General features: G+C 48.7%; 227 protein-coding genes, 1 other RNA gene, 7 pseudogenes, 2 riboswitches and 1 other annotated feature (2 of these 238 only partly in view). Of the genes and pseudogenes, 67 read left to right on the top strand and 168 right to left on the bottom strand.

Features of this window, described 5'->3' with window-relative positions; all coding sequences use genetic code 11:
* Together I8U18_RS01490 and I8U18_RS01485 are read right to left on the bottom strand one after the other, a co-directional pair.
* A protein-coding gene (locus I8U18_RS01490) for a 2,3-diketo-5-methylthiopentyl-1-phosphate enolase (RefSeq protein WP_033101783.1) crosses the window boundary here: on the bottom strand, positions 1-158 show its start. 1084 nt of this gene lie to the left of the window's left edge; 158 of the gene's 1242 nt are visible here — the first part of the coding sequence; its start codon is at positions 156-158; the stop codon falls past the left edge of the window.
* Positions 159-355: 197 nt separating this feature from the next.
* Positions 356-511: riboswitch (SAM riboswitch) on the bottom strand.
* A gap of 51 nt (positions 512-562) precedes the next feature.
* Positions 563-1759, bottom strand: coding sequence for a pyridoxal phosphate-dependent aminotransferase (locus I8U18_RS01485; protein WP_232336273.1), 1197 nt, complete (start codon positions 1757-1759; stop codon positions 563-565).
* Positions 1760-1858: 99 nt separating this feature from the next.
* Here I8U18_RS01485 and I8U18_RS01480 point away from each other — a divergent pair, with 99 nt between their 5' ends.
* The 4 genes from I8U18_RS01480 (at position 1859) to I8U18_RS01465 (ending at position 6819) form a co-directional block, all read left to right on the top strand.
* Complete coding sequence (locus I8U18_RS01480) at positions 1859-2650, top strand: carbon-nitrogen family hydrolase (RefSeq protein WP_198059187.1); 792 nt, start codon at positions 1859-1861, stop codon at positions 2648-2650.
* Between the two features lie 121 nt (positions 2651-2771).
* A riboswitch (SAM riboswitch) is annotated at positions 2772-2938 on the top strand.
* Between the two features lie 89 nt (positions 2939-3027).
* Positions 3028-4242, top strand: a complete 1215-nt coding sequence (gene mtnK, locus I8U18_RS01475; RefSeq protein WP_198059188.1) for an S-methyl-5-thioribose kinase — start codon at positions 3028-3030, stop codon at positions 4240-4242.
* The gene (gene mtnA, locus I8U18_RS01470) at positions 4242-5300 is read left to right on the top strand and encodes an S-methyl-5-thioribose-1-phosphate isomerase (protein ID WP_198064418.1); all 1059 of its coding nucleotides are present in this window, start codon (positions 4242-4244) and stop codon (positions 5298-5300) included. Before mtnK ends, mtnA begins: the two co-directional genes overlap by 1 nt.
* A 460-nt stretch (positions 5301-5760) precedes the next feature.
* Positions 5761-6819 (top strand): protein-L-isoaspartate O-methyltransferase family protein, encoded by a 1059-nt coding sequence (locus I8U18_RS01465; protein WP_255518396.1) that lies wholly within the window; start codon positions 5761-5763, stop codon positions 6817-6819.
* Between the two features lie 328 nt (positions 6820-7147).
* Here I8U18_RS01465 and I8U18_RS01460 read toward each other — a convergent pair whose 3' ends face one another.
* Positions 7148-7627, bottom strand: coding sequence for a GNAT family N-acetyltransferase (locus tag I8U18_RS01460; protein WP_033101787.1), 480 nt, complete (start codon positions 7625-7627; stop codon positions 7148-7150).
* A 146-nt stretch (positions 7628-7773) separates the two neighbouring features.
* Positions 7774-8193 carry a hypothetical protein gene (locus tag I8U18_RS01455; protein ID WP_033101788.1) on the bottom strand — a complete coding sequence of 140 codons (420 nt, stop codon included), beginning with the start codon at positions 8191-8193 and terminating at the stop codon, positions 7774-7776.
* An 877-nt stretch (positions 8194-9070) separates the two neighbouring features.
* Here I8U18_RS01455 and I8U18_RS01450 point away from each other — a divergent pair.
* The gene (locus I8U18_RS01450) at positions 9071-10951 is read left to right on the top strand and encodes a right-handed parallel beta-helix repeat-containing protein (RefSeq protein ID WP_198064416.1); all 1881 of its coding nucleotides are present in this window, start codon (positions 9071-9073) and stop codon (positions 10949-10951) included.
* A 36-nt stretch (positions 10952-10987) separates the two neighbouring features.
* Here I8U18_RS01450 and I8U18_RS01445 read toward each other — a convergent pair whose 3' ends face one another.
* Positions 10988-11818 carry an aldo/keto reductase gene (locus tag I8U18_RS01445; protein WP_033101790.1) on the bottom strand — a complete coding sequence of 277 codons (831 nt, stop codon included), beginning with the start codon at positions 11816-11818 and terminating at the stop codon, positions 10988-10990.
* 455 nt (positions 11819-12273) lie between these two features.
* Between I8U18_RS01445 and I8U18_RS01440 the strand changes: the two genes are divergently transcribed.
* From I8U18_RS01440 to I8U18_RS01430, 3 genes are read left to right on the top strand one after another with little or no spacing between them, the layout of a single operon-like run.
* Entirely contained in the window at positions 12274-13860 is a 1587-nt protein-coding gene (locus I8U18_RS01440; RefSeq protein WP_198064415.1) for a spore germination protein, read from the top strand.
* Positions 13857-15071 (top strand): Ger(x)C family spore germination protein, encoded by a 1215-nt coding sequence (locus I8U18_RS01435; protein WP_198064414.1) that lies wholly within the window; start codon positions 13857-13859, stop codon positions 15069-15071. Before I8U18_RS01440 ends, I8U18_RS01435 begins: the two co-directional genes overlap by 4 nt.
* 16 nt (positions 15072-15087) lie before the next feature.
* The gene (locus tag I8U18_RS01430; RefSeq protein ID WP_198064413.1) at positions 15088-16218 is read left to right on the top strand and encodes a GerAB/ArcD/ProY family transporter; all 1131 of its coding nucleotides are present in this window, start codon (positions 15088-15090) and stop codon (positions 16216-16218) included.
* Here the strand turns inward: I8U18_RS01430 and I8U18_RS01425 are convergent.
* Positions 16174-16392: a YczF family membrane protein gene (locus I8U18_RS01425; protein WP_198055281.1), complete on the bottom strand. Its 219-nt coding sequence runs from the start codon at positions 16390-16392 to the stop codon at positions 16174-16176. The genes I8U18_RS01430 and I8U18_RS01425 overlap by 45 nt on opposite strands.
* A 398-nt stretch (positions 16393-16790) precedes the next feature.
* On the opposite strand from I8U18_RS01425, the gene I8U18_RS01420 reads away from it, so the two are divergent.
* On the top strand, positions 16791-18131 hold the full coding sequence (locus I8U18_RS01420; RefSeq protein ID WP_033101793.1) for an Nramp family divalent metal transporter: 1341 nt from the start codon (positions 16791-16793) through the stop codon (positions 18129-18131).
* Between the two features lie 299 nt (positions 18132-18430).
* Here the strand turns inward: I8U18_RS01420 and qoxD are convergent, their stop codons facing one another.
* The 4 genes from qoxD to qoxA are packed head-to-tail and all read right to left on the bottom strand — an operon-like array spanning position 18431 to position 22326.
* Positions 18431-18727 carry a cytochrome aa3 quinol oxidase subunit IV gene (gene qoxD / locus I8U18_RS01415; RefSeq protein ID WP_033101794.1) on the bottom strand — a complete coding sequence of 99 codons (297 nt, stop codon included), beginning with the start codon at positions 18725-18727 and terminating at the stop codon, positions 18431-18433.
* A 1-nt stretch (position 18728) separates the two neighbouring features.
* Positions 18729-19343: a cytochrome aa3 quinol oxidase subunit III gene (gene qoxC, locus I8U18_RS01410; protein WP_198055279.1), complete on the bottom strand. Its 615-nt coding sequence runs from the start codon at positions 19341-19343 to the stop codon at positions 18729-18731.
* Between the two features lie 33 nt (positions 19344-19376).
* The gene (gene qoxB, locus I8U18_RS01405; RefSeq protein ID WP_232336283.1) at positions 19377-21314 is read right to left on the bottom strand and encodes a cytochrome aa3 quinol oxidase subunit I; all 1938 of its coding nucleotides are present in this window, start codon (positions 21312-21314) and stop codon (positions 19377-19379) included.
* Positions 21315-21366: 52 nt separating this feature from the next.
* On the bottom strand, positions 21367-22326 hold the full coding sequence (qoxA, locus tag I8U18_RS01400) for a cytochrome aa3 quinol oxidase subunit II (protein WP_198055278.1): 960 nt from the start codon (positions 22324-22326) through the stop codon (positions 21367-21369).
* Between the two features lie 564 nt (positions 22327-22890).
* Between qoxA and I8U18_RS01395 the strand changes: the two genes are divergently transcribed.
* A complete protein-coding gene (locus I8U18_RS01395; RefSeq protein ID WP_198064411.1) occupies positions 22891-23235 on the top strand; it encodes a hypothetical protein in 345 nt (114 codons plus the stop codon).
* A 110-nt stretch (positions 23236-23345) separates the two neighbouring features.
* Here I8U18_RS01395 and I8U18_RS01390 read toward each other — a convergent pair whose 3' ends face one another.
* The 7 genes from I8U18_RS01390 to I8U18_RS01360 form a co-directional block, all read right to left on the bottom strand.
* Positions 23346-24368, bottom strand: a complete 1023-nt coding sequence (locus tag I8U18_RS01390; protein ID WP_052154359.1) for a D-alanyl-D-alanine carboxypeptidase family protein — start codon at positions 24366-24368, stop codon at positions 23346-23348.
* Positions 24369-24628: 260 nt separating this feature from the next.
* Positions 24629-25171: an RNA polymerase sporulation sigma factor SigK gene (gene sigK / locus I8U18_RS01385; RefSeq protein ID WP_198055356.1), complete on the bottom strand. Its 543-nt coding sequence runs from the start codon at positions 25169-25171 to the stop codon at positions 24629-24631.
* Complete coding sequence (locus tag I8U18_RS01380; RefSeq protein WP_198064410.1) at positions 25143-26765, bottom strand: recombinase family protein; 1623 nt, start codon at positions 26763-26765, stop codon at positions 25143-25145. The genes sigK and I8U18_RS01380 overlap by 29 nt, the downstream gene beginning before the upstream one ends.
* 70 nt (positions 26766-26835) lie before the next feature.
* Positions 26836-26973: a hypothetical protein gene (locus I8U18_RS01375; protein ID WP_198055276.1), complete on the bottom strand. Its 138-nt coding sequence runs from the start codon at positions 26971-26973 to the stop codon at positions 26836-26838.
* A gap of 922 nt (positions 26974-27895) precedes the next feature.
* A complete protein-coding gene (locus I8U18_RS01370; RefSeq protein ID WP_198064409.1) occupies positions 27896-28615 on the bottom strand; it encodes a YdcF family protein in 720 nt (239 codons plus the stop codon).
* Position 28616: 1 nt separating this feature from the next.
* Positions 28617-29324, bottom strand: coding sequence for a tetratricopeptide repeat protein (locus tag I8U18_RS01365; protein ID WP_198055274.1), 708 nt, complete (start codon positions 29322-29324; stop codon positions 28617-28619).
* A gap of 60 nt (positions 29325-29384) precedes the next feature.
* Entirely contained in the window at positions 29385-29756 is a 372-nt protein-coding gene (locus I8U18_RS01360; RefSeq protein WP_198055273.1) for a helix-turn-helix domain-containing protein, read from the bottom strand.
* Between the two features lie 204 nt (positions 29757-29960).
* On the opposite strand from I8U18_RS01360, the gene I8U18_RS01355 reads away from it, so the two are divergent.
* Positions 29961-30134 carry a hypothetical protein gene (locus I8U18_RS01355; protein ID WP_198055272.1) on the top strand — a complete coding sequence of 58 codons (174 nt, stop codon included), beginning with the start codon at positions 29961-29963 and terminating at the stop codon, positions 30132-30134.
* Between the two features lie 68 nt (positions 30135-30202).
* On the opposite strand, the gene I8U18_RS01350 is transcribed toward I8U18_RS01355, so the two are convergent.
* Positions 30203-30574, bottom strand: a complete 372-nt coding sequence (locus I8U18_RS01350) for a helix-turn-helix domain-containing protein (RefSeq protein WP_198055271.1) — start codon at positions 30572-30574, stop codon at positions 30203-30205.
* Between the two features lie 181 nt (positions 30575-30755).
* Between I8U18_RS01350 and I8U18_RS01345 the strand changes: the two genes are divergently transcribed.
* The 4 genes and pseudogenes from I8U18_RS01345 (at position 30756) to I8U18_RS01330 (ending at position 33358) form a co-directional block, all read left to right on the top strand.
* The gene (locus I8U18_RS01345) at positions 30756-30962 is read left to right on the top strand and encodes a helix-turn-helix transcriptional regulator (RefSeq protein ID WP_198064408.1); all 207 of its coding nucleotides are present in this window, start codon (positions 30756-30758) and stop codon (positions 30960-30962) included.
* A 141-nt stretch (positions 30963-31103) separates the two neighbouring features.
* Positions 31104-31595, top strand: a pseudogene (locus I8U18_RS01340) (DnaD domain-containing protein); the annotation flags it as partial.
* Positions 31596-31908: 313 nt separating this feature from the next.
* Positions 31909-32388 carry an ATP-binding protein gene (locus tag I8U18_RS01335; RefSeq protein ID WP_198064406.1) on the top strand — a complete coding sequence of 160 codons (480 nt, stop codon included), beginning with the start codon at positions 31909-31911 and terminating at the stop codon, positions 32386-32388.
* Between the two features lie 214 nt (positions 32389-32602).
* On the top strand, positions 32603-33358 hold the full coding sequence (locus tag I8U18_RS01330) for a sulfotransferase family 2 domain-containing protein (protein ID WP_198064405.1): 756 nt from the start codon (positions 32603-32605) through the stop codon (positions 33356-33358).
* Between the two features lie 585 nt (positions 33359-33943).
* Here I8U18_RS01330 and I8U18_RS01325 read toward each other — a convergent pair.
* Positions 33944-34081: pseudogene (locus I8U18_RS01325) on the bottom strand (tyrosine-type recombinase/integrase); the annotation flags it as partial.
* 677 nt (positions 34082-34758) lie between these two features.
* On the opposite strand from I8U18_RS01325, the gene I8U18_RS01320 reads away from it, so the two are divergent.
* On the top strand, positions 34759-35304 hold the full coding sequence (locus I8U18_RS01320) for an endonuclease domain-containing protein (RefSeq protein ID WP_198055266.1): 546 nt from the start codon (positions 34759-34761) through the stop codon (positions 35302-35304).
* Positions 35305-35961: 657 nt separating this feature from the next.
* Here the strand turns inward: I8U18_RS01320 and I8U18_RS01315 are convergent.
* Positions 35962-36183: pseudogene (locus I8U18_RS01315) on the bottom strand (hypothetical protein); the annotation flags it as partial.
* 305 nt (positions 36184-36488) lie between these two features.
* Here I8U18_RS01315 and I8U18_RS17660 point away from each other — a divergent pair.
* The 3 genes and pseudogenes from I8U18_RS17660 to fabI form a co-directional block, all read left to right on the top strand.
* Positions 36489-36937 (top strand): annotated as a pseudogene (locus tag I8U18_RS17660) (transposase); the annotation flags it as partial.
* A 360-nt stretch (positions 36938-37297) separates the two neighbouring features.
* Positions 37298-38503 (top strand): trans-sulfuration enzyme family protein, encoded by a 1206-nt coding sequence (locus I8U18_RS01300; RefSeq protein ID WP_198064404.1) that lies wholly within the window; start codon positions 37298-37300, stop codon positions 38501-38503.
* A gap of 81 nt (positions 38504-38584) precedes the next feature.
* Entirely contained in the window at positions 38585-39361 is a 777-nt protein-coding gene (gene fabI / locus I8U18_RS01295; RefSeq protein ID WP_033100918.1) for an enoyl-ACP reductase FabI, read from the top strand.
* Between the two features lie 279 nt (positions 39362-39640).
* Here fabI and I8U18_RS01290 read toward each other — a convergent pair whose 3' ends face one another.
* Both I8U18_RS01290 and I8U18_RS01285 read right to left on the bottom strand, forming a co-directional pair.
* Positions 39641-40006: a WCX domain-containing protein gene (locus tag I8U18_RS01290; protein WP_160173840.1), complete on the bottom strand. Its 366-nt coding sequence runs from the start codon at positions 40004-40006 to the stop codon at positions 39641-39643.
* Between the two features lie 214 nt (positions 40007-40220).
* Positions 40221-40505: a hypothetical protein gene (locus tag I8U18_RS01285; RefSeq protein WP_198064403.1), complete on the bottom strand. Its 285-nt coding sequence runs from the start codon at positions 40503-40505 to the stop codon at positions 40221-40223.
* A 1105-nt stretch (positions 40506-41610) separates the two neighbouring features.
* Between I8U18_RS01285 and I8U18_RS01280 the strand changes: the two genes are divergently transcribed.
* Both I8U18_RS01280 and I8U18_RS01275 read left to right on the top strand, forming a co-directional pair.
* Positions 41611-42327, top strand: coding sequence for an efflux RND transporter permease subunit (locus I8U18_RS01280; RefSeq protein ID WP_198064478.1), 717 nt, complete (start codon positions 41611-41613; stop codon positions 42325-42327).
* A 91-nt stretch (positions 42328-42418) separates the two neighbouring features.
* Complete coding sequence (locus tag I8U18_RS01275; RefSeq protein WP_198064402.1) at positions 42419-42883, top strand: CcdC protein domain-containing protein; 465 nt, start codon at positions 42419-42421, stop codon at positions 42881-42883.
* 249 nt (positions 42884-43132) lie between these two features.
* Here the strand turns inward: I8U18_RS01275 and I8U18_RS18110 are convergent.
* Positions 43133-43300 (bottom strand): annotated as a pseudogene (locus tag I8U18_RS18110) (hypothetical protein); the annotation flags it as partial.
* 74 nt (positions 43301-43374) lie between these two features.
* Positions 43375-43920, bottom strand: coding sequence for a TetR/AcrR family transcriptional regulator (locus I8U18_RS01265; RefSeq protein WP_033100924.1), 546 nt, complete (start codon positions 43918-43920; stop codon positions 43375-43377).
* A 287-nt stretch (positions 43921-44207) separates the two neighbouring features.
* Between I8U18_RS01265 and I8U18_RS01260 the strand changes: the two genes are divergently transcribed.
* Positions 44208-45248, top strand: a complete 1041-nt coding sequence (locus tag I8U18_RS01260; protein WP_198058883.1) for an NAD(P)-dependent alcohol dehydrogenase — start codon at positions 44208-44210, stop codon at positions 45246-45248.
* A 542-nt stretch (positions 45249-45790) separates the two neighbouring features.
* The gene (locus tag I8U18_RS01255) at positions 45791-46549 is read left to right on the top strand and encodes an NAD-dependent protein deacylase (protein ID WP_052154164.1); all 759 of its coding nucleotides are present in this window, start codon (positions 45791-45793) and stop codon (positions 46547-46549) included.
* Between the two features lie 125 nt (positions 46550-46674).
* Here the strand turns inward: I8U18_RS01255 and I8U18_RS01250 are convergent, their stop codons facing one another.
* From I8U18_RS01250 to cas6, 4 genes are all read right to left on the bottom strand, one after another.
* Positions 46675-47904 carry a serine hydrolase domain-containing protein gene (locus tag I8U18_RS01250; protein ID WP_198055354.1) on the bottom strand — a complete coding sequence of 410 codons (1230 nt, stop codon included), beginning with the start codon at positions 47902-47904 and terminating at the stop codon, positions 46675-46677.
* 205 nt (positions 47905-48109) lie between these two features.
* Positions 48110-48478: a DUF1048 domain-containing protein gene (locus I8U18_RS01245; RefSeq protein WP_033100927.1), complete on the bottom strand. Its 369-nt coding sequence runs from the start codon at positions 48476-48478 to the stop codon at positions 48110-48112.
* The gene (locus I8U18_RS01240; RefSeq protein WP_198055258.1) at positions 48468-48800 is read right to left on the bottom strand and encodes a PadR family transcriptional regulator; all 333 of its coding nucleotides are present in this window, start codon (positions 48798-48800) and stop codon (positions 48468-48470) included. The genes I8U18_RS01245 and I8U18_RS01240 overlap by 11 nt, the downstream gene beginning before the upstream one ends.
* Positions 48801-49854: 1054 nt before the next feature.
* Positions 49855-50652 (bottom strand): CRISPR system precrRNA processing endoribonuclease RAMP protein Cas6, encoded by a 798-nt coding sequence (gene cas6, locus I8U18_RS01235; RefSeq protein ID WP_033100928.1) that lies wholly within the window; start codon positions 50650-50652, stop codon positions 49855-49857.
* 942 nt (positions 50653-51594) lie between these two features.
* Here cas6 and I8U18_RS01230 point away from each other — a divergent pair.
* On the top strand, positions 51595-52656 hold the full coding sequence (locus tag I8U18_RS01230; protein WP_033100929.1) for a murein hydrolase activator EnvC family protein: 1062 nt from the start codon (positions 51595-51597) through the stop codon (positions 52654-52656).
* 63 nt (positions 52657-52719) lie between these two features.
* Here I8U18_RS01230 and I8U18_RS01225 read toward each other — a convergent pair whose 3' ends face one another.
* The 9 genes from I8U18_RS01225 to I8U18_RS01185 all read right to left on the bottom strand — a co-directional run bounded on the left by I8U18_RS01225 (position 52720) and on the right by I8U18_RS01185 (position 60621).
* Entirely contained in the window at positions 52720-52887 is a 168-nt protein-coding gene (locus I8U18_RS01225) for a hypothetical protein (protein ID WP_198058885.1), read from the bottom strand.
* A 776-nt stretch (positions 52888-53663) separates the two neighbouring features.
* The gene (locus I8U18_RS01220) at positions 53664-54539 is read right to left on the bottom strand and encodes an NAD(P)-dependent oxidoreductase (protein ID WP_198058886.1); all 876 of its coding nucleotides are present in this window, start codon (positions 54537-54539) and stop codon (positions 53664-53666) included.
* 578 nt (positions 54540-55117) lie between these two features.
* Entirely contained in the window at positions 55118-55657 is a 540-nt protein-coding gene (locus I8U18_RS01215) for a hypothetical protein (protein WP_198055253.1), read from the bottom strand.
* 414 nt (positions 55658-56071) lie between these two features.
* A complete protein-coding gene (locus I8U18_RS01210; protein WP_052154165.1) occupies positions 56072-56611 on the bottom strand; it encodes a dihydrofolate reductase in 540 nt (179 codons plus the stop codon).
* A gap of 176 nt (positions 56612-56787) precedes the next feature.
* Positions 56788-57525 (bottom strand): MBL fold metallo-hydrolase, encoded by a 738-nt coding sequence (locus I8U18_RS01205; protein ID WP_198055252.1) that lies wholly within the window; start codon positions 57523-57525, stop codon positions 56788-56790.
* A gap of 293 nt (positions 57526-57818) precedes the next feature.
* Positions 57819-58667, bottom strand: coding sequence for a bactofilin family protein (locus I8U18_RS01200; RefSeq protein ID WP_033100933.1), 849 nt, complete (start codon positions 58665-58667; stop codon positions 57819-57821).
* Complete coding sequence (locus I8U18_RS01195) at positions 58664-59197, bottom strand: anti-sigma factor family protein (protein ID WP_198055250.1); 534 nt, start codon at positions 59195-59197, stop codon at positions 58664-58666. The genes I8U18_RS01200 and I8U18_RS01195 overlap by 4 nt, the downstream gene beginning before the upstream one ends.
* Positions 59194-59745: an RNA polymerase sigma factor gene (locus tag I8U18_RS01190; RefSeq protein ID WP_198055249.1), complete on the bottom strand. Its 552-nt coding sequence runs from the start codon at positions 59743-59745 to the stop codon at positions 59194-59196. The genes I8U18_RS01195 and I8U18_RS01190 overlap by 4 nt, the downstream gene beginning before the upstream one ends.
* A 333-nt stretch (positions 59746-60078) precedes the next feature.
* The gene (locus I8U18_RS01185; protein ID WP_198055248.1) at positions 60079-60621 is read right to left on the bottom strand and encodes an undecaprenyl-diphosphatase; all 543 of its coding nucleotides are present in this window, start codon (positions 60619-60621) and stop codon (positions 60079-60081) included.
* Positions 60622-60865: 244 nt separating this feature from the next.
* Between I8U18_RS01185 and I8U18_RS01180 the strand changes: the two genes are divergently transcribed.
* On the top strand, positions 60866-61555 hold the full coding sequence (locus I8U18_RS01180) for a phosphatase PAP2 family protein (RefSeq protein ID WP_198055247.1): 690 nt from the start codon (positions 60866-60868) through the stop codon (positions 61553-61555).
* A 248-nt stretch (positions 61556-61803) separates the two neighbouring features.
* Here I8U18_RS01180 and I8U18_RS01175 read toward each other — a convergent pair whose 3' ends face one another.
* The 12 genes from I8U18_RS01175 to I8U18_RS01120 form a co-directional block, all read right to left on the bottom strand.
* Positions 61804-63384 carry a SagB family peptide dehydrogenase gene (locus tag I8U18_RS01175; RefSeq protein WP_198058887.1) on the bottom strand — a complete coding sequence of 527 codons (1581 nt, stop codon included), beginning with the start codon at positions 63382-63384 and terminating at the stop codon, positions 61804-61806.
* A gap of 22 nt (positions 63385-63406) precedes the next feature.
* Positions 63407-65350, bottom strand: coding sequence for a TOMM precursor leader peptide-binding protein (locus I8U18_RS01170; protein ID WP_033100938.1), 1944 nt, complete (start codon positions 65348-65350; stop codon positions 63407-63409).
* On the bottom strand, positions 65347-67281 hold the full coding sequence (locus tag I8U18_RS01165; protein ID WP_198055244.1) for a putative thiazole-containing bacteriocin maturation protein: 1935 nt from the start codon (positions 67279-67281) through the stop codon (positions 65347-65349). The genes I8U18_RS01170 and I8U18_RS01165 overlap by 4 nt, the downstream gene beginning before the upstream one ends.
* A 166-nt stretch (positions 67282-67447) precedes the next feature.
* The gene (locus I8U18_RS01160; protein ID WP_198055243.1) at positions 67448-67669 is read right to left on the bottom strand and encodes a heterocycloanthracin/sonorensin family bacteriocin; all 222 of its coding nucleotides are present in this window, start codon (positions 67667-67669) and stop codon (positions 67448-67450) included.
* Positions 67670-67954: 285 nt separating this feature from the next.
* Entirely contained in the window at positions 67955-68758 is an 804-nt protein-coding gene (iolB, locus tag I8U18_RS01155) for a 5-deoxy-glucuronate isomerase (RefSeq protein ID WP_198064401.1), read from the bottom strand.
* Positions 68759-69015: 257 nt separating this feature from the next.
* Positions 69016-69516, bottom strand: a complete 501-nt coding sequence (locus I8U18_RS01150; protein WP_198055241.1) for a GNAT family N-acetyltransferase — start codon at positions 69514-69516, stop codon at positions 69016-69018.
* 156 nt (positions 69517-69672) lie between these two features.
* A complete protein-coding gene (locus I8U18_RS01145) occupies positions 69673-72366 on the bottom strand; it encodes a phosphoenolpyruvate synthase (RefSeq protein WP_370589361.1) in 2694 nt (897 codons plus the stop codon).
* 87 nt (positions 72367-72453) lie between these two features.
* On the bottom strand, positions 72454-73071 hold the full coding sequence (locus I8U18_RS01140; protein ID WP_033100940.1) for a TetR/AcrR family transcriptional regulator: 618 nt from the start codon (positions 73069-73071) through the stop codon (positions 72454-72456).
* Positions 73072-73345: 274 nt separating this feature from the next.
* The gene (locus I8U18_RS01135) at positions 73346-74581 is read right to left on the bottom strand and encodes a CynX/NimT family MFS transporter (RefSeq protein WP_052154170.1); all 1236 of its coding nucleotides are present in this window, start codon (positions 74579-74581) and stop codon (positions 73346-73348) included.
* A 134-nt stretch (positions 74582-74715) separates the two neighbouring features.
* Positions 74716-75360, bottom strand: coding sequence for a pyroglutamyl-peptidase I (gene pcp, locus I8U18_RS01130; protein ID WP_033100941.1), 645 nt, complete (start codon positions 75358-75360; stop codon positions 74716-74718).
* 15 nt (positions 75361-75375) lie between these two features.
* The gene (locus I8U18_RS01125) at positions 75376-76344 is read right to left on the bottom strand and encodes a DUF979 domain-containing protein (RefSeq protein ID WP_033100942.1); all 969 of its coding nucleotides are present in this window, start codon (positions 76342-76344) and stop codon (positions 75376-75378) included.
* Positions 76341-77048 carry a DUF969 domain-containing protein gene (locus I8U18_RS01120; protein WP_198055238.1) on the bottom strand — a complete coding sequence of 236 codons (708 nt, stop codon included), beginning with the start codon at positions 77046-77048 and terminating at the stop codon, positions 76341-76343. Before I8U18_RS01120 ends, I8U18_RS01125 begins: the two co-directional genes overlap by 4 nt.
* A 310-nt stretch (positions 77049-77358) precedes the next feature.
* Between I8U18_RS01120 and I8U18_RS01115 the strand changes: the two genes are divergently transcribed.
* Positions 77359-78720, top strand: coding sequence for an amino acid permease (locus I8U18_RS01115; RefSeq protein WP_198058889.1), 1362 nt, complete (start codon positions 77359-77361; stop codon positions 78718-78720).
* Positions 78721-78823: 103 nt separating this feature from the next.
* On the opposite strand, the gene I8U18_RS01110 is transcribed toward I8U18_RS01115, so the two are convergent.
* Positions 78824-79102 (bottom strand): hypothetical protein, encoded by a 279-nt coding sequence (locus I8U18_RS01110; RefSeq protein ID WP_033100944.1) that lies wholly within the window; start codon positions 79100-79102, stop codon positions 78824-78826.
* A 246-nt stretch (positions 79103-79348) separates the two neighbouring features.
* On the opposite strand from I8U18_RS01110, the gene I8U18_RS01105 reads away from it, so the two are divergent.
* Positions 79349-80083 (top strand): sulfotransferase family 2 domain-containing protein, encoded by a 735-nt coding sequence (locus tag I8U18_RS01105; protein WP_033100945.1) that lies wholly within the window; start codon positions 79349-79351, stop codon positions 80081-80083.
* A gap of 145 nt (positions 80084-80228) precedes the next feature.
* Here I8U18_RS01105 and I8U18_RS01100 read toward each other — a convergent pair whose 3' ends face one another.
* The 16 genes from I8U18_RS01100 to cymR all read right to left on the bottom strand — a co-directional run bounded on the left by I8U18_RS01100 (position 80229) and on the right by cymR (position 95244).
* The gene (locus I8U18_RS01100; protein ID WP_033100946.1) at positions 80229-80555 is read right to left on the bottom strand and encodes a hypothetical protein; all 327 of its coding nucleotides are present in this window, start codon (positions 80553-80555) and stop codon (positions 80229-80231) included.
* Between the two features lie 248 nt (positions 80556-80803).
* Complete coding sequence (locus I8U18_RS01095) at positions 80804-82630, bottom strand: peptidoglycan D,D-transpeptidase FtsI family protein (RefSeq protein ID WP_198058890.1); 1827 nt, start codon at positions 82628-82630, stop codon at positions 80804-80806.
* Between the two features lie 200 nt (positions 82631-82830).
* Positions 82831-83910, bottom strand: a complete 1080-nt coding sequence (gene mltG, locus I8U18_RS01090) for an endolytic transglycosylase MltG (protein WP_052154172.1) — start codon at positions 83908-83910, stop codon at positions 82831-82833.
* 103 nt (positions 83911-84013) lie between these two features.
* A complete protein-coding gene (locus I8U18_RS01085; RefSeq protein WP_033100947.1) occupies positions 84014-84304 on the bottom strand; it encodes a DUF1292 domain-containing protein in 291 nt (96 codons plus the stop codon).
* Positions 84305-84316: 12 nt separating this feature from the next.
* Positions 84317-84640, bottom strand: coding sequence for a DUF1292 domain-containing protein (locus I8U18_RS01080; protein ID WP_033100948.1), 324 nt, complete (start codon positions 84638-84640; stop codon positions 84317-84319).
* Positions 84621-85094, bottom strand: a complete 474-nt coding sequence (ruvX, locus tag I8U18_RS01075) for a Holliday junction resolvase RuvX (protein WP_052154173.1) — start codon at positions 85092-85094, stop codon at positions 84621-84623. Before ruvX ends, I8U18_RS01080 begins: the two co-directional genes overlap by 20 nt.
* Before the next feature lie 12 nt (positions 85095-85106).
* Positions 85107-85355, bottom strand: coding sequence for an IreB family regulatory phosphoprotein (locus I8U18_RS01070; RefSeq protein ID WP_033100949.1), 249 nt, complete (start codon positions 85353-85355; stop codon positions 85107-85109).
* 83 nt (positions 85356-85438) lie between these two features.
* Positions 85439-88063, bottom strand: a complete 2625-nt coding sequence (gene alaS, locus I8U18_RS01065) for an alanine--tRNA ligase (protein WP_033100950.1) — start codon at positions 88061-88063, stop codon at positions 85439-85441.
* Between the two features lie 480 nt (positions 88064-88543).
* Entirely contained in the window at positions 88544-89620 is a 1077-nt protein-coding gene (locus tag I8U18_RS01060; RefSeq protein WP_370589360.1) for an AI-2E family transporter, read from the bottom strand.
* Between the two features lie 119 nt (positions 89621-89739).
* Positions 89740-89943 carry a hypothetical protein gene (locus I8U18_RS01055; protein ID WP_033100952.1) on the bottom strand — a complete coding sequence of 68 codons (204 nt, stop codon included), beginning with the start codon at positions 89941-89943 and terminating at the stop codon, positions 89740-89742.
* Positions 89944-89964: 21 nt separating this feature from the next.
* The gene (locus tag I8U18_RS01050; protein WP_033100953.1) at positions 89965-90165 is read right to left on the bottom strand and encodes a hypothetical protein; all 201 of its coding nucleotides are present in this window, start codon (positions 90163-90165) and stop codon (positions 89965-89967) included.
* A 15-nt stretch (positions 90166-90180) separates the two neighbouring features.
* On the bottom strand, positions 90181-90687 hold the full coding sequence (locus I8U18_RS01045) for a PRC-barrel domain-containing protein (RefSeq protein WP_198058892.1): 507 nt from the start codon (positions 90685-90687) through the stop codon (positions 90181-90183).
* A 116-nt stretch (positions 90688-90803) separates the two neighbouring features.
* Positions 90804-93062 carry an SF1B family DNA helicase RecD2 gene (recD2, locus tag I8U18_RS01040; RefSeq protein ID WP_198064400.1) on the bottom strand — a complete coding sequence of 753 codons (2259 nt, stop codon included), beginning with the start codon at positions 93060-93062 and terminating at the stop codon, positions 90804-90806.
* Between the two features lie 56 nt (positions 93063-93118).
* Entirely contained in the window at positions 93119-93622 is a 504-nt protein-coding gene (locus I8U18_RS01035; RefSeq protein ID WP_033100955.1) for a hypothetical protein, read from the bottom strand.
* Between the two features lie 36 nt (positions 93623-93658).
* Entirely contained in the window at positions 93659-94807 is a 1149-nt protein-coding gene (locus I8U18_RS01030; RefSeq protein ID WP_152568541.1) for a cysteine desulfurase family protein, read from the bottom strand.
* A 17-nt stretch (positions 94808-94824) separates the two neighbouring features.
* Complete coding sequence (gene cymR, locus I8U18_RS01025; RefSeq protein ID WP_033100957.1) at positions 94825-95244, bottom strand: cysteine metabolism transcriptional regulator CymR; 420 nt, start codon at positions 95242-95244, stop codon at positions 94825-94827.
* 424 nt (positions 95245-95668) lie between these two features.
* Between cymR and I8U18_RS01020 the strand changes: the two genes are divergently transcribed.
* The 3 genes from I8U18_RS01020 (at position 95669) to I8U18_RS01010 (ending at position 98278) form a co-directional block, all read left to right on the top strand.
* The gene (locus tag I8U18_RS01020; protein ID WP_268745619.1) at positions 95669-96994 is read left to right on the top strand and encodes an AAA family ATPase; all 1326 of its coding nucleotides are present in this window, start codon (positions 95669-95671) and stop codon (positions 96992-96994) included.
* An 84-nt stretch (positions 96995-97078) separates the two neighbouring features.
* Complete coding sequence (locus tag I8U18_RS01015; RefSeq protein WP_033100958.1) at positions 97079-97507, top strand: ferritin-like domain-containing protein; 429 nt, start codon at positions 97079-97081, stop codon at positions 97505-97507.
* 129 nt (positions 97508-97636) lie between these two features.
* Positions 97637-98278: a spore coat protein gene (locus I8U18_RS01010; protein ID WP_052154179.1), complete on the top strand. Its 642-nt coding sequence runs from the start codon at positions 97637-97639 to the stop codon at positions 98276-98278.
* A 48-nt stretch (positions 98279-98326) separates the two neighbouring features.
* Here I8U18_RS01010 and I8U18_RS01005 read toward each other — a convergent pair whose 3' ends face one another.
* The 8 genes from I8U18_RS01005 to hisS form a co-directional block, all read right to left on the bottom strand.
* Positions 98327-99709 (bottom strand): MFS transporter, encoded by a 1383-nt coding sequence (locus tag I8U18_RS01005; RefSeq protein WP_198064399.1) that lies wholly within the window; start codon positions 99707-99709, stop codon positions 98327-98329.
* Entirely contained in the window at positions 99709-100578 is an 870-nt protein-coding gene (locus I8U18_RS01000; RefSeq protein ID WP_198058895.1) for a hydroxymethylglutaryl-CoA lyase, read from the bottom strand. Before I8U18_RS01000 ends, I8U18_RS01005 begins: the two co-directional genes overlap by 1 nt.
* Entirely contained in the window at positions 100571-101779 is a 1209-nt protein-coding gene (locus tag I8U18_RS00995; RefSeq protein ID WP_370589192.1) for a CaiB/BaiF CoA transferase family protein, read from the bottom strand. The genes I8U18_RS01000 and I8U18_RS00995 overlap by 8 nt, the downstream gene beginning before the upstream one ends.
* Positions 101776-102450 (bottom strand): GntR family transcriptional regulator, encoded by a 675-nt coding sequence (locus I8U18_RS00990; RefSeq protein ID WP_033100959.1) that lies wholly within the window; start codon positions 102448-102450, stop codon positions 101776-101778. Before I8U18_RS00990 ends, I8U18_RS00995 begins: the two co-directional genes overlap by 4 nt.
* Before the next feature lie 121 nt (positions 102451-102571).
* Positions 102572-103165: a 5' nucleotidase, NT5C type gene (locus I8U18_RS00985; RefSeq protein WP_081943821.1), complete on the bottom strand. Its 594-nt coding sequence runs from the start codon at positions 103163-103165 to the stop codon at positions 102572-102574.
* Positions 103166-103338: 173 nt separating this feature from the next.
* Positions 103339-103517, bottom strand: a non-coding RNA gene (gene ssrS / locus I8U18_RS00980) — 6S RNA.
* Positions 103518-103587: 70 nt separating this feature from the next.
* The gene (gene aspS, locus I8U18_RS00975; RefSeq protein WP_033100902.1) at positions 103588-105363 is read right to left on the bottom strand and encodes an aspartate--tRNA ligase; all 1776 of its coding nucleotides are present in this window, start codon (positions 105361-105363) and stop codon (positions 103588-103590) included.
* A 12-nt stretch (positions 105364-105375) separates the two neighbouring features.
* Positions 105376-106656, bottom strand: coding sequence for a histidine--tRNA ligase (gene hisS / locus I8U18_RS00970; RefSeq protein WP_033100901.1), 1281 nt, complete (start codon positions 106654-106656; stop codon positions 105376-105378).
* A gap of 496 nt (positions 106657-107152) precedes the next feature.
* On the opposite strand from hisS, the gene I8U18_RS00965 reads away from it, so the two are divergent.
* Complete coding sequence (locus I8U18_RS00965) at positions 107153-107530, top strand: DUF423 domain-containing protein (RefSeq protein ID WP_033100900.1); 378 nt, start codon at positions 107153-107155, stop codon at positions 107528-107530.
* 723 nt (positions 107531-108253) lie between these two features.
* Here the strand turns inward: I8U18_RS00965 and I8U18_RS00960 are convergent.
* The 8 genes from I8U18_RS00960 to I8U18_RS00925 all read right to left on the bottom strand — a co-directional run bounded on the left by I8U18_RS00960 (position 108254) and on the right by I8U18_RS00925 (position 121598).
* Positions 108254-109069 carry a sugar nucleotide-binding protein gene (locus I8U18_RS00960; protein ID WP_198064397.1) on the bottom strand — a complete coding sequence of 272 codons (816 nt, stop codon included), beginning with the start codon at positions 109067-109069 and terminating at the stop codon, positions 108254-108256.
* Positions 109070-109366: 297 nt separating this feature from the next.
* On the bottom strand, positions 109367-111370 hold the full coding sequence (gene tkt / locus I8U18_RS00955; protein ID WP_033100899.1) for a transketolase: 2004 nt from the start codon (positions 111368-111370) through the stop codon (positions 109367-109369).
* Between the two features lie 395 nt (positions 111371-111765).
* Positions 111766-112215 carry a D-aminoacyl-tRNA deacylase gene (gene dtd, locus I8U18_RS00950; RefSeq protein ID WP_033100897.1) on the bottom strand — a complete coding sequence of 150 codons (450 nt, stop codon included), beginning with the start codon at positions 112213-112215 and terminating at the stop codon, positions 111766-111768.
* Between the two features lie 12 nt (positions 112216-112227).
* Positions 112228-114390 carry a RelA/SpoT family protein gene (locus I8U18_RS00945; protein ID WP_198055226.1) on the bottom strand — a complete coding sequence of 721 codons (2163 nt, stop codon included), beginning with the start codon at positions 114388-114390 and terminating at the stop codon, positions 112228-112230.
* Positions 114391-114529: 139 nt separating this feature from the next.
* Positions 114530-114880, bottom strand: a complete 351-nt coding sequence (locus tag I8U18_RS00940) for a hypothetical protein (RefSeq protein ID WP_033100895.1) — start codon at positions 114878-114880, stop codon at positions 114530-114532.
* Positions 114881-114979: 99 nt separating this feature from the next.
* Positions 114980-116992, bottom strand: a complete 2013-nt coding sequence (locus I8U18_RS00935; RefSeq protein ID WP_370589365.1) for a UvrD-helicase domain-containing protein — start codon at positions 116990-116992, stop codon at positions 114980-114982.
* 61 nt (positions 116993-117053) lie between these two features.
* Positions 117054-118541 (bottom strand): UvrD-helicase domain-containing protein, encoded by a 1488-nt coding sequence (locus I8U18_RS00930; protein ID WP_198064395.1) that lies wholly within the window; start codon positions 118539-118541, stop codon positions 117054-117056.
* 21 nt (positions 118542-118562) lie between these two features.
* The gene (locus tag I8U18_RS00925; protein WP_198064394.1) at positions 118563-121598 is read right to left on the bottom strand and encodes a PD-(D/E)XK nuclease family protein; all 3036 of its coding nucleotides are present in this window, start codon (positions 121596-121598) and stop codon (positions 118563-118565) included.
* 69 nt (positions 121599-121667) lie between these two features.
* On the opposite strand from I8U18_RS00925, the gene I8U18_RS00920 reads away from it, so the two are divergent.
* Both I8U18_RS00920 and I8U18_RS00915 read left to right on the top strand, forming a co-directional pair.
* A complete protein-coding gene (locus I8U18_RS00920) occupies positions 121668-121850 on the top strand; it encodes a hypothetical protein (RefSeq protein ID WP_033100891.1) in 183 nt (60 codons plus the stop codon).
* A 281-nt stretch (positions 121851-122131) separates the two neighbouring features.
* Complete coding sequence (locus tag I8U18_RS00915; RefSeq protein WP_033100890.1) at positions 122132-122506, top strand: group I truncated hemoglobin; 375 nt, start codon at positions 122132-122134, stop codon at positions 122504-122506.
* Positions 122507-122562: 56 nt separating this feature from the next.
* On the opposite strand, the gene fabF is transcribed toward I8U18_RS00915, so the two are convergent.
* From fabF to I8U18_RS00900, 3 genes are all read right to left on the bottom strand, one after another.
* Entirely contained in the window at positions 122563-123804 is a 1242-nt protein-coding gene (fabF, locus tag I8U18_RS00910) for a beta-ketoacyl-ACP synthase II (protein WP_198064393.1), read from the bottom strand.
* Positions 123805-124026: 222 nt separating this feature from the next.
* Entirely contained in the window at positions 124027-124503 is a 477-nt protein-coding gene (gene greA, locus I8U18_RS00905) for a transcription elongation factor GreA (protein ID WP_033100888.1), read from the bottom strand.
* A 227-nt stretch (positions 124504-124730) separates the two neighbouring features.
* Entirely contained in the window at positions 124731-125732 is a 1002-nt protein-coding gene (locus tag I8U18_RS00900; RefSeq protein ID WP_232336271.1) for a 2-hydroxyacid dehydrogenase, read from the bottom strand.
* A 188-nt stretch (positions 125733-125920) separates the two neighbouring features.
* Here I8U18_RS00900 and I8U18_RS00895 point away from each other — a divergent pair, with 188 nt between their 5' ends.
* Positions 125921-127336 (top strand): amidase, encoded by a 1416-nt coding sequence (locus tag I8U18_RS00895; protein WP_198055221.1) that lies wholly within the window; start codon positions 125921-125923, stop codon positions 127334-127336.
* A gap of 202 nt (positions 127337-127538) precedes the next feature.
* Here I8U18_RS00895 and I8U18_RS00890 read toward each other — a convergent pair whose 3' ends face one another.
* A complete protein-coding gene (locus I8U18_RS00890) occupies positions 127539-130169 on the bottom strand; it encodes a DUF2339 domain-containing protein (RefSeq protein WP_198064392.1) in 2631 nt (876 codons plus the stop codon).
* A 165-nt stretch (positions 130170-130334) separates the two neighbouring features.
* Here I8U18_RS00890 and I8U18_RS00885 point away from each other — a divergent pair, with 165 nt between their 5' ends.
* Positions 130335-131183, top strand: coding sequence for a sulfurtransferase (locus I8U18_RS00885; RefSeq protein WP_198055350.1), 849 nt, complete (start codon positions 130335-130337; stop codon positions 131181-131183).
* A gap of 47 nt (positions 131184-131230) precedes the next feature.
* On the opposite strand, the gene I8U18_RS00880 is transcribed toward I8U18_RS00885, so the two are convergent.
* Complete coding sequence (locus I8U18_RS00880; protein ID WP_198055219.1) at positions 131231-132640, bottom strand: aldehyde dehydrogenase; 1410 nt, start codon at positions 132638-132640, stop codon at positions 131231-131233.
* A 17-nt stretch (positions 132641-132657) separates the two neighbouring features.
* Entirely contained in the window at positions 132658-133140 is a 483-nt protein-coding gene (locus I8U18_RS00875) for a gamma-glutamylcyclotransferase family protein (protein ID WP_052154189.1), read from the bottom strand.
* A gap of 110 nt (positions 133141-133250) precedes the next feature.
* Here I8U18_RS00875 and I8U18_RS00870 point away from each other — a divergent pair, with 110 nt between their 5' ends.
* Positions 133251-133577: a DUF4870 domain-containing protein gene (locus tag I8U18_RS00870; RefSeq protein WP_033101020.1), complete on the top strand. Its 327-nt coding sequence runs from the start codon at positions 133251-133253 to the stop codon at positions 133575-133577.
* A gap of 47 nt (positions 133578-133624) precedes the next feature.
* Here I8U18_RS00870 and I8U18_RS00865 read toward each other — a convergent pair whose 3' ends face one another.
* The 3 genes from I8U18_RS00865 to asd form a co-directional block, all read right to left on the bottom strand.
* Complete coding sequence (locus I8U18_RS00865; RefSeq protein WP_052154188.1) at positions 133625-134866, bottom strand: MFS transporter; 1242 nt, start codon at positions 134864-134866, stop codon at positions 133625-133627.
* A gap of 117 nt (positions 134867-134983) precedes the next feature.
* The gene (locus I8U18_RS00860) at positions 134984-135589 is read right to left on the bottom strand and encodes a rhomboid family intramembrane serine protease (RefSeq protein WP_033101019.1); all 606 of its coding nucleotides are present in this window, start codon (positions 135587-135589) and stop codon (positions 134984-134986) included.
* Positions 135561-136451 (bottom strand): archaetidylserine decarboxylase, encoded by an 891-nt coding sequence (gene asd / locus I8U18_RS00855; RefSeq protein WP_052154187.1) that lies wholly within the window; start codon positions 136449-136451, stop codon positions 135561-135563. Before asd ends, I8U18_RS00860 begins: the two co-directional genes overlap by 29 nt.
* Positions 136452-136543: 92 nt before the next feature.
* On the opposite strand from asd, the gene I8U18_RS18105 reads away from it, so the two are divergent.
* A complete protein-coding gene (locus tag I8U18_RS18105) occupies positions 136544-136888 on the top strand; it encodes a hypothetical protein (protein WP_033101018.1) in 345 nt (114 codons plus the stop codon).
* 300 nt (positions 136889-137188) lie between these two features.
* On the opposite strand, the gene I8U18_RS00845 is transcribed toward I8U18_RS18105, so the two are convergent.
* Positions 137189-139162 carry a peptidoglycan D,D-transpeptidase FtsI family protein gene (locus I8U18_RS00845; protein ID WP_052154186.1) on the bottom strand — a complete coding sequence of 658 codons (1974 nt, stop codon included), beginning with the start codon at positions 139160-139162 and terminating at the stop codon, positions 137189-137191.
* Positions 139163-139318: 156 nt separating this feature from the next.
* The gene (locus I8U18_RS00840) at positions 139319-140446 is read right to left on the bottom strand and encodes a S8 family peptidase (RefSeq protein WP_052154185.1); all 1128 of its coding nucleotides are present in this window, start codon (positions 140444-140446) and stop codon (positions 139319-139321) included.
* Positions 140447-140524: 78 nt separating this feature from the next.
* Between I8U18_RS00840 and I8U18_RS00835 the strand changes: the two genes are divergently transcribed.
* Positions 140525-140974: a hypothetical protein gene (locus tag I8U18_RS00835; RefSeq protein ID WP_033101017.1), complete on the top strand. Its 450-nt coding sequence runs from the start codon at positions 140525-140527 to the stop codon at positions 140972-140974.
* Positions 140975-140977: 3 nt separating this feature from the next.
* Here the strand turns inward: I8U18_RS00835 and I8U18_RS00830 are convergent, their stop codons facing one another.
* The 4 genes from I8U18_RS00830 to I8U18_RS00815 form a co-directional block, all read right to left on the bottom strand.
* Complete coding sequence (locus tag I8U18_RS00830; protein ID WP_033101016.1) at positions 140978-141289, bottom strand: hypothetical protein; 312 nt, start codon at positions 141287-141289, stop codon at positions 140978-140980.
* Positions 141290-141413: 124 nt separating this feature from the next.
* On the bottom strand, positions 141414-141923 hold the full coding sequence (locus tag I8U18_RS00825; RefSeq protein WP_033101015.1) for a hypothetical protein: 510 nt from the start codon (positions 141921-141923) through the stop codon (positions 141414-141416).
* Positions 141924-141983: 60 nt separating this feature from the next.
* The gene (locus I8U18_RS00820) at positions 141984-143546 is read right to left on the bottom strand and encodes an acetate--CoA ligase (RefSeq protein ID WP_198055216.1); all 1563 of its coding nucleotides are present in this window, start codon (positions 143544-143546) and stop codon (positions 141984-141986) included.
* 151 nt (positions 143547-143697) lie between these two features.
* Positions 143698-143913: an alpha/beta-type small acid-soluble spore protein gene (locus I8U18_RS00815; protein WP_033101013.1), complete on the bottom strand. Its 216-nt coding sequence runs from the start codon at positions 143911-143913 to the stop codon at positions 143698-143700.
* Between the two features lie 249 nt (positions 143914-144162).
* Here I8U18_RS00815 and I8U18_RS00810 point away from each other — a divergent pair, with 249 nt between their 5' ends.
* The 3 genes and pseudogenes from I8U18_RS00810 to cotJC all read left to right on the top strand — a co-directional run.
* Entirely contained in the window at positions 144163-144417 is a 255-nt protein-coding gene (locus I8U18_RS00810; RefSeq protein WP_198064391.1) for a spore coat associated protein CotJA, read from the top strand.
* The gene (locus I8U18_RS00805; protein ID WP_033101012.1) at positions 144414-144668 is read left to right on the top strand and encodes a spore coat protein CotJB; all 255 of its coding nucleotides are present in this window, start codon (positions 144414-144416) and stop codon (positions 144666-144668) included. The genes I8U18_RS00810 and I8U18_RS00805 overlap by 4 nt, the downstream gene beginning before the upstream one ends.
* Positions 144669-144682: 14 nt before the next feature.
* Positions 144683-144913: pseudogene (gene cotJC, locus I8U18_RS00800) on the top strand (spore coat protein CotJC); the annotation flags it as partial.
* 93 nt (positions 144914-145006) lie between these two features.
* Here cotJC and bluB read toward each other — a convergent pair.
* Both bluB and I8U18_RS00790 read right to left on the bottom strand, forming a co-directional pair.
* A complete protein-coding gene (gene bluB, locus I8U18_RS00795; protein WP_033101011.1) occupies positions 145007-145681 on the bottom strand; it encodes a 5,6-dimethylbenzimidazole synthase in 675 nt (224 codons plus the stop codon).
* Between the two features lie 310 nt (positions 145682-145991).
* Complete coding sequence (locus tag I8U18_RS00790) at positions 145992-146366, bottom strand: carboxymuconolactone decarboxylase family protein (protein ID WP_198055214.1); 375 nt, start codon at positions 146364-146366, stop codon at positions 145992-145994.
* A 334-nt stretch (positions 146367-146700) separates the two neighbouring features.
* Here I8U18_RS00790 and I8U18_RS00785 point away from each other — a divergent pair, with 334 nt between their 5' ends.
* On the top strand, positions 146701-147372 hold the full coding sequence (locus tag I8U18_RS00785; RefSeq protein WP_198055213.1) for an N-acetylmuramoyl-L-alanine amidase family protein: 672 nt from the start codon (positions 146701-146703) through the stop codon (positions 147370-147372).
* 263 nt (positions 147373-147635) lie between these two features.
* On the opposite strand, the gene aspA is transcribed toward I8U18_RS00785, so the two are convergent.
* The gene (aspA, locus tag I8U18_RS00780; RefSeq protein WP_198064389.1) at positions 147636-149063 is read right to left on the bottom strand and encodes an aspartate ammonia-lyase; all 1428 of its coding nucleotides are present in this window, start codon (positions 149061-149063) and stop codon (positions 147636-147638) included.
* A gap of 7 nt (positions 149064-149070) precedes the next feature.
* The gene (locus I8U18_RS00775) at positions 149071-150078 is read right to left on the bottom strand and encodes an asparaginase (RefSeq protein ID WP_198055211.1); all 1008 of its coding nucleotides are present in this window, start codon (positions 150076-150078) and stop codon (positions 149071-149073) included.
* Between the two features lie 225 nt (positions 150079-150303).
* On the opposite strand from I8U18_RS00775, the gene I8U18_RS00770 reads away from it, so the two are divergent.
* Complete coding sequence (locus I8U18_RS00770; RefSeq protein WP_052154183.1) at positions 150304-150690, top strand: helix-turn-helix domain-containing protein; 387 nt, start codon at positions 150304-150306, stop codon at positions 150688-150690.
* Between the two features lie 289 nt (positions 150691-150979).
* Here the strand turns inward: I8U18_RS00770 and I8U18_RS00765 are convergent, their stop codons facing one another.
* The 5 genes from I8U18_RS00765 to I8U18_RS00745 form a co-directional block, all read right to left on the bottom strand.
* The gene (locus I8U18_RS00765) at positions 150980-152047 is read right to left on the bottom strand and encodes a glycoside hydrolase family 64 protein (protein ID WP_198055210.1); all 1068 of its coding nucleotides are present in this window, start codon (positions 152045-152047) and stop codon (positions 150980-150982) included.
* 367 nt (positions 152048-152414) lie between these two features.
* On the bottom strand, positions 152415-153545 hold the full coding sequence (locus I8U18_RS00760) for an NADH-dependent flavin oxidoreductase (protein WP_033101007.1): 1131 nt from the start codon (positions 153543-153545) through the stop codon (positions 152415-152417).
* Positions 153546-153814: 269 nt separating this feature from the next.
* Complete coding sequence (locus I8U18_RS00755; RefSeq protein ID WP_033101006.1) at positions 153815-155071, bottom strand: family 16 glycosylhydrolase; 1257 nt, start codon at positions 155069-155071, stop codon at positions 153815-153817.
* A gap of 228 nt (positions 155072-155299) precedes the next feature.
* The gene (locus I8U18_RS00750) at positions 155300-156952 is read right to left on the bottom strand and encodes a cellulase family glycosylhydrolase (protein ID WP_033101005.1); all 1653 of its coding nucleotides are present in this window, start codon (positions 156950-156952) and stop codon (positions 155300-155302) included.
* Positions 156953-157096: 144 nt separating this feature from the next.
* Positions 157097-157597, bottom strand: coding sequence for a hypothetical protein (locus tag I8U18_RS00745; protein WP_033101004.1), 501 nt, complete (start codon positions 157595-157597; stop codon positions 157097-157099).
* A 210-nt stretch (positions 157598-157807) separates the two neighbouring features.
* On the opposite strand from I8U18_RS00745, the gene I8U18_RS00740 reads away from it, so the two are divergent.
* Both I8U18_RS00740 and I8U18_RS00735 read left to right on the top strand, forming a co-directional pair.
* On the top strand, positions 157808-158230 hold the full coding sequence (locus I8U18_RS00740; protein WP_033101003.1) for a MarR family winged helix-turn-helix transcriptional regulator: 423 nt from the start codon (positions 157808-157810) through the stop codon (positions 158228-158230).
* Positions 158231-158288: 58 nt separating this feature from the next.
* Positions 158289-158840 carry an NAD(P)H-dependent oxidoreductase gene (locus I8U18_RS00735; protein WP_033101002.1) on the top strand — a complete coding sequence of 184 codons (552 nt, stop codon included), beginning with the start codon at positions 158289-158291 and terminating at the stop codon, positions 158838-158840.
* A 48-nt stretch (positions 158841-158888) separates the two neighbouring features.
* On the opposite strand, the gene I8U18_RS00730 is transcribed toward I8U18_RS00735, so the two are convergent.
* Positions 158889-159047 carry a hypothetical protein gene (locus I8U18_RS00730; RefSeq protein ID WP_160173847.1) on the bottom strand — a complete coding sequence of 53 codons (159 nt, stop codon included), beginning with the start codon at positions 159045-159047 and terminating at the stop codon, positions 158889-158891.
* A 79-nt stretch (positions 159048-159126) separates the two neighbouring features.
* Here I8U18_RS00730 and I8U18_RS00725 point away from each other — a divergent pair, with 79 nt between their 5' ends.
* The 4 genes and pseudogenes from I8U18_RS00725 to I8U18_RS00710 all read left to right on the top strand — a co-directional run bounded on the left by I8U18_RS00725 (position 159127) and on the right by I8U18_RS00710 (position 165134).
* Complete coding sequence (locus tag I8U18_RS00725) at positions 159127-160653, top strand: recombinase family protein (RefSeq protein WP_198055209.1); 1527 nt, start codon at positions 159127-159129, stop codon at positions 160651-160653.
* Positions 160654-160663: 10 nt separating this feature from the next.
* Positions 160664-161017: pseudogene (locus tag I8U18_RS00720) on the top strand (manganese catalase family protein); the annotation flags it as partial.
* A gap of 343 nt (positions 161018-161360) precedes the next feature.
* Positions 161361-163718 carry an RNA polymerase recycling motor HelD gene (gene helD / locus I8U18_RS00715; RefSeq protein ID WP_198064388.1) on the top strand — a complete coding sequence of 786 codons (2358 nt, stop codon included), beginning with the start codon at positions 161361-161363 and terminating at the stop codon, positions 163716-163718.
* Between the two features lie 177 nt (positions 163719-163895).
* Complete coding sequence (locus tag I8U18_RS00710) at positions 163896-165134, top strand: YeeE/YedE family protein (RefSeq protein WP_370589194.1); 1239 nt, start codon at positions 163896-163898, stop codon at positions 165132-165134.
* Positions 165135-165238: 104 nt separating this feature from the next.
* Here the strand turns inward: I8U18_RS00710 and I8U18_RS00705 are convergent, their stop codons facing one another.
* Complete coding sequence (locus tag I8U18_RS00705; RefSeq protein ID WP_160173846.1) at positions 165239-165406, bottom strand: hypothetical protein; 168 nt, start codon at positions 165404-165406, stop codon at positions 165239-165241.
* A 301-nt stretch (positions 165407-165707) separates the two neighbouring features.
* Here I8U18_RS00705 and I8U18_RS00700 point away from each other — a divergent pair, with 301 nt between their 5' ends.
* Together I8U18_RS00700 and I8U18_RS00695 are read left to right on the top strand one after the other, a co-directional pair.
* Positions 165708-165863: a hypothetical protein gene (locus I8U18_RS00700; protein WP_160173845.1), complete on the top strand. Its 156-nt coding sequence runs from the start codon at positions 165708-165710 to the stop codon at positions 165861-165863.
* Between the two features lie 11 nt (positions 165864-165874).
* Positions 165875-166093: a hypothetical protein gene (locus I8U18_RS00695; protein ID WP_033100999.1), complete on the top strand. Its 219-nt coding sequence runs from the start codon at positions 165875-165877 to the stop codon at positions 166091-166093.
* A 44-nt stretch (positions 166094-166137) separates the two neighbouring features.
* On the opposite strand, the gene I8U18_RS00690 is transcribed toward I8U18_RS00695, so the two are convergent.
* Positions 166138-166569, bottom strand: coding sequence for a hypothetical protein (locus tag I8U18_RS00690; protein ID WP_033100998.1), 432 nt, complete (start codon positions 166567-166569; stop codon positions 166138-166140).
* A gap of 299 nt (positions 166570-166868) precedes the next feature.
* Here I8U18_RS00690 and I8U18_RS00685 point away from each other — a divergent pair, with 299 nt between their 5' ends.
* The gene (locus I8U18_RS00685; RefSeq protein ID WP_198058909.1) at positions 166869-167711 is read left to right on the top strand and encodes a hypothetical protein; all 843 of its coding nucleotides are present in this window, start codon (positions 166869-166871) and stop codon (positions 167709-167711) included.
* A 30-nt stretch (positions 167712-167741) separates the two neighbouring features.
* On the opposite strand, the gene I8U18_RS00680 is transcribed toward I8U18_RS00685, so the two are convergent.
* The 9 genes from I8U18_RS00680 to I8U18_RS00640 form a co-directional block, all read right to left on the bottom strand.
* A complete protein-coding gene (locus I8U18_RS00680) occupies positions 167742-167987 on the bottom strand; it encodes a hypothetical protein (protein WP_033100996.1) in 246 nt (81 codons plus the stop codon).
* Between the two features lie 36 nt (positions 167988-168023).
* Positions 168024-168815: a septum site-determining protein MinD gene (gene minD, locus I8U18_RS00675; protein ID WP_033101156.1), complete on the bottom strand. Its 792-nt coding sequence runs from the start codon at positions 168813-168815 to the stop codon at positions 168024-168026.
* A gap of 369 nt (positions 168816-169184) precedes the next feature.
* Positions 169185-169562 carry a YkvA family protein gene (locus I8U18_RS00670; protein ID WP_052154182.1) on the bottom strand — a complete coding sequence of 126 codons (378 nt, stop codon included), beginning with the start codon at positions 169560-169562 and terminating at the stop codon, positions 169185-169187.
* 18 nt (positions 169563-169580) lie between these two features.
* Positions 169581-170114 carry a zinc ribbon domain-containing protein gene (locus tag I8U18_RS00665; RefSeq protein ID WP_033100995.1) on the bottom strand — a complete coding sequence of 178 codons (534 nt, stop codon included), beginning with the start codon at positions 170112-170114 and terminating at the stop codon, positions 169581-169583.
* Between the two features lie 87 nt (positions 170115-170201).
* Positions 170202-171422 (bottom strand): MFS transporter, encoded by a 1221-nt coding sequence (locus tag I8U18_RS00660; protein WP_198055205.1) that lies wholly within the window; start codon positions 171420-171422, stop codon positions 170202-170204.
* Positions 171423-171529: 107 nt separating this feature from the next.
* Complete coding sequence (locus I8U18_RS00655; RefSeq protein ID WP_033100993.1) at positions 171530-171775, bottom strand: YlbG family protein; 246 nt, start codon at positions 171773-171775, stop codon at positions 171530-171532.
* Between the two features lie 165 nt (positions 171776-171940).
* Complete coding sequence (locus I8U18_RS00650; RefSeq protein WP_232330819.1) at positions 171941-172357, bottom strand: YlbF/YmcA family competence regulator; 417 nt, start codon at positions 172355-172357, stop codon at positions 171941-171943.
* Between the two features lie 163 nt (positions 172358-172520).
* Positions 172521-174395 carry a hypothetical protein gene (locus I8U18_RS00645; protein WP_198064387.1) on the bottom strand — a complete coding sequence of 625 codons (1875 nt, stop codon included), beginning with the start codon at positions 174393-174395 and terminating at the stop codon, positions 172521-172523.
* On the bottom strand, positions 174385-176073 hold the full coding sequence (locus I8U18_RS00640; protein WP_033100990.1) for a DNA repair helicase XPB: 1689 nt from the start codon (positions 176071-176073) through the stop codon (positions 174385-174387). Before I8U18_RS00640 ends, I8U18_RS00645 begins: the two co-directional genes overlap by 11 nt.
* Before the next feature lie 135 nt (positions 176074-176208).
* Between I8U18_RS00640 and I8U18_RS00635 the strand changes: the two genes are divergently transcribed.
* A complete protein-coding gene (locus I8U18_RS00635; RefSeq protein WP_033100989.1) occupies positions 176209-176655 on the top strand; it encodes a protease complex subunit PrcB family protein in 447 nt (148 codons plus the stop codon).
* 109 nt (positions 176656-176764) lie between these two features.
* Here I8U18_RS00635 and I8U18_RS00630 read toward each other — a convergent pair whose 3' ends face one another.
* On the bottom strand, positions 176765-176911 hold the full coding sequence (locus tag I8U18_RS00630; RefSeq protein WP_160173844.1) for a hypothetical protein: 147 nt from the start codon (positions 176909-176911) through the stop codon (positions 176765-176767).
* A gap of 122 nt (positions 176912-177033) precedes the next feature.
* Here I8U18_RS00630 and I8U18_RS17970 point away from each other — a divergent pair, with 122 nt between their 5' ends.
* Complete coding sequence (locus tag I8U18_RS17970) at positions 177034-177168, top strand: hypothetical protein (protein WP_255517803.1); 135 nt, start codon at positions 177034-177036, stop codon at positions 177166-177168.
* On the opposite strand, the gene I8U18_RS00625 is transcribed toward I8U18_RS17970, so the two are convergent.
* The 10 genes from I8U18_RS00625 to I8U18_RS00580 form a co-directional block, all read right to left on the bottom strand.
* Positions 177153-177512: a hypothetical protein gene (locus I8U18_RS00625; RefSeq protein WP_198064386.1), complete on the bottom strand. Its 360-nt coding sequence runs from the start codon at positions 177510-177512 to the stop codon at positions 177153-177155. The two genes, I8U18_RS17970 and I8U18_RS00625, sit on opposite strands and share 16 nt — an antisense overlap.
* A gap of 77 nt (positions 177513-177589) precedes the next feature.
* Complete coding sequence (locus I8U18_RS00620) at positions 177590-178687, bottom strand: S8 family peptidase (protein WP_198058911.1); 1098 nt, start codon at positions 178685-178687, stop codon at positions 177590-177592.
* Between the two features lie 76 nt (positions 178688-178763).
* A complete protein-coding gene (locus I8U18_RS00615; protein WP_033100986.1) occupies positions 178764-178949 on the bottom strand; it encodes a type II toxin-antitoxin system antitoxin in 186 nt (61 codons plus the stop codon).
* Positions 178946-179791, bottom strand: coding sequence for an SPFH domain-containing protein (locus I8U18_RS00610; RefSeq protein ID WP_033100985.1), 846 nt, complete (start codon positions 179789-179791; stop codon positions 178946-178948). Before I8U18_RS00610 ends, I8U18_RS00615 begins: the two co-directional genes overlap by 4 nt.
* Positions 179792-179892: 101 nt before the next feature.
* Complete coding sequence (locus tag I8U18_RS00605; protein ID WP_033100984.1) at positions 179893-180558, bottom strand: GDSL-type esterase/lipase family protein; 666 nt, start codon at positions 180556-180558, stop codon at positions 179893-179895.
* A complete protein-coding gene (gene spoVAD / locus I8U18_RS00600; protein ID WP_033100983.1) occupies positions 180555-181589 on the bottom strand; it encodes a stage V sporulation protein AD in 1035 nt (344 codons plus the stop codon). Before spoVAD ends, I8U18_RS00605 begins: the two co-directional genes overlap by 4 nt.
* Positions 181590-181604: 15 nt before the next feature.
* Complete coding sequence (gene spoVAC / locus I8U18_RS00595) at positions 181605-182069, bottom strand: stage V sporulation protein AC (protein WP_152568543.1); 465 nt, start codon at positions 182067-182069, stop codon at positions 181605-181607.
* Positions 182070-182153: 84 nt separating this feature from the next.
* The gene (locus tag I8U18_RS00590; RefSeq protein ID WP_198064385.1) at positions 182154-182531 is read right to left on the bottom strand and encodes a YhjD family protein; all 378 of its coding nucleotides are present in this window, start codon (positions 182529-182531) and stop codon (positions 182154-182156) included.
* A 67-nt stretch (positions 182532-182598) separates the two neighbouring features.
* Complete coding sequence (locus I8U18_RS00585) at positions 182599-183045, bottom strand: CBS domain-containing protein (protein ID WP_033100980.1); 447 nt, start codon at positions 183043-183045, stop codon at positions 182599-182601.
* Positions 183046-183088: 43 nt separating this feature from the next.
* Positions 183089-184273: a M20 metallopeptidase family protein gene (locus I8U18_RS00580; RefSeq protein WP_033100979.1), complete on the bottom strand. Its 1185-nt coding sequence runs from the start codon at positions 184271-184273 to the stop codon at positions 183089-183091.
* A gap of 176 nt (positions 184274-184449) precedes the next feature.
* Between I8U18_RS00580 and I8U18_RS00575 the strand changes: the two genes are divergently transcribed.
* Positions 184450-184794 (top strand): YugN family protein, encoded by a 345-nt coding sequence (locus I8U18_RS00575; protein ID WP_033100978.1) that lies wholly within the window; start codon positions 184450-184452, stop codon positions 184792-184794.
* Between the two features lie 145 nt (positions 184795-184939).
* On the opposite strand, the gene I8U18_RS00570 is transcribed toward I8U18_RS00575, so the two are convergent.
* Both I8U18_RS00570 and I8U18_RS00565 read right to left on the bottom strand, forming a co-directional pair.
* Complete coding sequence (locus I8U18_RS00570; RefSeq protein WP_033100977.1) at positions 184940-185320, bottom strand: Asp23/Gls24 family envelope stress response protein; 381 nt, start codon at positions 185318-185320, stop codon at positions 184940-184942.
* 66 nt (positions 185321-185386) lie between these two features.
* Complete coding sequence (locus I8U18_RS00565) at positions 185387-186205, bottom strand: NYN domain-containing protein (protein ID WP_160173843.1); 819 nt, start codon at positions 186203-186205, stop codon at positions 185387-185389.
* 230 nt (positions 186206-186435) lie between these two features.
* Here I8U18_RS00565 and cax point away from each other — a divergent pair, with 230 nt between their 5' ends.
* Both cax and I8U18_RS00555 read left to right on the top strand, forming a co-directional pair.
* Entirely contained in the window at positions 186436-187497 is a 1062-nt protein-coding gene (cax, locus tag I8U18_RS00560) for a calcium/proton exchanger (RefSeq protein ID WP_198064384.1), read from the top strand.
* 332 nt (positions 187498-187829) lie between these two features.
* Entirely contained in the window at positions 187830-188726 is an 897-nt protein-coding gene (locus tag I8U18_RS00555; RefSeq protein ID WP_198064383.1) for a LysR family transcriptional regulator, read from the top strand.
* Between the two features lie 52 nt (positions 188727-188778).
* On the opposite strand, the gene I8U18_RS00550 is transcribed toward I8U18_RS00555, so the two are convergent.
* Entirely contained in the window at positions 188779-189057 is a 279-nt protein-coding gene (locus tag I8U18_RS00550) for an Fpa/YlaN family protein (protein ID WP_033099067.1), read from the bottom strand.
* A gap of 252 nt (positions 189058-189309) precedes the next feature.
* Between I8U18_RS00550 and I8U18_RS00545 the strand changes: the two genes are divergently transcribed.
* On the top strand, positions 189310-189681 hold the full coding sequence (locus I8U18_RS00545) for a hypothetical protein (RefSeq protein WP_033099068.1): 372 nt from the start codon (positions 189310-189312) through the stop codon (positions 189679-189681).
* A 259-nt stretch (positions 189682-189940) separates the two neighbouring features.
* On the opposite strand, the gene I8U18_RS00540 is transcribed toward I8U18_RS00545, so the two are convergent.
* The 4 genes from I8U18_RS00540 to I8U18_RS00525 form a co-directional block, all read right to left on the bottom strand.
* Positions 189941-190423 carry a PaaI family thioesterase gene (locus I8U18_RS00540; RefSeq protein WP_309485181.1) on the bottom strand — a complete coding sequence of 161 codons (483 nt, stop codon included), beginning with the start codon at positions 190421-190423 and terminating at the stop codon, positions 189941-189943.
* 19 nt (positions 190424-190442) lie between these two features.
* Positions 190443-191489 carry a M42 family metallopeptidase gene (locus tag I8U18_RS00535; protein ID WP_033099120.1) on the bottom strand — a complete coding sequence of 349 codons (1047 nt, stop codon included), beginning with the start codon at positions 191487-191489 and terminating at the stop codon, positions 190443-190445.
* 150 nt (positions 191490-191639) lie between these two features.
* A complete protein-coding gene (locus tag I8U18_RS00530) occupies positions 191640-192116 on the bottom strand; it encodes a PTS sugar transporter subunit IIA (protein WP_033099069.1) in 477 nt (158 codons plus the stop codon).
* Between the two features lie 13 nt (positions 192117-192129).
* Positions 192130-193260 carry an aminopeptidase gene (locus I8U18_RS00525; RefSeq protein ID WP_033099070.1) on the bottom strand — a complete coding sequence of 377 codons (1131 nt, stop codon included), beginning with the start codon at positions 193258-193260 and terminating at the stop codon, positions 192130-192132.
* Positions 193261-193600: 340 nt separating this feature from the next.
* Here I8U18_RS00525 and I8U18_RS00520 point away from each other — a divergent pair, with 340 nt between their 5' ends.
* A complete protein-coding gene (locus tag I8U18_RS00520; RefSeq protein ID WP_033099121.1) occupies positions 193601-194104 on the top strand; it encodes a GAF domain-containing protein in 504 nt (167 codons plus the stop codon).
* A gap of 70 nt (positions 194105-194174) precedes the next feature.
* On the opposite strand, the gene I8U18_RS00515 is transcribed toward I8U18_RS00520, so the two are convergent.
* From I8U18_RS00515 to I8U18_RS00475, 9 genes are all read right to left on the bottom strand, one after another.
* Complete coding sequence (locus I8U18_RS00515; protein WP_052153828.1) at positions 194175-194609, bottom strand: NUDIX hydrolase; 435 nt, start codon at positions 194607-194609, stop codon at positions 194175-194177.
* A 12-nt stretch (positions 194610-194621) separates the two neighbouring features.
* The gene (locus I8U18_RS00510) at positions 194622-195095 is read right to left on the bottom strand and encodes a PaaI family thioesterase (RefSeq protein WP_052153829.1); all 474 of its coding nucleotides are present in this window, start codon (positions 195093-195095) and stop codon (positions 194622-194624) included.
* 108 nt (positions 195096-195203) lie between these two features.
* On the bottom strand, positions 195204-195827 hold the full coding sequence (locus I8U18_RS00505) for a histidine phosphatase family protein (protein ID WP_198055193.1): 624 nt from the start codon (positions 195825-195827) through the stop codon (positions 195204-195206).
* Positions 195827-196954 (bottom strand): hypothetical protein, encoded by a 1128-nt coding sequence (locus I8U18_RS00500; protein WP_198064382.1) that lies wholly within the window; start codon positions 196952-196954, stop codon positions 195827-195829. Before I8U18_RS00500 ends, I8U18_RS00505 begins: the two co-directional genes overlap by 1 nt.
* 181 nt (positions 196955-197135) lie before the next feature.
* The gene (locus tag I8U18_RS00495) at positions 197136-197966 is read right to left on the bottom strand and encodes a carbohydrate ABC transporter permease (protein WP_033099074.1); all 831 of its coding nucleotides are present in this window, start codon (positions 197964-197966) and stop codon (positions 197136-197138) included.
* Positions 197967-197978: 12 nt separating this feature from the next.
* Positions 197979-199280 (bottom strand): carbohydrate ABC transporter permease, encoded by a 1302-nt coding sequence (locus I8U18_RS00490; RefSeq protein WP_198064381.1) that lies wholly within the window; start codon positions 199278-199280, stop codon positions 197979-197981.
* A gap of 212 nt (positions 199281-199492) precedes the next feature.
* Positions 199493-200773 (bottom strand): ABC transporter substrate-binding protein, encoded by a 1281-nt coding sequence (locus I8U18_RS00485; RefSeq protein ID WP_033099076.1) that lies wholly within the window; start codon positions 200771-200773, stop codon positions 199493-199495.
* Between the two features lie 35 nt (positions 200774-200808).
* Positions 200809-201864 carry a Gfo/Idh/MocA family protein gene (locus I8U18_RS00480; protein ID WP_198055189.1) on the bottom strand — a complete coding sequence of 352 codons (1056 nt, stop codon included), beginning with the start codon at positions 201862-201864 and terminating at the stop codon, positions 200809-200811.
* A 29-nt stretch (positions 201865-201893) separates the two neighbouring features.
* Positions 201894-202862, bottom strand: a complete 969-nt coding sequence (locus tag I8U18_RS00475) for a sugar phosphate isomerase/epimerase family protein (RefSeq protein ID WP_033099078.1) — start codon at positions 202860-202862, stop codon at positions 201894-201896.
* Positions 202863-203190: 328 nt separating this feature from the next.
* Between I8U18_RS00475 and trmB the strand changes: the two genes are divergently transcribed.
* The 3 genes from trmB to I8U18_RS00460 all read left to right on the top strand — a co-directional run bounded on the left by trmB (position 203191) and on the right by I8U18_RS00460 (position 205515).
* Complete coding sequence (gene trmB, locus I8U18_RS00470; RefSeq protein ID WP_198055188.1) at positions 203191-203871, top strand: tRNA (guanosine(46)-N7)-methyltransferase TrmB; 681 nt, start codon at positions 203191-203193, stop codon at positions 203869-203871.
* A 290-nt stretch (positions 203872-204161) separates the two neighbouring features.
* Positions 204162-204764 (top strand): 30S ribosomal protein S4, encoded by a 603-nt coding sequence (rpsD, locus tag I8U18_RS00465; RefSeq protein ID WP_033099080.1) that lies wholly within the window; start codon positions 204162-204164, stop codon positions 204762-204764.
* A gap of 337 nt (positions 204765-205101) precedes the next feature.
* The gene (locus tag I8U18_RS00460) at positions 205102-205515 is read left to right on the top strand and encodes an NUDIX hydrolase (protein WP_033099081.1); all 414 of its coding nucleotides are present in this window, start codon (positions 205102-205104) and stop codon (positions 205513-205515) included.
* A 171-nt stretch (positions 205516-205686) separates the two neighbouring features.
* On the opposite strand, the gene tyrS is transcribed toward I8U18_RS00460, so the two are convergent.
* Positions 205687-206949, bottom strand: a complete 1263-nt coding sequence (tyrS, locus tag I8U18_RS00455) for a tyrosine--tRNA ligase (protein WP_198055187.1) — start codon at positions 206947-206949, stop codon at positions 205687-205689.
* A gap of 44 nt (positions 206950-206993) precedes the next feature.
* Positions 206994-207216: a binding site (T-box leader), on the bottom strand.
* 85 nt (positions 207217-207301) lie between these two features.
* Here tyrS and I8U18_RS00450 point away from each other — a divergent pair.
* Both I8U18_RS00450 and I8U18_RS00445 read left to right on the top strand, forming a co-directional pair.
* Positions 207302-209629, top strand: a complete 2328-nt coding sequence (locus I8U18_RS00450) for a transglycosylase domain-containing protein (protein WP_198064380.1) — start codon at positions 207302-207304, stop codon at positions 209627-209629.
* Between the two features lie 137 nt (positions 209630-209766).
* The gene (locus I8U18_RS00445; protein ID WP_198055185.1) at positions 209767-212076 is read left to right on the top strand and encodes a transglycosylase domain-containing protein; all 2310 of its coding nucleotides are present in this window, start codon (positions 209767-209769) and stop codon (positions 212074-212076) included.
* Between the two features lie 54 nt (positions 212077-212130).
* Here I8U18_RS00445 and acsA read toward each other — a convergent pair whose 3' ends face one another.
* From acsA to I8U18_RS00390, 11 genes are all read right to left on the bottom strand, one after another.
* Complete coding sequence (gene acsA, locus I8U18_RS00440; RefSeq protein WP_198055184.1) at positions 212131-213849, bottom strand: acetate--CoA ligase; 1719 nt, start codon at positions 213847-213849, stop codon at positions 212131-212133.
* A 131-nt stretch (positions 213850-213980) separates the two neighbouring features.
* Entirely contained in the window at positions 213981-214133 is a 153-nt protein-coding gene (locus I8U18_RS00435; RefSeq protein WP_081943620.1) for a DUF1540 domain-containing protein, read from the bottom strand.
* A gap of 109 nt (positions 214134-214242) precedes the next feature.
* Complete coding sequence (locus I8U18_RS00430; protein WP_198064379.1) at positions 214243-214968, bottom strand: 5'-methylthioadenosine/adenosylhomocysteine nucleosidase; 726 nt, start codon at positions 214966-214968, stop codon at positions 214243-214245.
* 70 nt (positions 214969-215038) lie between these two features.
* On the bottom strand, positions 215039-216079 hold the full coding sequence (ccpA, locus tag I8U18_RS00425; protein ID WP_198055182.1) for a catabolite control protein A: 1041 nt from the start codon (positions 216077-216079) through the stop codon (positions 215039-215041).
* A 94-nt stretch (positions 216080-216173) separates the two neighbouring features.
* Complete coding sequence (locus tag I8U18_RS00420) at positions 216174-217316, bottom strand: hypothetical protein (RefSeq protein WP_152568440.1); 1143 nt, start codon at positions 217314-217316, stop codon at positions 216174-216176.
* Between the two features lie 154 nt (positions 217317-217470).
* The gene (locus tag I8U18_RS00415; RefSeq protein ID WP_198055181.1) at positions 217471-218571 is read right to left on the bottom strand and encodes a bifunctional 3-deoxy-7-phosphoheptulonate synthase/chorismate mutase; all 1101 of its coding nucleotides are present in this window, start codon (positions 218569-218571) and stop codon (positions 217471-217473) included.
* 236 nt (positions 218572-218807) lie between these two features.
* Complete coding sequence (locus I8U18_RS00410) at positions 218808-219545, bottom strand: zf-HC2 domain-containing protein (RefSeq protein WP_033099088.1); 738 nt, start codon at positions 219543-219545, stop codon at positions 218808-218810.
* 13 nt (positions 219546-219558) lie between these two features.
* Positions 219559-220104: an RNA polymerase sigma factor gene (locus I8U18_RS00405; RefSeq protein WP_152568441.1), complete on the bottom strand. Its 546-nt coding sequence runs from the start codon at positions 220102-220104 to the stop codon at positions 219559-219561.
* A gap of 53 nt (positions 220105-220157) precedes the next feature.
* Positions 220158-220502: a bacillithiol system redox-active protein YtxJ gene (gene ytxJ / locus I8U18_RS00400; RefSeq protein ID WP_033099090.1), complete on the bottom strand. Its 345-nt coding sequence runs from the start codon at positions 220500-220502 to the stop codon at positions 220158-220160.
* A 162-nt stretch (positions 220503-220664) separates the two neighbouring features.
* Positions 220665-220949 carry a YtxH domain-containing protein gene (locus I8U18_RS00395; RefSeq protein ID WP_052153833.1) on the bottom strand — a complete coding sequence of 95 codons (285 nt, stop codon included), beginning with the start codon at positions 220947-220949 and terminating at the stop codon, positions 220665-220667.
* On the bottom strand, positions 220933-221364 hold the full coding sequence (locus I8U18_RS00390) for a DUF948 domain-containing protein (protein ID WP_160173771.1): 432 nt from the start codon (positions 221362-221364) through the stop codon (positions 220933-220935). Before I8U18_RS00390 ends, I8U18_RS00395 begins: the two co-directional genes overlap by 17 nt.
* A gap of 287 nt (positions 221365-221651) precedes the next feature.
* On the opposite strand from I8U18_RS00390, the gene I8U18_RS00385 reads away from it, so the two are divergent.
* A complete protein-coding gene (locus I8U18_RS00385; protein WP_033099092.1) occupies positions 221652-222734 on the top strand; it encodes an isocitrate/isopropylmalate family dehydrogenase in 1083 nt (360 codons plus the stop codon).
* A 92-nt stretch (positions 222735-222826) separates the two neighbouring features.
* Here I8U18_RS00385 and I8U18_RS00380 read toward each other — a convergent pair whose 3' ends face one another.
* Positions 222827-223564, bottom strand: coding sequence for a hypothetical protein (locus I8U18_RS00380; protein ID WP_033099093.1), 738 nt, complete (start codon positions 223562-223564; stop codon positions 222827-222829).
* Positions 223565-223905: 341 nt separating this feature from the next.
* Positions 223906-224190, bottom strand: coding sequence for a hypothetical protein (locus I8U18_RS00375; RefSeq protein WP_033099094.1), 285 nt, complete (start codon positions 224188-224190; stop codon positions 223906-223908).
* A gap of 178 nt (positions 224191-224368) precedes the next feature.
* On the opposite strand from I8U18_RS00375, the gene I8U18_RS17965 reads away from it, so the two are divergent.
* Positions 224369-224494: a hypothetical protein gene (locus I8U18_RS17965; RefSeq protein WP_255517802.1), complete on the top strand. Its 126-nt coding sequence runs from the start codon at positions 224369-224371 to the stop codon at positions 224492-224494.
* 285 nt (positions 224495-224779) lie between these two features.
* Here I8U18_RS17965 and I8U18_RS00370 read toward each other — a convergent pair whose 3' ends face one another.
* The 5 genes from I8U18_RS00370 to I8U18_RS00350 form a co-directional block, all read right to left on the bottom strand.
* Positions 224780-225025, bottom strand: a complete 246-nt coding sequence (locus tag I8U18_RS00370; protein ID WP_033099095.1) for a hypothetical protein — start codon at positions 225023-225025, stop codon at positions 224780-224782.
* A gap of 44 nt (positions 225026-225069) precedes the next feature.
* Positions 225070-225630: a Myb-like DNA-binding domain-containing protein gene (locus tag I8U18_RS00365; RefSeq protein WP_052153834.1), complete on the bottom strand. Its 561-nt coding sequence runs from the start codon at positions 225628-225630 to the stop codon at positions 225070-225072.
* A gap of 218 nt (positions 225631-225848) precedes the next feature.
* On the bottom strand, positions 225849-226232 hold the full coding sequence (locus I8U18_RS00360) for a DUF309 domain-containing protein (protein ID WP_198064378.1): 384 nt from the start codon (positions 226230-226232) through the stop codon (positions 225849-225851).
* A 256-nt stretch (positions 226233-226488) separates the two neighbouring features.
* Complete coding sequence (locus I8U18_RS00355; RefSeq protein ID WP_081943622.1) at positions 226489-227232, bottom strand: tetratricopeptide repeat protein; 744 nt, start codon at positions 227230-227232, stop codon at positions 226489-226491.
* 231 nt (positions 227233-227463) lie between these two features.
* A complete protein-coding gene (locus tag I8U18_RS00350) occupies positions 227464-227964 on the bottom strand; it encodes a DUF3907 family protein (protein ID WP_198055178.1) in 501 nt (166 codons plus the stop codon).
* Positions 227965-228171: 207 nt separating this feature from the next.
* Here I8U18_RS00350 and I8U18_RS00345 point away from each other — a divergent pair, with 207 nt between their 5' ends.
* Positions 228172-228648 carry an acyl-CoA thioesterase gene (locus I8U18_RS00345; protein ID WP_033099099.1) on the top strand — a complete coding sequence of 159 codons (477 nt, stop codon included), beginning with the start codon at positions 228172-228174 and terminating at the stop codon, positions 228646-228648.
* A 33-nt stretch (positions 228649-228681) separates the two neighbouring features.
* Here I8U18_RS00345 and I8U18_RS00340 read toward each other — a convergent pair whose 3' ends face one another.
* From I8U18_RS00340 to cbiB, 4 genes are all read right to left on the bottom strand, one after another.
* Positions 228682-228870, bottom strand: coding sequence for a hypothetical protein (locus I8U18_RS00340; RefSeq protein ID WP_033099100.1), 189 nt, complete (start codon positions 228868-228870; stop codon positions 228682-228684).
* 283 nt (positions 228871-229153) lie between these two features.
* A complete protein-coding gene (locus I8U18_RS00335) occupies positions 229154-229591 on the bottom strand; it encodes a CoA-binding protein (protein ID WP_198064377.1) in 438 nt (145 codons plus the stop codon).
* Entirely contained in the window at positions 229572-230294 is a 723-nt protein-coding gene (locus tag I8U18_RS00330) for a hypothetical protein (RefSeq protein WP_052153835.1), read from the bottom strand. The genes I8U18_RS00335 and I8U18_RS00330 overlap by 20 nt, the downstream gene beginning before the upstream one ends.
* A gap of 81 nt (positions 230295-230375) precedes the next feature.
* A protein-coding gene (gene cbiB, locus I8U18_RS00325; RefSeq protein WP_052153836.1) for an adenosylcobinamide-phosphate synthase CbiB crosses the window boundary here: on the bottom strand, positions 230376-230686 show its end. Its footprint extends 691 nt past the window's final position; the window shows 311 of its 1002 coding nt (coding positions 692-1002); its start codon lies off the right edge, out of view; the stop codon is at positions 230376-230378.

Genomic DNA, 230686 nt, shown 5'->3' with positions numbered 1-230686 from the left:
CCAATCACATTACCCTTGTGCCGTTTTAACTGCTCTTGCTCGATTTGCGGCAAGTTGGTCCACGAGCCGACCGTCAGCCCAAGGGCAATGCCTTCCGCTTTTTTCTCCCACTCCCCTTTGCGGTCGTGAACGAGATAGGTCGCAATGATTTGACTCACTCTTTTCATCTCCTGCGCAAAAATTTTTGGAACGTTCGCAAACGGACAACTTCTATGTGAATAAATCCTGCTCCAAATATCATCCTATGGCGGTTCCCGGCTGCAAAAGAACCTTGCAAAATCGCTCCTACACCGGGACCAAATAAAAAAACCTCTCCCGCGGAGGAAGAGGCTTTTTCATTACGGTACCGCCCTTCCTCTCATCTTTCAGCTTACGCTGGCAAGAATTAGCACCGTGCCTTGCGCGGTTTTCCCGCGGCCCCAGACGTATGCTGGTGCCCCATCTCACGATGGCATTACGGTCGGTTGCTGGGTTTCATCGGGCTTGTCCCTCCACCGGCTCTTGATAAGAGAAAATAAAAAATTCCGTTCCAATTTTCATTTTTGCTTTATATTATGACAGGTTATTCTTTGGCTGTCAATCTCTTTTCAAACAAAGACAACTTGGCAATCCGATCTGCCGCTTCGATCAAACGCTCTTCCGGCGCCAGGAGCCCGATTCGCACGTATCCTTCCCCGTGCTCACCAAAGCCGATCCCCGGAGCCACCACCACATGGGCTTCATTCAACAAGCTGTCGGCAAACTGTTCGGAGGAAAGGCCATTCGGCACCGGCAACCAGCAGAAGAAGGAACCGCTCGGCGCTTTCACCTCCCAGCCGTTTTCCCGCAGCCGTCCGATAAAGGCATTTCGCCGCCGTTCATAGGTGGATGCCAGCTCGCTCACACAAGTTTGCGGCCCCAAGAGAGCAGCTTTCGCCGCTTCCTGAACGGCGCCGAACAGACTGCAATAAAAATGATCCTGAATGAGGTTGATCGCTTCGATCACTTGGGCATTTCCCACGGCAAACCCAACCCGCCATCCGGCCATGTTATACGTTTTGCTCAAGGTGTATATCTCAATGCCCACCTCTTTTGCACCCGGAATGCTTAAAAAGCTCGGCGGCTTTACGCCGTCAAAACCGATCGCCGCATAAGCGAAATCGTGAACCACACAAATGCCGTGCTTCTCCGCCAGACGAACCGTTTCCTGAAAAAATTCGGGTGTGGCCGAAGCGCCAGTCGGGTTATTGGGATAATTGAGAAAAAGCAGCTTGGCCCGGTTCAGCGTTTCTTCGGGGATGAACGCGTAATCGGGCAGAAAATCATGTTCCGCGATCAGTGGCATTTTGGCCATCTCCGCCCCGGCCATCGCAATCCCGGACCAATAATCGGGATAACCGGGATCAGGTACCAGCGCCACATCTCCGGGATTGAGCACGCATTGGCTGATTTCGACCAGACCCGCTTTGCCGCCGAACAGAACGGCCACTTCCTTCACCGGGTCGAGATCGACGCCGTATTCCCGTTTGTAAAAAGCGGCCACCGCTTCTTTGAGAAAATCATAGCCGCGGAAAGGAGAATATTTATGATATTCAGGATTGTCCGCCGCGCGTTTCAGCGCTTCGACGATATGGGGAGGTGTGGGGAGATCGGGATTTCCCTGCCCCAGATTGATCACATCATGACCGGCCGCAACAAAAGCCCTCGCTTTCCCGGTCAATTTGGCGAAAAATTGTTGCGGCAAACGCTTGAGCGCATCAGAGACTTCAAATTGCTTCAACTGCCTCACTTCCAATCTCTCGCAAATGTTCTTGAAATTCAATAGAGTTATGGTATATGTTTGATTAAAATCTGTCAAAACATTTTTGGGGGAAACCTTATGCGTCTTCAACTCGCTTTGATTCAGATGGATATTTCTTTTGGAAATCCCGAAGCGAACCGGCAGAAAGTGATTCAAAAAATCGGTGAAGCCGCCTCGCATAAAGCCGATATCATCGTTCTTCCCGAACTGTGGAATACGGGGTACGACCTGTCCCGCCTCGATGAAATCGCCGATCCTGACGGCACGGAAACGAAAACGCTGCTACAGGATCTCTCCAAAAAACACCAGGTTCACATCGTCGCCGGCTCGGTCGCCAAAAAAACCGCTTCCGGCTTTTACAATACCCTGTACGCCTTTGACAAACAAGGCATCCAAGCCGGTGAATACAGCAAGGCACACCTGTTCGGCCTGATGGAAGAAGATCGCTATCTGCAGGCGGGAAGCCGGCCGGGACTATTTACCCTCGGCGATCTTCCTTGTGCTGGCGTGATCTGTTACGATATCCGCTTCCCCGAATGGACGAGAACAGCGGCCTTAAGCGGAGCTGAACTGCTCTTTGTGCCGGCCGAATGGCCACAGGCGCGCCTGGATCACTGGCGGCAACTGCTGCTCACCCGCGCCATCGAAAATCAATGGTTTGTGATCGCCTGCAACCGTGCCGGAAGCGACCCGAACAATGTTTTTGCTGGCCATTCGCTCGTGATCGACCCATGGGGCAAGATCATCGCCGAAGCGGGAAGCGAAGAAACGATCCTGTATGCGGAAATCGATCCCGAGCAAGTGGCGGAGGTCCGCTCGCGCATCCCGATTTTCAGCGATCGTCGTCCGGAATTGTATACGAAAGAGTGACAGTCAGAATTTGTCGGCAGGCTCATCATTTACGGATTGACATTCACCGGCAGAGCGTGTATTATTCGATTACGAATCAACCGAATTCCATGCGGATACAAAAATTTCATAACATAAAAGTCTCTTATCAAGAGCAGGTGGAGGGATTTGGCCCGATGAAGCCCAGCAACCGACCGTAATGCCATCGTGAGATGGGGCACCAGCACGCAGTCTGGGGCCGCGGGAAACCGCGCAAGGCACGGTGCTAATTCCAGCGAAACGCCCTTACGCGTTTTTGCAAGATGAGAGGCTTGGAGTGAAAATTCCGAGCCTCTTAAACAAAAGGGGCTCTTTTTTATTGCCCCATCGGAAACCCGAGTGACAGGAGCTGATTCATGATGAGCGCACCGGCAACAACCGGCTATCAAACCCTGACGGAAGAAACTGTCGTCAAAATCATCGAACCCTTGCGATTTTTCACCGGTGAAGGAGAATTGAGAGTAAAAGAAATCGGGGATGGAAATTTAAATCTTGTTTTTCATCTGACTGAACCGGCCAGCGGAAAGTCGCTGATCGTCAAGCAAGCGCTTCCCTATGCAAAAGTTGTCGGCGAGAGCTGGCCTCTCTCTCTCGACCGGGCCCGCATCGAAAGCGAAGCGCTCAAAAAAGCGGCAGAGTTTGTACCTGATTTGGTGCCGAAAGTGCTGTACAGCAATGCCGAACTGGCCGTTACGGTAATGGAGGATTTGTCGGATCACACCATTCTGCGTAAAGGGCTGATCGCGGGCAATCAATATCCGAAATTGGCCGAACACGTCGGCACCTTCCTGGCACAAACCCTTTTTCATACAAGTGATTTCTATCTGCATCCCTTTGCAAAAAAAGCACTGGTTCAATCCTTTATCAACCCGGATTTGTGCAAAATCACGGAGGACCTCGTGTTCACCGACCCGTTTTTCGATCATGAAACCAACGATTTCCCCGATGAGCTGAGACCGGATGCTGAAGCGCTGTGGGAAGATCAGGAACTGAAACGGGAAGTGGCCCAACTGAAATTCGCCTTCCTCACCCGGGCAGAAGTACTAGTTCATGGCGATCTGCATTCGGGCAGCATTTTCGTCACCGGTGAGTCAACGAAGATGATTGATCCTGAATTTGCCTATTACGGTCCGGCCGGCTTTGATCATGGGCACTTTTTTGCCAACCTCGCCCTGAGCGCCCTTTCGCACAATTATCACACAAAAGAGCCGGGCTCCCGGTCTGATTACCAGGAATGGCTGTTCAGCGTGATCCGCGATACCTGGCACCATTTCGCCGAACAATTCGGTGAACTGTGGAAAAACAAAGGAACGGAAACCTATACCAAAGTCCCGGGGACGCTCAACGACTTTTTGCAGCAAACATGGACAGATGCCATCGGCTTTGCCGGATGTGAGATCATTCGGCGCACCATCGGGCTGGCCCATGTCGCTGATCTGGACTCGATTGAAGACCAGGGTGTCCAAATTGAATTGAAACGGCGTGCGCTGCGCCTCGGCTCCTCTTTAATCAAACGGCGCAATCAGCTCCCCGATGTTGAATCGTTCATCGCCGCGCTGAAAGGAGGAATCTGATGACAACGGTTTTATCTGTCGAATACAGGCGGGATCATGTTCTCATTCTCGATCAAACCCTTCTCCCACAGCAACAGCATTTTATCCGCTGCACGACAACAAAAGAGGTGTGGGAATGCATTCATGCCCTGAAAGTGCGCGGGGCGCCGGCGATCGGGATGGCGGCCGCCTTCGGGCTGGCGGTATGGGCCAACCGCTTCCCCGGCCTCAACTTTTCCGATTTCCTGGTCAAACTGGAGCAGGAGCACCGCTTTCTGGCCAGCTCCCGTCCCACTGCCGTCAATTTGTTCTGGGCGCTGGAGAGGGTCACGGCAGCAGCGAAAAAGGCTTCATCCGTACCCGAGGCGGTTCAGGCCATCGAAAACGAAGCCATGCAAATCCAACAGGAAGATGAAGCGGTTTGCCGCAAAATCGGCGAACATGCGCTGGAGTTGCTAAAGGATGGCGATACCATTCTGACCATCTGCAATGCCGGAGCCATCGCCACCGCACGATACGGTACGGCACTTGCCCCGCTGCACCTGGCAAAGGAATACGGCAAACAACTTTCCGCTTATGCCTGCGAAACACGTCCTCTTTTGCAAGGAGGAAGGCTGACCACCTGGGAACTGCTTCAGGCGGGGATCGACATAACTCTGATCACTGACAACATGTCCGCCCACACGATGAGAACAAAGGGGATTTCGGCAGTGATCGTCGGATGCGACCGGGTCGCCGCCAACGGGGATACGGCCAATAAGATCGGCACATTCGGATTGGCGCTGCAAGCCCGGGCCTTAAATATTCCGTTTTATGTGGCCGCGCCGACATCAACCATCGATTTAAAAACACCTTCCGGAGAAGAGATCCCCATCGAGGAACGCAATCCGGAGGAGGTAACCCATTTCGGCGGTAAACGCATTGCCCCGGAGGGGGTCAAAGTATTTAACCCGGCCTTTGATGTCACTCCCTACGAATATATCACCGCCATCATTACGGAAAACGGAATCGCCCATGGAGATTACGCCCGGGAATTGCCGCGGCTGGTCAATCAGGAAAAGGCCATCATCAAGAAATAAAGAAAAAATCATTGGACGACTGTTGATTAACCGTTTTGCCCTGGAATTTATGCGCAAGCATCCCGGTTAACCGAGCCGTTTTCCACATCAACGATGTGATCGCGTTTGCATTAGGGCGTGCTCTTCCCCAAAGGATCACGCCCTGCTTCCTTGCAAGCCGGTTTCATGTTCTCGGCAATTTCCCTCTTCGGGCTCCCGGCATGATTCAATCACCCCTTCTCCATCATCCACCCCTGTGATCAAATCCAATTTAAGAAACCGCAATTTTCATCTTAGCTACTTTTCTCTTGCAAAAACGCGGCTGCCGGCAGTCTCTGTTTGATCCCGCCCTTTCCACCCCCATTCCCATTTCACCAAAGGAAAAAAATCCTGCAATCCCCCTCTCCTCCCTCTTCTACATCGCAGAGCAACGACCCGCTTCTTATATTTGTGATTCCGACAAAAAATAGAGGAATTCAAAATGAAACGTGAAAAAGATCATATCATCGGTTCATCCAGACCGGCAGAGAGGAGGAACAAAATGACTACGATTGCGGAAGCGTTTGAGCGCGTAAACCGTGAAAAGTTTGTACGAAAGGAGGACGGGAGCCTGATTCCACAGATTTCATCTGATGATGCAATCCGTGCCAGCCTTGAATTGTTAGATGTACAAAACGGGCAACGAGTGTTGGAGATCGGAACCGGTTCGGGATATAGTACCGCTCTGTTAGCCTCCCTTGCAGGTTCCAATGGCAGGGTTGTCTCAGTTGATGTTGAACCTGAACTCACTGCTCGTGCTCGTCAGATGTTTAAAAAGCAAAATATACATCATGTGCAATTCGAAACACAGGATGGGCGAAAAGGCTGGGAAGCTGATGCCCCGTATGATCGTATTGTGGCTTGGACAACCCCCGATCAACTTCCGGAAGCGTGGAAACATCAATTGAAAGAAGGAGGTTGGATCGTATCTCCATTCCAAGTGCTTCCGATAGCGGACACCAATGTCGTAGTCCGGTTGATAAAAGTGAACGGTGAACTTAAAGCAGATGATGTGATTCCCGGCTCCTTCATTGCCATGACTGAAAAAACACCGGAGAAGTTTTTCGGTGCTTCGATTCATGCTCATTGGGCGGGAGAAGGAGAGAATCCGTGGTGGGTCAGTTCATCATGGATGAAAAAATCCTTTGATTCCAATTGGGTTAATCGCTTTCTCCATCTGAATCCGGCAACTCCTCCTTTTCCAGAAGTCGGCGATGACCTTCGGGCGTACTTACTGGCGATATCTCCCGACGGTCTGACTACTGCGAACCATCCGGAGCACGGGAGTTTCATCGGTTATAGCAGTCAGGCAGGGTTTGCATTGATCTCTTTAAGTCATCATCGATTGCTCGCCACAGACCAGAGGTATACAAACGTCTTGATCAGTTGGCGGGAGTCGTGGCAAAGACAAAAACGGCCTTCCTACAGCCGCATCCAAGCACATGTTATTGGAAACCAGGTTCGCGTTGAACTTAAGAATTCTGATGGCAAATCCAGTTGAAGTTATCTCAAGATACAGACAAAACATCCGGTTTCAAACGGAGATAAGCGGAATAACCCTTTCGCATCCAGAAATTCCAGATCCATTTGGACGGCAACCGGCATACGTCAGATTAAATATTGATTCCAATTTTTTCTTTCGTAATATTCATCAGCTTGACATAAAATTGATTGTCGATACGAATAAAGAATTGCGCACAGAACCAAATCACCCCGAAACAAACAGGCTACCCAGGCAATTGGGTAGCCTCCTTTTCAAGGGCAGTGGCAGGTGTAGAGCGATTTTATTCTCAATTGGTCAAAAAACAGAAAAGAGACTTGCCTTGAAGTCATTTTGTTAAGCTACGATGTTGCTTTGTCGATTTTTCGTATACCTTTATTGACCCGCCATGAATACCATATGCTTCTGTTATATGAGTCCACCCATATTTTTCATAATAACCTTCCAGATCAGTAGCTAAATAAAGTTTCTCATATCCTTTTTTATAAGTCTCTTGAACGGCATGTTCAAGAAGGCGGGAACCCATTCTTTTCCCTCTGTGCTCCTGATCGACGTATAGACAAGCAAGCCAAGGGTATAGATCTTGACGACTGTTAAGATCGTTTCGGATTAACGCGTATGTGCCAATAATCGATTCGTTCTGCAGCGCAACGTAAAATCTGGGGATTTCATCTTCAGTCTGGCACGAATGAAACATACAATCTTGATAAAACTTGTAGTTTCGTTTATTTCCCCATTGTTTCCAAAATACACCGACAGCTTCATCAAACAAATCTTTTCTTTGACTCAATTCAAGTATCACAAGCATTTCCTCACCTTTTCATTTCAAGTATTCTCCCAATCCAGAAACAGGATAATATACAATTACCGGACAAACATGATTGCCCGCCTTGAGATAGAATCTGAAGCTGACGGGAAAATCCGCAGAGCGGACGGCAGAGGATGGGAAAAGAATTACCCGCTCTTACTCTCTTTCAGATCAATTCGGGATATTAGACACAATAACCCTATGAAAATAAAGATAAATCCTGGAATAAAAAGAACAGTAAGAGGATCATCTCCATTTGCCAAGCCGTTTGACCAGTCATGAACGGCAACCCATATACAGAAAAGGCCCAAAACGGTAAAAATCCATCCACATACGTTAGTATATACTTTTATTTGTTTGGGGAGCGAATAATACAGAGTCACTATTGTATAAAAAAGTGCAACCCAGAAAAATGCCGCATAAGCTTTTGATGCTTCAGCCACACTTTCTTTGAAAATGTCATCGCCGAATAAGACGAAGACTGAAGATCCAAGCAACATAAGCCCACTCAAAATATTAAGTACGGACATAATAATGATAACATTCTGTTTTTTAAGCATCTCCATAATACTACCTCCAACCTTGGTTTTCTTCACACTCTTTTAGGATTATCCCCGTTCCCCTTCTGATCCTTAAAATCGCTTTCTCCCTCGCCCTGTATTCCAACGCTTCGCATTGTCAGCGGTCGAAGTTTTCAGCACTCTATACCCTTTTGGCAAGCTGGAGCACCGTCATCGTACAGCCCGCCTGAATCCTCAACAATGGTTAATCTGGTATTCCAACCATTGCAGAAACAACAACTGCCAGAAAAGTCTACTATTAATTTTAATATTATCTGACTATTGCATAAAATGAGAAAGCCCCGACAATTAGTCTGCCGGAGTTTAACCATCCTCCTGCCGCAATGTATTGATTGGAGCAAAGAGGGATTTGTTAGCACATCTATTGTCACTAGTCAGAGCCGCGGTCAGGGGCGTTGACCGAGCAAGCTATGTCAAAGCCTCTATCTAATTACCTTGATTCATATTTCCTGATCCCTTTTGCCGCAAAATGAAAAATTAATGTCCATAACGTGAATGCCCAAAAGAACGTCCGAGCAATGAAAGAAAACGAAATATCCGGCTGAGTGCTTTCATCGTAATCATCCCTCTTTTTTAATAAAAACAGCGTCTGCCAAGGAGGATAAGACGGTCAAATTATTTCTCAGGAATTTCAAAGTCTGCTTTTGGCCGTGCTGAAATGCGGCCGGCTATGGCATAACACAGATGAGAAATTTTTCCCGCTTCCCCAGGATCTTTCCCCGCTGCTTCTTAAAGTGATTTCCACTCCCCTCCCGATTTCACTTCACTTTTATCACCGACGGGACACGATCGCTTTCCGTGAGAGGATTACCCCTTCTTTTCACCAATATACTTATATAACTGTCAAGACAGGGGTGAGTATATGGAAGCAGACTCAATCAGACGGATCTGCCATCTGGACCAGTTTCCGCGATGCGAAGGGGAAAGCGACGATACCCCCCGCTTTCGCCGGGCAATCGAGGCTGTTCCGGACGGTGGCTTGCTCATCATCCCCGACGGTCATTATTTCGTGAAGGAAATTGAGATCGGCAAAGCCGTATCCCTCCGCTTTGAAGGAGTGGCGCTGTTGGAAGCAACCGACACATCCACCCGCTATCTTTTGAAATATGCGGGGAAGGAAAGCCCGTGCGGCTACGTTCTGGCTGCTCCGGCCGCACGCGGTGACCGCAGTGTGATGATCGCAGGCAGCGCATGTGATTTACAGACCGGCGACATGATCCTCCTTGTTGACGATACCTGCCGCCACTCGGACCATCAGGCAGAAGTCAATGCAGAAACCCATGAAATCGCGGCGGTTCAACCTGCGGAAAAACATACGGAAATCGTGCTGAAAGATTTCGTCCGCCTGCCCAAAACCATATCCAGAACCGGGCGAAACCTGGTAAAAATCGAACCGCTGGACCATGTGACTGTCGAAAACTTCCGCTATCGCTTGAAAGAAGGAGCCGTCTGCGGTTTTGGAATCTGGGCCAAACATATGCGCAATTTTCGCGTCAGCGGCCTGGACGGGGAACGCAGCGTTGAATCGGGCATCCAGGTGCGGCGCAGCCTTTACGTTACGGTGGAGCGCTTTCACCTGCGCAATCCGCAACAGATCGGCTCAGGACAGGGGTATGGAATCCAGTTTTACGGCGGAAACAACCATGTGATCATCCGGGACGGAATTACCTGGAAGATGCGCCATTCGGTTGATTTGGAAGGAACATTCGATGCTTTGGTCGAAAACGTCACCGATTATGAGGGACAAGGAGTCTCCTTTCTGATCTCCCACAACGGATGGTGTTCCGATATCACCTTCCGGCAATGTCAAGCCATCCGGTCCCGCTCCTCCGGATTCGTCGCCGAATCCCAAGGCGTCCCGGATCCTTTCTCTCTTTTCCATCACAACATCCAAATTTTGGATTGCCGATGGCATCGGGATCGAAATCCATCCGATTTGGCCGGTTATGGTTTCGGGGTTTGGCTCAAATGCCCCGTCTCCGGACGAATCTCCAACTTTCTCGCCCGTTACGGCGAAGGCGGTTCCTATACCCCCGGTCAGGATAACGGCGCCATCCGCCTTTTGCCCGTCGGAGTGGATATGACACTGGAGGGGATTCGCGGGGAAGGGCTGAGACGAGGAATTATTCTCGCCCATACCGGCCCCTCAAGACAACTCTCCCCCTCCGACAGCATCCACCTGCAAAACGTCACCCTGAGCCATTGTTTCTCTGCCCTGTATATTCAGCATGGAACCGGCAAAAATCTCCTGATCCGCGATCTGACCGTGCATCATATCGAGAAATATCTGATCGAGGGAAACGCTGTGGGAGGATACCGCCTTTTCTCCATCGACGGATTAACCGTCACGGATTCTCCCAACCTTACACTTTTCGGCGCAATACCCAAACCGGATGTGAAAAAGGGTCTGGCCGGGTCGCTCGGTCACGTCCGTTCAGATCAGGAATGTTCCTTGACAGACTTGAAATCCGGGTGGTCATTAACCTATGAAGACATATTTTTGAGAGGAAACGGCCTTTCCTTGACTTTTTCGGGACGGATGGAAGATTCCGGAGCAAATGCCCTTCCCGACGGAATTATCGAAGGACAAACCCTGACCCTGATCTCGCTGTCCACAAAGCCATTTTGCATTCACAGCTGCAACATCCGGGCGAAAGGAAACAGCACCTCGCTGATCCTGTCACCGGAAAACCGGAGTGCCATGTTGTGCTGGCAAAAGGGTTACTGGATGGAAATCATGTAAAAACCCCGGTACAATACCGGGGTTTTTAAGCGGGACTCAGAAATTGAAATTGTCCGGGTCGGGTCCGAAGCGATGATCTTTGTTGAGAGCGTCCAGTTTAGCCATGTCTTCCGCTGACAATTCAAAATCGAACACGTCGGCATTTTCCTTAATCCGATGTGCTTTGACCGATTTTGGAATCGTGACGACGCCGTGCTGAAGATCCCACCGCAAGACGATTTGCGCCGGAGTTTTCCCGTATTTTTCAGCCAGCTCTTTTATTTCCGGCACATTTACCACTTCCCCTTGCATCAGCGGGCTCCAGGCTTCCAGCTGAATCTGCTCTTCCTTGCAGAAGGCGCGCAGCTCTTTTTGCGTCAAGTACGGATGAAACTCCACTTGGTTTACCATCGGTTTTACTTCACAATCTGCAAGCAAATCTTTTAAATGATGCACTTGGAAGTTGCTGACACCGATGGCCCGTACGCGGCCTTCTTTATACAACTTCTCCAGCGCTTTCCAAGTTTCTTTGTATTTTCCCTTTACCGGCCAATGCACCAGGTACAGATCCACATATTCCAGTCCCAGTTTATTCAGGCTCGTTTCAAATGCCCGCAGGGTGGAATCATAGCCTTGATCCGCGTTCCACACTTTTGTGGTCACAAATAAATCTTCGCGGTTTACACCGGATTCTTTAATCGCCTTGCCCACACCTTCTTCATTTTGGTAAGCCGCCGCGGTATCAATGCTGCGATAACCCAATTTAATCGCTTCTTTGACCGCATTTTCCACTTCGGAGCCTTCTTGTACTTTCCATACCCCCAAACCGAGCCAGGGCATTTTCACACCGTTGGCCAGGACGGTTGTATCAGCGAGGTGTTTTGCCATATGTATCCCTCCGATTACCTTTTTTTAACTTAAACCGGCACTCCATCCAGTCAGAAACCGAAGTGCCCTAGTTTGATTCCCTGTTTTTATATTAACTAAACTTTAGACAGTTAATTCCATATGTACAGGCGTATTGATGTGCATTATTCCGGAAGATTTGGAGTGGATTTTTGGGTCTCTGTCTCTTGTCGCATTGCGCGGAAGCAATGAAAACCACTTCTGCACCAAACTTCGGGGGCGGGCAAAACTTGCGTTCGCTCAAATATTTGCCCGCGTTTTCCCCTGCGTTTGGTGCTTGTGCTCTGTGCGAAGACGACAATGGACGTTAAAAAATCCCCCCCCGTCTACATCCCGTATATCATTAATCAACATACCTGATTTCCCATAAACCGGAATAGCAAAATAAAAAATGAAAAACACTATTTTTATCATAGTAAAAGGCTGGGTGATAATCCATGTTCTTTTCCCGATACCGGAACCGGCAACCGGCCTCTGGCACCAAGAAAAACCAAAACGAACCGATTGATCCGTCATTGGATCAACTCTTTAGCTACATCAAACAAGAATTTAGCGAAAGCCCCGATTTCGTAATCCGCACTTTTTCCGCCGGGAATAACAATGAAACCCGATTCGGGATCATTTATTTAGAATGTCTGGTAGACGAAAAAGTAATCGATGAATGGGTGATTAAATCCCTCACCTTAGCCTCCGGGTTGCTCCCGAAGGAATTCGACGATGAAGCACTGTCATTTGATATGGTCAAAAATCGCGCTTTGAGCATCGGAAAAATCGCCATTCTCGAGACAAAGGAAAAAATCATCAAATCGATTTTATCCGGCAATGCGGTGCTGGTCGGTACCGGATGGAAAAAAGCTATTTCCTGTTCCACTGCGAGCGAGAAGTCGCGGCCAATTTCAGAGCCGACGGCACAATCCGTCATCCGCGGCCCTCTGGACAGCTTTACCGAATCGATAAAAGTCAATCTATCCCTTATTCGCCGCCGTATCCGCAGCCCTCATCTAAAAGTGAAATCTCTGGATCTTGGTCATTTTACGCACACGAAGATTTTTGTTTTGCATATAGAAGGGATCGCCAATCCCAAAATTGTCAATGATGTACTGAAACGACTGAAAGAAATTGATATAGACAGTGTGTTGGAATCCGGTTATATCGAAAGTTTTCTTGAAGAAAAGACCTTTACTCCGTTTCCGACCGTTCTTACATCAGGGCGACCCGATGATATTTGTGGGAATTTGATGGACGGGCGTGTCGCCATCCTGGTAGATAACAGCCCTTTCGCACTGGTCGTTCCTTCTTCATTCAGACATCTCTTTATGGCCAGCGAAGATTATTACCAACGATATGATATTGCCAGTTTTCTTCGTTTGGTCCGCTTTGTCTCTTTTTTTGTATCGTTGGTTCTTCCCTCTCTCTACGTGGCCCTGATCACGCATCATCCGCAGATGTTACCTACTTCGCTCCTAATCAATCTGTCGGCGCAGCGCGAAAATGTACCGATCCCCACCCTGTTTGAGGCGATAATAATGGAATTAATGTTTGAAGTGATACGGGAAGCGGGAATTCGCGCTCCGCGGGTATTAAGTACTGCGATCACCATTGTCGGAGCAATTGTGCTGGGGCAAACAGCTGTATCTGCGGGTTTAGTTACACCAGCCATGGTCATCGTCGTAGCGATCACGGGACTGGCCAGCTTCGTCAATCCTTCCTATGAGCTGGCAATCACGGCCCGGCTGATCCGCTTCGTGATGATGATTCTGGCCGCTACGTTCGGGATGCTCGGCATTACGTTAGGGCTGGTCGCGATGATCTCGCACATGAATTCGCTAAGTTCCTTCGGCGTCCCTTATTTAGAGCCGTTCTCACCGCTCAACCTAAAAGCATGGGGAGACACCTTTATTCGCCTTCCCCTATGGATGATCAGAAAACGGCCGGCTGATCTTCACCCGCTGAAGAAAAACATGATAGCCAAATACCGTTTGCGCAATGGCCGACCTAGCAAAGAAGAGGATGGATCAGGATGAGATTAAATGGTAAAAAGCTAAGGCTCATCCAGCTGGGCCTGATCATGTGCCTGACCTTTCCGATCTCCGGATGTTGGAATTACTTTGAATTAAATGAGCTATCCTTTGTGACCGCGGTCGGGTACGACCAAGGCAGGCACTATCCTTATCGCTTAACATTTCAAGTCATGAATCCTAATAATATAGTTCAACAGCCTATCGGCGGAGGTGGAAAGGGAGGTTCTCCTATCACGGTTTATACAGGAGAGGGCAATAATATCATTGAAGCCATTCAAAATGCATCCAATAAGATCAGCCGACACATGAACTTCTCTCATACACAAATCATCGTGATCGGCGAAGCTTTGGCGCGCAAAGGAATTGCTTCAATCTTTGATGCAAAGGAACGCTCTATGGAAGGGCGCATCAATGTTCCAGTTTTAATTGCCCGCGGGACAACAGCGGAAAACGTCATCAGCGCTCTCACTCCGCTTGATCAGATCCCTGCTTACAACTTAGCTCAAAAAGTTTTAATAACAGAAGGGACACCGAGTAAAGCCTTGAATCTCACTGAAAACGACGTTGTTAGCATCTTATCAACACCAGGAATCGATTTAGTTTTAAGCGGCGTCGAATTATCCAATAACGGAAAGAAAGCAACCGAGCAGCAGTCGTTCCAATCAACCTCGCCGCCTCTGCTTGCTATCTCAAAAATGGGATTGTTTAAAAAGGATAAACTTGTGAGTTGGATCAATAACTCTGCCGCGATCGGGACCATATTTCTCTTGGACAAAATGAAACACGGAACATTTAGCATTAATTGTAAAAACAAGCCCAGTAAAGTAGCGATTCAAATTAATTATTCCAAAACAAAAGTAGAAGCGAGTATGGTCCATGGAACCCCCACTTTTCATATTACGGTTCGGACCAATGGCGATATAAAAGAAACCGATTGCCCCCTCAATTTTGAAGATCCAAAAGTCCTCAGTATGCTGGGAAAACAGTCTGCCAAAAAGATTGGCGAAGTCATCCAAAGTGCGATTCATGCTGCCAAGCAGGTCAAGACCGATGTTTTCGGATTTGGTCAGGCCATCCACCGCGCCTCCCCACAATCTTGGAACAAACTGAAAAACCATTGGGACGATTTGTTTACCAAAGCGAAAGTAAACCTCGATATCTTTGTCACCATCACAGACTCGGGCTTGCGAAAAAAACCTTATGAGTTCAAATAGGAGAAAGGGAGAGAACATGACAAAGAATAAATGTACCCACACACAGCTTATCTTTCTCATTCTGCTGCAACAATTGGGCAGCAGCATCGTCGTCAGTCTGGGAATTCAAGCTAAGCAGGATGCATGGATTGCCATATTGGCCGCGTTGGTTGGCGGCCTTGCTTTACTCTGGCTGCATATCAAATTGCATCAACTTCATCCCGATGTGCCCTTAACCGGGGTTATTCGAAAAATATTGGGAAAATGGCTTGGCTGGCCGCTTGCCCTTCTCTACGTTCTCTACTTTATTTATGTTGGAAGCAGGGTGTTGCGCGATCTTTCTGATCTGTTGAAAACAGCTTTGCTAAACTATACCCCTCTCTCTGCCATTAGTGCTTTTATTATGATCTGTATAGTCTATGTTTTAAGCCATGGACTCGAAAATTTGGGGAAGACCGGAGAGATTTTCGGCATGATCTATATTCTGAGCATCTTTTCCATTCTTGCTGTTTTGTTCATTACCAACGTATTTAATCCGGACCGAATTTTACCCGTTGCCGAAGACCCCATGCTTATTGTAAAAACAGCTTATCCTCTCGTCTATACGTTCCCGTATGGAGAAATCATTCTGTTCAACATGCTGTACCCTTATGTGCAAACCAATCAATCGCTGTATAAAATCACCGCGATAACCATGATCTTCAGCGGATTGCTTTTATCCTTGATCCTGGCTGTGATGGTGGGTGTACTGGGGCATGAAGTGACATCCCGTTCCACTTTTCCTTTATTGAGCTCGCTAGGCAAGGTCAACCTGCTTTACTTTTTGCAGCGTCTCGACAGTTTGGCGATCGTCATCTTGGTCATCGGTGGCTTCTTTAAAATCGCGCTCTTTTTAATGAGCGCTGTAATCGGAGCAACTGATCTGTTTAAAGGAGAGCAAAAAAAGTTAGTGACACCGATCGGTGCCATCTTATTTGTCCTCTCCCAATTTATCGGGGCCAATATTGCTGAACATCTGAGCGAAGGGGAATATTTTGTGCCCCGCTACCTGCATTTACCCATGCAAACGGTTATTCCGCTCTTGTTGTTCTTGATCGGATGGATCAAAAAGAAACGTGCCCGTTCATCTGACCAGATTCATCCCCCACCAAATCAGGCTGCGCACTAGCGGATAAACCAAAAACGAAACCGTTAAAAAAATGGCCATATAATCCATCATCTCAAACGGATAAAACATTTTTTCGATCGATTCCCCCAAGGGAAACCCGATCGCCAAATCAATTCCGACAATGAACAGAAGGGACGTGACCAATAAAAATAAATAAATGCCGATAGTTCTCATCTTCATCTCTCCTCTCTTCAATGCTAGTGTCTTGCTTTTAATTCAAGACATGCAAAAAATCACGACATGGAACACTTTTCTCCTTTACCCATAAAATAGAAACAAACGCTTTATGTAGGTAAAATCGAATCCCTTCTAAAAATAATGATTGAATAAATAACTATTTCCTTTTATTATTTGTATAAGGGAAACTTTTTTAGCCTCCCTCTACAATTTAACCATAAGCAAAAAACAGAGGGCATGAAACACCTCTTGGAAAGATCCTTCATTCAAGTGATTGGGTATAGCCATTCTGTCCTTATCGGCCAAATGAGATTTGGTTCTATTTTTTACCGCAAATTTTGCCCTTATGCAAAAATAATGGCTCCGTACATAAAATAGAAGAGGAGTGTGTCAAGATGAAGAATTCGATGATGCGGATGGATTGGGGAGGGTGGAAAAAAGAACGGACCATTCCCAGTCTGCCGGAAGTTCACCGTTCTCTTCCGGTTCCGGCCAAAGGTTCCTGGTTTCGCAAATTCCTCGCTTTTGTCGGCCCCGGTTATCTGGTGGCGGTCGGTTATATGGACCCGGGCAATTGGGCAACCGACATCGCCGGCGGTTCCACCTTTGGCTACCCACTGCTCTTTGTCATTCTGCTCTCAAATCTGATGGCCATTTTATTGCAGACACTCGCCGGCAAATTGGGCATTGTCTGCGGTCGGGATCTGGCACAGGCATGCCGCGATCATTATTCCAGGCCGGTATCCCTTTTCCTCTGGGTCTTGTGTGAACTGGCGATTGCTGCCTGCGACCTGGCCGAACTGCTGGGAACTGCGATCGCCCTGCAACTGCTGTTTCATATTCCGCTGCTAATCGGCGTTCTGTTGACAGCAGTTGACATTATTCTGATTTTGCTCCTTCAAAACAAAGGGTTTCGCTATATTGAATCGATCGTCGTTTCGTTTATGGTGGTAATCTTTCTCTGTTTCGCCGTGGAACTGGCGTTGGCCCATCCCACATTGCACGAAATCGCCAAAGGGTTTGTGCCAAGCAGCCAAATCATTACCAATCCCGATATGCTTTATATTGCCATCGGTATCTTGGGTGCTACGGTGATGCCGCACAACCTTTATCTTCATTCATCCATTGTGCAAACGCGAGCCGTCCCCCATACGACGGACGGAAAAAGAGCGGCGATCCGCTTTGCCACCCTCGATACAACGGCCGCCTTGTTCTTTGCCCTGTTTATCAATGCGGCGATTCTGATTCTGTCGGCGGCCAGCTTCCACAGCTTCGGCATGGTTGTGGATGATATCAGCAAGGCCTACCAATTATTAAGCCCGATATTGGGCACCTCCGCCGCCAGCATTTTATTCGGCGTGGCCCTGCTCGCATCGGGGCAAAATTCCACCTTGACCGGCACTTTGGCCGGACAGATCGTTATGGAGGGTTTCCTTGATCTCCGGTTAAAACCGTGGTTGCGCCGTCTGATTACACGGCTGATCGCCATCATACCGGCTGCAATCATGACCGCTTTGTACGGGGCGCAAGGAGCCATGGATCTGCTGGTTCTGAGCCAGGTGATTCTCTCGTTGCAATTGCCGTTTGCCATTGTCCCGCTGATCAAGTTTACCGGTGACAAAAGCAAAATGGGAAGCTTCGCCAATCCCCGCTGGCTGCAAATACTCGCCTGGCTCGTCGCCGTCATTATCATCGCGTTCAATCTCGTTTTGCTGGTTCAGATATTTTACTCTTGATGATCAATGAAATGATGACCGAAAATCGGAGGAGGTTGGAGCCCGGACTCTTTCCTCCTTTTATTTTTAGAAAGAAATCATAGCGGACCGCTTCAGAACCAATGGGGAATTCCGTTTACACATCATGCCGAAAAATCAGTTATGTCATATCGAAACATAAGCGTTATCCACATGTAACAATCTTGAAAAAAATCGTAATAAAACAGACAAGTTTGTTTTTTTCGTGATATAATATAATCAAATCAAGCACATGCATAAAAAAACCCAAGGCCCGCATCAAAACGAGCCTTGGGTTTCACTCACATTGTATTGTAGAGCATGATCCAGATCGAACCGGCCACCGTTGCAACCGCAACAAAAATGCCGTAGAGCAGATTGATGATCTGGAACACTTTGCTGTCCCCTTCACTGATGTGCATGAAGTAAACCAATTGAACGACAAACTGGAAAATGGCCAGAATCACGATAATCGTCAAGCGCAAACCCACGGGAATCGGCGCTTTTAATGTGACCCAGAGAGCCGCAAAGGTAAGGAGCAACGACCAGATAAACCCGATAATATGATGCTTTGGTGAATGATGCTGTGTTTGTTCCATATCAGGTCACCACCCCTGTCAAATATACGGCTGTAAAGATGAAGATCCAGACCACATCGAGGAAGTGCCAATACAATCCCGTAATGAACGCTTTACGCGCAGTCATCGGAGTAAAGCCGCGTTTGGCAATTTGGGCCATGACACACAAGATCCAGAGAACCCCGAGGCTGACGTGGGCACCGTGCGTACCCACCAGAATGAAGAAACCGGACAAAAATGCGCTTCGGGAAAGACCTGCCCCCTCCGATATATAAGCGACGAACTCACGGATCTCCATGCCGAGAAATCCGAGGCCAAGGAGAAGCGTGATCGCCATCCAGGCCATATAGCCCTTTTTATTTCCTTTTCTCATTTCCAGCACGGCCAAGCCGCAGGTAAAACTACTTGTCAACAGCAGCAACGTTTCAATCATGAAATCCCGTACTTCAAACAGCTCTTTGGAAGTAGGACCTCCGGCCGTTTGCCCGTGCAAAACCAGGTATGTGGCAAACAGCGTCGCAAACAGAACGATCTCCGCCCCCAGGAAAATCCAGAAGCCAAAAATCTTCAGGCTTCCTTCTTCCGTTGAGTACTCCAAGGGGCCGGAGGAGGTGGCCTTTTCGCTTATTGCAGCCATCCTGACATCCTCCTTACCGCATGATGATTGGTTTTAACTCGCCATTTCGTGTTTTTTGATTTCCTCCACCGATACATAATGGTGGGAGTCATAGTCGTTAAACGAACGCCACAGCATGCAGAGGAGCACACCGATCAGTCCGCCGATGGCCAGCAGATACCATTCGAAAACAAAGCCAAAACCGGCAACAAACATAAACGCGGACATGACAATCGGCATTCCCGTATTGTTCGGCATATGAATCGGTTTGTAGGGTTCCGGTTTTTCTTTCTTTTTGCCTTTCTCCTTCTTCATGTGCCACCAAGCGTCGAGCGCCTCCACTTTCGGGATGTGCGCAAAGTTGTAGTGTGGTGCCGGAGAGGATAAGGACCACTCCAACGTGCGGCCGTCCCAGGCATCGCCAGTCACATCGCGCTCACCGAAGCGTGCGCTGTAGTAGACGCAGTAACAGAAGATGAGGAAGCCAATCCCCATGATAAAGGCACCGATTGTTTCCACCATGTTGATCGGACCCCATCCGGTTTCGGCCGGATACGTGTAAATGCGGCGGGTCATTCCTTGCAGTCCGACGAGGTACATCGGAATGAAGCAGAGGTGGAACCCGATATTGAAGACCCAGAATGCCCATTTGCCCAGACGTTCATCCAGCTTGTGCCCGAACATTTTCGGCCACCAGTAGGTAAGTCCGGCAAAGCAGCCGAAAACTGTACCGCCGATCAGCACATAGTGGAAGTGGCTGATCAGGAAGTAGCTGTTGTGGTATTGATAGTCTGCCGGTACTGCGGCGAGCATCACACCGGTCACTCCACCGATCAGGAAGCTGGGAATAAAGGCAAGTGCCCACAACATCGGCTGGGTAAACTCAATCCGCCCTTTGTGAAGGGTTAACAGCCAGTTGAACACTTTGACCCCGGTCGGAATCGCGATCAGCATCGTCGAGACACCAAAGAACGAGTTGATCCACGGTCCCTGTCCCATGGTGAAGAAGTGGTGCAACCAAACGATAAAGCTGAGTGCGGAGATCGCCACCATCGAATAAACCATCGCCCGGTATCCGAACAAACGTTTCCGAGCAAACGTACTGATAACTTCGGAGAAAATGCCGAATGCCGGCAAAATCACGATATAAACTTCCGGGTGTCCCCAAATCCAGAACAGATTCGCCCACATCATCGGCATACCGCCGGCCGTGACCGTAAAGAAGTGTGCACCAAACAGGCGGTCAATCGTGAGCAGGGCAAGTGCCACTGTCAAAACAGGGAAAGCAAAGATAATGATCACAGAAGTGATTAAGGTCGACCAGGTAAACAGCGGCATTTTCATGAGCGTCATACCCGGTGCGCGCATTTTGATAATTGTTACCAAGAAGTTGATCCCGGTCATCAGCGTACCGATCCCGGCAATCTGCAATCCCAGCAAATAATAGTTTTCTCCAGGTCCCGGATCCAGTTCATTTCCGGCAAGCGGTGTGTAACTGGTCCATCCAGCGTCCGGAGATCCACCGATGACAAATGAAATATTGAACAACATCGCCCCGGCGAAAAACAGCCAGAAGCTGACAGCGTTGAGTTCCGGAAACGCAACGTCGCGGGCCCCGATCTGAAGCGGAACTGCCACGTTCATCAAACCGACGATAAACGGCATCGCCATGAACAAAATCATGATCGTACCATGGGTGGTAAAGATTTCGTCATAGTGTTGGGCGTTGAGGAAATTCAAGCCCGGCCATGCCAGTTGCGTCCGCATTAAAAGCGCGTCCACCCCACCGCGGAATAACATGAGGAGCGCAGAGATGATATACATAATCCCAATGCGTTTATGATCGACGGTTGTCAACCATTCATCCCACAACCAACGCCATTTCTTAAAGTAGGTGAGGACGAAGATGATCCCCAACGTCACCAGAACGATCAACACGTCAGCCATGTAGATCATCGGCTCCCCGGTTACGAAGAAGCCGTGATCCGGCATTTTAAAGCTAAATAAACTGCTCATGTTTCTCCTACCTCCTTTTCACCAGAATTCACTCCATATGGGTCATGGTTTCGGAGCCATGGTTCATATTTTCCATGCCATGGTTCATCCCACTCATGTCATGATTCATGGAGTTCGCCTCGGAAGTACCGTGATCCATGTCTTTCATGTCATGGTTCATGTTTGGATCTTCTTTCAGTTTCGGGTAGGAAGAGTAGGTTTGTTCCCCTACCAGACCGGGTTGAAGAAGTTTTTTCCATTGGGCCTCCGTTTGTTTTGGTGCCGTTTTCTTAACCTGCTCAACCCATGCGTTGAAATCTGCTTCTTTTTGCGCAATGACATCAAATTGCATATGAGTAAATCCACGACCGGAGAAGTTGGCACTGCGGCCGACATAGGTACCAGGCTTGTCCGCTTCAAGCCATAATTTCATGGACATACCGGGCATGGTATACTCCTGTCCGCCTAACTCAGGAACCCAGAAGGAGTTCATCGCACCAACTGCGTTCAATTCAAACCGGATCGGAACATCTGCGGGGATCTTCACATAATTGACTGTTTCGATCCCTTGCTCCGGATATTTGAAAATCCATTTCCAATCGGCTGAAGTCACTTCAATTACAAGCGGTTTTTTGTGAGGGCTCGGCGATTTCTCCAAATCAAACGTCATCGTTACGGTAGGAACTGCAATAAGCGCCACGATCACGATCGGGATCGCCGTCCAAATCATTTCCAACCATTTGTTTTCATGCACTTCGGGCGGTTCATAACCCTCGTTTTCCGGCTTTGCTCTATATTTCACAAGCATATAGACGAAAAGAATCCCAACCACGACAAAAATAAGGAGCATTAAACCCGAAGTCCACAAGATCAGGTCCAATTGTTTTTTCGCGACCGGCCCTTGCGGATTGAGAACCCCGGATTTGATCGGGGCACATCCGGTTAAGAGCAGGAATAATCCGGGAAGGATGGCCGCCTGCTTCAACCGGCGAAGTTTTTTTCCAAACATGGCTTGCTTTCACCCTTTCCTGACGAAGCTCAAGAAGTGACATTCATCCGCAGTTGCAGCAGAAAAAGTTAGGCTTCGCGATATATACATAAATTATAAATATTGGAAATTAATTCGTATGTAAGCCTGCGCAAAAGGATTAATCCGCAGGTTTACATAGCTCGTTCAAAATTAATCTATCACATCGCCACTTTTCATTTTATGACGAAATGTGTTGTATAAATGGACGAAATATGACAGTTTGATTAATTTTACAACGAAAATGCTAAAAATGACTATAATAAACAGGAGAATTACGAATAAATTACACGCAAATTACAAAATATTTCATCCCTCCTGATATTTTTTCAATACCAAAAAAAGACGAAAAATTCATCTTCCCTCCTCCTTCCCCTCTTCTCTGATCTTTCAACAAAAAATAGGAATCCGCCGCTACCAAAAAAACAGATTTCTCATAGATTAATAGAGACGAAGAAATGGCGCCAACAAGAGTTTTTGGCCTTAATTCCATTGAAATGACACTGATTTCCCGGAATGACATTTCAAAGAGAGGAGGGAGTTTGTATGCAAACTTTAAATAACCGCCGCCACAATCATAACAATCATAACAATCATGATAATCATAACGATCACAATGACCACAATGACCACCGCAGGCGAACCGTCATTTTACACCCTCACCGACGCGAAAACAGAACCGTTCACTTGCGCCGCAACCAGTCTGTTTTGGTAAAATGCAGAAGATCAACCACTTCCCGTCACCGAAGGATTCACCTTCGCCCAGGAGATGCCGTCAGGATCAGATGTGGCAACAGTTCGGTCGTGGTCACTTGCGGCCGCCCATTTGGACGGCTTCGGACCATTACCATCCATCCGCATGAATCGGTTCTCGTTACCTGCGGTTTCTAAACAAATCGACCGGCCGGGATCATCCCCCCCTGAGGGAATGGTCCCTTTTTTTGATTGAACAACCATTCTACTACATAAAAAAACAGAGCAGCCATGTGTAAATGGATGCTCTATTTTCCTTGGAAATATTCTTCCAGCGTAATTCCTTTCTGGGCGATTTCCTGGGCGATCTCTTTTCCGACATACCGGATGTGCCAAGGTTCGTACGCATAACCCGTAATCTGTGTTTTCCCTTTGGGATAGCGGATGATGAACCCATACTCGGCGGCATGTTCGGCCAGCCACTTTCCTTCTTTGGTTTCCCCGAATGATTCATCCAAAGCCAGATGGGCGCTGGGGCTGGAAACGTCGATTGCCAAACCCGTTTCATGTTCACTTTGTCCCGGATAAGCACTGAATTGTGACGTTCTTTCTTTCCCATTTTTTCTTACATTGTTTTCGTAGATTGCCTTTTGCCGGGCATAAGACCGATATCCCGAAATCCCGACCAGATGAAGATTCTGTTTCGCAGCTGCCTGTACCAGCTGTTCCAGCGCGTGGGCAGCTTCCTTGCGCAAGTGTTTCTTCTCCAGATCCCCCTGACCCGCAAACGGAATATTGGGCTGGATCAAATCAGCCGGAACATAATCGGCCGGCAGACTACGGTGTTTATTTACGACAACGGACAAATCCGCCGGGTTGGTAACCACAGCCAGTCCATTGCTATCGATCTTGATCGTGTCTTTTAACGGAACAATCACCCTGACGCGCATGGTTGCCCTGGTCTGCTTGTATACCGCCGTCACCCATACGGATGAGCCCGTCTTCGCCTGTTTGCTTACCGTGAGTCGCCCTTGGGAATCCACTTGTGCAACTTCGGGATTGCTCACCGTATAGGAAACTTGATCGGAATTCAGCTCCACTTTGCGGTTTGCCGGCGTAATCCCTGACAAGGTAAGAGAATAGGATGCTCCCGGAGCCAGTGTTTGCTCATCCGTTGGAAAGGCGATTGCCCGAAAAACCGGCTGTTCCTGCTTGGCTCCGTTTAATCGGTTTACCGCGGCATCGATCGGGCTTCCACATCCCGACAGAAAGATCAATACCCCCAAAGCAGCAACAGCCGCTTGCCAACTCCGATGTTGATATCGATTCACCCTTCCCCTCCCTCCTCTGCAAAGGTGATCCTGGAAGGCAATAAGGCATGCCATAAACGAACTGATTCTATAATATACTTCTTTGACCCAAGTTCATCCTTTTTTGCGAGATTGCAACAAAGTGTTCACGAATAAAATACCTGTTCAGCCTCCGGCAAATCCGGTAAAACAGGGACAACCTGCCGGCACAAAAAAAGCGGCTTCTTATAAAAAGAAAACACCGCAAAAAAAATGAAAAGAAAGATGGAAAGACTCAGCCTCTAGGCATGAGAAGCCCCTCCGCGATTATTCCCCACCCTGTAAAATTCATGAAACAACTTAATCAAAGCTCTCTTTTCGATCCTCGACACATACGAACGCGAAATTCCCAGCTCCTTGGCAATTTCCCGCTGCGTTTTTTCCTTTTCCCCTCCCAGTCCAAACCGCGCACGAATCACTTCCTGCTCCCTCTCATCAAGAATGTGGATATGGCTGTATATGTTCTTGCGCTCTATTTTTAACTGAACCGTCTCCACCACATCATCCCGCTCTGTGCCAAGAATATCAATCAGGGTGATTTCGTTGCCTTCTTTATCTGTGCCAATCGGATCGTGCAGGGAAACATCTTTTCGCGCTTTTTTCAACGAACGCAGGTGCATGAGGATTTCATTCTCAATACACCTTGCCGCATAGGTTGCCAGCTTCGTTCCTTTCCCCTGCTGGTACGATTCAATCGCTTTGATCAAACCGATGGTTCCGATGGAAATCAGATCCTCATTATCCTCCCCGGTGTTTTCAAATTTCTTGATGTTGTGGACTCGAATCGATGTACATTTTCTGTCCCATTAACGTATCCAGATATCCCACACAAGTAATTTCACACTGCTCGTTGTTTTCGCTAAAGGTAAGAATAATCTCGTCTATTAACGATTGGATAATCATTCGTTTTTTTTCAAAGGGTACATCCGTTTCGAAATTCACCAATTTTTCTAGATAGGCCATTACTTTTTTTACGCGCTCTTTTGCTTCCTGATTTTTCAGATTTTCACTCAAATGTTTCTGCAATTTATCAACTTCTGTTTTCAATGCTTTTAATTCCTTATTGATCACACTTAGATCTTGGATCATCTCTTCTTCTGAAATCAGTTCACGTCGAAACATAATTTTGACTTTTTCACGTTCTTTTTTCTTTTTGTCGATTCTCTCTTTCAACACTTCGATTGTATCTTTAATTTGGTGGTCCAAGCTGTTCGGCGATTTCTCAATCTGAATACGGATCTCCTCGCGATCAGTCAACATTTGAAGAATGAGATTCCAAATATAGTCCTCAATCAGTTCAGCCCGGAGTGTTTGGGTTGGACATTTCATCACTCCCTCTCCGTATTTTCTCGGATTTTTATTTGGACAACGGTAGCATCGATACTTTTCTCTTCTGCCTGTTTGCTTGTTTTTTCTACCGGTATACGTGGTTCCGCTCCAGATCCGTCCACAATGTCCACAACGAATCATGCCTTTCAACAAATATTCATGTTTGACATTTCCCGAATTGGTCAGGTTTTTCCTGCGTTGCTCTTGGGCCAACCCAAATAAACTTTTATCAATGATAGCGGGAACTTCCACGCTTACCCATTGTGATTCATCCCGATAATCATAGGTTTTCTTGGGATTGCCGCTTTTCGTTTTCTCCCCTTTCAACTTCTTCGTTTTTCGCCGGTTGTACCGATAAATGCCGATATATATTTCATTCGTTAAAATGCGGTTAATTGACGACTGATGCCAATGTTTACTCTCTTTTCTCTTGGGCATTACACCCAGTTGGACCAAACAGTTTCCAATCTGCCGAAGGGTTAAGTGATCGTGTACATACCATTGATAAATATTCCTTACGATCTTTGCTTCTTCTTCGTTAATGACCAATTTTCCATTGACAAGGTCGTATCCAAACGGAGCACAGCGCATGGGCATAATTTTCTTCTGCTTTTCAACCGCCCTTAACCGACCCCGAATTGTTCTTTTCCTGATCAAGGACAGTTCATACTGCGCGATAGCGGATTGCATATTAAAAAATAATTGCCCTTCCGGTGTATTTTGGTATTCCGTATCACAAAAAATGAGTTCGACGTTTTTGCGTTCAAACTCTCTGCATACAAGCAGCTTATCTGTCATATCCCGACTCAGACGGTCAGGATGAACACAAATCACATGCGAAATCTTGCCATCCGCTACATCTTGCCTTAAACGATCCATCTCCGGCCGATTGATATCCTCGCCAGAAACTCCTTTTTCTTTGTATATTTCAATATGATGCAATCCCAGAGAATGAGCTTTATTTATGCACATCTCAATTTGTGATTCGAGACTCGTTCCTTCTGACGCTTGCAACTCGGTCGACACCCGCGCATATACTGCAACCTTCATCCGTAAACCTCCTCCGATGTGATTGTGGATTTCATGTATAAAATGAAAAAACTGGCCAAGCCAGTTCGATTTACTCCACTAATGCTAATTCAATTAGTATGTTCATGACTTTTTCTTTCGCTCGTAGCGCGTTGACCACTTCTTCTTTTGTTTTGGTTTCACACTTATTCACCACATAAAATTCAACACGCTGTTTGCGAGGTTTCATTTTTTTCTGCACCACCCCAAAACAATTTGTATGAAATATATGAGAAGCAGGAGTTGTCTCATAACATTTCTGACTAATCGAAAATTCAGGAGAACTGGAGTCGATCAATACCCAGATTATTATGCCGACCGAGATTTAAGTGACGCATGGCAGATGCGGTCCCGATGCCAATTAGCATCGGCCCAATGTCCACGTTCTCCATTCGATTTGAAAAATCCCCACAACCACCGTTATCATCCACTCTGTGATGTGATATAATAATCAGACATCAGTATTTCTTTCTCCGTTGCTCCCTCCATCATGATCGGAGGGAGCCGTTCTTTTTTCTAAGCTCAATATCGCAGACTTCGCAGTTCGATCGTCCTGACGACGAGCGGCACTTGGTTTGACCGTCCGACCCTTTTTTTCAGGTCCCTGAAAAAGCGGAGCCGAAGGTGGATCCGGACCATCAGTTTTTTCTTTCGTGGCATGGCCGTACTTCAACTCCCTTACGAACTCGGTGGATCGATATCCAGATCGAACTCATACGGATCTTTGAGAGCAACCACATCAAACGGTTCAGGATCACCAAAGCGTCTCATATTCAAATCACCACCTTTCACATTCTTATTATATTGATTCATTATGAATCAACCAATACATTTTTTCTTCATTTCGAGGAAAAAGATGTCCGGGCTTAGGTACATAATAAACGTATCATTGATTGAATGAATAAACATGACAGACACGGATAAAAGGTTATGCTTACATATCATCTAAAGTTACATAAACCATGATCATGGAGAAGGCTGAACAGAACAAAAAAAGCCAGGGTCAGAACAAAATCTCCCTGGCTTTGACAAACTTATGGTTCCACTCTGTTATTTTATGAAAAATATCTGCCTCACACATTTCTCGTAAAAGGATTAGAATTGTTCACTTTCTACAGAAGATCTCCCTTTGCTTTGTAAAGTTTAATTCGCTCTTTTTCACTATTCACCAGTTTGCGGTGTTTTCTTGACAGAAACCAAGTTGCGGGGTGCCACTCGCCCGTATCAGCATAATAGTTGGTAATTTCTATGCCATGGGGCTGAAAGACTTTGGCAAAAGTAAGGTAGGTGCGCAACTGGTGGAATGGAGATGTCACCAAGATCACATGGGATAAATGATATCTTTTCAGCAAATCGAGGACATACTCGGCATTTTCACGAGTGTGCAAAGACTCATCTTCGATTAGAATCGCTTCCGGGGGAACGCCCATAGCCAAAGCTTTGCTGCGCATATAATGCGCTCCCAGATTAACATCCCAGTTCTTGCTTGCGTTCATGATATCTTTTTCCTGAATGCGCCCGTTCTTCGCAGCAGCTTGAAGTTCTTTCAGAGGAATGAGTTTTGGTTTTTCTGTTCCATCTACTTTCGCGCTAAACTTGCCGCTACAGATTAGGTAAGGGGCCCATCCCTGATGATATAAACGGACGGCAGTCGAGATCTTACTGTCCAGAAATTTGATGTTTCCTCGCGTGCCGGCAAGAACCACGATCGCATCGGCTTTTTGCAGGCGATTTCTTAATGCAAATCTTCTTCCTTTCACATAGAAGACAAACCAAGCTACCAACAGACACAACATTAAGGCAACCATGATAAAAAGAAATATTGTTTTCATTTTACTCCTCGAGTACGTCGCTCAAATCGGCAACGACTCGTTCCTTTCTCCATTTAGATTGTTTCAGGTTTCTATACAAGGTTTTGGCCCTACTCATAATCTTACTTGATCCAATTGAGCGTGCAAGCGAAAAAGCATTTTGTATGTTGTCAGTACAAGCATCAAGGATCCCGAGCTCATAATAAGCTTCTGCTTTTTGTACAAGCAATCTTGCACGGCCCCGAAAAAGCGTAGGATCATAATTCGCTAGGCTTTTGTCGAGCTGATCAACAGCGTTTTTATACTCTTGCAAGAACATTGCATAAACTCCCTTTTGTGCTGTAAGGGAAGATATATTGAAGCGTGTTAAGGTTTGTTCAGGAATAACAGTCTGTTGTTCAAAAGCCATCTCTGCGTTCCCGATACTGTACCAACTTTCTTTTGATTGCTGTGTTTTCGCTTGAGCCTCTGTGAAAGCCTGGTAGATATATCCTTCCAACTTGACATATCCAAGGTGTTTGATGATTTCGAGAGCACGCATAAAACAGGTGATGGCCTCTACTGGGCGCTCTTGCTGATTCAGTGTAATCCCTTCACGTACAAGTGAGGAGGCTATTAATTCAGGATTGAACAATCCCTGAGCGATAAGAAACGCTTTTCTGTGTGCCAAATACGCTTCTGAATAGCACATCATATCTCGAAGCACAGACCCTTGCAGCTGATAACCCATTGAAAGTAATGTTAATGCCCGTTCATATAATTCGTTGCCGCGCGATAAATTCGCATAATTCTAAATATGTTGAACCCAATTTTTCAAACCTTGATAAGTCAGATTTGTTCCTCCTGTATGGTACAACGACCAACGAATCTTCATCTCATTCTCGAGAATGGATAAATATTCGTCGCATGAGATCATATGAAATTGTTCTTGATGCAGTAATTGTGGATCAGCAGACTTTCCAGGAGTTGAGTTGCTCAATAAGCCTAATTGTTCAGGTGTCTTTTGCAAGCATCTGCATATCCGCTCTATGCTGTCTACTCTGATCGGTTCCCCGCGTTCAGCTCGTTCAATGGTGGAAAGTGAAAGTTGAGCGAAGTCTGCCAATTGTTGCTGTGTCCAACCCTTCTCCTTCCTTGCAGAGCGCAACAAGGAATTTTTCACCAGCATACCTCCTCTTTGTTCCCTTCTTCAGCACTGGTGAATCCTTCTAGTAACCCGTCAAAAATCAAGGGTAAGTGACGTGTGGTTTGACGGAATTTAATTTGATTTCTCATTTATAATTCTGATTAGCAGCAGAATGATACTTTGCCATTTATGTTGATTCTATGCAGAATCTTGATCTTCTGCACCCAGGAGGGCATTAACATGTTTCGCAAAACGGATCGTGATATAGCCCTGTACAGCCAATATTTAAAGAAACAAATGATCCTTTTATGTCAAATACTTGATCTTGATATTAGCGAAGACATTGGTCCTTTAATTGAACATTTGGTCAAACAAGGTTTATTGGAGAATTGCATGATAAGTTCGAAAAGTTGAGGCGAGTTGGATAACCCAAAGGTTATCCATTTTTTCTTATGGTCAAGATTGGTTGTGCTTATCAACCTTTATTTTTTATGGTCATTGTCCATCCTCTCCAGGATCACTTCAAGCATTTTTGAGACCTTTTCAATTTCTTCTTTGGTCAACTCCCTGCCTTTATACTTCGGACGGATTTTAGGGTTATGAATGAATTCTTCAATCTCTACTTCTGTCATTTCCGATGCTTTTTTTGTTTGTGGAATATTTGTATATCCAAGCAAGAAATCAGTAGAAACTTCAAAAAAGCTGGCCATTTTCCGTATGGTTTCGATATCTGGTTCTCTCTTTCCGTTTTCATAGTTGGAATATGTGCTTCGGGGTATGCCTATTTTTTTTGCACAGGCTTCTTGGGTAAGCCCCTTATTTTTGCGTAGTATGGTTAAGCGTTCTCCTAACAATATCATCACTCTCCGAATTTTGCCTTATATACCTATAATAATGCTTCGTTTTGAATCGGGATATACCTTGATTCGTATCGAAGAAAAAAATGTTGACTGATTCATAACGAAACAATATAATAAAATTAAACGATGCTTCATATCGAGGCACCCGTTCAAGTTTTAAAAAGGAGGTGCAACTATGCATCGGAGGAATTGGCTGATCCAGATCCGATCTAAATCAAAAATGACGCAAAATGAGGTTTCTAAAAAGGCAGGAATCAGCCGAAGTGGATATTCCAATATAGAAATTGGCGCACGTAATCCCAGTGTGGAAAGTGCCCAAAAGATTGCCAAGGTTCTAGGTTTCAACTGGACTATTTTTTTAAAGTCAGTTGCTTCGATATGAATCAGAAGGATGGTGTTTAACTCATGGCTCTTGATATTACGGATTCTGAACGAAAGCGGAGATTAGAGGAGGTTTGCAACGTGATCACGCAGGATGGATCCGGATCATCGTCTGCCTCCCTAATCAAGAGAGGGGAAGGAAATGGCGATCTATAGGCAAGTACATGTTTCTTTCTGGCAAGATCCGAAGGTGATTGAGGAAATGACTCCAGAGGACAAATATTTCTATCTCTACTTACTGACGAATCCCTCAACGACTCAAATAGGCGTCTATTCCATAACAAAAAAACAGATGGCTTTCGACATGGGATACTCAATCGAAAGTATCAATTGCTTGTTGGAACGGTTTGAGACCTACCACAAGGTCATCAGATACAACAGGGAAACAAAAGAAATCGCACTGCTCAACTGGGGGAGATACAATTTCAACCGCGAAGGGAAGCCGGTTGAGGATTGTGTCAAAAAAGAACTTAAACAAGTTAAAGACAAGAGTCTGCTGGAACTGGTGATGCAAAAGATTGAGAATGAACGAATTAAGAAATTATTTACGAATGCGCTCAACGATTCGTCAGACGATTCGTCAACGATACGGGGACAAGAAAAAGAAGAAGAAAAAAAGAAAAACAAGAAAAGGAACAATTAAAAGAGACGAAATGCCCCGGAAAACCCAAAGAAGTTCTCTCCTCATTTGATGAGATCACCTCTTTTGTTGAAAGCCAAATGGCTTCCAACCCCTTGCCCGTAAATTTAAAAATCGTAGTCAAATATATTGACACATTAAGGCTGTACAGAAAAACTGGACGGATCTCCGCAAACATCATCAGAAAATTATGGGACAAATGGAAAAATTATCACTCCGATGTTGTTTCTTATTCGATGTGGATTCATGTTGAAAAACATGACGACAAGCCAGAAGAGTACACACTGGGAATAAAGAGATTCGACGGTTGAATCTAATCTTGTTTGGCTGTCCGTTTCATCCGCTACCAGTATGCAACTGCGTCAAGGAAAAGGCTCTTCAAGAGGATCGAGAGAGGGAACTTGCCGAAAAACGGGCCCGGATCCTTCGCCTGTACGTGGATGGTTTGATGGATGATGAGTTAAAACAGGCATCCTTCCAAAACTTTGAACAACGAGCCGGAACAGAAAATGGCCTAAAAATCGCCAAGATGTTTGTTGAGAAGTTCGAGGAGCAGGACGCCGGATTATATTTCTTCGGTCCGGTCGGCAATGGCAAAAGTCACCTGGCCGCCTCTATTCATCATCAACTGCTCCGAAGAGGCTATGCGTCAGTTTTTCTAAACGTAAATCTGCTATTCCGACGCTTGAAAAGCACATTTGGATCAAATAGCCAAAAAACCGATTTCGACTACATTCGGGCGGCTATGAATTGTGAAATTTTGACGCAAGCTCAACGGCTTTTCTAAGCTCTCTTTCCGATGGTGTTGTATAGCGCCGAGTCGTTTCGATGGATTCATGTCCAGCAAGAGCAGCCACGTTTTGAATATCCACGAAATAGTCCAAAAGGAGCCTGCCCTACCCGAAAGCCCCATTTGATCGAATGTTTCGATTGGAGTGGAATTTGATCAAATAAATTCATAGAATAATATAGAAGGAAATAGTTTGGGGGGGGATTGTGTTTTGTTTAATAAAAACCCTATTCTTAACACTTGGGTTCCGTTGTTTCATCCAAATTTTCCGATTGTATTGTTTTGGTCTCAAAAAAGTGGTTGTACTTCCCTGTTTAATTGGTTTTTTTTTCAATTAGGCTTATTAAAAGAAGCAGAGCGTTCGGGGGGAGTCCACTGGTATAGATATAACTATGTTAATGAAAATAATTATAAAAAGAGGTTAATGAACCAAATAAAAATCAAAGATTGTTATAAATTGGTGAGAAATCCCTATAAAAGATCGGTTAGCGCATTTATTCAGGTATTATCCACTCAAACCGATGAATATCGCAAGATAAATAAATCTTTGTATAATGATGAAAACAGCAACAAAGGGATTTCATTTAAACAATTTATCCATTATATCAAAATAAACTTGCCGGGAGGTTCGATTGATTCCCATTGTTTTCCACAATATTTCGACAACGAGGAAAAATATGTTAAAAATAATTATATTTATTTAGAGGATTTTGATCATCACCTTTCAAAAATCGAACAAAAGTATAAATTGAAAAAGTCCCATTCTTCCCTTTTTAAAAGCCCCCACCATAACTCCCACAGAATGATCGAAAAGGGTTGCTTTTCTGAATTTAAATTCACGAGAGAAACCATTCAATCTGGCAAGTTACCGACTTACGAAAGCTTTTATGACGAAGAATTAAAGAACCTGGTTCGTTCTATATACAATAAGGATTTTGAGATTTATGGTTATGATCAAGATTTGTAAATGAATACACCCTCATTCCTTATATACGATGTTAACAGGGGTGTGCGCGGCTTTTATTTATTTATCATATAAATAATTTTTTAATATTCTACCCAATGAACCCCCGTTTGTCAAGACATTTAAGAAACATTCGAAGTTATAGATTGGCCTTTGGAATTAGAACTGTGGCCCTGCCGCTGGAGAATTTCAAAATGTTGGCCACAGTTCTAATTCCAAAATGGATTCAATGGAACTTGATCTACAACCCCCCTCATTTTTAACGATTTTTAAAAGTGATGCGCTTACTCATTTCTTTAATGTTTCACTCCGCTCCAAATAATAATAGGTCTGGGATTCACGACCCAAAGAAGAGACCGAACATCAACGCAATCAGACCCAGAGATACAGACAGCTTCTTTACCATCTTCCAAAATTAATGATTTTCCTATTATACACCTTCATTATCTAACGTAGATGAACCGATCTATTGCTTAAAAGGAAATTTATGGTTCCGTTTTTATATGCTCTGTTTTATTTAGGGGGTACCTAGAGTATTTGGAATAATTTTTCGAAGCTCCGAGAGGCGTCTCATCGCCTCTCTTTTTATTATCCAAACACTTTTGATACCGCTTCTTCCAATTCTCTCTCCGTTGGCTTTGCATATCTTCTCGTGACATTAATGTCCGAGTGACCCATCAGTTCCGCAACCGTGGCAATATCCACTCCGTTGGCGACCAGCTCCCTGCCATAAGTATGGTGGTGTCTCTATTTGAAAGAGGGTATCGTTACACAAGTAAACCAAATCAAAAATGAAAAGTATTTCAAAAGAGCGATTCCAATTCATAGGATGAAACGGATACAAGACTACATAGGCTCCTCGATGAGATCTCGAATGAAGAAGTTATGACTGCCCCGACGGAAAAGAAAAGCCCAACCAAGGACACTGATTTGAAGTAGCTGCCCAGGGATTTCGGGCAGCTTATTTCATCAACTCCACCACAAGAGAGATCAAGGCCAAGATGATACCTAACTGCTCCCAAGTCACCGGTTGTCTCATCAAATCCCTCCTTTGGATATAAAAAAGGACGCCCGAGATCGGACGTCCTCATTCCTTATATACGACGCAAAAAGGTGTGCGCGCGCAAAATGACGAAAAAATTCCCCCTCACTATTAATACGCTCAGTGAATAAATGAAAAAGGACATAATGAGCAAAAAAACCCCCTCACTTATATATATGGGGAACGGATCGGCTTAAAGCGAGATAAAAATGAAATTTTTTTCATTCCTTATATACGAGATACAGGAGGGTTTTTTTATTGGGGGAGAAGGAGCATCCTCGATTTTGACGCTGTTGGAATTCGCTCCTCCTCTTTTGTATAATTTTAATGAATAGTATGAATAGAAGCCTTGAAAGAGGGGATGAATGACAACGGTTTGTATCGTTTTCGTTCGTATTTGCAAGAAAACATCCGCATCCGGCAAAAGAAACGGTACAAGCAAATTCAGCAGTTGTCCCATTCTCAAGCATTCATTCGCTCCATTGTGATGGCGGTAGAGTCCTGGATACTGGGAGAAAAAATTCAATGGGATTTTCAATATGCCAAAACACAAAGTCCCATTGAACGGAAGGTCTATAATGCGCTGAAGAACCAATATACTCTAAAAACACAAGTTCCCTGTGGAAAATACTTCATTGATATTGCCATTCCCAAGTATCGGATCGCCATCGAAACGGATGGACACGATTACCATTCATCCTATCAGCAAAGAGCACATGACCGAAGGAAAGATCAGTTTTTGGAATCTCGAGGATGGAAGGTTTTGCGCTTTACCGGGTCTCAGGTGAACGGGAGACTTCGGTGGGTGCTGGCCCAGGTTCACAAGGCCGTTGAAGCATATCAGCCGCCTTGGTACCAAAGATGGTTCCAATGGTTATGGAGAAAGATCAAACGGGCAAGAAGCTAAGACTTCTTGTCCATTTTCATGGGAGGAGATGGAGCAATGGCCAAAGCAATCGTTTCAATTCTCCTACCGGAGGTGTATTGATTGAGACGGATATGGGATCGAAAAGACGACTTGAGATGGCCGTTTCAATCCTCCTACCGGAGGTGTAATGATTGGGACGGCGTTCGCTGTACCCTTTAATTTTATTGGGTTTATCCTTTATTTTCTGAGCATCTCCTCTATTGGACCAAGTTTCTGACTGTTCAACCGGATCTCTTTCGCCTCAAAAATCCGGTTTCCCCTTTATTTTTGCGGTCTTCGGCATTTCTGAACATCTCTTGGGTCTTTTTCGAAGCTCAGGGTGTTCGCAAATGACAAACATAAAATTCCACTTTGTCTTCGGTCACCTGAAACTTAATTTTTACAAAATAGCAACCGACCTTCCTGCCACTATTATATCAATTAAAAAAACAATGAAAAGATCAGATTTTTTTAACACCGTGATGGCAAGATCCTTTTCATCCCATAGCCTGTACACTTTTCACTCAACAAAAATCACCGGCTTCCCCTCATTCACAATCCGCTTTTCAATCACCACATTATTCCTTGACGCTTTCACCATCCCCAGCTCAACCCTTGATTTCATCATGATTTTCTTACCTCGGTTTGTGTCTATATCCTTTTCACTATGTGGGCTACAAGCCGAAGGTTGTGCTCGATCAATTTATTTCTCGAATCCGGGTCACCATCCGCCATGCGCCGCAAATGCTCGGCTTCTTCCTCCTCCGTCAGGGGTTGTGGGAAAGCGTTGTTCTTGATATAAGAAATAAAGGCGATTACCTCTTTGATCATCATCGCCACCGCAGTTAACAGCAATCGGCTCCACCTCCACCCGTTCATCAACGCAGACATACCATCTTATGTGAGGCTGGGCTCCGGGGTGATTCTTTTGTCTTTATTCCTTTTCATTTATATGTTGAATGGTTTTTGTCTTATGGCATCTAAATGCAAATCGATATCGGATGGTAAAGGACAGCACGGCGTCATCATGACCGACGGTAAATTCAGGTCAATATCCGGCGGGTTGCTTTGCGCTCTTCATCAGGTACAACCGGAAAACCCCCATCCTGCGTAAACGCCCAATTCAGCCTGCGGTTCCGCGGTTGCCAGTTTTTCCTTGACCGAAAATCGGACAATAAAAAAACACCACAAATCGTACAGGATACCGCGATTACAAGTCAAACCCAAATGTGTGCCAGAACTGTCCGTTCCTCTCCCGTTGTACTCGCTCCAAATCCCATCAAAAGGTCGTTACTCGCCATGTGTGGGAAAACTCCAAGGAGTGGGTTCGAAAAAACCGTTTAAGTGAAAGAGGAAAACAACTATACAAACGACGTGGCGAAACCATTGAGCTCAGCTTCCTGACGCAAAGGAACTTCATGGTCTTCGTTATGCACGCTACAGGGGGCTTGCCAAAGTTAAGGAGCAATGCCCCCTAATTGCCGTTACACAAAACATCAAAAAATTGGCCTTGCTCCTCTCGAAGAGAGGAAAAAGCTTTGTGATCTGGCTGATCGATAAATTTATTTTCCTTAATCTGTTTATCTCCCTGAAATATACAACCCCAAGCCCATTTCTTACGGAAAGAGCTTGAGATTTGTCATCAAGCTCGGCCGGAGTATTCTCCAGCTCTTTTTTACGCTCTTGTGGATATTTGCGGGTAGTTAGTGATTGTCCTAACAATACTCTATAAAAAGCAGAATTTTGTATTACTTTATCAAACAAATACAAAAACATCTAAATAAATGTTATAATTCAGATAAAATTATGATGCTTAATAGGAATGAAGATTGCACTCGAATTGAGTGAGGGAGGTTTTAATAAGCTTAATCAGCAATGTGGCATTGGAGATATCTGTAATAAGTTCGTTGTAAAAACTAGCGTATTTGATGAAACAGAATATACGGCTGAGCGTCCTTTGAAGAAAACGGGTACCTAGAGGGGAAGAGAGAGTATGAACAAACGGAATGATCATCAAGATCCGATCCTCGGCAAACTCCAAAACGAAACTTTGGTGATACACGCCGATGATGAGGTGACCAAAGATGGGACGGTGGCTCCGGCTATTTATTACTCAGCCACGTTCCGTGCACAAGATTCCATCGAGTTCGCGGACATGGCGGGAACTCCTCGCCATCCACAGTATTACACCCGTTATGGCAATCCGGTGCATGAGCGCGTAAAGAAGGTGATGGCTGAGCTTGAAGGCACAGAAACCGCACTGGTAACCGGCTCCGGGATGGGGGCGATCGCTACGACCCTTCTATCGCTGGTCAGCGCAGGCGACCATGTGATTGCACAGACGCGGCATTATATGAGTACAGCGAAGATCATGGACGAGATGCTACCGCGATTTGGTGTCGAAGTGACACTAGTTGAGCAAGCAGACGTCTCAGCCTTTGCCGCAGCAATTCGGCCTAATACAAAGCTTATCATGGTGGAGTCGCCGGCCAATCCAAGTCTGGTGGTGACTGATCTGGCTGCTGTGGCGGAGTTGGCCCGCCCGCGTGGTATCATCATCGTAGCCGACAATACGTTTGCGTCGCCGATCAATCAGCGTCCTCATGAGCTGGGTGCCGATGTGGTCGTTCACAGCGCAACCAAATATTTAGGGGGACACCATGATTTGACAGCAGGTGTGATCTGCACCAGCGAGGAGTTGGCCGAACGTATTTGGCATACCCATATCTCCATTGGCTCGGTTCTTTCGCCGATGGACGCGTGGTTGCTATTGCGTGGTTTGCGTACGCTTCCGATGCGGATTGAACGCATTAACGCCAATGCCCTCGCTTTGGCAAAGTTTCTGGAGGAGCAGCCGCAGATTGAACGGGTATATTACCCCGGTCTTCCCAGCCATCCCCAACACGAGTTAGCGAAACGCCAGATGAGCGGTTTCGGCGGAATGATCGCCTTTGCAATCAAAGGAGGTTATGAGGCGACTGCGCGTTTCGTTTCTGCATTGAAACTGTCGCTTAACGCAGTCAGCCTGGGCGGGGTCGATTCACTGGTGGTACACACTGCGGCGATGTGGGGTGGAGTGATGAACGAGGAGCAAATGAGGACTGCTGGGATTCCGCCCAATTTCGTGCGCTATTCGGTCGGCATCGAGCATATCGATGATCTGAAAGCGGATGTATTGCAAGCTCTGCAGATGATTTGAGAACACGTTAAGGACTGAACAATTTTGCCATAAAAAGATTATAATGTACAAGGAGGTCGAGCTTTTCCAAGGAGGAAACATATGAATAACTTGATGTCGGGAAAGAACGTAGTAGTTATGGGTGTGGCGAACGAGAGAAGCCTGGCGTGGGGAATTACAAAATCACTACATGAAGCAGGTGCAAATTTAATATTTACATATAGGAAAGAACGTTCTTTCCAGAAGCTTTCTGCATTATTGTCCGAGGCTGAAATCACTCCTCTTCTCACAGTTTCGTGCGACGTCTCCGATGATGCAAGTATTGAAAACGCCTTTCTTGAGATTAAACAAAAAGTAGGGATTATCCATGGTCTTGTTCATTCCATTGCATTTGCAGAAAAGGATGAACTACGTGGCGAATATGTGGACACTTCACGCGAAGGATATCTTTTAGCTCAAAACGCCAGCGCATATTCGCTTGTTGCGGTTGCCAGGGAAGCGAAAAAAATAATGACGGATGGCGGAAGCATTGTTACGCAGTCATATCTCGGTGCCGAACGTGTCGTGAAAAACTATAATGTGATGGGTGTTGCAAAGGCGGCATTGGAGGCAAGTGTAAGGTACTTAGCAGAGGATCTTGGCAAATATAACATTCGGGTTAATGCTGTTTCCTCTGGCCCGATTCGTACTCTTTCCGCAAAAGGCGTTTCAGGATTCAACGATATTTTGGGTACTATTGCGGAAAAGGCCCCACTTAGACGAAACGTTGATCAAAGCGAAGTAGGGGACGCCACATTATTTTTGTTAAGCTCTTTGTCTAGAGGAATAACGGGTGAAGTGCTTCATGTAGATGCAGGATACCATATAATGGGAATGTAGCAGAAAAAGGAGCTTTCCATAAAAGGGAAGCTCCTGAAGCTGTTGACAAAAGAAGGTCAATCGCCTTTTTTGTCGAAATGGGAATAAAAACATTCCGAAGAAAGGCTTCCTACGTTCAGAACCAACGCATCCAGAGAATTTCAACTCGAAACGGTCAACATAGAGAACTTTGTAATCTGGCTGATCGATAAATTTATTTTCCTTAATTTGTTTATCTCCCTGAAATATACAACCCCAAGCCCATTTCTTACGAAAAGAGCTTGAGGTATGTCATCAAGTTCATGTTTTTATTTCTTCACAAAGCTCCCTTCGTTTCTCGACCGGCTGGATCAGTTCAACCGCACTTCCCCACCCCAAAACCCATTTCTTCATCTCCAACCAGCTGGACACTTTTGAAAATTGAATCTCACCTACAGCCCCTTCTCCCTCAAACGGGATAATCTTCTGTTCAGGATGCCATTGTTTTTCCCGAATTCGCTTAAAAACTTCCTTGTCATAAATCCGAATCACATAGTCATCCTTACTTTTTCCGTGCTCTGCTTCCAACATCTGATTGATATATTGTTGAGCGTGGTTTTTTTTGTAAATCCAAACCTCTTCTTTCATGCCCACACGCGAAGATGAATGAACGGTTCGCATTGGCATAATAGACCGCATACGGGACAAAATAGCGAATATTTTCCTTGTGCTTCAAACACTTCCTGCAGCGAATGATAAAAATGACCTCGGATCTGAGGATATCCGTACTCGCTCACAAAATAGAAATCGGACCATTCCTTCAACCTGCGAACATCTTCCGGATTTAAAACAGAATAGGTGTGTTCCAGAAGTTCGCGATACGCCTTCTCCCCATCTTCCTTCAACAAAGGCTGCACTTGGCGCAAGCTTCAGGGGATAGATTGGCAACTCCCCGCACAAAATTGCCTGCGTAATACCCCCGGCCACGGAGGATGTATTCTTTCTGGTTAACCTTGTTGAGTTTTTCAATCAGATCATTGCGATCCCTTCGTCTCTTCTCTTGAGAAACACCATAACGTTCAGCAGTATCCTTGATCCGGTGGGGACCGGGATCGTGGAGCAACTCAGCGATAATCCCAAGCAAGCGGTCACGATATTTGCTGTGCACTTGGTGAACTTTGGACATGACCCGTTTCCTTTCATGAATGGGGATAGGCTGTCTTTGGTGTATTTATTAATCCATCTTCCTACCGGAGGTGTATTGATTAAGACTATTCCACCATCCCCTACCCGAACCATCGTCGAAGTTTCAATCCTCCTACATGAGGTGTATTGATTGAAACCCCATCCTCTTTTTCTCCCCATACCCATCTATCCATATCGTTTCAATCCTCCTACATGAGGTGTATTGATTGAGACGGCATTCGTTGAAACCTTCAACGTCTTTGACTCTCTTCGGGTCTTTCCGAACGCCTCCTTGTCATAACAGGAATTTCGGATATCCAGATCACCTAGCAATCATTCTCTGCAGGTGATTTTTCTTATCCCATGCGGGGTTTGGAATTTCCGAACAACCCCGGGGATTTTTTCGAAGCCCCCTGTGTTCGGTAATGTGTCGCTTCTTCCATGGGATCCAGCATGGTTTGTCCCTATCCCCACGCAGTCTTGTAGCCAAACCCCATCAGTGCCCCATTGAACTACCGGAAGTGTATTGATTGAGACAATGAAACAGAATCAAAAGAATCGATGAAACAGAAGTTTCAATCCTCCTACCAGAGGTGTAATGATTGAGACTGGTGATTGATGAGTTTATATTTGTGATGGATGCTTTTAGGTTTCAATCCTCCTACCAGAGGTATATTGATTGAGACGGTGTTCACTGTACCCCTTAATTTTATTGGGTTTATCTCTTTTCCAAGCACCTCCTCTATTGAACCAAGTTTCTGACTGTTCAACCGGATCTCTTTCGTCTCAAAAATCCGGTTTCCCCTTTATTTTTGCGGTCTTCTTCTTTTCCGTCAACCCCTAACCCGTCCGTTCCAGGCGCCGATGACCGACCAGGTGAAACAGATTTCAGACCAGGTGATCAACGCACTGCAGGAAATCCCCGGGTTATCGGATGTGAAGAGCAACTGACAGACGAAACAGAACAGACACTCGTGGAAATCGATCCCGCCAAGGCGGACCCATATGGAGTATCCACAGCGCAAGTAGGATTGGAAATCCGGGCATTGTTCGCTTCCATCAAACAAGATAATATATTACTTGGAGATCAAAAGTTGCCGTCGTAGATTTCGATCAAATCGTATGATATAAACAATTCCGTCTATTTACTCAAGATTTATATCCCGTTCAGCAACGGCCAACTTATCCCCCTCTCCCAAGTCGCTACTTTGAAAAAGATAAACAAACCTAATGTACTCTATCATTTAATTGGCACCAATTATGCGGTCATCACAGACAAAGTGGCTGACAATCAACTTGGCAACGTCACCACTGCCGCCAAAAAAGTCCTCAATCGGCTCCATTTGCCAGCACATGCGAAAGTCAACTTTAATGGAGCAGCTGAACAACAATCACAAATCTTTCCGCAATTTGCAATGGCGCTCTTGATCGCGATGGGAATTGTTTATTTTGTGATGGTCGTAACCTTTGTTGAAGGCCGTTCGCCGTTTGCCATACTATTCTCGTTGCCTATGGCCTTGATCGGAAGTATTCTCGGTTTATTTCTCTCCGGTGAGCTGTTATCCATCCCTTCCCTGATTGGTGCCTTGATGTTGATCGGCATTGTGGTAACCAATGCCATCATCTTGATCGACCGGGCAAAAACGCAGTGGCAACAAGGAAAATCGATTAGAGAAGCCCTGATCGATGCTGGAACTGTCCGCTTCCGTCCCATTTGGATGACTGCCTTATGCACGATGTTTGCCCTGTTGCCCTTAGCCCTTGACTTTGCTGAAGGCGGGCTCATCGTTATCACCGGCGGGCTGTTCAGTTCCCCCCCCTGACTTTGCTTGTTGTTCCCGTCATGTTTGAATTGCTAAACAGAAAACAAGTCTCCATATCCAATCAAACAAAGTACACAAATGAGGGATCGGTATGAATAATACCTTGTTGATTGTCGTAATTATACTGGTCATGATCTGGTTGGTGAAACGCCAGTTGCAAGAGCGCCGGATCAAAGTGGTCAATATGTGGATACTGCCGCTGATCATGCTTTATTTAAGCTATAACGTGATGCATAAGGATTTTGTTGCTGACATGTTCCATATACTCGTCATTATGCTCGGATTTGTGATTGGTATCCTGCTTGGCATTTTGCGAGGGGCACTGACTGAAATCCGGGTCGACCCCCATTCCAAAGAAATCATCGCCAAGGGCTCCCTAATTGGGGTGATTGTCTGGCTTATCCTAATTGGCATCAAACTCCTGCTTCGCCAGGAACTTACCGGCATCTGGTCCCATGCAAATCTCATTACTTCTGGACTGCTGGCCCTCTCTTTGGGGACCGTCATCTCCAGAAGAGCCTATATTTTTTGGAAATACAAAAAGCTGAGCAATTGAACCGAACAAAAAGCGCTTGCGCATCCAACCTGGGTGTTCAGGCGTTGTTTCCATTCTTTTATATGAACAGGAACATCAAAACAATTAACTTCATTTCGGATCAAAACCCTTCCCCTATTCTTTCTCAAAGTGACCTTATACTTTGAAATCAGCGGGGCGTGTTTATGGGGGTGTTTTGTTCATTTGGAGCACCGGCAAGCGCATTGGCCGTGGCCAGTCCAAAATCATCATGGCAGTGCATCGAAACGACTACACCGGGAAAAGCCTGTTGACGATACGGGTGAGAAGCGCCACCGATTCCGGCGTGGCCACTCCCACTGTATCGGAAATGCTAATCCGCTTCACGCCCAAGCGGACGGCCCTTCCAAGCACATCTAACAGGAACGGTAAATCCGCCCGAGTCGAATCTTCACCGACAAACGTAACTTCAAATCCTTACTTGATGGCGTATTCCACTTTCCGACTTTTCGTATCCATATGGCCCCTGAAACTTACAAAATCCTTGCTAAAAGTTCCCCTACTTTCTCTGCCATTTCCCGTGGTGGATGAGGCATTCCGTTTTTCAGCCACCATTCCACGACACCCACGTAAGCATTTGCAACAAATTGGGCCACTACATCTGCATTTTGACCGAGATTTTTGCCTTTGGTTATATCAACGTCTTTTTTGAATTCCTCGATATTAAACTGAAGGAACCGGCTGCGAAAATAGGGAGCTCCTTCACTCGCCAGCATCGTCGAGAAAAATAAATAATTCCTTTCAAGATATTCCATGCAGTGTACTGTCGATTCAATCCAATCCAATTCCGCTTCCGACTCACAAATGTTACTCATATTCTTGATATGCTCTTCAATGATCTTATCCAACAGGTCAAATTTATCCAAGTAATGAAGATAAACGGTTGCACGGTTGATATTGGCCCTGTCGGCAATATCCTGAATGGTGATGCGATCGAAATTTTTTTCTGACATCAACTCAAGAAATGCTTTTTTAATCGCTTCTCTGGTTCTGATAATTCTTCTGTCCACTTTTACCATGAAATTGCACCAACACTTTCCCAGGGTGATTGATAATTTTTATCGAATTGTTGTTTAAACAACAAATTGGATCGAATTAACGAGTAATACGCCTTGTTTTGTTTACATTTTTATTATAAATTATTGACATATAATGAATAAACATCATCTGTAGTTTTACATGATAGTGATTTGTACGACAAGATGTAATTGATTCCAGTTGAATAGTTGGAAGCATTCTTTACTTAGAATTTGAAGTAAACATCGCTTCTTTTTACAAGAATATTTAAATTATTGGAGGTTTGCAAATGATCACTGCCAAAGCTCGAGCTGTTTATGGTCCGGACAAACCGTTTCAAGCAGCTGAAATTAAAAGGCGCGATCTTGATTCGCATGATGTCCTGATTGAAATTAAATATGCTGGCATTTGTCATTCCGACATCCACACTGCCCGCGGCGAATGGGGACCTGTAAACTATCCACTCGTTCCCGGACACGAGATTGCGGGCATTGTCACGGATGTAGGAGCTGAGGTCACCAAGTACAAAGTAGGTGACCGGGTAGGGGTCGGATGTATGGTGGACTCCTGCGGAGAGTGTGAGAACTGCCGTAAGGGAGAAGAACAATACTGTCTCAATGGCATGGTTCCTACTTATGCCGGTGTGGATAAATACGGCGAGCCTACTCAAGGCGGATATTCCACCCACATTGTCGTAAAGGAAGACTTCGTAGTAAAAATTCCTGACAACATTGAGCTTGACGTTGCAGCACCATTACTTTGCGCCGGTATTACAACCTATTCGCCGCTAAAACGCTGGGGTGCCGGACCAGGTAAAAAAGTGGCCATTGTCGGTATGGGCGGTCTTGGTCATATGGCAGTTCAAATTGCACATGCCATGGGGGCCGAGGTTACCGTTCTGTCGCAAACATTGAAGAAAAAAGAAGATGGCCTGAAATTAGGCGCAGATCATTATTACGCTACAAGCGATCCGGAAACATTCGAGAAACTGGCCGGAACATTTGATTTAATTCTTAACACGGTAAGTGCAAAAATCGATCTGAATGCGTACTTGTCACTGCTCACTCTGGATGGCACGCTGGTTAACGTTGGTGCTCCCGCGGAACCGTTGTCACTAAACGTAATGTCTCTCATCGGTCAACGCCGTTCATTTGCAGGTTCACTGATTGGAGGAATCCGGGAGACGCAGGAAATGCTCGAGTTCTGCGCAAAACACAATGTAGTTCCTAAGATTGAAGTCATTTCAGCCGACCAAATTGATGAAGCCTACGAACGCGTATTGGCTTCAAATGTGAAATATCGCTTCGTGATTGACACCAGCACCATGTAAGTTGCTTCAATATGAAGTCCCAACGGAATTAAATACTAAAGGAAATTTGAGGCGGTCTTTAGGAAACCGCCTCTTTTTTCATTCATCTTTTACTGCGATGGTGGATGGCGCACAGTGCACCCCTCATAAAAAACTGAGTCAGACTTCTTCCGCGTCATGATCAAAAGGGGAATGAAAAAAGCGCATAAAAAAAGAGACACACAGTCCCCCATTTTACGAAACGGCCAGGAATGCGAACATAAGTTCCTTGATGGAGGCGAACCCAACCCGATTGCCCTGCACACAGGCAAAGACTGACAGACAACCAACCACGCTTCGTTTTTCATATCCCAACCGATCGGTGACCCGTTGGACAGTATGGTTTCATACCAAAGGACGATTCATCAATCTGGTCAATGGGAAAGAGAAACGATGAATGCTTACGGGATCAAGAAAAAGAAGCAAGGCCTTTTTATAAAGATGGCGACGATTTAAAGGAACCTTTGGATTTGGAGTAAAATCATGACAGGTAATCACGATGCTGTAAAAGAGGAGTGAACTTTATGAAAGAATTTATTGAGTTGATCCAAAACTCCAACCATCTGGTTGCCCTTACTGGTGCGGGTATGTCGACAGAAAGCGGCCTTCCCGATTTTCGTTCACAAGGCGGGCTTTGGTGCGGAAGAGATCCTTACGAAATCGCCAGTCCGCAAGCGATCGGAACAGATGACTTTTTTGAATTCTACCAAATGCGCATTGAAGACCTATTGAAACATAAACCCAATATTGGTCATTATGTGCTCACTAAACTGGAGAAGGAAGGAATTTTAAAAGCGCTTCTTACGCAAAATATCGATGGTTTCCATCAACTGTCAGGAACGCAGAGGGTTATCGAAGTACATGGTCATATGCGCTATCTGGTCTGCTCCCGCTGTGGAAAAGAGTATCCCGCCACTGCTTATCGCCAATGCACTTATTATTGTACAGATGAGAATTGTAAAGCGCCGATTCGTCCGCCAATCGTTCTGTTCGGCGAACCACTGGACTCGGATGCTTGGGATTCAGCCGTTCAAGAAGTAGAACAAGCAGATACGGTACTGGTAATGGGCACTTCTCTTCAAGTTTATCCTTTTGCCGGATTGGTGGAGTTAGCACATGAAACAGGTTCAAAAATCATGATCATCAACAAAACTTCCACTCCTTTGGATTATTTGGCCGATCATGTCATTCATGAGAGCATCAGCAAAATATTAAGTGAAATTGCAACATCCATATTCGGAAACGATTGGTTTGCGCACTTGAAGGAACACAATCAGGTGTAAACCTCAAATTCATAATAACACCGCCATGCAACTTAAGGCCGAAGCCAAAGCCCCCCGTTCTGACTTTGGCCATTTCCGCTTTAAAAGCGAATTGTAAGAATATGAAAAGAGGGGAACGGGCTCGGTCAGTCTTCGATTGCTTGGTAAACCATAGTCCAGAAGTCGTGGATCAGCCGCGCTGAATCCGGGGTGGACATCCCGACCTGGGTGAGCAGGATTCCGATGAGCTGTTTGTCCGGGTCAGCGTACGCCGAGGTGCCGGTACCACCGTCCCAGCCAAACTGACCGATGGACGCGTAGTCGCCACGATAGGTGCGCACCGCCATCCCGAATCCCCAGCCGCCATGCTGCCCTTGGCCGAACGATACATGTACGTTATTTTTGGCCAGTGCGTCTCGGGCAGCTTGTTGCTCGGGTGTGAGGCGGTTGGTGGTCATCAGCTGGACGGCAGGCCGGGACAGGATCCGTTTGGTCCCGTGCATTCCGTGATTCAGCAGCATCTGGAAGTACGAATGATAATCGTCGACGGTGGAGACCAACCCACTGCCGCCTGACTGGAACGCCAGAGGCTGGCTGTATTGTCCGCCTGCAGCTTCGTCCCATACGATAAACTCTCCGGTCTGCGGATCAGGGCTGTAGGCGGTTGGCAACCTGTCAATCTTGTTGGAGGGCACATAGAAACCAGTGTCCTTCATCCCCAATGGATCGAAGATCCGTTCGTGCAGGAACGTAGCGAATGGCTGCCCTGTTACCCTGGCGACAAGTACGCCGAGTACATCGTGACTGATGTGGTACTGCCAGCGCTCTCCAGGCTGGTACATTAGCGGAAGCATTCCAAGGCGGCGCATCCACTCGTCCGGCTCAGGATAATCTGTCATTCTTTGAGGGAATATACCATGCTCAAAAACTGCAGCCATGATTGGAAAGTCTAGCGACGTCAAATCCATTCCAAGCCCGAACGTAGAGGTCAACAGATCCCGTACGGTTATCGGCCTTCGCGCAGGCACGGTTTCGTCGAGCGGGCCATCGACTCGCTTCAGCACCTGCCGGTTGGCGAGTTCAGGCAGCCACTGCTCTACTGGATCATCCAGCCGCAGCTTGCACTCGTCGAGCAGGACCATCGCCGCTGCCATCGTAACCGGCTTGGATGTCGAGGCCATCCGGAAGATCGTGTCCCGGCGCATCGGCGCGCCACCGTCATGGCGCATTGTCCCGATCGCTTCGACGTGAGTCTCACCGCACCGGCTGACCAGGGCGACAAGTCCAGGAATCTTCCCGGACTCGACATGCCGTTCCAGCACGTCACGCATTCTACGCAACCCTGCTTTGGAGAATCCTCTGCTTTTTTGTCCCATCATGAATCTCTCCTTTGTTCTGTCTTTGCGAAAGCTCTGCTTCAGCTATGGGGATGAGAGCGAGCGTCAGGCGAGGGAAGAGGATTTTTACCCCTCTCGCAAGCCTGGAAGACCTTTGTTCGAATAGTAGTAGTTCTTTGAAAACCGAATGCAGGAAACGATCTGCAACGTAAAATCTTCAACTTAATCTTTGACCCCAAAAAGCCTATTCCCCTCTACCGAGCTTTTTACGAATGTTCTCGTTCAATTGTTCTTTTCTTTTTCCGTTCCAAGTTTGCCCTTGAAGCTCATGCAACAGATCATCGCAAAAACCACCGACATCCTGCCCCACTACATCAAGTACATCCATTCCCTCTTGTGCTTTTGATTCAAAAAATTCCAGTACATCTTGTAGCACTTTAAACATGAACATGGCAGAGTCATGATCGGCTGCAGAAGTCCATAAGAAATTCTCAATCTCATTCATCACGATCTGATAATCCCTTGGCAGAGAATTAATCCGTTTTTTGTAACGTCTATATTCCGCTTTTTCTTGTTTCCATCTTTGTAAAATCGAAAAAATATTAATTTCCATCTTTATTCTCCTTTAATTCATTTATTTTTGATGCGATAAAATCCCATTTACGCCAAAAGGTTTGGAGTTGATTTCGACCCGCCTCATTGAGTGTGTAGAACTTTCGTGGCGGTCCGATTTTAGAAGGCTTCTTCTGAATGTTGACTAATTTGTTCTTTTCTAGCCTCAGTAAAATCGTGTATACCGTTCCTTCAACAACATCTTCAAAACCTAGGGAATTCAACTTTTTCACGATCTCGTAGCCATAAGTTTCTTTCCGGCTGATGATTTCGAGTACACAACCCTCCAAAATACCCTTTAGCATCTCGGTCAAATCTTCCAAAGCGAGCATCCCCTCTACTTAGTAACACTTAGTACATCTATATAGTATTACTAAGTAGATGGTAGTGTCAATATCCTGATTTATTTTTTCCTGAAAATGTGAAAAATTTGGGGGTAGAAGCAGCGAACACCGAAAACAACGGATGGGCTGATTGCTGATCCGGGATGTCCTGACCAGTAATGCAGCCCCGAGGAAACCGTTTCACATGGAAATGTGCTACCATTCCTGTAATTTTTCGACTTCGGTCTCCTGCGCTTTTAATTCTTTATTGATCACACTTAAATCCTGGATCATCTCTTCTTCTGAATACAGTTCACGTAACAACTCCCCTACGAACGCGGTGGATCGATATCCAGGTCGAACTCATACGGATCTTTAAGCGCAACCACATCAAACGGCTCGGGTTCACCAAAACATCTCATATTCGAATCGCCACCTTTCACAAACCTTTTTCTTCATTTTGAAGAAAACGTAATCCGGCTTAGGTACATGTTAAACGCATCACTGATTGAATCAGTAAACATGACAGACACAGATAAAAGATTATGCTAATTGGCTTGTACATATCTCCGAAAGTTAGGATAAACCGTGATCATGGAGAAAGCTGAACAGAACAAAAAAAGCCCGGATCAGAACAAAATTTCCCCGGCTTTTACAAACTTATGGTTTTCCCCTGTTGTTTTATGGAAATTTGTGCCCTCGGATTAACATTCCAGTTCCTGCTTGCGTTCAACGATATCTTCTTCCTGAATTCGCCCGGTCTTTGCAGCAGCTTGAAGTTCTTTCAGAGGAATGCGTTTCGGTTTTTCTGTTGATGATATTCCAATCCTCCTACCAGAGGTGTATGGATTGAGACGGATCATGCTATTGAGGAAATTGCCTTTGGAGAGAAAAGAGTTTCAATCCTCCTGCCCGAGGTGTATGGATTGAGACGGCGTTCGCTGAAACCTTCAACGTCTTTGGCTCTCTCTAGGGCTTTCCGAACATCTCCTTGTCATAACAGGAAATTCGGCTATCCAGACCCCTAGCAATCATTCTCTGAAGGTGATTTTTCTTATCCCATGCGGGTTTTGGGATTTCCGAACAACTCCGGGGATTTTTTCGAAGCCCCCCTGTGTTCGGAAATGTGTCGCTTCTCCAAGGGATCCAGCATGGTTTGTCCCAATCCCCACGCAGTCTTGTAGCCAAACCCCATCAGTGCCCCATAGGAAATCAATTTCCAAACCATTTGCTGCTTTTCCTTTGGCAAAGCCTTAATATTCATGGCTATTTTCCCCTTGAATCCGATGACGTTAAATTCTCCGAAATGAACCCGCTCGGTGGCCACCTCCACCTGCTCGATCCGGATCAGATGAACCAGCGGTTCAAGATCCCCCCAGTCAACCGGTTCCCCGCTGAAAATCTCATACGCTTTGGCTGCGCTGGACAATAAGCGTTTCAGTTCAGGAAGGGGATAATAGTTCCCTCTTTGATAAAAGGTGGTCGGAGTCAAAAAATGCAGGGTGAAATTGGGTGAAAACTTCTCCTCTATGAAAGAACGGGAGTATGTTTGGCAATGAAACTCCTGAACGATTCCTTTCCAATCAATCAAGTCAATTTCCGGATGAAGCAACAAATGCTGTTGGATACAAGAAATCAGTTCCCGATTCGGCGTGTTAATCCACATCTCCCCTTTCTTCAACAACAGATGGGTCGAAAATACCTGCCGTTTCTTTCTGTCATGAAGAAGTTGAGACAAAACGGGAGACTGGCTTTGGATTGACCTCAGTACAAACGCATGGAATCGCTTTGACAACACTCCAACTGTATTCCGGTGATATGGCGAGTCTGCCATCAAGCGTAAACGATACATGGAATCCTCCTGTAAAATCGGACTTCTCCTTTCATGAATGGAGATAGGCTTTCATTGGTGTTTTTATTAATCTTCTTCTATCAGAAGTGCCGAAGTTCGCCAGAAAGTTTCATCCTCCTGCCGGAGGTGTATGGATTGAGACATTGACCCAACTTACAATGCGCCCATCCAGCTTGCGTTTCAATCCTCCTGCCTGAGGTGTATGGATTGAGAAGGCGTTCGCTGTACCCCTTAATTTTTATTGGGTTTATCCTTTATTTTCCGAGCATCTCCTCTATTGGACCAAGTTTCTGACTGTTCAACCGGATCTCTTTCTCATCAAAAATCCGGTTTCCCCTTTATTTTTGTGGTCTTCGGCATTTCCGAACATCTCTTGGGTCTTTGTCGAAGCTCAGGGTGTTCGCCAATGACAAACATTTCGGTTGACCGATGAAATTTAAGGTTTACAAAATAGCAACCAATCTTCTTCCACTATTATATCAATTAAAAAAACAATGAAGAGATCGGATTTTGTTAACACCATGATGACAAAATCCTTTTCATCCCATAGCCTGTTCGCTTTTCACTCCATAAAAATCACCGGTTTCCCCTCATTCACCATCCGCTTTTCAACTGCAACATGTTTTTCTGAAGTTTTCACGATCCCCGGCTCAACCCTTGATTTCATATGGAAACAAGCTGTCAATATTCCTGCGGGATTCAATGCGTCACTTCACCACCGGACGGGAATTGTATATCCAATTTTTGCAAAAGTTTCTACCTGATAAACTTGATTACCAAACAAATTCCTGTTTTTTCCTTTATGAAATAAATAAAATGCAAACAAAATGGTAATTTTTCGAGTAAAACCCGATCTATTTCATCTTTATTGATAAAATGATAGGGTAATAGAAATGGGTGAATCAGATCAATTACATACCAACAGGAAAGAGGAGATGGTTGATGAAGAGAAAACTGATCATATCCGTGCTGACGGTCTGCCTGACGATCAGTCTGACTCCCGGACCTTTGGAAAAAACCATCCCGACTGCATACGCGACCTCCAAAGCGGAGGAAGGCAAACAAAAACTGAAAGATATTAAATCAAAGCAGAGTGAATCCAAAGCGGAAATCGCCAAAGTCCAAAAACTGATCGACGAGAAGCAAAAGGGGATTCATGAAATTGAAGCAAGAGCAGGCGCTTTGAATGATCAGATCGCCAAATTGAACAAAAGCATCGAAGCAAACAAAAAAGTGTTGGAACAATCACGGCAATCCTTGGGAAACAAGCTGAAACGGATCTATTTGCAAGGGAGCAACAGTTATATGGCCCAGCTCTTTGCAGCCGATTCGTTCAGTGACTTCCTCAAACGATACGAGGTATTGCGTTTGATCGTCGAAAGTGATTATCAGGTGTTTAACGAATACATGACTGTGCAAAAAAATTTGGAGAAACAGCAAGCTGAATTGAACGAGAAACAAAAAAGCCTGACTGCGGAAATGGAAAAGGCAAATGAAGCAGTCAAGCAGTATGAAGCTGAGCTGGACAAACACAAAAGCGAATTGGAAGAATATGAAAAGCAAGAAAATGCCGTTTTGAAACAATATGCCGGGTACTTTAACTCAGGCAGCGGCCAATTGGGCTGGCCGACCACACCGGGTATGGTGTACTGGAATTATATGCAGTTCCGCGGGAATCACTATCATAAAGGAGACGATTTTCCGCGGCCGAAAGGAACCCCCATTTTCGCTGCGGAAAGTGGTGTGGTTTTGAGGGTAAGTACTTCCGACCCGGACGGTTACGGGGTGTATATTGATATACAACATCCAAATGGGTTGCAAACACGGTACGCCCATATGTTTTTAAGCACTGTAACCGTTCATGCCGGTCAGCATGTAAGCCGCGGCCAAAAAATCGCCGAGGTGGGCAACAACGGACGATTTATTGGAGCGACCGGTTATCACTTGCATTTTGAGGTTTGGAAAAACGGGCATACTGTCAATCCCAAACCTTATTTGCAATAACCCACCCCCTTTTGTTCTCAGGCATTTTGGACAAATGAAAAGCGATGCAAAGGCTGCAGGTTCTTACTTGCGGCCTTTTTTTATCTGATCACGCTCATTTGAAATTCCGACCTGTCCATACGATTCCAAGATCGAATTTGTCACTGGTTGACCATTCCGCTCCCGGTCATACAATTCAAAAGTAAATTCCGTCGTATAGTCATGATTTGTTTTCTTATCCAGTTTCTTCATTGGAAATGACCTCACTTTGAAAGTTTTGATTAATTATGCCTTTCATCTCTCTCATTTACTCTGGTAAATTTTATGCTTAACCAAACCGGAGCCGGATTTGGATTGGGCCGTAATTTGGGAAAATCACTTGGTTCCTTTACCGGTAGACGATCATACAATGATCATGCAAACATACAAAGGAGTGGTTTGATGGATTACGCTTACTGGATATCTCAGTACCCCATGCCCCCCGGGTATCCAACTCCCGGTTATCCTTGGTCTCCGGGGTATCCATTCTATCCAATGACTCCCGGATACCCTTATTCACCTTGGCGTCGTCAGCGAAGATATAATCGGTATCCATACAGATATCCGTATTGGGGCCCGCGCAGTTACGGTTGGGGAGAAAGCTCTGGCAGTTTCTGAATAAATCGATGAGGTAAAGCCAAAGCCCGATTTTTACCCGCTTTGGGGAAAGATCGGGTATTTTGAATCATTTTTGATGAGATGTGGTAACTGAAGTACGCAAAGTTGGTGAAAGAACGCAGAAATGGTCAAGTGGTACCGGAAACTCTTTCGGATACGGGAAGCGAAATCGGGAAGTTTAAACGAGAAGAAGGGGAAAGCAGTTTGCAATTAATGCAGATGCCTCAACGCAAATGTATTCGGAAGACAACTTGAGTTAACTTCCGTCAAATGACGAACCCGTCTGGACACGTGATATGTCAAACCTCATCTTTTCGGTTTCTGATCTCGGAGCCGCTCCCTCTCAAATCGGAGGGAGCATTTATTTGATTCTATCTTGTATTTTTTTCTTTTAACTCCAAATAAACGGCTGCCATATCTAATTTTGCTTTTCCATTTTCTTTTGCAGAACGATAAGTAATATTTGTTGCTTCAGCAAGCGGCAATGTTATGTTCATCCGATCTGCTTCAGCTTTGATCAGTCCTAAATCTTTGGACATGAGTTCCACCATAAATGCAGAAGGGAATTCCTCATTGCGGTACATATCTTTCTTGCCTTGGAATAGCGCAGTATTCAATGCGGACTGGGAGATCATATCCAATACTTTCTCTTTATCCAATCCTGATTTCTCTGCAAATACTAAGGTTTCCCCGATACCTTGTCCGATCACGCCCAGTAACAAATTAATCGCCAATTTTGCCGAACTGCCTTTTCCGCTAGAACCAAAATATATGGTTTTCTTACCTAAAATATTAAAATAAGGCTGGCAAATTTCGATCGCCTGCTGATCCCCTCCCGCAATTATTACTAATTGGCCTGCTTTTGCAACTCCCACTGAACCGGACACGGGTGCATCCAGGTACACGCCGCCCCTTTCTGATACCATGCTCGCAAAGGACATGGTATCTTCCGGGGAAATTGTACTCATGTCCACGACCACTTTACCTGGCCTCATGGCTGCCAAAACTCCATTTTCCTGGGTTAATACAGCCCGAACCGCATTTGAGTCTGACAGCATCATGAAAATAATATCCGATTGCTCCACGATTTCTTTCGGTGAATTCAGCCGGGTTGCTCCCGATTCTGTCAAAGGCGTTGTTTTTTCCCGGGAACGATTATAAACATTCACCTTGCATCCTGCTTGCAAAAGATTCATGGCCATCGGTGCTCCCATATGACCCAATCCAATCCATCCCAATGTATGCATTTCCATACCACCTGTCTTTCAAAGTTACAAGTGTATTATCAGGGAAGTGCAACATACATGCAATATCTGCAACTGTATGATTCTGCCTGTTCAAAAATCAAGTGTCCATTTCGGCCCATTTCATCATGGTCCATGTATGATCACGGACATGATGAGGTAACATGGGATATATCCCTATTATGTATCGGCGTGACGGACCTTAGTCTCCTGACCCGCCGGGGATTACAAGGCAGGAAGGCCTCTTCAATCGAAGCCATAAATGGTGGATGATTGTTCGCAAAATAAGAATAGAAAGCATGGATCGAAAAGAGAAAAATTATTTTTGCCGAAAAAGGGGAAAGGAAGAAAAGCTTATCCATGGAGATGACAGGGTTGGAAAGTCAGAGGAGGAAATTGAGAGATTCATGGATCACGGGTCAAACCATCCGGGTCAACAGAGGTTTTATCTAAGAAGCAGCCGTGCCCTTTCTGGCCACTCCTGTTAACCGACATAAAAAAGCCGGTTTCTTCAGATCGGAACAACCGAAAGAAGAATAACCAGCCAAGACGGTTCCCATGTGACAGGCGGACATTGACTTTTACAAAAATGCATGAATCAAAAACAAAACAGCGAAAGCCAATCCTAACCGCAAATGCCATTTTCGATCCAATCTTCGATACCGAAACAAGCCGGAAACGGGCACAGGCAGCAAAGCGAACAATGCAAGCAACCCGCTGAGATTGTTGAAATCGAACCGAAAACCATAAAGAAAAGCTCCCACCACATGAAGAATGATCAGCCCCATTGCAATGATCGCAACAGGCGTATGCAAACTTCGAGCCACGCGAGACATGGATATCACCCATTTTTTAAGAAAACCCCAACGTTCTGCCAATCGTTTTTGCAGGATGAAAAGACAAACATAATAAGCTAAAACAATAAAAAGCGCAATTCTCGCCAACGAACCGAAATTCTTAAATGAAGATTTAAATTGAAGGGTATGCAAGGCATACAGGGAAATATGAGCTATTCTCCACAGCCCGATAAAGACAATGGCCGCAGCGAACCCCAGTGCGGCATATACCCATTTGCGTTCCTTCTTGTTTTGTATCCAATGTTTTTTTATCATTTGCTGCATTCTTTTTCACCTTTCTTTATTATTTCTCAAATAGGAAACTAATCCATCACGTGATCCGATTAATCAGTTTTCGGAACCAATAAAAAAAGACTTCCCAGTGGGAAGAAAAGTTCAGATAAGAAATATTTTTTCACCGTTGGGTCATGCCGGAGTTTCGAACGATTTTGCAAGGGGTTATCCAAAAGGAAGGGATTGGTCAGTCGTACATGGCGTTTCGATCACTTTGAACAGTTTAAACATTCTTCATCCATTGCCGATTTACAACAATGATTTCCAATTAAACAGGTACAAAAAAAGAGAACAAAAGATCGTTGCGTATTCACTCCCACGTCTGACGCACTCTCATCCCCATGGCTGAAGCCAGAGGTCAGAGGTCTTCCGGGCACGCAAAGAATAATTATGAAAGGAGTCCGGTTATTCCGGACTCCTTTCATAAACAACAAAATCATGAGGAATCTGATTTTCCTCATCCACTGATCCTGGCTTTCTTTCAATTTCTTTAAAATCAAGGTGTTTGAATTCCGGGAAAAACGTATCACAGTCAAAAGTGTCATGTATCTCCGTGGCATAGATCCGTTTTACGTGCGGAAGAAAGAGTTCAAAGATCTTTTGTCCGCCGATGATAAACATATCTTCCTGGTTATTCATGTTGAGAATGGGTTCCGGATCTTTGAATATCGTAATGTTTTGTTGCTTCAATGGATCATGTTCCACATTACCCCAGCTTGAGGTAAGTACGATATTTGCTCTTCCTTCCAGAGGTTGGCCAATTGACTCGTACGTTTTTCTTCCCATTATAACCGTCTTCCCGAGAGTCATTTGTTGAAAGTGCTTCAGATCATCCGGAATGTTCCAAGGCAATTTGTTGTCTTTGCCAATTCCCCTGTTCTGATCATAAGCTACGATAATATTAAACACAAAACCACTCCAATCAAAATAACGACATTCAGCCAATCTTCTCTCTCCGTGATTATAATCAATAAGTCCGAGATCATCAATTTGGAAACGGTGGAAATACATTACATTAAGTCTTTCAACAATTTGTACTTATCGTAAACAAGCTTCGCTCCCGGGCCATCGGTCTGCAAAGATTGGCTGGTTCTGCATCGGTTTGCCGGATGAATCCAATGCTACAAAGCATCATCCTGAATCAGTTGTTTCAACGCATTTTTAATATCGCCATGGAATGTGCCTCCGTGATAACAGATCAGATGATCAATGTCGTAGTCAAGCAATCGCCGGACAGAACGCAGCGCTTCTTCCATATCCAACGTGTACTGCGGATTTGCAATGTTCAGCCTTCCGTGTTCCACCACAACGGCGTCTCCGGCGATCATCGTTTTGCTGAACAGCAAATACAGCGAGATATGCCCCGGCATGTGACCCGGCGTATGGACAATCTCAATGCCGCCGCACCAGGGCAATCGCTCACCAGCCACGACCGTACGGTCAACTGTTGCCGGCTCATAAGTTTGCAAAAAGGAAATGAATCGTTCAGCATCAGCCTTCTCTTCATTTTTGATAACGGCAAGCATGGCTTCTGCTTGTTCGAGTCGCAGAGACTTTTTCTTTCCTTCGATGTAAGGCCGTTCCAGTTCATGCGCAATAATTTCAATGTGCGGATACTTTTTCTTCAGACCGGACAATGCCCCCGCATGATCAAGATCATGATGTGTCACAATGACCCTGGTCAGGCCCGATAACGAAACACCGGCTTGTTCCGCCGCCTTTTCAAGATGATCCCCGGAATTTGGATACCCGCAATCAATCAGAATCATTTCATGCTCATCCTGAATCAGAACCGGTGTATAAACTTGCTTCAGTCCGTCATTTTCAAATTCGATCTCAAGCAAATGGACTTGATGCATCCTGACTCCCTCCGACCTGAGAACTTGGCAAGACCCGCTTTTCTTGCTTCAGCCTCTTAAACATTCCCACCCTTTCAATTAAAACAAACCTGACATTTAAATATTCTCTTTAAATCCATATTAAGGATATTCAAGATCCATATCATCTCCCCCTTTTGGTAGCCGAAGTCCATCCGTCCGGCCCGCGAAGCAAAATTCGATCGGATCACTTTCTGAGGCGTATGGAGATATGTCATCAGAAATAAAAAAGCATCCGGATAAATGTTGCGATCCCGGATGCTTTTTTAACGCTTCTATTTGAACAACATCTTCTTTTTTTCCCACAGCCAGGTAGTCAGAAGTCCCAAAGCCAGCCAATAAAGCCCCAGGAAAATGAAAAAACCGATCAGGGGAAAATTGAGCAGAGCCACGATCAATACCGACCCGATCGCTGCATTTAACCATGGTTGCCGTTCATGTGCAGACGGAAACTGCCCCCCGATCATCATGGAAACGGCAGTCAAACCGATCACCGTAAAAACGATGACCAAAAGGAACAAAGCCAGCGCGAGCGGCAGTCCGATGATACTGAGGATAAGCACGCTTCCCACGGCAACAAGCAGGAGACCGGCAGCAAATCCGATCAGCATCAGCCTCTTAAAATCCAGCCGGATGGGCTGAATAAACGCTTCCATCCTCTTTTGCCAAAATACCGCGGCACCGATGGAGAGAAGGATGAGGACCAAGCTCAGTGACAATTGGAAAAACCATAAGCCAAACAGGGTGGTGCCGGTGATCAGCAAACTGTTCACAATCTGGTTGTTCGTCCCGATGTGAAATAAACTGTCAGTGGTAATCGTTCCCGGCTCTTGTGTGACAGAACCGCCGATTACCAAGATGAAATCCCGTACCCGGGCACTTTTTTGAAGATGGAGGTTGCCGCCGATGACGACTACCTCATGCACTCTTCCGGCAATGGTCACATTTCCGCCAAGGTCGACCACGTGTTCAATCGACTCCTGCGGTCCGATCGTGATATTATCATCGGAGAAAAGTGTATTTCCCGGTTGAAAAACCGGATGGAGTGCGTTCGCGCTGGCCGGCAGAGCCCACACCAGAATACATAGACAGAGGGACAACAACAGAAGCACTTTTTGTTTCATGACCATAGTTCCACCTTTTTCGAGCTTAACAGTTGCCACAGACACCATCCGAAAAGCGGGATGACCAGCAAGGAAGTGACGGAAACAATGGTTCCAATATAGGGGAGAGCCGTAATCAACGTCAACACCGCATGCGACAAGCCCACGAAAAAGCTGAGGAATTGAAAGGACAACAGAAACGCAAATGCTGACATCAGCACGCCGTCGGCGATAAACAAAAGCAAGATGCTGGCAATCACACCCCGTTGCAACGCCCGATTGGAAAACAGGGACGGTCTTCTTCTTGTATCTTCCCTGCTGATCATGACCTGCTCCCGCTGATCAATGGTCAACATGACCTTATTGGTAAAAGCTTCCGGAATCTCGATCTCTTCCAGAGACTGCGCCAAAAGCATTTTCATCTCCATTAACCGATCTAGAGCATCCCGGCAATCGGAGCATGTTTGCAGATGTTTCTCCACTTCTTCTTTTTCGCTTGCTGGCAGTTCATGATCCATATAAGCAGAGAGCATCTCTTTCACATGATTCACTTTAAACCCCCCTCTTTTTCCAATTCCGCGCGTAAAGCAAGGCGCGCGTTATGTATGCGAGACTTGACGGTCCCTTCCGGAACACCGATGATTTCGCTGATCTCCCGATAGGACAAGCCCTGAATCTCCCTCAACACCAGAATCGTACGGTGCTCCAGAGTCAACCTTTGGAGGGCGCATTTTAAATCGAGCTGCACTTGTTTCTGCTCAATCTGGTTTCCCGAATGACTGATCCGGTCTCTCTGTTCATGAATCCATTCCCTGATCACCCGCCTCTGTTTTTCTCTTTGTTTGATCCGGTCTTGACACAGATTATAAACGATCCGGCTTAACCAAGCTGTAAACGCATAGGCGCTTTCCAGTTGATTCATGGAAAAAAAGGCCTTAATAAAAGCTTCTTGTGCAATGTCTTCCGCATCTTCCCTATCCTTAAGCATAGCATAGGCCTGATAAAAAACCTGACGCTTATATCGGTCCACCAGCCGGGCAAATGCCTGTTTATCTCCCTGTTTCACCTGTTTGATAAGTTGGGTTAAACTTTGATCCACCACACTCCCTCCACTCTTGCCTCCATTCCCGTTCCGGTCATCCTTTTCTTTTAACGTAAAGACAGTACGTCAAGCAAAAAAGTTCACACTGGCAACTCACCTGGCAAAAAAAAGGATCTACGAGAATTATCCCCTGCAAATCCGTACTGCATGAATACCACCCAGGTACACAGACCGGCACAACCGGGAGATAAAAGTTCCCGGTACACTCAAGTCTCCTTGAAAATCTTGGGGAATCAGGAGAAAAGCGCGCACCATGACCGGACTGCAATGCACTTCACGGAAAAAGCCTGGTTCAAATCCAGAACCAGGCCGTTGACATCCCGTTTTTGATCAGGCTGCTTCTTCTTTTTCTTTTACCATTGAAGGAAGATAACGTTTGACCAGTTTGGTTCCCGCCTGATGGACGATAATCGCACTCACAACGCCGACTGCCAGACCTCCCAGAACATCCGTCGGATAATGATGTCCTACATAAATGCGGGAGAACCCGATCAGCAAAGCCAACAGAAACATAGGCACCCCAGCTTTTCTGCTAAAGAACCAAAGCGCCATCGCAATCGCCACCGCTCCGGCCGTATGGTCGCTGGGAAAAGAGGCGTTGGGATCGTGAGGCAATAACAAATGGACATGGTGAGTGACAAACGGACGCGGCCGATTATATAGAACTCCGATTAAAAAATTCACCGCCATCGCCACACAGGGTGACACAAAACCAAATACGGCGGCCAGGCGCGTAGCGGGACGAAGTGCCATGATCATGACGACGAGCACACAAACGTAGGGACCATAAGAGCTGAGCGCCTCAAAAACATGGTCCTGCACTGCGTTATGCCCCGCCAATCCATTGATATATTGAAACAGTCTGTAATCCAAAGCCAACCTCTCCTTCTTTTTTCTTTCCGTTTGTACATCTGCAAAGACACCAAATGAACAAAATAAGTTCACGTGAAAACAAAAAAATTCTTCCGATTGATGACAGGCATGGTTTCTGTCCCGGGTTTATTGCAAAAAAGAGGAATTTCTTCATGAAAACGGGTCAAGTATGAACTTTTTTATCTTTCGCCGGTGTCCTTTGTCTACAGTAAGAACATATAAAATGCAAGAAGGTTGATCAGCGATGGCCAAATCGGATAAAATCCTCATCAGTTTCCTCTCTTCGCTCAGCAAAAAGAAAAAGCAGTTCCTCTGGGAAATGCTGATGTTCATGTCGCTCTTGGGAACTTTTGCCGCATTATCTGAAGATCTCATACACGGTAAACTAAAGCTGTTTGACACCATCATCGGTGAGTGGATCTACCGCTTTACCGAACCGGGAGTAACAACAGCAGCAGTCTGGATTACCACTCTGGGCTCGGCCTTTGTAGAGGTTCCTTTGTTATTGGGAACAGTGGCCTGGCTGCTCTTCCGCTCCAAAAAGCACTGGCAAGCCGTGATGTTGGCGATCAGCCTGTCCGGGAGCGAATTATTAAACCTCTTCCTGAAAGAGATATTTCACCGTTCCCGCCCTACGCTCCCGCATCTGGTCGAAGCCGGCGGATACAGTTTTCCCAGCGGGCACGCGATGGCAGCCGCTTCGTTTTACGGCATGCTGGGCTATTGCATCTGGCGAAGCCGGCAAAAGCAAGGGAAATGTTCTTGGCCTTTGCCGGCCTTTACAGGAATGCTCATTTTTTTGATTGGCTTGAGCCGGGTTTATCTGCGGGTTCATTTTCCCAGTGATGTCATCGCCGGTTTTGTCGCCGGAGGAGCATGGCTGATCATTTGTATCATGGTTTGGCAAACAATCGACAATCACAGCCACAGCTGAACCGGTGTTCCTCTTGGTTAGCGACAAGGAAAGAAAGCGCAAAAAAGTGAAGGGAGAACCGGGAGGCCCGGGAATGTGGATTGGCACAAAACTTTGGCCGTCATCAACGCCGGAGAACCGCACACAAAGGATTAAACGGAAAACATGACGCGACGAGTGCAAGCCATCTTTGCAATCTCTGCGATAAAGCTATGTCCTGGCATAACCTGCCGCAGGCATATATTCCTGTGCAATTCTCCTATTCTTCTCTAAGCATGAAGATTTCCTTGCAGTTGCGGATGAGGACGGACAGGACCGACCGGAATCTGCAACAGGCATGTTTCTCCTCGCGATTTCATCCCGTAAAGCCCGTCACTAAGGTTCACATCAAATCCGAGAAGCGGATGTCCTCCCATCCCGAGCGCCGACGCCGCCAACAATAATCGCTGCATCAGCATGCCCGCTTCCATCTGTTGGATGCGATATCCCCTGTATCCAAGTGCCTCCTTCAAATGATTCCGGTCTCCGGTCACATGCAGGCAGAGGGGAACCTGGAACAGATTGACATTGTGCAAGGTCATTCCCTGTTGCAAACTGAACCGATGATCTCCGGGCTGCAGCAATTGCAAAGCATGAGCCTCGCTGTCATAGCGATAGGCACCATCCGGGATGCCTTCAACGCCATAAAAACAGCCTGCAAGCGAGATACGAGGCCTGGCTTTTTCCTGTGATGCATCCAAATCATTGCGATAGGCGAAGGAAACGGTTGCCTCTTTAAGCAGAGCAGCCAGTTGATGTTGGCACACTTTGCCCAAAAAGAAATCCATGCCAGGTGAGTACCGCTTTCGGCAGGCCGCTGCCAGATCATATGACAATCGGTCCGCCTCAGGCAAAGTGAGTGACGGCCCCTCACCGCTGACGCGCTTCCCGCCGGCCGGCCGTTGAAACGACGGCATGGTTTCCAACATCGCCGCCTGATTCATCTTCACCAGCATCGGATACGGTTTTACCTTCCGCGAGCGAATGAAATGCCGGTGCCGTATTTCCGGCAATTCCCGGCACAATTCCCTGTCCCTGACCTGCCCGTCTCCGTCCGATCCCCCGGCAAACCAAGCGTCCACCGGCTGCAGTGACAGCGGAATCACGGCATATACACTTTCCTCTTGTTCACTTAACCCGAGCAGATGGTTCACAGCCCGATCGAGAAATTGGAAGCAGACGCCGGAGACGAAGCCGAACCGTTTTGCCAATTCCAGCAACTGACCGATCAGTGCGCCGGCATCCAACCCTTGCAGCCGATAGGAAAAGTAATTGTATTTAAAAAAATTTTTCCAAAAGACGGCTGAAACAAAAACCGTGGCAAAACATGACGACCAATCGCAGCGGTTGCCGAGCGCCCGGAGCAAATAGGAATCAAAATTCCCCTCGCGCAACAAGACAAGCCGGTGATGTGCCACATCATAATGGTAGATTCCGTCCGGCACCTCTTCCATCTTCAAATAGAGATACAATTCGTTTGGATACAACGCCCCTCCTGAGGGAACAAACCGGCGGCTGCGGTGCATCGGTCCCCGGCCTTTTCCCGTGGAATCGAGTGCATAAGCAGGCTGGGAACATTGGGTGAGCCCGTATCCATACCAGAGAAAATGTCCCATTTCGCGAAGACGGGGCTGCACGGGCGCTTCTCCTCCGATGAGCGACAGCGGAACTTCCGATGACAGGGGGATCGCAGGCAAATCCTGATAAAGTTTATAGGGAAGCGGTGCATCCTCCCAGTCCACCTTACAGTCCGGCGGCCTGACTTTGTCGACATCAAAATGCAGCGACTGCAGAAACTCATCCAGATTCATCCTTATCTCTCCCGAATGCGGTTTATGGAAACGGATGCGGATGCGGATTGAGCTGATCAGGGGTCAGCCGCCGTTTGGCATACCCCAGTTCGGCCGGAACCTGCAATACCCTATCCAACCCGGTCAAGCGCACCAGATGATGCCCGAACGTGATCGGCAACATTCCCGGAATCAGCACTTTCACGCAAAACAGGCCATTGCGCCTTAATTCCGGTGTCGTTTGGTCGACCACAATCACATCAAGATTCACGCGGCGAAGCTTTTTTATTATCCTCTTCAGATCATCAGTCAAATCCGGATACCACTCCTCCCGTTGGAATTCCTCAGCAAATGTTCGCAGCGGCCGATTTTCATCCAGCAAAAACCGCAGGCGCTCTTCCGCTTCGGGCAGCCCGTAAAGCAGGGAATGATCCTCCATCTGTTGCACCAGGTAAGGATCGCGATACATTCGCATGCACTTGTCACGGTTCGCTTCCAGCTTCTCATCCAGATTGAGCATCATGCCTGCCAGCTCGTGAATCGCGCTTTTTGCTGCCCGGACCGGATCCGGATGGGCGCCGGCCGCACAGAGGAGATTCATGCCCTTTGGTTTCCGGTTTTTGGCCAATGCCCACACACCGGGAATCCCGTGTTCCATCGTCGCGTTAAACAGATGGACATCATACCCGGCCACCGCTCTGATGCGATCGACCATTAATCGCAATTCCCGATCCTCCGCAGAATACGGATCAAGACGCGGGAGCGGCAATTGCGCGTACCAGGTAATCAGGAATGAATCGCGTTCGACCACTTCCAAAATGCCGTAAAAGATCGCCTCTTCCAAACTTCCGCCCACAGCGCACCCGTTGGACGTTTCATAAACAAAGCCATCCTCAAAGCCCAGGCTGTAATAGGCAAGCAGTTTTGGCACGAGAATCGGACGTTCCTCGGTAAATGAATAGCCCCATACCCAATCCATCGAACGGTCAGGATCAAACGGTTTAAAGGGAAAAATCAGCTCCTCATATTGTTCCGGCGCGTGCACCCCCACCTTCAGCGGATTGAGCGCCTGACTTTCCAGATTGCGGTAACTGTCATGAACTGTCATCCGTTTGCCACGGGGGGTGATGCCGCAATACCGCTCCAGGCTCTCCAAAATCGCCGTCATTTCGCTCTCCGCATAGGAATGGGTCCGGCCTGCCGATGTCTCATCTCCCCGGAGCAAGGGCATGTTTACCCCCACAACTGCGAACGGCGTGACAGAATCGATCATTTTTCCATTAAAGAGACCGGTACGGTGATCCAGATAGTCCCTGGCCAGACATTCCTTCAGATCATCAAGCGAACGGCAGCGGTAACTGTCCGCGCTGATTTTCGGATTCGGTTTCAGGGAAAGGCGCGCCGCAGCCGGGGAATCATCGGGCAATCGACTGCAAACCGGGCACAGCGGGTCGGGATGGAAAAAGTGACGAGAGCTTTGGAGCGTTCTCAGATTGAGCAAATAGAGATGTTCTTGTAAATGGGACTCTTTTCCTTGCAAAACTCTGTGTGTTTCCTCCGTCAGAACGTGAACCATCTGCAACAGGGCGGAGCGCGATGCCCATGCGTCACGTTTAAGTCCCCCGATGTCTGCAAGGCGTTGCTGAAGTTCCAATATCTCAGTGCGATCCGTTCTCGCCATCATCCGCCTTGCATCAGCGCAGCGGGTACATCCCGGCACACCCGGGCGAACCAGCGGCCCGACCACACCTTCGCCAAAGAAAGCGAAGCCGCGCAACCAGGAAATCCCGGCAGATGAAAACACCTCCTCGGCCACGGCATAAACGGAGGGATCCCAGGAATCGTGCAGCATCAAAGCCATCTCTGCTGTTTCCGGCACGCCTGTTGTTAAATTGCTTTTCCGAACGATCCGGTATCGGAGTGAGATCTCTTCACACACCATGTCCGCCAAAAGTCCATCTCCGACTACCAACACCACCGCGCTCATCTTGTCTCCCCCCTCCTTAGCAACACGCCAAACACTCCTGCCAGTGCTTTCTGTAAAAAGGGTTCCAGTGCCAAATCCAAGACGAAAACCTCCCAGCCGTTCTGTGTCAGAATCTGAGAGGCAGATTGCCACAATTGTGATGAGGATTCCCCGCAGGAAGGCAACCGCAGGTGATGCGGTTCCTGATCCCGTAATAGGACAGATGAAACTTCTGCTGTTTTGATTCCCCCGCACTCCGTTTGATTTTGTTCTCTTTGCACGGCCTGTTGCAATGCCGTTCGCAAGGCCATGGTCTCATTCAAGCCGGCACTGCCAATCCATCTGCCTCCCGTACCGATCCAAACCACCGGAAACCCGCATACGCTTTCGCCCAAACCGATCACCGCTTCCCCGTGCAAGGTTGTCAATGCTTGCAAAAAAAACTGGGAGCGTTCATCGCTGACCTCCGGCAACTGCACCGGAACAACAACAGGCCGCCGTTCCATCAGTTGCTTCACCAGTTCATCAGCCAGGCACTTTTGCAATCCGCGACAGAACGCTTCGGCAACGGTTGTTCCTGCGCCGACACCGACAAATTCCTGCGGCTGGATGATGCCATCCTTTACGAGCAAACCGGTCATTTGAGATACATATGCCTCGACTCCGGCCAAACCGGCTTCCCTTCGCGCTTCTTCATGCGTCAGCCCGGAACAGATGATTTCCGGCAAGAGTTCTGCCGGCCCGTCCGACAGCGGATTCACCGCCTGGATGCGGCACTGGGACAACGGAAGCTGTTTCAGGTCTCCTTCTCCCCAAACGTGGAAAATTCCCGATTCCACCGATGTCAGGTGATTGAAATAAGAAAACAAATCCGTTCCTGCCCCGCTGCCCGCACTCTCTTCCAACTGCTGAACAGGCTCCTGAACCCATGTTGGTTCCCTGTGTCCGGCCACCAATGGATGGGGGAAAAACGAGTGCCAGCTTCCTTCCAATGTATCCGGATTCAGCAAAAATAATTTATTTTTCTCTTCCGCCTGAGCCACGCCGGTAACAGTTTTGAACAAGGCGAACACGATCACATTGGCCAACAGCGCCCCGGCGGTCGACGGGAATGCATTTTGCCCAGTTTCTTTGCCAATCGCGTTCCGGTGCAGACGCCGCCACGCCGATTCCCAACATCCCTCCGCGCCCGGTTCCACCACCGGCCCCGCCATCCCGAACCGGGCAAAACCGACGGCCGGGAGAAACACTTTTTTCTCCTCCCGGCAAATGGCATGAAGCAGCCGCAGTTCATCAAGCCCTCTTCCTGGCGACACGTATAAAACATAATCAAACGGATCCACCGCTTCCCGCCAGAAATCCGGCCCCTCCTTGTCCCGGCAAATTTCCTCCAGTTCCACCTCAGGGTCGGTTTTGCGGGCATGCGACGCCAATTCAAACAAGCGCTCGCGATTGGTTGGATGTGAGCCGGTTACCAGCAGACGCAACCGGGGCAATCCGGATTCCAGCAAGGCCTGCGTTAATGAGGCCAACATCGGGCCGCAGCCGACTGCCAACACTTTGGCCCGGCGATAGGACTCAAAACGGGAAGCGCCGGAGTCGGCCAACGTATCCAGAAATTCAATCTGCGAAGCAAATTTTTGCCGCACTTCATCGGTTAATTGGTGCGGACGATCTTCGCTCACATCCCGCACAAAGCCGTTTTGGCACAATACTTCCGCTATTTCATACACCCGGTTGCGGTACGCCTCCGGCAATCCGTCTGTTAAATCCTTCAAGGTGTGCTCGCCGTTAAACATCGGCAGCAGCTTTTCCATCCACTGATCGACCGTTTCGCCTTCAATCCGGAATGAGCATGAGTTATTCCGAAAGTACACCCCTCCTTTGGCATCCGGGAAAAAAAACGTGTCCCCCTTCACTTTCAAACGCATGGAAGGCTTCAAACCGGTCATTCCACTCCTCCTCACCGCGGGTCTGTTTTGCCCCGCATCATTTCCCGTTCATTGATATCTTATCTGCAGTAATTTGTCCTCTTTCCTGTTGATCTGAAAAAAACCCTGCGAGCCGGGCAGCCGGCTGGCAGAGTCAACCAATTGGGGGACAATGCTGTTTTCAAGTCTAAAAAATAGGAAATACACACGCAAAACATCCAACGCAACCGCCACAGCCGAAGCACCTGCCGCAACCGCCGCATCGGAAACATCCTCCGCATCTCCAGCACCTTTGTGATACTTCCGCATCATAATAGTAGGGATATTCAGGGTATTCCCAAGTCTCCAACTCCCCGGGCTTAAAACTGTCCACGCTTAATTTTTGAATTTGTTTTTTAAAATCATCCATGATCAGCAACCTCCGCTTATGCAATGAATGCTTGCGCCGGAACATCACTGAACCGGCATCTTTTGCCTTTGCTCAAATCTGCTTCATATTTATGAAAAAGAGTCCGTTGTGGTTACGTGTCCCGGTCAGTGATTTGGTTCAATTTGTTTCCGTCATCGGGTTGTGATCATCGGGCATAAAAAAAGACTTGACTGCAAAGAGCCAAGTCTCGATCTTTCCCTTCAACTTACAGGCGAGCACGTTCTCTGCCATCTCGCACTTGAAAATAGCCGGTCGGATCCGCTTTCAATCCTGCAGCAGCCATTTATGTGCCGGCTGGTCAAAAGGTTTGAGGCGGCGTCCATCACCACCGCCAAGGAACCAGAGGTAGTAGATTTTGTAACCGCCCGCCGCGGCCACCGGATGGTATCCCTTATGCAGGGCGACCGCATCTCCGTGACGAATGATGAAGGATTCGTTTACCTCACCGTCCTCGGTGTAGACGAGCTGCACGCCAAAACCTTGCTGCGGCTCCATCTGAAAATAATAGATTTCTTCCATTTTCACTTCCGTCTCGCTGTTTTCGTCATGTTTGTGCGGCGGATAGCTGGACCACCCGCCGGGTTCACCGTAGGTTTCGCCGAGCACGATCCGCTGGACGCGCCCTTCTCCATTGTCGGCGATAATGTCGTGTACCTCCCGTTTCCAAGTCTCTTTGCCGCGGTGATGAACGACGATCTCTTCCGGTTCGACCAGAAACGGTTGAAATTTTTGCTCCGCCTTCACTTTGCAAACCCCGATCTGCAGCGTTCCCCCTCCGGCTTCCGTCACTGAAAACGCCGTACGGATCGGTACGTAGAGAGCTGTCGCCTTTCCGGAAAACACATTTTCCCGTCGACCGACCTGTTCCCATGTTAGCCCTTCCACGGTAAACGTGGCTTTTCCGCCGAGAATGACCAGCACCGTTTCATAATCCCCCGTTTCCCCGCGCCAGGTTTCTCCCCGGCCCAAACGCAGGAAATCGAAACGGTTGTATTCAAGGACATCACAAGACTCATCGATCACGCTTTGATAACCGGATTTTTCTTCGACATGGTATAACAGTTTCATTTTTCAACCTCCCGATCTCCAACCCTTTCCGGGTGTGCCATCGGTCTGCGGGAGAACACAAAAACACAACGTTATCATAATACATTCTAAATTATAAGAATATACTTATCAATATTAAAGTCGGATATCGTCCGGCTGGCAGGAAGAGTTTTTTCGCTCGGTCGGGATTTCGGCCGATCTATGGCCGCACGGATTGCTGATGCGCATATACGGCCGGATTCCCTCTTCATCTCTCATAATGCGGCTCTGTTTAAAAGCTAATCCAGTATTTTGCCCATATAATATTCGTCGACAAAACGGTCTTCCAAAATCAGAGAATGTTTTCTCGTCCCTTCCCGCTGAAAACCCATTTTTTCATATAACGAGACGGCGGCAACGTTGTAGGTCATCACCGTCAATTCCAAGCGGTGGATCCGATGCTGCCGGGCCCAGTTTTCTGCGGCATGCAGCAGTTTGCTTCCCCAACCTTGACCTCTGGCTTCCCGCAACAATCCCAGCACCAGATGGGCCGTGGCTCGGTTCCGCCGAAATCCTCCGCCGAAAACTTCAATAAAACCGAAGATTTTTTCTCCTTCTTCGGCAATGAAAACCGTTTGATTGGGATGACTCAGGATTTCCTGAATCCACTTTTCCTGTTCTGCCACTTTTTCTGTTCGTTCACCCGGTTCCAGCAGCATAAATTCGGTTTCCAGGTCAAGTTGCCGGAGGAACGCCAAAAAAGAACCGGCATCCCGGCGTCTGATTTCGCGAATTTGCATCTGTCCCCCGCCCCTTCAATTCATTTTGTCCGGCCGTGGACACACCCGGCCGAAGGTTGCCGGCAAAGCCTGAACAGGAATCGAGACCCTGCTTCCTCTTTTTGCCCCTAATTCAGATTGCCAGCCGCATCAGCCGATCGTCCACGGCATCTTCTGTCAATCCGTCAGTGACTGCGGATGATCCTCCAGGATTTGCACATACCCCGATGTTCCGTCCACCCTGATGTATTGCCCGTCCTTGATTTTCTCCGTTGCCCCTTCGACTCCGACAACAGCGGGAATGCCGTATTCGCGGGCGACCACGGCACCATGGGTCATCAAACCTCCCACTTCCATGACCAAAGCTTTGGCCGAATGGAAAAGCGGGGTCCACCCCGGATCGGTAAATGGGGCGATCAAGATTTCACCCGGCTTTAACTCCGCTGATTCCGGCTTTAAAACGACACGGGCATACCCTTCCGCCACCCCGGAGGAGACCGGTGTCCCGACCAGGGAATCTTCCGGAACCTCAATATCGTTCCTTATTCCCGTAATCACTTCCCCTTCGCTTGTCATCAACCGGGGAGGGGTCAGTTTTCGCTGCCATTCATACTCTTTTTTGCGCTGGCTGATCCTGGTTTGCACCTCGCCGGAATCTCCTTGTTCCAGGAGCAAAGTCAATTCATGGAGAGTGAGGTAAAACACGTCCGTCTCCTGCTCCAACACCCCATTTTCCGCCAGCTGGCGGGCTTCTTCCATTATCGCCCGCTTAAACAACGCGAAATGACGGATCATGGTAAACTTGTGATGCTCACGTATTCCCATCACATTGCGATATCTGCGGATCAGAAAGGACATCCACTTCGCTTTCAGCCAGCCGCCCTTCTTCTCGCGAAGCCGTCTGAGCAGTGTTTCTTCCGCTTGTTCCGCCTCGATGATCCCCTGCTTGAAGCGGGTTCGATGTTCTCCGGGTTCCACCGTTTGCAGATGGCTCAATATGGCCGGTACCAACGTGGTTGGCGCTTCATGCCAGCGCGGTCTGGTAATGTCAATCTCACCCGGACAGCGCGTCCCGTATTTATCCAAAAAATGCGCAAAGGCGGCGCAAAAATCCTCTCCACCCTCCGCTTTCCCCAGCTCATCATAAAGCGTCGCGTCCGTGGCTTTTTTCAACGCTGCGATCACTTCGGGGTACGGCCTCGCGGCATCCGCCAAATCCCCGAGCGCAAGTCCCATCTCGCTCGTCACATTGCCCGGCAGCGACCGGTTCAACAGCGGAACTTCCCGGGCATCACCGAGCCAGCGAACGGAAAAATGCTCGATCCATTTCAGTGTCACGATTCCGGTGAAAAGGTAAGGGGCGAAATGGGAAATCATCCTGAGCAACAGCGTTCCCAAATTTTCACGGATTTTTTTGATCCGCTCCGCCCCGGTGAGCGAGGCGAGTTCCTGTTTGCTCTCTTCCACCAGCCGCTCCATCATCTCGTTACATTTATCCACTGCCTTGGAGGGATCGCTGAAGAAAATAATCCGGATCACCTTGGCGAGCAAAGGCGGAATAATACGCCGGACGGTTCTGCCCACTTCCTTGTTGGGAACCGCTTCCTGCAAAAAACGTTCCCGCTGGATGACCTCGGACAACGCATAACTCATCCGTTCATCCATATTGACCATCAGCTTCGGGATGATTTTCCGGGCAACTTTGGAATATAAAACCGGAGTCAGGTCGATATAGATCCGCCCGCCTGCTTCCAAAGCGGCTGTGCTTTCCCCCGTGTGCGGATCCCGCTTTCCGAAAGGAAAAACCGTCCGCATGGTCGAAACCGCCAACGGCCGCATCGCTTCCGTCATCATCTGCTGATGACCGAAGGAGAAGAAAACGTGCAACTTTCCATCCTCTTCAACCTGCGGAACCGGAAACAAAGAGGTGATCGGGCGACTTTGCAGGATAAAAAATCTCCCGTCAGCCAGACACCATTCGATATCCTGCGGGCTTCCGTAATGGGCCTCGATTTTCTTTCCCAGCTCCGCCAACGCCAAAATATCCCGGTCAGCGAGAGCTTGTTCGTTCCGCTGCTCGTGGGGCAAGTCGCAGGTTTTGGTTCCCCCTTCCGGCAACGGGAAAATCGCTTTTTGCTTGTCGGCAATCTTTTTCCTGACGATTTTTCCGGAGCGCACCTGATAGAGATCGGCAGAGACAATCCCGGAAACCAGCGCTTCTCCCAGACCGAAGCTGGCATCGATCGAAACGGTGCGGCGGTGGCCGGTAATCGGGTCAGCCGTAAATAAGATCCCGGAAACATCAGGGAATACCATTTGCTGCACGACAACTGACAACAATACGTTCCGATGATCAAAACCGTTTTTGATCCGGTAGATGATTGCCCGATCCGTGAACAGAGAAGACCAACACTGCTTTACGGCCTGAAGGAGTTGCTGTTCCCCTTTCACATTCAAATACGTTTCCTGTTGCCCGGCGAACGATGCCGTCGGCAAATCTTCCGCCGTCGCACTGGAGCGGACGGCATAGGCGGCGTCGTTCCCCGCTTCCTGCCAAGCTTCGATCAGGGCATTGCGGATCTCATCAGGAATGGGCAAGGTATGCAAATGCTCACGGATTTTTTGCCCGATTTCCCGAATTGGTTCCAGCTGTCCGGCATCCAACTGCTCCAGCTGCCGAAAATACCCATCCATTTCACTGCTTTCATGAATAAACCGCCGATAAGCAGAAGTGGTGACACAAAATCCGGCGGGAACCGGAAAACCGGCTTTAGTCAACTCCCCGAGATTTGCTCCCTTCCCCCCGACATATGGAAGACTGGCATGATCGATGTCGTGGAAGCTCAATACATATCGCTCTATCGAACTCACCCTCTTTATGTGAAGTGTATATCAGGTCAGATCGTGCCTCCCCACGTTTTTAATGGTCAGTGAGGAGTAACACTCTCCAGCCGATTCTTAAAGCCCGGCGCTTGCAAAAAAGCGCTGTCTGCCCGCATCTGTCAGGTTCCCCTCAATCATGAGCGTAGAGATGTGTCTGAATACATCCTTCAGCGTATAGGGGGTGTGGGCCAAAAATTCCGGATTGGCAACGGTTTGAATCGCATTCATGACAATCGTCACCACCAAGGTCTGGTCAAGATCGTCTCGAAAGATCCCCTGCTTCACTCCTTCCTCAAACAGGGGAATGAGCTTGTTCAAAATCACGTGTTTGCGCTGTGCCTCAAACCGGGCATAGGCATCGGGAACCGCCCGTTTCATGTCATGGAGGGCGGCAACCTCAATTCGCGAGATCCGTCCGCTGATCACAAACAACAATTTTTTGATTTGCCCGGTCAAATCCAGGGCCGGGTCTGAGGTAATCCCATCAATCTCCCGCACGATCCCACCGAAAAAACTTTCAATCACTTCATTCAGCAAATCTTCTTTGCTGGAAAAATATTTGTAGAAAGTCGATTTGCTCATTTTGAGTTCGGAGGCAAAATCCGCGATGGAGACGTTGGAATACCCTTCGGTCCAGATCTTTTTCGCGGCATAGTCCAAAATCTTCTGCTTCGCTTTCTCCTGTTTATTCATCGCGCCTTCCTTCATTCATCCAAAATTTATAGTACCATTAATACTTATATGGTACTATAAGTACCATGATAAAGCAATTTCGAACATAACTCTCCACATTCACGGCAAAAATCAAGAGGGGAACATGCCGAGGTTGAAGCCTGGCGGGCCGGCTTTCTCAAACATTTCGCTTCCCCACGCCGGGCTGTTCAACGTGATCGTCACAAGTATAGCTTTTGACTGATTACGTCTGGTGATGAGCACAAAAAAAGGCATCCCCCTCACGGGACGCCAATTACTCAGCTATCGGCCCATTTTTTTCAGAAAGTACATATTCATTGCGGCCGGCACCAATCCCCGCCAAAATCATAAGAATTGTGGCCAGCGCCAGAAGTATCAACGAAGGCTCCCAGGAATGAGTCAAATCATACCAGAAACCGAGCAGGGTGGGCCCGACGGCGGCCAGGGAGTATCCGACCGACTGAGCCATTCCGGAAAGCTTGGCCGCCTGGACGGCATCGGTGGTTCTAAGCCCCAACAGGGAGAGAGCCAAGCTGATACTCGCCCCCTGGGCAATTCCGGTCAGCACAATACTGCTGATCAGAGCGGCCGTTCCGTCAGCAAACAGGCCCGCTATTCCACCTAACTGGATCAAGCCGATCAGCACGGCAATGCCTTTTTGCTGCGGCATCCGGTCCGCAAGCACCGGAGTGAGAAATGTCGCCGGAAGGCTGACAAATTGCAAAACGGAGAGCATCCATCCCGCCATTTCTTCACTCATGCCATGGCTTTGCAAAATTTCGGGAAGCCAGGCGACGGTACAGTAAAATAAAAAAGACTGCAACCCCATGAAAAATGTCACTTTCCAAGCCAGGGGCGAACGCCACAAGGAACCGGCAGACCTCTCCGGGATCCCGGGTTGCAAGGTCGCGGCCGGTTTGCCATGGCCACGCAACTGGGGAATCCAAATGAGAACGGCAGGGACAGACAAAACGGCCCAAAACATCAGGGAATATTTCCATCCCAGATGAAACCCCTTTGCCAGGGGAATGCTCACCCCGGATGCCAGCGCCGCAAACGCGCACATGGAAGTCGAATAAACACTGGTCATCAACCCGACTTGTCCGGGAAATCGCTGCTTCACAATGCCGGGCAACAGCACATTGGCGATGGCAACGCCAATCCCCACCAAAGCTGTCCCCAAAAAAACGGCGAAGACCGTTCCCGTTGAACGGATCACAATCCCGCCGGTCAAAATGAGCAAACCGAAAAACACCGATAATTCATTTCCCCACCATTGGGAAAAGCGGGGGGCAAGCAATGAAAGAAGGGCAAAGGCAATCAGAGGGAGCGTTGTGATAAATCCCGCCATCCCGTTGGAAATGCCCAAATCTTCGCGTATCCACCCGATCAAGGGACCGACGGAAGTAATCGCCGGGCGCAAGTTCAGCGCGACAAAGATGATTCCCAAAACTAAAAGGGTTTTTCTCGCTGGCAGCTGCTGTGATTGGGTCAGAGAATATTCTTTCATCCGATAAAACTCCTTTAACGAACGATTGTCTGGACTATCTTAACACAAAATCGCCTCCGAACCCCAATCATTCTCTCCATCCTCCCAACCACCAAAGAATTGCGGTTCCCGCAAGCAAATGATCCGGGAAAAAATCAACTGATGGTTCCACCCGCTTCGCGAATGTCCTCCTCTGTCCGGATGGTGGTTTCAATCGCCACTTCCAAAGCTCTTACAATCAGATCCAGATGCATACTCGGTTGTCCCGGATGATGGACAGCCTGTTCCGGCGAAAAAGGGATGTGAATAAAGCCGCCGCGCACTCCTTTTTCCTGTTGAAGCCGGTGCATCAATCCGTAAAACACATGATTGCACACAAACGTTCCGGCCGTATGGGAAACATGTGCGGGGATCCCTTCTTCCCTGATCCTTTTTACGATGGCCTTGACCGGCAGGCTGGACCAGTACGCTGCCGGGCCCCCTTCAACGACCGGTGTATCAATCGGTTGCTGTCCCTCGTTATCGGGAATCCGCGCATCAATGATGTTCAGTGCAACGCGTTCAATGCTGACGGAATCGCGCCCGCCGGCTTGTCCCGCACAAATGACAATCCTCGGCTGATGATAGTCGATCAGTTGCCAGAGCCGCTCGAGCGAACGGCCAAAAGCGGTTGGCAATTCTTCAGCCACCACCTGATACCCGTGCACCCATTTTCCCTGTAGTCGTTTGGCCGCTTCATATGAAGGGTTGACCGTTTCCCCTCCAAAGGGGGAAAATCCCGTCAATAAAACCGTCTCCATCCGCAATGCCTCCCTTTAAAAGCGATAAACGAGAAAATACATCAGAAACATATTGACCAGGAACAGAGCGATACCGGTCGGTATTTGCTTTTTCACTACCGCATTCTGATCATCCAGGTTTAACAACATCGCAGGAACGATATTGAAGTTCGCAGCCATCGGCGTCATCAGTGTTCCACAGTAACCGGAAAACATGCCCAGTGCAGCCATGATCGCCGGATTGCCCCCATGTGCATGCACGATCAGGGGTAAACCGATTCCTCCGGTGATCACGGCAAAGGCGGCGAAAGCATTTCCCATAACCATTGTAAAAAGAGTCATCCCGACACAATAAGCAACGACGGCGACAAACCCGTTATCTGCGGGCAGATACCCTTTTACCAGATGGGACACGGCATTACCCACACCCGCTTTGTCAAAAATGCCTCCCAGAGCGGCGAGCATTTGCGGCAGCAACACGGCCCAGCCAACCGCCTGGAGCAATTTGCTCCCCTCTTGAAACGGAACATTCATCTTCGCTTTCGTCACATAAAGGGCAATCGCAAAAGCGATAATCGTGGCCAGCCCCAGGGATACCAGTGTGACATCCTCTTTCTTCACCAGCACGGCCGAACCCCATTTCAACCTGTCCAACGTGAGTGTGCCAATCACCGTCACAACCGGAATGGCAAGCGCTGGTATAAAAATTTTCCACTTCAGGCGTTGGGCCAGATGAATCCGTTCATCCTTGCCGGACCCTTCCGAGTGGGACGGGGCTTTCACTCTTCCGAGAGCAGCCAAAATCACCATCACGATGACGAGATAACCGATGATCAAAGGAGGAACGAAATCGCCGGCGATGAAAGTAAAGGCAAAAATCCCCCAAAAAAGGGCCGATGTCCATCGGGTCGGATGCTTTTTGTTTAAAGCCACTTGAATCGCGATCATTGCGACGATCAGGCCGATCAGCGCATACAGGTCATTCATAGGAACCAGTGATTTCATTTATTGGCACCGCCCTTCTCCCTGCTCTTCGCTTGTGCTGTTTTGCCAAAGCGGCCCAGTCTTTTTTCCAGCCGGTACAGGCGAAACCAACTGATCAAAAATGCAGCCGTCGCGGTGGGCAATCCCCATAAAGCCATATCCCAGATTCCCACATTCATGCCAACCGAATGAAAAAACCCGCTCATCAATAAAATCGCCCCGGTGGCAATAAAAATATCCTCTCCGAAAAACCAGGCCGTATTTTCCATCGCAGCTGCATAGGCGCGAATCTCTTGCATCACTTTATCCGGCAGCTTTCCATATCGCACCTGCGCTGCCACTTCCGCCATCGGAGCGACCAACGGGCGAACGGTTTGTGCATGCCCTCCGATGTTAAGACCGATTGCCGCCGATAACTCCCTTATAAATAAATAAACGAGCAGAATGCGGCTGGCCGTTGTATTTTTTGCTTTGGCGATCATCATCTCCACCCGTTCTTTCAGACCGTAACGTTCGAGAACGCCTATAACCGGAAGCGTTAAGATAATCGCCATCGACATATACCGGTTTTGCACAAAAATTTCGCCAAATTTCTCTATAATATCATTAAATGACATTCCAGATACCAATCCGGTAATAATTCCCGCTCCCATGACAACGAGCAACGTATTGAATCGGAACAGGAAACCGATGACCACAACCAGGATGCCAATGAGCTTAAGCAAAAAGCCCCCTCCTCCCATCGTTTTGAAATCGTCGCAAAGCATCAAATATGTTTGTACTAAATCTTATCCCGCTGAAAGATGTTGAATCGGGAAATAACGAAAACAATACTGTATACACATTAATTTATGTAATTTACGAATCATTATACTATTTTATGGCTGGTCATTCAAATTTGTAATTCGCTTCCGGCCTGTTATCACCAAACCAGAAATTGTTATGCAATTTGCGGACACATCCCGTAAAATAGAGCAGAGCGAGTTGTTTCTTGCTTACTATAAAATAATTTCATTTATGTTGAGGGTGGTTGAGTTGAGTTTGAGCAGAGATCAGTTTGAGAAACGCGAGGATGTATTACAGCGGTCATTGTCTGAACGGCAGATGATCATGATTGGATTGGGGAGTGCGATTGGAACCGGTTTATTCATGGGTTCCAGTCTGACCATCCATTATGCCGGCCCGGGTGTTTTATTCAGTTATCTTCTCAGCTCGTTGATCGTTCTGGCCATGGTCTTTTGCTTGTCCCGGCTCTCGGTGATCCATCCGACCGCGGGCTCTTTCGGCCTCCATGCAGAAACATATTTGGGTTCTTGGTTTGGTTTCGCGGTTCGATTCACGTATTGGGCGGCAAACGCGATCGTGATCGGCGGTGAAGCGACGGCGATCGGGCTTTATATGAAATATTGGTTTCCCGGCCTGCCATCCTGGATTTGGATCATTGCATTCTCCCTGCTGATCATCGGGATTAACGCCATTTCTGTTCAGAGTTTCGGCTGGTTTGAATACTGGTTCTCCACGCTGAAAGTGGTGGCCGTCATCGGTTTTATCCTGTTGGGCATCGCCCTCATTTTCGGAAACGGCACGCAAAGCACCCACTATCTGCTCGCTTATGGCGGATTTCTTCCCCATGGATGGAAAGGGGTATGGATGGGCAGCGCCATGGCGATGTTCAGCTTTATGGGAACCGAGATCATCGCCATCACGGCGGGAGAAGCAAAAAAACCAAAGCAGGCACTGACCAGGGCCATGAAATGGATGGTGGCCCGACTCGTTATTTTTTACCTTCTATCCACACTGGTCATGGTTTGCATCGTGCCGTGGAATCAAATCGGAGGCGAACAGATTCAGGAAAGCCCGTTTGTCAAAGTGCTGCAATCGCTCCATATTCCCTATGCTGCAGGAGTGATGAATTTCATCATCCTCACCGCTGCGCTTTCCACGATGAATGCCAATTTGTATGCTTGTACACGGATGATGTTTTCACTGTCCAAGAGCGGCTATGCCCCTGCTGTTTTCGGAAAGGTCAACCGCCGCGGAATTCCGCTCATGGCTCTGATCGTCTCTTCCTTTGGATTGGGTGTCGCCGTTCTCCTCAATCTGTTTGATCCGCAAGCCTATAATACACTCTTCGGCATTTCGATTTTCGGCGGTATTTTCACCTGGATCATCATCTTTCTCAGTTACGCCCGCCTCCGGAGAAAAAAGACCGGAAAAGCTTCGGTTCTTGCATGGGCCGGTGCCGTGCTTTTGGTGTTGTTTTTGCTCACCATGCTGCTGAATCAGGCATGGAGCTTCGCCATTTATACCGGATTCTGCTGGTTGTTTCTGCTGACCCTCATCTATTTGGCGAAAAAAGGGGTTCAGCGGTCGCAATCGGTTCATCCGGAACAGTAAACACAGAAAAAACGGCCGGGTCTTTTTCATCCGGCCGTTTTCTCCGTGAAAGTGCATGGGGACACCGGAGGGTTTCCTCCGGCCTTTCCGGGCTGTGCATCTTTCAATATTCACCGAGGTCAATGATCTCCCCCAGCTCTGAATATCTCGAATCCATTACTTTTTTGATATTGATATTCCAGTATTTACTCAAGTATTGAACCGTTTCTTCCTGATCGTGCATGATCATTCGTTCGTTACGATGATAAACGGCCCATCCTTCCTCCATTCCGATCATAATGCGTTCCACTTCCAATGATTCATCAGGAGGGTCTGCGGAAAACCGCAACACCTCTCCTACCCGCATTTCCTGCAACTTTTTCCTCAATTCTTTATCTTTCATCCCCAAAAGCTCCCTATGCCAGTAACCCACATCGACAAATCCTGATTTTTAAGAAGGGGTTCTTTTTTTATTATTTTATGATTCCACCCAAAAAAACTCAATGAACACCATGGCAAAAAAACGAGTATCCATTTTTGATCAGGCGCATGAATCAAGACATCTAGCAGAGGCAAACTTTTCTGTTTGCCATATATTACGAATAGGTTCGTTGATAGTCATTATATCAGGGAAAGGGGCGGGAACCAGATGTCTCAACCGATCCTCATTTTCTCTCACATTCCGAAAACCGGCGGGCTGACCTTGCGCAAAATTATCGACCAGCATTTTGCTCCGCATCATATCTATAAATATCCGGCTCATCATCAGGCACGTGTCCTCAACCTCGTGCCACAGTCCAAAATCTCCCATATCCGCTGCGTCTATGGTCATTGCCGCTTCGGAGTACACCGTCATTTTGACCGGCCATTTCAATATATCACGATGTTGCGCGATCCGCTGAAACGAATCATTTCATCCTATTACTTTATTCGCTCCAGTCCCAGCAACAGGCTTCACAATAAAGTAAATAAAATGAGTCTGGAAGAGTATATCTTCAGCCGCGATCCGCGGATTAGCCTTCCGTTGCATAATCACCAAACCCGTTTCATCTCGGGCAAAAATGATCCCGACATCAAACTGGCGATGGAAAACATCCGCAAGCATTATCTCTTCGTCGGCATTACGGAAATGTATCCTGAATCCGTTTTTATGCTGAACCGGCTGATGGGATGGAAACATAAGCCTTACAGCAAAGAAAACATCACCAAAAACAAGCCGAAAAAAATCCCGTTGTCCGATCAGGCAATCCGGCACATCAAGGAACAAAACGCTTTGGATTATCAAATCTATGAATATTGCAAAGAGCAGTTGACCAATCAGATCAAAAATCTGCCGGAACCGGCCAAGGAAAGGATGGATCGTTTCATAGGCGCAAATCGGTGAATTCGGGTTGAAGGGGGTGACCAATCCCCTTCCTCTCCCACCGGCCTTCAGCCTGTTCGTACATACCCACGTTGAAACGCATGCCCGGAACAAGTGCATAACAAAAAGCCCCCCTCTTGCGGGAAGCTTTTTGTTATTTCCACCCTTAACGGGAAAAAGGGTATTGATTCGGCGCCACAAATGTATTGGGACCGTGATACTGGTTCGGCGGGCTGTATTGGTTATGGGGTGTGGGATACTGGTTGGACGGAGGCATCGGCAAAGCCTTTTGTTGTTGCTGTTGCTGTTGCGGCTGAGTCTCCTCTTCCAGTCCCTCCATCCCGAATTCCTCCAGGACACGGCGGGCCAGTTTCAGTTCATCATTGACCATTTCATCTTGATCTTTCGACTTGAGCAAAAGATTTTGATATTGCAAAAGAGCCTCTTCAATCAGGTCCAGTTCGGCTTTTGTCAAATTAACTGTGATTTTCATTATTTCTACTCCTTTAACCTTATCCTATCACTACCTATATCATAATCGGATCGAAATAACAAAACAACAAAAACTCGCACTGGTTGATTTTATATTCAAATGCTCTTCTCACATCAAAATCAGTTTTATTTTCTTTAAAAATGTATTTATTCCATGTAATCTCCAATTGTCCCGCTCTTCATTCCATGGAAAAGTGACGTTCTGATTCAAGCGGATTCCCTGCTTACCACTAATCACGTCTGCTTCACTTATTTCTGGCCATCATCTTTTTCATCGATCTTTTTTTCCGCTTTTTCCATCTGAGCCAGCAACTCCATTACCTGTTGAAAGATTTGCATGGCTCGCGGATCTCCGTCGTCCGGAACCGAACGAAGGACGACAGCCACCGCATATCGCGGATGGTCGGCGGGACCGAATCCGATCATCCATTTATTATACTTGTCTTTCTTTACACCGACCTGGGCCGTTCCCGTCTTGCCCGCCAATGGCCATGGGGCACGGGAGACAGATTTGCCCGTCCCGTCCGTCACCACCTTTCGCATCATTTTTTTGACGGCATTCAGCGCATCCGCTTTGATCGGCTTTGCACCCGGGATGAACTGGTTGCGAAAGCGGTAGAGGACCCGCCCGTTCTGATCGCAAATTTCCTTCACCAGTCTGGGTTCCAGCGTTTTTCCCCTGTGAAACAGAGAAGTGATCATATTGACCGCCTGAAGCGGTGTCATCTTGACATCATGCTGCCCGATTCCGGTTTGTGCCAGAACACCCGGATCATTTGCCTGCGTGTTTTTGGCGAAAATCAGCCCGGTCTGCTCTTCCGGAAACTGGGAAAAATGCGCTTCATCAAAAACGCGGCCGTTCCAGATCACCTCTTGCGCAAGCCCCAACCGCTTGGCATAGGAGGAGAGTTTTTGAGCACCGAGTGTCTGTGCAACTGTTCCCAATACGACATTGCAGGAATTGGCATAGGCGTCGGCAAAGGTTTCCCGTCCGTGCCCTTTGGGATTGTCATCGTGCAAGTGATACCGGTCCAGTTTTCCATTGCAGTAAAAAACGGTGTCGGGTTTAACCAATCCTGTATCAAGCGCGGCGACCGCGACCACCGTCTTGAAGATCGATCCCGGTGTCGCTTCCATCACGGCCCGGTTTTCCCAGGGATTTTTCTCATCCTCTATCGTCGTCCCTTTCGGGCTGCTCGCCATGGCCAAAATATCCCCGTCGGCAATCTGCTGCACCACCACTGCACCGTCTTCCATCCGCTTCTCTTTCATCAATTCTTCCACTTGCCGCTGCAGTTCCTTGTCAATCGTGGTCACAATGGTTTTCGGAGGATCTTCATTAATTCCGCCGATTTTCTTTTGAAGCATCTGTACTCCGGTCAGCGGCCTGCCGGTTTGAGTGGTGGTATAGACGAGAAGATCTTCATTTTCTCCATGCAAAAAAGGCTCAAAAGCCGCTTCCAATCCGGAAATCCCCAAGAGAGACTGGCTGTTCCATTTTCCGCTTTCCACTTCCGGTTCAAACCATTTTTTCATCAGCAACGGACTGCGAACCACTTGACCGATCACCTGTTGCCCAAGCTGATTCAAGGTCATTCGCTGATCGGACATGACCGTTCGCACGGCCGGCAGGTGAAGGGCATCGATCTTTTCTTTCTGATCCGGTGTCAGGATCAGCTCCCTGCCGTCTTCCCGCGTCAGAATCATCGGTGTCCGCAACCGGGTCACCAGCGATATGAACTCTTTCATCGGATAGTGGATAAGATCGGTAATAGCTCTCACTTTTTTTTGCTGATAGGCAATTTGTTCTTCAGACTGGGGAAAAACGAGCAAATGCCAATTCTTTTCCCCCACGAGTGACTTTCCGTTGCGGTCCAGGATCTCCCCGCGTCCGCTGTCGATGACGACTTCCTTATTCTGTCGCGATTGCGCCATTGCAATCAGGTCCACTTGCTCATCAAACAAGGAAAACGATCTGGTGGATGCGATTTGAATCATATACAGCCTGAAGATAATCCCCATAAAAGCGATGATGAACAAAAGGCTGACGATCCAGCTCCTTCGTATTTTTCTCATAGATTCCACCCCGCTCTTCTCTTTCTCCAGCATGGACAGGAAAAGAACGAGGTATACTTTTGGATGGATAAAAACTGTCATGACTTTGGCACACTCTGGGGATTAACACACGAAGCAAAAAGAGGGGGTTAAGGGGACACCGCTTTCCGGCACAAGATAGACCGGCAAAAAAACCCCTCCGGTCTGGAGGGGGGGAGCTTTTATTGAGCTGTTGAAGATTTCTCTTTTAATTTACGTTCATTGGCGTTGCTTCTGGCTATATCCCGATTATGCTCGGCCACGGTCGTCTCAAAATAGTGGAGGCCTGTCCCGTCACTGCGGGCAACATAATAGATGTACGGATGTTTTTTCGGACTCAGGGCCGCCTGCAATGATTGAACACCCGGGTTGCTGATCGGTCCCGGAGGCAATCCCTTGTTTAAATAGGTGTTGTAGGGATTGGGGATTTTCCGCAGTTTATGCATGGGCATCTTTTGGCCCGTCAACATCTCAACATACAAAAAGGTGGCATCGATTCCCAGATGATCATCCTTGGGATCATTATTGTTCAAACGGTTGTAAATCACGCCGGCAATGATCGGGAGCTCCGTCTTTACTTTTCCTTCTTTCTCCACCATCGAAGCAACCGTCACCCACTGATCAACTGTCATTCCCTTCATTGGCGGATTGGACTCCAAAATGTCCCGCGCATGAAGTTCTTCCATATGTTTGGCAAACTCACCCAGCATTTCATTGATAATCTCCTCGGGTGACTCTTCTTTATAAAAATTATATGTAGCGGGATATAAATACCCTTCCAATTTGTATTTTCGGGCGGGGTTATTCGGGATCTCTTTTTCAAATTCATACTTGGGCTTTTTATTGTTTAGATAATACAGGAACTTCTCTTTATCAAAGCCTTTTTGCTCCAAGGCATTGGCGATCTGCATGACATTCCATCCTTCTGGAATCGTCACCTTCACTGTATTCTGTTCGCCCTTTTGAAATTTGGCAAGCATGTCATCCAGGGATTCGGTCGGTTCGATCTGGTATACTCCTGCTTGCAAATTGGTTTTATGTTTATAAGCTGCATAGTAACGAAAAAAATAGGATCTTCTTATTAGATGTTTTTTCTGCAAAATTTCGCCGATTTGTACAAGTGAGGTATTTTTGGGTAATTCAACTTCAACCGGTGCTGTCCGTTTGGGTGAACCCAACGTAAAAAACACAAACTGATATCCCAATACTCCCCAACCGGCAAGCAACACCAGCGTAAAGAAGATGCGCCAGAACCATTTCATTATTTAAAGACTCCTTTTTCCCCTTTATACCTTCTTTCCCGAAAAACCTTTATTTAATGTTAGCATAGATTTTAAAAAAGAAAACGGGGAGATCTCCCCGTTTTTATTGAAAGTCATGAAAATATAACATTTCGTCTACAGCTTCGGCAATATTTTCCCACTCGGTTTCATCATCAATTTCCACAATCTGCCCCTGCTTGACCCGAAAGAGATATGCATCATCCGGATGATCATCGTGTTTTTGCAAAACAGCGTAATGTTCACCGTTCACTTCCATTTCACTGAGAACGCGATAAGGGACGGGATTGCCATTGTCCGATGGGTACTGAAGCGGTTCGCCCGGGTGCAGGCGATTCCGTAAGATATAGACTTCTCTGGGTCCTGATTGATTCATCGTCAATCCCTCTTATTCACGATGGTCTTCTTCCTCTTCTAATTCTAACCCGCTAAAGAGTGTGTTAAACATTTCTTCCACCATATCCCATTCTTCTTCATTGTCCTCATCGATCATTTCAATCCGGAAATCGCCGTCCTCATCTTCATAGCGGAAAGCGAGCACTTCCTGGTAATCGTCTCCGTCATCTTCTTCGTCTTCCTCGGCGGGTGTGACGAACATATATTTTTTTCCTGTTTCGTCATGCTCAAACGTAAACATGATTTCAAATTTCTCTTCTTCCCCGTCTTCATTGGGAATGATCAAGTATTCCGGTTCATGGGTGTGATCCGTCATGTGTCTGCCTCCTCTTCGCGTCCAAAAACCCTTGCAAAATCCAAGTTGCGGCCATTTGGTCGATTACTTTTTTTCGTTTGCGGCGCGAAACATCCGCCGTGATCAGCGTTCGTTCCGCGCCGGCTGTAGATAAGCGTTCATCCCAGAGATGCACGGGAAGAGAGTAGCGCTCCTTGAGCTCTTCCGCCACTTTTATGCACAGCTCCCCGCGCGGGCCGATGGTTCCGTTCATGTTACGCGGCAAACCGACCACAATCTCTTTCACATGAAGGCTTTCCATTAATTTGTCCATCTCGGAGAGCCAATCTGCATGCTTTCGGTCGATCACTTTCACTCCTTGAGCCGTCCACCCGAGGGAATCGCTGACGGCTACACCGATCCTGCGATCACCGATATCAAGTCCGAGCACTCTGGATGAACCATCTATATCCAAGGAAAACTCATCCAAACCCATGGTCGTTTCCTTTCATTTTTTTGCTTCGAGGTAAAATTTCACCAGTTCTTCAACCAGTTCGTCGCGTTCAAGCTTGCGGATCATTGTGCGAGCATTCTTATGGCGAGGAATGTAAGCCGGGTCTCCGGAAATGAGATAACCCACGATTTGATTGATCGGGTTATAACCCTTCTCCTTTAAGGCTTCATATACATGAAACAGGACGTCTTTCGGATCGACATTTTGATCTCCCCGAAAATTGAATTTCATCGTTTCATCCATGGATAATCTCACACCTCTTTCGTTTGGATGACCAGCTTTTTACTTCTTCGCCTTTGCTCGGACATTATCCTTTCATTTTAAAATTACTTTTGCTCCTTTATCCATTCATATACCCGTTTCAGTGCATCAGGCAAACGTTCGGGTTGTTTTCCGCCAGCCTGAGCCATATCAGGACGGCCACCTCCGCCGCCTCCGCATAAGGTCGCCACCTCTTTGACCAGCTTGCCGGCATGAAGGCCTTCCTTGACAAACTTCGGCGAGATGGAAGCGACGATCTGCACTTTTCCGCCCGATGCGGAACCGAGCACAATCACCCCTTCTGCCAGTTGCCGGCGCAAGTCGTCAACCATGGAGCGAAGCCCTTCCATATCCCCTGCTTCCACTTGGGCGGCCAAAACCGGAATGCCCGCCACTTCCTGAACCTGACTTTCCAATTGGGAAGCAGCCGCACGATTCACTTTCGCTTTGAGCGACTCATTTTCGCGCGCCATCTCTTTCATCCGCTCCTGCAATTGTTCAATGCGGGCGACCAAATCCTGCGGGTTTGCTTTTAAACATTCGGCAGCTTCCTGCAACAGATTTAATTTTGCTTCCACGTAGGCATAGGCATGCCGGCCGGTTACTGCTTCAATTCGGCGTGTGCCCGATCCGATTCCGCTTTCGCTGACAATCTTGAACTGCCCGATCTCCCCTGTGCTGTGAACATGGGTTCCGCCGCACAATTCCAGGCTGTAGTCCCCTACTTTCACAACGCGTACCACTTCACCGTATTTTTCGCCAAACAGAGCCATTGCCCCCATCGCTTTGGCTTCATCAAGCGGTTTGATCATGGTTTCCACTATAGTATTTGCCCAGATCTGCTCGTTTACACGCCGTTCGACATCCTGAATTTCTTCCGCCGTCATCGCCCCGACATGGGTAAAGTCGAAGCGGAGGCGATCCGGTGCAACGAGAGAACCAGCCTGGTTGACATGGGTTCCGAGAACTTCTTTCAAAGCTTTGTGCAACAAGTGAGTGGCGGTGTGGTTTTTCACGATGTCCTGACGAAGGCTTCCATCGATCTGCGCCTGGGCGGATTCGCCGACAGAGACGCTGCCCTCTTCCACCACGACTGTATGAACGTGTTCACCGCGCGGCCCTTTTTGCACGTCTGTCACACGAAGGCGGCCATGACCGGTCACAATGGTTCCGCGGTCAGCCACTTGCCCTCCGCTCTCAGCGTAAAACGGGGTTTTGGCAAGAAGGAGAAGCCCTGTTTGCCCCTGGCTCAATTGATCCACCAGTTCGTTCTCGCGGATGATGGCCACAATTTCCGTCCCGGTTTCCCATACCCCGTAACCGACAAACTCGCTTTCCACCTTCAGTTCGTCCAACGGTCCTCCTTGAACCTTCATGCTGTTCACATCCTGACGGGCGGACCGTGCCCGCTCCCTCTGCCGTTCCATTTCCTTTTCAAAACCTTCCCGGTCGACACTCAGGCCGTGCTCCCGGGCGAAATCTTCGGTTAAGTCGAGCGGAAAACCATAGGTGTCGTATAATTTGAACGCTTCCGTTCCCGTGATGGCTGTACGCCCTTCGGACCGGGCTTTCTCCACGACCCCTTCTAAAATATGCAGTCCTTCTGTCAATGTTTCCAGAAAGCGCTCCTCTTCCCCTTTGATCACCCGTTCGATAAACTCCCGTTTCCCGGCAGGTTCCGGATAAAAGTCACGCATCACATCGGCAACGACGCCCGTCAATTCATAAAGGAACGGGCGCGTCATTCCCAGTTTTCTGCCGTAACGGACAGCCCGGCGCAACAAGCGGCGCAATACATAGCCCCGGCCCTCATTGGAAGGCAGCACCCCATCGGCCACCGCAAAAACGATCGTGCGGATATGGTCCGCGATTACTTTAAGGGCGATATCCGTTTCGCGATCCGCTCCGTACCTTACCCCTGCTTTCTCGCATGTAGCCTGAATGATTGGCCGGAACAGGTCCGTATCATAGTTGGTAGGAACGTTCTGCATGACGGAAGCCATCCGCTCCAGACCCATCCCGGTATCAATGTTCTTCTGCGGAAGCGGGGTGTAAGAACCGTCCGGATTATGGTTGTATTGGGAAAAAACGAGGTTCCAGATCTCAAGGAAACGTTCATTTTCCCCGCCCGGGTAGCATTCCGGATCATTCGGATCGCACCATTCTTCTCCCCGGTCATAAAAGATCTCCGTATTCGGTCCGCTCGGACCTTCCCCGATATCCCAGAAGTTGTCTTCCAATTTGATGATCCGCTCTTCTGGAATGCCGATTTTTTCATGCCATAACCGGTAAGCTTCATCATCTTCCGGATGGATGGTGACCGACAGACGATCCGGATTCAATCCCATCCATTGAGGGCTGGTCAAAAACTCCCACGCCCAGGTAATCGCTTCTTCCTTGAAATAATCCCCGACAGAAAAATTGCCCAGCATCTCGAAAAAGGTATGGTGGCGCGCCGTATAACCGACATTTTCGATGTCATTGGTGCGAATCGCTTTTTGCGAATTGACAAGCCGCGGGTTTTCGGGTTTCACCCGTCCATCAAAGTATTTTTTCAGCGTTGCCACGCCACTGTTGATCCAGAGCAGGGTGGGATCATCGACCGGAACGAGTGAAGCGCTGGGTTCGATTTTGTGACCTTTTTGCGCAAAGAAGTCCAAAAACTTGCGACGAATTTCACTTGCTTTCATGCGGAGTCCTCCTTTTCTCAGATTTCTGGTTCATGAATAAAGTGTTTCCGGAAGGGTCATGCGCGCTCCCGACCGTCAACAAAAGCACCATTCACCCTCCCGAATTTGCCAGAACGTTCATTCCAAGGTTGTGCTAAAGAAGATGAATGCTTTTATGAGCAACCAAAAAAGCCCTCCCGTCCTCAAATAAGGGACGAGAAGGCTTCCCGCGGTACCACCCTTTTTACCGCTTTATTTTTTCCCGAGCACCTGGCTCAGTATGTAATCACGGTCACTCTAGCAAAATAAGATAACGGCAAGTGATGCTCACTCACCGGCAGGGATTAGCTGCACTCGGGAACTGGCTGCAAACCTGTCTGTTCCGGGAAAACCTTCCAGCCACCGGGTTTTCCTCTCTGGCGGGGACAAGATCGCTCGGTTCCGTCATCATCTTTAGCGCTTTGCAATTCACGATCTATTATACCCGCTTTGCACAAAATTTCAAACCCCCCGCCGGACAAAATGATCGATCACATGCTCAAAGACCACTTTTCCCATGGCAAAGAGAGGAACCGCCAGGATCAGGCCCAGTACTCCGCCCAGTTCTCCTCCGACGAGCAGGGCGAAGATGATCGCCAGCGGATGCAGCTGCAAACTTTTCCCCACGATTTGCGGGGAAATAAAATTCCCTTCGAGGATCTGGATGACCAGATTGACAATGACCACCCCGATCACCATCTTCATCGATCCGGAAATAAAGGCGACAAAGAGGGCCGGGATCAGGCCGAAGATGGGGCCGAGATAGGGAATGACGTTAAAGACGGCCACCAGCGCGGCGAACAGCAGGGCATAAGGAAGGCCGACAATGACGTAACCGATCAGGGACAGCAGCCCGACGACCAGACAAACCAGAAACTGGCCGCGTATGTAGTTGCCCAGCGCTAGATCCATATCCCTCAGAACGCGAATCGTCTCGCGCCGGCTCTTTTTCGGGATGATGAGGAGCAAGGTCCGTTCGATGGAATGGATGTCTTTCAACATATAAAAAGCGAGAAAGGGAATGATCAAAAACAAAAACAGCTGATTGATCGTACTCCCGATACCGCTCATCAGTCCGCCCACATAATCGGTCATTTTCATCTCCAGCCGTCCCAGCGAACGCTCCACGGCCGTTTGCAGACTGAGGGGCAACATCTCCTTGCTGTGGTCATTATACTCCTGAATCATGCTTTGCAGCCTGGCGTTCCACTTCGGCAAGTGCTCAGCCAATTCGCCCAGCTGAACCTCGAGCACGGGCGCCAGATTGATGACCAGAATCACAATCGAAGCGATAAACAGCGTATAGATGAGGAGAACCGCCAGCGAACGCGGCAATAAGCGGTGGCTTAACAGATTGACTATCGGATTGAGCAGATAGGAAATAATGACCGCAATGAGAAATGGGCCCAAAACCGCCTTGAGAAAAGCAAATAAAAGGCGGATCCACGGGCTGATTTGCATCAACAGGAAGACGATTCCCAGCAGAACCAGAATGAACAGCGAAATGGTCAAGGCTCTTTGCACACTCCAGCGTTCCACTGGCGGCACCTCCGCTTAAACGATGGGCTTATCCATAAGATACGAAAACCGGAACCATTTTATGAAGCTCGCCGCATGAATGGAAACCCCTGACATTTTCAGCCAGGGGTTTTCCTGTGTTACCTTGCCATCCGGAGGCGACGGAACATGCGTCGAAGGGTTTCCTCGACGACAAACCGGCGCAGAAACGGACTTTTTTGGATGCCGCGGACAACGGTCTGAACAAAAGGCTTGGAAACCCGTCTGTTTCTTCTCAAAAACATGCTTGCTCCGATCGCTAACAGTCCACCAAACAAAAGGGTCATGATTGTCTGGCGAGCCATGTTTCCCCTCCTTTGGCACGGTTAATCGAAATATTGAACGTGACTGCTTTCCTCCAAAAACAGGTCGTTGAGCGAGGTTAAGCTTCCATCTTCCTCCACCTGGTAGACAGAAGCGATTTTGTCATTTTCGGTGGTCATTTCAATAAAGCATTGCCAACAATAAAGTTGGTTTGTTCCCACTTTTCCCAGGTCGTGCGAATTGCAGTTGGGACAACGCAGCATGATTCTTCCCTTCCTTTAAATCCTTGCATCCTTAACTTCAATCCGGTCATGCGGGGCGATCAGCACATCTTTTCCCCACGTGAGCGGATGCGTGGTTTTCACCACTTTTCGCCCTTCTGCCAGGTCGCTGATAAGCCCGCCGGATAGTTCGTACCCTATCAGCGTTCCCACTTCTTCCATGAAGTAGACATTTTCTACCATCCCCATTTCATAACCGCCGGCGGTAAGCAGAGGACGGCCCTTCAATTTGTTTTCGCCGTTATAAATGCTGATCCACTCTTCCGCGTTCCGGTCAAAGGGAAGAATCACCTGGTCGCTGTCCACCATTACCGCATCCTTGCCGATTGATACGATGTTGTCAGATCGAATATATTTTCTCCTCTTGAAAAAACCACCTTCTTGCAAAACAACCCCCCGCCAACGCTGATCCCGATCAAACAAAAGATCCGTAACCGTACCCAATTTTTCCCCTGTTTTTAAATGGATGACGGAAAGCCCGATCACTTCCTGGGATTTGCGCAAGGAAATCAGCCTCCCCCGCTGTCATTAGTATTGGGAAAGGCTTCGCCGTGCATGTAGGGGAGTTGTTGCCATTTTTCCATGAAAGTGCCGGTCTTGCCGGGGCCGGGTTACCGTGGCTACCACTCTTCCTCAATCAGGTCTTTCAACCGGCTGTTGCGCTTTTCTCCGCTCTGTCGCTTCAATCCGTCGGCAAATGCTTCCTTTTCCCCGCACATGATCAGATACGATTTGCTGCGTGTAATCCCGGTATAGAGAAGGTTTCGTTCCAACATCCGCCGGTACGTGTGCAAAACTGGAAACACAACGATGGGAAACTCAGAGCCTTGCGCCTTATGCACGGAACAGGCATAAGCAAGTGCAATTTGTCCCAGCTGCGATTTTTTATACGGGACCTCCAACCGTTCGTAGGCCACCCATAAAACCGGCTGATCCGGGGATGCATTCTCCTCGATCGCGATCACCTTTCCCATGTCGCCATTGTAGACGGGATGCTCGGGGTGATTGACCAGCTGGAGCACTTTATCCCCCAGCCGAAAGACAGAATCGCCCCAGGTCAGTTCCTTTTTGTTTTCATCCTTTGGATTGACCACCGCTTGAATTTCCCGATTGATGCGGTCGATCCCGACCGGCCCTTTGTAGATCGGCGCCAGTACCTGAATATCGAAAATCGTGTACCCTTTTTTCATGGCATTGGTTACCGTTTTGACGATGATCGGCAAGGCCTGCTCTTTTTTGCAGGGAAAAAAACGCCGATCCGGCTGGGGGATGAGCAAATCTCCCGGAACTTCCCCACGTTTCATCGCATGGGCCAGCCTGATGATGGAAGAGCCCTCCGCCTGCCGGAAAATCTCCGTCAACTCGACACGGGGGATTTTGTCCACCTGAAGCAGATGGTGAAGCACTTGCCCCGGTCCGACCGAAGGCAGCTGATCCTGATCTCCCACCATGATCACCTGCATCCCTTGGGGAACCGCGCGAAACAATTGATTGGCCAGCCAGGTATCCAGCATCGAAACTTCATCGACAATCAGCAGGTCGCCTTCAATCGGGGATTCGGCACCGTGTTCAAAAAAGTCCCCTTTCCACCCCAGCAGGCGGTGGATCGTCATCGCCGGAAGACCGGTTGTTTCCGACATCCGCTTGGCCGCCCGACCGGTCGGAGCCACCAAGCGGATCGGATACGGCTGCTCCGCGGCTTCATAATGATCAGGGTCGAGCGAGATTTCACGCAGTTTTGCAAATAACCGGCATATCCCCTGGATGACCGTCGTTTTTCCGGTACCGGGACCACCGGTCAAAATCATAAACGGTGAAGAAAGGGCGGTGAGAAGCGCATCCCGCTGCTTTTCCGCATAGGTCACTCCCAGCTCTTCCTCGATCTCGCCGATCGCTCGGTACAGTTCGGATACGGGATAATCCGTTTCCGATTCCTGCTCCAGCAATTGTTTGATCCGCATGGCCAAACCATATTCGGCGTAGTAGAGCGACGGTAGATAATAACGGTCATCCTCCAAAATAATCCGTTCATCATCAATCAGCATTTCGACATATTTTTCCCGGGCGCTTTCGGAAAAAAGTTCAACCCCTGCCCCTCCCAGGAGAAGATTGACTTCCTGATTGAGCTGATCCCACGTCACATAAACATGCCCTTTGGAGACGGATGCCTCTTTCACGGCATATAACACAGCCGCCTGAAAACGTTCCGGCGCATCTTCCGGCAATCCCTGCTCCCGCGCAATCTCATCGGCCCGGCGGAAACCGATTCCTTCGATATCATCAATCAAGCGATACGGATTCTCTTTTAACAGTTCGATGGTGTGATGTTTATACGTCTGCACGATCTTGAGCGCCAAAGCAGGTCCGATGCCAAACTGGTATAGATAGACCAGCGCTTCTTCCAGAGCCTGGTTTTCCTGCAGGTGCTCGGCAATCGTCCGCGCCTTGGCAGGGGAGATCCCCCTGATTTCCGTTAGCACTTCAGGATTGGCGGCAATTTGATCCAGCGCCTTTTCCCCGAGATGCTCCACGATTTTTTCAGCCGTTTTTTTTCCGACTCCGGTGAAGATCTCACTTGAAAGATATCTGACGATCGCTTCTTTTGTCCGCGGAAACTCCTTTTTCACCTGCCGGGCATAGTACTGACGCCCGAATTTGGGATGCTCTCTCCATTCACCGTAGCAGGTATAGATCTCATCCTCATGGGGACGGAGCATATTCCCCACCACGGTGATTTCCTCTTGCGGAAGTTCTTCCGATGCCTCCGTGGCCCGCATGAGAAAAACTCCGTATCCGTTTTCCTCATTGTAAAAGATCTCCTGGATAAAGGAGCCTTTTACATAACTCGTTTGAAACAATTCCATTTGAGATGGCTTCATGATCCTACACCTTTTACCGATGATAAGGAAAATGACCCCGAACCGAGGGTCATCTCTCAGAGAAAATCATCTTTCATTTCCCCCATCAGACTCTCCATCGCGCATTCCGGGGAACAAAATTGGTTCTGCTCCCGTCTTTCATCCCACTTGTAGCGCTCGGGGTCCGCCGGGTTAAATTCATGTTCGCAACAGCTGCAACGCCTGGTTTGAATCACTTGATCCAATCCCGCTTTCAGCTGTCCGAGCCGGTCTTTGGGCAGATTTAAAAATTTGGCAATAAACGCCATGATTTCCCGCTTATCAGCAAAATAGAGCGGGTCTTCTTTGGCATAGGTTACGGGATTCCACCATACCCACCGTCCGTCGGAGAGGTGAGCAATGTAATAATCGTCCACAACCCGTTCGGAAGCGTGCTCCAATTTTTCAAAGGAAGGAAAGCCGAGTTCGGCTGCCAAATTATCCATCAGGGCACGATCTATATCCTTCAGTATCGATTTCCAATCGATGTTATCCATCTCTTTTTCCCAGTCTTCCATCTGGTTAAGCGGATTGATGCTCACAGTCCTCTCTCCCCTGTTTAACTGTCTGTTGGTCAATTACCGATGAATCAGCCTTCCCGTGATCTCCGCTGTGATCCGGGCAGCTTGCCGTACTTCTGCTTCTGTATTCCCCCGCCCGAAACTGAAGCGGATCGCGGATCGGGTCACTTCTTCACTCAGATGCATTGCTCTTAGCACATGAGATACTTCCAGTGTGCCGGAAGTACAGGCCGAGCCGCTCGCGCAGGCAACTCCCGCCAAGTCGAAATTCATCAGCAGCGTTTCCGTGTCGGTTCCCGGGAAGCTGAGATTTAAAATATGAGGTAAAAAGCGCTCGTGATGCCCGTTTATGACAAAAGTCACCTGTTGCTCTTTCAATTCCTCCAGAAACGCCTCGCGCAGTTGCAGCATCTCGCGGTAATGAACATCCCGATTTCGTGCCGCCAGCTCGGCAGCTTTTCCGAACCCCACAATCCCCGGCACGTTTTCCGTTCCGGCGCGTTTTCTCCGTTCTTGGGCACCGCCGAAAAAGCGGGGCATCAACTTCACCTGCTTGGACACATACAGCGCCCCTGCTCCCTTTGGCCCGTTGATCTTGTGGCTGGAGATGCTGAGCAAATCGACCGGCAGCTTCTTGACATCAATTTTCTCGATCCCAAACGCCTGCACTGCATCCGTATGGAAAAATACCCTGTGTTCACGGGCAATCGCCCCAATCGTTTCTATCGGCTGAAGCGTGCCGACTTCGTTATTTCCGTACATAATTGAGATCAGTGCAGTATCAGGTCTGATGCTCGATTTCAAATCTTCCACATCAACCATGCCTGTCCGGTCCACAGGCAAATAGGTAACCTCAAAGCCCATGTGCTCCAAATAACGGCACGTATCCAGCACAGCATGGTGCTCGATCTCCGATGTGATGAGATGCTTTTTTCCCTGTTCCCTGCACGCCAGGGCCACCCCGATCAGAGCGGTATTATCCGCTTCCGTCCCACCGCTGGTGAAAATGATCTGGCTCGCTTCGGCATTCAGTCCTTCTGCCACTTGCCACCGCGCATGATCAATGGCATTTCGCACGGCCCTTCCATATTGATGAATACTTGACGGATTGCCAAACGCTTCATCCAGAAAGGGAAGCATCGCCTTTTTCACTTCGGGATGAATCGGGGTGGTCGCTGCATGATCCAAATAAATCGCCATTTTCACGTCACCTGCTAATTTTGCTAAATATAGAACATGTAGTTATCATTGTTTCCGTCATGCGAAAAGTTGATAAGGGAAGCCAGCGTCGTGGAATCCAGTTCCTTCGCAATCGCATCGCGAATCCGTTTCCACAAATCCCGGCGTGCCGGGTCTTCTTCCTCGGTGAATTCCACCGGACTGATCGGACCTTCCAATACGCGGATGATATCACCGGCCGAGATCTCTTCGGGCGGCTTCGCCAGCTTATACCCTCCGTAAGCTCCGCGAATGCTGCGCACCAATCCGGCATTTCTCAGCGGCGCGACCAGCTGCTCCAGATAGTGTTCCGACAGTTCATGACGCTCGGCCACGCTTTTGAGCGGAACAGGCCCCTTCCCGTATTGCGTCGCCAGTTCCATCATGATGGTAAGACCGTAACGGCCCTTGGTCGAAATCTTCAAGTTATCCCACCTCTCATTGATCATTCGCATTCCCGATATGTACTGCGCCCTGCTTCCGGTCAGGGGAGAATTAGTTTCATTATAAGATAAATCAATCCCTTCATCCATCCGGACGCCATCATCAGACGGCATGGCCAAGGATGATGGGGAAAGTACCCTACTAGCAAGTGTATCATAGGAGTATTCTCTTTTAGCAAGTTTTTTACACAATCATTGCAAACAAAAATGAACCTTACCGGCACGATCAGGGATGAAAAACGGCAAAAACGGGAGAAGCAGGGGTGACGACTTCCCGACTTCCGCCACCTTCACGGAAAAAGGAGAACTGGGCGGCGGAGATCATGACATTGGCCCGGCTGCTGTGATATTGTCTATCATAGGGACTTGTCCTTATTTTTGCCAGAGATAGAAAGGCGGGACCATGGTGGACTTGTTTGAATTTGGACGAATGCAAGAGAAAAAGCAAAACGAGCCGTTGGCGTCCAGAATGCGACCCCGTACGCTTTCCGAGATGATCGGCCAGTCCCACATCATCGGACCCGGGAAATTACTGAGGCGCATGATCGAAGCGGATCAGCTCTCCTCTCTGATCTTCTACGGTCCTCCGGGCACGGGCAAAACAACCCTGGCCCACATTATCGCCAACCATACAAAAGGATATTTTGAAAAATTGAACGCCGTGACTGCCGGAGTGGCGGATCTGCGCCGAGTGGTACAAGAAGCAAAGGAGCGGCTCAATCTGCACGGGCAACGAACCGTGCTGTTTATCGATGAAATTCATCGCTTTAATAAATCACAACAAGACGCTTTGCTTCCCTATGTCGAAAACGGAACGGTTATTTTGATCGGGGCAACAACGGAAAACCCTTCATTTGAGGTAAATGCCGCCCTTTTATCCCGTTCACGCCTGTTTATGTTAAAACAACTGGAACCCGGCGAGTTGCGCGCGATCCTGCTGGCCGCCCTGCAAGACCCTGAACGGGGGTTGGGAGATTACCAAGTAAAAATAGAAGAAGACGCTCTGGAGCATCTCATTCAAACAGCGGGCGGGGACAGCCGCAATGCTTTAAACGCGCTGGAGCTCGCCGTACTCACCACACCACCGGACGATGAAGGGATACGCCACATTACGTTGGAAGTCGCGGAAGAATCGATCCAGAGAAAAATGATCCGCTACGATAAAAGCGGCGATAACCATTATGATACGATTTCTGCGTTTATCAAGAGTATGCGCGGTTCTGATCCGGATGCAGCTCTTTATTATCTGGCCAAAATGCTGCAAGCCGGCGAAGATCCCCGTTTCATCGCCCGGCGCATCTTTATTCATGCCGCTGAAGATGTGGGGATGGCCGATCCCCGTGCGCTGCTCATCGCCTCAGCGGCCGCGCATGCAGTCGATTATATCGGACTGCCGGAAGCGCAAATCCCCTTGGCAGAAGCAGTGATCTATATCGCCACCGCTCCGAAAAGCAATTCAGTCGTCAAGGGAATCGGGGAAGCCAATGCCGCCGTTCGCAAGGAAAAGAGTGGGGAAGTTCCACCCCATCTGCGCGATGCCCACTTCTCGGGCGCCAAGGCACAAGGGCGCGGTTCAGGATACAAATACCCCCACGATTATCCGCGCGGATATGTTCCCCAGCAATATTTGCCTGATGAACATGCAGGAAAAACCTTTTACCATCCGTCTGCTTACGGGTACGAACAAAAATTGCAGACCTTGATCCGCTGGATGAAGGAAGGCGAAAAATAATCCAATTCCTCCGACGCCCTATAAAGCATGTTTTTTTCCAAAATGGGCAGTGTAGTAATATGAATCAAAGGAGGAGATTGGACAATGGATGCCAAACAAGAACTGATCAACGGATTAAATGAAGACCTTGCCTATGAACTCTCCGCCATTAACCAATATATTTATAACGCGGCCGTCGTTTCCGGGCTGGCCCGCCTGACCCTGCGCGACTTCTTTGCCAAAGAAGCACAGGATGAAATGGTGCACGCTCAATACCTGGCAGAAAAAATAGCCACCCTTGGCGGCGAGCCCATGGTGGAACCAAAACCTTTCTCCCGCCATCGGGATGTAAAAGGAATGTTGGAAGCAACCGTTCAAGCTGAAATCGACACAATTCAACGATACACCAAGCGGATTGAACAGGCGGAGGCGGTCCATGATATTGAACTGAAAACCCAGTTGGAAGATATGATTGCCGATGAAACGAAACATAAAGAAGAGATGCAGCGGCTGCTGGAGGACCCCCGCCTCTAGGTTGTCACACAGCGATGTCAAATGCCCCCTTTTCAGGGGATTTCTTTTTTTCCGATGAGTAGCCGGCATCGTGCTTGTACATATTAACTACTGGTTACAGTTTGAAAGGAGGATATTTTTATGAACACGATGCGTCCCAACGACAGCAAAATTGAAAATACCACCATTAATCCCCAAGTTTCACCGGCCATGAATCATGGTGCCCATGAAGTGTACGATGTTCACGAAGTTTTGTCTTGCGCGGTCAACTGCATGGACCAGTATGTGATGATGTCGCAGCATGTGAAAGATCCTGAGCTGCGGAACATCCTTGATCGCCAGTATCAATTTATGGCCAATGAGTACAATACTCTGGTCGAATGTTTCTCCACCGGCCGCGAACCGGCACAACCAACCGGCAAATACAAAATGCAGCAAGGAAACAACGTGACCTACGGCTTAAGGCAAAGCCAGCCAAAAGCACCGATGAAAAGTCCGGCCGAGATCAATGACCAACGCATTTCCGGACAAATGCTGAGTGCCATGAAATCGTCAGCTGCGGTCAAAGCGCATGCAGCCTGCGAAGTAACCAATCCGGTCGTGCGCCGCGTTCTGGCCGACAGCATTCCCAACTGCATCGAAATGGCTTATGAATTGTTCCTGTGGCAAAACAAACACGGATATTATCAAGTGGCACAACTCCCGCAAGCAGACATGCAGCAACTGACCCATTCCTACGCTCCGGCCACGGCAACCGCTCCGCTGCCCGGCCAGACGGGAACGATTCAATAGCAGTTCAGGCGGCTTACGGGTCGCCTGAACTTTTTTCGTTTTCCGGCTCTACATCCGGTTTTTGAAACCCGTTTCCGAACCCCTCTCGTCCCCGTTCACATCCTCAAGAGACCGTCCGGTGGAACGGGGACCAAACAGCCCGATATCAACCATGATCAGTCCCATGGCAACAGCAACAACGGAAAACATCGCCGCAGAACCATAATGATTGAGCACCGGAAGCAACATAAACGGCATCAAACCGCTCATCAAACGGCTTAAACTGTAGGCCGACCCGGCAGCAGTGGCCCGCACAGAGGTCGGAAATATTTCTGCCTGATAAATATGAAACGCATTGGAAAAAACGTTGCTGACCAAAGTATAAAGGAATCCGAAGATGACGATGAGCGAGGGAAGGTTTGCCATGCCGAAGGAAATGCCGAACACCGCCATCAAAAAGGCAGACAAGACGATCAGCCATTTGCGGTCGATCCGTTCAACCAGCGGCAGTGATAACAGCGAGCCGAGCGGATAACCCAAAAAGGTTAAGGCAGTATATTCAAGTGAATGGAGAATCGTATAGCCTTTGGCCTTCAAGATCAGCGGAACCAGCGTTCCAAAGCCGTAGTACCCGATCGTCTGCAAAATATGAAAAAACCACAGCATCAGCGTGTATCGCCGATATCTCTTTTGCCATAAAACAGAAAAAGAGGCGACCGGGGTTTGCCGGGGCGTTGTCGACTGTACCGGTTTCAGCTCACCCAATGCTTTCGCTTCATCTTCCATCTGAACAGCGATTTGATTCGCTTCTTCAAGGCGGCCCGCCGCTTCCAGCCAGCGCGGCGATTCGGGAAGATGCATCCGCCACACCCAAACGATGAGTGAACCGGCGGATCCGATGATAAACAACAGACGCCAGCCTTCCAAACCGAAAAGTTGAACCGGAACCAAAATTTTTGCCAAAATCCCCTCCACCGGCATAGCCAAAAAGGCTAACGTATAAGCCCAAGCAACATATCTTCCCCGCTGTGATGCCGGCAGCAATTCACTGAGGTAGGCATCGCAAAGCGGCGGTTCCGCCCCGAGGCCGAGTCCCGCAACAAACCGGAAAAAGATCAATAATCCGACATTGGGACTGAACGCAGCCAGCAACGAAAAAATCGAGTAGATCGCCAGATTATACATAAAGGCTTTTTTCCGCCCGAAGCGGTCCGCCAGCCCTCCCAGCACAATCGCTCCGATAAACATTCCCAAAAAACCGGAAGCCAGAAGCAGGGGCAGCCATTTTTCGTCAATATGAAACTGTTCAACCAAAACGGTGCTAAGCACACCGGCCAGGAAAATATCAAACAGGTCAAAAAAGATTCCCGTGCCGATCAACAACGTCGCCTTTTTGTGGAGACGGGTAATCGGAAGCCTGTCCAGGCGGGCGCCGATCGATATATTTGCCATCATTCATTCCTCCGCTTCATGATGCGCAGAACATACTCTTCCAGTTGGCACACATTTTTGTAATCCAAATCCGTGGCAATTCCCCGTTCCGCCAAACATTCCAGAACACTTCTTGAAGAGAGGTTTCCCGGTGCATCCGGAACAAAGGGACAACCGCCCAATCCCCCTTGCGCGACATCAAAGGTACAAACCCCCGCCTCGATCCCGGCAAGCATGTTCCTGAGCCCGTAACCCTTAGCATCGTGCAAATGAAGGCTCAGCTCCAGCATGGGAAACTGTTTTTTTATGCTGACGCACCGTTCATAAACCAAATCGGGCGTCGCCTGCCCGGATGTATCGGCCAGAGACATCTCCTTCACTCCGCTTTCGGCAAGCGCTTCGGCAATCCGCTCCAGCCGGGAATATGGCACGACTCCGGCATAGGGACAGACAAAAGCGGTAGCAATTGCCCCGGCCGCCCGGCGCCCGTTCTCTTCGGCCAGACGAATAAGACTGATGATTTCAGCCAGCGATTCTTCCGTGGTCCGCTGAACATTGGCCTGGTTGTGAAGGGGACTGGCAGAAAGAAAAAGGACGGCCGTTTCTGTTTTCCCGGCCAAAAACCGCTGCATCCCCCGCCGGTTGGGAACCAGCGCCCGATATTCAACCCCCGGATATTCGGGCAGGCTCTGTGCCAGTTCGTCGGCATCACGGAGAGCGGGCACACGGTCTTTCCGCACAAAAGAGGTTACTTCCAATGAGCGAAACCCGCAGGCAATGATGCGATCAACCAGGATTCGCTTTATCTTTGTAGGCACAAACACCGATTCGTTTTGCAACCCGTCCCTTAGCGTCACATCGCGCAACAGCACATGAGCCTGATCAGCCACAATGGATAACCCCTTTGTTCCGCCACTCGTTGATTTGTTCCTCCGTAAAGCCACAGGCGGAAAGCACTTCCTTCGTATGGGCACCACTGACAGGCCCTGCCTGGAGGACAGATCCCGGCGTCCCGCTCATTTTTGGCACGATCCCCGGCATCATAATCTCCGCGCCGCTTGCATCCGGAACCGGCAGAAACATTTCCCGCTCCCGATAATGAGGGTCACGAAAAATATCCGCGATTCCATAAACAGGGCCAGCCGGGACTGCGGCCTGTTCCAGCATGGCAACCACTTCATCACACGTATGCCTTAATGTCCACTCCCCGATCAGCGCATCGATCCGGCCGGCAGCGGCCACCCTCCCCCGATTGTCGGACAACTCCGGCTTTTGCGCGAGATCCTCTCTGCCCATCAAGGTCATCAACCGCTTGAACAAGGAATCGCTGTTGGCGCCGATCGCCACCCATTTCCCATCTTTGGTCGGATAAATGTTGGAAGGAGCCGTGGTCGCCAGTTGATTTCCCGTCCGTTCGCGCACCGCTCCAAGGTGGACATATTCCGGCAGGATGGACTCCAGCAGACTGAAAACGGATTCATACAATGCCACATCAACAACCTGGCCGGTCGCGTCCTGATTACGGTCGCGATGAAACAAAGCCAGCAACGTTCCGATCACTGCATACAAGCCGGAGATCGAATCGGCGAGCGACAGTCCGACCCTGACCGGCGGTCGGTCTGGATAACCGGTAACGTAGCGAAGCCCTCCAAACGATTCGGCAATGTTGCCAAAGCCGGGCCGGTGGCGGTACGGACCGGTCTGTCCGTATCCGGTGACGCTGGTGATGATCAAACCGGGGTTCAGCTCGCGCATCTCCCGGTGCGACAAATTCCATTTCTCCAGGGTTCCGGGTTTGAAATTTTCCACGACCACATCTGCCTGGCGAAGAAGTTCGCGGACAATTTCTCTGCCTTCTTCATAATGCAGATCAACGACGACCGATTTTTTGTTGCGAAGGATTACTTTGCTGAAATAAGAATCTTCTTCGCCTTCAGCCGCAAGTCCCCATTTGCGGATCTGATCCCCGCCCGGGGGCTCCACTTTTACCACCTCCGCCCCGAATTCGGCCAAAATGCGCGTGGCAAAAGGCCCGGCGATAAAAGAACCCAATTCAATCACCCGAATGCCGTCAAGCGGTTGATGATTCACTCCTTCACTCCTCCTCTCTCACCGCTTCTCATGAGAATAAAGTGCAGATCGTTTTTGATATGGCTTTCCATGCGCTTTCGGGCCAAAGCGGCGTCTCCCTCCTTCACGGCCCGATAAATGGCCCAGTGCTCCTGATTTGTTTCAATATTCCGTTTATATACCTTAAATACAAAGGTACGATAATACCGAACCAGGCTGGCTATTTCCGTCATCATCCGCTGAAACCGCCCATTCCGGGAAAAGCGGATCAATTGCTCATGAAACAGGGAATTCAGCTCAATCACCTTGTCAATTTCCCCTCTTTGCAAACACTGATCAGCAGAGATTAACAATCCGGCGATTTGCTCCAACTCATGCGCCTGGATGCGCCCGGTTGCCAGCTCCACGGCAATCGGTTCCACAGCCAGCCTCAATTCATACAACTCTTGAAAGTCGTCTGCCGAAGGGCGGAATACCAGAATCCGTCCGTTCTCCTGCTGCAACAACCCGTCTTTTTTCAGCAGTTGCACCGCCTCGCGGATCGGGCTGCGGCTGATCTTCAATTGCCGGGCCAACACGCTTTCCACAATTCTCGTTCCGGGTTTCATGTTCCCGCATAATATTTGTGCCCGCAAATATTCATAAACCTGGTCACTTAATGATTTGGCCTTTTGGATCTCCGCCGCTGTCATCACTTCTCACCTCCTTTGTCGACTGTCGACAATTTACCTGATTATATTATACTTTATATAAATAATCTTTTGAATAATTTAAATAAAAATAATGGACACCTCTTTCCTTAAGGTGTCCGAATTACACTCCTTTTTCAACCAGTTCATACACCTGCCGCCAGTCGGTAATCCGCGGCAAAGAATAAGGGAAATCGCGGTTATAAACGGCATCGACAATCACTGTGGGAATCTTGTTTTTCACCAGATTGAGCAGATGATTGGGTGCATCTTCAAAGAAGAGGTCAACCTGCACTTTTTTTGCCTCTTTTGCTTTATCTTGCGCCCCCATGATTAGGTTTTTCCCGTTGAATGGGAAGCCGTGCTTTTTCAGCCAATCTTCCGTCACTTTCCGAATGTTTTTCATCCCTGGACGGGCGGTGATGAAATAAATGGTGTGCCCGTTTTGCGCCAGGCGGTTCAACACTTCCGCCGCGTTCTTTAAAGGAAGGCCCAGCGTGTAAATCTCTTCTTCCAGCTTCCTCCATAATTTGGACGCTTCTTTTGGCGTCAGCCCATACGCCTTGTCCAGATAAAATTCCTTCACATCCTCAACGCGCACATTCCGCTTCAAGACCCGGTTATGCACCTCAACAGCCGCTCGTTGCGTATCTTTGATTGTTCCGTCAATGTCCACACCGATGATCATTAAACTCGCCTTCCTCGTATGAATGTCCATTTTAACCTTTCCCTGTCGGAGAGAAATTATTCTATTTAAAAATCAGTCCCTATTGACATGTTATCATACGTTTGCCGGGGGCGGAGGCGTGAATATGACAAAAAGCCCGGAACAAAATAAAAAACCCCGGATTGCATTGAATCCGAGGTGTCGTTCATTCTCATGCAAAAAAAAGGAGCCCCGTTATGCCGTGCTCCGTTCGTTTTGAACCTGCTCTCGCAGGTGGGTGTCCTGCACCTGAGTTCACAGTTCCGCTCTGAAGGCGGCTTCTGTTAGCTCAAATGACGCAGACTCCCTTTCGTTCGGGTGTTGGCTCAAAACATCCCGGCGGACACGCACATCGCAGGACTCATTTTGTGATTATATGTTACCAGATATTTAAAAGGAGATCAAGCTATCCCCCCCACTTTTTACAGGAAATTCTATTTTTGCGGTTGTCTGATTTTAATGTGCAATTCCTCCAGCTGCTTTTCATCGACGGGGCTCGGGGCCTCTGTCAGCAGGCAGGTTGCACTTGCCGTTTTCGGGAAAGCGATGCACTCGCGCAAATTGCTCCGCCCGGCAAGCAGCATCACGATGCGGTCAAAGCCGAAGGCAATTCCTCCGTGCGGCGGAGCGCCATACTCAAACGCTTCAAGCAGAAAACCGAATTTTTCTTTTGCTTCCTCATTTGTAATGCCCAGCGCCTTAAACATTTTCTCCTGTACTTCGCGCCGGTAGATTCGTTGGCTTCCCCCGCCGATTTCATAACCGTTCAGCACCATGTCATACGCCTGCGCCCGCACTTTGCCCGGGTCTGTATCCAGAAGCGGAATATCTTCCTCGAGCGGCATCGTAAACGGGTGGTGCATCGCATAGTAGCGCCCGTCTTCCTCCGAATACTCCAGCAGCGGAAACTCGGTGATCCAGACGAATTTATATTCATTTTCGGGAATGAGGTTCAATGCTTTTCCAAGGCGCAAACGCAGTTCGCCCAAGACGTTTGCCACTGTCTGCGGACGGTCGGCGACGAAGAATAACAGGTCGCCTGTTTCCGCTTTGGTTTTGCCAGCAATCGCATCGATCTCTTCCGGTGTGAGGAACTTGGCTACAGAACCTTTGACCCCTTCCTCTTTAAAGGACAGCCAGGCCAATCCCTTTGCGCCCAACGATTCAGCTGTTTTCCCCCACTGATCCACTTCCTTGCGGCTCCAGCCGGCACATCCCTTTACATTGACCGCCTTTACCTGGCCGCCGTTTTGGATGGTACCGCTGAACACCTTGAAGGAGGAATCGCGCAGCTCATCGGACAAATCCACCAGTTCCATTCCGAAACGCAGGTCCGGTTTATCCGACCCGAATCGCTCAATCGCTTCCCGGTAGGACATGCGCGGGAACGGAACGGGCACATCGACTCCGATCGTCTCCTTAAACAATGTCGCAACCATCTCTTCCATCATCGCCAGGAAGGTTTCCGGCGGAATAAATGACGTTTCAATGTCGATCTGGGTAAATTCCGGCTGCCTGTCCGCGCGAAGATCCTCGTCGCGGAAACAGCGGGCAAATTGAAAATAGCGCTCCATCCCCGCCACCATGAATAATTGCTTAAACAGTTGCGGTGATTGGGGCAATGCGTAAAACGAACCTTCGTGTACCCGGCTGGGAACGAGATAATCACGCGCTCCTTCCGGCGTGCTGCGCGTCAGCATCGGGGTTTCCAGTTCGATAAAGCCCCGCTCATCCAGGAAACGGCGCACCGACTGCATCGCACGGTGGCGGATCAGCATGGTCTCCTGCATTTTCGGGCGTCGCAGGTCGATATAGCGGTATTTGAGGCGAACCGCTTCTTCCACGTCGCTGTTGTCACGAATCGGGAACGGCGGTGTTTTGGCCGGATTAAAAATATGCACTTCTTCCCCGATGATTTCAATGTCGCCGGTCTCCATTTTCGGATTCACATTTTCCGGATCGCGGGCCGCAATCGTCCCGGTGATGGAGACCACATATTCGCTTCGCAACTGATCTGCCAAACGCGCAGCTTCCGGTGAAACTTCCGGCTGAAATACGATTTGCACAACGCCGGAGCGATCACGCAGATCCAGAAAAATCAAGCCTCCAAGATCCCGCCTCTTCTGCACCCAACCATTCAGGGTGACTCTCTCGCCGATTTTTTCCTTGGTGCATTCCCGGGCCTGATGTGTACGAAAGACGCTATCCATGCTGTTCCCTCCTCAACTTCTCTCTTTCAGGTATGGTATGAGTTCTTCCAGTTTGACCGTTTCCTGTTCGCCTGTAGCCAACTGCTTGACGTTGATCTGTCCCTGCTTCAATTCCTCATCACCCAGGATCGCCACAAAGCGTGCCTGCAAGCGGTCGGCTGCCTTAAATTGCGCTTTCAGCTTGCGGTCAAGGTAATCACGATCGGCAGTCAGGCCGGCATGGCGCATCTCGTTCAGCAGTTTCGCCCCGTAGAGCTTCGCTTCATCGCCGAGAGTAACCAGATAGCAGTCCAGTCCCGTTTTGACCGGAACATCCACTTTCTGCTCCCCGATCGCCAGCATCACCCGTTCCAGGCCGATGCCAAAGCCGACGCCCGGCATCTCCGGCCCGCCAAATTCTTCGACCAAACCGTTGTAGCGGCCGCCGCCTCCGATGGTGGAAGCCTGCGCGCCGGGAATATCGACCATAAATTCAAAAGCGGTATGTGTATAATAATCGAGTCCGCGCACGAGGCGGTCATTAATGACGTACTCGACGCCAAGCATATCCAGGTATTGTTTCAGCTGCTCAAAATGCTTCCGGGAAGGTTCATTCAAGTGATCGAGAATCGATGGCGCCCCTTGGGCGATCTCTTTCGTTTTCGGATCTTTGCTGTCGAGAATGCGCAGCGGATTTTTATAGAGCCGCCCTTGTGCTTCCGTCGACAATTCCGCTTTGTACGGCTCAAAGTATTCAATCAACTTTTCCCGGTATACGGCCCGGACTTCCGGATCACCAACGCTGTTGATCTCCGCCCGGACTCCTTTTAAACCGAGCGACTCAAAAAAATGAATCCCCAGCGAAATCACTTCCGCATCGAGGGCAGGGTCGGAGCTGCCGAAAACCTCAACGCCAAATTGATGAAACTGGCGCCGCCTTCCCGCCTGCGGATTTTCATAGCGAAACATCGGTCCCATGTAATACCATTTGGTTGGCTGCGGTTCGGCAAAAATCTTCTTTTCGACAAATGAACGTACAACCCCCGCTGTTCCTTCCGGTCTCAATGAAACGTCCCGTTTGCCCCGGTCCTGAAACGAATACATTTCTTTTTCCACAATATCGGTCGCTTCGCCCACACCGCGCTGAAACAGTTCCGTGTATTCAAAAATCGGGGTGCGAATCTCCTTGTAGTCATACAAACGGCAGATTTCCCGCGCTTTCGCTTCTGCCCATTGCCAAATCTCCACCTCACCAGGCATCAGGTCATCGGTGCCGCGGGGAATTTGGTATTTCGCCGAAGCTTTGAATTTCATGGCAAACCCTCCTTTTCGGTTCGTTCGTTCCACAAATTAAAAAATCTCCCGCCACTGACCTCTGTTTGTCAGGGACGAGAGATTGGTTAACGATTCCCGTGGTGCCACCCTAGTTGGAAAACGACACAAAGCCGATTTCCCACTCGATTCCCGTTATCGCCAGGATGACGTCTAAGTCTACTGACCGCTTGAGCGGTGTTCGGTTAGAACCTCCAGGTGTCTTTCGCCGATTCGTAACAAAGAGAACCTTTCAGCCCATGAGTTCTCCTCTCTAGTTGTCCGTCAATCGGGTACTTTTCCCTTCACAGGCAAGAATATAAGTCATTTAGCGGATTTGTTTACTCATTTTAAAGACCCGCCCCTCGTTTGTCAAGGAATTTTTAACATGTCATTAAGATTTCACGATTGTCCAGGTCTGTTCTCTCAGGAGAGACGCTTGACATGTGGTATAGTTTAAACAAAACCTGTCCGAATTAAAATGAAGGAGGCACAACTGATGAAACTGATGATCATGCTCGGCAGCATCAACATGGCACTGGCCATCGCCCTGGGAGCGTTTGGCGCACACGGTCTGGAAGGAAAAGTGAGCGAAAAGATGATGCAGATATGGAACACAGGCGCACATTATCACATCATCCACGGCCTGGCACTGATTGCAGTCGGTCTGATGCTGGCCAAAACGAACGGAAATGCGACTCTGCTCACTGTGGCCGGATGGCTGCTGTTTGCGGGAATCGTTTTCTTCTCGGGAAGCCTGTATGCTTTGGTGTTGTCCAATGTGAAAATTCTGGGGGCAATCACCCCGATCGGCGGTGTGTCATTTATTGCCGGATGGGTACTTGTCGCCGTCTCCGCCGCCAAATATCTCGGTTGAACAATTGCTTCACCGCTTTTTCCATTTGTTCTTGTCAAACGGGCCGGGCTCGAAGACAAAGCCCTTCCATTCCCATGAATCAAGGGGAAGGTATGACTTGTCCGCAATGTCGGCCGTTCCCTGCAAGTTCATTTGATCCCGGTTTCGGTCTTCCTTTTGGATTCGCCACATGAGTCGTTCCCACTTTCATGCCATTATTTTTATATAGCATACCCGAATCCGGCCGGGATCAGACCTCAAAAAATCTCTGCCACGGAGAGCGGATGCCGACAAACAGCATCCGGCCCTGATCTCAGCCAAAAAGTAGACACGAAAAAATCACCCGGTTATGGTAAAAGCTGATGTCCGTTTTACTGGCGTCAGCCTATTCAATTTCAGCTGAATCCGCTCTTATTTTGCAATTTTGTTTAAGTTCTTTCAGTTAAATGCCAGCTTCCCCCAATGAAATTCCCTCGAAGGAAGAGTAAGTCTTCTGCTTGAAATTCAAAAGCTTAAAGAGCTAAGTATGTTGAAACTCCCTTACGACCTGTTTAACAAGTCCCAGCAAAAAAGTTGAGAAAGTACCGATTACGTTATGCTTCGGAAAAATAAGTGAAATTCGCCGTCATCCGCCAGAAGTTCGATATACATTATTATCTGCATATTCCGGGCTCGTTCTTGATCACAAACGATTTAGTGAAGCTTCTCATGATCATTGTTCATAACATCAACATTTTCTCTTGGTTAATCTGAAGCGAGGTAATTAAAAATTTCTCTATTTGTAATACTCATTTCCTTAATAGTTAGATTTTTTGCCAAAACTGCAAAATAAGAATCTGCAGGTAGATTGATCTCTTCTAATTTAAAATTCCGATAACCCAGAGCCTTGATTAGCTGTTTATAAAAATCAGCTTGGGTCATCATATCGTTACTTCCCAAATGGTAGGTTCCGGTCATCCCCTTATTCATCAGATAGACGATTTGCTTGGCTAATACAATGTCTGTAGTACGATTCATATACAAATTACTATATACTGATATTCCCTGATTTTTAGCCAATTGCTCCAATAGACTGGTCATTCTTGGCGAGTTCTTGCCCCATACTTCAGAAATACGTAAAATCCCCACTCGATCAGACAAGATTTCTTTCAGCTCTTTTTCACAATTCCATTTATATTGTCCATATGAACTTTCTGCAACAGTTTCATCATCTTCATAATGAGGTTTGTCAATTGAACCATCAAAGACATTGGTTGTAGAACAAAAGTACATCAGCCCTCCCTGCTCTTTTTGGTATTCTGCCACTCTGCAGTGAAAGATTAATTGCTTTTCAAAATCGCCTCTTAGTGCAAGAAACGTAATATCAGGCTTTACATCTTCTAATATTTGATCGAGCTTGTCTAGATCTCCAATTTCAAGTTGAAAACACTTCTCTTTTGGAAGGATAGGGAGGTTTTTATTATATGTGCCATAAATATTATAGTTACCAAATAATGACAATTGATTGATTAATGCTTTGCTTACAGTTCCGCTAGACCCAAAGATCAAAATCCTTCTCATAAAATTTCTCCTCTGATTAATGAATATTGAGAAAATTTTTATAAAAATTGTACGTTTAGACATATTTAGATACAAATCAACCGACTCCTTAACGAACAAGGAGTCGGTTGATTTATTTTCTTGCTTATCTTTCCAGATACAACAGCGTTGCTGTCACTGTCACCAAGTGCAAACTAAATTCGTTTCTTGGGCAAATGACAGCAAAATCAATTGATACTTCCGCACCTCTTAAAGTAATTTCACAGTTTTTTCTCTAACCACTTTAAGGAGATCATGTCAGAAGTGACAGAGGTCTTTTTAACCCTTCAAGACTTCTTCGACATGTTTTACCACATTGTCCACGTTAAAGCCGAATTTCTCCATAACCAATCCGCCTGGTGCCGATGCGCCGAAATGATCAATGCCGATCACGCTTCCCTGATCACCGACATAGCGATCCCAGCCGGCCGGATGCGCTGCTTCCACGGCGACACGGGCCCTGACGGACGGCGGCAGGATCGAATCGCGATACTCTTTCGGTTGCGCCTCAAACTGCTCGCGGCAAGGCATGCTGACAACCCGCACCGCAATGCCTTTTTCCTGCAGTTTGGCCTGAGCCTCCACCGCCAGGCTGACTTCTGATCCGGTGGCGATGATGATCGCTTGAGGCTGTCCGCCTTGCGCTTCGGATACGACATAAGCGCCTTTCTCGATGATCTCTTTATCCTTGCCTACGGTACCGGGCAAAATGGGGAGATTTTGCCGAGTCAGTGCCAGAACGACCGGATGTTCCGTCTGGGAGAGGGCGTATTGCCAAGCAGCAGCCGTTTCGTTGGCGTCCGCCGGACGAATCACTCGCAATCCCGGGATCAGGCGCAGCGACGGAACCTGTTCGATCGGTTCGTGAGTCGGGCCATCTTCGCCCACGGCAATGCTGTCATGGGTGAAGACATAGACAGCCGGCAGTTTGGAAAGAGCGGCCAAACGAATCGCCGGACGCAAATAATCGGAGAACACGAGGAACGTTCCGCCGTATGCGCGCACACCACCGTGCAGCAGCATTCCGTTGAGGGCTGCCCCCATTCCGTGCTCACGCACACCGAACCAGATATTCCGGCCGCTGTAATCTTCAGCGTGGAATGTGCCTTCCTCTTTCATCAAGGTGTTATTGGACGAAGCGAGGTCAGCTGATCCGCCAACCAGCGCCGGAACGCTTTTTGCCAGAGCCTGCAAAACCGCTCCGGACGCCGCCCGTGTGGCTATCGGTTTATCGCCGGTGTTGAACTTCGGCAGGCTTTGCTCCCATCCTTCCGGCAATTCACCGCGAATGGCCCGGTGCAATTCTCTGGCCAGATCCGGATAGCGCTCTTCATACTGCTTCATCAAATCCTGCCATGCTCCCTCTTTTTCAGCCAAACGGGACTGAATATCGGCAAAGTGTTGCCGCACTTCGGCCGGAACATGGAACGGCTCTTCGGAAGGCCAGTTGTACGCTTTTCTTACGCCGGCAACTTCTTCCTGCCCAAGCGGCTTCCCATGCGCTTCCGAGGTGCCGGCACGGTTCGGGCTGCCGTAACCGATCACAGTACGGATCTCGATCAGGGTCGGGCGGTTCGGCTCTTGTTTTGCCTCTTCAATCGCCCGTCCGATCGCTTCGATGTCATTGCCGTCTTCCACGCGCAGGTATTGCCATCCGTAAGATTCATACCGTTTTTGTACACTTTCCGTAAAGGAATGAGCCAATTCGCCGTCCAGGGAAATGTCATTGGAGTCGTACAGAGCGATCAGTTTTCCCAGACGAAGGTGTCCGGCGAGCGAACTGGCTTCGGCGGATACGCCTTCCATCAGATCCCCGTCGCTGCAAAGAACATAAGTATAATGGTCGATGACGTCCAATCCCTCGCGGTTAAATTTCGCGGCGAGATGCGCTTCGGCCATCGCCATGCCGACCGCCATGGAAATCCCCTGTCCGAGCGGCCCTGTCGTCGCTTCCACCCCAGGTGTATGTTTTACTTCCGGATGTCCCGGTGTCAGGCTGCCCCATTGGCGGAAACTTTTAAGATCATCCATGGACAAAGGATAGCCAAACAAATGCAACAAGCTGTATAGTAAAGCAGAACCGTGCCCTGCTGACAAAACGAAGCGGTCACGATTAAACCAGTTGGGATTCGCCGGATTGTGGTTCATGTGTTTTGCCCATAATTCATAGGCCATCGGCGCGGCGCCCATCGGCAATCCGGGGTGGCCTGAATTGGCTTTTTCCACTTGATCGATTGACAGCATGCGAATAGTATTAATCGCCAGTTGTTCGATATTTTTCAAGGTTGGTTCCCCCTTATGGTTCTACTTCCTATGTAATAAGGAATGATACTCTTTTGGGCAGTTCTTGGCAACTCCCTCCGTCCTTCCGGAAAACCGGACACCACCCAAAGGGTTGCCGTTTCTTGAGTTTTGTTGCGGGCCGGGTTGCGGTGTTCCCCTGACCTCCCGTCGTTCCAAATGGGTGGTCAGGGCCTCATCCGCCCCCCTGACGGAGTTTTCATTCCCGTTTTGCCCGAACAAAACACATCTTTTTACAGAGGCGAATCCAAAACAAAGTCCCAAGACAGAAGCCCATCGGATCCTGATGCTTTTTGCTCCCGGTTCTTTCGCCACAAAAGCCGCTGGTGAAAAACACCAATCCCCTACTATTTAAGTTTGTCGTCAGCCTGCACTGATTATCCCGTTTTTTTACTTTCCAATAAGAGCGTGACAGGACCGTCGTTTACCAGTGACACTTCCATCATGGCGCCAAAAATTCCCGTTTCCACTTTTACCCCGTACTCACGCAGAATTTCGTTAAACCGCCGGTAAAGCGGTTCAGCCAGGTCTGGTTTTGCCGCATCCATAAAATTGGGGCGGCGGCCTTTGCGGCAATCGCCATACAGGGTAAATTGGGAAACAGACAAAATGCTCCCCCCGACATCGAGGAGAGAGTGATTCATTTTGCCTGTCTCATCTTCAAAGATGCGCAGATTTACTACTTTATCCGCGAGATAGCGCAAATCCTCTTCGGTATCCCCCTGGGTAAAACCGACGAGCAAAAGAAGCCCGTGACCGACCGCACCTGTACACTCGTTATTCACCGTGACGCTCGCTTCTTTTACCCGCTGCAGAACGATTCTCATCTTACCTTCCCCTTACTGTATGATCCGTCTGACACTGTAAATATCCCGTACCCGTTTGACGCGTTCAACGACCGATTGCAGGTGATTGATATTTTGAATCCCGATCCGAATATGAATGGAAGCGATTCCGCGGCGATTGGTTTTGGCGCTGACTGCGGAAAGCTGGGTATTGGCATTATTGACCACTTGCAGGACATCGTTGAGCAGCCCTTGCCGGTCAAAACCGGTTACCTCTATATCAACCGGATATTGATGTGACGTGTTGCTGTCCCATTCCACTGCGATACGCCGCTCTTCCGGTACCGACTTCAGATTGGGGCAATCCGAGTGGTGGACGGTAACCCCGCGCCCTTGGGTGACATACCCGTCAATATCATCGCCCGGAACCGGATTGCAACATCGCGACAAACGAATCAACAGATTGTCAACACCTTTTACCCTGACACCGTGATCCACCTTGCGATGATGGCGCGGAAGGGATTTGACCTCCGGCAGCACGACCGGTTTTTGCTCTTTCAATCCATCAGTCAAACGATGAACCACCTGGGCCGTGGAAATTCCGCCATAACCGACGGCGGCAAAGAGATCATCCGCTTCATGGAAATTGAATTTGCTCGTCACTTCTTCGATCCGCTCCGTCGTCAGCACTTCGGATACGTCGAAATCATGCTTGCGCAGAAGCGCCTCCACCATCTCCCGGCCTTTGGCGATGCTTTCTTCCCGGCGTTGTTTTTTAAACCAGTTGCGGATTTTGCTCCGCGCATGGGAAGATTTTACGATATTCAGCCAATCCTGACTAGGTCCGTAACTGTGCTTGGAAGTGAGGATTTCCACAATATCGCCCGTTTTTAGCTGATAATCGAGCGGCACGATCTTTCCGTTCACTTTTGCCCCGATACAAGTATTTCCGATTTCCGTATGAATGCGGTAAGCAAAATCCAAAGGCACGGAACCGACCGGCAGCTCAATCACATCTCCCTTCGGTGTAAATACAAACACCGAATCGGAAAACCAGTCCATTTTGAGGCTTTCCACAAACTCCTGGGCATCCCGCGTTTCCTGTTGCAGTTCCATCATCTCGCGGAACCATTTCAGCTTTTCCTCAAATTTGCTGTTTTCAACCGTCGTTCCTTCTTTATAAGCCCAATGGGCGGCAATCCCGTATTCCGCGGTACGGTGCATCTCCATCGTCCGGATCTGCACTTCGATCGGCTCGCCTTTGGGTCCGATCACCGTGGTGTGAAGGGACTGGTACATATTTGCCTTCGGCATGGCGATATAATCTTTAAACCTGCCGGGCATCGGCTTCCAGATCGTGTGAATAATGCCGAGAACAGCGTAACAATCGCGGATCGATTCCACGATGACGCGGACGGCCATCAGATCATAAATCTCATTAAATTCCTTGTTTTGCGATACCATCTTGCGGTAAATGCTGTAAATGTGCTTGGGCCGTCCCGATATATCCAGCACATTGACATTATCCCGGAGCCGTTCTTTTAGCGTGTGGATGATCTCATCCAGGTATTTCTCCCGTTCGGCCCGTTTTTTCTTCATCAGGTTGACGATTCGATAATACTGTTGCGGATTGAGGTAGCGGAGAGAGATATCTTCCAACTCCCACTTGATCTTGGATATGCCCAGGCGGTGGGCCAGGGGGGCGAAAATTTCCAATGTTTCCTTCGATTTTTGTCTTTGTTTGTGTTCCGGCATGTATTTAAGGGTTCGCATATTATGGAGGCGGTCGGCCAACTTAATGATAATCACGCGAATATCCTGTGCCATCGCCACAAACATTTTGCGGTGATTTTCCGCCTGGTGCTCTTCATTGGATTTGAATCGCATCCGCTTTTTCAGTTTGGTCACACCATCCACCAACTGACGAACCGCCATGCCAAATTCCGCTTCCACCTGTTCCAGGGTCACACCGGTATCTTCCACCACATCGTGCAGGAGAGCCGCAATCAATGTCGTGACATCCATTTTCAAGTTGGCCAGAATTTCCGCGACTTGCACCGGATGATGAATATAAGGTTCGCCGGATTTGCGGTATTGCCCGCGATGGGCCTGTTCCGCAAACCGATATGCCCTCTCCAACTGGTTGACTTCCTCATGCGTCAAATAGTCAGCTGATATATTCAGAAGTTGCTCGATCGGCATTTGTTCAGTCGGCATGTTTTTCTCACTTCCGTCACCCTGAAAATAATTTTCCTATTATTATCTCCCAAGCCTTTGGGAAAGTAAAGAGAGGCTTTCTGGAAGCAATGGCACGGAAAAAAGAAAAAGCCGGCTGACAACCAACCGGCGGGCAGGGTTACTGACGAAAGTTGAGCTTTTTAAAGCCTCCCGTCTGCTTGCGAATATAGAGGTATATGACCGATAATATGATGGCAGCGATTGTCATCATGCCGTACTTGGCATAATCTTTGGTCACCAGCATGATGACCGGGGCCACCACCACCCCCAGATACGCAGTCCACTCAAACGAGGAGAGCAACAACTTCCAGACTTTATATAAATAATCGCGAATATTGAAATCAGCCGTGTTGAACATCTCTTTGAACAGCAAAACAAGCAACCCAATCATCCAAACGATGACAGAAACCATAAACACATGAGAAAATCCCATGATAAAGGTCATAAATCCTTCTTGAAACCCTTCCACTTGATTTCCTCTCTCCTTAATTATTTGAAATAACTACATCAACATATTAGAGTAAAGTTTCACTTGCTGCAAATGAAATATATGAAAAATTATTAAGAATCATCCCTGCTGAAGACGACTATTTCCCCCTTCCGCTTCATCACATAACCATTGGCAGGGACAATAACGGCAATGTCTGCCCGGTTTGGCCGGGAGGATGTTTTCTTTTCCCGCGCGCAACCAGTCCATGCTTTGGCGGATCTCGGAAGCCGTGCTCCTCTCCCACTCCTCCGTCACTTGCCACGTGAACTCCCGGTTCGGTGAAAGAAAATAGAGCGTGGCCCACTCAGGGGAGAACCCCCATTTGCGCCTGCATGCCCAAACATACAGTTTCAGTTGCGGCAAGTACTCCTGCGCAATTTGCTCCAACTCCCCGGCAGGAGTGCGATCCGTTTTGTAATCGACGATTTCCAGGCTGCCATCCGGGCGTCTCCAGACAGCGTCAATCACGCCATGCAGGCGAAGTCCGCCTTCTTCCAGAGTAAACTCCGTCTCTGTCATGGAAAAAGAGCCGCTTCTCCTCTCTGTGTAAAAACGGCTGTGAAGAAAAGAGGTCAGATCAGGCTTGATCTCCTCCATCACCCTCTGCCGGTCGGCGTCCGGAATCCCGTGCTCTTCCCATACCGTTTGGAACGTTTCTTCCCAGGACAGCCGCCCTCTGTTCGGATCGGATAAAAGCTCGATTATCCGGTGAACGATGCTACCCCGCTTTGTTGCCGGCAGACCAGACGGCGCTCTGGATGATCCGGTCTCCGGCGAAGCCGGTTCTCTCAGGTCGGGGACTCCCATGACCTTCGCGAACCAGTGGCGGCGCGGGCAATTGAACAGGTTTTTCCACTCAGTCACACTGATCTCCAGCCCGTCCCTTCCGTCCCATCTTTCTTTTTTCAGAAGCAAAAGTTCCGGTTCCTCCCTGACGGATGACCGGGAAAGGTCAAATTCCCCCGCGAGCATCATGTCCAAGGCTGATCTCTTTTCCCGCTCTTCCTTTATTCCCGCATCAATCTCCACCAGGCGCAGCGGGCAACAATCCGGGGAAAATCGCCATTCTCCCCGCTCCGAGTCAAGCCCCTCCAGACCGAGCGCGCCAATGATCCACTCGCTCCATTTCGTCGATCCCGCCTCTTTGGATGCTTTCAACGAGCCGCTCAAAACAAGGCGCCGCTCCGCCCTGGTCATGGCCACGTACAAAAGGCGCACCGATTCTTCCCATTCCATCTTCCGGTTTTTTTCCTTCGCTTCCTGATAACGCGCCGGTTCACATTTCACCCCGTTCTCATCCCACAGCAAGGAGACCAGGCCGGACTTTTCATCCACCCAGCATTCCGGAAAACGCACGTGCGGTGCGGAATGCAAATCAGGCAAGAAAACAACCGGGAACTCCAGCCCTTTTGCCTGATGGACGGTCATGATTTTCACGCTGTCACCATGTTCAGGCTCAATGGCCGCTTCAGTTTCGCGCGCCTGTTCGTCCGCCAGCCTCCGCATCCAATCGAGATAAGACGGAATGGAAAAGACAGTAAATCCTTCCAGCCTGCGTGCCTGTTCGATCAGTTTTTTCAGGTTGGCTGCCACCTGTTGCCCGCTCTCCGTTGCCCACATGACAGTGAGATATCCGCTTTCCCGGACCAGCATTTCCAGCAGATCGGCAATGCGCACAGATCCGGCCATTTTTGTCATCCGTTCGAGGAAACTGCCAAAATTGAAGAGTTTCAGCCTCTCACCTTCATCCAGTCCGGCCATTCGGCTCCAATCAAAAATGGTTCCTTCCCATGATTGCATCAGGGCAATCCGCGTGATGGTCACATCGGACACTCCGCAAAAAGGAGAGCGCAAAACGACCGCCCAAGCATGATGATCCTCCGGATGGATCAGAAGCTGCAGTAGAGAAAGGATATCCTTCACTTCTTGCTGGTCAAAAAATCCCCTTCCCTTCACTACATAACAGGGAATATCCATCCGCCTCAGCGCTTGCTCCCACGTTTTTACATGGGTCATCGTTCGCAGCAGAATGGCAATTTCAGCAGGTCGGGCGCTGTTTTCACATCTGTTTGATCCGGCTCGCGACCAGATTCGCTTCGGCCTCCCGCTCAGTCAGACCGGGAGGAAGTTCCTCCTTTTCCGAGACCCTGAGTCACTCCACTGCCCCCCCGGAACCTTCGGCCTCCCGTTTGGCCCGCAGCGGCTGAAAACAGTTGGGAGATCCTTGATCCTGATTCATGATCCGTCCAAACACAAAATTAACCATCGAGATGAGTTCGGGGTGAGAGCGAAAATTGTCGGAAAGGACATGTACCTTCCCGTGCGAATGCGATTCCGTCTCTGCCCTGATTTGCTGGAACAGAAAAACATCGGCGCCGCGAAAGCGGTAAATCGACTGCTTCGGATCACCGACGACAAACCATTTCCCCGGGGTTACTTCTCCCCGGTCATCTTTGGTGATCAGATCGATCAGCCGCTTTTGCAATTCATTGGTATCCTGAAACTCATCGATCAAAAGATAGCTGATCCCTGCCTGCACTTCGGCGCGCACCGCCGGATTTCTCTCCAGGCATTCACACAGGCGCCACTGCAATTCATCATGATCCACTCCGCCTCTTTCCGCTTTCCCTTCCTGGTATCGGATCTGCGCCTGTTCCAGCAAACGACAGAAGAGACGAAGCCAGGTCTCTTCTTCGTCCAGATGCAGCATCCCGGAATATAGAGACACCAGTTCCCTGTGCATCTCCCTGCAAGTTTTTAGCGCTGCCGCCGTTTCCGGCGCTTTGCTCCAGTTCACTTTTATGCTGGCTTCGATTCCCTGAAGCAGTTTCAGGCGTTCGGAGACCGTATTCCTTTGCTGCCATTCCCCTGGCAGATCCGGACAGGCCCGGCGAAAAGCTTCCGCTCGTTTGCTCCCGCGCAAACCGCGCAAATATTCCGCCGCTTCCAAAAAGGACTGTTCCCAAAGCGGCAGCTGCTCCCACCTCTTCTTTTCCAATTGAGTCCGGCAAGCGTCCAGATGCCGGATGGTTATCTCTCTCAGCCGCTTCACTGTCCAGCCGTACTGGAAAAGCCGCTCCAATGCACCGGCCAGCAGCCTCTTTGCTTCTTCGATGCCGAGCGCGACCAGCCAATGGCGCAGCATGCCATTTTTCTCCCCATATGCGGCAAATCCGTCCCTGATCGCCTCCTCAGCCGCGTCGAGCATCAACGCCCGGCTCACCGCTTCGTCCAATACATCAAAGTCAGGGGAAAGACCGGCCTCAAGCGGATAACGTTTCAGCAGGCTGTGGCAGAAGGAGTGGATCGTCGAAATGCGCGCCCGGCTGAGCTCGGCCAAAAGTCTCCGCCATCCGTTCGCCTTTTCCCGCTCCCCCCTCGCCAGCGCTTCCGCCCGCTTCACCTTGATCCCTGTGCGTATTCTCTCTTTCATCTCCGCCGCCGCTTTGTCCGTAAACGTGATGGCAACAATTCTCTCCAAGGCATCCGGATCAAGCCGGCTGTGTTCCAAAATCTTCAAATACCGTTCCGTTAACACCCGCGTTTTTCCCGATCCTGCCCCCGCATAGACAATGCTGTTTTCATGCAGGGTATCCACTGCCCGCTTTTGCTCCTCCGTCAAATGAATCGACTTGTTCATCCGTTTCCCGTCCTCCATTTTTCAGCGCGTTCCCCGCTTTTTTGAAAGAATCCACGCATCGACGCGGCAAATATGGCGCGCCGGACAAAAACGGGGACAATCCCAGGTGGGCGAGACGGCAAAATCCCCTTGTTCCGCTTTGCTTAATGACTGGTCGATCAAGCGCTGAATATTCTCTTCCGTTTTCCGCCAGTCATCCGGATCGAGGGATTTTCTCGGATTCAACCCGACGCGTCCGGTTTCCTCTTTGCGCCATAACCCTTTATTTCGCTGGTTTGCCGCCGCGTTTCCTCCGTTTCCTTTCACATAATAAGCGCTGCCGATCGCCAAAGCGGGATCTAGCCCGAATCCTTGCTGATAAACCCATAAATAAAGGGGAAGTTGCAAACTTCTGCCTTGGCCGATCTGTTCGATTGTCGGAACCGTTCCCGTTTTGTAGTCGTAAATGGCATAATATCCTTCTTCATCGCGGTCGATCCGATCCATTTTCCCCTGCAACCGCACTTTTCTTTTCCCGCCGAGCACCAGCGTGACCGGCTCCGGACGCGAAGCGGGATCAAGCCGCCCCGTCTCCACATCCTCCTTGCAAACCGGCAATCCAAACGATAGTTCCAGATGGGCGGGAGCCGCATAAAATCCGGTTTTACGGCGCCATTCTTTTTCATGTTTCCAGATGGAAAGCAGTTTCTGCTTGATCCGGAATTTGTCGATCATGAGGTAAAAGGGATCCCGCTCCCTTTCTTCATCGCGCAACACCTCATCCGCCAGTTGTTCCAGACGGGCCAGCGCCCTTTCTTCATCCGCAAACGTCCATCGTCCCCGGCGATATTCATGAAAGAAACGGCATAAGATCTCATGAATCCGTTCCCCTTCTTCCCGCCAGGATAAACCCCGCTGCGGTGCTTCCTTTTCCGCTGCCTTCCACAATCGGATCGCCAGAAACTGAAAGCGGCATTCCACCAGGTGATTTAAAGCGCCGGCGCTCCAAACCCGCTTTTCCATTGCTCCCGCGATCCCCCGTGGAATGATTCCGTCATATCGGGTAAACACGGCTCCCCGGCGAAAGCGCTCCGCCTGAATGCGCGCCAGTAAATCCCGGCCTTTTTCTTGATCGGCACCAAGCATCTTCATGAACATTTCCAATGCCGGGTGTCCTTCTTCATCGAGAATTCTCTCCCCGTTTCGCAGTTGGATCAAGGCCTGGGCGAGTCCCTGTCCGTCGGAAAAACACCATTCCCAGCCGGCCGGCCGAATTCGTTGGGGAACATCGAGGGAAACGGTTTTTACACTGGCAAAAAGATCGGTGCACTCCTCCAAAAAAGGGGAGGGAAGCTGTTTTTTTCCTTCTTCGTCGGTATGCGGATAAGAGAGGACCAGCAGCTCGGTTGCCAGAGAGATCCCGGTAAAGAAAGGAAGCCGCTGTCGCTGGCGCAGTTCCCCTGAAGTCTCCAGCAAAATGCCTTCGGAGCGCAGGCGAACCCGTTCCGCGTCCGGGAGCAACCAATGATCAGCAAAAGGCCGGGGCCACCTTCCTTCGGCCAAACCAACCATAAACACAGCGCGAACCGGCTCTGCCAAACCCTGGTTTGCCTCCAGGATGCGAATGCCGCGCCGCTCTCCCTCCCGCGCCGTCAATTCACACCGCTCCGCCATCTGCATCAAAAACTGAACAAACTGCCGGTCGGTGACTTTTCTGTCACCAAAAATCCCTTCCAGGCTATCGCCCCATTGCCGCACCATTCGGTAGAGGGCATGCCATCCCTTCATTTCATAGGCAGCGAGCCAGGAAAGTTCCTTTTCGGCAATCAGTTCGCGCCAACGGTCAACCCGTTTCAAGGGCCTGATCCATTCAAGAAACCATTTTCCCCACTCCGCCCATGTCTGCGATTTCGGTATCGCTTCCATCCAGGCATCGCACTTTAAACCATTTTCTTCAGACACCGGCAAAAAAGGAGAGTACAGAAGCTCTTCCACCTTTTTTCCGCCGTCATCCCGTGCCGAAAAAACAGCATGAATCATTTGTAAAAGGGGATGCGAACTCAGGAAATGCCTTTCTTCCGTGCGGACGGGAATCCCGGCTTCATCCAGCTTTTGATGAAGAAGCGGGGCGTACGCCTCCCGGTCTGATGTCAAGATCACCGCATCGTCCAGGTGGTTTTTCTCTGACAACAGCCATTGTTTCAAGCGGGCGACAACCATTTCCACCTCCGCTTCCATTCCCGGTGCGGCAATCACTTCCAGACCATCCGAATGAGGAAAAACCGGCGGATCGTCGTCGAAAACGTGTTCTGCCAAATGCCTGAGCGAATCACGGCGGACTCTCCCGCTGCCGGATCCGATTTCTCCGGCGATCCGGAACCCTCTGCAGGTGAGTCGCTCAATCAGCGGTTTCACCAATCTGCCCAGCCTCTCCCGCCCTTTCGGAACAATCAGATGCACATGAATCTCCACTTGTGTGACCAACTGGCCCAACAGGAGTTCCTGCAAACGATTCAGCTCATAAAAATGCCGCAAAACCAGGCGGCCGGGAAGCGAAACGGATTCCGGTTCCCGCTGGAATGAGCGCATCAATTCCATATACGGCTCTTCATGATCCCACAAGTTCCCTTCCCAAAGCAGCTCCTGATATTTTTCATAAATGGCGGCCAACTCCCGATATTTCGGTTCGTGCTTTTCCCACAATCGCTTCAGCCTGACCGGGCTGACCCCGGATCGCTTTAATTCGCCGATCACCTGCTCGATCATGCTGACACCGCCTCCCGGTTCGCTCAAAACCGTCGCAAGAGCGGTCAAGGGATGGTCCATATTTGCCCGCTGCACCGCTTCCAGCACGACCCATTGCTGCTCGGACGGTGACATCAGCCGCTGCCCGCGGTCCGGCAAGCAGGCACGCACAAAGCGGTCAAATGTCATCCGATTTTCCTGCATGTTCAAACCCATCCGGCTCAATCCGGGATCAATATAAACCGTATCGGAAATAGCCCATTCCGTTCCGCCGGGCAAATCCGCTCCATTTCCAATTTCAGGATCGAAATGTAAATAGAGCCAACCAGCCATGTGCCTGTTCCCGCCTTCCTTTTCTTCGTATATTTCAGTTAAAACAAGACACGTTAAAGAGAGATGATGATGGAGGTGAAAAAAATGGCAAGGAAAAAAGTGATTAAACAAAAAAAATTGCCAGAAGCAGCAGAGGAAATCAGAGACGACGTCGAATTTTCCAATGAGTTTTACGCCGATGAACCCACCCGTCATGTGATCAGTGCGATTCAAGAAAGTTATAGTCAGGCAGGAATCCCCGAACAAGAATAGAAAAATATTTGTTGTTCACGTCCCATGTCTTACATGGGACACCTTCTTTACGTATGATTTAGAAATAAAATTTATTGCACAAAGAGAAGAAATAGCATACACTTTTTTTTGATGCTATAATATAGAAACGTAAAATCAACTCGTTTTTCCTACTATATTTTTCGGGGTTTTCCCGAAGTTTTAGGCCTTTTTCTGTTCTTTTTATCCGATTATCTTATGAACATATTTGCTACAATCTTTTGTTTATTTGCAAACTTTCACCCCTGAACGGGAGGTTGCTTATGTTAAAAAGCACGAAAAGCACTTTGTATGAGAGACTGGGCGGAGAACAAACGATTGCCGCGGTGATCAATGAATTTTACAACCGCATGATCCAGGATGACCGGGTGAATCACCACTTTATCGGAGTTAATATGGAAGCGCTTCGGCGTCATCAAATTACTTACTTTATGAGTTTTGCCCTTGGCGGGCCCAAACGGTACGAAGGCAGCACACTTCGCCAATCCCATGCCGGATTGAACATCACATCCGAAGAGTACGAAATCGCGATCAAGCACTTGAACAGCTCCCTGCGCAAGTTTAACGTTCAGCTTGAGGATATCGCCAGGGTGGAAGCTTTTTTGCGCAGTGTCAAACCTCATATCATTTATAAATAGCTTTGCAGGAGAAGCTCACCGGCACAACTGGATTCCGCGATGAGCTTCTTCGTTGTTCACTCCCATTTCTTCACAATCAAACTCACATTGTGCCCGCCAAAACCAAATGAATTGCTCATGACATAACGGCATTCTTTTCGTCTGGCCACATTGGGCACATAATCGAGATCGGCCCCCTCATCCGGTTCCTCCCAGTTAATTGTCGGAGGAATCAGGCCGGTATTCAGGGTCTGAACCGAAGCGATCATCTCAACCGCTCCTCCCGCCCCCAACATATGACCGGTCATCGATTTGATCGAACTTACAGGAACACGCCCGGCGTCATCCGCGAACACCTGCTTGATCGCCTGCGTTTCAATCCAGTCATTCAGCCGGGTTCCCGTTCCATGCGCATTGATATAATCGATTTGACCGGGAGAGAGACCCGCATCTCTTAAAGCCAAACGCATCGCTCCGGCCGCCCCTTCTCCGTCCGCCCGCGGTGACGTGATGTGATAGGCATCGGTGGTCACCCCATACCCTATCAGTTCGGCCAAAATCGGCACATTCCTGCGCAAAGCATGCTCCAACTCTTCCAAAACAAGCACCCCTGCCCCTTCGCCAGCCACAAAACCGTCGCGGTTGCGATCAAAAGGCCTCGAAGCCTTGGCCGGTTCTTCATTTTTCCTGGAGAGTGCGCGAATTTTGGAAAAAGCGGCCAAACCGAGCGGCGTGATCGGTGCTTCCGTTCCTCCGGCCAGAACAATATCCGCCTCCCCATACTGGATGGCTCGCATCGCCTCCCCGATGCAACTGCTCCCGGTGGCACAGGCAGTCACCACAGCAGCAGACGGTCCCCGTGCTCCCAGCGCGATGGCAATTTCGCCGCTAGCCATGTTGGAGAGCATCGATGGAGCCAGGTAAGGGCTGAGACGATTGGGTCCCTTTTCCAATATTCTTCTGTATTCCTGCTGAATCATCGCCAATCCGCCGCTGCCCGAACCGACCATCACGCCAACGCGCTCCGCGTCCCATTTATCCTCATGTAATTGTGCACGGTGAAAAGCCTGTTTGGCGGCAATCACCGCATATTGGGAAAATAAATCCATCCTCCGGGCATCTTTGACATCAAGGTAATCCTCCGGATCATAGTCGTGGATCTCCGCAGCAATCTTCGTGGGAAAATCGCACGGATCGAATCGGGTAATCGGGCCTGCCCCGCTTTTTCCGGCGACCAGGTTTGCCCAAAAAGTATCCGGATCTTTTCCCAGCGGCGTTAAACAGCCATATCCCGTTACTACCACTCGTCTTTTAACCATCGGCCACACCTTTCCCGGAAAAACATTTGGATTCCATTGTAGTTTGCCGGAAAAGAGGAAAAATCATGCAGAAATAAAAAACCGGCCGGGATAGAGCATCACCGGAAAAGAGACTTAAGCAAGGCCGGGATGGAAGCAGGGCATCCGGAACCAGAGCGGACCAAAACCCGGTACCACATAAAAAACCCTTTGCCGGCAAGGGACAAAGGGTTAAATCAAGGCTTAATCGATTTCGATGATTTTAAATTGTATGGTACCGGAAGGTGTCGCAACATGAACGACATCATCGACACGACGCCCGATCAATTCTTTTCCAATCGGCGATTCGTTTGAAATTTTAAATTCGGACGGATTCGATTCAGCGCTTCCAACAATCGTATATGTTTCCCGATCGCCGTCGGGAAGTTCCTGAATGGTCACTTTTGAACCGACGCTCACAACATTTTTATCCAAATTGGAACCGATGATTTTCGCATTGCGAATCATATTTTCCAGCGTAATAATCCGGGATTCAATAAACGCCTGCTCTTCTTTTGCTGCATCGTACTCGGAGTTTTCGCTTAAATCACCCTGGGCGATCGCCTCTTTCAAGCGTTGTGCCACTTCATGACGTTTCGTCGTTTTGAGATGTTCCAATTCCTGCTTTAATTTCTCCAGTCCTTCTTCCGTTAACAAAACCTCTTTATTATTTTGCGACATGTAATTTACCTCCTTCAATCGACAACAGACCGCTTTGGACGGCAGGGATTTCCGCCGCCGGCACGGCTTTTTCATCCCGCGTTGTAAGCGATTACACAACACTTTCCTCGCGCAGTCACCCGTTTTTGCCCGATTCGGCAAAAAGGTTAAGCCAAAAATCAAGCTGCTGAATATATTAGCACATTTGCTTGTTTCGTCCAAGGCATTCGGAAAATTTTCCACACCTTTTATTTTCCCTGAAGACGCCGGGATCTCATTTCCCATACTTCTTCATTAACCAAATACCTTGGCTTTTTCCCTGCAAAGTAATCTGCTAGATTTTGCACCGCAAGCTCAGCCATCGCTCTTCGCGTCTCTTTCGTGGCGCTGCCAAGATGAGGGGCGAGCACAACATTGTCCAGCCGGATGAGCTCGTTGGGAACCAACGGTTCACGTTCATACACGTCCAACGCCGCGCCGGCTATTTTCTTCTCCTGCAACGCACGGATCAGTGCCTGTTCATCGACGACTGCACCGCGCGCCGTATTGATGAGAAATGCCGATTCTTTCATCTGCCCGAGTTCCCTTGCCCCGATCAGATGATAAGTGGCCGGGGTATACGGCGTATGCAAGGAAACAAAATCGGATTCCGCCAGCAAAGAATCGATATTGGCAAATTGTAACCCCAACTCCCTCTCGATTGCAAGAGGCAGACGCGTGCGTGAATAATAAAGAATATTCATGGCGAAGCCCCTGGCCCGTCGCGCGACTGCCCGGCCGATTCGCCCCATGCCGATGATGCCGAGCGTTTTTCCGGTGACTTCGGTTCCTTGCATAAACGACGGCTCCCAACCCCGCCAACGTCCCTGGCGAACCAGGCGGTCCCCTTCGGTAACTCTCCGCGCAACATCGAGCAACAGCGCCCACGTGAGATCGGCAGTGGCCTCAGTCAAAACATCCGGCGTATTGGTTACGACAATACCTCTTTTGCTGGCCGCTTCAAGATCAATATGATTGTAACCCACCCCGTAGTTACTGATGATTTGAAGCCGTGGACAAGCTTCGATCACTTTTTCCCCAATCGGGTCGGTTACGGTGCAAAGGAGCGCATCCTTCCCTTGCAGCCGCTGAATGATCTCCTCCTGTGTCCATGCTGCTTTGTTTGACACGATGTCAAGCTCAGCTTCAGTTTGCAATCGCTCCAGCATCTGCCGGTCGATTTCATGCGTAACCAACACCTGATGGTTCAATCTGGCTCCTCCTCATTTCCTTCTACGATTCTTATATAAGTATTGTTAGTAATCGTAATAATATTCGACAAAAAGGTGCGTCTTCCCTTCTGAATACCCTGTTTATTCAAAATAAAACGGAAATTTCCTCTGGCTTTCAATGTTATAATAATAGCAAAAAACCATCGCGAAACAAAGGGGGCAACAATTTGAACTCCATTTTGGATCTGGATGCAACGAGCCTGTCTGCGAAGATCAAAGCAAACCAACTCACTCCCAAGGAAGCGGCCGAAGCTTATATCAATCAAATCCGTGCCACTCATCCCGTAATCAATGCAGTGACTGAAGAGAGGTTTGCAGATGCGCTGGCTGAAGCCGAGCAGATGGCTTCCCGCCCGAAAGAAGGCAGATTGTTCGGTGTCCCCGTCAGTGTCAAAGAATGCTTTCATGTTAAAGGCACAAAAACGACCGGCGGCCTCTCTGCACGCACCCGGATCATCGACAAAGAAGATGCGGAAATCATCCGCCGCCTCAAACGCGAAGGAGCCATTATCCTCTGCAAAACAAATACGCCTTCCCTCTGTTTTTGCCAGGAAACGGATAATCTCGTATTCGGACGCACCAACAACCCCTGGAATCCCTCCTGCAGCGCGGGTGGCTCGAGCGGCGGTGAAGGTGCCCTGATCGCAGTCGGGGGAGCCGCCGTCGGAATCGGGGCGGACATAGGCGGTTCGATTCGATTTCCGGCCCATTTTAATGGTGTCGTCGGTTTCAAGTCAGGTTTCGGTCAAGTGCCTCATGAAGGAATTTTCCCACCGATTTCCCACCCTGTCCAGCAAAGTATGCTGGGAGTCGGAGCATTGGCCAAATCAGTCGATGATGCCAAGCTGATTCATGAGATTCTCTCCGGCCGGCACGTGCCCGCAGCCTCGTCCCGCTTTTCCGTCATCATCCCCGTGTTACCCGCTGCTTTCCCGATGCAGAAAGCGACTGTTGCCTGTCTGGAAAACATGGCGGCACATCTAAAAAATAACGTATCCGTCGATCACGACCCGCCTCCTTATCTGGCAGAATCGGCGCAGTGGTGGCAATGGATCATGTCCGTCGACGGTAGCAAATATTTGATTGGGGAAATCTTGGAAATGCGGATGCGCCACGTGGCGACCGAATGGCTCAAAGCAAAAGCGGGTTTGCCGCACCGCCTGCACCCTTATCTCACCTGGGCCCTGATCGCATCACGTTTGTTTAAACCAACGGCATCCACTTGGCGGAGGTTTATGGAAGCGTTTTCCCTCGCCAAAACCACGGTGCAAAACTATCTGCAATCCCGCGTGCTGATCCTGCCTGTTTACCATTCCACCGCACCCGCTCACGGTCAACAATATCGCGAGATTTTTTCTGTACGACGAACATTCCGAAAATTCCTCCCTTTCATTACCTATGCCAATACATTTGGCTTACCGTCGCTAACTCTTCCCGTCGGTGAGGATGAAAACGGAATGCCGCTCGCTGTGCAACTGATTACAGCAACCGGGCAGGAAGAGCTGCTTTTTCGGCTCGGAAAAGATTTGGAACGGACTTTCCGCGGTTACGTGCGCTGCGACCGGTATGATCCCCGCACATAAACATTGATGATCTGTAAGTCACCCCAAGCTTCACTGCCCCGACACAACGCACATGCGGAAAAGAGCGAGAAGAGCTGTATTTTTCTTCTCGCTCAGTGGTTAAACCCGCAAAAGGAGCCCGCCGGATTCCGGTGTTTCTCTTTTACTTGCGGTTCCGCGTCGCAAAGGCTGCCGCAAAATCGCCGGGCCGGGTCGTGAAGTGCTAAAACCGTTCCCTGTACCGCTGATAGAGATAAGAAACAGCAAGCAGAATGACGCCGAGCGCCATAAACGAGACAATGCGGTACAGCGTCTCAATCGAGGAGAGATCAAACAAAAAGATTTTCAGGATGGAAAGCCCGAACAGGCTGATGGCCGACCAGCGCAGCCAGGCCCATTTTCGCCAAATCCCGGTCAGCATCAACAGAAGCGAATAAAAGATCCAGGAAATGGACAGCGCGAGCTGCTTCTGATTCTCGATTTGATGTTGCAAAACCGGATTGCCGGTGTTGAGCTCCCACAAACGGTGCGCAAAAATGCCGCTGATTTCAACCGTAATTAATTCAAACAAAAGTACGACCAACAGGATCCGCGCGAGAAGCACCCAGATTCGTTTGGCCTCCAAAGCCTTCCCTTTCGATTGGTACAAATACAGACAGGCGGCGGAGATGAACAAGGCCGCAAAACGAATGTTTATCACCGGCATCCAATTGATCCGCGCCGGCAAAAACAGCCCTTGAAACATGACCGACAACACGCCCAAACCAAGACTTCCCCAGGCGAAAAACAAAATCAGTTTCTGCCGGAAACTCCTGCCGAGCCACACGCACAAAAGACTGTATCCAATCCAGCTGAGGGAGATAAAAAATCCCTTGTACCATTGGGCCCGGGTATAATCACCAAACGCCGGCGCAAAATAGTCTGATGTCCCTCCCACTTCCAATGTGACGATTTCAAACAGCAAAACCAGGAGCGCTCCCAGCAACAAAACCGGAGCCCACTTCAAGGATGGGAGCGGTTCAGCCTTCCTGCCGCGCCACAGCATGAGAATGACGCAACCGATCTCAACCAGAAAGGCGAGAAAACGCATATTGAAAACAGGAACAAAGGAAGAGAGCGGCTGATCCGCCATTCCCCAGACGGCGACGGAGACGAGCGCGAGAAACATCATGCCCCAGGAGACGGGGACCAACACGCGCACCCGCTGTCTCAGCCCGGTTTCATGAACGAGCAAACTGTATAATGCCCAGATCATATATAAGACAAAATAGCGGTTCAATTCCCAGAACCCTGTCCGGGCAGATCTGTCAAAATAAATGTTGATTTCGATCGACAGCCAGAAGAACAGCATAATGGCGCTGCCGGTATAAAAAATTTCAAACCAGGGCTCCCATCCGGGGGTGCGGCTTTTTCTGATCTGACAGGCCTGAAATGTGACCATCCCGGCCCACAGGAAATAAGAAAATGTTTCCCGGTTCCACACCGGAATCCAATGATGCAATGACAAGATTTCAGCTGTCCAGCCGAGGAGCAGCAAGGCCGCAATCCCGTAGAGCGCCGTTCCAAAATAAAAAGCTTGCTTCACTTTTTCCCTCAAAGCCAGCCAAACCAGCACAAACGACTCGATCGTCCAGACATTGGCAAGTGCCAGCCCATTCCACTTGATCATGCCGGCCAACGTAACGAGAAAAAGAAAAGTAAAACCGTAACGGTTTCGCTCTGTCTTGGAAAACTCCCGTTCCCGCCGCTTCCATTTGAGCCAGGCCAGCGGCAGCAAATAGGCCACACTGAAAAGATAGACTTTCTCTCCTGTCCATACCGCATGATGAAGCGGCAGTATAAGGAGGCCGAGAAGCATGAAAAAGGCGTTAAAGCTGGCGGTCACCAAATGGGCGGCGGGCCAGACCCCCGGCTTGCGCGCCACTGCCAGCTCGTACAGGTAAAAGATCAGCCAGAAGGCCGTTAAATATAACAGATGCCATGAATGGGAGCTTGACGTCATCAGAGCAAAACAGCAGACATAGATCGCATAAAGTGTCAGATGATATAAAATGGTCCAATTCCTTTTTTTCAAACTGATTAATACCATGCCCAGGGCGACAAACACCAGATAAGTAAACAGGCCCACTTGATTGCCAGGATCAGCTCCCAACACCGGCAGGGTGATAAAGGCCCCGATCCAACCGAGCAGGGAAATGGCCAGTGAATCATAAACGAGTGCCTGCCATAACGCCAACATGGTTACCAGCGACATGAGGAGAATCGCCATGCCGAATGACAAAAAATGATAAAAATCAAAAGCGGCATAGACGGAAGCATATAAGGTGGCAGTGCCTGCCCCGATCAGCCCCTGGGCGAAAATGGGCAACTGCTTCCGATAATAATGGCGCCCGCCTGCCAGGAGCAAAATTCCGAAGGCTCCCCCCATGAGGACGCGAACGATTTCGTTTACCCAATGATAATCAAAAGCGTACTTCACAAAAAAGACCAGGCCGATGACCAAAGCGACGGCTCCAATTCGGTTGAGCCAGCGCCCGCCGATCAGATACTCCCATTCTTTCCTGTTTCGCTTCGGACGGCTCGGCTTCTTCGCTTTTGCTTCTTTTTTCGGCACAGACTGAACCGGAACAGACGGTTTGTCCGGAACGGGAATACCCGGTTTGGCTGCGACGGGCTGGCCGGGCATCGGTTTTTCCGGTTTCGCAGCCGGTTGTGAAGCTTCGGCCGGCTCCGCTTGCGGCTTCATCTGTTTCTCAATCCGTATCACCCGTTTTTTCAGCTCGTTGACGGTGAGAAACAAATAAATCCATCCGGCCGACAGAAGAAGCAACAATAACCACATGAAAAAATTCAAGCGTTGTCTTACCCCCTTTTTCATCAACATTTATCCTATTATAATTGATTTACGAATTTTCTGGGTAAACTATTTCCTTTTCATTTGAATTTTTCCAGCCAGGGCCCGGGTATGTTGCCCGAGTGCTTTTTGTTACAATATTCAGAGGAGAGCGAAGGAGGAAAGATCATGAATTTGGTTGAGATGAGCTGGGTGCATGAACACCTGAACGACCCCCGGGTTTTGCTCGTTGATTGCCGGTTTACGCTCGGCAGTCCGGAAGCGGGAGAAAAGGCTTACCGGCAGGAGCATTTGCCGGGTGCCTTTTATCTTGATCTGGAAAAGGATCTGTCCGGCAAAATCCAACAGCACGGAGGACGCCATCCCTTGCCGGACCCCGAAGACCTGGCCAAGACTCTGAGCGCGATCGGAGTGGACGAGAACATTCATGTCATCGCCTATGATGATCAGGGAGGATGTATGGCTGCCCGCTGTTGGTGGCTTCTGACATATCTGGGCCATCCGAAGGTCAGTGTGATGAATGGCACGTTTCAGCTGTGGAAAGAACGCGGTTACCCCGTTACCGCCGAGGTTCCCTCCCCCACACCGCGCAGCTTTAAACCGCACATCATAGCGGAAATGGCTGCGGATCAGGACGAGGTAAAACAAAAAATGAACCGTCAAGATACTCTGCTGATCGACTCGCGGGAACTTAACCGCTATCTCGGTCTGGAGGAACCGATTGATCCCGTCGCCGGCCATATTCCCGGGGCCGTAAACTTCTTCTGGAAAGATGTTTTGCGTCCGGACGGGCAATGGAAAAGCAAAGAGGAACTGAAACATCATTTTTCCTCTTTGCCCAAGGATAAGGAAATGATTGTTTACTGCGGTTCCGGTGTAACAGCCACGCCCAATGTGCTCGCACTGAAAGAAGCCGGATTTACGCGGGTGAAACTCTATCCGGGGAGCTGGAGCGACTGGATTTCCCATAAAGAAAATCCGATTGCGACAGGGCCGGAAAAAGGCAACGGTTGAGGCAGCCAATGAAAACGCCAAGAAGGGGCATGATCATTGCCCCTTTTTTACTTCATCATCTTTTTCAGCAACTTCAAGCCGCTTTGGCTGAAGTGGTAACGAAACGGGAAATCGATTTTCGTCGATTGTTTTACAATGCCCTTTTGGTGCGAAAAACAATCAAAACTGAATTTGCCGTGATAGCTTCCGATTCCGCTCGGGCCCACGCCACCAAACGGCAGGTACGGCGTTGCCAGATGAACCAGTGTATCGTTAATCGCCCCTCCGCCGAACGAAACGGATTCGATCACTTTTTTCCCGGTTTCCCTGTTTTCCGTAAAGAGATATAAAGCCAGGGGTTTCGGCTTCTCACGAATCACCTGAATAACCTCGTCAATCTCCTGATATGAAAAAACAGGCAAAATCGGCCCGAAAATTTCTTCCTGCATCACCGGCATCTCCCATGTGACTTCGTCCAGCAAAGTAGGGGCGATCAGAAGTTTCTCTTCATCCTTTTGCCCGCCATAAATCACTTTCCCGTCGTTCAGGAAGCCGGACAGACGGGCAAAATGCTGCTCATTGACAATGCGCGTATAATTGGGGTTGACCAGGGGGTTTTCGCCGAAAGCACGGGAAATTTCCGTTTTCATCCGAATTATCAACGCTTCTTTCACTTTTTCATGAACATAGAGAAAATCCGGCGCGACACAGGTTTGCCCTGCGTTGATGAATTTCCCCCACACCAGCCGTCGCGCCGCCAGATCAATATGGGCGTCCTCCGTGACGATGACCGGGCTTTTTCCACCCAGTTCCAAGGTGAACGGAGTGAGCGATCGGGCCGCTTTTTCCATCACGATTTTCCCCACACGGGTACTGCCCGTAAAAAAGATATGGTCAAACGGCAGATCCAACAATGCCGAACTGGTCTCAACGCCACCTTCCACGACTGCGACGAACTCGCTCTCAAAAATGCCTGTCAGCATCTGGTTTATCACTTTGGCGGTATGCGGCGCCAGCTCGGAAGGCTTCAGCACGACACAGTTGCCGGCAGCGATGGCACCGATCAGCGGGGAAACCGTAAGTTGAAACGGGTAATTCCAAGGAGAAATGATCAGGCTGACCCCGTACGGTTCGGGACAGATATAGCTTCTGGAACCGAACAGCATCAAAGGAGTTTTGACCCGTTTCGGCTTCGTCCACGTTTTCAGATGTTTCATCACATACTTGATTTCTTCATAGATGACGCCCAATTCCGTCAAATAGGTTTCATACTCGGACTTATTCAGGTCTTTTCTCAGTGCGGTGATAATATCCGGTTCATAGCGGCGAATCGCATCACGCAAGAGGCGGAGTCGTTCATAACGAACCGGTGTCTCTCTTGTCTTCCCTTCGTGAAAAAAAGCCTTCTGTTTGGCAAGCAGCTCCCGCAAATGATCCACTGGCCGTACTCCTTCCCATTCCGAATTCTCTCCAACCATGCAAACGCAAACCGGAACTATGTTTCCTGCAAAAAATCGGAAATGCCGAATTTGCTCGACCATTCCCCCGCCAATCTCGTCCGGTAGGCGTCGCTGAGAAAGCGGGACGCTCCGTTGTAAATCAGCTGCAAATATTCTTTGCTCGGCTTGATCTCTTCCTGTTCTTTGTTCACAATCGTATAGGTCATTGCGCGAACCAGCTGCTCCTGAAAGCAAACGTGGACATCCATTCGCTTATATTTGCCGCTCGGAACCCCCTCCCGCTCATCCAACGGTTCCAATGCTTCAGGCGTGATCCGATATAAGACGCCTTCCACCTCTTCGCCCGGCGCAAAAACCAGATCGGCCACCCCTCCATTCCGTTTCTTGCTGAATGCACTAAAGACCAGCTGATAATCCTTCAGGACTGCTGCTCCCGCCACTTCATAATGATCCTTTCCGACCGTTTGGGCAAAGCTCTGCTCGTCCATGCACGAACCATAGGCAAAGTAATAAATCACCTGAATTCCTCCCTTGTAAAACAAACCATCATCGTTTAAATTTAAGAGAAGATTAAAAGGCGAACCCTATATTTTGAATTTTAATTCATTTCATCCGAAAGGTGAATCAAATGGTTACAACGGAAGATAAAATTTTTGCGGTTTTATGCCATGCCAGCCTTTTCTTCTTTCCTTTTCTGCTTCCTGTCATCTTGATGATGGCGAAAAAAAATTCGCCTTTTGTGCAGCACCACGCCAAAGAAGCGTTCGCTTTTCATCTGTTCTCACTGGTCGCCGTGGCGGTGAGCGCGGTTCTGACGCTGGTGCTGATCGGATTTTTGCTGATTCCCCTCATCTCGCTCTTTGCCTTCTGCGCAACCATCATGGCCGTCATTCGCACGATCGGCGGGCAACTTTACCACTACCCCGTCACAAGCGGAATCGTGCATCGCCATTAGAAAAAAGCGGGCATTCCCAAATGGGTGCCCGCATGCTTCCACCGCCTTCAGGGACGGCCGGCAACCTTCTTTACCATTTCCCCCGTTCCGACAGGTACATGCCGGATGGCCAGCCAGGCCAACAATTGCGTAAATCCGATGATCAGCACAAACCAGCGAATCTGAAAAAGATTGGGGAAGGTACTCATCCACCAGATAAAAAAGAGAATCCCCGTGATCCGGCCAAGATTCAGGGCCAATTCCCGTGAAACCACACATTCAATCCGCCGCCGCGCCGCTCTCTCCGTGGCACCGATCACATCAAAGACGGAGGCCATGAGCGGAGCCGCATAAAAAGGATAGAAAAAGGCAGCGCCGACCCCCAAAATCCACAGGGATCCACTGCTGAGAGAGACGACGAGGGGAAGGATGAGAATCCCCATCATCGCCGCCCCGATCAGGAGAAAACGGTAACGAAGGGCCGGTTTCATATAACGGCTGACAATAAAAAATCCAAGACAGGAAACCGCCGATTGTACCGTAAAAAAACCGCCCAATTCCCATTCATTTTTCGTCACCACAAAAACGAGCAAACTGATCAAAAAGGTGAAAATGCCTTCGCGCAACCCTTGCGCCGCCATGGCCAAACTCACCCAGTACCAATTGCTGCCCCGCGTCCCGGCCAGTTTCAGAACGGGAAGCAACTGATACTCCCCGCGGGTGCGGCGGGATTTAAAAAAAAAGCTGACCATCACGGCACTGATGAAGATGGCTAGCGAAACCGCAAAAATGATGCGGTAACCCGCAAACTTCCCCATATGGCTGATGATGTAACCGGAAATAAACGGGGCCACGATCCCGGCAACCGATGTGAGAAAACCATTGACTCCGTTAAACACATCCCGATTCTTCCGGTCGGTGATTTCAAAATAGAGAACATTAAACGCCAGCCAGAAAAACCCCGATCCCACTCCCATCAGAATTCCCAGCCAGAATATATAATCGACGGCTTTCGTGCCCAACCATAAGACAGACAGATAAAAAACTGACAAACCGGCTACTCCCAAGCGAATTGCAATCACCCGCTCGATATGCTTGGTCATCCAGCCGGCCAACACAAAAGTGGTAGCGGCTGAGCCATAATGAATGGTATTGAACCAACTGATCAGAATCCAGTCGTTTTTTAGTTTCCATAAATAAATATTGACAAACGAACTGGACAGAGCGGATGCGATGGCAAACAGACCACTCATGAGCAAAAGCAACCAAGCTTCCCGATCAAGCCGGTCAGTTCTACCAAAGATGTGCATTGTCTCTCACCAGTCTTAGCTTAACCAAGAACTCTCCTGCACCATGCACTTTTTTTGTAAAAGCGGATGACGGCCAGGCATGTCCGGTTTTCACCACCATCATGCCGGCCGTCTTTTTTACTGCTCGGAATCTTGATTTTCTTTCATCTGCTTATATTGAATAAAGATCGCGGCAAACACAAACCCGCTTAAAAGGGCGAGGATATGGGCAAACAGAAAATGATAATCGAAGACCAGATTGATGATCAAGATGACGAGCAATCCCCTGCCGAGGAGCGGATGAATCATCCCGCGGATATACAAAAAAAGATAAACACCGACAAGGCCGTATATCGATTCAAAAGCGCCGGTGTAAACCCCTTCGGTTCCCATCAGATAAACGCCCAGATTTCCAAAGAAACCCGTCACCAAAAAAAGAAACAAGAAGGGCAGCTTTCCAAAAAACCATTCCAACTGCGGAGCCAATATGTATATGGAGAGCGCAACCACGAACAACTGCATGAAATCCACATGAACAAACAGTGAAAAAATTAACCGCCAATATTCCCCTTCATCAATCCGCCAACCGACAAAAGCCCCGTATCGTCCCCAGGTCGAGGGATCGTTCGCTTTTCCTGACAGGAGGATCATGACAAAAACAATGGTTTGAACAAGGATGATGCTGGTCACAACGGGGAAAACCTGCGGAAAGCGCTTAAGGGGAATCAACGTGTGGCGAAGCATCCCGGTCGTCCTCCTTTTTTTTGACCGCTTCTGCAATGGCCTGTCCCATCTTTAATTTGATTCCCGGCTCAGGCGAAATCATCCATTTGATGCTCTTTGGTTCAAACAGCAGAATGACGGTGGAGCCAAATTCAAACCGGCCCAATTCCGCTCCTTTGTCCAGCACTTGCGGTGACTGATAACACTTGTGGAAAGCCGCGCACTTGCAATCGGGGTTGGTGACGATATTGTCATCATATTCCACCTTGATGCTGCCGACGTTGGTTGCGCCAACCTTGACAAGCGCCATCCAGCCGAATTGGGTTTCTATGTAAGAAACGATTCGTTCATTGATCGTAAACAGACCCGGAAACAGGTTGACTCCTGTTTCATTCACCGGATATAATTCCCCCGGAATATAGGAGCATTCACGAATGACACCTTCAACCGGCATATGAATCCGGTGGTAATCGCGCGGACTTAAATAGATGGTAAGAAACTGTCCCCCTTGCAATTTGCGGACGAAGGAAGGGTGATCATTCAAAAGCTGATCAAGCGAATAGTCTACCCCTTTCGCCTGAATCAGAGTGCCTTTCTCAATCTGCCCGGCCTGGGAAACGGTTCCGTCAACAGGGCTCACGATCACGTCATCCCCTGCGGCAATCGGCCTGGCTTCAGGTGTCAGTTCCCTGACAAAAAAATCAAGCAGGTTTTGGAATTCATGCAACGGTTTGCGAACCGGCTCGAGATCAATATCAAAATAACGGATGTAGACAGGTATGAGATGGCGGCTGAGCGGATGCCGGGCAAACTTCCCCATCAGCCGGGATATTGCTTTTTTCGGTAAGCACCGCCAAAACATCGTTGATACCGTTTGCTTCATAAAAGCCTCCTTTGGTTTTGATGAGCTTGGCAAAAAAAGGGAGAAATAAATCACCTGCCCCCGGGCACTCTATCTAACAGGAGGTGATACGAATGGATCAACAAAGCAAAACCAATGCACAACAAGTTCGTGCCCAAAACCAGGCATCCAAACAAAGCCCGGGTGGATATCAAAGCTATAAAAATGAGTTTGCTTCCGCTGCCGGTACGAGCGCAAGTGCTGCAGGTGCTGCAAACAAAGGTTTCCAAAATGAGTTTGCTTCCGCTGCCGGAGCAAGCGCAAGCGCTGCAAACAAAGGTTTCCAAAACGAATTCGCTTCCGCTGCCGGACAAAACACCAAAGCAGCTGCTTACAAAAACGAATTCGCTTCCGAAACTAGCGCACAACAAGTTCGCCAACAAAACAGCCAATCCATGGCTCAAAAAAACAAACAATAATTGCGTATCACTTCTTTACAGATAAGTCCCATCTGCTCAGGTAGATGGGACTTATTTCTGCTTGTTGGCACCGTTCCATTTGCTCTTTTTGACACGAATGCAAGTATCTCTGCGGCAAATAAACACCGCGTATTTTCCGTCTTTGCTCCGAAATTGCCGGTTGTTCCTCAATTTAAAAGCCCATCCGTTTCATTTCTCCCAGGTTGACCAAAGCAAATGTGTCAATCGACATTCATCACCGTTAAAAAGTAAGTCCCGAACGGGGAAACAGGCGAAGTCTCTTCTTCCCATACACCCCGCTTATTTTTTCATAAATTGTTCGTAATAGGAAGTGATCAGATACTTGGCGATCGGTCCGGCTGCAGTGGCTCCGTATCCGCCTTCCGGGACAACAACCGCCACCGCGATTTTCGGATCCTTTGCCGGAGCAAAAGCGATGAAGACCGAGTTGTTCACTCTTCCTCTGCCGGGAATGTCCTGCTCTGAAGTTCCCGTTTTGGCGGCAACTTCAAACGGCAGATCATCAAACAATCCGGCAGCCGTACCTCCGGCATGCGTGACATCCATCATCCCTTTTAAGACGGTATTGTAATCCTCCGGCTTGATGTTAACCTTATTCAACACCTTCGGTTTGATCACTTTCTCTTCATGGGTATTGGGGTTGACAATTTTATCCACCAGCTGAGGCTGAAGCCGCTCTCCTTTATTCGCCAGGGTTGCCGTATATTGGGCCAACTGCATCGTCGTATAGCGCTGGGCTTGACCAAATGAAGCCAAAGCCATCGCGCCCAAACCCGAATATTTTTTGGCCGTGAGCAGGTAGTCTTCCGAACCGTCCTGCTCTCCTGGGAGAGGAACACCTGTTTTAACCCCCAAGCCAAATTGATGTGTAAAGTTGCGAAACTCCTGAATCACCTTCATTCCATCCCGTTTGTACCACCGGGTTCCCAACCAGGCCATAAAGGTATTTGAGGATTTTTGCAACGCTTTTTCCGGTGTGAGATATCCGTAATCGTGGCCGCCCGAATTATGAATCGGCGGCGTCGCCTTAGCGTAATAAAATGAAACGGCATCCCGCCATACGGTTTCCGGGGAAATCAATCCCTTCGACAGCCCCATCAGCACCATCAGCGGTTTAAAGGTTGAACCCAAAGGAAGAACCGATAACGGATGTTTGGCATACTCTTTATCCGGATGACTGGAATTACGCGCATCATACGGTGCCTCGCGGATAGTGCCATTCCGGATCACATAGCTGAGATTGCGGTAATCTTTTTCCGTTACCCGATCATTCCATATGTTGGGGTCGTAATCAGGGTAACTGACCATGGCGCGGATTTTCCCGGTCTTGACTTCCATTGCGACAGCGTAGGCATTTTTGGCGTACGGAGCCCGGTTTGAACCACCAGACGTTTGCAGTTTCTTCAGTTGGTCGGCGATGAACTTCTCCGCCCCCAGTTGCATTTTCTCATCCAGGGTCAGATAAAGATTGTCTCCCGGCTTCGGTTCTACCTCTTTCAGCACATCGACCAGTTTGCCGGTCGAATTGACCCGGACCAGACGATAGCCGTTTTGCCCGCGCAATACATCTTGGTAACTGTACTCCAGACCGTCTACCCCGACCTGTTCCCAGTCCACATACCCGCCTTGATTTGACTTGCCATCCGCTTGTTTGTATTTGTCCATCGTTTCTTTCGCGCCGGCGTAGGGGCGTACATACCCGATCGTCTGTACAGCAAAGGTATCGTTTCGGTATTGGCGAAGCGGCTCGGTGAAGATATTGACTCCGGGGAACAGATCCGGATTCTCCGAGATTTTGACCACCTCTTCGGAAGTGAGCCGGTCCTTGATTTTTTTCGGATAATACGGCGGCTGTTTCCGCATCACATGCTTGCCGTGAGCATCCCGGCCGATATCCATTGCACTTAAGACATCGGCGAGCGGCATGTGCAGCGTTTGGGCCAGATGTTTCGCCGTGGCCATTTTTTCTTCGGGGCTGCTGTCCGGTTCCAGATAAATGGCGGAATAGAGCGACTGGTTTCCGACCAGAAGCTTGCCTGACCGGTCATACATTTTTCCCCGCGGAGCCACGATGGGAATCTGTTTGAAGTTATTTTCCACAGCCAACTGGTTGTACTTTTCTCCTGACCCGAGTTGAATCCAGCTCAGGCGCAGGGTAAGGATGACAAAAAGCAAGACGACGATCAACCATAAACTTTGCAAGCGCTGTGAAAACAGCCCATTTAAAGCTGATCTTTGCTTTAATTTCTTCATTGCAATGATCAACCCTTTATTTGTCTAATGCTTAATTTAGATACGAGTATTAGTTTATCACAAAAAATGCCGGGACAGAGAAGCGGTTTTCCAACCTTCTTTGACGATAATGTCCCGCAGTCACATATGGTGCAGGCTGCGGGACAAACGAATTTTTCAGCTCCAGAATTTCCGGTAAAACTTTATGGCCTGATATGAGTTGATCACACCGATGCCGATTTTTCCCGATTTGATTGAAGTTTGTGTCAGAATGTAGCGGATCTGTTCCGGATTCAGCGATGGATTGAGATGATATAAAAGTGCGATCGTTCCGGTAACATGCGGAACTGCCATTGACGTTCCACTCATTTCCCGTTTGGAATTGTTTAACCAGGCAGAGGGAATTCGATCTCCAGGAGCAGCGAGGTCAACCCCTTTGCCGTAATTGCTGAAAAAAGAGAGATTTCCGTCTTTTGAGACAGAAGTGACCGCAATCGTCTCCGGATAGCGCGCCGGGAAATCAATTTTCGCCGTCAATCCTTGGTTTCCGGTTGCGGCCACCATGATAATCCCTTTACGATGGGCAATTTGTATTGCTTGTTTCAGTGATTCGCTTAATTTGTCCATGCCGAAACTCATGTTGATGATTTGCATTTTATTTTCAATGCACCAGTTGATCGCGCTCAACAGATCGGACAAATTGGCACTTCCCTTGCGGTTGAACGCTTTGACCGCGTACAGATGCGTGCGCGGGGCCACGCCCACAATTCCTGTTTCCGCCATTCTGCCGGCGATGATCCCCGCCACATGGGTGCCATGGCCATTATAGTCTGTCGGGGAAAAATGCGGGGATAAAATATTGATTCCCCCCTTGTAGTTATCGCGGATTGCCGGATGATCGGCAGCAATTCCCGTGTCGATAACCGCTACTCGCACCCCGCGCCCCCGGCTGATCGGCCAAACCTTCGGGGCATCAACCATGGCTACCCCCCAGGGAATCTTTTGTTCATAGGGGGGAGTGACCGTCCCCACAATCGGTTCGGTTATGGTTATGCGAATATCCTGTTCTGTATACTCCACCGCCGGATGTCCATCCATCACATGCGAAGCGGAAGGCGTAAAATATTCACCGATGACGATCCCCAAATGAGTGAGAAAACGAATCGGCCGTATCCCTGACCGTTTCATATCCTCCACATAACGATCGAGCTGGGTTCCGTCCCGGAGATAAAAAATTTTTCGAACCCGCCGTCTCCGATGTATTGCTTGATCTGATGAAGGGAGCAGCCATTTTGGATTAGACATCGCTTTTCACTCCCATCTTCACTCATTGCCCAAAAAGTGAATATATTTTTTAACAGGCGGAAAGGGAGGTGGCATGAGATGGATAAAAAGAAGGAAATCCCCCCGTTGCCTGAAGAGCTCCTCAATCTGATCGCTGGCGATGATCCCGCCGATTATTGGACGCAAATCCACAAATGGGTGGGCAACCTTTCCAAAACGACAATGAACGTGGAAGAGATCTTGCATGCACTCCATTCTTTAAACACGGCGCTAAGTGACAAAGGTGCCTTCATGAAGATGATCCAATCTTTGGCGAATCTGAATCGGACACAGACGCAAAAAAGCACCAATTCTCAGGGAGGAAACGCCGGTTCAAACAAAAACAACGTTACGAAAACTCCGGCTAAACAAGGGCAAAACAGTAATGACAACAAGATGGAAAGCGGGCAAAACCTGACGGGGGACAGTCTCTACGATATTTTCAATTCCCCGGCGATGAGGGAAATTGTCAGAGAAGTGATGAAACAAAAAGGAAAGAAGAAGTGGTAAAAATTATTTTTTCTTGTTGTTTTTCTTGGTGGCCTTCCGGATCTCTGCCGGAACATTTAATTGAAATTCCTGAAATAATGCAGATGCTCCGTCCGGCGAACTGAGACGTTCAAGAATATGCTGCATGAATTCATCCGAGATCGGTAAACCCAGCAACTGGCGCATATACTCAAACAGACCATTCATCCCCTGTTTCTGCACGCTCTTTTTTGCATTAAACAAAATTTGATCCAGTTTCTTTTCGGTCATGACTTCGGAACCCGTCAAGGTATTGATCCAATCGGCAAACTCTTTTTTTGAAGGACGTGTAGCCAACTTGCTTCCCTCCCATCCCAGCGCACGTTTATCTTAGTAGTATGAAATGCGCAGCAACATTCACACGTTATTCACCCATGCAAATAAAAAAAGGGCAGAAACCCTGTCGGCTTCTACCCTTTTTTTATTCACACCCGCATTCTCTTGAACAGCCGGTCATCGTAAAATCGACATCCCGTCCGATGTCAATCACCTGCTGCCAAAATTCGGCCACGCAGGCAAGAGGCTGGCTGACCCCGTTGGCATCAGCGAAAAAATAACTTGTTTCCCTGTCCTCACCGTCTTCCAAAAAGGTGACATAAAGCACGCGGTAACCTGTGCGTCCCTTTTTCTCATCGATGATGTCGAAGTGGGCTTCCTGGCTTAACAGCAGCTGATCAAAAGGATGTTCCTCCATCCCTTCTCCCTGTTCGGAGCGGTAACGGAAACGGCAGCGGTCTCCATCCTCATTGATCACCGCTTCCTCCAAAGTGCCGTATACATAAATTTCGCTTTGTTCCAAATCAATTTTTCCAAACAGCAGCTCACGGTACTCCTGTTGGTACTCGTGAATCAGGCGTTCCAGTTCACTTCCGGTCATCTCCCGGGCCGAACAGGCAAAGTTGATATTGCTGCCGTGTGTAAACACTTTCATGTCTTTTTCTCCTTTTAAAGTCCAAGTCCCACTTATTATATCGAACTTTCAGATTTCCCATCAAGCCCCGGCATTCTTTCTCTGTTTCTCCAGTTCCCGCAACTCCACCCTGCGGATTTTTCCGCTTGTCGTTTTGGGCAGCGAGTCGACAAATTCGATTTCCCGCGGGTATTTATAAGGAGCGGTCACCGTTTTTACATGGTTCTGCAAGGTTTTGACCAATTCTTCCCCCGGTTCCACATTTTCCTTCAGAATGACAAACGCTTTTACAATGGAGCCGCGCACGGGATCAGGGCTGGCAACGACGGCGCACTCTTTCACGGCCGGATGTTTGACCAGCGCATCTTCCACTTCAAACGGCCCAATCGTGTAGCCGCTGCTGATAATAATATCATCGGCCCTTCCTTCAAACCAGAAATAACCTTCCTCATCTTTTCGCGCCCGGTCGCCGGTGATATACCAATCCCCGATGAATGCCGCTTCTGTGCGCTCGGGATCCCGGTAATACCCTTTAAACAACGCCGGGGAAGAACGATGCACGGCGATATGCCCCACTTCTCCCGCCTTTACTTCCTCGCCCTGATCATTGATGATTGACACGCGGTTTCCCGGAGTCGGTTTTCCCATCGATCCCAGTTTCGGGGGAATATCTTTCAATGTCGCGATGAGCAATGTATTTTCCGTCTGCCCGTATCCATCACGCACCCGTATACCGAAAACTTTTTCAAATGTGTCAATCACTTCCCGGTTTAAAGGTTCCCCTGCGCTGACGGCAACCCGCAGATGCGAGAGATCAAACCTTTCCAGCTTTTCCGTTTTCGCCATCATGCGATATTCTGTCGGCGTGCAGCAGAGTACATTCACCTTTTGATCCTGCAATAACCGGAGATATTTTTCCGGATGAAACGCTCCTTGATACACAAAAGCGGTCGCCCCCGCCCCCAGCGTCGAGACGAACGGGCTCCAAATCCACTTGGCCCAGCCCGGCCCGGCAGTGGCCCAAACAATATCCCCTTGGTGAAGATCAAGCCAGGATCCGGTCGCTGTCTGCTGGTGGGCGATCGCCCAGCTATGGTGGTGAATCACTCCTTTTGGTCCCCCTGTCGTGCCGGAAGTATAGGAAATGAAAGCGATATCATCCGGGCGCGTCTGCGGCAGCCGGATTTCGGAATCGCCTTGCAAACCGCTTAAGGAAATCCAATCTTTATGCGCCTGCCCGCGCACATACCGCTTAAAGGACAAACCAGTATCTGACGCAGCTTCATCAACTCTCTCCGTCAAGCTTTCATCGGCGATGACCGCTTTCACTTCAGCATGCTTCATCCGATACGCAATATCACCGGCCCTGAGCATTTCGGATCCGGGCAAAATCACCAAACCTGCTTTGAGACAAGCGAGATAGGCGATATACGCTTCGGGTACCCTCGGCAACAAAATATGAACCCGGTCGCCTTTGACCAATCCTTCCTTTATAAATGCAGATGCCAATTCATCTGACTTTTCTTTCAATTCCTGATATGTAACGATTCGCTTGTCCCCATTTTCATTCATCCAGCGAATGGCCACCCGGTCTTTGTCAGCATGCCGGTCAATATCATTTGCAATGTTATAAAATTCTGTCATCCTTACCCCTCCCGAGTAATAAAAATCTGTGATCATGACATCGAACAATCAAAATTATTCTATTAAAAAACCAAAAATCCCTTCTTGCAGCAAAATAATTGCGGTGACCGGGCCGGCCACCGCATTCAGAAACCAGCTTATTCAATTGAGATTAACCAACGAAGCCTCCGCCAAGTTGTTGCTCAGCCATCGAAACGAGGCGTTTGGTGATTTCTCCCCCGACAGAACCGTTGGCGCGGGAAGTGGTATCAGGACCAAGTTGAACACCAAACTCTTGAGCAATCTCAAATTTCATTTGATCAAGAGCTTGAGCAGCACCAGCGACCAGCAATTGGTTGGAACTACGGCTGCGAGATTGTTGTGCCATGTGTTTTCACCTCCTTGGCTTTGTTGTTCTTATCATGCGTTTTTTGCTTCAATCAATACGTAGGAAAAATTGGATAAGATGGAGGAATTGCACCAGAAGGCCATCATTTGAAGGTGCTCCGCAAACGCTTTGCAAAAAAAGAAATCGAAGGCAATGGGTCAATTGAAACACAACCATTACGAATAAAATGCAATGTAAATCATATATTTTTGTAAGAAACTTTTCATATCGCCAGAAAGGTGGGTCGGAATGAGCAAATTCAGGCGCATTCCAAATCCTTTTACTCATCAGGAACGAGTGTGGTTCCCCTATGTCAGTCCCGATGACCCTTGTATCCCGATACGTAAAAAAAGGTATGTCGTACCTCCAAATCTGTTTCTAGGTTTCCAACCACCCTGCCTTCCCCAATTCCCTCCAAGTGAAGCACTCATCCACGGAACCCTATGGCCGATTCTGTACAGCCCCTACCATAAACCAAAATGGCAAAAAGGTGATGATTCATGAACCAAAAACACCAGCGTGAACTGCTGCGGCAGTTACAGGAGATCGATTTTGTTCTGGTGGAACTGAATCTTTATCTCGATACGCATCCCAGCGATCTGGAAGCATTGCAGCAATTCAACTGGTACGTGAACGAACGGAAAAAAATAGCACGTACATATGAAGAACACTACGGACCTCTGCGCAACTTCGGCCAAAGCATGAATCAGTATCCCAACGGCTGGAATGAAGGTCCCTGGCCCTGGGAAATCTAAGGAGGCTGATTTTTGTGTGGATCTACGAAAAAAAGCTGCAATATCCGGTTCGCGTTAGCAAATGCAATCCCCAACTGGCCAAGTACCTCATTGAACAGTACGGAGGGGCAGACGGAGAACTCTCAGCCGCCCTTCGTTACTTGAACCAACGCTATACCCTGCCTGACAAGGTGAAAGGGCTGTTGACCGACATCGGCACAGAAGAGTTTGCTCATTTGGAAATGATCGCCACCATGGTTTATAAATGAACGTATGCATTATGGATACCTTTGAAAACGCTTGTTTTTCCGCACACGGGGAAAAAATGCACAGACATCCGACATGTCATTCTGATCGCCTCAATCCAGATGGAACGATTTCAATTCCTGCCCCCACTGATTTTCATAGATCAATGACTTCAAATCCATCCGCGACTTCCAACCCAATTCTTCCAGCATCGGCTTTTCACGAAATTCCACCGGATATCCGATGCACAGATAGGCCACCAGCCTGATTCCCGGAGGAAGCCCTAAAATTTCTTCGACTCTCTCACGGTTGAGAATGCTGACCCAGCCAACGCCGACGCCTTCCACCCTCGCAGCCAGCCACATGTTTTGAATTGCCAAACAGGTGCTGAACAAATCGGTTTCCGGCATGGGCCCCCGCCCCAAAACAAACGGGGCATCCCGGTTTCGGTCACAAGTGACGGCCAGATTGACAGGCGCCTCCATGATTCCTTCCAGCTTCAAACGGCTGTACAATTCTTTTCGATCTGTTTCGGAAATCTGTTTAAGCTGATCAGCGTTCATCTCTTCAAATGAACTCTTAATCTGTTCGCGAATCTCTTTTGAATGAACCAGGATAAAATTCCACGGTTGCATAAACCCGACGGAGGGGGCATGATGGGCTGCTTGCAAAATCCGCAGGAGCACCCTTTCCGGAACCGGGCGGCCCGAAAAGTGGCGAATATCCCGCCGGGCACGAATCACCCGATAAACAACTTCCTGCTCCGCTTTGGAAAAAGTATCGCTCAAGAAAACGCCTCCCCATCCAAAACTGGTAATGACCGACAAACCCGACTTTCTTGCAGAATACATTAAGCGGCATTAATGTCTCGGTTTTCATGAACACCTGCATTCCGGACATGTCCAATCCATCACCTGTTGCCAATTTTACAACGAACATTAGATAGATTCAAAAAAGGCGCAAAGCTCGCACCATAAGTGGAAAGCCCGGAAAACTTTGCGATAAATCGAACCATCCCGGGCTTTTTAGCTTGTATCCCTTATACGTTCTCCTTATTGGACAGGATGGCGGCAAAAGCAGTGCTTTCTCCCCAGCCGCTTAATGCACTCCTTGATTGAACTCATTGAGGCATTTTTGCAAAAGGGTGACTCCTTGGCTCATCACTGCCCCTCCACCGATGGCAGCCGCCACGCCAACCGCTTCCAATATTTCCTTTTCCGTGCATCCTTGATCGATGCACCCTTTGGAATGGTAAACCATGCAGTACTCATCCTGAGCATGGAGACTGATGGCCAATGCGATAAGATGCTTGTATTTCAGGGGAATTTCCCCCTCCTGAAAACAATGCGACGTAAATTCATTGTAAGCCCGTACAAGATCCGGCATCTTTCCCGCGAATTTGCCAAGCCCTTCCTTATAATGGATTAAATGCTGTTGAACCGAATCATGTTGAAATGTTGATTGGGCATCCATGATCTTCACTTCCTTCGCTTTGGTATCCTTATTTAATGTGAGAAATTAACCCTCTTTTTATCCTTTGAATTGGTCAGGACAGTACCGGACCATTATTCTTTTTCGGCATGGAAAACAAACTGTGCAAATACCAAAAAACCTGCCTTTTGTTATAAAACAATTATGAAATTACCAGGAACAGCGTTGTACATTCGCGCAATCCAGTCCCCGTTTGTTGGGGTATAATAAAAGAAAGAAAGAATAAACCAAATTTTTTTAATATTTTTTATGGCAGATTGGTAAAACAAAGAATCTTAATTAAATTTTGCGGGAGGTAGAGCGGATGGGCGCATATGTGGTGATTGATCCCGGCCACGGCGGTAAGGATAGCGGGGCCACAGGCTTTGGTTTAAATGAAAAAGACGTCGTTTTGGAGCTATCAAAAAAAATCAATGACCATTTCGGAAAGTATCAGGATGTAACGGTATCTTTAACCAGGTGGGATGACCGTTTCATAGAATTGAACGAACGAGCGGATTTTGCCAATAAACGCAATTGTGATCTGTTTATCTCGATCCACAATAACTCAGCCAGTCCATCAGCCAATGGCTTTGAATCTTATATTCATCCGAACGCCTCCAGTTCAACAGTGCGTTACCAAGACGAGATCCATAAACATATCATGCAGTATCTGACCCAATATCAAATTCATGATCGAGGCAAAAAACAGGCCAATTTTGCTGTATTGAGAGAAACATCGATGCCCGCCATCCTGCTTGAAAACTTATTTATATCCAATCAAAGAGAAAACGAATTGCTCCGGGACTCCTCATTTTTGGATGGTTTAGCAAATGCCATTGTTGAGGGTGTCGCTTCAGTATTTCAATTGAGAAAAAAACCGGCGATGTACCGGATTACCGTGGATGGCCAAGCTGTTTATGATACAGCCTATGAATCCAAGATCGTTGATGCCGTATTGGAAGCAGTTCGCAAACATGCACAAGAGATCCAGTTGAAAAAGCTGTAAAAACCGGTGTTGGTGGCAATCAAAAAAAAGCCGCCCGGAATCATTCTCATCCGGGTGGCTTTCTGCAATTCTTCTTGATTTCATGACGAAGGCAAAACCGGGGGCCGGATCCGGAAGATCACCAACATCGCGAAACAGAAGCAAACACTGTTCGGTTGCGCAGGATCCCGGCCGCAGATGGCACGCTTGCCGGCCTGTGAAGCAAACAGACTTTGTCAGCAAGCGATGGGCGTATTTCCCACAAGCGGAAAGAATCAAATCCCCTACTCTTTGTCAAGCAAGGAAGCTCCGGCGATTCCGGGATGCGTCATCTCATAGGGGTCCAGGATCAGATCCAATTCTTCTTCAGTTAAGACATCATATTTCAAGCATAATTCACGAACGGATTGGCCGGTAAGGATGGCCTCCCGTGCAATTCTTGCGGCAACTTCATAGCCTATATGGGGATTGACTGCGGTAATCACACCGACGCTGCTTTCCACATATTCCCTTAGCTTTTCCTCATTCGCTTCAATTCCCGCCAGGCAGTAATCAGTGAAAACACGGAAAGCATTATTCATGATCGTGATGGATTGAAGCAAGTTAAATACGAGAACAGGTTCCATGACGTTCAATTCAAGCTGACCGGCTTCAGAAGCCAGACAAATGGTATGGTCGTTGCCAATGACCTGAAATGCCACCTGATTGATGACTTCAGCCATCACCGGATTTACTTTGCCGGGCATGATGGATGAACCGGGCTGACGGGCCGGCAACCTGATCTCGGAAAATCCCGCACGAGGTCCGGAAGCCATCAACCGTAAATCATTCGCGATTTTGGACATGTTCATCATACATACTTTCAATGCCGCAGAAACTTCCGTATAGGCATCCGTATTCTGCGTGGCATCCACAAGATGTTCAGCACTTACCAATGGGAACCCGCTGATTTCAGAGAGATGTTTCACTACACTCCCGATATAGCGGGGATCGGCATTTAATCCTGTACCGACCGCAGTCGCCCCCATATTCACCTCATATAAATGTTGTCGTGACTGTTTAATTCGCTTGATGTCACGCTCCAGCATCCGGCTGTACGCTTCAAATTCTTGACCCAGACGGATGGGAACGGCATCTTGCAGATGGGTTCGCCCCATTTTTATGACATGGTCAAATTCTTTTGCCTTGGATTTCAACACACCATGCATAGATTCCATTGTATCAAGCAGTTTTTCCAGGAGACTCAGTGTTGCAATCCGAATGGCAGTGGCAAATGCATCGTTGGTGGATTGGGACATATTTACATGCGTGTTCGGGCTTAACATAAAATAATTCCCCTTTTGCTCGCCCAAAAGTTCGAGTCCCCGATTGGCAATCACTTCATTGGCATTCATGTTGATGGAGGTTCCGGCTCCCCCCTGAATCGGATCAACCACAAATTGATCATGCCACTTCCCGTCGATAATTTCTTGAGCCGCGGTGAGAATGACTTTTCCCAAGCGCGGATTGAGCCGGCCGATTTCCATATTGGCGAGGGCGGCAGCTTTTTTTACCATCGCAATGGCGCAAATCAAGGAGTGGTGCAGGTGATATCCGGTGATCGGAAAGTTTTCTTTTGCCCGCAATGTCTGAATGCCATAGTAGACATCGGCGGGAATTTTCTTTTCTCCGAGAAAATCTTTTTCCGTTCGATAAAGCTCTTGATCACTCATCCGCCTATCAACTCTCTTCTTCGTATTTAAGGGTTATGTCATTTGCAATCGGCGATTCCATCATCCGCTTCACCTCTTGCAAATCATTTGTCTGACCAAGAACCCACATCATTTTCGGAACAATGGCCTCGGTATTCATATCTCCGGAAAGAATAATTTTATTTTGAGCCGCTTTTCTGCCGACTTCATACAGGGTCAAATCTTCCCCTTCTTCCAGACATTGAGTGGTGATCACAACCGCAACCCCTGAAGCGATCAGCTCCTGCAATTTCGGAAGAAGGTTTCTGCCCTGAAAGGGGATTCCCCCGCTTCCGAAACTCTCAATAATAACACCCTTGTATAAATGCTTCAGATAATCAAAGAGCTCCGGTTTCGCACCAGGAACCAATTTCATCAAAAACACATCCGGACACAGTGAAGGATTAAACTGAAGTTTACCGTGCCTTGGCGGACGAACAGGATTGTTATAAGTCACTTTTGATCCGTTTATATAAGCGATATAAGGATGATTAATGCTCTCAAAAGCATCATAACTCTTGGTTCTCAATTTAACCGCCCTGGTTCCCTGGATAACCCTGCCGTCAAAAACAACAAAGATTCCCCCGATATCTTCACAGGCGAACCGGATCGCATCGGCAATATTTTTCTTGGCATCGGTTCGATTAAAACTGATCGGAACCTGGGAGCCGGTGACCACAATCGGTTTTGCCGCGTTTTGCAACATATAGGAAAGGGCTGCAGATGTATAGGCCATTGTATCCGTTCCATGGGTGATGACAAATCCGTCGTAGTGATCGTAATGATCAGCGACGGCCTCTGCTATTTTCACCCAGAACTCAGGTTGCATGTTGGTACTGTCAATATTCATCAAAAGTTTGCTTTCAATATGGTAATCCGGGTGTTCTTTCGGCAAGAATCCCAAAAGTTCTTCAGCTTTCATTCCGGGAGCCAGCCCTTCTTCCCCTTTCAGGGAGGCGATGGTTCCACCGGTGGCCAGCAACAGCAGTTTTTTCATATCCTCCACCCCGATCTAAAAGACAGCGTTCAGGCTCCATCCTTAAAACAGGCAAAGATAAACTTTTGAATCGCAGTCTATAATGTACGCTAAACGCGAACTCCAAGAGTAATTATAGGGAGAGTATCCGGGAAAATCAACAAAACTTTATTCATTTCGCGTACTTTTGTGGTATCTTAACAAAAGAAGAAAATTATAATGAGGTTCGATATAAGGGGGAAGGCCATGATTTTAAACAGAGTGATAGAATTGAGAAAGCGAAAAAAGTGGTCACTGCAATATACGGCCGACCAGCTGGGAATCGCCAAAAGCACCTATGCCGGATACGAATCAGGATATCGCCGTCCCTCATTGGAAGCGATCAAATTAATGGCTGATCTGTTTGAAACCTCGGTCGACTATCTGCTCGGCCGTGTAGATACAGAAACTTTTCATCCCGAGAAAGAAAACATACAGGAACTCGAACTCACCCAATTATCCGAAATCAAACTGACAGTAGACGGCAAACCCCTTTCGGACGGGGAAATAAACCAGTTAATTGCCTTTATCAGATCAAAGCGGGAAATCGAAGGCTTGCAGACTCCTGATGCGCAAACACAAAAAAATTGGTAAATCCCTCTGTCAAAGACGCATCTCCACCGCTAAGCAAGGGTTTTACTGCTCGCAAAAATCTAAATCGTTCGCTTTTGTCCGTCAATGATCCTTTCAAAAAATTCCGATGCAACGCAGCTGCATCCGCCCTGTTCAAGAAGCGGCGGTACAGGAACCCTTCCCGCGTATGTTCTCTGGAAATAAAAAAATGACTTGAGCCCAAAAAGGAGTCTCAAGTCATTTCGTGTTTATAACGGAAATCCAAGAGCGGTTTTACCGGAAAAACCCGGTGACCCCCCTGAAGGGGGCATCACCAACCTACGCGGATAATCAAGCCTTTGGGATCATTTACTTCAAGATAGGAAGCTTGTCCGTTCACATCGTCGTAGGCAAAGCCGTAGGCGAGATGATCAATGCTGTGATCATGCCAAAATTTGGCGTAGTAGTTGGCCGGAGCTGCCTGATAATAGCGGCTGACATTGTTCCAGTCGCTTTCCGTGTAGACATGGCGGTTGATGGCAGCACAGGTTTGCGCATCGGAAGCAGCTCCGTCGCACCGTAAAATATCTTGTGTGGGTAAGTTGGAATAGCCGGCAAAGTAATTGGCATTGGGCCCGCCCGCTGCAAAGGAGCCGTGAATGGGGGCCACGATCCGGTAAGGAGATTGCACCGTAGCGAGCGACTTGAATTCAGAAGGAACTTCATTGACAAATTTTTCGAACAATCCTGAACGGGTTTCCGTTTCCAATTCGCCCACTGTCCGGTCATATGAGCCGGATTTGTTCACAAGGCGATGCTGAATGGGGAAGCCGAATCCATCCACCCGCGTTGTGTTTCCATGATATCCCGAATCATTGACGGTAAATTCGACAAAATCAAAATAAACATCACGGTTGGGATCAGTTGGATTGTTGATATCGGGACCGGCAAATCCGTTGTCATATGTTTTGATGTAGCAGGGGGAGCCAACACACAAGAACATTCTCCCGGAGGTGATTTTGGGAAGATTTATCCATTCTGCGTCACTGATTTTATGGTAAATGTTCGCATAATTGTTCCCATTTTTCGTCAAGTGACCGGGAGCATCATTCAAGGCAGTGGAAATAGGTTGCAGGTTGCCGTTTAAATCCAAGTAACTCCAACGGCCGGTGGATGGATCGATGCCCAGAACCCCCCAATAGATTTGGTCATCGGCATAAGCTCCGTTCGTTCCATTCATGACCTTGACGGACAGCACCCCGTTTCCGGTCGGGAACGGGATGGACGAGGCGGGAATCGAGTAGATGGAATTGGAGACAGCCGCGGTGGACTGCGGTATGGACGGGAATATTACCAGTGAAGTGATGATCGCACACAAAGCAACGATTTTTTTAACCATTCGCAAGACCTCCTGTCGGACATGGATTTAAGATGCATAACGAGGACGGCCGGAAACTCTCAAATCCATAATGTTATTAGAAAAAAACGAACTTCCACACCCCCTTTCAGGTTGGAAAATTAAATTAATTAATAATATTATTTCATATAATTTTATTTATTTCAATAATTAATTTATGAATTTAACCCCAATTCAGTCTTTGTGCATTCATGAAGAGCTTAAACAAGCTGTCCTGACCCTACAGACAGCTTGTTTCCTTCCCGCACATCAAAAAAATGTTCAGGAAATCATTAAGGCATTTAAAGCGTCATTTGTTTATGTACAGGACATCCGGCACATTTTATTGAAAATTCACGATCATCCGGCCTTATTGATCTTCCCTGATGGGAAGCCATCCCGGAATTGCTGAAAAACCTTCCCACATGGGATCGGGAATGACCAATTTTTCTTTATCTTGAGCGGACAAGCTTTTACGAATTGCATTGACTCTCCCTTTTTGCACTTTTTGAACCCATTCAGGTTCGACAATCAGTGCACGGCCCAGCGCTACCAATGGAATCCCTTTTTCCAATGCTTGCAGGACCTCATCCGGATGCCAGACAGACCCCACGCCGATCAACGGGATCTTGTCACCAATGCGCTCATGGATACGAAGAAGCAAAGGTTCAGTTTCTTCTTTGTTGCGGATTGAACCTTTCCACAGTTCTCCGATCGAGAGGTGAATATAATCGAGATTTTCCTCTGCCAATTTATCAAGCAATTGAAAGGTATCTTCAATTGTAATCCCCGGCTCTTCCGCTTCCTCCGGTGAAATGCGATACCCGACAAGAAATGGATTTTTCGCATGTTTTTTTACCGTGTTTAAAACGGATTTCACGACGGCTAGCGGAAATCGCATTCTTTTTTCCAGCGTCCCTCCCCATTGATCTGTCCGTCGGTTTGAATACGGAGAAAAGAATTGTTGTATAAGGTACATATTGGCTCCATGAATTTCAACCCCGTCAAAACCCGCTTCAATCGCCCGACGTGTTGCTTCCCCGAAAGCTTTGATGACATTGTCAATTTCTTGTTCCGTCATTTCTCTGGGGGTAACGGTCCAATCCCTTGCTGCCCGAACAGCACTGGCACTTACCGGCGTTTCTCCTCCAATCGTCTGAGGTGAAACCATGCTCCCGCCATGAAAAATTTGCAAGATCGCTTTGGAACCTTTACCTTGAATGGATTTGGCCACTTTTCTCAGGCTGGGAATCATTTTGTCAGAATCCGCACTGAAACCTCCGGCAACGGCTTTTCCTATTTTTTCGACATAAGCACAGGCAGTAATGAGCGCGCCCGCACCGCCTGAACGTTTTTCATAAAACGCAAGCTCGTCCTGTGTAACCATTCCGTTTTCAAATGCCGAAGCAGTTGTCAACGGAGCCATCAGAATACGATTGCGAATGGTAATTCCGGAGGGAAAAGTAAAGGGTTTGAAAATCGGCTCGTATTTTTTTATCAACTGTTAAACCTTCCTTTCACGAGTAACGGAGTACATCCCCTGAGCAAACAATAAAGGGTTCAATGTACCGAACATTGAACCCGCAGCCTGTTGACAAAGATCCAAAGCAGGGGTCCCAATGTATTTGATGCTTCTCTTTTCTCCGGCTTCTTCGCCGCAAAGGTCGCAGCTGAAAAGCACTCGTCCCCTCTGCTTAATGGTGTCATCCTCCCCGCGGGAAAGCAGGGAACTTCCCCACAGGGAATTGAGAAAACCGGCAAAGGATTGGCCTATTTTTGCACGAAGTCAAATTGCTCCCATGTACTGGCCGTCGGACGGTTTGCCACCAGTACCGAATCCAGATTCAGATCCGCACTCAGATACTCGTTATTTCCAATATTTTTAAGTGCCTTTTTTCCGTTTGCCTGGGTTTCCACCTGGAAAGTTTCCCATGGTCCGACCGTTTCTTTATCGGCGTAGACGGAGCCATCCGGCTTGACGGAAACGTATTTGTAATCGGTCGAGGACAACAGCGCCACTTTGCCATTCCCCAGATCTTTGACTTCAAACATTTCCCACACGCTGGCACTATCGCGGTTGGCGCGGAGCTTGTGGTCACCGACAAACTTGTCCACTGTCACGAACTTTCCGTTGGCAGCCGCTTTCAAAGCAATGAAGTTTTTCGCGGGAGCTGGCTCATAATCATTGTTTTGGCGCTGATAAACCCGGACATAATCAATTTTGTAATCTTGCGGGAAGATGGTGGTGTTATCCGGGGAACCAGGCCAATCCCCGCCCACGGCCAAATTCAGGATGATAAAGAAATTATGGTCAAAGACCCACTTGCGTCCATCGAGATCTTGCGGCGTCCTTACCTGATACAATTGGCCATCCACATACCATCTGATCACATTTGGTTCCCATTCCACCGTATACGTATGGAACTGGGTGCTGATCGTGTCGGACGTGTCATGATAGGCGCCGATTCCCGTCGACCCGAAGTAATTGGGTCCATGCAGGGTTCCATAAACCGTGGATGGGGTTTTTCCCACGTATTCCATAATGTCCAATTCCCCGCAATCGGGCCAGCCTGCCTGACTGTAATTGCTGCCCAGCATCCAAAAGGCCGGCCACATTCCCTGCCCCTTCGGAAGTTGCGCTCTCATTTCGATTTTGCCGTATTTGAAATCAAATTTGCCTGAAGTGTTCAGTCTTGAGGAAGTATAGTTAAAGGTCCGACCATTGTATACCTGGTTTTCCCGTTTGGCTTCAATAACCAAATATTTGTTTCCGCTGTTGTTAGGATCACTTTCAAAATGAACGTTATTCGGGGTATAGAGTTGGAGTTCGTTATTGGGTCCGGGGCCGATTTCAAAATTCCACTTGGAACTATCAACGCTGTTGCCGTTAAATTCATCTCCCCAGACTTGCACCCATGAGCCGGCCGCTTCCGTCTGCTTGGGTGAAGTTGTCATAAACCCGCATGACAAGGTGGTTACCAGGGACAGGAAACATATTCCTGCAGAGAATGCCTTCTTCAAGAACATGCGTATACCTCCTTTTATGCCGGAAAAAATCAGAAAACAAGAAACAGGGTATTCCGAAAAGCGACTTGGATGTCAAACAGACGCATTCCCAAGTGGAGAAGCCTTCTTTGAAGATTGCAATTTCAGGTTGAATCGCATAAATATTCAAACAATCGCATCTGATCAACTTTCCGCGCGCATACGCGCTGCCACCCGTAAAACGTCTCTGACAAACGGATCATCAAAGCCTTACGGAGCCACCGTTATGGTGAAAGACTCCCAAGCGCCACCAACCGAACTGCGATTGGCGATCAACTCCGGCGAAGACTGGTTCAGATCAGCACATACATACATATTGTTCGCCAAAGCCCTCAGGGCATAGGTATTGTCACCCAGAGGCTCCAATTTGAATTTCTCCCACTGTTGAACGATATCTGCTGATGCGATCAGTTTTCCCTGCTGATTCAAATCCGCTTTCACATATTTATGGTTGGCCATCGACAGGAGGGAAACGGTTCCGTCCGGATTGTTGATGATTTTGAATTCTTCCCATTCCTTTACGGCATCGCGATTGGCAATAAGCGGATTGTTCCCGTAATTATCGGCACTCACATATTTGCCGTTGGCAACCGCTTTGATACTGTACACGGTTTCCGGAACGGGAGGTGCGGTTGTGTATTTTTTAACGATATTTTGGAGCGTTGTGTTGGGAGTGAAATTGTCTGTGCTGAATTTTTTCCATTTTTCGATGATGGTGCTTTTGCTGTCAGTATCCAAATTGGGAGACGGGTTGTTGTTGTTGATATAATAACCCCAGTTTCCGCCGCCCTTCACTTTATAACTCCAGTTGGTCCAAGATGCATTGAGGGCATTTAACCTGGAAAGCCATTTTTCATACAAATCGTTTTGACCGAATGAAAATTCACCGGCATATAAAGGTATGTTCCATTTGGCTTGGTAATTGGCCAGATCGGTCAGCCATCTCTCTATTTCAGAATTGGTCAAATTCCAGTCATCATAATTTGTAAAGTTATAATGATGTGTCTCGTAAACGACGTTGGTCCATCCATAGGTGGACGGCGGATAAGCCGCATACCAATCGAAGAAAGCCGCAATAATGAGAATGTGGTCCGGGTCGACCGCACGAACTGCTTGATAGAGCCGATTATAGAACTGCATCTTTTGCTGGATCTGGCTGGAGTTTTCTCCCTCCCCCATCGTGACCAGCGGTTCATTCAACAAGTCGTAAGCAGCTACAGTCGGATTTCCTTTATAATGCGCAGCCAGTCGCTGCCAAATTTGAACGGTCCAATCCTGGAAGGTGGCGTTCTTCCACAATTGATTGTAATTTTCGCGACCGCAGGATTGCCACGGACAATCGGCGCCGGGTGTACCATGAAGGTCCAGGATGACATAAATTCCGCGGCTTCCGGCTTCAGAAACAAGCCAGTCCAATTTTCTGAATGTGATGCTGTCCGGTTTCATCGTACCGTCCGTATTCATGAAATCTTCCCAATACATCGGTACGCGAACCACATTCATGCCCAAATTCTTGATATTGTCAAGGTCGCTCGCCTGAATCCAGGTGTCGTGGTATGCGTTCAGCAGCTCTTGCGTATCCGCCTCTCCGAAACGGCTAATCAGTTTGCGCCGCAAGGTGTACTCGTCAACCGCTCCTGCTGGCGACATCCAGTCTTCCCGCAACAGCCAACCTCCAAGGTTCGTCCCCCGCAAGTTGACTATGTCACCGGTACCGGAGTGATTCCGGATTACTTTCCCGCTGGCTTTCAGAAAGTCATCGGAATCAATTGCCGCGTTAGCCTTCGGGATTAAAGGCACTCCCATAAACGTCCCAATCAATATCGCCAGGCAAAGAATGCCCAATAGTGTTTTTTTCAACATTTTTCTCCCTCCCTTGTATAAGCTGGGCTGATGCTCTTTCCCATCGTCAATCTTTACCATGTGACGGTATAGCTTACTTTTTGATCACCAAACTGAATCGCATTTGGAACCGCTTGGGGATTGTTCTCATAGTCGAAAAAGATGTCAACCCAATATTGGGATTTTTGGGAAGCGAGATCCCCTCGCCCGGTTCTGTCCTGGTTTGACATGGAAATGGCGCTTCACTTTTACAATGACATCGGTTGAATCGAGCTGAATGAGTTGGGTGGGAATTAAAAACGCTTGATCCGTCTTTTCCGTGGAAGGTATTTCTTTTGTGATAAGGCCGTCGTGCATTGTGATGGCAAACGTTTGTTCAGAGGATAGATCTGCAAAGATGAAATTCCAATTTTTCCTTCTACCTTCAGACCCGGCTTTTTGCTTCTCGCCGTCATCCACGCTGGACATGACGAGGAGCTCCGCATGACGATCCCATGCTCTTGCCTTTTTCCGGGCAATTTGGTAAGCCTCTTTCAAGGAACACAACCCGTCCGTTGCACAAGGGTTCACTGACTTCTCCGCTTTCAGTTTTTGGCTGTACAGAAAACCGGCGGGAAGAACGGTCAGCGCCATTGCCGCCAACAGAATTCGTTTAACGCAACGCAATGCCCCCTCCTTTTATTTGTCTAGACAACAGGATATTAGAATATTATCAATTATTATTATTTCAGTCAATATAAAATTATAAAAATTATAAATGTTAAATTCTGTGATTAATTACGAATCAAATTAATAAATGGTATTTGACCATTGACATCGGTCGTGCTTTATCATATTATTTGTTTGCGCAAACAAATATGCAGGAAGTGATGGTACATGATCGAGAACCTTTTAAATAGATGCCTCTACTTTACGACTCAAAGCCTGGCTCGCGAGATCAGAAAGATGGCGGAGGAAACTTTTGCTCCGATCGGCTTGTCCCCGACATACGCTTTTATCGTCCTTGTGGTGATTGAACAACCCGGTATTACCTCAACTGATCTGGGAAAAATATTACATGTCTCTCCTTCGACCGTCACGCGCTTTGTCGATAAATTGATTTTAAAAGGCCTGGTCGAGAGAAAAACGGGAGGGAAACTGTCGAAACTGTACCCTACCGAAGCCGGGGTGCAATTTCAAAGCAAAATTCAAGAATGCTGGGATGAGCTGCATAAAAGATATTCAGAAGTTCTCGGAAAAGAAACAGGCGATCTGCTGAGCAGTCAAATTGTGGAGGCAATGCGCAAATTAACCGAGTAAGATTTTTAATCACATATTTGTTTGTACAAACAATAAAAGATAGAAGGAGGAGACATAGATGAAAACGCTGGTGATCGTTGTTCACCCGAACATCGAATCCTCGCGAATCAATAAAAGATGGAAAGAAGCGGTTTTGAATGAACCGGGCATAACCGTTCACGATCTCTATGAAAAATACCGCAATCAACCCATTGATGTGGAATTTGAACAGCAATTACTCCTCGCCCACGATCGTATCGTGTTCCAGTTTCCGTTGTATTGGTACAGCAGTCCCCCGCTCTTAAAACAGTGGTTTGATGAAGTGCTTGCCTATGGCTGGGCTTACGGCCCCGGCGGAACCAAATTGAACGGTAAAGAATGGGTATTGGCCATTTCCGCCGGTGCACCTGAACATGCTTATCAAGCCGGAGGTTCCAATGCATTTTCAATGAGTGAACTGACCAGACCGTTCCAGGCATCTGCCAATTTTGTAGGCATGACCTTCCTGCCTTCCTTTGTCCAATATGACGCAAACAGAATCACTGACGAAGAAATTGCCCAAAGCGCAATCCGCTATGTACAGCATATTACCAATGTCGAATTAAACCCAAAGGCTCGCCTTCGCAACTAATAAAAATACTGAAGGAAAGCCCGGAGATTAAGCTTACCAATCGAGCCCTCACCAGAGGGCTCTTTTCAACCAAATCATCTCAATAATCTCAATGATTTCACTCAACCGCCGATCCTTTTCTTCCTCCGTTTGCTTTGCGGCAACAATATGAATGGTCGTATTCCCGATCCGGTAAGTTCTGTCAAAGCCCGTTTCCCTCTCCCTCACATGGATCACCTCGGTAAATGGTATGCAAGAATGGCAAAGGGACAGCCATATAAATTAGAACAGAAAGGGAGGGAATCGCATGGATCGGGTTTGCATGTATCTTCGCAAGAGTCGCGCCGACTTGGAAGCCGAAGCCCGCGGAGAAGGGGAAACACTGGCGAAGCATAAAAAAACGCTGCTCCAGATCGCCGAGCAAAAAAGCCTGAACATCGTGAAGATCCGGCAGGAAATCGTATCCGGAGAAAGCTTGATCCATCGGCCCGAAATGATGGAACTTCTCAGAGAAGTGGAAAGCGGCTGCTACGATGCCGTTCTCGTCATGGACATGGACCGGTTGGGGCGCGGCAACATGCGTGAGCAAGGGATTATCTTGGAAACCTTCCAAAAGTCCGGGACAAAAATCATCACCCCCCGGAAAATATACGATCTTCAGGATGAATTTGATGAAGAATACAGTGAATTCGAAGCATTCATGGCCCGCAAGGAATTGAAAATCATTACCCGCCGGCTTCAGAATGGCCGGATCCGCTCTGTTCAGGACGGAAACTATGTGGGTACCCGGCCGCCGTATGGATATCAAATCAAAGAGGATCACTCCGGACGCTACCTTATACCAGATTCGGAGCAAGCCCCCATTGTCAGGCAAATTTTTAATTGGTATACCGAAGATAGGCTGGGAACCGTAAATATTGCCAAACGACTGAATGAGATGGGCATTCCTTCTTACAACAAGACAAAGTGGAACTCAAACGGTGTTCTCAATATCATTCGAAATTCAGTTTACATTGGGAGAATTCAATGGAGAAAAATGGAGAGAAGAAAAACACCGGATCAGAGCGGTCGCAAATACCGGAAACGACCATATACCGAATGGATCGATGTGGAAGGAAAACATGAACCGATCGTTTCTATCGAAACTTTTAACAAAGCCCAGGAAATCCGGACCAAAAGAAGAAATTCACCCTATCATTATTCATTTAAAAATCCTTTGGCCGGTCTTGTAATTTGCGATCAATGCGGCGGTACGATGCTGTTGAAGTATTCGCGTTATAAGGTGGCTCATCTCATCTGCGACAATAAGAAAAGAGGAGGCGGTTGCAATAACAAAAGCAGCCGGCTCGATTATGTTGAATCCCGCCTGTTGGAGGCATTGTATGACTGGTTAAAGGCGTACAAGATCGAATTGAACCTGAACGAGGAATCTGCAAACCACGAAACGACGGCTTATGAACTGGCGATTCAAAACCTGTCACTGCAGCAAAGAAAACTGGAAACGCAAAAAAGCAACTTGCATGACTTATTGGAACAAGGCGTATATGATGTGCAGACATACATCGAGCGGTCAAACAGCATTGCTAAGCGATTGAAAGAAATCCGCGAAAAAATCCGGGAAAACAAAATGAAATTGGAAATGGAAAAGAAAAGGGAAAATGCAAAACAAAACGTTATTCCAAAAATCACTCATCTCCTGGATACGTATCATCATGTGGATGACCCGAAAGAAAAAAACATCTTGCTGAAAAGCGTCGTCGATCATTGCCTGTATCACAAGGAGAAGCATCAAAAAAACGATGAATTTACACTGATCGTTTATCCCAAACTGTAGTACCCATCGTACATACGTCAATAAACTCACGAAAGATGCAACGCCCGAGCAATTGCGGGAGGCGGGATTGGGAGAGCATTTTGTCGATCACGGCTATTCGCTTTTTTACCACAATGCGGCCGGCACCCCTTGGACAGCCACCTATATCCAGGCCAAAGGCGATCCGATCGCCGATTTGTACGAAGATATTGCGGCCGAGGAAAAGGCGCGGGCCACTTATCAGTGGTTGATCGACATCTCGGATGATCCGGATATCAACGACGCTCTCAAGTTTTTACGGGAACGCGAAGTGGTTCACTCGCAACGTTTTCGCGAAGCAGTAGAGCTGATTAAGGAGTATCAGGGGCAGAAAAAGTTTTTTTAGGTTCCTGTGCACACAGGTTCAAAAGAAATCCCCATCCGTTATGTGGATGGGGATTTGTTGTGTTCTGATTTCATCGTGCAAAATCATCCGGTCCGCCAATTCATTTTTGGCCAACTGACATTAAAGGCGATTGCTTTCATTCATCACAGGTCAGTATTAGCAGTCATGATATCATAATATTCAGTAAATAAACAAGTTACGGCATTCCCTTGATTTGCCCTTCCATTCATCCTATAATAAAAAGGTAACAACGAAATGTAAAAACAATAAAAACCCAATATACATTATAATATATAAAATCTGCTGTGTCAAGGCTAAAAAGGTTAGAGAAAGGAAAGAAAAAATGGACAAACACGAGCAAGAATTGAGAGCCGAACAAAAACGTGTCCGCCATGTTGCAGAGAAAGCCGGACAGCGCCTCCGGCTTCTGAAAAAACAAATGGATCAGGTTAAGTCCAATGTGGTGGAAATCCGTAAAGGTTTTTGGGATGATGTGCGGGTTAACTTCGACGACCCGGAGGAAGCATTGGAAACAGCAACAGCCATCAAGCAGCAAGCTGAAGTGCTGGGACAAAGAGAGCGGTCGCACCAGCATATGCAAAAGGAACTGGATAAGCTGAAGCGGCTATGTTACTCCCCCTATTTCGGGCGCATCGATTTCCGCGAAGATGGAGAAAACGAAACCGATCGTGTATACATCGGCATCGGGTCGTTCCAAGACGAGAACAACCGTTTTCTCGTCTATGACTGGCGTGCCCCGATTTCCAGCCTTTATTACGATTTTTCCCCCGGGCCTGCCCAATATGAAACACCCGGAGGCATCCTGAAAGGCACGATGGAACTCAAGCGACAGTTCCTCATCCGGGACGGGGAGATCAAAGCGATGTTCGACACCGGTGTCATCATCGGAGATGAGCTTTTACAGGAAGTGCTGGGCAAGCAAGCCGATCATCAGATGAAAAGCATCGTCGCCACAATCCAGAAAGAACAAAACCGCATCATCCGCAATGAACGGAGCCGGCTCCTGATTGTTCAAGGTGCGGCGGGAAGCGGAAAAACTTCGGCTGCCTTGCAACGGGTTGCTTATCTCCTGTATCGGTATCGTGATCACTTGCGTCCGGAACAGATCGTCCTGTTCTCCCCCAATCCCCTGTTCAACAGTTATGTTTCTACGGTTCTCCCCGAACTGGGTGAAGAAAACATGGCACAAACCACATTTCCGGAACTGCTGGAGAAGCGTCTGGGGCATTCGTTCCGTCTGGAAACCCCGTTCGAACTGATGGAATACATCCTGACCAAGGAAGGCGAGCCCGGCTATGCCGCCCGGATGGCAGGGATTCGCTTCAAGTCATCGCTCCAGTTTATGGAATTGATTGACCGCTATGTTTCCCATCTCGGCCAAACCGATCTGCTGTTCCGGGATGTGAAATTACGCGGCGAAATCATTATTCCCAAAACGAAGATCAACGAGCATTTCACCTCACTGGATCCGAAGCTGCCCATTCCCAACCGGTTGCAGTTGGTAGCGGAACAGCTGCTCGCCGCATTGGCGGAAAAGGCGAAAGAGGAACGGCACAAACCCTGGGTGAAAGAAGAAATCAACTACATGAGCCAGGAGGAATACCAAAAAGCCTATAACCGTTTGCAACAGGCCAAACGTTACAGCGAAGATACGTTTGATGACTTTCAGCGCGAAGAGGAACTGTTGTCCACCCGGGTGGTCGACCAACATTTCAAACCCTTGCGCAAATCGATCAAACAACTGCAGTTCGTTCGCTTCCTTGATATTTACAGACAGTTATTCACAGACCCGGAATATGTCCGCTGCTTTTGGCCCGACTTTCAGCCCCCGCGGCACTGGACGGAGATTTGCCGGCAAACGTCCAGCCGATTGCAGAAGCGAACCCTGGCTTACGAAGATCAAACCCCTTTTCTCTATCTCAGGGAACAATTGTCAGGGTTTCATGTCAACCGCTCCGTCAAACATCTCTTTATCGATGAAGCGCAAGACTATTCCCCGTTTCAATTCGCCTATTTGAAAAAACTGTTTCCCCTGAGCAAAATGACCATACTCGGGGATTTGAAACAGGCCATCTTTTCTCACACTGACAGTGAACTGGAAACTTTCCAAAGTTTAACTTTCCTGTCGGACGGGGAGGAAATCGAGACCATTGTGCTGAACCGGACCTACAGATCAACAAGGCCGATCGTGGAATTCACCCGGGCGATGATTCCCGGAGGCGAGGCCATCGTTCCTTTCAATCGGGCCGGAAAAAAACCGACAGTCACCCAACTGGCTGACAAGGCTGCGCTTCGGGAAGCGGTCCGAACACAAATCCGGGAACTGCTGTTGGCACAGCATCAGACTATCGCTGTCATCGGAAAAACAGCCGCCGAATGCCAAGAGATTTATCAGTCGCTCAAACCGCACTTTGACATCCAACTCATCCGTGAGGAAACTGCCGCCTTCAAGCCCGGAATCATCGTCATCCCCTCCTATTTGGCCAAAGGGATCGAATTCGATGCGGTCATCATCTGGAACGCTTCCGAACAACAATATCATGCCGAAAGCGTGCGAAAACTTTTTTACACCGCGTGCACTCGGGCCATGCATGAACTGCATCTTTTCACACCCGGCAAGCCCAGCCCCTTTATCCTCGATGCGTCGCCGGAAACTTATGATCTGCGCATTAAGGCATAAAAAAGCAGGCTCCCTTGCTTCAAAGAGGAGCCTGCTTTTCCACAACACTCTTTTCTTATTATGTAAATACATGTTAAAATAAAATATCCAATTGCATATTTCAACCTGCGATGGAATGGTTCGTCGCTTTTTTTATCCTCTTAAACCAACTATCTTGATCGGAAAGGGTGAGAAAATATGTCAATGCCGCAAACTTCCCTAAAATCAGCACCATCCATCCACTCGCGCCTGCCCGGACTGAAAGCTCCGCTCGTTTGGATTGCGATCCTTGCCTTTATTGTCTTGGGAGCTTTCGTGTACAGGTACGGCTGGCAAAAGGAATTATTATTCATCATCGGCGTTTTGCTCGGTGTTGCGCTCTACCACGCGCGGTTCGGTTTTACTTCCGCTTTCCGCGAACTATTATCCGTCGGACAAGGGCAGGGATTGCGCGCACATATGCTTATGCTGGCGATCGCCAGCGTATTGTTCGCTGTCATTTTCTCGACCGGCACGACCCTGACCGGAGCAGCTCCGCAAGGAAATGTGGAACCGATCGGAATCAGCCTCGTTTTCGGTTCATTTTTATTCGGAATCGGAATGCAATTGGGCGGGGCATGTGCCTCCGGCTGCCTTTATCGTGTCAGCGGCGGGACTCCGTCTTTCATTTTAACCTTGATCGGTTTCATTGCCGGTTCGGTTTGGGCGGCTTATCACTGGCAGTTCTGGTCCAAAGACCTGCCCTCTCTTCCGCCCGTCTCGCTGGCAACATCCACAGGTCTGGGTTACGGAGGAGCCGCTCTTCTGCAACTGATTCTGTTTGCTGGCATCGTCCTCTTCACCTATTGGATTGCCAAAAGGAAAAATCCGCCGCCCCGTAAACCGGTGCCAACCGCTCAGGGCTGGAAACGAATTATCCGCGGATCATGGCCGCTCTGGGTTTCAGCCATCGTGCTGGCTGTTTTGAACGCACTTACCTTGTTCATCAGCGGCCAACCCTGGGGCATTACCTCCGCGTTCGCTCTATGGGGTTCCAAAATCCTGCAATCCTTCGGTGTGGACGTCTCTTCCTGGGTTTACTGGTCCGGTGCCAAAGCAAAGGCGCTGCAAAGCCCGATTCTGGCGGATAAAACATCCCTGATGGACTTCGGCATTATCATCGGCGCCTTTTTTGCCGCAGCGGCAAGCGGTACGTTCAAAGTGCAAAAAATCCCGTTCAAAATCCATCTCGCTTCGCTGATCGGCGGGATCATGATGGGCTATGGAGCACGACTCGCCTACGGGTGCAATATCGGCTCCTATTTCAGCGGCATCGCCTCTTTCAGTCTGCACGGATGGATTTGGGCCATTTTTGCTCTTCTAGGAACCTATGCCGGCCTGAAACTGCGTCCTCTGTTCGGATTAAAAAACCCGAAACAGAGCGATTCATTTTGCTGAAACGAAATACAATGATACAAACCCCAGGCTTGCATACCGCAACGGCCTGGGGTTTTTTCTTCATGTTGAAGACAGAAAACCTTTCTTTTTATCGTTTATCTATTTCAATTTAATCCAAGTTTCATTTTTAGCTCACGGCGCTTTTTGTTCAATTGTTTCAATTCTTCATAAAGGTCGTATTGCGCCAAAAATTCGTGACGTTCTTTCGCCAATAAATATTCTTGCTTAACGGAACAGAGCCGTTCTTCCAGTGCTTTTAACTGCTCTAACATAACGAAGCACCTCAATTCTTTTAAATTGATATCAAAATGCTCGTTCGGAGAATAGTTACCCTGATAGATTTCAATCTAAACCCAAAAAAATTGTCCCAACGCGCAAAAATATTTGCTGAAAAATTGTAAAACGGCGAATCTGAGTCAAAAAACTGACAAAAACTGGAGCATACTTCCTTTTATCAACATTGACCCGCGTCGAATTTTTGATAAAATGAAGGAAGTCTACCTTGAGCATCTCCTGGCGGCCGATCAGACAATCAACTATTGGCAGAATCACAGGGCGAAAGGAGTTTTTTCTGTGTCTGTTAATCCTCAATACATGCCATCTTTTTTGGAAGAATTTCGGTCGATGAAACTGGAAATGATGATCCGTGATCTCCATAAGTTAACCCACGAGGAGCTCATGCGAATTCAAAAGGAAATTGACCAATTACTCCATTCCGATAAAGAGTAGGATGAGCCGCGATGAGTCAACCGACAGAAAAGCTCTTAATCCAAACCTACAAACATATCAACGAATCCCGGAATCTGATTGAACAATTGATCAATCAACTCGGACAGCAGCAACAATTTATCCATCATTTACCTGACGACATTCAGCATCTTATTCATGTCGCCATGGAACTATCACCGGATCAGCGAAAGACGTTGCGACGTTTCCTGGAATCTTTGAAATTTGATTAACCCCAGCCCTTTCAAATTGTATTGAAAGGAACTGGGGTTTTCATTTATTCCTGCGGCTTCTCAAGCTGAAACATTTTTCTGGCCAATACGGAAGCGCGAAAATAGCGGTACATTTTGGCGGCATCGACCGAAGCGAACAAACCGGTTCCGGGAATGATTTCCTCATTTCTCTTTATTCGTATGTAATCATGTTTTTGCAAACGCTTAAGTATCTTCAAGCACTGCTCGCGATCTCCCACATAATCCCGAAACAAACAGGTGAGTTGCTCTATATTTACCCAGTAAGTCCGTTTTTCCCGTTTCAAATCAGGGTCCAGTTGCGGATAGACCAGCAATCCCCATAAAATTACAATCGCCGCACGATCCCTTAATCCCCATGCGCGGTGAGGAGGTTCTTCCCGGGCTTGAGCCGCTTTTGGAACGGCAATTCGCGTCATTAAAAGGGAACTCATTTCTTTAACCGAAATTCGGTTCAATGATAACTCCCCTTTCTGCTATTTCCTATCAAAAATATCCAATTTTTGATCTTAATAAGGGTTATAGTCAAAAATACGCTTTTTCATACACACTCCCCAGAAAATGATTTAATATATAATTTCATGATCATATCATTAAATTTTCTTATTCTAACGCTTTAATGTGACCTTTTTCGTTGTAAATATCATCAAATAAAAAAGTTTTTAAGAGGGATAGTGGAAAAGATTATGTCTTTTCTGTTATATTTATAAGTAAAGATTTTCAGGATAATTATGTTTAAGAAAGGAGTTTCTATCGAATGATTTTTGAAACAAAAAAAGGAAAATATACAAAAGAAGAAAATGAAACGATCATTCGTGCGCTGAATGAAGGGCTGAAGGAAGGAAAACGAGAACGTGAAATCCTTAAAGAATTATCGATTCAATTAAAACGAGGATATTCGGGAATCATGTCGCATGCGCGTAAGCTGAGATCAGAATACCCGGAGCGTTTCCATTCTTATGAAGATTCAGGGGAAAGTGGCAACCGGTTGAACAGTTGGAATGAGGAAGAGGAAGAAATCGTGATCAACACGGTAAATACATTTTTGGAAGAAGGCAAATCCCTCTCAGCGGCGATCATGGAATTGGAAAAAAAACTTTCCCGAACCCAGGGGGCCATCTATCAACGCATCTACACACTGCGCCGCAAACATCCGGAGCGGTTTAAGCACTTACCTGCCGAGCGCCCTCGCCGCCGCCGCAAATTCAATGAATGGGGCTCACAGCATCCCATGATCCGTTCTCTTGATGAAGCGTATCCAATCCATCCGAAAGAACTGGCATCGACCGCGGAAAAACAGCTGGCAGCGGCAATCGATCATTTACATAACTACGGTTCGACGCCCGACTCCTCCCTTTCATCCGGCAAAAGGGAACAGCCCAGCACATCTACATTGGAGGAAGAGATGCTGTTAAAAGCATTTGAGGAACGCTATGGCCGCCCGAGCGGGGAAGCGAGAAGCAAACTGATCGAGCTGATGAGAAAGTTTGGCTGCACCCGCGTTTCCATCGCCATTTTCACCTTGGCGGAAGACAAGGCATTTCCGGCGCATATCATTGAATTTTTGGAGCGCAGGCTGCATCATCACAAGTTTATCTGACAAAAAACACGAACCCGATCGGTCCGTGCATCAGAGAGGCTCTTTTAAGCGTACCGGAATACTGGCATTAATGATGGTAGTACGCTCTTTTGACTGTGGAATCACTTCGACATGTCCGACAACATCATAACCGAAGTCATCGCACAATTCAATCAGCCGGGCTCGAAACTGCTTCAGTTTTTTTTCGTCGATATCGGAACGTTGATAGCTGAGTACCAATGACAAACGGTCATCGGCGGTTACGGCGGTAGGTTCTTCTTTCTCACGATTAAACATATTTAAAAAGGCCACCTGATTCACCCCTGTCCAAGTTTAGGCGATGTGGAACAAACGCTTGATTCTTGTGATCAACGTAGTAGAATCCAATTCCAAAAACGGTACGTCTTCACCGGTCAGTCTGCGCGAAATATTGCTGAATGCTTTTCCAGCCAACGATTTGCTGTCAAGAATGACTGGTTCTCCCGTATTGGAGGAGCGAATAATTCGCTTATCTTCGGGAACCACTCCCAGAAGATTAATTGCCAGGTGGCTTTGCACTCTCTCAACGCTCAACATATCTCCGTCACGCACCATGCCCGGCTGGACACGATTCACGATCAAGTCGATCATTTTGACATTGGCTGATTCGAGGAGACCAATCACCCGATCCGAATCGCGGACAGACGGAATTTCCGGATTGACGACCAGGATGGCGCGATCAGCCGCGGCAATCGCGTTGCGAAACCCTCCTTCGATCCCGGCGGGGGAATCGATCAATATGTAATCAAATTCATTGCGGAGCTCATCGACGACAGCCTTCACCTGCGAAGGTGTCACCTCTTCTTTGTATCGCGTCTGTGCCGCCGGGAGCAGGGCAAGATCCGGATATTCCTTGTGCCGAACCAGAGATTGCCTTAATTTGCTGACTCCTTCGATCACATCGACCAAATCGTAAACGATGCGGTTTTCCAGGCCCAGCATCAGATCCAGCTTGCGAAGCCCGATATCGGTATCGACCAGGCAGACTTTGTAGCCAAGCTGAGCCAAGCCCAATCCGAGGGAAGCAACCGTGGTCGACTTGCCAACCCCACCTTTTCCACTTGTCACTGTAATTGCCACTGACATGCGGTTCATGCTCGATACCCCTTTCCTAACCCTCTTTTTGTTCTTATGTGTAAACGAGATGAAATCGGTGTTTCTCCTTTTTTTCGTGATATAATCCCCAGTCATTTTTCCGTGAAATCGTGTTGCAACGGGTTATGGAACCTCACTGACCTCCCGGTTTTCCAAATGGTCGGCCGGCAGAGTCCTCACGCCTTCCCGAATCTGCTATGTCTTTTTCGCCGAGTTGTGCCAAAAAACATAAATATTCAGGGTTGACCTTCCCAAAACCCGCGGTTTTCAACAAGTTTCACCATTATTGTAGCAAAACCGCAAGAATAAAAAAAGTAAGAAATCAGCTTTTTACCAACTTTATCCTAAAAAGCTGATTTCTTACCGTTTGGCAGAGTCATTTTGGATCGATTTTTGCGCAAAAAGCTCCAGTTCCTTCGAAAGCAAACGCCAAACTAAGAGGGCTGCCGTCATATCATCCAGGTAGCCAGCAACGGGAATCCAGTCTGCAACCACATCCGTCGGCAAAATAAAATACAAAAGGGCCGCACCCACCAGTCCCTTTTTCGTTTTGCTCACATGCGGATCCCGAAAATATTGATACATCACCTTCAGCTTCTCGATCAACGCTTCAATGCCACCGGCGCGCTCCACTTTTTGATTAAACTGATCCAGGACCGTCCGTTCCCCTTCATCGGTTAACGAACGCTGTTTTAATTTCTTGAGGGTTTGGACGATCTTCCGGTTCTTTCCCTGCAATCAATCCGCCTCCTTTGCTCAATAAAACCTCTCGTTGCAATGGTTGCAAAAAGTGGCCTCATCGGATACCTGATGGGCGCAAAACGGGCAAAGAAAGACAACCGCAGGGATTTTCCGTTCATCGGCGCTCGGCTGAATCGGAGAAACAGGCCCGAGCAAGATCGTTTCCTCATGAGGCCGTACAGCTTCAGGCCGTACAGCTTCCACTTCCGTTTCGGCGATCACCAGGTTCACTTTCTCTGCCTGTCTGCGCGGAACGATATCAGCCTTTTTCACTTCTTCCAGTTCTTTTTGCAGTTCAAAAAGCTGCTCTTGCTGACTGCGGATTCCCTGAAGCGAAAGATGAATCGACTCGTTCAGTCTCAGTTCCCCCGTCTTTTCCCAGTGTGTATACACTTCCCAGCCCAGCTTTTGAACCTGTCGTTCAATGTCTTCTTTTTTCCCTTTGATACGCAGAGCTAACCGGCTGATTTCAATCATTTTTTGCGATTTTTGGCCGGCGGTTTCCACACCTTTTTCCAGCTTTTGTTTCAAATCCTGTAAAAAACTCAAACGAATCGCTCCTTATCCAGACATCCCTGATGTCTATTTTAAGGACTCTTCGGCTGGCCCACAAGCAAAAATCAGGTGAACACTTCTTCAAGCTGACGACTTCATTAAATTTTTCTTCGACAGCGACGTTTTTTCTTTAAATCCGTGCTTGAGCCATAGCGCATTTAACAGCAGGAGAATTCCCGTCAGCAGGAAAGTGGCTGGAATACCGATCGGCCCCGACAAAATCCCGTAGGTGACCGGACCGAGCATATTTCCAAGGGCTACCGCACTCTGGTAGAATCCGTACGCGGTGCTTACCTTCTCTTCCGGAGCATTTTTGCGGATCAAGGTATTGAGAGAAGGGAGCAATCCTCCGACGAACAGCCCCAACAGGAAGCGCAGGAGCAGCAATTCCCACACATTCTGTACGAACATATGCGGAATAAAGATAATCCCCGCACCGATCAGAGCGACAAACAAAACCCGTTCTGAACCGAACCTGTCGCCGAATTTGCCCAGGAATGGGGAGGACAGCATATTGGCAAATCCGGTCATCGCCGTCACCAAACCGGCAAAGAAGGAAATATAGCCTCCCGGAACCTTCAGCTTTTCAACGAACAAAGACATGAGCGGCGACGGACCGATCATGGCAAATTGCAACAGCATCCCAACAGAAAACAAAATCAGCAGCGGTTGCTGCCGCAAAATGAAGGCCCCGTCTTTAAAGAAGCTTTCATTTTTCTGTTTCGGACTTGCCTGGAACTCTTCTTTCACCTGGAAGAGAACCACAAAGCTGGCAATGGCCAGGACTGCCGAAGTCAGGAAGAAAATATCGCGGTAACCGATCAATTCTGCCAACAGGCCGCCGATAAACGGCCCCAGGATTGAACCGGCCACTTGCCCGGCCTGCATCATCCCCAATACGTAGCCCACTTTTTCTTTCGGTGTATTGGTGGCCATCAGAGATATCGAGGCCGGAATAAAGCCCGAAATCATCCCGTTGAGCATGCGCAGGAAAAAGAGCTGGATGGGTGAGGTGGCCAATCCCAGCAAAAAGATGGTCACCGCCATCCCAAACCCCGAGCGGAGAATCATCGGCTTGCGCCCGTAACGGTCAGCCAGACTCCCCCAGATCGGCGCGACAATAAATTGGGATAAAAAGTTGACTCCAAAAATGAAGCCCGCCCAAAGCTGAACGGTCTTCGGATCCTTTAGCCCCATTTGCTGCAGATAAAGCGGCAAAAAGGGCATAATCATGGAAATGGCACTCATCACGAGAAACTGCGACACCATCAAAATATATAGGTTTCTTTTCCACCAGGCCATGGAACCTTCATCTCCTCAAGTCACTATTATATATTTCGGTGAACGAAATATCAAAAGAAAAAAAACTGCCTTTGGAGTTGGCAGTTATCAACAAATTTATCAGGCCTTTACGAATGAACCGGCCTGCTGAACTCAAGCGAAATGTTCATGCGCTGTGACGGTTCCACGCGTTTAACAAACGGCAGTTTCTCGATCCGGCGGATCACTTGGTCTGACGTCTTTCCGTCCACATAAAGATAAACATATTTTAATCGTTTGGAGATATAATGAATATTTCCCAGGCGTCCCAACGAACGAGCTGCTTTTAAATCTTTTACCCAAACAGCTAAACCTAATCTTTCCACAATATCCATTGATTTTGTAGCTCCTTTTCTAAAAACATGTCCGAAAGGGCGCTTACACGTTGGTTTGGGGTAACAGGCGAAAAATTCACCCAATATTATCGTACCATTCCGGAAAACGGAATTCAATCAACAGACCACCAAAATTAGAATGGACAGGTGAACAGGAGCGGCCATTTACCGGCCGCATGCGCGCCGCAGTTTCTTTACACCCGGTTCGGGATCATTGCCCGGAACCTTGATCGACGGGGAGACTGAGCGGGCGATCGTCAGGGAAACCGCGTGGAGCAATTGATCCAATCGTTCTTCCGCTTCGAAACAGTCGCGAACAACGGGGTACTGGCGCAGTTTCTTCTGGTAAGAAAGCGCCGCCTCCTTAGCTTCATGATAATTGGGATGAAAAATGCCAAAGCGCTGTGCTTCTTCGTATCGGTCTTTCAGTTTCTGAAACTCCCTGATCATTTTTTGCGCTTCCGGATCCTCTTCCATCCTCTTTTTGCATTCCAGGTAATGCTGCACTTCTTGGGAATTATTTATCTGATCTGCCAAACGATAGGCTGCCAGCAATATTTCCGTCATGTCCAGTGTATTCATCATCGATTCCCTCCACCTTTATTGTATAGCAGTTTCCGGATGAATCCCACTGTTTGGCAGAAGGAAAAAATAGAACGGCTTCCCTGCCCGGCCATGAACGGCAACCTGCCAACTGCCGGACAGCTCACATTTCACAAGCACGCAAAGGGACAAATCCATCCATTCACTGCTCCACCATGACTTGTACGCGGGAAATCCTCCCAAGCGGATAGAACTTTTTTTCCTTTCCCACTTTTGCGTGCATCAGCCAATCTCCCCCGCAGTACTCAACCTTTTGCGGACTGACTGTGATCAGGTCGCCCTGATATTCCATCTTCAGCGCAAAACCATAATGAATGCTTTGTTTTACCATCTCTTTTACCATTTCGCGCCCGTATGCCCGCAGGCCGCTCGTCCAAATTTTGGGCAGTTTGTCGGCATTTGAGCGCATATCCAGCCCGGAAGGCCAATGCGTTTCCACACGCCACTCCTTTAAGGGAGACAATAACCGGCCCCAATCCACATGCTTGATGTTTCGTTCATCGTTGCCGTGGAGGGAATGGTGCATTTGTTGCACTTCCTGCCCGCTCTCCTGCAAAGCAGCCTGCGCCGCAGCAAAATCGGCAGCGGAAATGATCAGCCGCTCCCCGGTAAACTCCGATATGTTGATTCCTTTTTTCTCCAATATCCGGCGGCATCGGTCCAGTCTCTCCGGCGATCCATGCAGCAGGAAAGCAGACTCAGCCAGAATCGACGGAGCTTGGCGAAACCAGTGAATCACCTGTTCCTTTACAGGTTCGGGCACCTCCGTCCCGCTCCAGGCGGCCAGCAAGCTGAGCAAATCCTCTCCGGTCAGGCCATACCGCCTTGCCCGTTGAACGGAACGCTCATTCAACTCATAGATGAGCATCCGGTCTCCGCCCATGAAGTCAGCGGCCTGAGCCAAGACATAACGTTGCGGAAGAGGAAAGTAATAAGGAAGGTATATTTCCATGTGGGGTTCAATGTAAAAAGGCACTTCATCCGGCACCTGACCCTTCGGCGGGAGTTCCAGCCAGCGAAAATAAGTTTCGCCTGAGCCTGATTGTCCTTTTTCCATCCAGCCCATGGCCACGAGCGGATCGATCAATTGCTTTTCCAGATGCTCCAGGAGCGCAGGAGAAAAAAAGGGGAGATCCCATTCGGACAAAAAGCAAATGATCTCTTTCAAAGCGTACCAGTTCTCCGCCTCCAGGCATTCGAGCAGTTGCAAATAACCATGCAAGCCGTTCCTTTCGGCGGTGAGCAGATTAAAAACAGCCTGATAGAGGATTCTCATCATTTGGTCAAAAGAGAGCTGAAGCCACTGTTGCCAGTTCATCTGCCGCACTCTGACGGATTGGCTTGTTCGCTCTGTCAAACCGAGCAGCTGACTCAGTTCGAGCAAAAAGGAGATCCATGGCGGCAACTCATCCTGTTTCCCCCATTTTGTCTCCTTCAGGGAAGATGCATCCAAATCCAGCTCCACATCCAGCTTTTGCGCCTCTTTTTTGGGAATCTGCCCCGTTTTTGTCAACAACAGCGGTTCCTGTTCCAGCATAAACAAAAAGTGGAAAAACGCCTGCCAAATCCCTGCCGACGGTTCGGAACAATGCATAACGGAAGCGGCGTTTACCGGCTTTGGCAGGGAGCCGGCAGCAAGCGCCGCAATCCATGCCCGCCTCAGCTCAGCCGGAAGATAGTACAACCGTTCGTGAAACTGATTTCGCACGGGAAATATCCAGCCTCCCCGAAAAAATTCCGATATTTTCCTCCGGCAGGCTTTGAGCCCGAACTTCTGCTGCTCCCTGGGAATCTCCCTTTCTCTGATCACCCCGTTTTGGCTGGCGAACAAAAAATAAAGCAAAACGGCCCGCTTCTCCGACGGCATCTGCTGGAAACAGCGGCGCAAATAAGCCGGATCAGTCATGCGCCCGGCGAGAGCCCCGGGGTCAGGATCGGCCACCGAATGGAGATTGCCGATCCGCCTGATTTCTTCTTCGTTCAGCGATTCCAAACAAATCCGCAAATCATCTGACATGCCGGCACTCCCTTTCCATATCGATCACCTCATACCGGTATCCCTGCTCGGCAAGATAGCTCTGCCGGCGCCAGGCATATTCCTGGTCGACCGTATCCTTCGTCACCAAATGATAAAAATAAGCTTTACTCCCTGTTTCCTTGACGCGCAATATGCGTCCAAGCCGTTGTGCTTCCTCCTGCCGGGAGCCGAATGTGCCGGAAATTTGAATCGCGACACTGGCATCGGGAAGATCAACCGCCATATTGGCCACCTTGGAAACGATCAGCACCCGGATACGTCGCTGGCGAAACTGGCGATACCACGCCTCCCTTTTATCTGCGGGCATACTCCCCGTAATCAAAGGAAATCCGTACCGTCTGGAGATTCTATCCAGTTGACGCAAATACTGTCCGATGATCAGGATCTGCTCATCCCGGTGCCGGTTGATAATCTCCTCGATCAACGGAATTTTTCGCGGATTTTCCGCCGCCAATCGCACCTTCTGCCGCTGGTCCGCCTTTTGATAAGCGGTTTCCCAGTCAGGGTCAAAGGGAATGCGAATCTCCCGCAGCACCGCCTCAGAGATCCATCCGTTTCTCTCCAATTCTTTCCATGATCCTTCGTAAAGCTTCGGCCCGACCAGGGAAAACACATCCTCTTCTTTCCCATCTTCCCGCACGAGTGTCGCCGTCAGTCCCAACCGGCGTTTCGCCTGAAATTCGGCGGTCAGGCGAAAAACCGGAGCCGGCAGCAGGTGAACCTCATCATAAATCACAAAGCCAAAATCACGCGAACGCAACAGTTCCATATGCGGAAATGATGCATCCTTTCCATCCCGATGAGTCAACATCTGGTAAGTTGTCACCGTCACCGGGCGAATCTGTTTGACCGTCGCCGTATACTCCCCCACCTCATCCGCCCGTAAATCCGTCTTATCCAATATCTCACGCACCCATTGTTTCGCCGACGTGCCATTCGGCGTCAATATTAGAGTCGCCTTCCCGACCCGCTGCATGATCGCCAGCGCGACAACCGTTTTTCCCGCACCGCATGGCAATACGATTACTCCCCCGCCATACCAGTCCGCTCCTTCGGCAAAATACGCTTCGAGCGCATCCTGCTGATAGGGACGCAAACCGCGAAAACGATCATGTTCAGAAAGCGAAAAGGAAAGCGATTCCCCTCCGGCAAAGCCGGTTTCGTCCAGTGGCGGATATCCGGCGGCAACACATGCCTGCTTTACGGCTCCAAGTGAATGCATGGGAAATATGAATGCCCGCTCACTTTCCGGTACGGGTACAGTTTCCCGCTTTAAATGCGTCAGGATTTGTGGGAAAATGGAAGGAGATGCACCAACCAGTGCAAAGGTGTGCTCTTTTCTTCGTTGCAGTCGAATCTGCCCAAACCGGTTGATCGTTTCTTCCACCCGCCGCTCAAATGCACCAGTCAACGGAAATTTGCTGTGCGAGCGCAGCCATTCCAGCAGACTTTTGGCCGACATCCCGGAGGCTGCCGCTTGCCACAGGGTAAACGGCGTTAAACGAAAAGTGACAAGCTGCTCCGTTTCTCGTACCTTTTGCGCAAAGCGGTTGAGTTTCAAACTCAGTTCACTTCCGCTGTCCGCTATTTTTTCCAATAAAACGGTACCGTCGTGCTGAATGATCAGCCCCTTTTTCAGCAAACTTTTTTCTGACATTCTTTTCCCTCCATCTCTATTTTTTCCTAACGGCTGAAAAGCTATTGATATTGCAAAATACTCTGTCGAATCATGCAACTTTTTCTCTTCTTCATCGTCTATTTCATACAACAAACCAAGCTTGGAGGAGAAAGGATGCGCAAGCTGATCGCTCTGATGCCGATTCTTTTGCTCATGACCAGTTGTCAAATCGCAGATGCCCCCGGACTAACAGGAGGACTGAAAATGGAAGAACCCAAAGAAAATATAACTTTTCATACCATCGAACCTTCCGGGCTGCCGGAAGAGATTCAGAAGCAAGTGAATCAAAAACTGGCGACACCGAAGAAACAGGCTGTTCTGTTTCACGAAGATAGCCGACATTTCGCTTTGATTACCCTGGGCGAACGGAAAACGGCCGGGTACACCATCACCGTTGACCAAGTTGTCCGCCGGGGAAATACCGTAACGGTATATGCCACGGAAAAAACTCCGGCGAAAGGAAGCTTTGCCGCACAGGTGATCACCCACCCTTCGATTATCATCACTTTTTCCGCCAAACAGCCGGTGCAGCATTTGGAAGTGAAATGGACACAAAGCTGACAAAAAAAGGAAGCGAATTCCCTGTGAAAAGGGTTCCGCTTCCTTTTTTCAAGCAGTTTTATATCCCTTGCATCCCTAAAAAAGCGATAAGTACAAATGATCGATGATGTCATTTTTTCGGCTGTTCAGGCTGATGCGGTTGTTCATATGGATCCTTGACCGGTTCATATGGTGTCATGATTTCCGGAAAATACGGCTGGGAAATTTCAGGTTCGTGTGTTGGATACGTTACATCCGGTATCTTAAAACAAATCATTTCAGCTTCCCTCCTCGTTATCCGTATTGTTCCCACTCCTTCCGGTTTTACGTTTTCACTTTTTCCCATTAAAAAATCCCTCCGACCGGCAGCCGGGGGGAACAGTTGGGAGGGGAGGAAGCGTGCATGCTTCCCGTATGATCGATCCATGCATCGCAAACGGTATATATCTCTTTCCGAAAAACGGAATTCGGGTCAACCTGTCACTTTCCGGCTGGAGCCCGTTTGTTGCGACGATCCATCATGACCGCTTTTGATTTTCATAAGCTCTCAGCCATGGGGACTCCGGCGATTCCGGCGACTCCCATACCGGTTCTTCCGTGCCGGAATACGCTGGTTGTGGAGGAGGAGGCATCATCCCCGGGCCTTGCGGAGGGATCGCCGCTCCCGGAAAACCTTGTGCGTGAACCGGAGGTGTGGGAATCATCCAGGGATGCCATGCACCATAAGGCGGCAGATAAGCAGAGGTCATGCTTTGCCCTCCGCAACATCCGGAACCGGCAGGCGTATAATGGTAATGATAATACGGGATAAACCCGTATGTGTAAGCAGGATAATTTCGGAAGCCAACCGGACCCGGTTGGTAATATCCGTAATCCATGTCTGTCCCTCCTTTGATCTGACGATACACCACCAATATATGCCCGCCCGGCCTGCCTTATGAGAGAAACCCTCTTCCTACAGCCCCTGCACCAGTCCTACTCCGGTAAGCGGATCCCGCCCCGCCGGCGGCAGATCGATCGCCCGGTGATACAGCATGGCTTTCAACTCGGCCGAAGTCGCCCTGGGAAAAGCAGCCCGATAGATGGCCAGAACTCCCGTCACATGGGCTGCGGCCATCGAGGTTCCGCTCAACACCGCATAACGGCTGTAGAAATAAGTGCTCAAGATCCCCGTTCCCGGCGCTGCGATATCCACTTTTCCGGTGGCTGAATACGAGTCCCGACGGTTTAACTTATTCAGCGCCGCCACGGAAATCACCGGGGATATCCTTGCCGGGATCGAAACGGTATCGCCTTTTCCGGACGCATTTCCATTGTTCCCTGCGGCAGCGACAATCAAAATCCCCCTGCTTACGGCTGCCGCAATCGCTTGCGCCAAGGCCGGGTGAATCGTTTGCCCGCCGCTGATGCTGATATTCAGGATATGCATCCGATTGGCAATCGCCCATTCAATTCCCTTAATCAAATTGGAAATCGTTCCGTGTCCTGCAGAATTCAATACCTTGATCGCGTAAAGAGATACCTTCGGGGCGATCCCGACCACGCCAAAGTGGTTGTTTAATGCCCCGATGATTCCGGCAATATGGGTCCCGTGGCCGTTATCATCTTGCGGAGGCAGAAAAGGTGAAAGAACATTTACGCCGCCTTTAATGTTTGAAACCAGATCCGGATGATGAAAGTCGAGCCCGGTATCAATGACCCCCACCCGCACTCCCGTACCGTTGTTCAATCTGCGTTTCCCGAGGACCCTTGCGACATTCCAGGTCAGCACCTGGCTGTTGACGGCCCTTTTGTCATTGATCCTGCGGGAGGCTGAAAACACTTTTTCGATCTTGAAAAAAGGCAGCCGCAGCAAGCGGTCTTCCTGTATACTGATTAAATCCGGGTCCTTTTTCAATTTGAAGGCATTTTTCGGGGATTTAAACGATGCCGTAACGGTGGAAGAATATTTTCCGACATGGTGAATCTGTCCCCCGGCTTGTTTCACGATTTCAGGTTTGGCAACTGAACGAAAAACAAACGTATAACGTCCTTCCGGTGAAACAGCTGACATAAAATCACCCCTTTATTCTAGTTATGAATAAAAGGGTGATTTTGCTTGGACTAGATTGGTAAGTATTTAGTTGATTTTAAGTTTCGCCATCCGGCTTCTTTGACTTGCTTGAGGGAATTCTGCCCGCCCTCTTCACCGCATCTTTTAATAGAAATTCAATCTGTGCATTTACACTTCGAAATTCATCGGCCGCCCATTTTTCTATCATATTGTAAAGCTCTTGATCGATTCTCAGCAAAAACCGCTTTTTGTTGGTACTCATGTAAACAAGGTTCCGGTATTAATTACCGGAGTCGTCTCTCCTTCAGATACCAAGGCGACCATCAGATTATTCACCATCGCAGCTTTTCTTTCCTCATCCAGTTCGACGACGCCCTTCTTTTCGATGTGGTCCAACGCCATTTCCACCATGCCGATCGCACCTTCTACGATTTTCTGCCTGGCTGCAATCACCGCCTGCGCCTGTTGGCGGCGAAGCATCGCCTGGGCGATTTCGGGAGCATAAGCCAAATGGCTGATCCTCGCCTCCAAAATTTCCACTCCGGCGATTTTCAGCCGCTCTTGCAGCTCGGTGCACAGATTTTCCGCCACTTCCTCCGGCGCTCCCATCAACGAAGGAAGCGACTGGTCATGGCGATCATAAGGGTAACGGCTGGCCAGGGAGCGGATGGCGGTTTCGCTCTGGATCGCCACAAAAACGTTAAAATCCTCCACATCGAAAAGCGCTTTAGCGGAGTCGACCACTTTCCATACAATCACAGCGCCGATCAGAATCGGGTTTCCATCAGCATCGTTTACTTTCAGTTTATCACTGTGAAAATTGCGTACGCGCAGGGAGATTTTCTTTTTTGATGCGAAAGGATTCGCCCAAAAAAACCCATCTTCCGCAATCGTACCGGCATACTTGCCAAAAAAGGTGAGAACGCGGGCCTCATTCGGCTGAATCATAACGAATCCGGGGAGAAGCAGAACGGCCACCACCAGAAAAATGATCCCAATCCCGTAGATGACGAGTCCGGCTCCGGCCAAAAGCAAGAAAATTTCGAGCAACAAAAACAAAAATCCATTTGCCTTCCATGCAACTCTCTCTTCAGTGCGTGTCATGCGCTGCCCCCTTATCAATTTGTTATCTATATGATATCATTATGATAATAAAAAATCCATTCCTGCGGCCGAAAAAAGCTCGGCGAAGGAATGGAAAATGGTCATTGAGTAAGCGGTGTCAGAGATGGCAATGCATCAGTGCGGGTTTGGACAGTTGAGATGAAGAGTTTGGCAAGCTCATCATATCCCGTCTGGTTCGGGTGTACTTCATCGCTGAAATATTCTTTGCGATTTAAAAAAACATCAAACGGGTTGATCAGTTTGGCTCCGAACTGGTTGCAGATTTTCTCCAAGGCACGGTTAAGGGATTGGATGAGAAATGAGGCTTTGCCAACGCCGATTTCATAGGCTGGCAAAGGAATATAAAATCCGAGCACACGAAGCACCGCCGCCGGATTTTCTCTGCGCATCAGCGTAAGCATCTTCCTGACATTATCCTGAAGTTTATGGGTTGTCTTCATAATTTTTCTCAGAGTCAACTCATTATTTTCATAAAGCGAAATGAAATCGCATCCCCCGGTGGTGATGGTAATGTGCGTCATTCTAGGCAACAGGCGAATCATCGCAGGGTTGCTCACCAAGGATAGCAGTTCGTCAGAGGTCATACCGGAAATTCCAAAATTCCGCACATAACATTGGTTTGAATGCCGCAAATGCTGAAAATATTGGGCAACAAAATGTGCGGAAGGGTTACTGGCTCCAATCCCCTCCGTGAGAGAATCTCCCAGGGCCAGATAAGCGACAGGTGAGATCCGCTGTTCGTTCATGCCTTTCCTTCCTTCCCTTCTTCCATTTCAAAAGCCACCGCATGCGCTATACAAGGAATGGCTTCCCCCTGTTGGTATGAAACGGTACTCAATAAGGCACCGGTCGCGACTACCAGGATGCGCTTCCACTTGTTCCGCATCATTTCTCTCAACAGATGCCCATAGGTTACGACAGCACTGCATGCACACCCGCTGCCGCCGGCAAATGTTTCTTGCTTCTGGGTATAAATCATCAACCCGCAATCCGCAAAATGTTCCCCCATCTCAAAGCCAGCATTCTTCAGCAGCTCCCGCGCGATGGGCAATCCCACTTTGGCAAGATCCCCGGTGACGATTAAGTCATAATCTTCAGGGGATCGGCCGGTATCGGCAAAATGCGCTTGAATCGTCTGCGCGGCCGCCGGCGCCATGGCAGAACCCATATCCATCGGATTTTTCACGCCCAGGTCGGTTACTTTGCCAACGGTGGCATAGCGAACAACCGGGCCGTCACCCGAACGCCCCAACAAGCAGGCGCCTGCCCCGGTCACGGTCCATTGGGCCGTCTCCGGCTTTTGTCCGCCATACTCTGTCGGATAGCGGTACTGCTTTTCTGCTGTACAATTGTGGCTGCTCACACCGGCGATCACATGACGGGCATAGCCGCCATCGACCAATACCGCCGCCAAAGCCAAAGACAACATCGAAGTGGAACAGGCGCCGTATACGCCGAGAAACGGAATCTGGTTCGTTTTGGCGGAAAACGAGGCGGAAATGTTTTGGTTCAGCAAATCGCCGGCAAGATAAAAATCGATTTGTTCCGGGGTCAGGCCTGCCTTTTCTATGGCAAGGGAAACGGCATCCTCAAGCATTTTGCGTTCCGCCTTTTCCCATGTTTCTTCCCCGGCATACAGATCCGGATAAATTTTATCGAAACTCTCCCTTAACAATCCTTCCCCTTCCATCGGGCCGACTGTGGCAGCACTGGACAGGACGCGAACATCATTTTGAAATTCCCATGTGCTTTTTCCAATCAGCTTGGTTCCTGTCATTTCGTCTCCCCCATGTCATCTCACCAGTCCGGTCAAGGTATAGATCAAACCGATCACAAAGGCGGACAGCGTTCCAAACACAATCACTGCCCCTGCCAGCTTAAACATGTTTCCGCCTACTCCGAGAACATAGCCTTCAGCCCGGTGTTCCAGCGCCGACGAAGCAATCGAATTGGCAAATCCCGTGACCGGTACGGCCAATCCGGCGCCGGCCCATTGACCGATCCGGTCGTAAACTCCCAGCCCGGTCAAAAGGCAGGAAATAAAGATCAGTGTGGCTGCGGTCGGATCGCCGGCCTTTTCCGGTTTAAACCCAAACCAGTGAATATACATCAGCATGAGCGCCTGGCCAAGTACGCAGACCAATCCGCCGATCACAAAAGCTTTCAGGGAATTCATCCATATTTTAGGCTTGGGCCGATGTTTGTTTGCGATTTTTTCATAAGCCAATTCCTTTTCCTTCTGTCTGTGCTTTTCCATCGCCATCGCCCCCTTTTTTCGATCTGTCCGTTTTTAGAGTGCGCCTTCCCACTCTCTTTATGCATCATAAAAAATGCCTCCCTGCTATTCTGACTGCACTCCGTACGCTTCGCCGAGCAAGGTCTGCGCTTCCCGCATGCATTCGACTTTGATCCACTCGTTCAGCAACTTTTCTTTATAGAGAAACCCGTGCAGTTCCGCTTCAATCTCACGATGGTCCGGTGTTTGTTTCACCGCAATGATTCGCCCGCCCATTCGCCTCAGCGCTTTTCTGCTCTCGCTTTCTTTTTCCGCCAGACGTTCTGACATTTTCCTTATTTGTTCCAACCAAATTTCCTTCAGTTTGCAGGGGAAACGGGCCACGGTCCGGTAATCGGCCTGCAAGACAAGGGCAAGCACCTGCAAAATGGCCGTTTTTTTGACCAAGGTCAGGAAAGACTCATATTCTTCGCCGGAAATCATCACAGCACACGTCCTTCCCTTGACGTAAAAAGCCGCCGGGTCAACCGGCAGCTTTTTACCTTTCGGGTTATGACTTGAGATCATTTGATGCATTCGGATTATGCGTTTCTGAAATTTCGTTGAGAGCCTGGCTCGCTTCATCTTGATGTTGCTCGCGTACAGCCATGTCCCCAATCGACACGACACCGACCAGGCGGTTGTTTTCCACGACCGGCAACCGGCGAACTTGTGCTTCAGCCATTATTCTCGCCGCTTCATCCACCGTCATGTCCGGAGTTCCCGTCACCAGGGAAGTGGACATAATGTCAGCCACCGAACCGGAATTGGGCTGTTTGCCGGCGATTCCGCGCACAACGAGGTCGCGGTCGGTAATGACTCCTTTCAAGACGCCGTTTTCCACTACGGGAACCATCCCAACATTCGATGCCCGCATTTTGGAAGCTGCCTCAAAAACATTGTCCTGCGGCGTAACGTATTCCACATCAGTCGTCATAATCTCACGCAACGTGTGCATCAAAGATCCCCCCTGAGCCTTATGGTAACCAAACGGGGGATTCTCATTCTCCCTTTCCGCTTCCAAGAAACCGCATAGCCGTCCGAACCCACAATTCCGCCCCGATTTTCATCGCTTCTTCATCGAAATCAAAAAGGGGATGATGGTGGGGAGCCGTGATATTCCGCTCCGTGTTGCCGGCGCCCACAAAGCAAAATGCTCCCGGCCGTTGCTTCAGGTAATAGGCGAAATCCTCCCCTGCCATCACTGGATCGATTTGCCAGACCCCCTGCTCCCCGACAATCGCCTTGGCGGACTCGGCCAATATGTCAGTGGCGGCAGGCTCATTGACAACCGGAGGGTATCCCCAGGTATAATCAAACCGGTAATCTGCTCCAAACATCCGGCAAACCCCCTGAATCACTTCTTCCATCCTGGCCACGATCGCTTCGCGCGTCTCTTGCTTAAAGGCACGGACCGTTCCCCAAAATCGGCAACGCTCAGCAATCACATTAAACGCATTGCCGGCTTCGATTTGACCGACCGTGATGACGCCTGAATCCAGGGGATTGAGACAGCGGCTGATAATCGTCTGTAACTGGACAATTACATGGGATGCAATCACCACTGAATCAACCGCTTCATGCGGCAGTCCGCCATGTCCGCCTTTGCCGATGATCTCCACTTCAAAGGAATCGGCGGATGCCATCAGTTCCCCGCTGCGAATCCCAATGACCCCGCAAGGCAGAGGAGTCCACAGATGGACGCCGAAAATGGCATCAACCCCGTCCAGCACACCAGCGTCGATCATGGACACCGCACCGCCCGGCAACAACTCCTCCGCATGCTGAAACAAAAACAAGATGGAACCGTCCCATTGCTCCCTGAGCTCTGTCAAGACGGCAGCTGCCCCGAGCAAAGTGGCCATATGCCCGTCGTGTCCGCAGGCGTGCATCACTCCCGGAACCTGTGACCGGTAGGAGCAATCCTTTTCATCCTGAATCGGCAGTGCATCCATATCAGATCTTAAGGCGACAGTTCGCCCCGGCCCTTTTCCGCGGAGAAGTCCGACAAGGCCATGCCCGCCGATTCCCGTTCTCACTTCCAGACCGAGGCTTTTCAAAATGGAAGCCACTTTTTGCGCGGTTTCCTTTTCCTTAAATGAAAGCTCGGGGTTACGGTGAAAATCCCGGCGCCACTCAACCATCCGTGGATAAATTTCCGCAATTCGCTCTTTTATCCTCTCCATTTATCTCTCCCCTTTTCATTGGCACACGAACTGAAGCGGCAGCGGATATTTTTTGAATACTCATGTTTCTCTAATTTCGGACTTCTGTCACCCCCGATCGGTTGCGCTTACATGGGTAATCGTACTATCATAAATAATGATTCAATTCGGTGTGAAATGCAAAGGGAGGCGCCCAGATGATTTTTAACCACATAAAAACCAAAGGTATCAAGAAAGAATTCGGCGAAATGGAAAAAATCATGAAAAAATTGGGGTTTGTCCGCTGGTCCTGGGATTATGAGAAAGTCACTTATGATTTGAAATATACGTCTGATCAAATTGATTATTTCTTGCGCTTGCGGGCAGATGTAATCAATGACAAACGTCTCGAACACCCGAAAGCACTTCTGGAAATCGGAACCCCGGTCTTTGTGCGCCACTTTTTCCCGCACGGTATCGATGAAACAGCAGAGGTTCCCGAATCGTTACGGCAACAGGTAAACGCCAAACTGGAAGAACTGGAAAAAGCGTTAAACGGCTGACCATCGTTGCTGCAAAACGATGACGGTCTACCGGCACCCCCGGGATGAAAACGGAGTGAAATACCGGGGTGGCAGGAACCGCAGGGATGCCGCCTGCTGCACCAAGGCAAAAAAAGAGGGTGCTTTCGATCCTCACCCTCTTTCCTCATTTTATTTTGTTTTCCGCAGCCTTCGAATCGTGAAATTCCCCCAGCTCCACCCCGTCCACTTTGATGTTCACCTCTACCACTTTCAGGCCGGTCATCATTTCAACGGCTTCTTTCACCCTTTGTTGCAGATTCCGGCACACCTCGTCAATTTTCACCCCGTATTCCACAATCACCCGAAGATCGATTGCCGCCTCCAATTTTCCAACCTGAACGTTGACCCCTCTAGTGATGTTTTTGCCGCTGACGCGTTTGGCCAGTCCCTCGGCCATCCCGCCTGACATGCTGGCAATGCCGTTTGTCTTGCTCGCCGCAAACCCGGCGATCACAGCGACCACATCATCGGCAATGCGCAGCGTTCCACCTTGAAGATCTGCCATTTGTTTTCCCCCTCGTTGTCATAAAATCGCATCGGAACATCACACGGAAGACAAGCAGTCCCAGGCCTAGCTCACTTTGTATCCTGCGATTTTCACCATCGTTTGTACCTGAGGATGGGTCAGATTCACTTTGTACCCGTAATATGTTTTGGAATCCATCTCAATTTCCACAGGTATAATATATTTCCCTTTTAACAATTTTGAAAACAATTGGTTGGCTTCCAGCTCATCCAAATGAAATTTGCGAATAAAATCATTCTTTATCCAAGTGCTTCCATAACTCTTCCCAATATTATTGGGATCGTGATACCACTCATAAATTTGCACGACCGCGTTATGAATGAGCCGGTCGACACGGGAGAGATTTTGGAATTGGTGAATATTGAGAAATTCAAATAAATTGTGGGTGTTATCGCAGAATTCATGCAGCCCGGCCGAACGGGACAAACTTTCATCACAGAGGCAAAAAAGTTCCACCCGTTTTCCCTTTGACCATAGCCGGTCCAGGAGGGGGATCATGTCTTGATCTGCACTGACGATAATGTAGGTGCTGATCTCCGGGATCTGGTAAAGCACTTCCATGGCGTCAAGGCAAAGCTGGATATCTGCCGCGTTTTTCCGGTCCCTGCCGTCTCTGCCGTTTCCGTATACCTGATGCACATGAACTCTTTTTTTCTGGAGGCTCATCATGGACAAATCCAACTGCTCAAAATCGGCATATGCCTCAATCATCCGGATCGATTCTCTGCCATAATGGTCTTGCAGGCGCAAAAACAGGTTGTGTGATTCATCGGGATGGTCAGGATCCATGTGATATTTCTTCAAACCGTAGTAAACATTCTCTAAATCAATAAAGATCGCTGTATCTTTTACCCTGCCATTCAACCATTCTACCTCCTTTCTAATCATTCAAGCATATTTAATTATTTCGATCCTTGGGAGAGTATTCCTTCCAAAATCGGCTAAAACAGTCTGCAATCTACTTTGATAGGATTTGACATATTTCGATTGTTTCGTATGCTAAATTGAGGATTATTTAATATGTTGTTCACACTTTTTCCATCGAGAGGTTTGTTTCCTGTTTTTGACAAACGAAAATTTAAGAGGTGAACATTTTGAAGAAAAAGTGGTTTGTTGCCTTGCTCCTTCTCACAACAATCATCAGTGCGGAAGCACACTTTTTTACCCACAATCAGCCTTTTCAATTTGCCAGTGCCTGTTTGTCCCTTCTCTTCTGGGCGGCGCTTCTGGGGAAAGCGACCGAAAGCGTGGCCCATTATTCCGGCGAACGGCTGGGCGGGCTGTTAAATGCCACCTTCGGTAACGCGGCGGAGCTGATTATCGCCATCTTTCTGGTGAAAGCCGGATTGTTCGACATGGTTAAAGCCAGCATTACCGGATCGATCATCGGAAATCTGCTGCTCGTGCTCGGGCTGAGCGTATTCGCCGGCGGATTGAAATTCAAAATTCAGCAATTCAATCCACTCTTAGCCGGTCATAACGCTTCATTGATGATGCTGGCGGTCATCGCCCTGTTTATCCCTGCCGTCTTTATGCACGGTCTCACCCGCAGCGAAATCAGCATGGTCAGCGTCGTCATCGCCATTGTCCTGATCATCGGATATTTTCTGTGGCTCTATTTTTCCCTGGTCACCCATAAAGAAGAGCTGGGGGATAAAGTGGACGGCATGCCTGATTTGGATCAGCATGAAGAACCGGACTGGTCCAAAGGCGTATCACTCCTGTTCCTGCTGATCGCCACTGTCTTCGTCGCCATCGAGAGCGAATGGCTTGTACATAGTGTGGAATCTGTAGCCAAAGCGCTGGGTTGGTCGGAATTGTTCATCGGGGCCTTCCTGATTGCGATTATCGGAAATGCTGCCGAACACAGTGCCGCCGTCTTTATGGCGATGAAAAACCGCATCGGAGTGGCTGTTGAAATCGCCGTCGGAAGCAGCCTGCAAATCGCCTTGTTCGTCGCTCCGGTTCTCGTCTTTGTCAGCCTGTTATTCGGCAATCCCATGAACATCATCTTCAGCAATTACGAAATTGCGGCAATCGCCGTGGCCTCATTGATCGCTTCCTCGATCTCCCGTGATGGATCTACCAACTGGTATGAAGGAATTCTGCTGGTGCTGGTTTACATCATCTTGGGAACTGTCTTTTTTGTCGTCTGATCCCCCTGAACACGGGAAGGCCCTTTCGCCAAAGTGCGGAAGGGCCTTTCTTGGTGCAACGGAACCGGACATGATCGTTTTTTATTCAAAATTACCCGGCAGGAATCTATAAATTAATAATGAAATAATTTAATACTAAATATGAATACACTTTTTAAATGATAATTCCATTTTAAAAACAGTGATCACCACACCAAACGTCAAAATGGCATTCTGCATGCCGTCATCCTTTCCGAAAGCACCAATCTTCCATAGAAACGAGGTTGCCTGGTTCCTGTCCGGCGTGATCATCTCGTTTTAAAATTTAAAAATGAATTAAAGGGGTGACAAACATGAATGAACAGCAATTGATCACGTTTATCGAAGTGGCCCGTAAGCGTCACTTCCGGCACGCGGCGGAAACCCTGAACTTAACCCAACCTGCCGTCAGCGCACAGATCCGCAGCCTGGAAGAAGAATTGGGAACCACTCTCTTTTACCGGTCGCAAGTGAAACTGACGGCCGGCGGTGTTCTCTTTTATCCTTATGCGCAAAAAATTCTTGATTTGATGCAAGAGGGGCGCGAAGTGATTACCCAAGAAAAAGAGAAAGCCCATAGCCCCGTAACGATCGGGACGACTGCCTGCCTGTCTTTGGCGATTGTCTCCCGCATCTCGAAATATTTCCAAACGGGCAGCCCCGGGCTTCCGCTCAAAATCCTTAACTTGAGAACGGAAAAGATGATGAAGCTGCTTCAGGAAGGGCAAATCGAACTGGGGATTGCCTATTCCTATTCCCCGTTGCCCTCCCAAGTGGAAAAAAAGACACTGTTTTACGATTCCTTTACCCTGATTGACTCAGCGACCCGGCCAGTTATAAATAATAAAAGGTCTTTTCTCCCTTTGAAAGAGTTGGATAAGCTGCCGATGATCTCATTTGCCGGTGCAACCACCGAACGGGATCTCCTGAACGAGATCATGAGAAGATACGGAATTGAACTAAATATCCAGATCGAGCTGTCCAGCGTTGAAGAAATCAAGCGGTTGGTTGCAGAGGGTTTCGGCACCGCCCTGATCCCCGGACTCGCCCTGGGCAGCGGAGATTTCCGCTTGCGCCACATCCGGGTAACCCAGTTTGAGCATACGCTCCCCGTTTTTCTCTATTTTCTGAAAAGGCGCTACCTGCCCCGCGCAATTCGCCAGCTGATCCATGATATCAGCGGGATTTATCCTGTCGAATCGGAAGAATAGAAAAGACTCCCACAAGGAGTCTACGATCGTAATCTTTATTTGATTTCAGGAATCATGGAAGAATTTTTGCATATAAATCCGCAAGTTTTCGTTCAAGATCATGAATAATCTGCTGACCTTGCTCACGTGTGATCAATCCGGCACGAACAGCAAAGTCGATTTCCCGGGATAAACCAAACATCTGTGTATCTAAAACTTCCTCATATAAAGGACATTTCGGCAAAGTTAAATTATCCAATTGAACCGAAATCAATTGAGCAATTTTTTCTGCATCTTCATTTAAGAGTTGCACCGCGCGCAGATTTAAATCGGTCTGTGTCGGTGTGGTCAACGCAAACCCCCCCCATCGACCGTTCTACTCGGGATTGCGGAAAACGGCCCTAATACCTGTACACTAATACTAATCATAGTGTATCACGATCCTCCTGCTTTTGCAAAACACTTGCATCCTGTCACGGCTGCGTCCACCCGTCCCGGCAACGCTGTTCTCTCCGTCACCGTCTCTTCTTCTGTTTTTTGCAACGCCAAACTTCGCTATAATGAATAGGGCATGATCAAATATTTTATGAAACAGGTGATCGCTATGAGTTCCGTTATTCTCATAACCGGAAAAGTTCAGTTCAAGATCAATCTCGATCCGACGATCTGGATCATCGATGACCGCCGTTTTTCTTTAAGCGATCGCATCCCCGGAACGGAGGGGCTGGCCATGGAACTCGCGCCTTTTCTGAATAACGCCGGGCCCGCTCCAGACGCAACCCACGTGATTCTTCACCGTTCGGTGGGAGAAAAAGTGATCCTGACAATGGAACAAGCGCAAACTTCCTTTTTGTGTTTTGCCAAGGAAAATAAACCGATTCGCGAAGGCGGCCCGGCCCTTTTGTATCTGGCAGACGGCAGCAACAAAGAGAACCCGGTTTCCCATCTGACCGAACTGGAAGTAACCAGTATGTGAGAAAGAGAAAAAGCAGGCAACCGGCTCGCTCCAGCTTGTTGACAAAGTCCCTTCTTGGTACTTTCTCTGCTCCCGGCCCCCTTCGCCGCAAAGGTCGCACAAAAAAGCACCAATCCCTTCCGCCTGAACTTGTCGACAGCCTCAGCGGGCAACCAGCCTGCTATTTTTTATATCCCTTTCATATCAAAAAACGATTGGATCATATAGGCAGGTCAGACTTGCCTTTCACCAAGATGCCGTCCGCCATAAAAGGCGAATATCACTTTCCCTTTGGCAACAGATAAAAAGTCGCTGTCGCATAGCAGATTCGCTTCCCTTTCTCGTTGGTAATTTCACAATTGAGAACAGCCAGCGTCCGGCCAAGGTGGAGCAGTTCCGCGCGTGAAATGAGCATTTTGCCCGTCCCCGGTTTTAAATAATTGATCTTCAGTTCAGCTGTTACTGCTCCCGAACCTTCAGGAAGCAGACGGTTGATGCAGGAGCCCATCGTGGAATCAGCGAGCGTCGCCGCGATCCCTCCGTGCACAATGCCGCGGCGATTCAACATAAACGGGGTAATCGGCACGCGAAATTCGTATACTTTCTCTTCGATAAACCGGCCGGACAAACCGAGAAAGCCGGAGAGATAGGCGCTGTTCCGTTCCCGTTTCTGCCGGATCGCCTGTAAGGCCAATGCCAGCACTTCTTTTTCTTCTTCCGTCCCGTTTTCCAATACTTCCCGCAGCTCATCCGCCAACGTCATCCCTGATCCCCCTCTTTCTTTACAATGAAGGCGACAACAAATAGTGATATAAGAGCAAATAGGTATTTTTCAAAGCTTCGAGGTGTGTGCGTTCATAGGCGTGAGAACCGTCGACGCCCGGCCCGATCAAGGCATGCATCATGTCATAGCCAGCCCGAACCGCCGCACTGGCATCGGAAGCATAAAAGGGGTACAAATCAACCTGATGGTAGATTCCTTCTCTTTCGGCTATTTCGATCAGTTTGGTCGTAAGTCCGTAATGATAGGGACCACTTCCGTCTTTGGCACAGATGGAAACGCAGTACTCATCCGTCGTTTGTCCTTCACCGATCGCGCCCATATCCACTGCCAAATATTCACGGACCTGCGGCGGAATGCTGGAGTTTGCACCAAATCCGACTTCTTCAAAATTGCTGAAGAAGAAATGGGTTGTGTGCGGCAACCGGACGGATGACTCATGCAAGTAAAGCAACAGTTCAAGCAGAATGGCCGCACTCGCTTTGTCATCCAAATGACGCGCTTTGATAAATCCCGCCTCTGTCGTCACCACCTGCGGATCAAAAGATACAAAATCGCCGACGCGAATTCCCAGTGCCTTTACATCCTGCGCCGATTTCACCCGCTCATCCAACCGGACTTCCATGTGCTCATCCGATCTTTTTTGCTCTTCCGCATCAGCATAAACGTGGACCGATGTATGGGAAGCAAGGATCGTCCCCGAAAACATCCGGCCTTTCCTCGTTTCCACCCGGCAATAAGCCCCGTCGACGGAAAACCAGCCGAATCCCCCGATTTTACTTAACCGCAAGCGGCCGTTCTCCTTGATTTCCTTCACCATGGCTCCCAACGTATCCACATGGACGGTAACCAGTCGATGAACCTGGTCGTTTTCTCCCGGAACCGTGACGATTAATCCGCCTTTGGCTGTAAGCATCGCATTTAGACCGGATTGCTTCAACCGGGAATGAATGTAATCGACCGCTTTTTCCGCCCTGCCTGTCGGACTGTGGATTTCCAATAATTGAATCAGGGTTTGAAGCACAGTCTCCTCAGGAAATGAAATCATCACCAAAACCTCGCTTCCCTTTTAATGTCGAAAGAAGACGGCTTCCTTCTATATTGTCTGAGAAGGAAGCCGTAGAACATCCATCACTCCGCCAGCACAAATCCGGCCGGGATTTGCATCCGCATCATTTGATTAAATCAGGAGCGGTTCTCATTTCTGTTCCACTCTGGCGACGACGGTTTCTCCTGCCTGAAGAGAACCGGTTGCACAGAGTTCCAGTGACCATGCCGCCGATTCCGGAAAAATAACGGGCGTGATCAGAGGTTTCCCGCTGTTTTTAATCTTCTCCATATCAAAATCGAGCAATTTCTGGCCGGCCGAAACCCGATCTCCTTCCGATACATATGCCGTAAATCCGTCTCCCTCTAATTCCACCGTATCGATGCCGACATGAATCAGGATTTCCAAGCCGTTTTTCGTCTTGATTCCAATCGCGTGTTTGGTCGGAAACAGATTGGTGATTTCACCGTCTGCCGGAGCATATACTTCGCCCTTTTCCGGTTCGATCGCAAATCCGTCGCCCATCATCTTCTGCGAAAAAACCTGATCGGGCACCTCTTCGAGCGGAACGTAACGCCCTGTTAGCGGGGCGGCAATTTCAACCGACTTTTTGCGTCTCCAGAACAAACCCGATTCCTCCTTAAAAAGATTCGCTTGCCTTTAAATTTTCCGGGTTGAGCGGAATTAAGTCATCGACCACAAACAGCCCGTCTTTGCGGATCAGTTCCCCGTCAAAATAGATTTCGCCTCCGCCGTAATCCGCGCGCTGGATCAAGACGAGATCCCAGTGGATGGACGACCGGTTGCCGTTGTCTGCCTCCTCGTAGGCCTGACCCGGAGTGAAATGGAAACTTCCGTTAATTTTTTCATCAAACAGGGTATCTTTCATCGGATGGTTGATGTGCGGGTTGACGCCCAGGCTGAATTCACCGATGTAGCGCGCACCCTCGTCAGCATCCAAAATCTGATTCAGCCGTTCGGTATTATTCGCGGTGGCATTGATGATTTTTCCGTTCTTCAATTCAAAGCGGATGTTTTCAAAGGTGACCCCTTGATAGACCGATGGCGTATTAAAGGTGATCACGCCATTGACCGAATCCCTCACCGGTGCGGTATAAACTTCACCATCAGGGATATTGCACTCCCCGGCGCATTTGATAACCGGAATATCCTTGATCGAGAAAGTGAGATCCGTACCCGGTCCGACAATGCGAACCTGATCTGTCCGCTCCATCCGTTTCACCAAAGGCTCCATCGCTTTGGCCATCCGTTCATAATCGACATTGCAGACGCGGAAGTAGAAGTCTTCAAATGCTTCCGTACTCATGTTGGCCAGCTGTGCCATGGCGGAGTTGGGGTAACGAAGCACAACCCACTTCGTATGTTTCACCCGTTGTTCGCTATGTACGGGATGATTGAACATCCGGGCATAGAGGTTCATTTTGTCTTCCGGCACGTCAGACAGCTCGCTCACATTGTCGCTTCCGCGCACCCCGATATAGCAATCCATCGATTTCATCTGGTTCAGGGCATGTTTCGCCATGGTTTCCATGTGTTCTTCCGATGTTCCCAGCAAGAGTGCACGGGTGACAACATGGTCATTCAGCTGCACATACGGGTACCCTCCCGCCTCATATACCGCTGCGATCAAAGCCCGGACCAGCTCTCTTTCCTTTCCAAAAATATCAATTAAAACACGTTCTCCCGGTTGAACCCGGCAAGAATGTTCAACCAATATTTTAGCTAATTTGGAAATACGAGGATCACGCATTGGAAAACATCTCCTTCTAATATGTATTCCCTTTGCAAAAAACAACGAACGTTTAAACGACGCTACTATTTTATCACGAGATGACTATAATTTAAAATGCTTCCATTTTAATCAATAGATAGGGTGGCACTCATTATCCAATTAATGCCACAGAAAGGCATTTATGACGAATCGCCACCTTTCCCAAAATTCTTTCTAGTCCGTAAATTCACAAGTTATGCACACCGCATACCCTCTTTTCAGATTGAATCCGCAGGTGTACAATAGCACGAGAAAGCTTTACTGCAGTCGTGTGAACGATTTTATTTTAACATTTACGGAAAGGATCGGGAAATATATCATGTTTGCTTTTGAACGTGTTGAGGGAGATAAAAAAACCAGCTATGAGCTGATCTTGAAACAATTGAAGCATCTGATCGAGGGTGAAAAAGACTGGATGGCCAATCTGGCCAATTGCGCTTCCCATCTGTATCACACTCTGAGCGATGTGAACTGGGCAGGCTTTTATCTGTTGAAAGGGAATGAACTTGTTCTCGGCCCCTTTAACGGAAAACCCGCCTGCGTCCGCATTCCGGTCGGACGGGGTGTTTGCGGCACGGCAGTAAAAGAAGAGAAAACGCAGCTGGTCGAAGATGTATTTGCATTTCCGGGCCATATCGCCTGCGATGCGGCCTCCCGCTCGGAGATTGTCATCCCGCTGAAGGCAGACGGAGTCCTGATCGGCGTTCTCGATATCGACAGTCCGGTAACGGCCCGTTTTACCCCGGAAGATCAAACGTATTTGGAGCAATATGCCCGCATCCTGGTCGAAGGAACCGACTGGTCCCCGCTGACCAGAGCTTGATCAGGTCGGAAGAGAAAATCTTGCAAACCCGAAAAAAAACCCTCTGGCCAAAAACCAGAGGGAAACATGCCTATTGCTGAATTCCCCGAAAATCGGCATAGATCCGGTAAGCACGGCGGATTTCTTCTTTCATCCACTCCGGAAATTCCGCTTCGTTCAAGCGATGGAGCTCAACCCAGAAATAGTGATCATGCTCCGAGCTTAACTTTAACTCGCCCAAAGGCTTGTCACAGGCAAATTTCACGATAATCAGGTGTTTATCTTCCTGAATTTCATCATAGATGTAGGCCGGTGCCACCACTTTCACTTGCAGCCCGGTCTCTTCCATCACCTCTCGCGCCAGCGCATCCATCAACGGTTCACTGGGCTCAAGCCCGCCTCCCGGAAAATCCCAGCCGTGCGTATCATTGGCCAGCCTTTCTTCCAGAGATTTGCGCAGGATGAGCACTCGGTCCTGATGATCAAAAATGATCGCTTTCGCAACAATTTTATATGGTTTGTTCATCGGATTTTCCACCTACTGTAATCGAAAAAAGGTTGAAGAAGCTGTGGCAATCAACTTTTTCCGTTCATCGGTCACTTTCGTCTCCAACAGGATAATCGTTTTCCCTTTTTTGATGACAGCTGTCTCTGCGGTCAGCCATCCGCTTTCTCCGGGTGCCAGAAAATTCACGTTAAGATCCAGCGTCACAGCTTTGGTTCCTTCATCCATATGGAAAATGGTGGAACCCATAGCCGTGTCGATAAATGTGGCTGTAATGCCGCCATGCAGGATTTTGTAGCGATTTTTCAGTTCATCGGTAATCAGCATCCGATGCACGTAAACGCCTTTTTCCTGGTCATAGCCGACCGCTTGAAAGTTCATTAGCTCTTCGACAAAAGCAAGAGGGCTGACCCGGGTTCGTTTCAGGGCTTGGACGAGTTTGTGAATGGTCCGAACTTCATTGGGATTCAGGTCTTGCAATTCTTGGTACAATGTTTCCAGTGTCATATGTACTTTTCCCCTTCTTCCATTCTCCATCTATCTTATCGAATCGGGAATAAAATGGCAACTCGCTTCCATTTCGTCCAAAAGCCGAACGCCCGGCGGTTTCGCCTTTTATCCGTCGATAAATCTCTCTTTGCCTTGTTGCAGGTGAGGTGTAACGTTGTAGGCTTTCACCGTCCAACCCGCATTTTCCCGGGAAACGAGCCGGGTGATGCTGGTATTTTGCAATATTCCTTTCCCGTAACCATATTCTCCTTCCGTCAGGAACGAGATGGCCAGATTGAGGCACAAGCCGTGGGCCACGATCAAAATCCGCTTCCCCCGGTGCTTGTCAACCAGTTCATTGAATTTCCGAACGAAGCGTGCCTGCACTTCTTCGATCGGTTCAATTCCAAACATTCCCCCGTGCATGCGGTACTTCTCCCAATCGGGATATTTTCTTTTCACTTCTTCCAGCAGCATCCCTTCCCATTCTCCGACTCTTTGCTCACGAAACTCAGACAGGCATGTCACCGGAAGCCCCCATTGACCGGCAATCCGCTCGGCAGTCCGGCGCGCCCTGACCAAGTCGCTGGCATAAACCGCCTGGAAGGAATGTTGCCTCAGATATTGCGCCAATAGTTCGGCCTGCTTCTCCCCCGTTTTGCTTAAAGGGACATCCCGGTGCCCCTGAATTCGCTTCTCCGTATTCCATTCCGTTTCCCCATGACGCACCAAGTAAACCTCTGTTTCCATTATGATCCCCCTGTTACGCGTTGAAAGCGGCCTTTCTTCCATTCCCATTCCAATGTCCGGAACAGATTTCCTTCCCGATTGTAAACATCAACGGTCAGTCTGTTCGCCTCTTCCGCATCGCCCTCAGCGGAGAGCACCAGTTGATAGTAGGAAACCGGCTGCGTCGGCGATTCGTGACGCTTTCCCTCGATGATCCCCTCTTTGCTCCCGATCACCAGCCGTTTGCCGGACAAATCGCCTGCGGTAAATTGCCATGCTTCCCCGGCATAACCCGTTTGGCCATCCCCTTCTGTTTTCTTCTTTTCAATTCCCGCCAAAAACCAGTCATTCTCGCCGGTTCCGCGCATGAGCAACCGGCATGGCTTCGATGATTGCAGGACGGACTGGCAAATTCCCGCCAATTGCTGATCCGACGGTGACCGGTACACTTGGCGGGGGACAACGGCGGAAACCGCCACAATCTTTACATCCCCCCGGTTCCGGGCAAAGATGATCACTCCCCACGTCTGCCGATCGGGCGTCAGCGGAATCGTGTAGGCGGACGCTTCATCTTTTTCCGCCGTTTCCCCTTTGGCCACCGTCCACTGCTCGCCGGCAGGTGTGGTGAGGGAAACGCGCAAGTCATCTTCCTCAAAAATCAGCGAGCCATGCCCCGCGAGTTCCTGATGATAACCGGGAATGAGAATGGCAGGCCGGACCCCGCGGCTGATTTGGTATTCCGTTTTCACCGTATTTTGCACCAGCTTTATATATTCGTCTCCATTCGGCTCCTTTGATGCTGACCCCAGGGGTAAATTAAACGACTGGATAAGGGAGGAGTACCATAAATCAAACACATCAAGGCGACAAGTTTCCCTGCTCCGTTCGGGTACAATCAACGCCAGATAACGCCCGTTCCCGCTGATTCCCAAAAGATAGGGCCGGGTTTTCAGATACACCGCAAATGCCGGCTCTGCCACAAGCTCTTTTAAAGCGGGTGCTTCATTTCGGGCATAAGGCTGAAAGGAAAAGGGATAGATGCTCCCCCGCTGCCAAGGGGACATGGCGGAAAAAGATTGGCAACCTGCACAGACTGCCGACAAGAGGCAAAGCAGGACAAAAGAATGAAATGCTGATCTGGTTGTCACAATCACACCCCAAACTGGCAGTTGTTGATTGACCAACATACCCAAACCGTTAACAAAACCAACTGCTTCTTTTTATTTTAACGCAAGAACATACAGGGCAAGGGAACGTTCTTCGTTGTTCACAATGGTTCCAAAAAACCCTTAGCCGGAACGAGGCTAAGGGCGCAAAACCCGCTTTCCTCTATTCTTTTACTGCGCCGGCCGTGATCCCGGCGATAATACGCCGCTGGAAAATGAGAACCATCACCACCAGCGGAATGGTCACCATCACGGATGCAGCTGCAATTTCCCCCCAGGGAATCGTGTACTGACCTTGAAACAGGGCGATGCCGACCGGAACGGTTTTCATGTTTTCATCCGTATTGATGGTCAGAGCAAACAAAAACTCGTTCCAGGCGGCGATGAAGGTAAGAATCGCCGTGGTGAAGGTGCCCGGAACCGCCAGCGGAAACACCACTCTCCAAAACGTTTGCATAATGTTGGCCCCGTCCATTTTGGCCGCTTCTTCCAAGTCGGCGGGTATCTTCCGGTAAAAAGAGGTCAGATTCCAAACGGAAAGCGGCAGGGCGAAAGTGGTATAAGGAATGATGAGCCCCAGATAACTGTTAGTCAGATTCATCTCCTGCATAAACAGGAAAATCGGCGCAATTGTAGCGATCTGCGGAAACATCGACACCGCCAGAATCAGTCCGAGGATCACGGTTTTTCCTTTAAATTGAAGACGGGCAATCGCATAGGAGGCAAAAGAAGCGATCAGAATGCAATACAGGGTGGTGAAAATGGACACAACCAGGCTGTTCCAGAGATAAATCGCAAAAGGCCGTTCCGTAAAAACCCGCACATAGTTATCAAAGGTAGGGTGCTGTGGAATGAAATTGAAGGCCCGGTCGCCAAACAGCTCGAGCGGCGGTTTGACCGAAGCGATAAACTGCCAGAAAAACGGAAACAAGATCACGATCAGCATGGCGGTGATAAAAAGGTAAAACAGGAAGCCAGTTCGTTTTTTCTTCATCTTCGTCCCCCCTTATTTGCCCTGTCCGTCACTGATCAAGTCACTGCCAAGCAGTTTGACGAATATCATGCTGATGATCGCCACGCAGATGAAAACAATCACCGATAAAGCGGAACCCTGGCCAAAGTCCATCTGAGCAAACATCGTTTTGTAGGCATAAATGGAAATGGTCTCCGTGGAGTTGGCCGGCCCCCCGCCCGTCAGCACATATACGAGGTCAAAGACGCGGAAGGCATCGAGGGTGCGGAACAGAAGCGACACGAGGATGGTCGATTTCAACTGGGGCAGCGTGATCCGGAAAAATTGCTGTACCTTGGAAGCGCCATCGACAGCCGCCGCCTCATAAAGGGACTCCGGAATCATCTGCAATCCGGCGAGCAGCAACAGGGACATAAACGGCGTCGTCTTCCACACATCGGCAAAAATCACCGCAAACATCGAACCCCACTTGGTGGTGAGCAGCAAACCCATATCCGATACCAGACCGATCTGGGCAAAAAATTTGGCCATGATGCCATTTTGACCGTCAAACATGAACTTCCACATCAGCGCCGAAATCACGGTGGGAATCGCCCACGGAATGAGAACGGCAGCCCGGACCAGTCCTCTTCCGCGAAAGGAGCGGTTGACCACCAGTGCAATCATCAACCCCAACACCAGTTCCAAGCCGACGGAGACGACCGTAAAAATCATCGTGTTGGTAAGCGAAGCCCACAAGCGTCCGCCCGTCAACAACTTTTCGTAATACTTCAACCCGACAAAATTGGGTTGGATCAGTGATTCGGTCAAGCCGTTGGACAAGCCGGCCAGCGTATTGTCCGTTAACTGGTGAGCTTCCGTCATCTCCGCCAGCTGCTGGCGGATCGCTTTCATCTCCCCGGTCACCTTATCTGCCTGTGCTTTGTCCAGTTTGAAGATTTTCAGATCATCAGGCACAGATTGACCGTCAAAAAGAATATCATCCACTTGTTTGTACTGCCGGGAAAATTGCGGATTTCCATCCAGTACTGCCTTTAATTGCTCCGCCTTCCTTTTGATTTCCTCCAGTTGTTGTTTCGTCTGCGGATCGGCCTTTGCGCTGGACTCATCCAGGTTTTTGGTCAAAAGGGGGAATATGTTGACAAACTTCTCCATATCGATTCCGTAACTGTGATGAATCTCCGTCTTGGCCGGGTTGTTCAGTTCCACATCGTACAGGCTGATCCAGAAGGATCGGAGAACGGGCCAAATGGCGATCACCAAAATCGTGATCAGGGTTGGCAGAATGAGAATCAAGCCCATCCTCTTCTCTGACTGCGTCCATGTTCTCCACATTACCTTCACCTCTTCTGTGAAAGTGCCATCGCATGTCGATTCGATGTTGATTGGACTATCAAACTCGGGTTGAGCCAAAAAGACCTGATAAACCAAGAGCCATAAGCACTCGGCCTATGACTCTCGGCTCTTGGGTATCTCCTCTTACCGCAAGCGCTATGCGGACGGCGGTCCGGTTTTGACCAAGGGACGGGCCGAATCAGACATCGATGTTATTGGTGCAAAAGCTGTTTCAGCTGTGTATCCATGTTCTTGACAGCCTGTTCTGCTGTTTCTTTGCCCGTAACCGCTTTGGAAACCTCGATTTGGATCACGTCAGAGATTTTCGGATAATCCGGTGAAATGGGGCGCGGAATAGCAGCGCTCACTCCCTGGACGTAGTTCTTGTCTCCAAAGAGCGGATAAGCCTTTTGTACTTCAGGATCGTCAAAGGTCGGGAGATAAGTCGGCGTTTTCCCTCCATAAATGGCCGAAATCTTTTGCCCTTCCGGGCCGGACATGAATTTGACGAATTCCCAGGCCTCTTTTTTATGCTTGGAAAACTTGTTGATCCCCATCATCCATCCGCCCAGCGCAGCGACCGATCCGTGGTCTCCGGCCGGCAACGGGGCGACCCCCACTTTGTCAACCACTTTCGACTGGGATTTGTCCTGCACAAGGTTATACATATAAGGCCAGTTTCGCGCCAACGGGGCTTGTCCCTGAGTAAAGGAAGTATGGGTTTCCACTTCGGTAAAGGTGGAAATGTTTTTCGGCACGAAGTCGGACTGCGTAATTTCGATCAATTTCTCCAAGCCCTTGATCGTGCCCGGGCTGTTGATCACCACATTGCCTTTGTCATCCAGAATGCGGCCGCCATAAGCGCCGGCAAATTCGATAAAGTTACAGACCAGCCCCTCATATTGCTTGGCCTGCATCAGATAACCAAACTGAGTACCGCCTTTGCCTTTGGTTTCCTTGGCCAGTTTGATCAAGTCATCCCACGTTTTCGGAGGGGACGGAATCAAATCCTTGCGATAAAACAAAAGGCCCGCATCGATATACTTGGGGAGTGCATACTGTTGACCATCAACTTTCCCTGCTTGAACAGCACCGGGGATATATTTGCCAAGGTCAATCTGGTCATGATCAATATAGCGGTCGAGCGGCTCCAGATAACCGGCTTTGGCAAATTCGGCCGGCCAGATCACATCCGCGTTAAAAACATCGATTTCACTCGAGCTTGCGCTGAGCATCGTCACCATTTGATCATGGTACTGTCCGGTGTCCGTCGGCATGTCCTTTATGTTGATTTTGATGTTGGGATGCGCCTTTTCAAAAGCTTCCACCAATTTTTTCGATTCTTGTGTTTCGTCTTTGCCCCGGGCCCAGGTGATGGTGACCACATCACCTTTTCCTTGCCCTCCGCCCGCCTCATCCTGCGAGCAGGCAGTCAATGAAAAAGCCATCAGGAAAGGCAGTCCGGCCGCGATCCACTTTTTCCAGTTCTTCATCGACATAACCTCCCGTGAGGAAAAATTGGGAACACTTATGCGAAACGAACCAATTCACCCGTTTGCGCCGACTGGTAAATCGCATCCAAAATTCTTTGAATCATGATGCTCTCTTCCGGTTTGCAGATCGGATTTGCCTTTCCGGTGACCGCATCAACGAAATTTTTCAGCAATGCCAGGCGTTCATCCTGATAATCTAAATGAGTGACCTGGTCGACCGGCTTGCCATCCACATCCTGATACAATGTCACTGTTTGCTCCATAAGGTCGAGGGAGGCTCCGCCCCGATCTCCGTACAATTCAAGGTAAACGCTCTCTTTTCGGATGTGGCTTGCCCAGCTGGCATCAAGTACGAGGGAAGATCCATCGGCGAATTGGATCATCGCAACCGCCAGATCTTCCACATTGAATGATCCCTGGTCGACAATCCGGCCATAACCCATCAGTTTCTCTTTGCGTGAACCGAACATATCATACGTCCGGCCAAGGACAGATACAGGCTGAGGATAACCCATAATCCACAAAGTCAGGTCAAGCACGTGCACCCCGACGTCGATCAGCGGCCCTCCTCCCGCTTTTTCCCTTTGCGTAAACCAACTGCCCCAGCCGGGAATTCCGTTGCGCCGTACCCAGCCGGTCTTGGCATGATAGATTTTTCCGAATTTTTTATCGTCCGCCCATTTTTTTGCCAGTTGCGTTTCCGTCCGGAACCGGTTGTTCTGTGCCACCATCAAAATTTTGCCGGCCCGGTCGGCCGTTTCTTTCATTTTTTCGGCTAATTCAACGTTTAAAGCCATCGGTTTTTCGCACAGTACATGGCTTCCCGCTTCCAGTGCAGCCTGCGCCACCGGAGCATGCAGGAAGTTGGGGACACAGACGATGACTGCGTCCAGTGACTCCTGCTCGAGCATTTTCTCATAATCCGTATAAACCTGATCGATGGCAAACTTGGCAGCCGTTGTGCGGGCAAACTCCTCGGCAACATCGGCAATCGCCACCGCCTTGACCCGCGGCTCTTTTTCGATGGCCCGGAGATGGGCCTGGGCAATCCCGCCGGCCCCGATCAGCCCGATCTTCAATTGTGCACTCATCCACTCCACCCCATCTTCTTTTTACTCGGTCAGACCCACCACATCTCGGACAGTGACTCGCTCGGCATGACCTGTTTCAGATTGGCAACCGCTTTCCGGAACCCTTCATCAATCGACATCAGGGCATCTTCATGCTCAATACTGACTACGTAATCATAGCCGGACAAGCGTAAAGCACTCAAAATATCGGCCCACTCCTTCAGGCTGTGCCCGAATCCGACCGTCCGGAACTGCCATGCCCGCGATTGCAAATTTTCATAAGACTGCATATCCGTCAGTCCATACATATTCACATTGTCTTGGTCAATCACGGTATCTTTCGCGTGGAAGTGGTGAATCGCCCCTTCCTTGCCCAATATCTTGATCGCGCCCACCGGCTCAATGCCCTGCCACCACATATGGCTGGGGTCAAGATTGGCTCCGATCACTTCACCTACCGCTTCACGCAATTTCAACAGCGTGGCCGGCGTGTGGACAGAGAAACCGCCATGAAGTTCCAGGCCGATTTTCACATGATGCTCTTCGGCAAATTTCCCGGCTTCTTTCCAATAGGGGATGATTTTTTCTTCCCATTGCCATTTAAGCACTTCCCGGTATTCAGGCGGCCAGGGTGCGACAGGCCAGTTCGGGTACCTGGCTCCCTCGTGATCACCGGGCGTTCCCGAGAAGGTATTGACGACGGGAACCTCCAACTTTTCAGCCAGGCGAACCGTTTTCATAAGGATGTCATGAGAAGCTTTGGCGTGCTCCTTATTCGGATTGAGCGGATTCCCGTGACAGCTGAGAGCGCTGATCACCAAGCCCCGATCGGCCACAGCTTTTTTGAACGCCTTCAGCTTGCCCGCATCCTCCAATAATTCATCCGGATTGCAGTGAGCGGAGCCAGGATATCCGCCGGTTCCGATCTCCACTGCTTCAACACCTGCATCCTTGACGTAATCCAGCATCTCTTCAAATGGCTTCTGGGAAAATAAAACAGTAAAAACCCCTAGCTTCATTTCCTTCTCCTCCTTGCGATGAGTTGAGCGGAAAGACATTTCCCGGGAGCGTGATCCCTCCCGGAGATGATCTGTAAACCGGCGACTTTCGCCGCGGGGAACCAACACCTCCCGTAAACGGCACCCTTTTTTTCAAATTGAATAAAAAAACTCACAAATTTGATGAAAACGTTTTCTCAAGAATAGAATAATGTAGATCCAAAATTCCCGCAAGTATAAATTTATATTGTTTTTACCGGTTAAGGCGACGGGGAATTTTCAAGTTTGTTTTTGGGCGAAACCCCGATATAATAAGAAACGAAAAAAAATGTAGGAATGGTTGAGAAAAATGCGTCTACGAAGAAAACCCGAAGCGAAGAAGATTTTAAGTGAACACCCGCTCGTCTTCACGGCGACGGAAGAAAATAAAAGCGAATTTCAGGGAAGGTGGCGCGAGCTGTTCCCCGAACCGGCGCAACCGCTCCATGTGGAACTGGGCACCGGAAAAGGACAGTTCCTGGCCAAAACCTCCGGTCTTCATCCCGAAATCAACTGGATCGGGGTTGAGCGGATTGAAGAACCGCTGCTCATGGCTGTCCGGAAAGGTGAAGCGACGAAAAACCCCAACCTTCGTTATATCTGGGCCGATGTCCAATGGCTGGATGAGATTTTTGCACCCGGGGAAGTCGACCGCTTCTATCTCCACTTCAGCGATCCGTGGCCCAAAAAACGCCACACCAAACGCCGCCTCACTTACCGCACATTTCTCGAGTGCTATGAGAAATTACTGGCTCCGGGCGGTGACCTGATCCTGAAAACCGACAGCGTTTCCCTTTTCGATTTTTCGCTGGAAGAATTTCAGGAAGCCGGTTGGGAGACGATCGAACTCTCCCGTGATCTGCACCACAGCCCTTATGCTTCGGCCAATATCACAACCGAGTATGAAGACAAATTCGTTTCCCGTGGAATGCCGATCCACTATGTCCGGGTAAGACCGGGCCGGAAAGGTTCCGCTGATCCGGGCGAATAGGCCCGTTCCATCGGCTGCTGCGGCAAGGCCCGGCCGCTTTCTTCCCTTTATTGACATTTCGCCCAAATCGGCTATAATTGTTGTTTGTATGGCTCAAAACTGCCTCCAAAGGGGATTTGAGGATAGCAGCAAAGGATAGGTGAAGGGATCACCCTCACTAATTCGCCCCGTGATTTTATCATGGGTATCCGGTCTTTCGCCGCTATCCGGAAGGCCTGGATAAAGCAAAGCGAATTAGCACCCTGTCATTTGCGTCAATTTCAAAGCAAATGATGAAAGGAGCAACAAAAATGGCACGTTATACCGGACCGCGTTGGAAATTGAGCCGTCGTCTTGGTATTTCTCTTTCCGGCACCGGAAAAGAGCTGGCTAAACGCCCTTATGCGCCAGGACAACACGGACCCGGCCAACGCAAAAAACTTTCTGAATACGGATTGCAGCTTCAGGAGAAGCAAAAACTGCGCCTCATGTACGGCGTAAGCGAAAAACAATTCCGCAACTTGTTCGTGCGCTCGGGTAAAATGAAAGGGGTTCATGGTGAAAACTTCATGAAGCTCTTGGAATCCCGTCTCGATAACCTCGTTTATCGTCTCGGTTTTGCCCGTACCCGCGCACAAGCCCGCCAATTGGTGGTACACCGTCACATTACCGTTAACGGTAAAACCGTTGACCGTCCTTCCTATCAGGTACAACCTGGCGATGTGATCGGTCTGCGCGAAAAAAGCCGCAATTTGACGGTTGTAAAAGAGGCTCTGGAAGAACGTCAATATCTGCCGGAGTATCTCTCTTTTGATGAGAACAAACTGGAAGGCACTTACACCCGTCTTCCGGAGCGGTCCGAATTGCCGTCTGAAATCAACGAGACGATGATCGTAGAGTTCTACTCTCGTTAATCTCATCATATACCGTGAAAAGCCGCACTCCTGTCCGGGGTGTGGCTTTTTTCTCTGTCAAAACAAATCCGGCAATGGTCATCCCCGTGAAAAAGGAAGACAAAATCGGGAGGAAAGCGGTGCTGCCCTGACCATCACAAATCCAATTGCATAGATTAACAGAAACAGAACACAACTCCGGCCAATTCCAATAATATTCCCCTCTTATCCTGCTCCTACACTTTTTTGCTCTATACTTTTTCCAGCCGGTTTTTGCTAAAATGGTAGTAACCAAACGTTTTCTTCTCGCTTTCGGGCTCCACGTATGCCCCATGAGACGAAAGGTCAGGTGATCCCCATGGCTTCACCCAAACATGTTTTGGCTGCCTATGCCGTCGTTCTCAACTATGATGCCGAGATTTTGCTGGTGAAACATCCGAAACGGGGCTGGGAGCTTCCCGGCGGACTTGTGGAAGAAAAAGAATCGATCCGCCTGTCCGTGATCCGTCAAGTGAAAGAAGAAACGGGAATTCACATTAAGCTGGTCAAATATTGCGGAATTTTCCAAAATCCGCGTTCCGGCATCTGCAACTTTCTTTTCCGCGGGAAGCCCATTGGTGGACGCATTACGATTGATGAAAACAATGAAATCGAAGATGCTGATTATTTTCCGATTGAAACGGCGATGCGCCTGGTATCCTGGCGCAACATGAAACAACGGATCTTCTACTGCCTCGACGAAAAAAAACACCCGTTTTTCGTAGAATTTTAACTTACCCTCCGTCCCAGTCATCGGCGGCTTCAAAAACTTTGGCTGTTCTGCGGGCCAAAGTTTTTTGTGTAAGAAACGTCAGGAGATTCAGGGGGAACTCCGGAACCCGCGATCGGACAATTTCAATGAAAAAAAGGACGGCTTGCCCACTGACAAACCATCCCCTCACGATCATGATTCGAGCTTGACCCGGGCAAATTTGCGCCGGCCCACCTGCACGACCATTCCGTCCTCAACCGGAACTTGTGCTGACTGGTCTGAGACTTTTTCCTGATTGATGCGCACGCCTCCCTGCTGAATCATGCGGCGTCCTTCTCCATTGCTGGCAACCAGCCCCAGTTTGGACAAGAGCGCGACGATCCACATCCGGCCATCTTCCAGCTCATTTTCCCCGATTGCCACTTCCGGCATATCCTGTGGCAGTTCCCGCTGCTGGAACACGACCTTAAAGCGTTTTTCCGCTTCTTCTGCCGCTTCCTCACCATGGTACATCCGCACCAGAGTGCGCGCCAATTTCATTTTTGTGTCACGGGGATGAAGCTGTCCGCTTTCCAGCCCTTTCTTGATGTTTTCCAACTCCTCGAGCGATACATCGGTCGCCAGTTCAAAGTACTTAGCCATCAGCTCATCCGGAATCGACATCGCTTTCCCGTACATATCATCCGGCTGATCATCGACGCCAATGTAATTGCCGAGGCTTTTGCTCATTTTCTTGACGCCATCCAACCCCTCGAGGAGCGGCATGGTTAAAATCACTTGTTCTTCCTGGCCAAACTCTTTTTGTAACTGGCGTCCCATCAACAGGTTGAAGGTTTGATCGGTTCCACCAAGTTCCACATCGGTTTTCAGAGCGACGGAATCATAGCCCTGCATCAGCGGGTAGAAAAACTCATGGATGCTGATCGCCTGCCCGCTATGGTAGCGTTTGGAAAAATCATCCCGTTCCAACATCCGGGCCACTGTGCATTTGGAAGCCAGCCGGGTGACGTCGGCAAAAGTGAGCGGGCTCAGCCAATGGCTGTTGAAGTGGATCTCCGTCTTTTCCGGATCAAGTACTTTAAAAAGCTGTTCCGTATAGGTTTTGGCGTTTTCCTTCACTTCTTCCTCCGTCAGCTGTTTACGGGTTTCCGACTTGCCCGTCGGGTCACCGATCTGCGCAGTAAAATCACCGATCACCAGTTGCACGATATGGCCCAGCCGTTGAAAATCACGAAGCTTATTAAAGACCACTGTGTGGCCGAGATGCAGGTCGGGTGCAGTGGGATCGAGTCCCAGTTTTACTTTCAGCGGGGTTTTCGTGGCAATGGAGCGGCGCAATTTGGAAACGAGCTCTTCCAAAGGAAGAATTTCCGCTGCCCCCCGTTTGATGATTTTTAACTGTCGGTTTACTTCCGCTTCGATTTCAGGCGATAAAACTTCTTCTTTTACTTTCATGCAAAGACACCCTCCTTTTGTTCAACAATAAAAGCCCCGCCCAAAGAAGGGACGGAGCTTGATTTCCGCGGTACCACCCTAATTGAAAGCAGAGCTTCTGCTTCCCGCTCATTCTGATAACGGAACCGGTCCGTACACTGATCCAAACATAACCAGTGTCAGCTCACAAAGTGTAATTCACCGGATAGCGGCCTGCTGGTTTGCACCGGCCACCAGCTCTCTGAAAGGTCCTCTCTATCGGCTACTGGGCTTGTTCACAGCTTTTTTGATATTTAAGTTTATTCGTGGTGAAAGAATGTTTCATCCAGATTATGTTATAATATTACCCTAGAACGAGGAGGGTATCAAGTGAATGAAAAAACATGAATCCAGGCGCCAGCGACACAGGAAAAAAAGGCGCTATCTCAAATGGACGCTAAAGACCGTCTGGTGGGCCCTGGCGCTGCTTTTTATCCTGTCTGCCTGCGGAGCCGGAATCGGGGCGGGAATCGTTTCCGCCATGGTCAAAGATGAACCGGTGCGCAGCAAAGCAGATTTCCAACGCGATCTCGACAGTTTATTTCAAAACAGTTATGCCTATTTTCAAAATACGGACAAAAATAATAACCCTGTACGTATTGGCGCTTTTCGCAATGACGGTGAATATCGCAAATTGATCAGATCCGTCAACGATGTAAGTCCTTACCTCGTCGATGCTTTTATCGCCACGGAGGATCGCGATTTTTACACTCATCACGGAATCGTGCCGCGCTCGATTCTTCGCGCTGCCTACCAGCAGTTGGTTCATGCGGACGTCACGACCGGCGGAAGCACGATCACCCAGCAATTGGTCAAAAATGTGATCCTCAAAAACCGCGAACAGGACCTTGAGCGCAAATCCAAGGAAATCGTTCTGGCCGTTCGCCTCGACGCAATGTTTAGCAAAAACCAGATACTTGTCTACTATATGAACAGCGTTTTCTTCGGAAAAGGGGCAAACCGGCAAAATTTATACGGTGTCCAGGCAGCTGCCAAAGGTTTGTTCAACGTCGATGCCAAGGAATTGAATCTGCCACAAGCCGCCTATATCGCCGGTATGGTTCAGCGGCCGAACGATTATAACCCCTTCCGCGGTGAAAAAAATCTGCAACACGGTATCAAGCGAATGCAACTGGTTCTGCGCAATATGCTGGAAACTGGCAAGATTACGCCGCAACAGTATCACGAAGCACTGAAATTCAACATTAAGGCATCGCTGGCCAAACCTGATCCGTCTGCCAACGGCTATAGCAGTTATCCATTTATCATGTATGCCCTGGAAACGGAAACAGCGGAAATTCTCATGCAGCATGACGGCCTGAATATCGAAGAACTCAGCAAACAGGGCAAATACCGCTCCACACTCGAACAGTATGTCAAGCAGGTACAGACGCGCGGTTACCACGTTTACAGCACAATCGACCAAAAAATGTATGACGCCGTAAACAAAGCCGCAACCAAAAATTTGACTTTTCATAACCGCACCTACAAAGGGATCAAGGGGCACGAACAGCTGGGAGCAGTGATCATCGACAACCGCAGCGGTGCCATTCTCGCATTTGTCCCGGGCACTTCGAGTTATAACCAGAATGCGAAAAACCATGCGCTGGATGCCTCGAGACAGTCGGGTTCCACAATCAAACCGCTTCTGGTTTACGGGCCGGCCATCGAGGAAAAAGTGATCTCTCCCGACACACTGGTTCTGGACGAGAAAATTCCCCGCGCCGACGGCTCCGGTTACTATGAGAATTCGGGCAAAACATACCACGGGCCGGTTACTGTGAAGGAGGCACTAAAATGGTCGTACAATATCCCAGCCATCAAAGTATTCAACCGGTTGGGCCACGACACAGGCTTTAGCTACCTCCGCAAACTGGGAATACCGCCTGATCCGATCGACGGGGAAGCAGCGGCGATCGGCGGGCAGACCCGGGGCTACACCGTGGCTAAAATGACCGCCGCTTTCGCTACCTTTGCCAATCAGGGAAACTACAACAGCCCTTATCTCATATCCAAAGTGACAGATGCAAACGGCCATGTGATCTGGGAACACAAACAGGCTCCAACCCGCATTTTTTCACCGCAAACCTCTTATCAGATAACAGACATGCTCCGGGATGTGGTGAAAAGCGGAACCGGTGTCTTCATCGGCAGCCGGATTCACGGCTACGACCTGGCCGGCAAAACGGGTACCTCGACCGATGACCGCGATCTCTGGTTTATCGGCTATACACCACAGGTTACCATTGGAGCCTGGAGCGGTTATGATTACGGATTCAGCATGTCTCATAATGACCATTTTACCAAACGGGCCTGGGTGAATATCTTTAACGCCGCAGCAAAATCAAGCCCTTCTTACTTCGACAAAGGAGCCCGTTTTGAAAACCCCGGGCATCTGTTTGACGGTGTAAAATGCCTGGAATGCGATAAAATCAAAAAATATCAAGACAAGAAGAAAAAAGAACAAAAGAATAACCGGGATCAGCATAACAACCAGCCGCCTGATCTTCCACCGGCGCTTCCTCCATCGGTACCCCCGCCCCCGAACAACGGCGACAACCCACCTCCGACGGAACCTTCGGAACCTCCGACAAAACCCTGGTATCCGCCTCCGCCGGATGAAGGAAAAAAGAAACCGCATCATGATCCTTTTCCTTTTTGACCGCCCCCATCTCCCCCGATGGGGGTCTTTTGTCTTAAAAAAATGAATAAGATATTGTCAAAAATTCTCTATCACCAAGCGGTTTGGCGGATGTGATATAATTAATTTCGCATGACAAAGGGGGGAGAAATGAGGGAATGAAGGACTCTCAAAGCAGCCCCAGCGAGAAAGAGACAAAATGGGGAAAAAGTAAAATCGTTCCGGTGATAAAACGCGTTGCGCTCATCCTGCTCGCGTCAGTTTCCATCATCGCCGTCGCGGTGATCGGCGTCGGAACCGGCGTCTTTTCCGCATTCGCTAAAAACGCGCCGGTCATGACCAAAAAGGATTATGACAAATACCTGACAGGCTGGTCGCAAACAAGCTACGCCTATTTCCGGGACAACAAACCAATCGGGTACATGGTTACCAAAACCAACAGCAAATTGATCAAAAATCTCAATCAAGTGAGCCCGAATCTCATCGACGCTTTAATTTCAACGGAAGACCGGGAATTTTGGACCCACAACGGGATTGTTCCCAAATCGATCGCTCGGGCTGCAATCCAACAAGTGATCGGCAGCGACGTGCAGACCGGGGGCAGTACGCTGACGCAACAATTGGTGAAAAACAAGATTCTCGACGACCGTTCCAAGAACTATGAACGCAAGACGATGGAAATCATCGACGCCATCCGCCTGGAGAAGTATTACAGCAAAGATGAAATCCTGGTCAAATACTTAAACAGCGTCGAGTTTGGTCCGGATGCGGATGGAAAGCGGATGACCGGATTTGCCGTCGCGGCAAAAGGCTTGTTTAATACGGACATCAAAGACCTCGACATTCCGCAGGCAGCTTACCTTGCGGGAATGGTGCAGAGTCCTTATGCCTATAACCCGTTTTACGCACCCAAGGACGGCGACGAGGAAGCGCATTTGAAAGCCGGTACAGCGCGCATGAAATACGTGCTCGGCAAAATGCTGGAAAACAAGGTAATCACCAAAGAGCAATACGATGAAGCAATCCATTACGATGTTGCCAAACATCTGGCGAAAAAATCGTCGTTCCATAACGGATTTGCCGATTATCCTTACATCATCAACGCAGTCACCAAAGAAGCTGCACAAATCCTGCAAGAGAAGGACAAAAAAGCAGGGATTGACAAACCGCTGGAAGCTTATAACCAGCAAGTGACCAATGGCGGTTACAAAATATACACCACGATCGATCAAAAGATGTACGATGCCGTCAACGACGCGGTTGCCAAAATGCATATGCCGTCGAAAAAGATCAATGGCAAGCGGGTCAAGGAGCAGGTGGGTGCAACCCTGATCGACAACAAAACGGGCGGAATCCTCGCCTTTGTCGGCGGAACGCATTATGACTGGCTCAACCGTTCCCTCGACACGCAACGGCAACCCGGTTCGTCGATCAAACCGCTCCTGGTCTATGGACCGGCCTTAAATGAAGGCATCATCTCACCGACATCGCAGATTGTGGATGAGAAGATTTACAAGCCGGACGGTTCACCATACCGCAATGCCAATGGCAAATACCATAACGCTCCGGTTACAGCAACATACGCCTTGCAATGGTCGCTCAATATTCCGGCCATCAAGATCATTCGCAAACTGGGAGTGGAGCACGGGTTTGAGTACCTGCGCAAAATGGATATCAACCCAAATGAAAAATATGACGGGGAAGCATCGGCACTTGGCGGTTTTCACGATGGTTTTTCCGTCACACAAATGACGGGCGGCTATGCGATGATCGCCAACAACGGGGTTTTCAACAAACCGCATCTGATCGATAAGATCATCGATTCCGAAGGACACGTCGTATACGATTACGCCAGGGACAACAAGCCGGTCAAAGTTTTCAGCCCGGCAGCTGTATCTGATCTGCGCGGCATGATGCGACAGGTTGTGGCCGCCGGTACGGCACAAATGGTTGGAAATGCAACCAGCGGCTATGAAGTGATCGGGAAAACGGGTACCACTTCCTCGGAAAAGGACGTCTGGTTTATCGGGGCGACACCCGAAATCTCGCTCGGCGTCTGGACCGGTTTTGACCAACCGGCAACAGTCGTGGTTCACGATCTTTCCATGATGGCCTGGAATCGCATTTTCAAAGCGGCGGCCCAAGCGCAGCCTTCCATGATTCCGAAGGGAAGCAAGTTTAAAAGCGAAGGCTCTGTTCCCTTTCAATGCTTTGAGTGCAACCGCCAACCTGCCCAGCCGCAACAAGGCGGACAGCAATCCGGCGGTCAACAGGGCGGAGGAGCACAACCGCCGGCCAATAATCCGGCCGTACCCAACCCCGGGCAAAATAACCCGGCTCAGCCGCCCAATCAAAACCCGGGCACACAGCAACCGCCCTCTTCGTCCCAGCCACCGACTGACAATAATAACGGCGGACAAGGCCCGTCAGACGGAGGAGCGGAGCAACCGGGAGGCATTATACAGTAGTAACGAACCAAACCCCTTTAGGAACTGAACGCCTAAAGGGGTTTTTTATGTCGCTCAATCTTCCATCGTGGATAAATCGCCAACCGGCAAATCCAATTCCCAAGCTTTCAGGACACGGCGCATGATTTTGCCGCTTCTCGTTTTCGGCAATTTATCTTTGAATTCAATTTCTCGCGGCGCCGCATGAGCAGCCAGGCGCGTTTTCACAAACTGGCGAATCTCTTCCTTCAACTCTTCGGATGGCTTATAACCGGCACGCAAGGAAATAAAGGCCTTGATAATCTCACCGCGCAAGGGGTCGGGTTTTCCGATCACACCGGCTTCAGCCACTGCCGGGTGTTCCACGAGTTTACTTTCCACTTCAAAGGGACCGACTCTCTCGCCGGAGGTATTGATCACATCATCCAAACGCCCCTGGAACCAGAAATAGCCGTCTTCATCCTTATAAGCGGAATCACCCGATACATACCAGCCGGGGATGCGGAAATACTCTTGGTATTTCTCCGGATTTTTCCAAATCTTGCGCATGATCGAGGGCCAAGGTGTTTTTATCGCCAGGTTGCCCATTTCATACGGCGGCAACTCATTGCCCTGATCATCAAGGATCGCGGCATAAATGCCCGGGAACGGTTTCCCCATCGAACCCGGCTTGATCTCCATCTGCGGATAGTTGGAGATGAGAATCCCCCCGGTTTCGGTCATCCACCAGTTGTCATGAATCCGTTTGCCGTACACTTGGAGTCCCCAGCGCACCACTTCGGGGTTCAGCGGTTCACCGACGCTCAGGACGTGGCGCACCGAAGAAATGTCGTATTTTTTCACCAAATCTTCACCGGCGGCCATCAACATGCGAAATGCGGTCGGAGCGCTGTACCAGACCGTCACTTTATATTTTTCCAGTGTTTGGTACCAATCGTCAGGGCTGAACCGTCCCCCGCGCACGACATTGGTGACACCGTTGAGCCACGGGGCAAAAATCCCGTAAGATGTTCCCGTCACCCAGCCGGGATCGGCCGTACACCAGTAGATATCCCCTTCCTGCAGATCCAGCACCCATTTTCCCGTTTGATAGTGTTGGATCATCGCGTTATGGGCGTGAACCACCCCTTTCGGTTTACCTGTTGATCCGGACGTATAATGGATCAGCATCGGATCTTCGCGATCCACCCACACCGGTTCCAGTTCGGTCGGGGATTTGGCCAGTTCTTTTTCAAAGCTGTAATAGCCGTCCGTCAATTCCCCTTTGGCCCCGACGAGAATAATATGTTTCAAATGAGGCAAATCGTCTACAGGAACCCGTTCCAGCAGGGTTGGCGTAGTCACCAGGGCAACTGCTTCACTGTTTTCCAGGCGGTCTCGTACGGCTGCTTCCATAAAGGCTTCAAAAAGCGGTCCGACAATGGCCCCGATTTTAATCGTCCCTAAAAAGCTAACATATAAATCCGGTGTCCGGGGCATAAAGATGAAAACGCGGTCCCCTTTATGTATGCCAATCCGCTTCAACAAATGGGCAAATTGGTTGGATTTCTCCTTTAATTGCCTGAACGTATACGTTTCTTCACGATCGGGGGCGCTGTAGATGAGCGCAGTCTTCTCCCCTTTTCCCTGCTCCACATGACGGTCGATCGCTTCATAGGCGGCGTTTACTTTTCCGGTTTTGTACCAGGAAAATTCCTGTTCAACCTGTTTCCAGTCAAAAGATGCATAGGTTTCTTCATAATTTTGCAAATTATTCCCATTGGTTTGAACGGGTATACGTTCCGTGTTTTTCATGATGAAGACGCCTCCCCTGTAAACGATTTCATTTTTCATTATTATATCATACATTATAATATTGGCAATTTGACATCAAAAAAGCAGCCCGGCTGCCTGCATAACGAAAGCAGCCGGATGCGGAAATTCGGTTAGTGCTTGGGTTTGAAGGTCTTGCAATCAGTTTCTTTGGTATCCTTGGCCTGTTCAGTATGGGTCACGACATAAATTTCATCTGCTTTGCACAGATTTCCCTGTCCCCAATAGGTGCAGGTATTCACTTCGCACAGTACGTCTTTCGGCATTATGCTTCCCCCCTTTGGCGTATCCTTATTATGTGCACCGGCAGGAGGAGGTACACTGGCAACATGATGAAAAAAACACCAAGGGCCAAAAGCCCAAGGTGCTTTGGTTTTAACTCCGTTCTTTTTCCCGTTTGCGCTGTTCGAGAATTTCGCAGACAAGAACCGAGGAACGCTCCGCCGCCAGCTTGGTAAACTCGGTGAAATTCACATCTGCCGAATGGTCGGCCCGATCCGACATGGAGCGAATCACGACAAAAGGCGTTCCGCTCAAGTGGCACACATGAGCCACTGCCGCGCCTTCCATCTCCACGCAGTCCCCGCCCAACTGTTCACGCAGTTCGGTTACTTTCCCGCTGTCGGAAATAAACTGATCTCCCGACAAAACCTTGCCCAGGCGCACCTGAACTCCTTCGAGCTTTTCGCCCGCTCGCGCCGCCCATTCGATCAATTTCGGATCAGCGGGAAACACGGATGTTTCCTGAAACGGAATGGTTCCTTTGGGAAAGCCGAGCGCGCTGGCATCGAGATCATGCTGCTGGCATTCGGTCGAAATAACCAGATCCCCGATATCGAGATCCGGATGCAGCGCTCCGGCGACTCCGGTAAAAATGATCGATTCAACATGAAACCGCTCGATGAGAACCTGTGTGCAAATCGCGCCGTTTACCTTCCCGACGCCTGATTTGCTAACCACAACCGGGATCCCGTTGAGCGTTCCCGTATAATAGGTAGTCTGATACACTTTCTGCGTTACTGCCTGATCCATTTTTTCCAGCAGCAATGCGATTTCTTCATCCATTGCGCCGATCAGGCCGACTCTCCGATTTTCCTGCATTCGCTTCAACCTCTCCCTTTTGCTTCCCTTTCATCCCGTGCTGCAGTTTGACCAGACAGGATGTTTTCTGTTACAAGCGTTCTTCTTCCCACTCCCGCAATCTGGTCGAATTTCGCAATTCAATGCGGTATTGCAGGATCACCTGGCCTGACTCGACCGGTTCGTCGTTCATGTATTTGGTCAAAAGGCGCATCGCCACCGCACCGATATCATACATCGGAACCGCCACCGTGCTCAACAAAGGTCGAACCTGCGAGGAAAGAGGAATATTTTCAAAGCCGATAACCGACAGTTCTTCGGGAACCTTCCGCCCCATGTCCTGCGCGGCATGCAGAGCCCCCACCGCCATTTCATCGCTGGTAGCGAAGACGGAAGTGATATCCGGTTTGGACTTCAACAGATCGGTCATCGCCTCATAACCGGAGCGGTAACGGTAATCACCGATCCGGATCAATTCATCGTCAAACGGGAGATCATTTTCTTCCAATGCCCCTTTATAGCCAAGATAACGCGAATACCCGTTGACCGAGTCTGTCAGCGGCCCCCCGATTAAAGCGATGCGCCGGCCTCCTTCATGGATCAGAACGCTGGTCGCTTCTTTTGCCGCCTGAATCTGATCGATCGTCACATAAGGCAACTCTTTTTTCTCATCTCTCGTCGCCGCCAGTACGATCGGGACGGAAGTGGCAGCGAAAACCTCCCGGTGCGCCTCTGTCACTTCCCCGCCGAGAAAGAGCAATCCATCCACCTGTTTTTCCAATAAAGTTTCGATCAGGCTGATTTCTTTTTCCTTTTTCAGATCGGAATTGCTCAAGATAATATTATAGTGATACATGGCCGCGATATCTTCGATTCCCCGTGTCAGTTCGGCGTAAAAATGATTGGAAATGTCCGGAATCACCACGCCGACAGTGGTCGTTTTTTTACTTGCCAGCCCCCGGGCCACGGCATTCGGCCGATAACCCAACTGGCGGATAACATTCAATACTTTTTTTCGGGTAGCCGGCTTTACGTTGGGGTTTCCATTTACGACCCGCGATACGGTCGCCATCGAAACCCCTGCTTCTCTTGCCACATCATAAATCGTAATCGTTTCCTTCTGTTTTGCCATTCTATCTCCACATCCATTTATCAAAATCAATACAAGTTCAGACTAAGTTACTCTTTAGCTTTTCCATCCATGAAAAAAGAATGAGCTGCCCCGGTTAAACCGACTCTCCCTGCAATTGCCCCATCAATTGCAGAACATAGGGCAAAGTGTCTCCCATAATGCTGGTCCACGCCTCGGGAGATCCGCGGTTAATCCACACGATCGGCTTGCGCGGGGCCAAAGCACGATACAACTTCTTCGTGGAAATGAGGCGGGGCGTCATCGCAGGCAGATTGGGGTTTTTTTGCCTGGCCTCGGCGATCAGACGGTTGGCATGAACTTCCGATGTGAAAAAGTCGACGATCGGGCTTTGATCTTGTCCAGCCAATATCACCATATTGCCCTCCGGATCCACAACGACCCAGATCCGCCGCAGTTCAGCCATCGCCCGGCAAACTTCCCAGCCATTTCCCATCCCCTGTCCTTCAATGGTCGCTTTCTCCAATTTCTTAAGCCCTGCGGCCACATCCGGATCGATCGGTCGTTGCTGGGGTGTGATATTCTCCGTTTTCGACGGTGTCTCCGTGACTTGCTTGGGCTGGACGCTGGCGAAGAGTCGCGTTGCCTGCTCTTTTGTGAAAGGAATTTGTTCCGGCAATCCGTAGTGAAAATAGGGAGCATCGGCACCGAGTTGCCGGCAACGCTCCAAAACCTCGCTCCAGGTACGCTGAACAGGCTTCCCGCCTGATTTTTGCGTCACGGCCCCGGCATCTTCCTCACGCAAGTAGACAGCCACCGTATATTGCCCTTTTTCATATTCGACCAACAACACATTTTGCTCCATCGTCGGCACCCACGGCCCGGGCATTTTCGCAAGTTGCTCTGCAGCGTACTCGCGAATCAATTCCTTCAAATAACCTTTATTTAAAAACAACCGCGACGGAAGACCCGGGTTCAAAACAATCCCTTCCGCATCGGAACGAAAAGCTTTCAAAAGAAAGGGCAGGGCCGCTTCCTCTTCCCGTTTCATATATTCAGGGTAATCCACCTTGACCACCGCCGATGCCTCCGCATCCGAGAAAGCGACAACATATCGGCGATCCGGCGCATTACCCTTGGCCAAAAACGGCTTTTTACTTCCCTCTGTCACCTGGTACAAAACCGCTAACTCCGGAACTTGTGTAGCCATAAAACGATAAAGTTCATCCGGGCTTACCTGCTTGGTACTGGCTAATTCTAGATATTCCCTCGTGTTCAACAAACCGTTCCTCCCTCTAGACAACAACTGAAACCTGTTTCCAAAAACGGGACTTTTATCTGTATATCATCATACCAAATTTCCAGCCAAAAAAAGCGGACAGACTGTGACGTCTGTTCGCTTTTTCGTTAAAGTTTTTTTCTCTTTATCCCTTTTAAACACCAGTTGGAGCGGTTTTCGACTGTTCGAATAAGCCCGATGCACGAAGCTCTCCCATAAAATGATCAAACGAGGGAATATCGATTTGTTGTTTTGCATCGGACAAGGCGACAGCAGGATTGGGATGAACCTCCAGCATAATGCCGTCTGCTCCCGCTGCGAGAGCCGCTTTCGCACAGGGCAGCAAAATATCCCGTCTGCCTGTTGAGTGAGTGATATCCACAAACACCGGCAAGTGCGATTCGTTCTTCAAAATGGGAACGGCTGAGATATCGAGCGTATTACGGGTCCACTTCTCATAGGTTCGGATCCCGCGCTCACAGAGCATGACCTGATCATTTCCACGCGACATGATGTATTCCGCGGCAAACAAAAATTCTTCCAGTGTAGCGGAAAGTCCCCGTTTCAGCAGAACCGGCGTATTGACGGAACCGGCGGCTTTCAGCAATTCAAAGTTCTGCATATTGCGCGCCCCGATTTGAATGACATCAATATATTCGCCTGCCACTTCAATATCGGCCGGGTTCACGATTTCACTGATCACCTTCAGGCCGAATTCATCGGCAGCCTTGCGCAAAATTTTCAATCCCTCAAGGCCCAATCCTTGGAAATCATAAGGCGACGTTCTCGGTTTAAAGGCTCCGCCGCGCATGATTTCGATCCCCTGTGCCTTGAGTGCCCGCGCAACGGCAAACACCTGCTCTTCCGACTCGACCGCGCACGGTCCTGCGATCACATGCGGGCGTCCTGTGCCAACCCGGGTTCCTCCGAGGTCAATTACCGTATCGGAATTCTTCTTTTTGCGACTGACCAACAGCGCTTCTTTCTGATCGCTCTGTTGCAAATCGAGCGAAGCCTTGAAAATCTGTTTGAACAGATAGCTTATGGTCTCGTCGGAAAAAGGCCCCTTATTTTCCTTGGTGAGCACTTCCAACATCTTTTGTTCGCGCTCAGGGTCGAACTTGTTAATTCCCTGTTTTTTCTTGACTTCCCCAATTTCTTTTGCAATGCTCGCACGCTCGTTTAACAGAGCCAATAATTTCAGGTTGATCTCATCCAATTTCTCGCGCAAATCAGATAACCGATGCTCACTCACTCGTCTTTCTCCTCTCTACTCATTTAAAAACTGCCCCGCCAGCTTTTATGGTGGCTTCACTTACATTGAGCCTGCTGGCGTTCTCTCTGCGATGGCATATCCCATGCCCTCACCATGTTGTAGTTTAACGAGGTTCCGCTCGATGAAAAGCGTAAAATGGATTGGATGCCAGAAGCGATCCTAAAAATAATTTTGTACATTATATCCGAATTCTTTTTTCTTGTCACCCCCTGATTTCAGGGAGTGATCAGAGTTTGACTGGTCAACCGGCTGAACCAGCCCGGGTTTTCGGGGGCGACTTCGGAATCATCGATCAGTTCAATGCTGGGCCTCTCTCCGGTTGTGATCACAAAAGAAGCGGGGAAATGAACCGATCCCTCTCCAAGCCATTCCGTTTGGGCCGGAATGCCCGCCTCCTTCAGCAGGTAATAAAAGGTGCGCGAATCTCTCACCCTGACAAAAATAAACCGGTTCACTTTTCGCATCCAGGCCGTGCTTGTCCGGACAAAGATTGGAGATTTGCCCGGATTAATTGCAGCGGATTCGGAGGCCATGGAGTACGGCACATATTCCGGACTGCCAATAAAGGGAGTCCCCTCGGGAAGAGCCTGTCTGTCCCTTGTCGCAAATACCAACAAGCCGGAAACTGCTTCCATTTCCGGATCGTCTTCTGCCGAAAGGATCTGCGGGGATTTTGATTTGGCATGAAAGGAGGAAATGAAGGCGAAAAGAGCTACCACTACGATGACTGTCGTCCATTTCAGCGGCTGGAACAGGATGCGCCGCTGTTTTGTCCGTGCTTCCCGCCCCAGTTTTTCCAGTGACGTGACCAAATCGACCATCTCGAAAAAAAGCTGCCGACAATGCGGACAAACCTTCACGTGCGCCTGTAGCACCATCATCTCTTGATCCTGGATCTCACCGTCCGCATAGAGTTGGATCAGCGTCTCTACTTCCCTACAGGTTCGGCTCATACGCCCCTCTCCCTTACCCCTTCCTGGATAACCGTTCTTTCAACAGTTTGCGGGAACGGAACAATTGAGTTTTCACCGTTCCTTCCGGAATGCCCAATTCCTTGCTGATCTCCGCGTAAGAATACCCGTAATAATGGCGCAAGACAATGACGCGCCGGTATATTTCCGGCAAGGAACCGATTTCTTCCTTCATCCGTTCCAATAACAGCTTGCGCTCCACCTGTTCTTCGACTGAAGCATTTGCATTCACGGCTGCTTCGGCCTGGGGCATCGCTTCATCCAGGGTAACCACGGGCAGGCTCTTTTTCCGCTTCTGGTCGCGAAAACGATTCGTCATCATCGTCCTGAGCCAGGCTTTCAGCGATTTTTCATATGTATATTTGCCTGATTTCTGATGAGCCTGCCACAGCGTTTCCTGCGTCAAATCTTTTGCATCTTCCGGGTTTCCGGTCAAGCGGTAGGCGATGCGGAACAAGTACCGCTGGTGTTTGTGCAGCCGCTCCATAAATTCATCCGCAACGCTTTTCCACGCTCTTTCCCCCATCCCATTGCTGTTCATGGCTTCCTGTTGCACGGCGATTTTTGCACAACAGGGGTTTCACCTCTCTTTCTCTATTGTTCAACTGCTTTTTGCAGGGATTCGACCGTGATATTCCAATGCGAATCGTGCCAGAGAACTTTTCCGTCCGAAAGCAAAATGGCTTGCGGCGATTCATGCTTCACTTGAAGTTGGTCGGCGATGTGATTGGACACCGCCCGATCTTCCCTCACATGCACCACGGCTATTTTGACGCCGGCCGCGGCAGGGGTTTCGCTGAATCTCTTCAGTTCCGCAAAGGCATTGGCGCTGATCGGACAGGTTGTGCTATGTTTAAACACCAGTACCGGAATTTGTTTTGACTGGCTATACACTTCATCCCATTGGTTTAATTCGCTCAGTTGTGTAAAGGTGCTCATCTTTTTCACCCTTTGTGTCGGTTTTTCTTATTTTAACACATCCGTTTCCGGAGTGTTGACTTGTGCGATGTTGGCAGAATACGGAAATCCGTTTGAGAAGAAAAACGGGCTTTGGAACGTGTTCCCCCCTTGCGGAAGGCCATGCTCCAAAGCCCGTTTCATTTATTCTTTTTCCGCTGCAGACGTCTCTTTTGGCTTCAGCGGCAATTCCAGCCATTTGCCGGAAAACTCTATTCCTGCATCACTCGCTTTATCCATCAGGTCTTCCGCCTGATTTTTCACGGTCACATACAGGTCTTTCCCTTTCGCTTTCACTGTTTCAAGATTTTTCCCCAATTCTTCGCGCAGTTCTTTGCCCGTACGCGGCGCGGTTAACAGGGCAACCGCCGCACCGACCAAACCGCCCAGAATGGCCCCCGCCACAAAATATCTACCGTTTTTCGCCATCCAGCTTTCCTCCTCGTTCTCCCTTTTCATACTGATGGTCCTGCCTCCACTTTTTGGCCAGCTCGATTCCGACACCGAGGAGCGCAATCGCATTTCCCCAACGGTTGCGGTTCACCTCTACGCTTTTTAATACACTTGTGGAAGCCTCCTGTAAACTTTTCCCCATTTCCCCCAGTGAATCAAACAGGTGCTCCACCTTTTGCGATTTTTGCCGCACGTCTTCCACCAAAAACCGGACTTCTTTCAGTGTGCGGGACGATTCCTCAACAGTATTTTCCACTTTCCCCTTGAGGTCGGCAAGTGTCTGGTTTACAGACAGCAATGTTTGGGTCAAAGCATTTAATGAACGAATGAGAAAAATAACGAGAATCACGAGCGCTGCCGCGATCACTGCCACACTCACTTCAATAATCACGCGAGAACCTCCTTGCCATTTCTCAGCAATCATTCCTGCCCCCGTTTCGCCCAGGACCGGGGATGAAGGCGGAGGCGAATCCGAAAAATCGAATGACAAATATTCCCTTCGCATCCGCTTGCTTCTTTTTTCATTGTACCGAATAGTCTCCTGCAAGCTCCACCAAAAATGAGGCAAAACTCCAAATCCTCGGGTTAAGTTATTAGTCCGAATCTTCAGCGCTAGTACGATCAATTTGGAAACTGTATAATAGACGGGGAATGTTAAAATGCTTGAGGTGAAAGAATATGGATACGAAATCCGTCGTAGTCATGAAAGGTGACCAAACAGGACAAGAGTTGTTGGACGAAGCATTGCGCGTCCTTGATCCCAATGTGATCGGCTTTGAGATCGATTTTCAAACTTTTGACTTAAGTTTAGAAAATCGCCGAAACACGAAAAATCAAGTTGTTTATGATGCGGCTCAAGCCATGAAACGGGCCGGATTCGGTTTGAAAGCGGCAACAATCACACCGGAGGAAAAAGGGGATGTCGGCAGCCCCAACGCAATTTTGCGCAAGGAAATCGACGGCAAGGTGATTATTCGTACCGGCCGCCGCATTCCAGGAGTTCGCCCTGTGGCCGGAACATTTGCCCCGATTTCCGTCATCCGCATGGCAGTCGGTGATGCCTACGGTGCCAAAGAATGGCGGGAAGGGGAAGGTCTGGATGAAATCGCCTATCGCACCGAAAAAATCGACCGCAAAACCTGCCGCGCCGTGGCCGAATTTGCTTTCCGCCACGCAAAAAAAACCAATGCAAAAGTGTTTGGCGGCCCCAAATATACCGTCAGCCCCGTCTATGAAGGAATGCTCAAGGAAGAAATGGATGAGGCAGCCAAACGTTATCCTGAAGTTCGTTACGAGCCGCAACTGATTGATGCCACCTATGCGCTTCTCATCAACAATTCCGGTGAATCCCTGGTAATTCCTGCACTCAATCGCGATGGTGACTGCCTCAGCGACCTCGTTCTGCAAATGTTTGGAACGATCGCCGGCTCAGAATCGATTTTGATGAGTTTTAATGAAGATTTCAATTCTCAAGTCGTTATGGCTGAAGCTCCCCATGGCACCGCCCCGTCCTTGTTTGGCAAAAATGTCGCCAACCCGATGGCGATGATCCTGGCCGCTGCTTCCCTGCTCACTTATTTCAATGATCCCAAAGCAACCGCCGCTTCCCGCGCCATCTACGAATCCGTGATCGAAAGCGTGCGAGAAGGCGTCCGCACTGCCGATCTGGGCGGAAGCTCCACCACAACCGAATTTACCAACGAAGTGATCAGCAAAGTGCAGACCAAACTGGAAGTATGGACTACCTTGCAAGGATTTTAAGCCGTCAAAAGATAACGCCCGGAGGTACAGCAGGTTGTACCTTTGGGCGTTATTTCATGAAAGTGCACAGTGATACGAATGTTCATGTCTTTTCACGCCGGGTTCTTTTCCCATTGCTGCCGCCACTGTTTGATCTCTTTGCGGAAAACGGACTTCAGTTTTTTATATTCCGCCTTCAGCTTGGCCTGATCGATCTGCAGAACTTGTTCAACCTCTTTCCATGACTTTTTTTCTTCTTTCAATTTCAGCACTTCTTCATAAGATTTTCCACTTGCTTTGGACAAAACGGCAGCTTTGACAGCCCCGGGCAAACCGAGCCGGGAATGGTAGAGTGCCTGTTGAATCTCCGCCGGGGTGCGGCCCAGATAATCGGCCAGAATCTCAAAAGCGACAGCCGGATGGTTTTTCAGCCATTTCGCTGCGTGTGCGCGCGGAAACCACTTATGCAGCTCCTGCACCACCGCTCTCCGGTCCAAATGATAAACGGACAGCACCTCTTTCCAATTCTGCTTCTGTTTCATCGTTTGCAGCACTTGATCGAGCGGTTGGCGGCTCAGTTTTGCAATTACACCGGCAATGGCCAGCTTTCCGGGCTTCACCTGGTAGGTGGCCATCAATTGTTTTACCTGTGCAACATCCATTCCCAACTGTTTCGCGACGATTTCCTCCGCTTTTTCCCGGTGAGTTCCCTGCAGTTGCTGTGTCTGACCGCTCTCGCCAAGGATTTGCTTTTTCACCTGCGCAAAACTGACTTGATGGACGCCAAAAGCGATGCCCCCGATCAGCCCCAGAACGGCAGCCGTTCCGATCAGCTTTTTCAATGAAAGCATCGATGCTCTCCTCCTTTTTCCTAATTCGGCGATATTCTACTAGCATAACCGAAAACGATGACAAAAATTGGACAGCATCGTGACCGGATGAAGAAACGGGAAAGGCCGGCGCGAAACAAGTGTCTTTTCCACACTCGCCGGCGACGGAAATTTTTTCGCCGTGCAATTGGGCGGCTGTTTGCCGATGGAAAAGACGGACCCCGTTTCTCAAAAGCCCGCCTACTTCTAATCCGCTCTAACGAAAATCGAGGAGAAGAGGGGCAGGCGTCCCCGGAATGGTAACTGACTCACAGGAAAAGGCCCTGTCCCGGATCGGGAGGGCCTCGCTTGCTTCAAGCCTGCTATTTTTTCTTGCGCGGAACTTTCTTTTTCCCCTGCAGAATGTCCATCCCCAGCGAAGGATCAGCCCTGATGGAATCTGCAAATTGTTTTAATTCCTTAAAATCAACATCGGCTCGGGTCACTTTCATCAGATATTCCAATACCGCGTTCATTCCGCCGCGGTCATGAGCTCTCTTTGCTCCGGCCAAAATCTGTTCCATTTGCTGTTCAGTCAATACACGCTGTCCCATGACAGAATTGATCATCTGCACCAAATCTTTTACCGTGATTTCATTTCCGGCCAATCAGATCCCCTCCTATTAAGGCAACTCTGTACACCTTATGTAAAGAGAGGCGGTGCAGTCCGGGGCAAAAGCCCTGCCAACAAGCCCAAAAGAGGAGAAACGGGTACCAACCCAACACTTTTTTTGCGGGAAAGGTATAGGATTTTACTAACCAGTCGGCAGAAAGGGTTGAAGCAGAATGGGTTACAAACCCGTGCAAGTAAAGGCCGCCGTTTTCCGTCCGCCCGTCATTTCCCCATGGCTGAATCTGCTGCTGTTTTTGCTGGTCATTCCCACGATTTTTGTCTTTGTCGCCAATCTTTGAAACGCAGGCAGGGGAGGCCTTTGTACCCTTGGCATAGTCATAAACCGCGATTCCCGGTTGAAGGTGCATTGAAAGGAGCGGCTTTTACTGTTGCGGTTTCGGCCGAAGCTTCTCAATCAACGCAACCGGAAGAAACGCGCGGCATTGGTGACGAAGGCGACGGAAACAAAGAGCACCCTGACCCGTCGGACTTCCGATTCAGGAATTTGCCAACAAGCTGAGTGCCCCCGCTCCGGAGGGCACTTTCTTAATACCAAAAAAACATGAGCCTTACCCGTTTCAGGCTCATTTTTCTTCATTCGGTTTGGAACCGGCGCCGATGGACTGAATCAAAAGATGGTCTTGCTCCTTGCTGAGCAAATGAACCAATAACTGGTATTCCTCCAATAGCATGAGTTCAAAAAACTTGAAGTCTTGCTTTATTTTCCGGTTTTCCTTAATCAATTGTTCCAGCTGGCTTTGCACCTTTTCCATCTGTTCTTCGAGGCGAGACAACCGAGAGTCCAAGCATTCTGTCAGCCGGTCAGGCAAAACCCGCACCTCTTTCTGCCTTAGAACTTAAGAAGCACTTTATCTTATGTTGTGATTCCTTCTTCGTTATCGGCTTTCACCTGAAGGCGTTTGTCATTTTTCAGTTCAAACGGGATCTCTGCCTGTTCTTTCACGGAAGAGATCAAACGGATGAGATGCTGGTATTTATCTTTCACTTCCTGCTGATACCATTGATAAGAGTTCATTTCCTCCCGCAGTTTTTTATTTTCTTCCCTCAATTCTTTCTCCTGTTTCCGCTTGCTCTCCACTTTTTCAGACAGCGATTTCACTTCTGCTTTCAGTCTGCTGCCCTCTTTTTCCATCTGCTTTATAAGGGGAATCAACTGCGATATGCTTTGGGGGGAATTGGCGCGTTTTTGTTGCAATTGGCGGTAGACACGCTTCTTTTTTGCCTCTGTATAGGAAAGCGGATCTTTTTGCCGCAGGACGGCGTTCCAACGAAACCCGCAGGCTCCGGGCGTGCGGCCCAATTTTTTTCCGATTTTTTCAAACGCCTCAACCTGCGTGCCTCCATTGATAATAGTCTGGAGTACACATTCTTTTAACAGTTGATCTTCTTCAGCTGTCCAGCCCCGCCCTTTCATCCATCCTCCTCCTCTCCGCTGATGATGCTCCTACACATTTTCTATATTCATTATTTAGTCGGAGAAGGAGGTTTTTATGATAACACATCATAAAAAATATTCATTTTGGATAGACCTGCATCGGTGAAAGTTTGTTGCTGACTGATCGCTGAGTCATCCTTTCCTCAGGCGCTTCACTCCGCTTCGGGCTTTGTTCCAACTCTTCCTCACAGGGTTCGCTAATTGGAATTTACCTCCCGAACATCAGGCAGCGGACAAACCGGTATTTCTTTCAACAGCGCATCATCGGGCGGCAGTTTTTCCACTCCATCCGGAAGCACCTCCAGACAGAGGTTCAACCAATCCAGAACCCGATCGACCAAAACACCATCTTTTTCGGGAGCAAACGGCGAAAGGTATTTGATGGCACTGGTCGCCAGTTTTCTGGCTCCGCGCACTTTTCCTCTGTTGAGTTGATGCATGATGGCCGCAATTTGGATCAAACCGTGATAAAAGTCATTGTGACGCTGTGATTGCCACAATTCTTCCAAAACTTCGTGCGCTTCCCAATATTCCCCCCGGTGATAATGAATAAAAAATAATTGATAGAGATTGTGAGCCATCGCTTTTATTCAAACCTCCGTTCACATTCCATTTTTAATCAGCATAACAGAAACCCGGGAAAAAGAAAAAAGACCAGGTTTACCTGGTCACATGAAAGAGGGTCAAGATTAAGGAGTTAAAAAGAAGCGTGGTAGCGTAAGCAAGAAGGTCAACCTTACTTACACGAACATTTTAACACGCTCCCCGAAATTTGTCGATATCATGTCGATGATCGTTTTCAAACTTTTTCAAGTTTGGCGGTCTAATCCAACAGTTTTAAATTACCCAACGCTTCCAAAACAGGAAAATCCGGGGTGTGTTCGTCGCTTTAAGCACCTCGGTGAATTCTGAGCGTATCACTTTGTTTTTCGGGTCCATCCTCAGCGCCAATTTCAATTGCCGCGCCGCTTCCTCGTACTTTTTCATCTCGATGAACACTTTTGCTTTGCGTTGATGGTACAAGGGGTTGGCCCGATAGTAGTGAGCTGCCAGTTCCAAGTGCAAAAGAGCTTGTCCGGTTTTTCCGCGTAAAAGGTAAATTTCCGCCATCAGCGTGTGAGCAATTGAGTCTTTGGGGTCCAGTTCCAGACAGCGAAACAACAAATTTTGCGCCAGGGTGATCGTATCCGTATGGCTCATCAAGTAGCGCGCATACTCACGGTAAGCCTTGGCAAAGCGGGTATGTACCCGCACACACGCCTGATAAAGCGATGCAGCTTCTTTCAGGTCGTTTTGCGCCTCACAAATTTGCGCCAACAGGAGCATGGCATCAGCATGCTGAGGCTCCAGCTTGAGCGCTTCCTCAACGGCTGCTTGCGCCCGGTGCCAATATCCTTTGCGCGCCTCCAAAATGGACAGCACCAGATAATATTCGACTCTCGGGTCATTTTTGAGCAATCGCTCTATGCGGGCGCGATTCCGCCGATAGCTGCCTGACGCAAGTCTTTTCCCTTGAGGTTCAGCAATAAAATCCGCCTCAATGATCGGCCCCGCCACCATACAGTTCCCCCTTTTTCCCATCTCTCTCTATCCTTTTTCTGTAAAATTTTGCTGCTTGCCGGGTCGTGGTGTCCCCCCAGACCTCCCCATGTTCACTGAGGGGGGCACCACTCCAATCCATTGCTTAAGTCTATCCTGGGGTTCTGTCGTCAAGTCATTGCTTGTTCATGAATAATTATTCATTCATTGACGAAAAACAACCCCCCGGAAACAGAGGACGAAACAGGGTTTGTTTGCCAAACAAACACAACCTTATCGGGATTGCAAACGGATGCGCGTGATATAATCCGTTTCATAATAGTCCAACTCATCTCTCAAAGCTTCGAAGATCTTGGACAGGGAAACCGTGATTTTCCGCAAAGCTTCGGGAGGTGTTTGTCGGAATTTGATCGCATCCATCTGAGTATATGTGTAACGGCCGTCTTCCTCATATACCTCGTGCTTCGGATAATAAAAGGCATAAATGCATGAATGGACGATTTCACTCAGCACTTTTTCCGCAAACTCGTGATTGAACTTGGCTCGCCGCAAAACGAGGCTCACCTTCTCATACCCGAGTTCGCAAGCGACACTCAAATGCCTTAAATCCTGCAGGTATTCACAGATATAGGCCTCTTGTGCGGAATCATTTTCTTTTTCCCCCAGCAGCATGGGCACATGGGTATAATTAAGAAAATGATTCAGCTCTTCTTTCGCTTCTTTTAATTTGTCTTTTACGAAAACACATAATTGTCTCGTCTGCTCTGCCGGCATCAAAAAGACCCCCCTTGGACCAGGACTAGCCCCCTTCATTTCCACTTTTAGTATATCATATGAAGTATTTAATTTCTGCATTTAATTTCGACGTTTTTCTCATAAAATTACAGGAATAAAATCATATTTATAAATGAATTTATTTATATAATAATATTGTTTGTACCAACATTTTCTTTAACGACATGTTAATGGAGGTTCAGATCCATGATTCCTGCATGGCTACCAGAAGACCCAAATCAATGGGTTGATTCTTTTCGCTTTTTCACCCCGGTTCAAGTCCGGTTCTCCGATACCGATATGCTCGGACACATCAACAACGTCAGTTATTTCAGCTATTTTGAGCATGGGCGGATCGCCTATTTCGAGGAGTTGAATCTAACCGATAGGATGTTCGATCTCCATTCGGAACACAGCGGAATCATTGTGGCTGCAAGTTTGGAGTGCCAGTATCTGCGGCAGGTACACTTTGGGCAAAAGGTGAACCTCGGGGTTCGCATCAGTCGCATCGGCAACAGCAGCATGGATTTTGAATATGCCCTGCTGGCCGATGACCAACTGGCAGCTGCCGGTCGCGGAACGGTCGTTTATATTAACCCGAAAACCGGAAAAAGCCAGCCTCTCCCGGAAGAGATCAAACAGGCGATTCGCGAATTCGAAAACTCGGCCACCAACGTACATTAATAAGGAAGACCCGGGCTCTCCGGGCCTTCCCTGTTAATGGTACCATTTATCTCCGTGATGATAAGCGATCGTCTGTGCGACAATGCGGCTGATATCGTCCCTGTTTATATTGGAAAGCTCACCGTGAACCAAAACGCTGGCATCCAGTTCAGCTTCTGTCAACAATTCATACAACTCGGGGGAAACTGCCAATACCAATTGAGATAACCTCAATGTTTGCATTTTGACTCACCTCAATCAGCTGAATTTGCCACAACTGTAAGGGGAAAAACCCGCTGTTTGCTTTTTCATTATGCCACATCTTTCGCTAAAAATCTATTTTTTTCGACAAATCGAAACACAATCTCCTATATAAAAATCTGGCGGATATTATTTTTGTTCGGCGCAACCCCTGCGCAGTCAAAGAAAAAAGTCCGGCTATTCCACCGGACTCGGGGGCTGATCACCAAACCAAGTTTTCAAAATACAGGAAATATCAAAAATGAGTGCAGGACGGCTTACAGACTCAGCCTTCCCGGGCGGACCGTTTCCCCAGCAGAATGGCATGATCCACTTTAATACAACGGTCCATGATCACGATCAGTCCATTTTCAGCGGCCAGCTCCGCCGCTTCTTCATTCCAGACTCCGATCTGCATCCAGATCGCTTTTGCCCGGACTTTGACGGCTTCCTCCGCGATCGGAAACACCTCTTCACTTCGGCGAAACACATTGACAATATCGATCGGCTCGTTGATCTCGCTCAGTGAGCGATAGGGCTTTTCTCCCAAAACCGGACCGGTCAGATAAGGATTGACCTGAAAAATGCGATATCCCGCATCCTGCAATGCCGCAGCGATCAGATAGCTCGTTCGTTCAGGTTTATCCGAGCATCCCACCACAGCGATATTTTTCGCCTCTTTCAGCAATTTTGCCCTCTCTGCATCAGTCGGATTCTGAAACATTTTCCTGCTCCTCTCCATTCTTCTCTTGTGTCAGCCAGTCGATCCCCATTCGCTGCTTCATATTCTGCACAAAAGAAGGCAGGGAAAACGCATTTCCCCCCTGATTGAAATAAGCTCTTTTTACTCTTTCCATCAGCCATTTGGGAATCTTTCGCCCACGGATATAGGGATAACAGACATAATAAGCTTCCACCAGATGTTCCCAGCGCCGGTCCCGACCCGGTTCCATATACTCGGACACATCGATCAGCTTGGCGCGCCCCTTTTGCAACAACACATTTTTCAAATGAATATCGCGGGGATTGAGACCCTGGCAGCGCGCGCAATCAACTGCCTCTTCGACGTCGCGGATCACCTGCTCCGGAATCACGATCCCCAGTTCCAAGCATTCATACAAGGTCGGGCCGCTTTCATGGCTGAGGATGAGATAATGATCCCCGTATCCGTAACAGCGGGCATAAAAGGGGCAATTCCCCAGTTTTTGATAAACCGTCCACTCTTTTTCTTTTTTATGAATCCGGTCCTTTGCATACACTTTAAACACAATACCCGGAAATTCCGGATGGGATACGACAATCGCATCCGTTCCCCGTCCGATCTCGTGAAAAACAGGCGGAACGCTTTTAACCGCCACCAATTCATTTTCAGGTGAAGCAACAATCTGAATGCGCTTCAGCTCCTGTTCCACGTCGCCGCGGAGCAATGTTCCTCCTGTTTGAAAAATAGCGGATCCACTCCTTTGAGGGCTTTCCCTTCCTATTTGCATTCTTGCTTGTATTTACCCCTAAAAAGGTGGGATCATGCATGACTGAAAAAACATTTTTTTCCAAACAAGGACAATTTCGCAACAACCGGCGATGAAAAGCACCGTCGTCCACCACATCATGCGCACTGCCAACTTCAGATGCACCCGTTTTTTCGGTTGCCGGGGGTCACCAAGCCGGGCGCGAACTGAAACCTTCCCCTGATAGGTATTGGTTCCCCCGAGTTGAATATTCAACGCCCCTGCCATCAAGGATTCAGGAATGCCGCTGTTGGGGCTGGGGTGCAGATGAGCATCGCGCCGGACCACGCGCCAACCGGAACGGAAATCGA

The organism is Thermoactinomyces sp. CICC 10522, from assembly GCF_016055075.1.
Classification (GTDB): domain Bacteria; phylum Bacillota; class Bacilli; order Thermoactinomycetales; family Thermoactinomycetaceae; genus Thermoactinomyces_A; species Thermoactinomyces_A daqus.
Note: the sequence above shows the minus strand (reverse complement) of the source record. Positions and strands in the feature narration are given on the sequence as shown.

Excerpts from the sequence above, each read along its gene's own strand:
- I8U18_RS01480 (WP_198059187.1), top strand. The coding sequence starts at position 1,859 with ATGCGTCTTCAACTCGCTTTGATTCAGATGGATATTTCTTTTGGAAAT.
- mtnK (WP_198059188.1), top strand. The coding sequence starts at position 3,028 with ATGAGCGCACCGGCAACAACCGGCTATCAAACCCTGACGGAAGAAACT.
- mtnA (WP_198064418.1), top strand. The coding sequence starts at position 4,242 with ATGACAACGGTTTTATCTGTCGAATACAGGCGGGATCATGTTCTCATT.
- I8U18_RS01465 (WP_255518396.1), top strand. The coding sequence starts at position 5,761 with ATGAAACGTGAAAAAGATCATATCATCGGTTCATCCAGACCGGCAGAG.
- I8U18_RS01460 (WP_033101787.1), bottom strand. The coding sequence starts at position 7,627 with ATGCTTGTGATACTTGAATTGAGTCAAAGAAAAGATTTGTTTGATGAA.
- I8U18_RS01455 (WP_033101788.1), bottom strand. The coding sequence starts at position 8,193 with ATGGAGATGCTTAAAAAACAGAATGTTATCATTATTATGTCCGTACTT.
- I8U18_RS01450 (WP_198064416.1), top strand. The coding sequence starts at position 9,071 with ATGGAAGCAGACTCAATCAGACGGATCTGCCATCTGGACCAGTTTCCG.
- I8U18_RS01445 (WP_033101790.1), bottom strand. The coding sequence starts at position 11,818 with ATGGCAAAACACCTCGCTGATACAACCGTCCTGGCCAACGGTGTGAAA.
- I8U18_RS01440 (WP_198064415.1), top strand. The coding sequence starts at position 12,274 with ATGTTCTTTTCCCGATACCGGAACCGGCAACCGGCCTCTGGCACCAAG.
- I8U18_RS01435 (WP_198064414.1), top strand. The coding sequence starts at position 13,857 with ATGAGATTAAATGGTAAAAAGCTAAGGCTCATCCAGCTGGGCCTGATC.
- I8U18_RS01430 (WP_198064413.1), top strand. The coding sequence starts at position 15,088 with ATGACAAAGAATAAATGTACCCACACACAGCTTATCTTTCTCATTCTG.
- I8U18_RS01425 (WP_198055281.1), bottom strand. The coding sequence starts at position 16,392 with ATGAGAACTATCGGCATTTATTTATTTTTATTGGTCACGTCCCTTCTG.
- I8U18_RS01420 (WP_033101793.1), top strand. The coding sequence starts at position 16,791 with ATGAAGAATTCGATGATGCGGATGGATTGGGGAGGGTGGAAAAAAGAA.
- qoxD (WP_033101794.1), bottom strand. The coding sequence starts at position 18,727 with ATGGAACAAACACAGCATCATTCACCAAAGCATCATATTATCGGGTTT.
- qoxC (WP_198055279.1), bottom strand. The coding sequence starts at position 19,343 with ATGGCTGCAATAAGCGAAAAGGCCACCTCCTCCGGCCCCTTGGAGTAC.
- qoxB (WP_232336283.1), bottom strand. The coding sequence starts at position 21,314 with ATGCCGGATCACGGCTTCTTCGTAACCGGGGAGCCGATGATCTACATG.
- qoxA (WP_198055278.1), bottom strand. The coding sequence starts at position 22,326 with ATGTTTGGAAAAAAACTTCGCCGGTTGAAGCAGGCGGCCATCCTTCCC.
- I8U18_RS01395 (WP_198064411.1), top strand. The coding sequence starts at position 22,891 with ATGCAAACTTTAAATAACCGCCGCCACAATCATAACAATCATAACAAT.
- I8U18_RS01380 (WP_198064410.1), bottom strand. The coding sequence starts at position 26,765 with ATGAAGGTTGCAGTATATGCGCGGGTGTCGACCGAGTTGCAAGCGTCA.
- I8U18_RS01375 (WP_198055276.1), bottom strand. The coding sequence starts at position 26,973 with ATGAAACCTCGCAAACAGCGTGTTGAATTTTATGTGGTGAATAAGTGT.
- I8U18_RS01370 (WP_198064409.1), bottom strand. The coding sequence starts at position 28,615 with ATGAAAACAATATTTCTTTTTATCATGGTTGCCTTAATGTTGTGTCTG.
- I8U18_RS01365 (WP_198055274.1), bottom strand. The coding sequence starts at position 29,324 with ATGGGTTATCAGCTGCAAGGGTCTGTGCTTCGAGATATGATGTGCTAT.
- I8U18_RS01355 (WP_198055272.1), top strand. The coding sequence starts at position 29,961 with ATGTTTCGCAAAACGGATCGTGATATAGCCCTGTACAGCCAATATTTA.
- I8U18_RS01345 (WP_198064408.1), top strand. The coding sequence starts at position 30,756 with ATGCATCGGAGGAATTGGCTGATCCAGATCCGATCTAAATCAAAAATG.
- I8U18_RS01320 (WP_198055266.1), top strand. The coding sequence starts at position 34,759 with ATGAATGACAACGGTTTGTATCGTTTTCGTTCGTATTTGCAAGAAAAC.
- I8U18_RS01300 (WP_198064404.1), top strand. The coding sequence starts at position 37,298 with ATGAACAAACGGAATGATCATCAAGATCCGATCCTCGGCAAACTCCAA.
- fabI (WP_033100918.1), top strand. The coding sequence starts at position 38,585 with ATGAATAACTTGATGTCGGGAAAGAACGTAGTAGTTATGGGTGTGGCG.
- I8U18_RS01290 (WP_160173840.1), bottom strand. The coding sequence starts at position 40,006 with ATGCCAATGCGAACCGTTCATTCATCTTCGCGTGTGGGCATGAAAGAA.
- I8U18_RS01285 (WP_198064403.1), bottom strand. The coding sequence starts at position 40,505 with ATGTCCAAAGTTCACCAAGTGCACAGCAAATATCGTGACCGCTTGCTT.
- I8U18_RS01275 (WP_198064402.1), top strand. The coding sequence starts at position 42,419 with ATGAATAATACCTTGTTGATTGTCGTAATTATACTGGTCATGATCTGG.
- I8U18_RS01265 (WP_033100924.1), bottom strand. The coding sequence starts at position 43,920 with ATGGTAAAAGTGGACAGAAGAATTATCAGAACCAGAGAAGCGATTAAA.
- I8U18_RS01260 (WP_198058883.1), top strand. The coding sequence starts at position 44,208 with ATGATCACTGCCAAAGCTCGAGCTGTTTATGGTCCGGACAAACCGTTT.
- I8U18_RS01255 (WP_052154164.1), top strand. The coding sequence starts at position 45,791 with ATGAAAGAATTTATTGAGTTGATCCAAAACTCCAACCATCTGGTTGCC.
- I8U18_RS01250 (WP_198055354.1), bottom strand. The coding sequence starts at position 47,904 with ATGGGACAAAAAAGCAGAGGATTCTCCAAAGCAGGGTTGCGTAGAATG.
- I8U18_RS01245 (WP_033100927.1), bottom strand. The coding sequence starts at position 48,478 with ATGGAAATTAATATTTTTTCGATTTTACAAAGATGGAAACAAGAAAAA.
- cas6 (WP_033100928.1), bottom strand. The coding sequence starts at position 50,652 with ATGTATCGTTTACGCTTGATGGCAGACTCGCCATATCACCGGAATACA.
- I8U18_RS01230 (WP_033100929.1), top strand. The coding sequence starts at position 51,595 with ATGAAGAGAAAACTGATCATATCCGTGCTGACGGTCTGCCTGACGATC.
- I8U18_RS01225 (WP_198058885.1), bottom strand. The coding sequence starts at position 52,887 with ATGAAGAAACTGGATAAGAAAACAAATCATGACTATACGACGGAATTT.
- I8U18_RS01220 (WP_198058886.1), bottom strand. The coding sequence starts at position 54,539 with ATGCATACATTGGGATGGATTGGATTGGGTCATATGGGAGCACCGATG.
- I8U18_RS01215 (WP_198055253.1), bottom strand. The coding sequence starts at position 55,657 with ATGCAGCAAATGATAAAAAAACATTGGATACAAAACAAGAAGGAACGC.
- I8U18_RS01205 (WP_198055252.1), bottom strand. The coding sequence starts at position 57,525 with ATGCATCAAGTCCATTTGCTTGAGATCGAATTTGAAAATGACGGACTG.
- I8U18_RS01200 (WP_033100933.1), bottom strand. The coding sequence starts at position 58,667 with ATGAAACAAAAAGTGCTTCTGTTGTTGTCCCTCTGTCTATGTATTCTG.
- I8U18_RS01180 (WP_198055247.1), top strand. The coding sequence starts at position 60,866 with ATGGCCAAATCGGATAAAATCCTCATCAGTTTCCTCTCTTCGCTCAGC.
- I8U18_RS01175 (WP_198058887.1), bottom strand. The coding sequence starts at position 63,384 with ATGAATCTGGATGAGTTTCTGCAGTCGCTGCATTTTGATGTCGACAAA.
- I8U18_RS01170 (WP_033100938.1), bottom strand. The coding sequence starts at position 65,350 with ATGAGCGCGGTGGTGTTGGTAGTCGGAGATGGACTTTTGGCGGACATG.
- I8U18_RS01165 (WP_198055244.1), bottom strand. The coding sequence starts at position 67,281 with ATGACCGGTTTGAAGCCTTCCATGCGTTTGAAAGTGAAGGGGGACACG.
- I8U18_RS01160 (WP_198055243.1), bottom strand. The coding sequence starts at position 67,669 with ATGGATGATTTTAAAAAACAAATTCAAAAATTAAGCGTGGACAGTTTT.
- iolB (WP_198064401.1), bottom strand. The coding sequence starts at position 68,758 with ATGAAACTGTTATACCATGTCGAAGAAAAATCCGGTTATCAAAGCGTG.
- I8U18_RS01150 (WP_198055241.1), bottom strand. The coding sequence starts at position 69,516 with ATGCAAATTCGCGAAATCAGACGCCGGGATGCCGGTTCTTTTTTGGCG.
- I8U18_RS01140 (WP_033100940.1), bottom strand. The coding sequence starts at position 73,071 with ATGAATAAACAGGAGAAAGCGAAGCAGAAGATTTTGGACTATGCCGCG.
- I8U18_RS01135 (WP_052154170.1), bottom strand. The coding sequence starts at position 74,581 with ATGAAAGAATATTCTCTGACCCAATCACAGCAGCTGCCAGCGAGAAAA.
- pcp (WP_033100941.1), bottom strand. The coding sequence starts at position 75,360 with ATGGAGACGGTTTTATTGACGGGATTTTCCCCCTTTGGAGGGGAAACG.
- I8U18_RS01125 (WP_033100942.1), bottom strand. The coding sequence starts at position 76,344 with ATGAAATCACTGGTTCCTATGAATGACCTGTATGCGCTGATCGGCCTG.
- I8U18_RS01110 (WP_033100944.1), bottom strand. The coding sequence starts at position 79,102 with ATGAAAGATAAAGAATTGAGGAAAAAGTTGCAGGAAATGCGGGTAGGA.
- I8U18_RS01105 (WP_033100945.1), top strand. The coding sequence starts at position 79,349 with ATGTCTCAACCGATCCTCATTTTCTCTCACATTCCGAAAACCGGCGGG.
- I8U18_RS01100 (WP_033100946.1), bottom strand. The coding sequence starts at position 80,555 with ATGAAAATCACAGTTAATTTGACAAAAGCCGAACTGGACCTGATTGAA.
- I8U18_RS01095 (WP_198058890.1), bottom strand. The coding sequence starts at position 82,630 with ATGAGAAAAATACGAAGGAGCTGGATCGTCAGCCTTTTGTTCATCATC.
- mltG (WP_052154172.1), bottom strand. The coding sequence starts at position 83,910 with ATGAAATGGTTCTGGCGCATCTTCTTTACGCTGGTGTTGCTTGCCGGT.
- I8U18_RS01085 (WP_033100947.1), bottom strand. The coding sequence starts at position 84,304 with ATGAATCAATCAGGACCCAGAGAAGTCTATATCTTACGGAATCGCCTG.
- I8U18_RS01080 (WP_033100948.1), bottom strand. The coding sequence starts at position 84,640 with ATGACGGATCACACCCATGAACCGGAATACTTGATCATTCCCAATGAA.
- ruvX (WP_052154173.1), bottom strand. The coding sequence starts at position 85,094 with ATGGGTTTGGATGAGTTTTCCTTGGATATAGATGGTTCATCCAGAGTG.
- I8U18_RS01070 (WP_033100949.1), bottom strand. The coding sequence starts at position 85,355 with ATGGATGAAACGATGAAATTCAATTTTCGGGGAGATCAAAATGTCGAT.
- alaS (WP_033100950.1), bottom strand. The coding sequence starts at position 88,063 with ATGAAAGCAAGTGAAATTCGTCGCAAGTTTTTGGACTTCTTTGCGCAA.
- I8U18_RS01055 (WP_033100952.1), bottom strand. The coding sequence starts at position 89,943 with ATGGCTCGCCAGACAATCATGACCCTTTTGTTTGGTGGACTGTTAGCG.
- I8U18_RS01050 (WP_033100953.1), bottom strand. The coding sequence starts at position 90,165 with ATGCTGCGTTGTCCCAACTGCAATTCGCACGACCTGGGAAAAGTGGGA.
- recD2 (WP_198064400.1), bottom strand. The coding sequence starts at position 93,062 with ATGAAGCCATCTCAAATGGAATTGTTTCAAACGAGTTATGTAAAAGGC.
- I8U18_RS01015 (WP_033100958.1), top strand. The coding sequence starts at position 97,079 with ATGGATGCCAAACAAGAACTGATCAACGGATTAAATGAAGACCTTGCC.
- I8U18_RS01010 (WP_052154179.1), top strand. The coding sequence starts at position 97,637 with ATGCGTCCCAACGACAGCAAAATTGAAAATACCACCATTAATCCCCAA.
- I8U18_RS01005 (WP_198064399.1), bottom strand. The coding sequence starts at position 99,709 with ATGGCAAATATATCGATCGGCGCCCGCCTGGACAGGCTTCCGATTACC.
- I8U18_RS00990 (WP_033100959.1), bottom strand. The coding sequence starts at position 102,450 with ATGACAGCGGCGGAGATCCAAAAGGCCAAATCATTAAGTGACCAGGTT.
- I8U18_RS00985 (WP_081943821.1), bottom strand. The coding sequence starts at position 103,165 with ATGGACATTCATACGAGGAAGGCGAGTTTAATGATCATCGGTGTGGAC.
- aspS (WP_033100902.1), bottom strand. The coding sequence starts at position 105,363 with ATGGATAGCGTCTTTCGTACACATCAGGCCCGGGAATGCACCAAGGAA.
- hisS (WP_033100901.1), bottom strand. The coding sequence starts at position 106,656 with ATGAAATTCAAAGCTTCGGCGAAATACCAAATTCCCCGCGGCACCGAT.
- I8U18_RS00965 (WP_033100900.1), top strand. The coding sequence starts at position 107,153 with ATGAAACTGATGATCATGCTCGGCAGCATCAACATGGCACTGGCCATC.
- I8U18_RS00960 (WP_198064397.1), bottom strand. The coding sequence starts at position 109,069 with ATGAGAAGGATTTTGATCTTTGGGTCTAGCGGAACTGTAAGCAAAGCA.
- dtd (WP_033100897.1), bottom strand. The coding sequence starts at position 112,215 with ATGAGAATCGTTCTGCAGCGGGTAAAAGAAGCGAGCGTCACGGTGAAT.
- I8U18_RS00945 (WP_198055226.1), bottom strand. The coding sequence starts at position 114,390 with ATGCCGACTGAACAAATGCCGATCGAGCAACTTCTGAATATATCAGCT.
- I8U18_RS00930 (WP_198064395.1), bottom strand. The coding sequence starts at position 118,541 with ATGAACAAGTCGATTCATTTGACGGAGGAGCAAAAGCGGGCAGTGGAT.
- I8U18_RS00925 (WP_198064394.1), bottom strand. The coding sequence starts at position 121,598 with ATGGCTGGTTGGCTCTATTTACATTTCGATCCTGAAATTGGAAATGGA.
- I8U18_RS00920 (WP_033100891.1), top strand. The coding sequence starts at position 121,668 with ATGGAGGTGAAAAAAATGGCAAGGAAAAAAGTGATTAAACAAAAAAAA.
- I8U18_RS00915 (WP_033100890.1), top strand. The coding sequence starts at position 122,132 with ATGTTAAAAAGCACGAAAAGCACTTTGTATGAGAGACTGGGCGGAGAA.
- fabF (WP_198064393.1), bottom strand. The coding sequence starts at position 123,804 with ATGGTTAAAAGACGAGTGGTAGTAACGGGATATGGCTGTTTAACGCCG.
- greA (WP_033100888.1), bottom strand. The coding sequence starts at position 124,503 with ATGTCGCAAAATAATAAAGAGGTTTTGTTAACGGAAGAAGGACTGGAG.
- I8U18_RS00880 (WP_198055219.1), bottom strand. The coding sequence starts at position 132,640 with ATGGTTGGAGAGAATTCGGAATGGGAAGGAGTACGGCCAGTGGATCAT.
- I8U18_RS00870 (WP_033101020.1), top strand. The coding sequence starts at position 133,251 with ATGGTTACAACGGAAGATAAAATTTTTGCGGTTTTATGCCATGCCAGC.
- I8U18_RS00865 (WP_052154188.1), bottom strand. The coding sequence starts at position 134,866 with ATGCACATCTTTGGTAGAACTGACCGGCTTGATCGGGAAGCTTGGTTG.
- I8U18_RS00860 (WP_033101019.1), bottom strand. The coding sequence starts at position 135,589 with ATGCTTCGCCACACGTTGATTCCCCTTAAGCGCTTTCCGCAGGTTTTC.
- asd (WP_052154187.1), bottom strand. The coding sequence starts at position 136,451 with ATGAAGCAAACGGTATCAACGATGTTTTGGCGGTGCTTACCGAAAAAA.
- I8U18_RS18105 (WP_033101018.1), top strand. The coding sequence starts at position 136,544 with ATGGATCAACAAAGCAAAACCAATGCACAACAAGTTCGTGCCCAAAAC.
- I8U18_RS00845 (WP_052154186.1), bottom strand. The coding sequence starts at position 139,162 with ATGAAGAAATTAAAGCAAAGATCAGCTTTAAATGGGCTGTTTTCACAG.
- I8U18_RS00840 (WP_052154185.1), bottom strand. The coding sequence starts at position 140,446 with ATGTCTAATCCAAAATGGCTGCTCCCTTCATCAGATCAAGCAATACAT.
- I8U18_RS00835 (WP_033101017.1), top strand. The coding sequence starts at position 140,525 with ATGGATAAAAAGAAGGAAATCCCCCCGTTGCCTGAAGAGCTCCTCAAT.
- I8U18_RS00825 (WP_033101015.1), bottom strand. The coding sequence starts at position 141,923 with ATGAAAGTGTTTACACACGGCAGCAATATCAACTTTGCCTGTTCGGCC.
- I8U18_RS00820 (WP_198055216.1), bottom strand. The coding sequence starts at position 143,546 with ATGACAGAATTTTATAACATTGCAAATGATATTGACCGGCATGCTGAC.
- I8U18_RS00815 (WP_033101013.1), bottom strand. The coding sequence starts at position 143,913 with ATGGCACAACAATCTCGCAGCCGTAGTTCCAACCAATTGCTGGTCGCT.
- I8U18_RS00810 (WP_198064391.1), top strand. The coding sequence starts at position 144,163 with ATGAGCAAATTCAGGCGCATTCCAAATCCTTTTACTCATCAGGAACGA.
- I8U18_RS00805 (WP_033101012.1), top strand. The coding sequence starts at position 144,414 with ATGAACCAAAAACACCAGCGTGAACTGCTGCGGCAGTTACAGGAGATC.
- I8U18_RS00790 (WP_198055214.1), bottom strand. The coding sequence starts at position 146,366 with ATGGATGCCCAATCAACATTTCAACATGATTCGGTTCAACAGCATTTA.
- aspA (WP_198064389.1), bottom strand. The coding sequence starts at position 149,063 with ATGAGTGATCAAGAGCTTTATCGAACGGAAAAAGATTTTCTCGGAGAA.
- I8U18_RS00775 (WP_198055211.1), bottom strand. The coding sequence starts at position 150,078 with ATGAAAAAACTGCTGTTGCTGGCCACCGGTGGAACCATCGCCTCCCTG.
- I8U18_RS00770 (WP_052154183.1), top strand. The coding sequence starts at position 150,304 with ATGATTTTAAACAGAGTGATAGAATTGAGAAAGCGAAAAAAGTGGTCA.
- I8U18_RS00765 (WP_198055210.1), bottom strand. The coding sequence starts at position 152,047 with ATGGTTAAAAAAATCGTTGCTTTGTGTGCGATCATCACTTCACTGGTA.
- I8U18_RS00755 (WP_033101006.1), bottom strand. The coding sequence starts at position 155,071 with ATGTTCTTGAAGAAGGCATTCTCTGCAGGAATATGTTTCCTGTCCCTG.
- I8U18_RS00750 (WP_033101005.1), bottom strand. The coding sequence starts at position 156,952 with ATGTTGAAAAAAACACTATTGGGCATTCTTTGCCTGGCGATATTGATT.
- I8U18_RS00740 (WP_033101003.1), top strand. The coding sequence starts at position 157,808 with ATGATCGAGAACCTTTTAAATAGATGCCTCTACTTTACGACTCAAAGC.
- I8U18_RS00735 (WP_033101002.1), top strand. The coding sequence starts at position 158,289 with ATGAAAACGCTGGTGATCGTTGTTCACCCGAACATCGAATCCTCGCGA.
- I8U18_RS00725 (WP_198055209.1), top strand. The coding sequence starts at position 159,127 with ATGGATCGGGTTTGCATGTATCTTCGCAAGAGTCGCGCCGACTTGGAA.
- helD (WP_198064388.1), top strand. The coding sequence starts at position 161,361 with ATGGACAAACACGAGCAAGAATTGAGAGCCGAACAAAAACGTGTCCGC.
- I8U18_RS00710 (WP_370589194.1), top strand. The coding sequence starts at position 163,896 with ATGTCAATGCCGCAAACTTCCCTAAAATCAGCACCATCCATCCACTCG.
- I8U18_RS00705 (WP_160173846.1), bottom strand. The coding sequence starts at position 165,406 with ATGTTAGAGCAGTTAAAAGCACTGGAAGAACGGCTCTGTTCCGTTAAG.
- I8U18_RS00695 (WP_033100999.1), top strand. The coding sequence starts at position 165,875 with ATGAGTCAACCGACAGAAAAGCTCTTAATCCAAACCTACAAACATATC.
- I8U18_RS00685 (WP_198058909.1), top strand. The coding sequence starts at position 166,869 with ATGATTTTTGAAACAAAAAAAGGAAAATATACAAAAGAAGAAAATGAA.
- I8U18_RS00680 (WP_033100996.1), bottom strand. The coding sequence starts at position 167,987 with ATGTTTAATCGTGAGAAAGAAGAACCTACCGCCGTAACCGCCGATGAC.
- minD (WP_033101156.1), bottom strand. The coding sequence starts at position 168,815 with ATGTCAGTGGCAATTACAGTGACAAGTGGAAAAGGTGGGGTTGGCAAG.
- I8U18_RS00660 (WP_198055205.1), bottom strand. The coding sequence starts at position 171,422 with ATGGCCTGGTGGAAAAGAAACCTATATATTTTGATGGTGTCGCAGTTT.
- I8U18_RS00655 (WP_033100993.1), bottom strand. The coding sequence starts at position 171,775 with ATGGATATTGTGGAAAGATTAGGTTTAGCTGTTTGGGTAAAAGATTTA.
- I8U18_RS00650 (WP_232330819.1), bottom strand. The coding sequence starts at position 172,357 with ATGAATACACTGGACATGACGGAAATATTGCTGGCAGCCTATCGTTTG.
- I8U18_RS00645 (WP_198064387.1), bottom strand. The coding sequence starts at position 174,395 with ATGTCAGATGATTTGCGGATTTGTTTGGAATCGCTGAACGAAGAAGAA.
- I8U18_RS00640 (WP_033100990.1), bottom strand. The coding sequence starts at position 176,073 with ATGTCAGAAAAAAGTTTGCTGAAAAAGGGGCTGATCATTCAGCACGAC.
- I8U18_RS00635 (WP_033100989.1), top strand. The coding sequence starts at position 176,209 with ATGCGCAAGCTGATCGCTCTGATGCCGATTCTTTTGCTCATGACCAGT.
- I8U18_RS00630 (WP_160173844.1), bottom strand. The coding sequence starts at position 176,911 with ATGATTTGTTTTAAGATACCGGATGTAACGTATCCAACACACGAACCT.
- I8U18_RS00625 (WP_198064386.1), bottom strand. The coding sequence starts at position 177,512 with ATGGATTACGGATATTACCAACCGGGTCCGGTTGGCTTCCGAAATTAT.
- I8U18_RS00620 (WP_198058911.1), bottom strand. The coding sequence starts at position 178,687 with ATGTCAGCTGTTTCACCGGAAGGACGTTATACGTTTGTTTTTCGTTCA.
- I8U18_RS00615 (WP_033100986.1), bottom strand. The coding sequence starts at position 178,949 with ATGAGTACCAACAAAAAGCGGTTTTTGCTGAGAATCGATCAAGAGCTT.
- I8U18_RS00610 (WP_033100985.1), bottom strand. The coding sequence starts at position 179,791 with ATGACACGCACTGAAGAGAGAGTTGCATGGAAGGCAAATGGATTTTTG.
- I8U18_RS00605 (WP_033100984.1), bottom strand. The coding sequence starts at position 180,558 with ATGAACGAACAGCGGATCTCACCTGTCGCTTATCTGGCCCTGGGAGAT.
- spoVAD (WP_033100983.1), bottom strand. The coding sequence starts at position 181,589 with ATGACAGGAACCAAGCTGATTGGAAAAAGCACATGGGAATTTCAAAAT.
- spoVAC (WP_152568543.1), bottom strand. The coding sequence starts at position 182,069 with ATGGAAAAGCACAGACAGAAGGAAAAGGAATTGGCTTATGAAAAAATC.
- I8U18_RS00590 (WP_198064385.1), bottom strand. The coding sequence starts at position 182,531 with ATGATTTCCGGCGAAGAATATGAGTCTTTCCTGACCTTGGTCAAAAAA.
- I8U18_RS00585 (WP_033100980.1), bottom strand. The coding sequence starts at position 183,045 with ATGCACACGTTGCGTGAGATTATGACGACTGATGTGGAATACGTTACG.
- I8U18_RS00580 (WP_033100979.1), bottom strand. The coding sequence starts at position 184,273 with ATGGAGAGGATAAAAGAGCGAATTGCGGAAATTTATCCACGGATGGTT.
- I8U18_RS00575 (WP_033100978.1), top strand. The coding sequence starts at position 184,450 with ATGATTTTTAACCACATAAAAACCAAAGGTATCAAGAAAGAATTCGGC.
- I8U18_RS00570 (WP_033100977.1), bottom strand. The coding sequence starts at position 185,320 with ATGGCAGATCTTCAAGGTGGAACGCTGCGCATTGCCGATGATGTGGTC.
- I8U18_RS00555 (WP_198064383.1), top strand. The coding sequence starts at position 187,830 with ATGAATGAACAGCAATTGATCACGTTTATCGAAGTGGCCCGTAAGCGT.
- I8U18_RS00545 (WP_033099068.1), top strand. The coding sequence starts at position 189,310 with ATGAGTTCCGTTATTCTCATAACCGGAAAAGTTCAGTTCAAGATCAAT.
- I8U18_RS00540 (WP_309485181.1), bottom strand. The coding sequence starts at position 190,423 with ATGACGTTGGCGGATGAGCTGCGGGAAGTATTGGAAAACGGGACGGAA.
- I8U18_RS00535 (WP_033099120.1), bottom strand. The coding sequence starts at position 191,489 with ATGATTTCATTTCCTGAGGAGACTGTGCTTCAAACCCTGATTCAATTA.
- I8U18_RS00525 (WP_033099070.1), bottom strand. The coding sequence starts at position 193,260 with ATGCGTGATCCTCGTATTTCCAAATTAGCTAAAATATTGGTTGAACAT.
- I8U18_RS00520 (WP_033099121.1), top strand. The coding sequence starts at position 193,601 with ATGTTTGCTTTTGAACGTGTTGAGGGAGATAAAAAAACCAGCTATGAG.
- I8U18_RS00515 (WP_052153828.1), bottom strand. The coding sequence starts at position 194,609 with ATGAACAAACCATATAAAATTGTTGCGAAAGCGATCATTTTTGATCAT.
- I8U18_RS00510 (WP_052153829.1), bottom strand. The coding sequence starts at position 195,095 with ATGACACTGGAAACATTGTACCAAGAATTGCAAGACCTGAATCCCAAT.
- I8U18_RS00505 (WP_198055193.1), bottom strand. The coding sequence starts at position 195,827 with ATGGAAACAGAGGTTTACTTGGTGCGTCATGGGGAAACGGAATGGAAT.
- I8U18_RS00495 (WP_033099074.1), bottom strand. The coding sequence starts at position 197,966 with ATGAAGAAAAAACGAACTGGCTTCCTGTTTTACCTTTTTATCACCGCC.
- I8U18_RS00490 (WP_198064381.1), bottom strand. The coding sequence starts at position 199,280 with ATGTGGAGAACATGGACGCAGTCAGAGAAGAGGATGGGCTTGATTCTC.
- I8U18_RS00485 (WP_033099076.1), bottom strand. The coding sequence starts at position 200,773 with ATGAAGAACTGGAAAAAGTGGATCGCGGCCGGACTGCCTTTCCTGATG.
- I8U18_RS00480 (WP_198055189.1), bottom strand. The coding sequence starts at position 201,864 with ATGAGTGCACAATTGAAGATCGGGCTGATCGGGGCCGGCGGGATTGCC.
- I8U18_RS00475 (WP_033099078.1), bottom strand. The coding sequence starts at position 202,862 with ATGAAGCTAGGGGTTTTTACTGTTTTATTTTCCCAGAAGCCATTTGAA.
- trmB (WP_198055188.1), top strand. The coding sequence starts at position 203,191 with ATGCGTCTACGAAGAAAACCCGAAGCGAAGAAGATTTTAAGTGAACAC.
- rpsD (WP_033099080.1), top strand. The coding sequence starts at position 204,162 with ATGGCACGTTATACCGGACCGCGTTGGAAATTGAGCCGTCGTCTTGGT.
- I8U18_RS00460 (WP_033099081.1), top strand. The coding sequence starts at position 205,102 with ATGGCTTCACCCAAACATGTTTTGGCTGCCTATGCCGTCGTTCTCAAC.
- tyrS (WP_198055187.1), bottom strand. The coding sequence starts at position 206,949 with ATGAAAGTAAAAGAAGAAGTTTTATCGCCTGAAATCGAAGCGGAAGTA.
- I8U18_RS00450 (WP_198064380.1), top strand. The coding sequence starts at position 207,302 with ATGAAAAAACATGAATCCAGGCGCCAGCGACACAGGAAAAAAAGGCGC.
- I8U18_RS00445 (WP_198055185.1), top strand. The coding sequence starts at position 209,767 with ATGAAGGACTCTCAAAGCAGCCCCAGCGAGAAAGAGACAAAATGGGGA.
- acsA (WP_198055184.1), bottom strand. The coding sequence starts at position 213,849 with ATGAAAAACACGGAACGTATACCCGTTCAAACCAATGGGAATAATTTG.
- I8U18_RS00435 (WP_081943620.1), bottom strand. The coding sequence starts at position 214,133 with ATGCCGAAAGACGTACTGTGCGAAGTGAATACCTGCACCTATTGGGGA.
- I8U18_RS00430 (WP_198064379.1), bottom strand. The coding sequence starts at position 214,968 with ATGCAGGAAAATCGGAGAGTCGGCCTGATCGGCGCAATGGATGAAGAA.
- ccpA (WP_198055182.1), bottom strand. The coding sequence starts at position 216,079 with ATGGCAAAACAGAAGGAAACGATTACGATTTATGATGTGGCAAGAGAA.
- I8U18_RS00410 (WP_033099088.1), bottom strand. The coding sequence starts at position 219,545 with ATGAGCCGAACCTGTAGGGAAGTAGAGACGCTGATCCAACTCTATGCG.
- I8U18_RS00405 (WP_152568441.1), bottom strand. The coding sequence starts at position 220,104 with ATGAACAGCAATGGGATGGGGGAAAGAGCGTGGAAAAGCGTTGCGGAT.
- ytxJ (WP_033099090.1), bottom strand. The coding sequence starts at position 220,502 with ATGAGCACCTTTACACAACTGAGCGAATTAAACCAATGGGATGAAGTG.
- I8U18_RS00395 (WP_052153833.1), bottom strand. The coding sequence starts at position 220,949 with ATGGCGAAAAACGGTAGATATTTTGTGGCGGGGGCCATTCTGGGCGGT.
- I8U18_RS00385 (WP_033099092.1), top strand. The coding sequence starts at position 221,652 with ATGGATACGAAATCCGTCGTAGTCATGAAAGGTGACCAAACAGGACAA.
- I8U18_RS00380 (WP_033099093.1), bottom strand. The coding sequence starts at position 223,564 with ATGCTTTCATTGAAAAAGCTGATCGGAACGGCTGCCGTTCTGGGGCTG.
- I8U18_RS17965 (WP_255517802.1), top strand. The coding sequence starts at position 224,369 with ATGGGTTACAAACCCGTGCAAGTAAAGGCCGCCGTTTTCCGTCCGCCC.
- I8U18_RS00365 (WP_052153834.1), bottom strand. The coding sequence starts at position 225,630 with ATGAAAGGGCGGGGCTGGACAGCTGAAGAAGATCAACTGTTAAAAGAA.
- I8U18_RS00360 (WP_198064378.1), bottom strand. The coding sequence starts at position 226,232 with ATGGCTCACAATCTCTATCAATTATTTTTTATTCATTATCACCGGGGG.
- I8U18_RS00355 (WP_081943622.1), bottom strand. The coding sequence starts at position 227,232 with ATGGGAAAAAGGGGGAACTGTATGGTGGCGGGGCCGATCATTGAGGCG.
- I8U18_RS00350 (WP_198055178.1), bottom strand. The coding sequence starts at position 227,964 with ATGCCGGCAGAGCAGACGAGACAATTATGTGTTTTCGTAAAAGACAAA.
- I8U18_RS00345 (WP_033099099.1), top strand. The coding sequence starts at position 228,172 with ATGATTCCTGCATGGCTACCAGAAGACCCAAATCAATGGGTTGATTCT.
- I8U18_RS00340 (WP_033099100.1), bottom strand. The coding sequence starts at position 228,870 with ATGCAAACATTGAGGTTATCTCAATTGGTATTGGCAGTTTCCCCCGAG.
- I8U18_RS00335 (WP_198064377.1), bottom strand. The coding sequence starts at position 229,591 with ATGTTTCAGAATCCGACTGATGCAGAGAGGGCAAAATTGCTGAAAGAG.